This window comes from Bythopirellula goksoeyrii, from assembly GCF_008065115.1.
In the GTDB taxonomy this organism is placed as follows: domain Bacteria; phylum Planctomycetota; class Planctomycetia; order Pirellulales; family Lacipirellulaceae; genus Bythopirellula; species Bythopirellula goksoeyrii.
The window spans coordinates 1,746,375-1,977,060 of the sequence record NZ_CP042913.1 but is presented as its reverse complement, the minus strand read 5'-3'; the positions used below and the strand labels follow the sequence as shown (position 1 = coordinate 1,977,060).

Genomic DNA, 230,686 nt, shown 5'->3' with positions numbered 1-230,686 from the left:
GTCGATTTGAATCTCTCCAGCTCCTGCAACACAGCAACGGCCCCAACCTCGGGCAACTACAGCAGCGTGGCTCGTCATTCCTCCTGTGCTGGTGAGAATACCCGCGGCGGAGTGCATGCCGTCGATGTCTTCGGGATTCGTTTCCTTACGCACTAGTAGGACCTGCTCTCCTTCGAGGGTGCGATCAACTGCTTCAGCGGCGGTGAAAGCAGGCTTGCCAAAGGCGGCACCTGGCGAGGCAGGAAGGCCCACGGTGAGCAAACGACCGTCCTTCTTCGCAGCCTGCTTAGCGGCTGGCGTAAAGCTGGGAAGCAAGAGCTGAGTCAAGTCACCTGCCGGAATCCGCATAACGGCTTCCTTCTCGGTGATCAGCTTTTCTTTGACCATGTCGCAGGCAATCTTGACCGCGGCAGCACCGGTGCGCTTGCCGTTGCGGGTCTGCAACATGTAGAGTTTCTTGTTCTCAATTGTGAACTCAATGTCTTGCACATCACGGTAGTGCTTCTCAAGTTGGTCCTTGATCTTCATGAGCTGGTCGTAGGCCTTCTTGTCCCACTTGGCCATTTTCTCAACGGGCTCGGGAGTGCGGATACCGGCGACCACATCTTCACCCTGGGCGTTGATGAGGAACTCGCCGTAGAACTTGTTCTCGCCCGTAGAGGGATTACGAGTGAATGCCACGCCGGTTCCCGACTCGTCGCCCATGTTGCCGAACACCATGGACTGAACGTTGACGGCAGTGCCCAAGAGGCCGGTAATGTTCTCCACCTGACGATACTTGACGGCACGTGGCTGCATCCAACTCTTGAATACTGCTTCGATGGCAAGTTCCAACTGCTTGATGGGTTCTTGAGGAAAAGGCTTGCCGTAGTGCTTCTTGAATACGTTCTTGTATTCCTCGCAAAGTTTGACCATGCCTTCCAATGGCACGTCGTTATCTGTTGCTGCTTTGTATCGCTTCTTGATCTTGTCGAAGATCTCTTCAAAGTGCTCGTGATCGACGCCACAAACAACGTCACCATACATATTGATTAAGCGGCGGTAAGCATCGTAGGCAAATCGCTTCTGGCCGGTGGCGTTTGCCAGACCAACGACTGATTCATCATTGAGTCCTAGATTCAAGATCGTGTTCATCATGCCCGGCATCGAAGAGGCGGCACCGGAGCGCACGGAGACCAGAAGCGGCGACTTCGTGTCCCCAAACTTCTTGCCGAGTTCCTTCTCCATAATACCGACATTGCGTTTCACTTCATCCATCAAGCCGGTCGGGAGCTTCTGCTTGTTTTTATAATAAAGGTCGCAAACTTCGGTCGTGATCGTGAATCCTGGAGGGACTGGCAATCCGATGCTGGTCATTTCTGCTAGGTTTGCACCCTTGCCACCCAGGAGAGTCTTTTGCTTGCCATTGCCTTCGGTCTTCGTCTTGCCGAAGTAGTAGATCATTTTGGTCGAATTTTTTGCCATTTGATTGAGTCCTTACTATTTATGTTTTCCTGCAGTGGTAATCTGCACGCCGATTGATTCGCTGATTTCTTCTCGCTAGAGTCGTTAAGTGGCCCGCGCGAGAAACAAGTGCTAACCGAGCAGCGTCTCTTGAACTAAAGCGTTCCACGCCAGCGGTCGCCAGAGGACCAGTCAGGTTGGACTTGGTGAGAAAATCGAACCAGTCAATCTAATTTGGCACCAACGGATCGTCAAGGAGACGAGCCCCTCAGGATGAGACTTGAAATGGGGAACCTAGTGAAAAACTGGGAAAAGACCGCTTCCACCCACAGTATTCGAGCTACGACATGACAAGTAACAAGGCCCAAACTGTCGCAACTGCGATGCTATTTGAGACAGGTTTGGGCTTTCTCGGGGTTTTGGTGGCATGGCTAGGGTCAATCTCACTTCAGGGACGTCTCTCGTTCACTCTCGATTCCGTGCTGCGAGGAATAGTAGCTAGTTTACCAATGATTCTGCTGCTTTTGGCCGCTTACGAGGTGGACTGGAAACCCCTGGCAAAACTGCGTCGGAATGTGGAACATGTGGTGCGAGAGCTATTCGCAGGGTGTGGCTGGATGGAGTTCTTGTTGGTAAGTTTGGCCGCTGGGTTGGGAGAGGAGATTCTCTTTCGCGGGGCGTTGCAACCGCTCTTCATTTCTTGGACAACCCTCTGGATCGGCGTGATCCTGACTGCATTGCTCTTCGGCTTAGCCCATGCGATGAGTACGGCTTATTTTCTGGCGGCTACTGTGATCGGCCTTTACTTTGGTTGGCTGGCATGGGCTTACGAAGACTTGGTCGCCCCAATCGTCGCACATGCCTTCTACGATTTTGTGGCGCTGGTCTATGTTTCATATCGGGCACGAGGTGAAGGCAATAGACCTCCAGCCGACTGATGGGCCAGGCGTGTCGGCTCGGGGAGTCGATAGCCTCGGCAGCAGTTCAGCACCAAGTCGAGTGCGGTGGGCAATTCAATCTTATGGCCGACGGAGATGAAAAGCGGTTTCACATTAGTGCGTGTGCGCAAGACTGCTCCGATGAGTTCTTCACCATCGAAAAGGTCTGTATAGCAGCCAGCTTCTTCATGGGGCTCCTCGTACACACCAATGAGTCGGGACTTAGCACAGCCAATCGTTGGCTTGCCCAGTAGGACACCCAAATGGGCAGCCAAACCAAACCGACGGGGATGAGCGATCCCTTGTCCATCAACAAGCACGAGATCGGGTTCGACTCGGATTTTCTCGTAAGCGGGCAACAGGGCAGGGCACTCGCGAAAGGTTAGCAAGCCGGGCACATAGGGAAAACGAACTGGTTGCCGATGGATAGAGCTGGCGATAATCTCAAGCGATGAAAAGTCGAGAACCACGATTGCCGCAATGACTCGATTGTTCTTGATGCTGACGTCGACGCCGGCAACATGACGAATGTGTCTCAATCTGGCGACGTTCTTCTGGAGAACATGATTTCGAAATCGCTCTTGGATTTCGCGCGCCTCAGTAGGAGTGACGTTCCAGGGATGAAGAGAATGTGGTTTCATGAGTTTCAAGTCAGAGCTCACTAGCCATTTTACGTTGTCCTACGTGCTGCATTGAACCACGAAGGCATTGAGTTTTTCTGTATGTGTTATGCGCAGTGTGACCTTGAGAGAGTGATTGTAGTGAGCCAATAATGTGAAAATACTTTTCCACAAAACAAAACCCCTGTGTCAGCGAGCACTCAAATTCGCTTTAACTTGTTTGCTTATCATGGATTGCGCGATCTCCGGTTTCATTGTTGGAGTCGAGTATTGTTAAACGAAATGCCGTGGCTGGTTCGATTCGCTTGAGAGAGAGCGAGGCTGCACTGAGGCTATTATTACGAATAGAGTGGCCCAATTTCTACTGAAATCTAGGGAGGTTTGGAACAGAGCAAACATTGGCAGGTGGGGTGCCTGGGTCAGGAATCCTGCCTCGATTTGCGGCAAGTCGTGGACTCGCGACTTATCGGGGATGAGTTAGGTAGTCTGTGTTGATAGATGGCTTTGCAATTTTAATGGAGTCACTTTCACTTCGCAAAAACGAGAAACTGCGTGCGCAAAGCTGAGATACTGAAGAGTATTTCCTGTTGTGATACCTCAACGAGTTGATTTACATTTGAAGGTTCTGATTGGAAAAAGTAGCGACGCTGATTTGAATTAAACCTTTGGGAACCAAGTAATGAAGAGAATTAAGCATCGGGCCGGGTATCGTCAGGGCTTTACGTTGGTAGAGCTTTTGGTCGTGATCGCAATCATTGGTGTGTTGGTGGGGCTCTTGCTCAGCGCAGTCCAGGCTGCGAGAGAATCCTCGCGTCGGATGAGTTGTGAAAACAATCTTAAGAACATCACACTGGCGACTCTCAACTACGAGTCCGCCAGAGGCGAGCTCCCTACTGGCTCAACAATCAATAGAGTCGGGGGTCGAAACGGATTTAGTTGGGAAGTCGGCCTCCTCTCCTATTTGGAAAACGGCTCGTTACTGACGGAAATCCAACGGCAAGTGACTCAATTTCGCAAAACGGACCCCGCCATGCAGCCACCGAACATCTACTCCTTGGAGAATGTTAACGAAGTACGCATCGAACCCTATCATTGCCCAAGCGACGACGAGGTCGTCGACAATCGCAACGGCGAGAGCCTGGCGAGCTCAAGCTATGCCGGGGTGACTGGGTCGGCTGCCAGTCGCAATGATGCTAACGAGTCGTTCGGCGACAACAGCGGCCTTTGTGGTGTCGTCAACAGCGACGGCGTCTTTTTTCCTGGTAGCAGGACGATGATTCGTCAGATTCAGGATGGTCTTAGCAACACCTTCCTGGCAGGTGAGCGTTGGTATCAACTGCGGGCGTGGACTGCTGGTGCCTTTTGGCAGACTTCGGTACTCAGTGATCCTCCAACAGGACCTTCGCCAGGTTCTTGCATGAGTAGTATGAAGAACATCAATGCGACGGTGCCTCTCAATGCGGACCTGGAAGTGGTGGGATACTACAAGGGACATCAAGATGATGAACGACCCGATCCTGTGTCGGATGATAAGAAAACACTGGCCTTCAACAATCTCCCATTCGGCAGCTTCCATCCGGGCGGCGCCAACTTTAGCCACGTCGACGGCAGTGTTCACTTTGTTGCCGACGACATCGCCCCTCAGGTCTACGTTGCCCAGGCGTCTAAAGACGGAGGGGAGGTAGTTCAAGAATGAATGTTTCCCTTACTAAGGCAGAACGAATGAGTTGTTATCAGACATTAGTGAAGGCATTGCTGATTCTTGTTAGTGCTTGTCTCTTATCTCCGAACGGAGTTCTCGTTGCTAAAGAGCCGCCTGAAAGTGTGAAGAAGAACTTGCCTGAGGTAGAACGCGAATTTCGTGCTGCCTGGGTAGCAACGGTTGCCAACATCGATTGGCCGTCGCGCCCGGGACTCTCTACTGGCGAGCAGCAAGCTGAGATGATCGCCATTCTGGACAAAGCGGTGAAATTGAATCTCAACGCCATCATCCTCCAAGTGCGCCCTGCCTGCGATGCGCTGTATGCCTCGAAACTAGAACCTTGGTCGGAGTTTCTTACCGGCGCGATGGGGAAACCACCCGAACCGTATTACGATCCGCTCGAATTCGCGATCACCGAGGCCCACCGCCGGGGGATTGAGCTTCACGGCTGGTTTAATCCCTATCGGGCTCGCCATAGCGGCAGCAAAGGACCTGTTGCTGAGAATCACATCAGCAAACTGCAACCCGAAGCGGTCAAGGAATACGGTGGCTATCAGTGGCTCGACCCCGGTGAACCTGCAGCCACGGAACATACTTTGGCGGTGATTCGCGATGTCGTTGAACGATACGACATCGATGGCATCCACATGGACGATTATTTTTATCCCTACCCTGTGAGCAAAGATGGAGAACCGGTTCCCTTTCCCGATGATGCTAGTTGGGAAGAAGCATTGGCGGCTGGCACCAAACTATCTCGTGACGACTGGCGTAGAGAAAACGTCAATCAGCTAGTAAGTCAGATGTATAAGGACATCAAACATGTGAAGCCCTGGGTAAAATTTGGCATCAGTCCCTTTGGTATTGGTCGACCCGGTAGCCTTGCGCAGATCAAAGGCTTCGACCAGTATGAGTCGCTCTATGCGGATGCCGAGAAATGGTTCGCAGAAGGCTGGGTAGATTATTTTACTCCCCAGCTGTATTGGAAGATTGGCCCTCCCCAGCAAAGTTACGCGGCCTTATTGTATTGGTGGAACTCGCAGAATAAGGCCAAACGCCATCTCTGGCCTGGGAACTATACCTCGCGCGTCGGTGGAGCGGATGGCAAGAGCTGGCCCGCGAAGGAAATAGCTGCCCAGATTTGGGTCACACGAGCTCAAGAAGGTGCCAGTGGCAATGTGCATTTCAGTATGAAAGCGTTACTGCGCAATTCGGGCGGGATCGCCGATGTACTTCTTAAGAATACTTACCAACAACCGGCCCTCATACCGGCTAGCCCCTGGCTATCCACATCTTCGGACAATGAGCAAATAGAACCGAAGTTCTCAGTAAAGAAATCTGGTGGTGAGTGGGTCGTCGCTCTCGAGTCAAACGAAACCGATACCGCCTGGCTCTGGGTTGTCCGTTCTAAGTATCGCGGCAAATGGCATGTCGATATTGTCCCCGGTAGCGAGTCCGTGCGACCGATGTATGATAAAGCGGGGCAGAAAAGAAAGAAGTCACCTGCCGCTGTGGTTGTATCTACCGTGAACCGGATAGGTGAAGAAAGTCCGCTGAGCTGGTATGGGTCGAATAGCCCATGATTGGAATGAGATCGCTTGTCTGAACGCCCCTATTCACCGGAAGTATCGACCACTTCTCGCCGGCAGGCTTGGAGCTGGATACCCACATTGTACTTTGCCGAGGGAGTTCCCTATGTGGTTGTGATGACCGTGGCGGTCATCATGTACAAACGAATGGGCGTTTCCAACACCGAAATCGCTCTCTACACGAGTTGGCTTTATCTACCTTGGGTGATCAAGCCTTTCTGGAGCCCCCTGGTCGACGTGCTGAGGACCAAACGGTGGTGGATCGTGGCGATGCAGTTATTGATCGGGGCGGGTCTTGCAGGCGTTGCGTTTACCCTGCCAATGAGTAATTTTCTGCAATACTCGCTCGCATTTCTATGGCTCTTAGCATTTAGTTCGGCTACTCACGACATCGCCGCCGATGGGTTCTACATGCTCGCTTTACCAGCGCACGAGCAGGCCTGGTTCGTGGGAATCCGCAGCACGTTCTACCGCCTGGCTATGATTGCAGGGCAAGGACTGTTGGTGATGCTGGCGGGGGCTTTGGAACGGACTCAAGACATTCCCCAAGCATGGGCAACTACTTTTTACTTGATCGCAGGCTTTTTTGTTGTTTGCGGTCTATATCATGGCTTCGTGCTTCCTCGACCAGTGCTAGACACGCCCGGTACGGACAGAAGTGCGGGCCAAATCGCTGCCGACTTCCTGGAAACCTTCGTATCATTTTTTAAGAAACCAGGCATAGCACTCAGCTTAGCATTCTTGCTTCTATACCGATTTTCTGAAGCTCAGCTTGCTAAGATGGCGTCCCCTTTTTTGCTAGACCCCATTTCGAAGGGAGGGCTGGGACTTTCGACTGAACAAGTGGGAGTGGTCTACGGCACGGTCGGCATCACCATGCTTACGCTGGGTGGAATTCTTGGTGGCATCGTCGCCGCGAGGCAGGGACTCAAGTTTTGGCTGTGGTGGATGGTCGCCGCGATCAATCTGCCCAATGCCGTCTACGTGTTTCTGTCACAGGTGCAGCCGGAGAGTCTCTTCGCAATTAACTTGTGCGTGGCAATTGAACAATTTGGCTATGGCTTTGGTTTCACAGCATTTATGCTTTACATGCTTTATATCTCGCGCGGCAAACATGAGACGGCCCACTATGCCATCTGTACTGGTTTCATGGCACTGGGGATGATGCTTCCTGGTATGCTCAGTGGGTGGCTGCAAGAAATGATCGGTTATCAGCATTTTTTTATCTGGATGATGATCGCAACGATTCCAAGTTTCATTGTTTGCGGACTTGTGAAGATCGATCCCTCTTTCGGTCGGAAGGCTTCTCCTGAGCAACTAGAGGCAACAACGTGAACGAGACTTCACTATCTTCTGCAGAAGTCCCACTGCGAGACAAGCTGGCCCAACTGATGTTTGTCCGAATCGGCTCGAACTTACCACCGGTGCGTTCAGTGGAGGAAGATGCCGCGCGGATTGAAGACCTTTTGAAGGAATGTCCGCTGGGTGGCCTGTTGCTTTTCAATGGTCAACAGGATTCCACCGCCGAGACTCTATCCCATTTGCAAAGCGTTGCTCGTTCTCCTCTATTGATTGCGGCGGACATCGAACGCGGAGTCGGCCAGCAACTCCGCGGCGAAGTGCTGTTTCCTCATGCGATGGCTTTTAGTGCACTGGGGGATGAGGCGGAGAAAGCTGCCCACGAATTCGCTCGCCTCACGGGGTTAGCAGCCCGAGCCAACGGGATCCATATCTCGTTCTCGCCGGTGGCCGATGTGAATGTCGATCCTCGCAATCCTATCATCGCCACGCGTGCATTTGGCGCACATGCCGAGGAAGTTGGCCGTCTGGTTGCGGCCTCCGTCGCTGGATACAAAGCGGGAGGGATTCTTTCCACCGCAAAGCATTTCCCCGGACATGGCAACACTCACGAAGACTCGCATCACGCGCTTCCCACAGTAACTGCCAGTCGCGAGGAGTTGCTCGCTTGTGAATTAATCCCCTTTCAGAACGCCATAGCCGAGGGAGTTCCGCTGGTGATGACTGCCCATGTGCGCTTTCCGGGGCTTGATCCAAGTGGAGTTCCCGCGACACTCTCGCAACCAATACTCATAGACCTGCTGCGAGATACGCTTGGATACCAGGGCGTGGTTGCGAGCGATAGCTTGCTGATGGAGGGAGTCAAATCGCAATGCAAATCTGGCGGTGAACTTGCCCTCAAAGCGATCCTAGCAGGGGTCGATCTATTGCTGGACGTCGAGGATCCTTTGGAAACCTTGGCCGCGATTGAGACAGCTGTAAGCGAAGAACGTCTCTCCCTGGAGCGAGTTGAGGAGGCTTTTCAGCGGGTTCGCAATCTCAGGCAACAGCTTCCCCCACTTGACGCAAATCGCGAAGAGATTCGAGAGCAATCTCATACTTTGGCGAAACGTGTGGCAAGAGATTCTATACGACAAATCTCAGCTGATAAGCCTTTGCTTCCTTTCTCATCCGATAAATCGTTCTGTGCGGTTTTGCTGCGGCCTCACCAATCGCATCTCGATCCGCCTGAGCAGACTTTGGGAGCGGCGATTCGTGAACGGTTTGGCAATTGCCACTATTTCGAATTGGGAGCAAGTGCCTCGCCGGAAGAGTATGCCCAGGTGTTGGCGAATGTGATGAGCGCCGAACAGATTCTGATTGCGCAAATCGTGAAGCCGGCAGCATGGCATCAGTTCGGCCTTTTGCCTGCTCAAGACGCTTTCTTAAAGGAGCTCACGCAGTCGCGCGATTGTGTCTTGGCTTCTCTAGGAACTCCTGAGTCTCTCGATGAGTATCCTGCAGCGGGTACCCGCCTTTGTGCGTTTAGCGATGTGCCCGTTTCTCAACGTGCACTGGCCGAATCGATTGTATTGAAGGAATGAAACTGTGTGAGCCCTTGCTAGTGATCCTTGATCAACTTCCCTGCGAGTAGCTGCTCGGCGTAGCCACGAGTTGCTGGTTGCTAGCCAGATGATTCATTTTCTGCTCAACACGGAAGCGAGCCATTTCTTGCGGGCTGAAGGGGTAGCAAGAGTTCTCGTCTTTGAACCAGTGTGTGATCGGCAGATACACGCCAAAGAATGTTGCAGCGAATGCGATAGCACCTCCAACTGGCCACATCCACCAGGCGCTGAGATTTTGGTCAGCAACGTACCACATGTAGTAGATGCCAATGGGCCAAAAAAGGACGATGGCCGTGAAGAGACCCGGATTGTAGATCGATTGCATTTTCTTGTTGATCTGGATGCCATGAAATCCCAATTGAAACATCCCGAAGAGGACCAGTCCCAAACCAAGCCAGACCTGGTTGCAGAATATTACTGAGCCCAGATAGAAAGGATAGGCGAAGATCACGTTCACAAAGAGCGATGTCATCCGATTAAGCGGATAGCGATCCGGTTTGTTCCCGCTGGGCATCACGGCAAGATTGATAACTGCCGGAAAGCCACCCGGCCAGGCATACTCCTCAAATTGATGCGCGAGTAATGCCATAAAGCTCAGTAGCATCATTGCACGCAACGTGCTAATTTCACCCCAGATAAATGACAGCGCTGCCGCCAGAGCCACCAAGAGCAGTGCACCAAGGTAGTACCAGTTCTTACGGAGAAAGTTCATGGCTGTCTCTAGTTTCTTTCTGAAAGGTCAAACCGAAACACGATTCCGAATAGTTATAGTGTAGGTCATGCATGGAGAGGTTGCGTTCATACGCGATGCATAGAGCCGAGCAGTTATGATTCTTTGGTTGGGCAAACGGGCTGCGTTTAGAGGGGGTCAACTCGCTCCCCTCTAGCCAGCAGGACTCGCCGGGCCGGCCGCGGCCCAATGATTCGTTACAAAAAAACTGGCCCGGCGAATCTTGCGATTTGCCGGGCCAGCAGCTTGTTTGACCAAAACTAATTTCCCTTGAAGGAAACCATTCTCTTACCATCAGTCGCAGCAGGGTGCTCCACAGGAAGGTTCTGCACATCCACATGAAGGCTCGCAGCATGGGTCTGGGCAGTGAACACAAACTGGGACTTGCTTGCAAACTACGCGAGGTACGCAACGGCAAACCGTGTACGGCACCTGGCGAGGTACGCAGCGGGTGACCTTAATGGTCTTCTGCTCGCAAACTGGCACACAGACGCTGTAGCAAACGGTCTTGGTCCGTTGCTCAGGTACCATGCGGCACACCTTGTAGCAGCAGGTCTTGGTCTCGGGGACCATGTGGCACACCTTGTAGCAGCAAGTCTTGGTGCACTGCTTGGGTACCATGCGGCACACCTTGTAGCAGCAGGTCTTGGTCTCGGGGACCATGTGGCACACCTTGTAGCAGCAGGTCTTGGTGTGCTGCTGGGGTACCATGCGGCACACCTTGTAGCAGCAGGTCTTGGTCTCGGGGACCATGTGGCACACCTTGTAGCAGCAGGTCTTGGTCTCAGGAACCATGTGGCAGACCTTGTAGCAACAAGTGCGGGTGTGCTGGCAAGGAACCGAGCGGCAGACCTTGTAGGTGCAAGTTCTTGTCTCAGGCACCATGCGGCAAACCTTGTAGCAGCAGGTGCGAGTGCGTGGTTCGCAAACGTACTTTGTGCAGCAGATCTCCTTGGTGTGGCATTCAGGAACCCAGACACGCTTGCAGCAGCATTTCGGAGGGGCCTGGCAGCAAAGCGTCTTGCAAGGACCGGGGCAGTACACGCACCGGCACCGGCACGGATCGTAGGTAAAGGTGCCTGGTTCGCGAACGGTCTTGGTGTAGGTCTTGCCTGGAATCTCATAGGTCTCAGTTTCCCAATGTCCACCGCGAACCTGGATGGTCTTGGTGTAGGGAACGGCTACGCGAACGTAGTAGGTTTGCTCCCGCTCACGGGTTTCCCACACAGGCTTGCAGACGGTGTAGTTCCGCTCACGAGTTTCCCATACGGTCTTGTAGGTGGTGTAAGGAATTTCGCGGGTACGAGTTTCCCACACTGGCTTCTGTACCGTGTAGCAACGAGTCTTGGTTTCCCAAACTGGCTTGCAGACGGTGTACTGACGCTGCTTCGTTTCCCAAACAGGATGGTAGGTCGTGTAGCAGACATCGCGGGTTTTGGTTTCCCAGACAGGTTTGCAGACGGTGTAGCAGCGTTGTTTGGTTTCCCACACCGGGTGATACGTGGTGTAGCAGACGTTGCGGGTCTTGGTTTCCCAAACTGGCTTGCACACGGTGTAGCAACGGGTCTTGGTTTCCCAGACGGGCTTGCAAACGGTGTAACAAACTTCTTTCTGGCGTTGTTCGCGAACATAGCGGGTGCAGTTGATAACCCGATCTTCGCATACTCGATCGTAAACTGTCTTGCAGCGGGTAACTTGCTGCTTTTGCCACTCAACGCACCGCACAGTTTTCATGACGGTGTGGCAATTCTGTTGGTAGCAACATGGTGTGCAACCGTTGTAACGTGCGACGCCGCAGTACCCGGCCCATGCTGCCGATGGCAGCATTGCTAAGGCAATGGCAGCTAGAGCTCGCACTACCGACTTGGCTCTCATGGTGTTCGTCTCCTTCACTAATGAGATGTGGAAATAAATGGTTTGGTCAAAATGGGATAGTTCCCACTCATTGGAGATTTCGGTAAGAACAGACCCCCTGCCTTAGCTAGATGTTGCCTTTTTCCTACACAGCGAAGTCAGCCTGCCATACTCAATCGGTACAATCGCAATGTTGCATTTTGCCGGACCATCAAGGTCGAAACTGGACAGAAGTATCGTAGGAGAGATGCCATCTGAAACGAATTTGCAGAATCGACTTGATGGCTCTGGCTGGGTGGTAAACAGGGGCGATATCTCGACCAGAATCAAGCAACCCTTTAACATCTCCCAATTTTCGTAACTCGTTACCTTGATTGACGATCGAGTGATTCTGACTTGCTAGGTAATGCTGATTCTGGTTAGAGTGGGCCTGCTTGCCTATGATGGCAGAGTGCAGGTCGCAAGAAATGAGTCTTACACACCCCCCAGCTTCTCAAGCCTTTAGGTTAGAACTTGTCCGAAGAGAGTCACACTTCTCGGCCTAATCCGAGTGCTATTCCCGGGGCAGTCGTCAGCCGACTGAGCCTCTACTTACGGGAATTGCAGCACCTGATCGCGACAGGCAAGGAAACGACCAGTAGTAGTCAGCTTGGTCGTAGGCTGGGGTTTACCGATGCCCAGGTGAGAAAAGACCTTGCGCACTTTGGCCACTTCGGCCATCCCGGGATCGGCTACAAGTGCGTAGAGCTCATAGGTGAAATTCGCAAGATTTTGGGCACCGACCGCGAATGGCAGGTTGCATTGGTGGGGGTCGGAAATCTGGGCCGCGCCTTGCTGGGTTATCGAGGTTTCGTGCAACAGGGCTTCCGCATTGTGATGGCGTTTGATACCGATTCTGCGAAAGTGGGAACCGAGATCGAAGGAGTCGAGGTGAGTCACCTCAGTCAGCTCGGAGAAGTACTCAAGGCCAAGAAGATCGAGTTGGGGATGGTGGCTGTCCCCGCCGCTATGGCTCAGTCGGTCACCGATGAATTCGTCGCGGCAGGGATCAAGGGAATCGTGAATTTCGCCCCCGTGACCCTTCAAGTCCCCGAAGGAGTGAGCATGGTGGGAGTCGATTTGGCTCGTGAGCTAGAGCAGGTGACTTTCACGGTGGCGAATAAGCTCGCAAATCTCAATGACCAATGACCCGTTTTCGCTCCTGTGATTTAACTTCCTTGGTCATTGGGCATTCAATCGATGGTCCCCCTTTCGAGATTCGCCTGATTACCCTAAATTGACGGGTTCAGCCGCGACAAGACGCGCGAGCGTATTGCCCCGTAGTGTAATGGTAACACTAGGGATTTTGATTCCCTCATTCCAGGTTCGAGTCCTGGCGGGGTAGTTTTTGCTTTGCACATATAACGCCCAGGGATTCTGGTCCCTGGGCGTTCCGTTTTTAGAATTGTTATTCTGTATGAATTCTCCCATCGATTGTTCCAAAGTTCGATTTGCAATATCCGCGGTTCGCGAGGCAGCGCAGCTTGCGCAGCAAGTCCAGAAGAAGCTTGTGACGGCTGCAATCAGTAAGGATGACAAATCACCCGTGACTGTAGCTGATTTTGCTGCCCAGGCGATTGTTTCCAAACGTCTGCTGGATACGTTTCCACAGATGGGATTTGTAGGCGAAGAAAGCTCGGAGGCGCTGTGCACACCTGAGAGTAAAGAGTCGCTCGAACAAATCACGCATTTTGTCCGGCAGCTAGAACCGACCGCGACCCCTGACCAGGTGTGTGCTTGGATTGATCGTGGTGCAGGCGAACCAACTGACGAGTTCTGGACGCTCGACCCCGTCGATGGAACGAAAGGGTTTCTGCGCGGGGATCAATATGCCGTAGCTTTAGCATTTATTCGGGATGGTAAAGTCCGAGTTGGTGCGCTGGGATGTCCCGAATTGGGCGCTGGCATCAAACCAGAAAAGGGTGGCGCTGGAACAATCGTCGTAGCTCGTTGTGAGAGCGGCTGCTTTGCAAGTTTGCTAACCGATGAAGATGCTGCGTGGACAAAGCTCTCCGTCTCTTTAGAAAGTAACATTGCCTCGGCGCGCATGCTACGCAGTGTTGAAAAGGCCCATACGGATACGGGGGGCATCGGTGAGCTCGTCACCGCATTGGGCGTCACGGCTGATCCGGTGGCGATGGACAGCCAAGCCAAGTATGCCGTCCTTGCGGCAGGTGGCGGGGAAATTAACCTTCGTCTCCTATCTCCTTCGCGATTGGACTATCGAGAGAAAATCTGGGATCAGGCGGCTGGATCGATCTGCGTGGAGGAAGCCGGTGGTCGAGTCTCCGATCTCGACGGAAAACCGCTTGATTTCTCTCACGGGAGGACTTTGGCAACCAATCGTGGCGTGTTGGCCACGAATAGAATCCTGCATGACGCCATGCTGGCGGGGTTGGCTGAAATCGGTGCCTAAAATCCGTATCGGGAACGGTCTAACTTCTTTCCCTGCTTGAGATTAAGCAGCACTCGGGCCTGTTGACGCTGAGAAAACCGAGCGATAAACTACAGGGCTAAATTGACTTGCACGGCCCAAGTCAGCGCTTTGGAATTTCAGGCCGAATGAACTACCTAACGTCGGATGCCCGGTGGGCTTTTTGCTCGCCAGAATGGGATATGGTCTTCTCGAAGGCTAAGCCGATGTGCCTTTTGGAGTAAAACTAGTGTCAACGACTTTAGTCAAAGAGTTGGTTGAGTCCGGCGTACATTTTGGGCATCGCTCAAGCCGCTGGAATCCCAAGATGCGGCCCTACATTTATGCCCGCCGCAATCTGATCCACATTATCGACGTCCGCGAAACCATTCGCGGCCTGCTGCGTGCAAAGAAGTATTTGGCGGACGTGGCCAGTCACGGCAGTCTCATCTTGTTTGTCGGCACGAAACGACAAGCGGGCGAGACGATTCAGAAAGCAGCCGAGGGATGCGGAATGCCCTACATCAACGACCGCTGGTTGGGTGGCACGTTGACCAATTTCCGCACGATTCGCAGTCGGCTCTCACGGCTGGAGGAACTCGAACACATTCGCGAAAGCGAAGAGATCAATTCGTATTCCAAAAAAATGCAGTCCTCGCTGAATCGCGAATACCGCAAGATGTTTCAGAATCTCAATGGAATGCGAAAGATGAACCGTTTGCCGGAGTGCATGGTCATCGTCGATCCAAAGAAAGAGAAGAACGCCGTCAAGGAAGCCCGCAAGATGGGGATCACCACGGTCGCTTTGATTGATACCGATTGCGATCCTGATTTGATCGATCTACCCATCCCTGGCAACGACGACAGTATGCGTTCGATCGATCTGATCATAAACATACTGGCCGACGCAATTGCTAAGGGCAAAGCCGAATCCGCTACAGCCCAGCAGCAACAGGCCGAGGGTGCTGAGCCCAAGAATGGCCAATCCGCCAGTTGAATATAGTCGAGAGCTTGGGGTGAGAATCGAGAGCTATCTCTCTGACTCCTGACCCATAGCAATTAGCTAATTATTTCCGGAACTGCGCACGGCTTGTTCCGGTCTACACACATATCTTACCGAGACACGAGGAGTAAATTACTATGCCAGAAATCACCGCAGCCATGGTAAAGAAGCTGCGCGATGAGACGCAGCTACCGATGATGGAATGCAAAGCCGCACTGAAAGAATCGGAAGGTGATGTGGAAGCCGCCAAGCGGGCTTTACGCGAAGCCGGCAAAAAGTTTATGGGCAAGCGTCAAGACCGCGCTACCGAAGAGGGTCGAATTGGAATCTTTGCCAGCATTGCCGACGGAGTAGGTGCCATGGTGGAGTTGCAATGCGAATCGGCGCCAGTTGCCGCTAACGAAGAGTTTATCCAGTTGGCCGAAGACCTCGCCAAGCAATTGGCAACCGGCCCAGGTGCAAAAACGCCCGAAGAACTGTGGGCTCAGCCTTCGCCAAGCAAGAAAGAGATGACTCTCGAAGATCAACGAGATGAGCTGCAGAATAAGATTCGCGAGGTATTTCGCATTGCCCGGCTAGAGCGGATTGACGCTCCCGCGGGGGGTTTCGTCCATATGGCTAAGATCGGCGTGCTCCTGGAGGTCGAAGGGGGAACCGACGAATTGGCTAAGGATGTCAGCTTGCATGTGGCAGCTATGAATCCTCGTGCCACTACCAAGGAAGAGCTGGATCCCGAGATTGTCAGCAAGGAGCGAGAGCTGCAGAAGGATCGTGCCCGCCAAGAAGGCAAGCCGGAAAACATCATCGAAAAGATGATCGAAGGCCGGATGAAAAACTTCTATGCTGAACATGTTCTGTCGGAGCAACCCTTTGTGAAAGATGAGAGCCAAACTGTGGGCAATTTCGCCAAGGCAGGCGGAATGAAGCTCAAACGCTTCATCCGCTGGCAATTGGGAGAGACCAGTTCCAGTGAGGCCGTCGACGCGGCGTAATATTGATTTCCTTAACGCCCGGGGGTTGCAACCCCCGGGCGTTTTCTTAATCCAACAATGAGTACCCCATGACTGACTCGCCAGGACAAACCGATGGGCCCTATCGCCGGGTGGTTCTTAAACTCTCGGGTGAAAGCTTTGCTCCTCCCGGTGAACGCGGCATCAGCATGGAAGAGGTAGTTCACATTGCCTCTCAGACTTATCGTGCCATGCAGCAGGGAGTCGAGATAGCCATTGTGATTGGTGGCGGCAATATCCTGCGGGGAGCCCAATTCACGGCCGGCAACTCCAGCATCCAGGAAGCCACAGCCCACTACATGGGAATGCTGGCCACGGTGATTAATGGGCTTGCTTTGCAAGACGCGCTTGAGTCACTTGGGTGCGAGACGCGCCTGATGAGTGCCGTGAAGATGGATGGTGTAGCGGAACCTTACATCCGCCGCCGTGCAAAGCGACATCTCGAAAAGGGTCGCATCGTGATCGTCGCGGGGGGGACGGGTGCCCCATTTGTGACGACCGATACCGCGGCAGCTCAGAAAGCCTTGGAGATCGAAGCCGATATCTTGATGAAAGCTACGCGGGTTGAAGGAGTCTATAGCGAAGATCCCGAGAAAAACCCCCACGCGGTGCTGTTTCGCAATCTGAGTTTCCAAGAGGTGCGGGATCAAAACTTGCGTGTGATGGATCCCACCGCGATTGCCCAATGCATGGAGCACGACTTGCCTATTCTCGTGTTCAATTACCGTGTTGATGGCAACATTGAACGTGCCGTCCGCGGAGAGAAAATCGGCACTTCGGTTACCAGCCGCAAAGAAGCCGTGAGTGCATCAGGAGCTGACATCTAAAGTGCCAGAGACCGTAAAGAAGGCAACTAGCCACGAACCCCATGCCAGAAGCTGACGCATCCGGCTCACCTTTCATCACTTAACTCTAAACTCTCTACACTCAACCATGACACAAGACGAAATCCTTCTTGATACTGAAGAGCGCATGGAAAAGGCGATCAGCAAGCTTAAGGACGATATGACCGGTATCCGCACCGGGCGGGCCAATCCTGGATTGGTAGATACCGTTCGGGTCGAAGTCTATGGTTCTCCTACTCCTATTAAGCAGATCGCGTCGGTGAGCGCACCCGAGCCGACACAAATCGTTATTCGACCCTTCGATCCCTCGACGATCAAGGAAATTGAAAAGGGCATCATCGCGAGCGACCTGGGGTTGGCGCCACAAAGTGATGGCAAAGTGATTCGGCTCAATATCCCGGCACTATCTGGGGAAGTTCGTCGCTCGATGGTTTCACGCATCAAAGACCTCACTGAAGAGTCCAAGGTTGCGATACGCAATGTCCGCCGAGATGGCAACAAACATGCCGATCAGGCCGAAAAGGACAAGACCATGAGTGAAGACGATCGGGATTCACTCAAGAAGGAAATCCAGGACCTTACCAAGACCTATGAGGACCAGGCGAACGATATTGCCAAGGCGAAAGAAGCCGAGGTGATGGATGGGTAGGAAATGACAGAATGACTAAAACGGAGTTCTGATTCGTCATTTTTGCTTCGTCATTCATTCGTGCATGGGTATTTCGTCATTCGACATTAGCTGGCAATGCTAGCAGTTCTCTTGAGGCTTGGCTCCTCATCTCTCTTGTCGCATTTTTCTCATGCGGCCTATACTGTTCGGCGAAACCCCGTATTCTTCGCGCACCCGACGCGCGTCGACCCATTTCTTTGCACACGGTTTATGGAGAAACCGCCATGTCTCACCCAGACTCAGTACGCACGGATGCAAAAGTACGCCCCCTCTCAAACCGGATCTCCCGTTGGCTCTGGAAGAACCAAATTGGTTGGATCGTGGCCGCGGCGGTAATCCTCGTATTAACACTTAAATTCAAACAAACGGATGCTCCAAAGACTGCCAAGGCAGCCACGCATTCAAGTGTAGCAGCTTCAGCGCGCACGGCTGCAGCAGATGGAACGGCCTCTGCCATCAAGAAGCTTCCCCATGACGTGATGGCAATCGTCAACGGCAAAGACATCAGCCGCAAAGACCTCTCGGATGCCTGTGTGAAACGACACGGCGAAGAAGTACTAGAGAGTCTGGTCAACAAGCGTTTGATTCTGAACCATTGCGAGAAACGAGGCATCGCAATCACCAATCAAGATATCGCTGCCGAGATTGATCGCATGGCCAAGCGATTCCAACTTTCTCGCGAGCAATGGCTTGAGATGCTGGAGAAAGAACGCGGGATCACTGCTCAGGAATATGCACGCGATATCGTGTGGCCGACGTTGGCGCTACGTAAGTTGGCGGAGAAAAACATTCAGGTTTCCGACGCTGAACTCAGCGAAGCCATGGAACGTGAATTTGGTGAAACTATCAATGCTCGACTCATCGCCGTAGGGACTCCAGAATTGGCGAATGAAATACGCAACAAGTTGCTTGCCGACTCCGAACAGTTTGCCCGTCTGGCAATCGAACACTCGGTCGATATCAACTCGGCCAGCGTGGGTGGATTGATCCAGCCGATTCGTCACCACATCGGTGATGCGGCAATTGAGCAGGCTGCGTTTGAGCTTGCTCCCGGTCAGATATCTGAGGTTCTTCCCGTCGCAGGGCAATTCGTGATTTTGAAGTGCATTTCACGTAACCCGCCACGCAATGTGGATCCCGCCGAGGTGCGGCAGCAGATCGTTGAGAAGCTTACTGACGAGAAACTGCGCGAGGCATCGCATGAGTTATTTGCCAAGCTACAAGAAGCTTCAACACCGATCAATGTTTACAACAATCCCCAGCTCCGTCAGACAATGCCGGGGGTTGTGGCCACAGTTAATGGCGATCGCATTACGATGAAAGAGCTGGGAGACGAGTGTCTGCTTCGTCATGGCGAGGAAGTACTAGAGTCGGAGATTTCTCGTATGATTCTGGAGCAGGGTTTGAAAAACGCTAACATGGTGGTTACCCAAGAGGACATGGAAGCCGAGGTGCGCCACGCCGCCGAGTTGTCTGGCGTGGTCGATGAGCATGGCAAAGCGGATCTCAACAAATGGTTTGAGTCGATCGCCCAAGAGCAGAAAATCGACCGAGCAGACTACTACCGTGATGCCGTTTGGCCCTCGGCGGCACTAAAAAAGCTAACTGCCTCCAAGGTCCAGGTGACCGAAGAGGACATTCAAAAAGGCTTCCAAGCCAACTACGGCGACCGAGTTCGCTGTCGAGCGATTGTGCTGCCCACCATGCGGCGAGCCCAGGAAGTTTGGGACAAGGCCCGGCGCAATCCTTCGGTCGAGTATTTTGGCGACTTGGCTGCCGAGTACTCCATCGAACCCTCAAGCAAAGCCCTTCGAGGCGAAGTGCCACCGATCCAACGGTTTGGTGGCCAACCCCAACTTGAGGAAGCCGCCTTCCAGCTACAGGATGGCCAGCTTTCGGGGATTATCCAGGTCCGTGATAAGTTCCTAATTCTCCGTTGCGAAGGTCGCACCGAGCGAGTCGACGTCGATGCGAGTAAGGTCCGCGATATTTTGGTCCGAGACATCTACGAAAAGAAGCTGCGGATGGCAATGAGCGATAAGTTTGAAGAGATACGCTCAAGCTCACGAGTCGACAATTTCTTGGCAGGAACTTCCCAAGCACCTAGCGACCACTCCGCCAAGAGGCATGCCCCGGTTCGGGACGATTCGGCCGTGCGGCAGACGAGTGGCACCGTGCGGTAGTTTTTGCAAAGTCCCTGTCGAAACCTAACAGCCCCCGCCGGAAGGCGGGGGTTTTTTCTGTTATCAACCATCGGTTTCCGCCGACGGCTATCAGAGTATTCTGAGTTGCAAGTCTGACAATCTACCCGTTTGCGCTGCGAACCGACTTCGGTTATACTTGGTCTGGTAGTTCAACCTCTTTGCCCTTGGACCCCGCTATGTCTACCGAATCGGAACCTTTCAAGATTGAAGTTGCCCAGCGTGTAAAGCGTCTGCCGCCGTATTTATTTGGACGCATCAATACGATGCTCTATAACAAGCGGCGCAATGGCGATGACGTGATTGATCTGGGGATGGGCAATCCCTCGGATCCACCACAAGATCTGGTCATTGAGAAGCTCTCGGAGGCTGCTCGCGATCCGGGCAATCATGGGTACAGCAAGAGCAACGGCATAGCCAACTTGCGCCGTGAAGTTGCCGCCAAGTACATGAAGAAGTACGGTGTGCGGCTTGATCCCGATCAGGAAGTCATCACCTGCCTCGGCTCGAAAGAAGGCTTCAGCCACATGTGTCTGGCCATGATGGGACCTGGGGACTCGGCAATTGTGCCGGCGCCATTCTTTCCAATTCATGTTTATTCGGTAGCGCTCGCTTCGGGCAACGTCATTGCTCTTGAAGTGGCAGACAGTGAAAAATTCCTATCAGACATTGCCTACACCTGTGAGACGCTTTATCCGCGTCCTAAGCTTTTGATTCTCAACTACCCACATAATCCATCGAGCGTGGTTGTGGAACAATCGTTTTTCGACGAAGTTGTCAAACTGGCCAAGAAGTATGGCTTCATGGTGATTAGCGATTTCGCTTATGCCGACGTGGCATTCGATGGCTACAAGCCGCCAAGCTTTCTGGCATCGCCAGGGGCCGCTGAGGTGGGAGTCGAGTTCACGACGATGAGCAAAGGCTACAACATGGCCGGGTGGCGAGTTGGCTTCTGTGCGGGCAACGCGGAAATGATCTCGGCTTTGGCAACAATCAAGGGCTATTACGACTACGGTATGTTCCAAGCAATCCAGATTGCAGCGATTCTAGCCCTGCGCCATACCGACGCGGCGGTCGAGGAACAATCGCAAATCTATCAATCGCGCCGCAATGCTTTGTGTGAATCGCTTGCGCGACTGGGCTGGACTGTTGATCCTCCCAAGGCGGGAATGTTTGTCTGGCAGCAAGTCCCTGAACCCTGGCGATCGCGGATGAGCACCATGGATTTTGCCATGATGCTACTGGAAAAAGGCAACGTTGCTGTGAGCCCGGGCAGTGGGTTTGGCCCGGCGGGCGAGGGATTTCTGCGGATGTCGCTCATAGAGAACGAAGCTCGCCTGCGTCAAGCCGTACGGCAAATCAAGAGCTGCCTGCGCGAGGCCGAGGCGGATTTCACCGCTGAGCCTGCAGCGGTCTCCTAGCAAGTCTCTACTTGCAGGTCTGACGCGGGAAATGCTGACCCGCTAGAATGGCTGTATGCCTGAGAGACCCTTTAGAATCGAAGTCGTTGACGACCAAATGGCGGAAGTGCTGCGCGGTAAGACTCCGGCAGAACGCCTAAGAATCGCTCACGGAATGTGGTCCCATGCTAGTCAATTGATTCAGCGAATGCTCAAAGCGGAGCATCCTGAGTGGACTGAATCCCAGATTCGAGCACAGGTTGCCTGGAGGCTCTCTCATGGAGCAATCTGATCTCTTGGTGTTCCTGTGCAATCATTTGGAACGAACTGGAATTCGCTATTTCATTACTGGTTCTCAAGCGACGATTGCCTACGGGGAGCCACGGTTTACGAACGACATCGATGTTGTCGTCGATCTAACGGTAGCGAATTGCGATCTTTTTTGCGATGGTTTTCCCCAGCCTGATTTCTATTTCAATCGCGAGACTGCTCGTCAAGAATGTCAGCGAGAAGGGATGTTCAATATTATTCATCCTGATAGCGGACAGAAGATTGACGTTGTCATTGCCAAGCAGTCCTCATTCGATCAGTTGCGATTCGACCGAGGCATCAGGATACCTATCTCCGATGGATGCCAGGCGGTGTTTAGTTCGCCAGAAGATATCATTCTGAAAAAAATGGAATGGCACGAGATGGGAGGTGGTGAACGTCACCTTAGAGATATTGCGGGAATCCTAAAAATTCGCGGGGATTCTCTCGACCGAGATTACATCTCGGACTATGCGCAGAAAATGGGGCTAAGCGACCTCTGGAAAGTCGTCCAAGATACGGTTCGGTAAATCGAATTACAGCTCCACACCTGGAGGGGTACGAACAACCAGATTTCGGATTTCGGTCATGTCTTCCATGGCGAAGCGGATCCCTTCCCGGCCCAGGCCGCTGTCCTTCACACCGCCGTATGGCATGTTGTCGACACGCCAACTGGGAACATCGCCGATGATGATGCCACCAACCTCTAGTTCGTCCCAGGCTTTTTGGATCTTGTAAATATCGCGGGTGAAGATACCCGCCTGCAAACCGAACCGGCTATCGTTGGTGCGCTTCAGTGCTTCCTCGAAGGTACTGAATCGACTCAACACGGCGACCGGACCGAAGGCTTCTTCTGCGCACATCGGCTGATCTTGGGGAACCTCTTCCATGAGCGTGGCTTCGAGCATCGCGCCATCTCGTTTGCCACCGCAGAGGATCTTGCCACCGGCTGATTTAGCCTGCTTGATCCATATTTCCAATCTCTCGGCTTCCTTTTCGGAAATCATGGGGCCAATGAAGGTTTTCTCGTTTTTCGGGTCGCCGGCTACGAGTTTCTTGGTGGCCACGACCAGCATATCGCTAAGTTGGGAGTAGATGCTCTCGTGAATGAGGATTCGCTGCACGCCAATACAGCTTTGGCCTGATTGATAGAATGCCCCAACGATGAGCCGTTCAGTGGCATCTTTCAGATCTGCGTCGGCATCCACAATACAAGCCGCATTGCCGCCGAGTTCTAAGATAACGGGTTTCTTGCCGGCTCGTGCTTTTAAGTCCCAACCGACTTCTGGTGAACCCGTGAAGCTCAGCAGCTTCAGGCGATCGTCGGTCGTAAACAAGTCGGCGCCGTCGCGATGGCAGGGAAGAATCGAAAAAGCACCTTGGGGCAAGTCGGTTTCAGCGAGAACCTCGCCGATGATCAATGCGCCAATGGGGGTGCGACTGGCGGGTTTCAAGATAAACGGACAGCCGACGGCAATCGCCGGGGCAACTTTGTGCGCTGCCAAGTTTAGGGGGAAATTGAATGGGGAGATGAACGAACAGGGGCCGATGGGAACCCGCTTGAACATCCCCCGATAGCCGCGAGCGCGGGGGGAGATTTCTAGATTCATTATCTCACCACCCATGCGGACCGATTCCTCGGCAGCAATGCGAAAGGTGTCGATCAGTCGCGACACCTCGCCGCGACTATCTTTGATTGGCTTACCTGCTTCGATGCAGAGCGACATGGCCAGTTCGTCGGCCCGTTCGGTGAACCTCTTCACACAATGGTTGAGAATTGACTGCCGCTCGTAGGGTGGTAGCTCGGCCATGGGCGTGGTGGCTTCGACCGTCGCAGCGATTGCTTGATCAATCACTTTGGCGTCGGCCATAGCCACGCGTGTGGCGACCTCGCCGGTGTATTTATCCGTTACTTCAAGATCGGTGTTGGGGGCTACAGGTTCGTTGGCAAGATAGTATGGGTAGGATTTCTTAAGCATCGTTGGCACCTCACAGCTTTTCACTCAACTCAGCGATTTCGTTGTTCAATATCCGGTCGTTATCCGAGTAGTCGACAGGAACGTCTATGACATGGACGCCGGGAGTCGCATGGCACTTTTCCAAGAGCGGTATGAGCTCGTCTTCGGTCGATATGCGATGTCCCTCTGCTCCGTAGCTCTCGGCATATTTCACAAAATCTGGATTATCAAAGTCCATGCCGAAGTTCTCAAAACCCATGTGCGCTTGCTTCCACTTGATCATGCCATAAGAATCATCACGTAGGATAACTACGACTAGATGCATGCCGAGTCGCACCGCGGTTTCGAGTTCCTGGGAGTTCATCATGAAACCTCCGTCGCCGCAGATGGCCATGACTTTGCGTTCGGGATAGACGAGCCGAGCTGCCATGGCAGAAGGGAGGCCGGCCCCCATTGATGCCAGCGCATTGTCCAGTAGGACCGTATTCGGCTGCTTGGCTGGATAATTGCGGGCGAACCATATTTTATAGATCCCATTGTCGAGCGCAATGATCCCGTTGTCAGGCATGAATTCTCTGATGTCGGCTACCAGGCGCTGAGGATAAATGGGAAAACGGTCGTCGCTGGCGTCGGCCTGAATATGTTGAATCAAAGCGCTGCGCACTTCCATGAACCTCGCAAAGTCCCAGTGCGTTTGCCGACTGATCTGCTCCTCGATCTGCCAAACGCTATTGGCGATATCGCCGATCACTTCCACTTGTGGGAAGTACACCGGATCGACTGACGCCGAGTTGAAGTTGACGTGAATCACTTCGACGCCGCCAGGTGTCATGAAGAATGGCGGCTTTTCGATCACGTCGTGTCCAACGTTGATAATGACATCCGCTTTGTCGAATGCCCGATGCACAAAGTCATCGTCCGACAAGGCTGCATTGCCGAGAAACAGCGGATCGGTTTCGTCGAGTACGCCTTTGCCCATTTGCGTGGTAACAAAGGGAATCCCGGTACGCTCAACTAATCGTCGCAACATGCGGCAAGTCAATCGTCTGTTAGCTGCGGCTCCGACCAACAAGAGAGGATGACGTGCTTGTTCGATTCGCTTCACTGCGGCACGAATCGACTTTTCTTCGGCTACTGGGCGGCGGGCCATGCTCTGGGGGAGAACGGGCTCATCCGTATCCTCCCGGGCGATATCTTCGGGAAGCTCAAGATGGGTGGCACCGGGACGCTCCTCTTCGGCCAAGCGAAAAGCCTCTCGAATACGAGAGGGGATGTTCCCCCCGCTGACGATTTGGCGAGTGTATTTGGTGAGCGGGCGCATCATGTCGACGATATCGACGATCTGAAACTGCCCTTGCTTGCTGGTCTTGACCGGCTTTTGGCCGGTAAGCATGACCATGGGCATGCCACCAAGCTGGGCGTAGGCTGCGGCAGTGACAAGATTGGTGGCCCCCGGGCCGAGTGTCGAGAGGCACACGCCTGCTTTGCCGGTGAGTCGTCCGTAGGTCGCCGCCATAAACCCGGCAGCTTGCTCGTGTCGCGTGAGAACCAGCCGAATGCTCGATCGTGAGAGCGAGTCGAGCAAGTCGAGATTTTCCTCGCCGGGGATGCCGAAGATGAACTCGACTCCTTCGCTCTCCAGGGCTTGGACGAACAGATCGGAGGCTTTCATGGCTGTTCCAATGGAATCCGAGCGGGATGTGGTAGTAGCCGCCCCCGGATGGGGGTGGTTGATACTTGGGCAAACCACCCCCTTCCGGGGGCGGCTACAAGAATCGAATCGTTTGATACCGATTCACGGGTGCCTCTAATCAATCTACCAGAAAAGCTCGCTGAGCGAACTCCCCCTAACGCCCCTCTTTCCAACCCCAGTCGTGCTTGACGGCGAGGTATGCGATGGTGATGGCAGATACTAGAGCTACGAACAAAGTAGTGAAGAAGAGGATTGATTGACTAGTATCATAGAATAGCCACCGGACTAACACTATGCCGCCGAAAAGCAGACCGAATGTCAGGACAGCAGCATAGATTGGCTGCCGTAATAAGCAGTAGCTCGCCATCGATATAGTGTAGAGGAGGGCAAGTGAATAGGTTGCGAAAAAGGCAGCCATAATGAACCAATAGATTCGATCAGCAGCAGGATGTATCTCGAGCCAATAGGCCGGGGTCAGCAAGCTGCCGAAAGCTAACGCCAAAACTGTAAGTCCCACGACGTACTTTACGACAAACCATAGATTGATGTTCACAGGTCTGGATCGCCAGAAGTTATTTACACGAGGTGACAAGTCCTCAAGATAAGCACCAATCCCTGCTACTAGAATCACAAAAAACCCTGCCCAGAGTGAGGCTCCCCCCAGCATCTCTCCGAAATCAGAGTGAGACGGATACTGCGAATTAAAGTAATACACAATCGGCACGATCAATAAAACAAAAAAGACTGCCATTGCTGCAAGCGGCCCTGTTTCGCGGAATTGCTTCCAAGCAATCGCTCGCCATTGTGAGCGCATTGGTTCTGTATGTTTATGCGTCCATCGAAAGAAATTTAACTCAGATGCTCTGGCTCGCTTCGGTGGGACCGCAATACGACCAAATCTCTTGAGATACCAATAGAGGATTGTACCGTGGGAAGTGATCCCAATGATCGTCAGTAGGGGTGTTATTAGTTGATTGTTCCTGTATGCAGACATTCCAAGAGCAATAGCTGGCCCACCAGGAAGTGCAGGTATCAGATATAGCCATCCATTTCCGAGCAGAGAGTTATGATTTTCTACCCAAACTGCTAGGAAACCGAACACCATCCACACACTACCGCAAACTAAAAAACCTATGGCTCCTGCCCGCACTTCATCGGAGCGATTGACACCTGCTGCTGACATCCATAGCAAGAGGCTGGTAACTCCGAAAGTTCCAATCGCGAGATTATAAAGCGACCAACCATAGATATCTACTATAGTTCCAAACTCTTTTATCAACCGTTCGATCGCGGCATCTAGAGTATTGTTATCAATAAGAAGAGGCAAAATGGTACAAATAACAGTGTAAAAAATCACAAGGGGTAGAACTGCTACCAAGCAGCCGACAAAGAGTTTTGCCAGCCCTGGGCGCCACATCGACGTTGGCACAGCCTGCATAAATCGCGTCGTGCAGCGAGCATTCTCACTCCCTGCTATGTGCATACCCAAAAAGAATGCAGCCAGGACGATATAGCAGTTCGCAAATGCCGAAAGAATGGTCAAGTTATCCCATAGGTTAAATGGCATGATGGCAGGCACAGCGATAGAAGAAAAAAACCAGATAGCTGGCAAAGCCAAGAGAACCGTAAGCGCCACCAACCGCCAGCGTTGTTCGCGCCATTCTTTCCACAGGAGGCTTTTCCAGGTTGAGTTCATGGTTGGTACTCGCGTATTTGCGTGAGAACCCTAGCCGCGATGCTACGCATCGCAGGTCCCGGCGACTTGTAAAGTCGCGGCTGCTGGGGTGGTGTGGTTGCCGGCGACGTAGGCTTCGAAGATTTCATCGAGATTGAGGTCGATGACGCGGTGTTCAATACCCTCCTCACCTAGACGCTGCTCAAGTGTTGCTGCTTGGTCGACAATTAGGGCAGTATCTTCCCTGTCAGGGCGTTGGTCGAGGATGTGAAACTCGCTCGCCATTCGTACTGCAGCCTCGCGCGACAGCACAAACTGCTTCACGTCGCGGCGCAAGTCCTCGGTTTCCGCCTGGCGGACGATTTTTCCCTTGTCGAGGATCGCCACTTCGTCGGCCACGGGTTCCACTTCGTACAACAGGTGCGAACTGTAGAACACCGTGCGACCTTCGCCTTGCAGATGCGTGATTAAATCGCGATTGAACTGTTTCCGCATGATTGGGTCGAGGCCCAATGCGGGATCATCGAGGATCACTAGCTCGGGTCGGTGAGCGAGCGCGAGCACCAAGCCCAGCCGCACGTTTTGGCCCTTGGAAAGATGCTTGATTTTGGTGGCGAGCGGGACCTCGAAATCTTTGGCATATTTGAGGGCAAGCTCGTGATCCCAAGTCGGATAGAAGGGGGCCATGAACCGCAGGATTTCCTCGCAGCGCATCCAGCCATACATCGTTTGATCCTCGGCCAGGTAGCCGACGCGCCGGCGGACTTCTACCGGATGCGTCGCGGGATCGAGGCCTAGCACACGGACCGTGCCGGAGTCACGACTCAACAACCCCATCATGATGCTGATTGCCGTCGTTTTGCCGGCAGCATTGCGGCCGAGAAAAGCAAAAGTTCGGCCGCGTTCCACGCGAAAGGTTGTGTCGCGAAGGACTTCTTGTTTGCGAAACGATTTGCAGACTTCGGTGAACTGAATGGCAGGATCGATCATGTCGAGACCCCTGTTTCTGCGGATGCGGGCTGGAGTTGTGAGAGTGCCGTGGATAAGATTTCGTGCAGTTCGTCGGAGGTAAGTCCCAGGGCGATTCCCTGCCGGGCCAGTTGGCGGAATTCTTCACCGAGGCGTTTGCGGTGGGATGCGCGACTGCGGCCAGTCGAGTCTTCTGCGACGAAGGTCCCCTGCCCTTGTCGCATCTCCAAGAGCCCTTCGCGGACCAACCGTTCGTAGACTCGCAGAATCGTGTTCTGATTGACGGCCAGATCCCGAGCCAGTTCCCTAACCGAGGGAAGCCGGTCCCCAGACGCGAGCTTTCCCGCGGCACAGTGCATGGCGATCTGCTCAGCAATCTGCGACGAAATGGGGACGGCAGAACCTTTTTCAACTCGAATTAGCATGAAAACCTCGTGAATAGCTTACTGACTACAGTTATATAACAGTAATCTCATGGTGTCAAGCGAATTTGGTAACGACCGAAAAAAGATTGTGCAACAGGAGGAAACAGTGAGAACGGAGTAAGAATCTGAACAGAGACAGAGATCGAGGTATTTGCTCGTAGAAGAAATAGGCCGCTGATGAACGCAGATTTAGCGGATTTGCGCGGATCATTGGAAATTAATCTGCGCTTATCCGCTAAATCAGTGCTTATCTGCGGCCTATTTCTTATTCGTAGAACGCCGCTGCGGCAAAGCTCACACAGGAAGTGTCGTCGTCAGCGACGGCTTGGTCATACTTGAGGAGTTCGCCTCGCTCGGGATCAATGGTTTTGAGCATCGTGTACATAGGGGCAAGGCCGCAGATGCGATTGGCGTCATTTTGTTTGGCGATATGCATGAACCACGCATCGGCGTCTCCGGCACATGCTTTGGCCAAGAGGTCCTGGTCGTCAGTCCATTGGGAAGTTAGTCGCTCTTGGTCTAAGAGATCGTCATCACCAAACTGTTGGCCGATATGGGCCATGTCGACCCCAGCGACGACACATACTTCTTCGCCATACGAGTGAATGGTGTCCCGCAAGCCGCCTATGAATTCGGCTACTGCGGGCGACTCGACTGGCATACGACCATGTTCGACGAAAGGATGGAATGACCCAACCAGAATCGGAACGACACGAAAATCTCTTCGACCACCCAAGACAAATTGCAGCATGAGGGTCTGAAATTCTATTGAGTGTTCCTGACGATGAGGAAGTTCATCTTGGAAAACTCCGGAGAAGGATTCTCCCAATCGATTGCTCAGGGTCTTGATGAACTCACGATCGGTCTCGACAGTACCGAGAGGCGTTTCGAAGTCTTTACGGGATACGCTGTAAAACTCTTGGAGTGGAGTGTGGGCCGTGCCAAGAATAATGAAAAGTTTTGCCTGACTCTCTGTGACGATGCGATCATAGGCCCAGGCGAATGCCGGCCCGCCTCGATGGAAGTCGATGTGGGGACTCATTACGCCGCAGAGTTTGTCTTGCGATAACACGCCGGTGCCGTTTCCTTCCCAAGGGAGCAATCCCGGCCCTCCTTCGCACGTGAACAATAAGCTCAGTTGTGCGCGAAGTCCTTCTGGTTCCTCGTGATAAGCTCCACCAGCATGGGCGGCAGGTCTTACCGCCAGAGCGAGATAGTCGGCCAACTGTGCCTGCTGGTATGCCGCGAAATTCTTGCTATCGAGGAAATGATTTTCATCTAGCTGCGCCACAAAGTTTTCAACTTCGATCAGCGGAATTGACTGGCCGACGGTCTGCTCGAATTGCATCCGAATGTCCCCCAGGGTCCGCTCCCCATTCATGAGCGACACCAGAACGGCGGCGATTGGTGTCAGTACAACTGTCCCTGCCAGGCCATAGGGGTCTCGCAGCACATAATTCCCCACCACAGGATCTCCGTGGGGGATCATTTCCAGAGACCGGACACGAGGTTTAATCGGAATACTCACCTACTCACCAATAATCTTGACTAAGATGCGCTTGCGACGTCTGCCGTCAAACTCATAGTAGAAGATGTGCTCCCAAGGGCCAAGATGTAGTTTTCCCTCAGTGATGGCGACTACCACCTCGCGTCCCATGATTTGTCGCTTGTGATGGGCATCGGCATTGTCTTCCCCGGTGCGATTATGGTGGTAACGCTTCGGCGAAGCATCGAAGGGGGCCAACTCTTCGAGCCATTTGTCGTAGTCGCGGTGGAGGCCGGGTTCGTTGTCGTTGATGAAGACACTTGCGGTAATATGCATGGCATTGACCAATGCCAAACCGTCTTGAATACCGCTCTGAGCAACCAGTCGCTCGACCTCTTCGTGAATTGACACGATTTGCCTACGCTCAGGGACGTTCATCCACAGTTCTTTCGTCAGGCACTTCATCTGAGATCCTCCTGCTGAAGGATAGGAGAGGCGATACTGCGAATCTCGGTTTGAACTTCATCAATAGCACGATCTGCATTAATAACGTGAACCGATTCGTGCATCCGTTGGGCTTCGTCCAAGAACCCCGCTCGTAGTTTCTCTCGGTAGCTGTTGCCCCGCCGTTCCATGCGGTCAAGCTCTTCACCCATACGCAAACCGGCACGCTCAGGAGGCATGTCCAAGAGAAACACGCAATCCGGCATCACACCAGCAGTGGCGACATGCCCTACTTGGCGGATGGCTTCGATTTCCACACCGCCGGCATATCCCTGGTAGACGATATTCGCCAACAGAAAACGATCTGAGATCACAACTTTGCCAGAATCCAGGGCAGGTCGAATCACCTCTTCAACCAACTGTGCCCTGGCCGCCATGTAGATCAGCATCTCGCTCCGAGGAGCAATCGAGATGTTTTCGTCGCTATGCAACACGATTTCGCGCAGGCGTTCTCCCAAAAGGGTACTCCCAGGATCTCGGCAGGTGACGAACTCGTGCCCTTCGACGATCAACCACTGCTCGAAAAGCTCCATTTGAGTCGTTTTACCGACTCCATCGATGCCGTCGAATGAGAAAAACATGCTGCGATTCTACTAGGGTATTGGCGAAAACCCTGTTGTACACCAGCAAGGTATCAGACGGGTAGACCCCAAATCAATCCAGATGCCGAGACATGTAGACCGCGAACAATCCGTGAGCCGTTCGTATATCGCAATGCATGTTGACGACACCACGCCAGAATCTGGCACAGGGGACTTCCGCTTGTAATAGACTACGGATTGGCGGCAGGTTCGCCACGATTGATTGGTTCACTCGGCGAAAAGACTCTCGTATTGGAGTCGATCCACGGAGTGAATTCTTGGAGATTGGGGTCGCGGAACGGATTGGCTACCGGAGTCGAAGACGGCGGCACCGAGAATTCCACAGGAGGCTCGCCACTAGCATTGAATTCGCTGGAGAATCCTGCTTGAGAGACCGATGTCGAGGGGACTTCCGAAGGCAACGACTTCAATTCCGTTCCACTCTCACCTGCAGCAGTTGGCAGAGACACCAAATCGATTCCGGATTCCAAGGATTCACTAACACCACTGGCGGGATCAACAGGCATTGGCAGTGGCATGGATTCCTCGATTTGCTCTTCTTCCTGCTCGGGTGCCAATGTAGGGCTCTCAAGGACTTCGTAGTTCTTGCCATCATTGAATTCAAACTGTCCCATTCGCTGATCGTAAGGGCCTTGGCTTATCACACGAGGCCTGGTGTATCCGTAGTTAATAAATGTGCTGGCATCCCTCTGGCGTGCTCGCCGCAAAGCGTCGAAGTACGCTTTCCCTGGCCAAGGTCCTTCGGCCAAATAGACGGAGTTGTACTCCAGGAGTGAACCTTTGCGGAAATGGACTCGCATGATCGCACGGTTGTAGTCAACAAGTGACCGGTAGTAGGCTGATTCGGCCTCGGCACGACGCCGCTGGGCATCGAGCAACAGGTCAATCCGCTCACGACCCGCTTCGTAAACGGTACGGAGTGCATCAACCTCGTCCTGACTTGCGACACGGCGATTGAAATTAGTTTGGGTATTTTCGAAGTTGAAATCTAAGTCTCGAATGGCATCGGTTAGTTGATGCGAGACGGTGAGTTCGAGATCCTCCAGTACGGCACGTTCCCGAGTTAGGAGCAATTGATGATGGCGTACGCCTGCCAGGGCTCGGCGGAAACCAATCGGCATCGTGAATTGCAAGCCAAGTTGCCATTCTTGAAAGCGCCCGCTAGTGAGTACTTCGAAGGCATTCGATCCATCAGCAAAAATGGGGAGCCCTGCACCGGATGAATCGAGCAGTTCATCTCCTGCACCAACCCAACGATAGGTACCGGCGGCATCCAAACGCGGCATCAGATTATTCTTGGTGGCCACCAACTCCAGTTCACGTCGTTTTATCTGCCACTTCTGATTGCGGAGTTCTGCACGGCGAGCTAGCGCTTCACTGAGTACGGTGTTCCAATCGAAATCAACTTCGGCAAGAGTAGGCTCATCAGCAGGTCGGATCAACCGGTTGTCCGTAGGTGTGAGCCCCATCAAGTAACGCAAGCGATTCTCAACCCGATAGAGATTGGTAAGGGCTGCCTGTACCTGAGCTTGAAACAAGAAGAATTGGGATCGAGCTTGGGCCTCCTTGTCCGCTTCACCACCTTGGGTGCCGACCCCCTTGAGAGCTTGCACTTTCCGCCAGGTTTCTAGAGCGCTGTCCCGTCCGATCTTACGTGCATCGAGATCTCGATAGGCGAAGTATAACTCCCAATAGGCGTCTTCCACTTCAAGCATCACATTGCGAATTCCTTCTTCGAAATCTACCAATGCAATGTCTTCACGAATCCGAGAGATGATCACACCATCAATCTGGTTGACACCATTCTGAGCGGCTTGTTGAAAGGAACTGAAACCCGCAATGCGGTTGTATTGGGTGCCTGCACCTTGCAAGAGAGGTTGATTGAAGGTCGCCTCAAAATTGGTAAACCAGTCGCTCGGCTGGATTCGGCTACCATTATTATTCAGATCGTAGAAGTAGTTGTTGCGGAAGCTGAAAGTGCTACCGTTGGCAGTATTCTTAGTGATACCAACAGAGCCCGTACCGAGGTCTTGTTGGAATAAAGGAGCAAAGAATCCAGGCAGATTTGCCACGCCAAAGTTCTGAGGACGATCATTCTTGTTCCAGGTGAGGCTACTATCGAGCGTCGCGTCGAATTCTGAGAGTGCTGCTTCTACTCCCGTGCCGCTAAACGGACTGCCAGTTCCGGTGCCATTGCCCGATTCGACGAGGGCCGGGTCATAGACCGTTTGTACATTCGCAGCATTTTGCGTTAGGATTTCTGGAGACGAAAGTGCGATGTTGCTGCCACTATCAGTTATACGCCCACCCAGCTGCCGCATTACCTTGCTATTGGTCAATGTGATGCGGGTAACCTCCTCAAGGGTGAGTTCCCAGATATCAAAGTTTTCTGAATTACTGAGTGACAAAGGTGCTTGGGTTCCGGTGACTTCATCGATAGGACAGGTATTTACATCCGGATAGTCGATCTCTGTTGCTACGTCTAGATAGTGTGAGAGATCGCCGGTGCCAAACACCTTGCCATCTTCGGCGAAGAAATAGGGCTGTGTCGGCTTGCACCCTGGTAAGAGGGTCAGCACACAGAGTCCCAGCGATATGGTCGCCCGGAATTGCCGATTCATGTTGCGATATTCCTGGATTCAATCTCTATCCCGCATTGAATGCGTACAAAAAGATTGAATCTCCTGGAGGATGTTCTTGTTACCGTCGTCATGGCGAATGATCACCATTCTTTCTCGTGCCCCCCCAGGCTCGACCCCCATGCTCGCCGCGTCACCAAATAAACATGGTGCGCGCAGCCTCCTGCGGAGTCGTTACAACCGTTATCGACGGCCTAACCGTCAAACTTTGACATTAGTAAGAAGTTTGCGGGACAGCCGCTGCTAGCAGTAGCTGCAAGATTTTCTGTCAGCCGGACGAACACCTTGGTCCGAGAGTTCCCGGAGGCAGGTGTGCCTCCGGCCAGGCGAGGTCAGCTATACGCCCATGCCGGAGAAACCGGCTAGATTGGAAGGGTTTACATCTTGCCCTAGTTCACTGGAACGCTGCGAAAGTTGGCCCGCAGCTACAAAGCGGTCAAATTCGATGGCAACGGCTTTCTCGACCCGGTCCTTGAACCAAGTTTCGACTTGATCGGGTAGACCTCCACAAGTTTCGCTAGCAAGCCTGGCATCCAGCTCCACCGTTTCCGTCAATAGGTCGCTAGCATCCGTGCGAATGATGCCATCGAATTCATAGCGAACCATGCCTTCGATCTCGCTGTTAGCCAGATGGAAAACACAGCGAGCATTGTAGAGAAAGTAAGTTCGGTCGGGACCAAACCGCTCCATCGCAGATACAAGTTGTTCATGCCTTCGACGATACTCAGCCGGGGCATCCAGTGGGGCGTCAAGCCTGCCGATTGATCGCAAAGGAAGACAATCAAACGCGATATCAACTACTGGCTCCATCTTGATCACATCTCCTTCCGTGCGATGCGTAGCAACTAGCACAACCAGTCGGGATGAAACGCATCGCTGGTCTTCAATTCTCGAAACTACGGCACTTGGTAGCCGATCGTCAACCAGCCATCGTCGCAATCGAGTTGGGCAAGCTGCAAGGTCAACTCGGTGCCTCGAGATTCTTGAGGAAGTTTGATCGCAGGAATGGGGATTTCTGCTGGAAATCCTTGTCCCGCTGCGGCACGCTTGTTGAGATTTTTGGCAAGGTTGCTACGTATGCCGACTTGCTCACCCGTCAGTTTCTCATCCCAACGGGGATCAAAACCCGTGGGAAAGGCTTCGATGTCCCCGTCTCGTTGGAGCAATACTTCATTCCCTTGTTTAATGACTTTGTAGGTGACTATAAAGTCCCAATTCTTGAGTGGTTCCTCTTCTTTGATCTCACTCGCTTGAAGTTCCGCTAGACGCATCCGTAGCGTGAGTTTTTGGTCTTCAAAACTCACACTCGCAGGATGCTCAGTGTTAAACTTGAAATACCAGGGGCGGAAAGGTAATGTTTCCTCCTCCTCAGCGGATGCCAAAATAATATCCTTCTCTTCGGTCGCCGAGTTCGTCGACTGGGCCAATTCTTCTGGCGACTTCTCTGACAGCTTTTTGAGCCACGGAGGAACATCTCCCTCCAGATGTGGCTTCACATCGGGGCTTTCCTGGCGTAGGACTGCACCAGCGAGCACAACAGGCAAAAAGTTGTTGATTGCCGTTTCATGCAACTGAACCGTCACATCATTGCCGACAAGTTTTCCGGGAGGCAACGAATCGGTCGTAATTTGCTTATGCGATGCCAAGGACGCCCGGGTATGAATTGCATCGGTGTTAGAAGAAAGGTAAATCGCCTCCGCCAAAAGTCCCACTCGCGTAAGGGGAGCTCGTAATCGCCCCTCGTAGCTGACGCGACCATTGGTGAGGGCCTCTAGTACTCTCTGGTTAAAGTTATCGGCAATCTTTTGTTCTGCATGGCGTGCTGCAATCCATTCGCTTTGCGACTTCCTCTCGTAGACTTTCTTCCAGGCGATCTTCTCAATTAGTCGTTTCCCAAATCTCCCTCCAGTTTTTTGAACCGAATTGATTCGGGTATGAGTCCGTGCGTCGACCTGATGGCCCAGCGTCGTGAATTGGTCGTCGCTGATCATGATTCGTTTGGAAGCGGTGTAATTTGTCGTGCCTGAGCTGTTAACTCGCACGGGCTTTTTGAAGGCGTTTGTACGAGAATTGATCACACCATCCAAACTGATATCCATCTCGATGCGGTCTTGCGAATCAAATGGATGAAACTTTACCAGCCCGCTTGTGATTGCTGTTCCTCGAATCGTTGCTCCCAGGATGCAGTCGCGCACGGGCCGCATCTCGCAAACAGGAGCGGCTAGCTGATTGAGGGCGCGCGTTGATACATCGGCCCACACGTTTGGTCGAGAATAGGAGCTTTGTACTGCGTGAACCACCTTGGGAGAATCTCCCAGCAACTCAACCGTACCCAACGCCTCACCAACTTGGCGAGTTGTCTCCATGGTGGGTGCTTCTTCGTGGCGACGAAGTTGCTCGGCAAAAGTTTTCATGTACGACTCGTAGATGGGAGCCGTATCTCTGCGTGCCGCCAAGGCATTCCAAAACGCAACCTCTTGATAGCGATCCAGCGCCGCAGCCGTTCGAGTGAAGACAGGTAGTTCCAGTCCGGGTTGATTGGCGCGGAAGCGGCGCCGTACGGTTTTGAGATTCTCAAGCGAGTCGCGGTCTATCTTGGCCCCTTCTTCAAGCTGAGGGGCCAGTAAATCCCACTTCAAGTATCGCTTCCAGTTTCGTGATAGCTCGGAACCTGGTCCTAGTGCAGATTCCAAGGCATGGGCACTATCAATAAGTTCCAGGCGCGTTGGAGCAAACCGATCGTTGTCGAACGTACGGTGATCCTGCGAAGCAGATAGAACGAGCCCCGGAAGGTCTGAGTCTTGCTGGTCAGCTGCTAGTGCTTCATTCCTGGTCGTGAGACTGGCGAGCAAGAACCCTAGGGCACCAAACAAAATCATAGGCAATATGGAGCGAGGCTGAATTAGAAGCACAACGTGTTCCTCCTAGAACGCGAATAGTGGTAGCATTGGGCGGCCTTTCGCCTTTGCAGCTAAGAGAGGCGTATGGCCGATTCTGGGGCTCGCAGTTTCCGAAATGCCGCGATTACCCAACAAGTATAATGCACCCAACTTAGCTGTCCTACGCCGATTGTCCAAACCTGTTGGATATTTTTGCCAGAAATCCCGATTATCCTGGCACGTCGCAAGAAGCCGTGCAGATCCTTGGCCCGAGTGAGATTGCAAAGACGAGTAATTACTGGCCTTCGCGGAGGGTGTTGAAATACTCCTCGGCGTGTTCCCGACGAGATTTTGGAAGTTGCTCTACAACCTGCGGATCGGCCGGTGTGCTTCCAACGGCAGCCATTTCTTGTTTGATCGCCTCTGCGACGTTCCCGCGCATATTGGGTCCATCCGCTTCCCCGGCGAGAACTGCTGCCCCTCGACCGGGGTTCTGGCGAACACGCGAATCACGGAAATTCACGTCGTTCTTTTCGTCGGGTCGAGGACCAAAGCCGCGGCCTGCTCCCATGCCATTGCCTTGGCTCTCGCTAAACTGGTCGGAATACATGCTGCTTTGGCAGGTGGCACATCCCATGCCCTGACACTCCTGGCAAGCCATTGCATCTTTGGCCATCTGCAACTGATCCATGGCTGCAGTGAGCATTTCACCTTCCTGCATTTCTTGAGCGAGTTGATCCATTTGTTTCATCATGTCGCTCATGGCCTGGGCGGCTTTGCCATTATCACCTTTTTTCATGGCGTCTTGGAGTGCACTCATTTGCGAACCGAGTTGGCTCAATTTGTCACTCTGATTCTTCTGCTTCTGTATTTGGTCGAGCTTCTGTTGCATCTCGCCCGCCTCTGCCAGGTTCCCCTGCTCTTTGGCTTTTTCGATTTGCTTCTTCAGGTCCTCCATGGCTTGCTTCTGTGCCTCAGCCGACTGAGCAAGCCGCTCTTGCATTTGCTGCATCTGCTCCATGAGCGCCTGCTTAGCGGCGTCATCCAGCTTCCCCTCGGCCAGTTGCTTCTTGAGCTTTTCGAGCTCCTGCGAAGCTTGTTGCCAGTTGCCTTTCTTCATGGCCTCAGCCATTTTGTCGGCAGGGCCCTGATTAAGATTGTTCAACTTGGCCAATTGCTTGCGGAGTTCTTTGTCGCCTCCGAGTTGCTCACGGCGCTGAGCAAGTTCACCTGCCAAGTCGTTAAGCTTCACTAAAGTCTTCTTGCGATCTGCATCTTTCGCTTTGGCCAATTTCTCCGTTTCCTTTTCGAGTTGGCCAAACAGCCCTTCTGCTTCTTTGAGCCCTTTTTCAGCAGCCAATTTGCGTTTTTCTGCCAACCGTTCGCGGAGTGTCTTGCTCACGTTTTTGCGTTGTTCTTTTGCTTGAGCGGCGGCATGGGGATCGACGCTGCTATGAGCTTCGGGGTTGCCAAAGAAACTGACGATGAAAAACGCCAAGCAGGTCGTCATCAACGGCAACCAACGTTTGCGAGGAATCTTGATCCCAAACTGTGAGGTAACCTCCAGTCGACGTACGGCCCTGGCTGCGTCAGCCAATAGTGCTTGACCAGCCGGGGAGTCGGCATCATCAGACGAGAGTGCCAAGCTACTGGAAACCCGCTCGCGCAGATCAAAACGACTGTCGAGTTCTACGGCCGCGTCGATTTCACTTAAGCCATCGACCAAAGTCCAAATCAATGCCGACAAAAACCCCAAGCCAATGCCTGCCATCGCACACCAGAGTGACCATCTCAAGGGAAGGTCTGCTACTGCCACGAATTTTGGCACGGCCATCGCAACTAGTGCCAGAGTCATCGTGATAAATAGGCACGTAGTGAGGCGATTGAGAAACAACTCTAGCCACAATCTCCGACGGGCTCGCGAAACTTGGGCAAGAATCTGGTCCATGGCCTGTTGCTCCTGGCTTGTGGCTGCGGTTGAGTTAGAATGGAGGTAAAGGGCCTTCCTATTTTATCGCACCCACTGCTCCAAGTCACGCTTGACGCCCGGAGATTGGCTATATCCCAGTTAGACGCGGCCTGGGCGTAGCCGAAACGAATGAAAAACACTTCCCTTCCAACACCGGACGAGCGCCCCAATGCCGACGTCGTAGTCTATGACGGCGACTGCCGGATGTGTACTGCTCAGGTGAGTAAACTTCCCTGGTGGGACTGCCAGGGGAAACTGGCTTATATGTCGCTTCACGATCCCCAAGTGCAGACACGTTGGCCGGACCTGACGCATGAGCGGCTGATGCAGGAAATGTGCATCGTCGACTCCCAGGGTCAACGGCACTGGGGACCGGAAGCAATACGCTATCTCACGGGCCGACTGCGACGGCTCTGGTGGGCGGCACCAGCGTTGCATTTCCCTGGGAGCATGGTCGTTTGGCGACCACTCTACCGTTGGATTGCCAAGAACCGTTATCGTCTCAGTGGAACTCACTGCGACGAGGGAACGTGCAGTTTGCATAGGTGAGCGGCTTCAACTCGACTATTCAAATCCATGTTCTTTGCCGGGGAACTCTCCCCCCCGCACATCATCGCGGTAGTTGCGCACTGCCTCGGTGACCGTAGTTCGCAGGTTGGCGTACTCTTTAACAAACCTGGGCACTCGACCGCTGGTGAGCCCCAGCACGTCGTGCAAGACCAACACCTGACCGTCACATCCCGGGCCGGCACCGATCCCGATGGTGGGTATGGAAATCTTCTCCGTGATCTCGTGGGCAATCTCTGTCGGGATGCATTCGAGTACCAGAGAAAATGCTCCTGCCTCGGCTGCTGCACGGGAATCATGCAGGAGAGCCGCGGCATCGCGCTGGACACGATAGCCGCCCAGTTGATGGACGCTCTGCGGACGAAGTCCACAATGAGCCATCACCGGAATGCCTGCTGATACCAATGCCCTAATGGTCTCGGCCTGGTCAGCTCCTCCTTCAAGCTTCACCGCCTGGCAGCGAGTCTCTTTAAGAATACGACCTGCGTTCTCGATGGCCTTGTGCTTGCCAAGGTGATAGCTTGGAAACGGCATGTCGACAATCACCAAGGCCTGGTTTACCGCTCGCCCGACCATCTCGGCATGATAAATCATTTCATCCAGAGTGACCGGCAATGTGTTGTCGTGCCCTTGCACCACCATCGACATACTGTCGCCGACTAGAACCGCTTCGACCCCTGCCTCATCTACAAGCTTGGCAAACGGATAGTCGTAGGCAGTGACCATGGTGATCTTCTGCCCAGAACCCTTGAGAGCGGCAAATTTGGGGACCGTCATGCGGCCGGGAACATTGGCTGTTTCTTCTTTGTTAGCCATAAGTTGCGTGTGAGCAGGTGGTTCGCTGATAGTTGTAGAAAAAAGTAGTCGGGAGGAACTCGATACAATCGACCTAACTACTTGGGTGGCCAACAACTTCGGTCAATGCGGCTTGCGAAGCGCTGCAGAATCCGGTGCAGTTGGAACGATACCGGAGGATTTTAGCACTGAATTGGAGACCGTGATAGGAGCCTGGGACAACCTCCCAAAGGCTACTCAGGCGACGATATTGAATATCATCGAAAAGAAATCGATAGAGCATTGACCTTTGGAAGCCAGAATCGCAGGTTTTAATCCCGCCTCCAACCCACTGTAGGATAGTTATTCGATAAGGCCCGAATTTTCAGAGAGGAATGTAGCAGACCGTGTTGGAAAGGAGGATCATCACAAATACTAGACAAGTGGTCATTGGTCCCAAGTAGATCCTACCAGTCAATCGAAAGAAGTAACGATTAAAGTATGGTAAAATAAACATGATCGGAACGACTGCGAAAAGCAAGTTAACATACAGCCATCCATCGGTCCAGTACACAGTCCCTGTGAGCGCGAACACGGAATACTGCACGACTAGAATGAGCAGAAGCCCGATGGTGTTAGCCAAACCAGCTAGTAGCATGCTCTTCCATTCAGGTTCTCCTTCGAATCGCATGGCGCCATTAACACGCAATGAATTGGAAAGGAAAAACAAGAAGAAGATAGGGGCGTACATGCTTAACAGAATAAACATGACTGGCTGAAAAACTCGTGCCCCAAAAAAGACAAAACGGTAGTCCACATGGAAGAAATAATGTACGGCAAATAGCAATTGAAAAAAGCAAGCGAAAAGCAATAAGGAGAGCAGGAATGTCTTGGTGAGTTCAACAAGATTCGTTCTCGATCCCCACATTTCCGGAAGGACGCCATGAAGCCTTCCGTGGTAGTAGTAAGAGAGAAAAAACAACAAAAATCCCACGATACCATTCAAGACTGCCCACAGCATGACGGCATTGTTCATGCGTTGTGGAAAGAACCAAGTTTGTTCTCGGCTTGAGGCAGCGACAAAGAGCCTTTGAGATAGCTCGGCCATCGGGATGTATGAAAAACAAGCAACCACAGCAGAAATAAAGAAGAGGCTCCAGAAAATCATTCTCCCTTTTCCATGTGGTTTTGGTAGTGCCTTTGGAAGTGGGTGCGCTAAATCCTTGAATAAAGGAAGCTCCAAAAGCAATCGAGCAAGAGGTACAAGCGCCACTAATGCTGCAATCGAGGAGAGTAAAGTTAGCAACTCTTTCCAATACCAAATCTGATCCTTGCTTGGTAGCCCGCTGTCGAGTTGAAAAACTTCTTTAAAATAGTCCAGCTGATTTTCGGTAGGCTCGATGGCATAGGGTTGAAAAGGATGCAGCAATCCTTCGTTAAACACAACTCGCAAATTCTTGTCGTCCTTGTTGCCGTAGTAACGACCGATTTCAACTTCTTCAATTTCGGGTCCCTTTTCAAGAAGACCGGAATTGACCAGTCTTAGGGCTTCTGGAGCGAACCGCATATCCCCATTTTTCAACTCGGTTCGATATGCCCCTTCGTCATATTTGGCGTAGCTCATTCCCACATTGCAGCGGACATCTTGCAAAACCTCGTTGTCCATCGTCTCTACGTACCCAGAAACGAAAATTGCATTCAATTTGCAAGGCTTTTCAGTCTTTCTGGCGATCTTCCCAAAATAGTTTGCCCCCCGAATAGCAGCATTCCCTCCGGCAGAATGTCCCGTCGCTGCAATTCGACTCTTGTCGATGTAATTCAAGTTAGGAGTGTCATAAGCGTAGTTCACAACGGCAAACATACCGTAGCCCTCAGTCGTTGCAGAACGTCTACTTGTCGAGGAGCTAGATCCTCCCTGAGCGTATGGGTCGATTGCAATAACTACGACGTTGCGACGGGCCAATTCGAGGGAGATGTTCGAAAGTGTTTCTTTCGAGCGTTGAAAGCCGGGAACAACCACTACAAGTGGAGCAGGATTCTTCCTAGTTGCGATTCTAGGCTTAAATAGATCAGCTACAATCCATTGGCCATTTTGCGTCGGTATTTTGATTTCTTGAACTTGGACTCGTCCTCCGGATGTTTGCACCAAGGAAGCAAGGTAACTTGAGATCAACACCACCAGCAGGCAAATCAATAAGAGCCAATTGCTTCTCAATCTTAGCGTTTCACTTTCTCCCATACGCATTCTTGTTTTATTACTTCGCCCGGTGATTGATAATCATGTCACAGATAGTAACTGATTGCGGAGCCATAAACTCGAAAGTGAATAAGGTGACTTCATGCCAAACGGTGCGAATCGACAGTTGGTCTATGACTCACCATGGCAAATTGTAGATTTATGCAGCCGTGCTTAATCCAAGAATCAGGCATCGGTAGACGGATTAAACCTTCTGGACAATTTCTAAAGTTTCAGGCTGATTCGTTCCCTTACTGTTCATCAGGAATAAGACCTGAAAGCACCCTCGGTTCTTTTTGTGTTGCAGCGATTCGATATTTTTCCATGAGTGAGTTACAAACCTGAACACATCGATCCGAAGTCAGAGCAGTATCGAAAATGAGTAATTCATGAACATCTCCGACAAACCCGCGATCTCCCTGGATAGAGTTGCCGATAAACTTTGGAGAACGAGTCATGGATATCGATGGTGCTTGAGATTCGGCAACGAGTTCACCGTTCACATAAACCGCCACTCTATTCCTAATGTTGCTATAAACGAGTGCGTAGACTTTTGGCATATCCGCACTAGGAAGTGGGCATTTCACGAGGACTTTCCGCTGGCCCTTGCTAGCGAGTGTTCGTGTGGATAGCACGCCAGCAAATTGCTTGTCGAGGGTGGTCTCGAGAAGAAGATTTGGCGTGGAATTGAAAGATAAGAGCTGCCCACGTTGGCGATTGTGCTGTTCTTGATTGTGGGCTAGTAGAACGCCGACAATAGTTATTTCCTGACCTGAGAGGAATGGAGTTGTCACGAGATGTGAGGCACCGTCAAAGCGGACGGAAGGTCTACCGTCCGCCGTTTCTTTTATCCAAAGAGGACGATCGACGACATCGACCTGCCAAGCATTATTTACAGGCGAATCGGTGCTAAAACTCAAATCTCCCCACTCTATTACTCGATTACTAGAATCAAGCTGCAGACCCCTTCCTGCATCAAGCCACAGGACGAGCTCACTGCTATCTGAAATAGGAAGTGATGAATCTCCTGTGTAGGAAGCGACTATATTGGACCGCGAATAGCTAACGAATTCGGCGGATTGGGCAGCTAGATGGTGAATCTTGTGTGATGCCGGCGATAGCTTAATCGCTTCGTCGGCAGTCAGCTTCCATTCCTGGAACGGTTGGTTTTGAATCCCAAGATTACTGCGCACCAAGACATTGCCCTGAAATACATGCGCTTCGCAATCTCCTGCTTCGTGGACCAAAACACCAAAGCGAGTCCCAAGGTCAATTACTTCTCCAAATGGAATCTGCACGGTAAAGCCTCGACCACCTTTGGGAACGCTTGCAGTCAATCTACCCTCCTGCAAGTTTCCGCGATCATGGGCCAACACGCTGAAATGGATAGGACCTTCCAAAGTAACTTCGGCTCCGTTTCCGAACTCCAAGACCATGAGGCCACGATCTAGCTTAATTTCACGGCCGACCTCCAAGAAAGCGGATTGAGGTGCTCCCCAGCGCTCATCGTCCCAATCACAATCGATCTTCTGAATGATTCGAGCAGTAAAAGTGGATTGGGATTTGTATGAATGAAGCAAGAAAGCTGCCACGATCAAGACAGAGGCAGCTAAAGAAAAAATGGTAACGGCACGGATGGCCTTCGAACTCTGCCTAGTAACTTGACTGGCAACACTTGCGTTATTGGCATCCTCACTAAGCCTAGATTTTACTGCATCACCAAACTCATTTGGAGCGAGGTTTACTCTTAACTTGTGACTAAGATTAAGATGTAGCGAAGTATAATCTAAGTACTCTTGAATCGCATCTTTATCATTGTCCAACAATGCCGATAGCTCTTTTAACTGTTTGGCATCGATGTCCCCGTCGCAGAGTCGTGACGCAAGGGCGTGCAGATGTTTTATTTTTTCAAATTCCATAGGACAGTCGTAAATACTATGCACTTAGGCGCCGTCTGATGCATCGCAACAATCTAGAGCGAATCTTGCCTAGCAAGTCATGGACAGTGCTCTTGGGGCGGCCACATTCTTTTGCTATCTGTTGCACGGTTTTGTTGTACTGGTATCTGAAATTGACGATTTGTTGGTAGGATTCTGGTAATTCCTGAAGGCACGCACTCAAGGCGGTCCCGGTGTCTTCAAACCTATCGTTGTTTTTCGAGTCCTCCAACGCGATGTCAGCAATCTGATCTAAGACGGATTCACTGATATACAATGCGGTACGCTTGTTTTGACGAAGGATGCGGAACACTTCGAAGCGGGCTATTCCGCATGCCCATTTTACAAAGTCTCGGTCTCTTTGGAATTCGGGCCACTTCTTCCATAGGATAACACTTGTCTCTTGAAGGACGTCTTCTGCTTCGGGGAGATTTGGTACCAACGTGTGAATAAAACCAAGGATTCGGTGTTGACTCTTGGAAAAAAGCCGAACAAATTCTTCCGCTGACGAGGCATCCATATGGTAATAACTCACCCGACCTGTATCCTGGCACTATTGTACCCGACGTCATGTTGCTTCAGATCTCTTGCAAACCTTCCAAAAGGGCATTGCATCTTCCACTACTAGGAATCGCGCTTAAAGAGGCAAAAATCCGAAATTCTTTTCAATACAAGCAGGTTTTCAGATTGTTGAGAATTATTTGGGGAGTAGATGTTTGACTGCGTAGGAAGCCATGTGAGCATTACTATGGCCGACCCCAGGCACAACTTCAAGTCTCCAGTTTAATTCACTACCTTGCAGTTTCGACTCGGTGAGTGCCGACTTGTATAGTTGCAACCCTCGCGCAAAGACATGCGGGCCTTGTCGGCGTGCGGAAGGGCTGTCACTTAGAGGCTTGCTGCGGGGGTCGAGGTCGCGATCTCCCAGCAGCAAGACCAGACGTCTCGCGAGCCATGGCTTGACTGCGTCTTCGGAGAGAGGCGCGCCGTGAAGCCCGAAAGGGAATTCCACTTCGCGATCCAGAAGAGTAGCGAAGGCGGGGTTCGCTACGACTGCCGTCTCAACTTTCGCATTTGGTTTGAAGAGCACGAAAAGGTGAACAAAACCTCCCCCTGCGGAGTGGCCATACAGGCTGTAGGTCTCACGTTTCGAACCGAAACGACTCTTAAAATCTTCAAAGAGGGGGTCAATGGCTGAGAACAGCCATTCTATTTCAGGTCGTGGGTTGCCAATCGAATCGACAACCCCTCCCAGATTGTACTCATACTCAGTTGGAAAATCTTTCTCAGTCGCTCCGACAACTAATGTGACAAACTGGTTGGCAACAGCCAACTGATCCCACTCGTCTCGGTACTGTTGAGCGTTACGTTTAGCACCGGGAACAATGATGACAATCTGGGATTCGGCTTTTGCCAGAGGGGGTATGCTGTAAAACACTTCCAGCTTTTTTCCAGCCCATTCCGAGAAATCGTACTGACCAGTCGAAGGCCAATCAGATTGCGCTCCAGCCAATAACGGGGTAAGTGCCAGCACCAAATTGCCGAGGAAAAGATGCATTCCAACAGGCGACTTGGTAGCATAGCACATTGAGAATACTCGATTTAAAAAACACGAGAGAAAAGAACAAGTTTTCCGAATCGAACATTGAGAAGACTTTTCCATTATCAGTCTTAAACCAAACGCTATGTTCCGTTTTTTAGGCTCATCGACCGGCGAGTGTCAATCATCGACCATTGAATAAAGTTAGATTGAGTTGTGGATTCTTTACGAATTACCCATTAGTAAATTGTTTTCTCGGATATCTCATGAGTGGGGCGCGATACTAATTGGTAGATACTTGATCATTCAATGGGGTGGATTTCCCCGTCGGGGATCGGATTATTTGACGATACAGGTGAGTTTCCAAAAGCCTGGAGGGCGACTTGGTCTTATCCGATTCCCGTATTGAACTTGTGTCAGAAAGGCCTACCGCAAGAATTGCATATGTTTAATGCTGGTTTCGGCTTACGTAGTATGAATTGGAGGGATTTGCGAAGTTGAACATCCCCACGCCGGACTCCCTTTTTCGATCGTTTAGGCTATGATATGTAGGTGTTCAAAGCACCTTCTTACTGCTTATCTTTTCTTTAGAGCCTATTGGTCATGATTGAGAGTTCCCGAAAATCACTGGCACAAGGCCTTACTCTGATCGAGTTGCTCGTGGTCATTTCGATCATCGGCATTCTCGTGTCTTTGCTGCTGCCAGCGGTGCAGGCTGCCCGCGAAGCAGCCAGACGTACGCAATGTACAAACCATCTCCGGCAAATCGGCTTGGCCCTTATGAACTATGAGTCCGCTCATGGCTCACTGCCTAAGGGGGACTGGAGGCAGCGCATGAGATCGTCGAATATCGACTCGCTTGGGACATGGGTATCCGTCACCTTGCCCTATCTGGAGGAAGCCAACCTACATCAAAGAATAGACTTCTCCAAACCGTTTTTCGAACAGCAGGAGCTCACTGAATCTCTGCTGCCACATCACATATTCTTTGACACCCATATTTGTCCCTCCAATGGACGCATGGATTTAATCCGGTGGAATAACGCTCACTACGGGGCACGCGGCAATTACGCAGCCAATGCTGGCTGGGCGGGTCCAGATAGTGGCGTATGGATGAACGACATCCAATGGGAGCAGATCGGCACTGACGGCAGAGGGCATCCAGAAAACCCGACTGGAGTTGAGTTCATTGCTCACAATGGCAGGACGATTCACTCAGCCATCTCAGGATTTGGACCTTTCATGGTAAACAAAGGAATTGCACTTCAGGAAGCCACCGACGGAACTAGCCACACGGTAGCAGTTTCGGAGGTCCGCAATGTGGAAGGAGATGATATCCGCGGTTCGCTTCACTTTGGCGGGGGTGTCATGTATCTCCACAGTGAGGTGCCGAATACTGCGATCCAAGATTTTACTCGTTTGTGTGTTAGTACTATGGAGGCACCTTGTGTATCGACAGAAGAAACTTGGAGAGGCTACCACAAACTTTCTGCCCGTAGTGCCCATCCTGGCGGCGTGAATGTCCTCTACCTGGATTCAAGTGTCCGGTTCGTCGGCAATCAGATTGATCGTAACATGTGGAAAGCCGTTTCTACCTTTGCAGGTGAGGAACTCTCAAGTAGCAACTACTGAACACATATCACCTCCTCCATGCCTACTAGAGTCGTAGGATCAGGTTCGCCCGCACTGAAACTGTAAGCCCATACCATCAAGAGGGTTACGTCGATTTACAGCGCAAGTTCCTCGACTTTTTCGGATAAACTGGATATTTGGCGCGATTCCTTTTGAACAGACATTCTTTGTTGACTTCCTTGCACGTCAATGAAATCTAGTTTGCTCAAAACGACGTCGACGTTTTTTTCTTTTCAACTGTGCGGACTGTGAGCTGCCAAAGAGAGGGTACCAATGATTTGTCATTCAAGATTTGTTTTGTTGTTCCGAGTGCTGAATGCTGCTATGGTTATGTCAGCGCTTACTATGTCATCAGCTTTTGCGACGATTCTCGTCAATGAAAACTTTTCGCATACTGATGGTGATCTCGTAGGGAAGACTCCTACTCCGGGACCTGGGGCTGCCTGGGATGGCCATAGCGCTGCAGGGACTAATCCGATTCAAGTTGCGGGTGGAACTGCTGTGATCAATCAACAGGGGGGGGAGGACGCCAACTCTTCCTACGCCATCCAAAGTGACACATCGACTACCTATGCACGCTTTGATTTTAGCCTACCGGCCAGCACCAATTCAGACATTGCCAATCTCGATGCCAACGGACTTTACTTTGCCCATTTTCGTGGTGGTACGGGCACTTCCTTCCGCGCTCGAGTCGGTGTGCTGGCCCCTGATAGCGGCGGGGACTTCAAACTAGTCCTCTCTGAAGATAGTACAATCGGCGATGGTGCCATCTGGGCAACGGAGTTGGCATTCGACACGACTTACCGAGTTGTGACCGAATACAACGCTTCTACCCAGCAGAGCAGGCTCTGGCTCGACCCCGCCGATATGTCAAGCACAAATATTACAGCGACGAACTCGCTTGGTGCGTCCGACAATTTTGGTTATGCATTACGTCAGAGCGACGATTACAATGGTCAGCAGATTGTGGACAATCTTGTTGTTGCCACCAGCTTTGATGAAGCACTCACTGGGGTTCCTGAACCAGGTTCCGTTGTACTTATGTTATGTAGTTTGGTGTTTCTTGCCGGTCACCGGGTTCGATAGACACACCATTAAATGAATAATACGGGAGTTCCGCGGCGGTGGTAAAGGTTGGCAGCAATTGGTGCTGCGGAACTTCTTCTTAGTGAACAGGGCTTCCTCTTGGATTCTTCTGCAGAGTGGGCTTGTATGCCTATTTTTTCGCATACCTCAATTCTTAAACCAACGGAATAGGCCTTTCAGCCATGAAATTAACTAATCATTTGTTGTGTTCGATAGCTTTTATGGCGGCGATTGCCACGAATTCGATCGCCTATGCCGCTGAGCTGTCGTTGGGTTCCGTTGATGCGGACACATTTGTGGAATTTGACTCAAACGGTGGGATAGGTGGGACACCGCGCGGTACCGCCACGTACATGGAAGTCCGCGGAGGCGATCCATTTAACAGCTTGAGCCTGACATCCAAGTCACTAGTTCGGTTCGATCTGGGTGCGTCTCCTGCAATTGATCCCAACCTGCCGTATTTTTTCGAGGTTACCACAGATGATGCGCGAAATTCTAACGATACCTTTCGCCTCTACTCCATCACAGACGGACCGACACAATCCTTTAATGAGGCTACCTTCTCCTGGGAGTTTGCGGATGCAGATTTTCAAAACAATGCGCCCAATGCCACGGCCGGTTTTGACAACTTCCTTGCCGCAGGCCCCCTCGTTGGGGTGTTTTTTGCTCCTGAACCTTCCCAGGCTGACGCAGCAATCGGCATTCCGATCCTCGGGTCGGATATCAGCACGTTCGTCAACGGCAATACGTTTGCTACATTTGGCATCACGGAAACAGAAACCAACCGACTTCGGTTTAATACTAAGGAAAACGTCAATACACCAGCGCGACTGTACACATTTGACGTGGTCAATTCTCAAGCGAGTGGTAATCTCTCCAGCGCGGGGGCTTGGGTTGGCGGCTCACCGGTAGCAGATAACTGGTACAAAATCATCGGTGGAAACACGGTCACAGTCGCGGCCGGCGCTTTCGCCGGCGAAGGTGTAATTGTAGACAATGGTGCGCTCAATTTTGTGCCTGGCGTGGTCGTCGATATTCCTTTGATCCAGATCAATGCCGGCGGCACTCTCACTCACTCTACTCCCGGTAACATTGAAATCGGCGATGGAACACTCAGCCGCAACGACGCTCGCTTCCACGGCGGACTGGTTATTAACAGCGATCTCTCCTATACAGCTGCGGCGGGTGAGAATCTGACCATCAACCTGCCGATTCGCACTCGCAACACATTTACGTTTAATGGCGGAGCTGGTTCGGATCTCATTATGCGGTTTCCCCAAGCCAGTCGCGGGTTGATCCAATTCAACGGCTCTGGCGATGAGGTTGTTCTTAGCGAGGATGAGGGGGTCGGTGGCACTTTGGAAATGAACTCGACTGGCGGCAACACACTTGTCTTCGACGGTGAGGATACCGAGCAGGAATTTGGTTTCGGAACAGTTGTTTTTAATCAACCAGGTACGATCGATCACCGCTCAAATACCAGTCCTAAAAGCGATCGGCTTCAGGGCCTGGCGTACCTGGAGGTCAATGCACCAATGACTCTAGACCTGACCGCTCCGGAAGTTACCAACACGGGTGGAAGTACCGGCAATGGGCGGCGGATATTCCAAATTACTCGTGCCTTACGTGGAGGTGGTGACATGACGGTCAATGGCACCCCCTCCGCTCCTGGCGTGGGGGTTGGCAATAACTCGATTCAAATAGGAGTTGATCAGGGAACCGATACCTCAATAGAGAGTGTCAGTTTTTCGGGAACGATGACAGCCAATAACTATGCCGATATTGAAATGAGGACATCCATGCCCGCGGCAAAGGTTGTGATCAATGGTGCCGGACAGTTGACTACGGGATTTGACTTGTCTCCGGAAGCCATCGTCGAAGTTGGCGAAATCCAGATCAACTCAGGCGGTTCGTTGAACGTGGGTACACAGCCGCAGCAACTCCATGTGGTCAAGAGTGGGGGTCGTACAGGGAATTTGACACTAGGCTCAGGTTCCAAGTTGACCATGCAGATCAACGAAGCAGAAGATTATCTACCAGAGCCAGGAGAGTATGACGGGGTCTTCTTCGACAAAATCGAAGTTGAAGGAAACGTGATCTTGGGCGGCACTCTCACCATTCAGCTCAATCCTGACGTAATTGTCCCAGGAGTGTCACCACCGACCGATCCCCAGTATTTCCCGCCCGTCTTGGGTGACACCTGGGACATCATCACTACCGTGGGATCCCCTTCGCCGGCGGACTTCGATGGGCTCAATGGTGTTGACTCGGCGGACTTGGCGATCTGGCAAGGTTCCTACGGAATGAACGATGCCGGAGATGCCGACGGAGACGGAGACAGTGATGGGGCTGATTTCTTCGCGTGGCAGCGAAGTTTCGGCGCTAATTCGGCGGCAGGAACCATCTCGGGCACATTCTCCAACTTAATTGTGGAAGATGCGTTCGGTGACTTAGCTGCAAACAATCTCGCCTTACAGATCAATTACATCGGAACGACTACTGTGCAAATCGAGGTCGTGGCTGCATCTGCGCTCAGCGCGGTTCCAGAACCGTCGGCAAGTGTATTGGCGGCGATGGCATCCGTGGCTGGCTTATGGGGCAGACGCCGTAGTAGTTGATTTCGGCTTGAATGAATTCATTAAATTTATCGTTAAGGACCATGGAGATGGATACGACAATGCGAAAAAACCATCGGACGGCTTTTACCTTGGTTGAGCTTTTGGTAGTAATCGCGATCATTGGTGTGCTGGTGGCCCTATTGTTACCAGCCATTCAGGCCGCTCGCGAGGCCGCCCGTCGAACTCAATGCCTCAACAATTTGAAGCAAGTCGGGCTTGCTGTCATGAATTTTGAATCGGCCAAAAAGTCCCTACCTAAAGGAGATTGGCGACAGAAAACGTCAGCCACCGGCATCGATTCACTTGGCACCTGGGTAACCGAAACGATGCCTTTCATGGAAATCGGTAATCTGTTTAATGAGATGGATTTCACGAAACCCTATTTCGAGCAAGGCTTCATCGGTCCGGACAAAACCCCGACGCATCATTTCATACTTGAGTCTCACATCTGCCCCTCGAATGGGCCGGTTGGGATTGTGAACTGGAATAACGGCCTGTACGGCGCGCGAGGCAACTATGCAGCCAATGCAGGTTTTACCGATCCGGAAGAAGATTGTGGACTCTGGATGGATGATCTGAACTGGGAACAGGTTGGTAAAGATGGGCGCGGATACCCAAACTGTACCACGGGGCAATTAGTAGCGAACCCGGTGGCTGGTGCGCCTCGACCCGAAGTGAAATCGGCCATGTCCGGTTTTGGCCCATTCTTGGTCAATCGAGGCATCGCCCTTCGGGAGGCGACAGACGGTACCAGCAACACGGTTGCTATATCGGAGGTTCGGACAGTTGAAGGGGACGACACCCGCGGGGCGCTGCATTGGGGCGGTGGAGTCATGTATCTTCATAGCCTGACTCCGAATAACCGCGGAGTCATCCAACAGCTCAAAGACCGAACGCGTCTTTGCGTGGACGAGCCGGATGCACCCTGTTTTCAGTCTTCTTCCGGATGGCAGGGCTGGCATCGCAACACCGCGCGAAGCGCCCACAGCGGCGGAGTCAATACGCTTTTTCTTGATAGTAGCGTGAGATTTGTTTCTAATGACGTAGACCTTTTGGTATGGCGTGCTGCCTCGACGTTCGACGGAGGAGAGATCCTCAATGGCGAACTCTAGCAGGCAGGAACTTCCTCCAGGCGATTTGTTCCGCCCACTTCGCAGCTCAATCCCAGAGTATGTTTTGTGGGCCATAGGCATTTGTCTGGTTGGCTGCGGAAGTGATGGGGCCACAGTCAGCGGTCGAATCGCTTTTGACGGAGAACCGATTCCCGAGGGAACGATCACCTTTATCTCAGCAGAGGATTCGACGCACGAAAGTCAGATTCAAGCTAAAATAATCAATGGCGAGTTTGTAGTTGAATCACTTAAACCCGGGAACTACAACGTAGCGGTCAGGGCAACGCGCAAGACTGGACAAGTCCCCCCCGAGCCAGGCAGCACCGAGACTGTAGACCGCTTTGAACAGTACATTCCTGTCAATTACAATTCTCGTACGGAACTGACTGCCGAGATAGCTGGGGACATAGACAACCTGAATTATGAGCTTCAATCTCCGCCAATTAGGCGCGGACGACGTCGCTAGCAGCTATACTGTGTTTTCACCAGCAGCAGCGGTCCCTCCACTTGCGATCCAGACATGCTAACACGAACTGGCAAGAAATCTGAGCTTTTTACTGCGACTTATGTCGCCATGATCACAGCTGCGCTATGTCCAGGGATGACTGCTCTGGGCGACGATTTTAACATTTTGATGATTGGTAACAGCTACGTTCAGGGCAATTCTTCGGCCCGTGCGGTTAGTATCGACGTTCAAGGGCTTTTCGATTCTGACCCCGCACATACCGGTGCCGTCACTGAACGAGCGGAAAGTTCCTGGTCACTGAAAACCCACGCTGAAAGTAGTCTCACAACCAACTTGATCACAAACTCGGCAACGTATCAATGGGACGCTATTGTCTTGCAGGAACAGAGCAACCGACCCGGGCGTGCAATCAAGTTCATGGATTCTCAACTCACGAATCTCGACCTCGGTGGACCCGTGCTCATTGATCTCATCAAGCAGTACCAACCACAGGCAGCCGTCGTACTCTATAACTCGTGGTCAAAGTTTCCAGGACAACAAGATTTAGTTGATTATTTTGACAACGACGTCGACGAAATGCTCAGCTACACCAATCAAGGTTACGATCGGATTCAGAAGAACCCTGGCGAGTGGGATCACTCTGACGTTGCAACCATCGCTCGGGTTGGCGACGCATGGGGTGAATGGTACGACACCTACGGGTTCGGAAATTCCTCAATGAGGTTGCACGATGCCGATGGTACCCACCAAAACGACCGCGGAAGCTATCTTGCAGCCTCAATCATCTATGAGACGATCACTGGATCGAGCACCATTGGCAATACATACTCTGGTGCCGTCGCTGGCTCAGTGGGCGGCGTAAGTAAATTGCTCTTACTTCAACAACAAGCCTCGGCAACGACCGGCGTGGCCGACACAGGCGACTTCGATGGCGACGGCGACGTGGACGGCAACGACCTTCTAGTTTGGCAACGGGACTCCACTGTGGGCAATCTGGCCGAATGGCACAGCAAATACGGATCGCCACCGCTCGCATCAACTATTCTGGCAGTGCCTGAGCCGTCTACCTTGCTCCTGCTTTCGCTCGCGGCTTTGGGAGGCATACTCTCCAAGAAGTGTCCGGTCTTCGAAAGAATCTCTCGAACTCTCTTATGCGTGACACGGTTCTAGCCTTGGCTTTCGATGCCCACCGATCTCGTCGACTCTTGCAATACCCGTCACACAGAATTCTTCACAACCCCAGCATTCCCCTTGTGCTGCCTCATATCCCGTTCGGCACAGTATAGTCTTATCGACCCCTTAGGGCCTTGTGAGTGGCTATGCGTAAACGTAGGGTATTTTCCTTGGAAAACTACAACCAGGAGCGGATCCCGATGAAAATGAACGCAATGATCGAAGATATGGAAGCAAAAGTCTTTGAAATGGAGTTGAGAGAGACCAGTCCAAAGAACTTCGAGCAATCGGCCTGCTATGAGTCTAGGGAGAATTATGGCAGGGGATTCTTTGGGAGAACTGAGTCGGCCGCGCTTAAGAAAGCTATTGAGGCGGTTGAGGCTGGGGAAGTGGGTTGGTAACTACCGATTCGGATGATGACGTGTTGGTAGAGTATTTGAGATAGGTTTTACAAAACTTAATCCCGACTCCACCCCTGTAGGTACCATCGGTATAGCGCACTAGTTCGTCTGCTGCCATTCAGAGGACCTTAAAGAGGACGTTCGGTTGCCGGCGACTACGCTCGAAGTTTCGCCAGCGAGTTGAGCGGTAAATCACGGCATCCCCCGCGCGATCCACGGCCCCAGCCACCGCGTGACACAGACCGGCAAGCAACTCCACAGTCTGATCGGCAAATTGAACTTGCCTCCCGCGCGCCGTAGCCCCTCGGGCGAACCGCGGCGTAAATAGTGTTGCACGGCCGCAGGCTGAGGTGTTGCGCCAAAGCGTTTCTTGAACGTGTAGACACTGGAACCGACCGTCGGACGCCCAAAATCAAAGTGCCGATTGCCGCGCTGCTGCGTACGCAGTAACGCTTGCCAATGCATCCAGGAGTTGACACCGGTGGAGCGCAGCTCGGTGATCGCTGCGCTGCGGTGCATCTCGGAGATCCCCTGACCATGTAGCACCATCGCAGCCGCGACCGGTCGATTATGCTGCCGCACGACGATCAATTCGGCCTGCTGCGGAAAGCAAGCCAGAATCTTTTCGAACAACACCTTGCCATCGGTGGGCGTACCGAAGTCTCGCATACGCCGGGTGTAGATCGTGTAAAAATCGTCGAGTATTTCCACGCCCCCCCACGTTCCACGAAAAGACAACTTTTCCGCCTTGCGAACCTGATTGCGAACTTTGGTGCCGACTTGGTCCCACAACAGGCCTTCCTCCTCAGGCAATTCCATCCGCATATGGGCTTTATCGGTGAACACGTGTTGCAGTTCCGCATGTGGTAGCAAACATTTGTGGCGCAGTTCTAGAAAATCGACGTCCAGTTCTTCGGCGAGTGCGATTGCTTGATCCACCAACTCGAGTTCAGTCGTGGAATTGTCCGCACAAACACCCCCGCTACTCACATGTGGGAGGCTTACCAGAAACCGTCCGAAGAGCGGACTGGCCACCAGTGCCAAAGGCAGTATCCCTCTGACATGCCCACCGCATATCGCTTCCAAACAGTAGGGCACATGCCCTCGCCCTTCAGCCAAGACCAACAACCACAAGGGATCACGATACATCGGCCCATCACCCTGGCGCGCGAGAAATTCTTGCCATGCCCTCAGCCGTGTGCGCAGTTCGTTGTGAGCCACAACATTGATTAAACGCTGTGTGCCAGACGCTTTCTCGATGACATCGAAGTGACCCATACCGAAAGATTGCCAAAACGTGTGGAACCAAACGAAACTCGCATTCCTTTGAGTATAATCTGGGAAAATTTTGGGTGTTGACCTTCTCATCGCATTAATTCAACATTTTTTATGTCAGCACGCGGTTCCCTGCTGGCCGCTCCTCAGGCGGTTTCGCAGCGCAGGCTCGGCGATCATCAATCCAATTGACTGACAGGGAATTTAATTTTCTGCTCCAGAAACGAGCACTAAGAAGAGTTGCACTGATCGCCCCTCATTGCCAGCAAACCGCTTGTGGCGAGTCTTTACCTCCCCATCACTTGATAGCGCCAGCGGGTTTTCTGTGGCTTGAGCCTTAGGCTTGGTTTCGCCACCACCCATTCAGATACCATCGGTATAGTGTACTAGTTCGCCTGATCCCGTTGAGGGGTTTTCTAACTCGGCGGACAGAGCGTAAGGGGCCATTTCGGGAGGAATCTTGGGCGCTCTATTGCCAACCGCGATGTAGCGGCGGTCGATAAAGCAGCGGGACTTGGGGGGGGCCGCGAAACTGCACTTTTTGGAGCGAGCAAGATAAGTTAGATTTGCCCCAATTAGGCTCCAGCATCCCATGCTAGGAGCGTTTCCCCCTCAGTTGCATCCATAGCTGGTGTTGATGCGTCTCAAGACGAGAAGGGTCGGTTGCTCGGGTCTTTTTTAACCCCCATATTTTCTTGGAGGTCCCTCATGTCGTTAGCTACTTTAATCTTGGCTATGGGTCTTTCGTTTCACATGGTTACAAGCGAAACGGAAATCCAATTCCGGGACTACGAACTTGCATTTCAAGGGCCAGTAAAATTAGAGGTCCTCGAAGATCAAATCGTATTCAGGCCCCAAAGTGATTTACTATTGGAGTTCAATATTAAAGGGTTTGATCGCCTTGAATTCTTTGGGAGTGCGTCCGAATTGACTTTGTCGAAATCCAAGAATTCAATAACGCTGACAAATGTCCCTAAATTCATGAAATCTAGGGATCATGGAAAACCTTCGATCAGTACCAATGCGAAACAAATTGTACTTAAGCCGGAGGGCGAATATTATTACTCTGGTGGACCGAAGCCTGATTGAAAGTGGAAAGTTGATCCTGTGACTTAGACAGCTAAGACCCTATCCGGCGGCGGTCGATGAAGCCTCCGCATTTCGACGCAAGTTAACGAGGGCTCACTTCTAGGCAGCTATCTCCGACGGAAGTAGCGTGGCAATTGCCTTGCCGGAGACGGTAGGAAACAAAGTATCAGAACTGTTTGTCAAAACAGTTCTGGCACCTGTTTCCTTCCGAAGTTATGTTTCTCGATTTCTTGTTTCTCTTCGAAGGACTCTTGTACCCAGTATTTTCTTTGGCCTCTGTTTAGGTATTCAATTAAATGTGCCCCTATGGGATAGGACAACTCAAACTCTTTGTCCTCTATCTGCTTGCCTTGCTGAAAACTCTGAACTTTACCCCTCGATTCCGATGTAATTGAGCCATCTCCGCGAAATTGCTGAATGGCCCAAGAACTAAGAATTTCATCGCCGCTTTTTGAAGTCTGGTATTCCAGTTCGTAATTGCTCAGAAGTGAGTTTTTTACGAGAGTCTTGTACTCCAATGGCAAATAGGGAGGGCGACTGCTCACCGAAACAACAACAGATGCTGCCCTGCCATTCTGAAGCGTGACCACCAAATCAATAGAAGTTCCAGGATTCTCATTGACTCTGCGAGCCTTCCTTATATCAACATTGTGTACCGCGAAGAATTCTAAGGGGTCATACCATAGTTGAATTATGGAGGATTCACTCGTCATGGCACTAGGCAACGGAAAGCCGGGTACCTTCACGTTTGCAAAGCCGCCCATGGCAAGTTGACTTCGAGAGGAAGTAACGAAATACTCGATCCTGCCATCGGAAGACGCGATGTGAACAGATTGATCAAAAATTTCAAAATTGTCGATGTCGCAGTGTTCACCCTTTTCTAGAATGAAAATATCCTTGCCTCGCAGTTTAACTGTCAATCCCTTGCTTATTTGCATCGTACCACCGGGCTCTCCCTTATTGGGATCATCAAATGCTCCACCCGACCGTTCGTGCAGAAATCGCGTAATTTCCTTCGTAATCTTGCACTCACATTCGAAGGTTGGAATAGTCTTATCTCGATTTTCCCAGGCATCGACAATGTCCGCTACAGTAATATCACCGGCCTTTGAATTGCCTTGGGTGCAAACGGATACACTCAAGCAGATAAGAATTGCGACCTGATTTACGAATCGGCTTTGAAGATTCATTTCAAAAACGCTTTCAAGAGCAGAAGAGCTGATAGTAGCATTGACTTGGCTAACCGTTCAGGATTGTATCCTTTCCAATCCAATCTGGAAAACATGAGGTTTCTTCCCAACGTTCAGCTAGCGGCGGTGACTGCCATGGGGATTTCAAGTCCTGATTAAAAAGTTCTCTGACTGCCCCTTCTACGCAAGCAATCCGCTTGTGGCACTTTCTTATGACTTCAGCACAAGATAGGGCCAGGGGGCCTCCTAGGGCTTGTGAGTGGCCATCTGTACACTTATGGTAATCACGGACGATCACGGCACCCTGGAGGAGAGAGCGATGGAAACCAGCACACTGATCGATTCTATGGAATCGAAGGGCTTTGAAGTGGAACTGAGCGAGACCGGTCGATTGGACGTCGACCAATGGGCCTGCTATGTGTCCCGGGCCAATTGCGGCAAGGGATTCTTTGGTAGTACCGAGTCGGCCGCGCTCAAAAAGGCTGTGGAGGCGGTAGAGGCTGGCGAGGTGGGATGGTAGGTATCAGGGACTTGGTCGCCCTCCGCGTGTATGATGCTCCTACGCACACTCGCGCGAGGGGAGGAATATCTCCTGTTGCTGCCTCGGTCTGGTCCCTTTTCGGGATTCTGACGGACTTCAATTAGTACCTAGCACTCCCTCTGCGCATACCGACTCCGAAAAGGGGGTATTAACAACAACTTCATTGCCGGATTTAATAACTGAATACAATCACATCATTGAATGAGCGGGTCTGGAGCCTTGGCAAGAATTGTTTCAGAATCATCGTAGCACCCGTCAGACCGAACTGGAGGCCGAATACCCACTGCACGTGGTTTGTACTTGGCTGGGAAACAGTGAGAGAGTTGCACGACGCCACTATCTGCAAAATAATCGATGCCCATTTCACCAAAGCGGTGGCCAACAAAGCGCTGGATAATCCGGTGCAGCAGGCGACTGAAATGCCTGGAAGTGCAGCGCGAGAGTCTAATTAATCCTCAGAAAACACAACCGTCTAGTTCGTTTTCAAAGTATAAAGTAGTCCGGGAGGGACTCGAACCCCCGACCAAGGGATTATGAGTCCCCTGCTCTAACCGACTGAGCTACCGGACCGAGCGAATGTGCGAGTATCGCTGATCATTCAGTATGTGGCAACACGCCAAATTTGGGAAGCGGTAGCACTCCCCTCGGGTGCCGTCCTATAATCAAGGCTGACGCGCCCGCTGGGTTGGGCGGGCTTGCAAGGACTTTTGCCCCGAGGGTTTTCGATATGCCAGTGGCCATGGAATTAGCGAGGATCGTGATCAGCGAGGTCACCAGTGAGCAAGTCATCTGGCTGCGCGAGATTGATGGACAACGGATGTTCCCCATTTTGATTGGAATCTTTGAAGCTACGAGTATCGACCGCCGGGTGAAGGGATTTGAAGCACCAAGACCATTGACCCACGATCTCTTAGTCAACGCGGTTGATGCCATGGGGGGCGAGTTCCAGGATGTGGTGATCAACGAACTCAAAGAACATACTTATTTTGCTCAGCTCCGTGTGCGGCATGAGGGCGAACTGATCGAAATCGATTCCCGCCCCAGCGATGCAATTGCCGTGGCGGTAAGCTGCAACCCTCAGCTACCGATCTACGTCTCCGAAGATGTGCTGCACGATGTGATCGACGAGAACAACCTCTAACGAAATGCAGAGTTGGGAGTTCGGATTGCGGAATCGTGTTGCAATCCGTTTTCCCAATCTCAAACTCATTCTCATCCTATCACGTCATCAAACGCGGCCTGCAAGGCCTTAAGTCCTGCCTGGCCTCGATCTGCGGATACGACTACGTTGACCCGCATTTCGCTTGAGCTAACCATTTCGACATTGATGCCGGTGCGAGATAACGCTTGAAACATCCGGACGCCGACACCTGTATGGGTGCGAATGCCGATCCCAAAAACCGACAGGATGGCAATTTGCTTATCGTGAGTGACGGGGCCACATTCCAAGTTCGCGGCCACAGGGCGAACAACTTCGGTAGCGGCTGACACGGATTCCTTGGGCACGGTGAAGCTAATGTTTGCCATCCCATCTCGACCGGTACCTTGTACGATCATATCGACCATGATGTTCTCAGCAGCCACTGCCTCGAAAATCTCAGCGGCGATACCTGGCGTATCCGGAACATGGGAAACCGTGATGCGGCCTTGGGACTCGTCGAGTTGAATGTCATCAATCGTGAGGTCTTCCATGCGTTGCAGCCTCGCAACCACGTCGATGGGACTAGGAGGCTGAACCGCTGCGGATTTGTCTCCAAAGGAAACACGATCCTTGGGGGGCTTGTCCAACTGGAATTCGCTGTGAACGGCACGAAGTGCCTGCATAGCTTGTTCGCGCCGCACAAGGGCAGAAACCTTGATCTGGCTGGTTGTGATCGCCAGAATATTGATTCCTTCATCAGCAAACGCGCGAAACATGCGATCTGCTACACCCGTTTGCGTAGCCATTCCCAGTCCGACGATTGATACCTTGGAAACATTTGCTTCGCTCGTGATCTCAATATCACCTAGTTCATTAGCGACATCATTGACGGCGTTGAGAGTTGCCGGAAGGTCCGATTCCAACACGGTAAAGGAGACCTCCGCCTTGCCACCTTTTCCAACGTTCTGGACAATCATATCGACCGCCACGTTGACGCCGCCAAGTTTTGAGAACAGGGTGTCCATCGTGCCAGGTTGGTCTGGAACATTGGCGAGCGAAATCCACGCTTCGTTTTTGGTCAATGCCACCCCACTCACAGGGCGATCGATGCTTTCTGGCAATAAGTCGATGACCGTGCCTGGCTCATCGCTGAAGCTGGCACTATTGCAAACGTGAATCGGGACGCCAAATTTCTTGCCGAACTCAATCGAGCGGCTATGCATCACTCCGGCACCCATGCTGGCCAACTCCAGAATCTCATCGTGGCTCACGCGATCCATCTTGCGGGCCTCGGCAACGATTCGCGGGTCAGTAGTGAAGACGCCATCGACGTCGGTGTAGATCTCGCAAGCGTCTGCTTGCAGCACCGCAGCCAAAGCGACGGCGGTCGTGTCGCTGCCACCACGTCCAAGTGTGGTGATATTGAAGTCCTCGTCGATTCCTTGGAAGCCGGCGGCGATAACTATATGGCCATCGTCGAGATGCTTGCGCAATCGCTCGGTTGATATGGATTGAATGCGGGCCTTGGTGTGCGAACTATCCGTCTTAATGCCAATCTGGCCACCTGTGAGGCTGACCGCTTTACTTCCCAATTCGTTAATGGCCATTGCCATGAGAGCAACGCTAACCTGCTCGCCTGTGGAAAGGAGCATGTCCATTTCGCGCGCGGGAGGTTTGCTGGTGAGTTGGCCTGCCAGATCCACTAAGACATCGGTGTTCTTGCCCATTGCACTAACGACCATCACTACTTGATGGCCTTGCTGTTGGGTGCGAATTGCCTTGCGGGCAGCGGCTAAAATCTTGTCGGCGTCGGCCACGCTGGTGCCGCCAAATTTTTGAACGATGATACCCATAGTTGAATGCGGAATTCGGAATTAGGATTGCGGAATTTAGGAAGGGGAATGGAATGTTGCGTTATGTGTTCGGTCCAGTGAACCAGCCCATGGTGCGCCAGCCTTCGTCGAAAGCCAGATCAGAATTGGCGGCGTTGGTGTCGCCGTAGCTGGTGAATTTGTCTGGAGTAATGCCTGTTCCTGCCATGGCTACGGGAACGTGACCATGCGTGTGGGTTTTCGTGCTCAGGAAAGTCGGATGGTCGGGGGATATCATGATCCGCCAATCCCCTGTTGACTTCAAGGCTTCCACGACCGGAGCGACGACATGCGTATCGATTTCTTCCAGAGCAGTGACTTTCTTGCCACAATCTCCCTCGTGAGAGGCTTCGTCGGGCGCTTCGACATGGACACAAACCAGATCGACCTCCTTGAGGGCGTCAACAGCATGGCGACCCTTGGCGGCATAGTCGGTGTCGGTGTAGCCGGTGGCGCCAGGGACTTCGATCCGCTGCCAACCAACGAGTGATGCTAAACCGCGGAGCAAGTCAACGGCGGTGATCATCGCCCCCTGAGGACCATAAACATCTGAGAATGCTGCGAGTTTAGGTGCCTTGCCTATCCCCCAGAGCCAAACGTTGGTGGCAGGCGGTTTTCCAGCGGCAAGGCGTTTCATATTGACTGGATGATTGACAAAGAGATCGATTGTCGCCGACATAAGGTCGTTAAGAACGTCGCTTCCCGGTCCTCGCGGGAAATTGTCGAGTACGGTCTTGTCGGTGAGATCATGCGGAGGCGTGGCACGCATGTCCATGGTGAAAGGGGCAGGACGCTGTTTGCCTCGCCAGATGAGCAGATTGCGGTAGCTGACACCTGGAATAAATTCGAGTCCATCGCCGCCAAGTTTTTCCTGGGCTGTTACCAGAAGTTCAGTTGCTTCCTCAGTAGAGATGTGTCCGGCGGTAAAGCTCTGCATGATCTGGTCTTCGATAGTGACCAGATTGCAGCGGATAGCCCAATCATCGGGCGAAAGCTCGATGCCCTGTGCAGCGGCTTCGATAGGGGCGCGGCCTGTGAAGTTGGTCAGGGGGTCGTAACCCAACAGGCTCATGTTGCCGACTTCGGAACCGGCGGGGAGTACCTTGGGAGTATGACAGGCGCGAGCCACAACACCTGAGGCCGCAATGGCGTCCATGGCGGGAGTGCGAGCGGCTTCAAGGGGTGTCTGTCCGCCGAGTACAGACTGGGGCTCGTCGGCGGCACCGTCGGGGATAATAATGGCGTATTTCATGGTGTTTTACTGGTCGCTGAAGCGACCAGTCCGTCGAGGAATATCAGTCTCGAACCCACATGCGGACCAAGGATCCTTGCACGCTTTCGAAGGACGCGATCTCCTCGCACGCTTTCGCGGCGGCACCTTCGGTGGTTTCGTGGGTCATGATCACTAGGGGCAAAATATGGCTGCCTTCATCTGCTTCGTGTTGCAGTACCGAGGCGATGGATACTTCCTGGCGCCCTAAGGCGGTGGCAACCTGAGCGAGTACACCGGGATGGTCCTGTACATTCGCCCGAATATAAAATCGACCCTTGGCCTGAGCGTAGTCGTTGGCGGTGACCCGCGCCTGGCGGTTGGACCAGAGTTCGAGTGTCTTGAAGGTAATTTCCGTGCGGCCAACGGCCGTGTCGATTAAGTCGGCCACTACGGCCGAAGCCGTAGGCATCTGTCCCGCTCCAGCTCCGTAGAATAAAAGAGGACCCACAGCGTCGCCGATGACACGAATGGCGTTGAATGGGCCACTCACTTCGGCCAGTGGGGTGCCTAATTTCAGCAGTGTAGGTGAGACATGGAGTTCCAAGCCCTCGTCCACCAATTGTGCCACAGCCAAGAGCTTGATCGTGTAGCCCATCTCCTCAGCGTATTGAACATCCGCCACATCGAGATTGTCGATACCGGTGCGAGGGATATCTTGCCAGTCGACGCGGGCTCCGAAGGCCAAGTGAGCGAGGATCGCTAGCTTTTGCGTTGCATCTGACCCATCGACGTCCATCGTGGGATCGGCCTCGGCATAGCCCAGCTCTTGAGCCTCAGCAAGCACATCTGCATAGGCGGTGCCATTTTCGTGCATCTCAGAGAGAATAAAGTTGCTTGTGCCATTGAGAATGCCAAAAAGCGATTCAATTTGATTGGCCGACAAACACTGACCGATATTGGCAATGATGGGAATCCCACCGGCAACTGACGCTTCGAAAGCGATGGAGCGACCCAGTTCACGAGCACGGTCGAATAACTCCGGGCCGTGCTGGGCAAGTAGGGCCTTGTTGGCCGTGACAACGTCTTTGCCACTTTCGAGCAGCTTGAGCATGATTGTGCGAGCAGGTTCAAGCCCGCCGATGAGTTGGGCCACCACTTCAATCTCGGGGTTGCTGAGCACCTCGTCGATATCGTCGGTTAGCACCCCAGCTGGCAAGTCGCAGTCCCGCGCCTTGTCCAAATCCCGGACTACAGCCTTTTCCAGCCAAAGGGTGCGGCCCGCATGTCGGCCCGTGCGGTCGCCATAGTCCAGCAGCAGCCGAGCCACGCCTGAACCGACGGTCCCAAGTCCGATAATGCCTACCTTAGTCTTGTCCATATTCTTCATTTAAAGGGTCACAACAAGGGTATCGAATCTGGCCATCGTAGTTGGCCCGGGCTAAGAACGTCAACTGGCACGCGGTTCGCGCAAGTGCTTTGCTACTGTAGAATTAGCGTTTCTGTGTATCCTAATTCAGCAATCCCAATCCGCGTCCCGTAATTCTCCTTATGCCACGATACAATCCGGCCACCGTCGAACCCAAGTGGCAAGCCTACTGGGATCAGAACCAGACTTTTGCCTCTCCCCAGATGCCCACGGGAGAAAAGCTGTATGCACTTGATATGTTCCCCTACCCAAGTGGCGACGGGCTGCATGTCGGCCATCCCGAAGGGTACACAGCTACCGACATCGTTTGCCGGGCCGCCCGCATGCAGGGAAAGAGTGTTTTGCACCCCATGGGGTTCGATGCCTTTGGGCTCCCGGCCGAAGAGCATGCGATCAAAACAGGGGAGCATCCGCGGATTCAGACCGAGAAAAATATCGACACATTCCGCCGGCAGTTGAAGATGCTTGGCTTCAGCTACGACTGGTCACGGGAACTGGCCACCACCGATGTTGAGTACTTCCGCTGGACTCAGTGGATCTTCTTGCAGATCTACGACACCTGGTTCGATGAGCAGCAACAGAAGGGTCGGCCCATTGCGGAGTTACCGATTCCCACGGAGGTGGCCGATGCGGGAGAGGATGCGGTACGTGAGTATCGCGACGAGCATCGCTTGGCGTTTCAAAGCTTTGCGCCGGTGAATTGGTGCCCAGCATTGGGGACGGTGCTAGCCAATGAAGAAGTAATCGATGGGAAGAGTGAGCGCGGAAGCCATCCCGTCGAGCGACGCCCCCTGCGGCAATGGATGCTGCGGATCACTTCTTATGCGAGCCGCTTGGAATCCGATTTGGAACTTGTGGATTGGCCCGAAAGCGTGAAGGCGTTGCAGCGGAATTGGATAGGTCGCAGCACAGGGGCGGAAGTAGACTTTTACCTGGGCTCTGAAGCAAACTGGTCGCTGAAGGGACCAGTCCAAAACTTTCCCAGGAAACCGTCAGATGATGTTCTGCGGATTTATACCACGCGACCTGACACGCTGTTTGGGGCAACCTACATGGTGATCGCTCCGGAACATCCATTTGTGGAGCGGCTAACCACCGCTGATCATGCTACCGCTGTGAAAAAGTACTGTGAACAAGCCGCCGCTAAGAGCGATCTGGATCGCACGGAACTGGCCAAGGAAAAGACGGGTGTCTTTACCGGCAGCTACGCGATCAACCCGGCCAATGGAGAACAGGTGCCAATATGGATCGCCGATTATGTTTTGATCAGCTATGGCACGGGGGCTATTATGGCAGTCCCTGCCCATGACGAGCGCGACTTTGAATTCGCTGAGCAATACAAGATCCCAATCAAGTGCGTCGTTAAGCCGGGAGACAACGTCCCCCAGGGCGATCTGGAAAGAATTCTCGCCGGCGAGCAAGTTTTCACGGACCAAGGTACGGCTATCAACTCCGATGAGTTCGATGGCCTCTCCACCGCTCAATTAAAGAGAAAGATCACTGAATCCCTCTCTACTCGCGGCCTGGCCCGTGAAGCCGTCAACTACAAACTCCGCGATTGGCTCTTCAGTCGTCAACGATTTTGGGGTGAACCATTTCCCATACTTCACGAACTCGACGACGAAGGCAATCCCACAGGTCGTATTCGTGCGGTGGACGAAGCCAATTTACCTGTGGATCTGCCGCATCTCGAAGACTTCAAACCGCACGGTCGCCCCGAGCCTCCTTTGGATAAGGCCCCCGATGAATGGCTTTACCCCGTCATCGATGGAGTGCACTACAAGCGAGAAACCAACACGATGCCCCAATGGGCGGGTAGCTGCTGGTACTATCTGCGGTTTCTGGATCCCGACAATACCAAGGTGGCAATCGATCCAGAGATCGAAAAGGCTTGGATGCCGATTGATCTTTACGTCGGCGGAGCAGAACATGCCGTGCTCCATTTGCTCTACGCACGGTTCTGGCACAAGGTGCTTTTTGACCGAGGTGTTGTCAGCACGGCCGAGCCTTTTCAGAAGTTGATCAACCAAGGAATGATTCTGGGTGAATTAGAGTACAGAGCGGTTAAATGCGATGGCGAATGGGTATCACTTGCTTCTGTCCCACCTCATGTCCTTGAAGGAGTTGAATCAGGCACCGTTCTATCTGCGGAAGAGATAGTCACAGCAACTTACAGGGGCCAAGGAAAATATTTATTTGATGATAAGAAATGGGCAATTCTTTGGTTAAATGAAAGCATGGTCGAAAAAGTCGATGGCCGATTTGTTCTCAAGGATGACCACTCAATTCAAGTGCATTCCTGTGTATTTAAGATGTCCAAGAGTCGAGGGAACGTCATCAACCCTGATCTTGTAGTTAAGGAATACGGTGCCGATTCGCTGCGGTTGTATGAGATGTTCATGGGTCCGCTGGAGGCTACCAAGCCTTGGAGCATGGAAGGGGTAAACGGTGTGTTTGGCTTTCTCTGCCGAGTATGGCGATTGATTGTGGATGATCGGGCAGAATCGATTGAGCTAAATTCTGCGGTTTGTGATGAGGAGCCCAATGACGAGGAACTAAGAGTACTCCACAAGACAATCAAAGCCGTTACCGAGGACATCGCTAAACTGTCTTTTAACACCGCCATCGCCCGCATGATGGAATTCACAAACTACTTCACTAAGAATGACCGCCAGCCCCGCGCCGTGTTGGAGCCCTTTGTTCTTCTATTGGCCCCTTTTGCCCCACACATAGCCGAAGAGTTGTGGCAGGCGCTGGGCCACGAGAATACACTGGCTTATGAACCCTGGCCGTCTTACGATGAAGGAGTGCTGGTTGAGTCCACAGTGGAAATCCCCGTGCAAGTAAACGGCAAACTACGTGGAAAGATCACCGTGCCTGCCGATGCGAATGCGGATATGATGGAAGAATTGGCCCGACAGGACGCGAGTATTTTAGAGTATCTCGATGGCAAGCAAATTGCCAAAGTGATTGCGGTGCCCGGGCGGATGGTTAGCTTTGTCGTGAAGAATTAGAGGCGATTCGGATTATCAACGAACGCTCGCAATATAAAAGGACCAACTTCTCATGCGAAATACGATCGCCGTTGTCTTAGGCGGAGGCCAGGGTTCACGATTGATGCCACTGACTAAATATCGCTCCAAGCCGGCAGTTCCGTTGGCAGGCAAGTATCGACTTATAGACATTCCACTCTCAAATTGTCTCAACAGCGGGTTGAATCGAATCTATGTGCTGACGCAGTTTCTCTCCGTGAGTTTGCATCGGCACATTCGTGGCACGTACCGATTCGACAACTTCAGCGCTGGATTTGTCGAGTTATTGGCCGCCCAGCAGACCATGGCTGAAGGGACCGACTGGTATCAGGGGACTGCGGATGCCGTACGAAAAAACCTACGCTATCTCACTCAACCTGGCACGAAGTATGTCGTCATCCTTTCCGGCGACCAACTCTATCACATGGACTTTACCGAGATGCTCAAGACCCATCGCGAGTCGGGCGCTGACATCACGATTGCCGCCAAGCCGGTCCATAGCCATGAGGCCGGTGGGTTAGGAATCATGCGAGCCGACGATACGGGCCGGGTAATTCGTTTTGCTGAAAAGCCGAAGACAGAAGAAGAATTGAACTCAGTGCGAACGTCGCCTGCTTGGATTGATGCCCATGGAGTGTCGAGTATGGGCCGCGACTGTTTGGCTAGTATGGGGATCTATATTTTCAATGCCGATGTCTTAGCCTCGGCATTGGAAAACACGGACCATCGCGACTTCGGCAGAGAAGTATTTCCAACTTCAATTGGCACTCGCAAGGTTCAGCTTCACCTTTTTGATGGCTATTGGGAAGATATTGGTACGATCCGATCTTTCTTTGAAGCGAATCTGCAGCTTACCCTCCCAAATGCTCCCTTTGAACTGACAGATTCCGAGGCAGTTATTTATTCTCGGCCTCGCTTCCTGCCACCTACTCGCTTCGACGGAGCTACGATCGAAAGCAGCCTGGTTGCGGATGGCTGTATCATTGAACCCGGTACGCATATTGTTAACAGTGTAATAGGGCTTCGCTGCAAGATCGGTCGCAACGTGACCATACGCGATTCCATCATCATGGGTGCCGACTTCTATGAATCACCGGGAGCAACCAGACACACGGATGAGTGGCCAGCCATGGGAATTGGAGATGGAACGCTCATTGAGAAAGCGATCGTGGATAAGAATTGTCGTATTGGTCCAGGGGCACAAGTCGTCAATCCAGGAGACCGGCCAGATTGTGAAGTGAACGAGGTTTGTTCGCTGAGGGATGGAATCCTGGTTGTCGAGAAAGATGCATGCCTTCCCGCGGAATGGCATGTTTAGCGTAATCAAATCGCGGCAATCCTTTCATTCCCTACATTGACACCCAGTTCGTTGAAAAACTTAGTACTGCACAAGAACCAAATTACTTCCGGATAAAAGATTGGTTCATACTACTAATCAACTGAAAAAACATCAAACAATACCTATTGAGTCGTTGTTCTCAGAACATATAGAAAGCTTAGGAATCGAAAATGCGCATATCTGTCTATACACTCATGTTTGTCGTACTCTGTTGGCCAACAGTGATTGCAGCAACCTCTATGGCACAGGAGGCGAAAGCAGAGCCCGTGTACCTCAAAGAACTAGGCGAGGAACCACCTCCATCGGTAGTCACACACAGAAAAGCTCAAGGGAAGTACGAGGACGGTCAGCTTCGCCTGGAGCGAGAGGAAGCGATCATGTCTGACGATACCGTGGTCAGTGACGGTGCCTACATTGAATACTATCCAGATGGCCAAAAGTTTAGCGAAGGACAATATAAGTTTGGAGTGATCACAGGGGAGTGGAGCTATTGGCATCCAAACGGTCAACTCCGTAGGAACATTGTTTTTAAGAATGGTAAACCAGATGGTAAGGTTGAGATGTTTCTTGCAGACGGAACTTTGGAAGACGTTCAAAGCTTCAAAGATGGCGTACGGGACGGGGAGTGGAGTAGCTTCTATGAAGATGGCAAGACGCCCAAAGCCAAATTCAATTTCGTGGATGGCAAGTTAGAAGGGTCGCGGACAACGTACTATCCTGATGGCACAGTTAAACAGGAAACTAATTTTGTGGATGGTAAGCTCGACGGAGTTGTAGTCGAGTACGATGAAACCGGTAAGAAAGTAGCTGAAGCCACCTTTGAGAAGGGGCAGCGTAAATCTATCGAGAGGTTTGATTGAGGCCTAAAACGAAGCCTGTTTCCTCTACCTAAGCGTTCCCCCCGTGCAAGTGACAGTACGATTCAAGTATAGAGTGTTTTTAGGATTTGAATGAACGACCAAGACGAAGATCGCCCTAAGAAACCTGCACAGCCACGCAGATCCATGCACTGGTTTACGTTGTCGCTGCTGGCGATCGCTACCGTGTTGCTTTTGTTCTCCGCTTGGAAGACTGATACAACGATTTCGTATAGTCAACTGATCGATGAAATCGAGGCCGGCAATGTCAAAAGTATTAAGATTGCCAAGAACAAAGTGGTGGGTATATTTCGTGAGGGAGTCGTTCCAGAGCCTACCGACCCAAAGACTCCTGCCGACGCTAAGCAAGAGCCGATAACCAAATTCCAGGCGATCTTACCTGAGCAGGTAGGAGAGAGTTGGCTCGCCGAGTTGCAGAAGAAAAAAGTGGAGGTATCGGCCGAGGATCCCACGACCTACGACGATGTCTTTTTTCTGCTTTCGCTCATGGGAATGGGTCTCTTAGTGGTGTTTGCCTGGAACATGATGCGCCGCACTAGAGAACAAATGATGGGCGGAGGAATGCTCGGCGGAGTCATTAAGAGCCCTGCTCGGCGCTATGAAGCAAGCGATCGCAAAGTGACCTTCAATGACGTCGCAGGGCTCACGGGAGTCAAGAAGGATCTCGAAGAGATCGTTCTCTACCTTAAAGATGCTCCCAGATTTCAGCGCCTAGGAGCCCAAGTCCCCAAGGGCGTACTCTTGATGGGTCCCCCGGGAACAGGAAAAACCTTGCTGGCTCGGGCTGTTGCCGGTGAGGCAGGCGTCCCGTTTTTTTCGATCAATGGTTCTGAGTTTATTCAAATGTTTGTGGGAGTGGGTGCTGGACGCGTCCGTGACATGTTCAAAACGGCGCAAGAAAATTCGCCCGCAATTCTATTCATCGACGAAATCGATGCAGTCGGTCGCCAAAGAGGGGCCGGGTTGGGAGGGGGTCATGATGAACGAGAGCAAACGCTCAATCAGATACTTAGTGAGATGGATGGTTTTAGTCCGACTTCAACGGTAATCGTGTTGGCCGCGACAAACCGTCCTGACGTTCTTGACCCAGCGCTTTTGCGGCCCGGTCGATTTGATCGTCATGTGACAGTCGACAGGCCAACGGTCAAGGGTCGTGAAGAGTTGTTCGAATTGCATAGCAAAAAGGTCCCCCTGACAGAGGATGTCGACTTTGAAAAACTTGCGCGTGCAACTTCAGGACTTACTGGCGCCGACATTCGCAATCTGGTCAATGAAGCAGCTCTCTGGGCGATTCGTCACGACAAGGACAAAGTAGAACCAGAAGATTTTGAGTATGCTCGAGACAAAATCCTGATGGGTGCCGCACGTGAGGAGATTCTCACTGCGGACGAAAAGAAGCTTGTCGCCTACCACGAAGCAGGCCACGCACTCGTTGCTTGGATGGTGCCTGACTGTGAACCGGTCCACAAGGTGACGATAATCCCTCGTGGACGTTCGCTCGGAGTGACACAACTCGTTCCGGAGGAGGACCGCTATAACACAAGTCAAAGTCAGATGATTGCTACACTCACGATGGCCTTGGCTGGCCGGGCTGCGGAGAAAATTCAATTCGACGAATTCAGCGCCGGTGCCGAAAGTGATCTCAATAGGGCGACTGATCTAGCTCGGCGGATGGTGACGCGCTGGGGGATGAGCGAACGTCTGGGACCAGTCGCTTATAGCAATGGAGAGGAACAACCGTTTCTAGGACGAGAAATGGCTCATGAGCACCGAACATTCAGCGAACGAACGGCTCAAATCATCGACGAAGAAGTTGCAAAAATCCTCCATTCTGCCGATGACCGGGCGAACCGCATGTTGACGGAGAATGCAAGTAAACTGGAAGCACTTTCAATGGCGCTTCTCGAGCGAGAAATGCTCGATACTGAGGAGATAGCAGAGATTCTCGGACCTTCTGCTCGAAATACTCGCCGAACCGCAAATCACATGCCTGTTTGATATAATTGGTATTCATCCCCTTTGCATAGCGGTGTTTAGGCAGTTAGCCTACAAGCGGGGTCTGGATGAGGCCTTCCACATTTCTTCATGTGGATGAACTATAATTGAAGGGTTTGTTAACTTTTCGTCCATCAGACCACTCCCAGAAAATATCGGGCATGACCACACCTGTTCATACGTTTCAACCCGAACATTTTATCAACCGCGAGTTGAGCTGGCTGGAATTCAACGCGCGTGTTCTTGAAGAAGCCCAAGACTCTTCGAATCCACTCATGGAACGCGCCAAGTTTCTGGCCATCTTCAGCTCGAATCTTGATGAGTTCTTCATGGTTCGAGTGGCGGGGTTACGAGAACAAGCTTTTGGTGGGGTCGCACCTCAAGATGTCTCGGCCGATGGCCTAACACCCATGGCTCAGTTACAGCGTATCACCGAGCGTACTCGCCAATTGGTAGTCGATCAGTATGCTTGTCTTAATGACGCGATTCTGCCAGAACTTGCCAAGAATGACGTGCACATTCTTGCTGAGAAAGATTTGGATAAATCTCAGCGCAAAACAATCAACGAATTCTTTCGACAACGTGCGTTTCCAGTGCTCACTCCAATGGCGATCGATCCGAGCCATCCCAGTCCACGGTTTCACAATCGAGGACTCTACCTGGTTGCCCTCTTGCAAAGGTCAAAAGGAGTTGGACCCGCCGATTTATTTGCTGTCGTCCAGCTGCCTACTGTTCTGCCACGTTTCGTGGACATAGGGGAACCTGGCGAGAATAAATACATCATGCTAGAGGACTTGCTGGCTGCCAAACTTCCGGAACTCTTTGGCGGCTATGAGATTGCTCATCACGCAACTTTCCGTATGACGCGGGACATGGACATCGACGTGCTTGAGCAAGAAGCTGATGACATGCTCCGCGCGATCGAAATGAGGCTTCGTGTACGACAACAATCCGAAGCTGTTCGGCTCGAAGTCCAAGCCGGAATGGGAGAGGATCTCTTGGAGATGCTCGTCAATGAAGAAAGCCTGCACGTCCGAGACGAAGTGGATGGTCGCGTCTACTCTGATGTCTATCACATCCAGGGCATGCTCGACATGACCTGCATGTGGGATCTGATCCGTCTGATAGAAAAGAACGATCTGCGGGATCCCCCCCTCATTCCTCGCCAGCCGGTGAGACTACGCCGTGGCGAGAGTATGCTCTCCGAAATCGCCCAGCATGACATTCTGTTGCACCACCCATTCGACTCCTTCGATCCAGTGGTCCGATTTGTGGAGGAGGCTGCCGAGGACACTGATGTTCTGGCGATCAAACAGACTCTCTATCGCACCAGCGGTGACAGCCCGATCGTTCGAGCCCTGATCAAAGCCGCCGAAAACGGGAAGCAAGTTACTGCATTGGTTGAACTCAAAGCAAGATTTGACGAAGCCAACAACATTATTTGGGCGCGGCAAATGGAACGGGCTGGGGTGCATGTCGTTTACGGCTTCATGGATCTCAAGACTCATTGCAAGCTGGCGATGGTTGTGCGACAAGAGGGCAAGAAGGTCCGACGTTACGTCCATCTCAGCACAGGCAACTACAATCCAACCACAGCCCGACTCTATACTGACTTAGGATTATTTACTTCGGACAAAGCGTTTGCCGAAGACGCTTCCGCTCTATTCAATTTCCTCACAGGCTACTCTCAAGGTCACGAATGGCAGAAACTTATTTTGGCCCCACGAGATATGCATCAGCGCACGATTGAACTAATCAATGAGCAGGCACAGCGAGCCCGAGCTGGCAAGAAGTCTAGAATCTTTGCTAAGCTCAATTCGCTCGTTGATCGGGAAACTATCGAAGCACTTTATCAAGCAAGCCAGGCGGGAGTGCCGATCGAGCTCGTAATTCGTGGCATCTGTTGTTTGCGACCCGGTCTGCCGGGTATTTCGGAAAGCATCGAGGTCCGTAGTATTGTCGATCGTTTCTTGGAACACAGCCGGATTTTGGTGTTTGGTGAAGGCAACAAAATGCAGGTATTCCTCAGCAGCGCCGACTGGATGCCGCGAAACTTTGATCGTCGAGTTGAAGTTATGTTTCCCGTTGAAGATTCTGAATTGCGCAAACGAATCTGCGAGGATATTGTCCCAACCTATCTGCGCGACAACATGAGAGCACGAATTCTTAAGGCAGATGGAACGTATGTGCGTGCGACAGTCTCTGAGGGAAACCAGCAGCATCGATCACAGAACGAGCTACTCAATGGATTGCCGAACTTCATTGAGAATCCTGTCGTAGCGACAAGTGAGACCTTCAATGGACTGGCGGAAGAGAATCCCAAAGAACAACCTCAGAAAACAAGCTAGCCTGGGCTTCAGGCCTGCAATCTAGTCGGCGTTGGCATTGTCGAACAAATCTGTCCAGAAGCGTCGTGCTTCAGCGATTTCAACGATCACCGCTTCTTTTTCAGCAAACTCTTGTTCAGCAGCTTCGAGCCAATCGAGGAAGAACTGCACACTGCGTCGACTCACTCGAGGCTGATAGTCTGTTTGAACGAAGTACGGGCCCGTCGTAGCAAATTGGTAGTTCTTGGTATTGCCAGTCATGGCTCGCACTGCAAACCAGCCACTCGAATCGAATTTCAGCGGAGGCAATCGCCCTTGATTCTTTGCAAGATCCCGCAATCGAATTTGATGGACTACCTCTCCATTCTTGAGGATTTCCAAATACTCAACGGCGGCTTTCTCGTAGAAAGTAAGACTCAGAGCAATCTGAAATTCTCGCGACTGGCCAGAATCTAACATAAACACATGGCCAGGAAGATTTCCCTCTACCTTCGTTCGCAGGAGTGGCCCATTCGTCACCATCACCTGCCCGGCGCGCAGGGAGTCGAAAAAGGCCTCGCGGGAGAAGTCTCCTTCACAGTAGGCATAGACTCGGTTCGTGCCAACCGGATTACCGTTCGTTCCTGAGCCGCTACCGGCAACGGGTGGAATCCGCAGGCCACAATTGAGCAGGTGATGGTAGATCGCTTCGCTCCAGCGGCCATTGCCCATGGCACCAGGGTACAGCTTCCTATTCCTGGGGTATCCCCAATCTTCATTGTCGATCACATTGTCGAGAAGTGAATGCCTATGGATCAATTGCACTGCATCGAGTTTCCCAGAGGCTATCCAAATAGGCAGATCCCAAGCAAAGGGGCTTAAGGCGATCACTTTGTCACCGTGGTCGCTGGCCGACTGCGATACGGTGAGAGAGGATTCGTCGGCGTCCTTGTCACAAACCGGAAAAGGGCTCTCGCTGGCGATCAATTGCAATCCGCCTCCGCGGCGATAGTCAATCGCCGCCCAAGGGCCAAAGAAGGGTGGGGATAGGTCTGAGATGGATTCACCGGCGCGCAATTTCATCTCACTGCACTTGCCGCGAAGATTGGTAGCAACCGTCACAGGCACAAAGTCGACTCCCGCTGCTCGCATCAGTAGGGGCATGTCGTTGAGAGCCTGCGAAACTTCAAGATCTGCAGCCCACCACCCTTCGTTCTGCATATTTACGCGGCGAGTGAGTAGCACTTCGGTCGAGTCCTCGGCGTGGCGCTCGATCGTAAAATGCCCCTGGCGGGTTTGGTACTCCGGGCCTGCTTCGATAAAGAATTGATAATTTCCCTTCTTCAATTCCAGGGTAACCGAGCCATCAAAAACGAGGTAGCCATCGAGTGCAATCGCGCCTTTTGGTCGCACTCTCACAGGTTTGCCATGCGAGTTGCGGAGCTCCATCCGCACGGGAATCGCCTGACCTGTCTTCTCGTCGGCTGCATTCACAGTCAGCATGCCATCGTATCTCGCACCATGTAGACTACTGGCTATCATCAGCACCAGCAGAATTGGCGTGAAGGTTTGAGGGACGTTGCGTATCATAGGGATTATTCTGGCTTGCTTTTGGGCCGTGCGTCATACAGAGAAAGCAAAAAACACCCGAATTTGCTTATCTCTAGTTTAGCACGCCTAGGGGTAGACTAAGCCGCTACCCATCATGGCTCAGACAGGTAGAATGGAAACTTCTCACAGTATCACTAAATCGGTTCCAACAATGTGCTGGAAATATGGCTGAAGACTTTTACGAAACATTGGGAGTGAGCCGTCAAGCGACGCAGGATGAGATCCGCACCGCATATCGCCAGATGGCCCGCAAGCATCATCCTGACCTAAACCCGGGCGACACAAAAGCCAAAGAGAAGTTCCAACGGGTTCAGGAGGCCTTTGATGTGCTAAATGACACTCAGAAGCGCGAGTTGTACGATCGCTACGGCAGCGCTTACGAGACAGTTGGAGGTGGAGGTGGCCCGCGGCCGGGTCCGAATCCCTGGGCGGGTACTGGCGGCGGTCCAGGAGGTCCGCAGGGGTTTGACGTCAATCTGGATGATCTCTTCGGTGGTGGTGCAGACGTTGGAGGTGGGGGGTTTGCTGATCTCTTCAGAAACTTCAAGCAGCGCAATAAACGAAGTGCTCCCACGCGCGGTAGCAATATCGAGCATGAAATCACGGTCCCTTTTGCAACGGCGGTACTGGGTGGCGAGGCAGAAATCTCCCTGAGAGATGAAACAGGCCAAACAGAATCATTGCGAGTCAAGATCCCAGCTGGTATTGCTCCAGGAAAAAAAATTCGACTTCGAGGTAAAGGGGAGCCGAGCCGAACAGGGGGACCTGCTGGCGACATCTTGATTCGTGTAAACGTAGCTCCCCACCCTCACTATCGACGACAAGGAAATCGGCTCGACGTGCGAGTTCCGATCACTTTGGCCGAAGCAATGGGAGGCGGCAAGATTGATGTCCCCACTCCCCACGGCACGATCGCGCTCACAGTCCCTCCTGGCACTTCAAGCGGCAGCAAACTGCGCGCAAAAGGCCAGGGGGTAAAACCTGCCAATGGTGATCCGGGGGACCTGTTTGCAGAAGTGCAAATCATCTTGCCCAAGAACATGGACGAAGCAGACCGCGAGACTGTTCTGGAAACATTGAAGAAGTACCCTGAGAATCCGCGGTCAGATTTGCGATGGTAAGTGGTCCAGACGTACAAGCGGCGATTTTTCTGGCCCAATCGAGCGAGCCAACGATTCCGCAACCGTTGCGGGCAATCTTGCTGATGGCTTTGTTGGGAATTGTATTGCTAGGCATGCTGTTAATTGTAGGAACTATGCTTGGAGCTAACTGGGTTCGCAGGTTGGGCAGGTTTCGTCGGGGACCAGCGGTGCCCACTGATGTCGAACCCATTCGAAGAAGACCCTCCAATCAGGTCGAATCAGGCACAGCGAATAATTTCCCAGAGGAGGGAATAGAAACTGTGATCTCTCGCGACAAACCATCCAAGGACACAAACTTTTCGCAGTAGGCATGTTACTCTCGATGTCCAACAAGCTGCCCAAGTCGGCTCGCCTTTTAAAGTCCGAGGATTTTGACCGAGTTTTTCGCCGGCATTGCATAGTGAGCGACGACCTGCTGGTGCTCCACGCAGAGCAAGGGATTAGTGACGAGACTCGGCTGGGGTTGGTTGTCTCGCGTAAATGTGGAAATGCCGTCATGAGGAATCGTTGGAAACGAATTCTACGCGAGGCTTTTCGTTTGCTGCGCAGCGAATTGCCTAGCGGAATTGACTTGGTCATCATTCCCCGTCGCACTGGCAAGCCCGCGACAGTCCCCTCACTGGAACAAGCGCAAGCTTCGCTCAGTGGGCTGGCGGGGCGCGCCGAGCGTAAACTCGCAGCTGCTAGCAAGACATCGTCATGAACCGGTTGTGGAGAATCTGCCGTCAGGTGCCAGCAGTGCTGCTGATTGCCGCAGTGAAGTGCTATCAATGGACAATCAGCCCTCTGCTGGGGCAATGCTGTCGGTTTGAACCAACTTGTAGCGTGTATTTCATCGAAGCTGTGAAAAAGCACGGTGCTGTGAGAGGAACTCTGCTGGGGTTTCGCCGGATTGGACGCTGTCATCCCTGGCATCCCGGTGGATACGACCCACCTTGATCTCTCGTGGCGCAGGCTTCCAGCCTGTGACTCGATCGGCCCGGCGATGCGTTGCATCGCGGCTAATTGGGAGATGCAAGCAGGACTCTCTTGACCGCATTTGGTACGACTCGTATTCTTCGACCCCCTTCGTTAGTAGTGTGGGCGGAATGACGCTAGCCGCTGGTAGTTCGCCAGAACCGGCGGAATGCGCCGTGCTGCTTGCCAAGTTGACAAAGCGATCGTTGCTGGATCGAGACAAGAATAAAAAACGCTGCAGAGCGCCTAGGAGATAGTTGGCATGAGGTCTATTCACTCGAGCCGTTTGAGTCTGGTCATCGCAATTTCTGTCGTCATGGCGTGGACCGGCTGCATGGGTCCAATTCTGCGCCAGCAAAGTCCAGAGCTCACCGAGGAAGAGACCAAGGCGGAATTGAAGCTCGTGGGCAACGCGACTCAGCCCTATGGCTTGAGCTACGTGAAGGTGGAGGCCGTGGCACTCGTGACCGGGTTGGCGGGGACGGGCGAGGATCCACCTCCTTCGCCGCAGCGAGCGACCGTGCTTGCCGAAATGAATCGGCGAGAAGTCGAGAATCCCAATAGAATCTTGGCCTCTCCCAACACGGGGCTGGTGCTGGTGCGTGGCTTGCTGCGACCTGGCATCCGAGCCGGCGATCATTTTGACCTGGATATTCGCACACCCACGCGCAGTAGCACGACAAGCCTGCGCGGAGGTCGGTTGTTGGAAACGCGGCTTACCGAAACGGCTGTACTGGGAGATCAACTTCGCAAAGGGCACTTGTTGGGAATGGCAAAAGGCCCGATTCTTGTTGATCCAAGTGCCGACGTCGACGAAGACAAGGTGCTGTCTCGCAAGGGACGCGTCCTGGGTGGTGGTGTTGCCCTCAAAGACCGCAACCTGGGACTGGTGCTCAACAGCGAACACCAATCGGTCCGTTTGAGTCAGACCATCGGCAAAGCGATCAACAAACGCTTCTTCAGCTACATGGATGGCCAGCAACGGGGAATGTCGATTCCGAAAACGGATGAATTCATCGAACTGGATGTGCATCCTCGGTACAAAGACAATGTGGGGCGTTATATGCGGGTCGTGCGTAACATCGCGATCACCGAGTCCCCCAGTCAGCTGCAAGAACGGCTTGTACTGTTGAAAAACCAATTGATGGACCCCGTGACAACGGCCACGGCAGCGATTCGGCTCGAGGCCATTGGCGACGACCAAGCCAAGCAGGCTTTGCTTGAAGGTATTGAAAGCGACGACCCCGAGGTGAGGTTCTACGCTGCTGAGGCACTCGCCTATCTCGACGTAACAGAAGCGGTCGATCCTTTGGCCAAAGTAGTGCGCGACGAGCCAGCCTTCCGCGTGAATGCCTTGGCAGCCCTGAGTGCGATGGACGACGGGGCAGCCTACGAGGCGTTGCGCTCGCTTCTGTCGGCCAAGAGCGCCGAAACTCGGTATGGTGCGTTCAGGGCGATGACTGCGATGACTCCTAACGATTCGCTGTTGGTGGGGGAAAACATGAAGGACAAGTTCCAGTTTCATAAGCTCGATCTGCCTGGAGATCAAATGATTCACGTCACCAGCAGTCATCATCCGGAGATCGTGTTCTTTGGTCTCGACCATCAACTCAAGTTGCCGTTGGTATTGGATGCCGGACCAAACATCCTGGTCAATGGTCTTAGCGGTGCCCAAATCAAGGTGAGCAACTTTGGTTCGACCACACAACAACGGGTTGTCTCGACCGACGTCGAAGAAGTCATCCGCGCGATCGTCGAACTGGGTGGCGATTACCCTGACGTGGTCCAGATGCTTGAACAGGCGAAGCAAAACGGAGCCCTAACGAGCCGCTTCCGCATAAACGCGCTGCCGGAAATCGGCCGTGAGCGAATCAAGCATGATGATGATCCGGAAAGCGAAGAACTTGAAGTGGAGGAAGATTCTTCCCACAACTTCAACGTCGAGACGCCCGAGCCGGAGTTGTTTAGTCGGAAGTAGTCGCGCCAAATGTAGAAGGCTAGAATTCCTCCAGAGGAAAAAGAGATCTATCTGGAATCAATTTGGCGTTGAAATGTCATTCAGACGGTACCAAAAGCGTGGCCCTGCCGTTGTGATTGTCTTCGGGGCATTGATTGGCGGAATCCTTGGACTACGGTTCTTGATGCACGAGAATGAGATGGGATTTCTCGGTGTACTCGGAGGTCTCTATTTCCGCTGAAGAGCATCCGCATGGCCGATAGATCCAACGGCAAGGCTACGACGTTGAAGTACGCCATTCTTTCTGCTTTGCTGCTTCCTGTAGCAATGCTACATTTGACTGGACTGCGTGCGCAGGGTTTCCAAATAACTCTTCTTGCGTTGTTTTCGGTGTGTCGCTTGCTACGGGAATTCTCCTAAGTGGTGATCGTCGTTCGAGAGATGTATAGTGTAATCCAGAGTCTTACTGAGCCTACCTCTCACTAATGATCCCACCATGAAACGCGTGGCAATCCCTTTCCAATTCATTGCCTCGCTGTCCCTAGCCGTCGTCACCGCCGGTTTCTTTGGCAAGTGGAATTGGCTACTGGACCTCTGCAGTCATCTTCGCTCTCAGGCGGTGTTCGCACTGGTAGTTTGCGGTGTATTGCTGCTTGCGTTGGAGCGCCGTCGATGGGGAGTTGTTTGCCTCGTTGTGGCACTAGGTTTGACGGCCACTTTGTGGCCTTTTTACTTCCCATCGGGTAGTGCTACGAGGACCGGCACCTATCGGCTACTCTCGTTGAATGTGCTGGCGATCAATCCTGCGAAAGACAAGGTGATTGACTTTATCTTGGAGACGGACCCTGATTTTATTCTCTTGCAGGAAACGAGAGCGTCGTGGATCGAATCGCTGGATGAAGCACTTGGCGAAACTTGGCCTTACCACAAATCCTACGCGCGGTTGGATTACTTCGGCATTTCGATTTACAGCAAGATTCCCTGGGCCTGTTGCGAGCTGAAACCGTTCTCGAAGCTTTATTCGACCCCTTCACTTGATGCGTTGATTGAATTGCCCGATGGGAAGCGGCTCCGCTTGATTGCAGTCCACCCCATTTCGCCGATGAACAACGACAAGTGGAAATCGCGAAATCTCCATTTCGAGGGGATTGCGGAGGCGGTTCAAACACCGGAACACGGCCGTACGATTGTGGCGGGAGATTTTAACTGCACACCCTGGTCGTATTGGTTTCGCCGTCTCATTCGAGAATCCGGCCTGCGCGATGCGATGGAGGGGCAAGGGTTCCATGTCACATGGCTGCCAATTCCCATCGGGATTTTTGGCCTACCAATTGACCATGTGCTGGTGGGTCCTGACATACAAGTAACAGGGTTCGCGGTGGGGCCGTATGTGGGGTCGGACCATCGAGGGTTGGTGGTGGAATTTGAGTAGATGTCCATACACAAGAAAAGGGAGTGATCTGCATTGCACCTATCATCAGGTATGATTAGTGCAAGGGAGATCCGACCATTTTCAATTATCGCGAGGCGTTCGATCACGTAGCAACCCTCGGCTTCCGCCGACGGCTATTACAGAGGGAGGAAGTCGTTCTCGTGTCTACCACCTGCGGGCGACATTCGAACGCATAAAATCCAGCGCCTCGCGGGCCAGTTGCTCTTCGCTCTCGAACATCGAGCGCCAGATCTTTGTGGCGGCGGCGATTCTTGGCAGACAGAGGCCGAAGGCTTCGACGACGAGCCAGCCATCGTAGCCGATTTCTCTGAGGGTATCGAAAGTCTCGTCCCAGCAGACGTTTCCTTGGCCGGGAGTGCTGCGGTCGTTTTCTGAAATATGCACCAAGCCCACGTGTGGAGCGCAGGTGCGGATCGCCTGAACGGGATCTTTTTCTTCGATGTTCGCGTGGAAAGTATCGTACAACAGTTTGCAGCTGGGGTGATCCACTTCGGTTACGAACCGGCTGAGATCGACCATGCAATTGGCGAGATAACACTCGAATCGATTGACCGCTTCAGGGGCCAGAACAACGTTGGCCTGTTCGGCGTATTCGGCGACTTCGCGCATGCTTTCTACACCCCACTTCCACTCGTCGGCAGTCGGGCCGGCACCGCTGAACTCGCCGATTGCCGAATGAAACGGACCGCAGAGGACTTGGACTCCTAAGGCATGGCAGCAATCGATAGTGCGTTTATTGGCTGCGACTCCGGCGGCACGGATCTTTGCGTTGGGGCTGATAGGGTTGTCCTCGGCGGTTCGTACGGTGACGGCGGTCCGTTCCAGGCCGAAGTCGTCTAGCCGCTTGCCCCAGGATTGAGAATGGGCCTCGTCGAGTTGAAACAGAGGGACTTCGACGCCGTCGTAGCCCATGGCTTTGAGGCTCTCCAGGACTGGCAGGATGGAGTCGTCGAGATGGTCGATCCAAAGGAGGACGTTCATACCGTATTTCATTTGAGTGGGTTCCTTTGGAGCAGTTTTAGAACCGTGGCCATCGGCCTCGGCTAGGATGGAAGTGGTTCAAGTTGCCAGGGTGATGATGGTTACGGCGGCGATGATCGAGGCGACGACGGTTTTAATACCGGTGCCGAGGAGCCGGCCCCAGAAGGCAGCCTGGCCTACTTTAAGCGATTGGCCGGCCAGTTCTCCACGGGTGTGTTCGGCGAAAGCTGCGCCGGCAAAGGCCCCCAAGGCTCCCCCCACGACGGCAGCCACGGCAGAACCGAGGACGGGGATGGGAATGCCGATCGTGGCACCGCCGATGGCACCGATCAGCGAGCCAATGAGCGAGAAAACGGCTGCGCGTCGACTTCCCCCCGCACGGCGTGCACCGACCATGCCAGCGGCAAATTCGGCGATTTCGCCAATAATAGCTAGGACACTTAGGGCGATTACGGTTTTCCACTCAAGCTGGATGAGACCCGTTTGCGGTCCGATCCACGCATACCCTGCAGCAGCTAGGACCATGAACCAATTTCCCGGCATTCCCACGAGCGTAAGCACCCAGCCTACTGCCATCGCTGAGAGCAGGAGAATTGCAGCCAGGATGTGAATGAAGGTATCCATGGAGGTGGCAGGGGAGGGCGGTTTGGTTACAATGAGTCGCTGGTTCATCGTAAGCTACGGGCGGGAGTACGCAAGTCGCTGTTTGCTATGCGATTTCACGAGCTATTTCGTGGGATCTTTCTGTGCGGAGGAAAATTAGGTGCCTGGAACTTGTGTTATTGGTCTGCAATGGGGCGACGAAGCCAAAGGAAAAATCGTCGACCTGCTCACACGTGATCACGACATCGTGGTCCGCTATCAGGGCGGAGCAAACGCCGGCCATACGGTCGTCGCAGGGGACGAAGTCTATAAGCTCTCTCTGCTACCAAGCGGCGTGCTCACCTCGGGAGTGACTTGCGTAATCGCTGGTGGGGTGGTCATCAATCCGGCAAAGGCCATCGAAGAACTCGATGAGTTGGCCTCACGGAACGTTAAGGATAGCGATAATCTGTTGCTGAGCGACCGGGCACATGTGATCTTCCCTTGGCACTTTGCCGAGGATCGCTCGATGGATCGCAACACATCCGACGGCGAGAACATTGGCACGACAGGACGCGGCATTGGGCCATGCTACCGAGATAAGGTCGGTCGGTCGTTTGCCGTCCGACTGGGCGACATGTATCGCGATACGTTTGCGAATCAAGTGCGGCACAATGTCGCGGAGAAGAATCGCCTGCTCGCAGCGATGCTTCCCGCCGACGAGTTTGAGGCCTTGGATGCCGAAGCGATCATCAAACAGTATGGGGCATACGCTGAGCGGTTGCGGCCCTATGTGGCAGATACCACCGAATACTTGCTATCGGCAGCGGAGAGTGGAAAGCGAATTCTGTTCGAAGGAGCCCAGGGTGCCTTGTTGGACGTAGATCACGGCACGTATCCCTTCGTCACGAGCAGCAATAGCTCGGGCGTGGGTATCTCGAATGGCTCCGGTGTGCCGGGGCGCTATATCGACAAAGTGATCGGCATCGTGAAGGCGTACACCACACGCGTGGGTGGCGGACCGTTTCCCACAGAGCAAGACAATGAGATTGGCCAGCGGATTCGCGACCAGGGAAATGAGTATGGCACGGTAACCAAACGGCCCCGGCGATGTGGGTGGTTGGATGCTGTGGCAATTCGCTACACCTCGCGACTCAGTGGTGTCGACTCGATTTGCGTGATGTTGCTCGATGTTTTGAGTGGGCTAGAGGAGCTAAAGATCTGCACAGCCTATGAGATCGATGGCAAGCAATCGGACCGGTTCCCCAGCCATGTGGATGATATTCGCAAAGTGGTGCCTGTGTATGAGTCGCTGCCCGGCTGGCAGGAAGATCTTTCTGGAGTGCGCACACTGGAGGACTTGCCACAGGCGGCACGTGATTATTTGGACCGCATCAGTGAGCTGATCGGCATACCTGTCGAGACGGTCTCGGTGGGTCCGGATCGCTGCCAGACGATTCCCGTTGGCGACGGAAGTGCTGTCGCCGCCTCGTTGTAAAACCCTTGGCCGAGTCATGTCAGCGGAATGTCTGCCTGCGAATCTTGCCAACGTGCCACGCCAGCGATGGCCGCGTCACATTGCGATCATCATGGACGGCAACGGGAGGTGGGCACAACGGCAAGATTTGCCACGCATTGATGGTCACAGACGTGGGGTAGAGACCGTTCGCAAGATCACCGAAGAGTGTGCCAATCTGGGCATCAAGCAGCTCACGCTCTATTGCCTGTCGAGTGAAAACTGGAAGCGTCCAGCACAGGAAATCGATTTCCTCATGCACCTGCTTGAGCAGTACATGATCGAGGAACGCTCCACGATCATGGAGAACAATCTGCGGGTGCGGATGGTCGGCCGGCGAGACAATATTCCCGAACAAGTTTTGCGGGAACTCGATGAGACCGTGTCGATGAGTCGTGAGAATAATGGCATGTGGCTCAATCTGGCGATCAATTACGGCAGCCGCGCGGAAATAGTCGACGCCGTGCAAGGGATCGCCCGCGAAGTCGCCAACCAGGAACTGGCGGTAGAGCAAATCGACGAGCAGACGATCGCAGACCATCTCTACACGGCTGGGAACGACGACCCGGATCTCTTGCTGCGTACGGCGGGAGAGATGCGAGTGAGCAACTTTTTGCTGTGGCAAATTAGCTATGCTGAGATTTGGGTGACAGACAAGTGTTGGCCGGAATTTGATGAAGCAACGTTGCATGAGGCGATCGTAGATTTCGCGGGGCGAAATCGCAAATTCGGCGGTTTGAGTGGGTGTGGGGACGGTCTTTCCGATGGAGCCTAGGCGGCTGAGGAATCCAGTTTCTACGATAAGGTATTGCCGCCCAGATTCCTCAGTCGTTAAACTCCTTCGGAATGACAAAGTAGAAAGTGGATCATATTGCTTCGTTGGCGAATCATCATTGGAACCGTGCTTGTCAGTCTGTTGTTGGGGCTTTGCTGGCTTGATGCCCATGCGACGCGGCCGGGAATCTATCTTTTTCCACTGGCCATTGCACTTTGTGTCTTGGCTACCGGTGAACTAATTCGTCTGTTCCGGGCAATTGGGCATACGCCTCAATCGAGGGCCGTGCATACGAGTACTTTACTCGTGGTCTTGGCGGCGTCTGTGCCGATCGCCTGGCAAATGCCGCCGACGGACTTCTCCGTAGGCAAACTTGGATTTCTCGCGGGGGGATTAATTGCAGGTCTTGTGGTGAATGTTGTGGCGGAGATGTTGCGCTATCAACAATCGGGCAAGACAATCATGAACATCGCATTGGCCTCTTTTGCCGTGCTTTATCTGGGGGGGCTGCTCGGATTTCTTGTGCAATTGCGCCTACTGCCGGTAGATGGTGACGTCTCGCGAGGTGGCATGCTTGCGCTGTTCTCGATGATCGCCGTGGTGAAATTTACTGACATCGGAGCGTACTTCGCAGGTCGAACTTGGGGCAAACACAAAATGGCTCCTGTGCTGAGCCCTGGCAAGACGTGGGAAGGGGCAGCTGGCGGGTTAGTGCTCGCCGTGGCGACTGCGCTCTTTTGTCTGGGTCCCATGGCGCGCATGATGGGCGTGGCAAGCAGCCATGAAGGGCTGACATGGCTTGCCGGTTCCGTGGGTTATGGTGTGGTGGTCGGCCTGGCGGGTATGCTGGGCGATCTAGCCGAGTCGCTTTTGAAGCGCGATGCGGGGGTCAAAGATTCGAGTGATTGGCTACCAGGATTTGGTGGGGTACTCGATTTACTCGATTCACTCCTTGTCGCAGGGCCCGCGGCCTATTTGATGTGGGTCAGTGGCTGGGTAGGACCGTAGATCGACTCAGCCCAGTCCAAGAGAGCTGTCGTCGGCGGCCGGCAATGTCAGAATCCCTATAAACCCTACGTTGTGAGGTGTTTATACTGATTGGGGAGAGTTTGGGTGGCCCTGGTAGGCGGCAATTGAGTATATTTGAGGGTGTGAGAAGACAATGACAAATAGCGAACTACCCAACTTGTTAGCCGCGATGCGGAGCGCCCACGCAGCAGAGCGATTTACCCAGACCGCGCTGTGCTGCGTTTGCGCTCCGCTTCGCGGCTAACGGGATTAGCATTTTGGGCTTCGTCATTTATCCGGCGTGACCAACTAGCACAAATAAGAATAAGTACCCCCGGGTCCATAAGGTTCAGAGCGGCTGCTGATACGCAGCGTGCGCGTGCATGATAGAATCAAGCATCTCGGTTGGTGATCCAGAAAATCTCGTTCTCATGTTAGGGACGAAGGATCAGCATCTCAAACAGATCCGCGAATCGATTCCGGCGAACATCTCCACCCGCGACGGTAGAATTTTCGTACATGGCGAAGAAGATGCTGTAATCAAAGCAACTGCCGTATTGGAAGAACTCCGCACGCTGCTCGCGCGCAACTTGCCTCTAGATGCCGACCAAGTCCAACAGGTTGTGCGTCGAGTCATGAGTGGCGAGAAGCCCTATCGGGCCGACCCCATTGGTGTCCGCGGTGGTCGGATGATTCACGCGCGCACTCGAGGGCAAGCCGACTACCTTCAAGCGATCCGCGACAATGCACTCGTTTTCTGCACCGGGCCGGCAGGAACCGGCAAGACGTATCTAGCCGTGGCAACGGCGGTGGAGGCGCTGCGGGCCAAGAGAATTCGCAAAGTGGTATTGGTACGTCCTGCAGTGGAGGCTGGTGAGAGTCTAGGTTTCTTGCCTGGTGACTTGCAGGCGAAGATCAATCCTTATTTGCGCCCGCTCTTGGATGCCTTGAGTGATATGATGGACCGCGATCAGGTCCAACGTTATATGGATGATGATGTGATCGAAGTGGTTCCGTTGGCATACATGCGTGGTCGGACACTTAATGATGCCTTTATCATCATGGACGAAGCTCAAAATACCACCGTTGCTCAAATGAAGATGTTTCTTACCCGCATGGGCGAGGGATCGCAAGTGGTTGTCTCGGGTGACACGACGCAGGTCGACCTACCCCCGCATACGAAGAGCGGCTTGATAGACGCCTTATCGCGCCTGCGTGATATTGATGGATTTGCTAAGGTGCATCTCTCGACCGAGGATATTGTCCGCCACCGGTTGGTTCAGGACATTGTCCGCGCCTATGAGGAGGGCTCGAAGAAGAAACGCTGACTTTCGGCGTAAACTGCTGGTGAACCGGGCTTTTTGCCTGCAAACCTAGCAACGAGTATTTTGCTTATGTCTCAGATGCCCAAGAAACGCAATCGCCAACAGCGTGTGGCCATGGTGGAGTTGCCTCCCGGTTTCTGGGGGAATCTCCTCGGACAACTTCAGCGTGGATCCGTGCTATTGCGACTTGCATTATGTACGCTGGTCGCTGTTTTACTGCTAGTCATTACTCGCGGCTGGGATCCGCCGTTTCGATATCGGCTCAATGAAGTTCCCGAACGGGATATCGTCGCAAGCGTCAATTTTGAGCAACCCGATCTTGAGGCGACGAAGGAAGCCCGCACCCGGGCTAAGCGATTGACCGTGGCGGTTTACGACCAAGATCCAGCACCACTCGAACAATTGCGGGCAGAATTGCGGTTGGAACTTGCCAAACTATTGGCAGCGGAGAATTTCGAGCAAGTCGATCTTCAGCTTTGGAATTCATTTCAACCCCCCCTTGCCGATGGGACGCCCGACCCAACTCCCCAGGAACAAGAAGAACAGTTCCAACGATTCCGCGAGGCGTTTTCCTCGGAAGAAGCCTTGGAGGCATTCAGCACGAAGTTGGCAGAAGTGATGAAACCTCTCGAACAGTGGGGTTTGCTTGAGGAACTTCCCAAGGAGCACGACGCCAATCTGGAGAAGATTTTTGTTCGCACGCGAGAGAAAGATGGCTTTTCTGCCGAAGCAGGGCGTGATGTCCCCGACGTTCTCATCAAAAATGTTAGCTCAAAGTTGCAACAGTCGTTGAACGAAAAAATTTCGTCGGTGGAATTAGCTCAGCAAGTATTTGCCTGGTTGCGGCCTCGTTTGGTGCCGACGCTGACTCTGAATCTGAATGCGACACATGAAGCGCAGGATGAAGCAGCGGCAGCCGTGGCTATTGTGAACAAGCAGTTTCACTCAGGAGAAGCAACCCTCGTCAATGGAGGCGAAACGATCACAACGGACAAGTTGGATTTACTGAAACTGGAATACGCTGAGCAAATCGACGAGCGAGGCTTGAGCGCACGATTGAGACGGATTTTTGCGGTGTTGGGTATGTACACGGCAATTTTCACGCTCTGTGGATTCTATATTCATATCCGTGAACCGCAGGCTATTTCCGATTTGTCAAACTTCGTTTGTCTGCTCACCTTATTCGTGATCACAATCATGCTGGCTTGGTTGGTGAGTCAATATCTTTGGGGAACCGAGGTAATCGCCCTGCTTCTTCTAGGCATGACGGTAGCGATTGCCTATCAGCAGGAAATGGCACTCCTGTTGGCGGCGAGTGTGAATCTAGTGATCACGGTTTCTATCGGCCTCGATCTCCAGCAGTCGCTGGTACTAATGGCGACAGTTACGGGGGCCATCCTGGTGCTTCGTCAGGTTCGGACGCGGGGCAAGCTACTTACCGTTGGGACCGTTTCGGCTGTTGTTGCCCTGCTGACGACTGTTGGAGTGGGAACTCTCTATGGACAACCTCGAGTCGAACTCTGGTCAAGTGGTTTGATGCTCGCATTGTGGGCCTTGATTGCTGGAACGCTGATGACCGCGTTGTTGCCGGTCGTCGAGCGCGTGTTTGGTGTGCAAACCGATTTAAGCTTGATCGAACTGGGGGACCCGGCCCATCCGTTGTTGCAAGAACTAATTCGTCGCGCTCCGGGCACCTACAACCACTCCATCACGGTGGCTTCGCTCGCCGAAGCGGCAGCAGAATCGATAGGTGCGCGGGGACTGCTGGTTCGTGTGGGAGCTTATTTCCACGACATCGGCAAGATGCTCAAGCCGGGTTATTTCATCGAGAACCAAGTTCAAGGTCAGAATCGCCACGACACCCTCGTGCCCGCCATGAGCACTCTGGTTATTATTGCACACGTTAAGGACGGTGCCGACCTTGCACGCCAAAATAAGCTTCCCGAACAGATCATCGATTTCATCCAACAGCACCACGGCACAACACTGGTCGAATATTTCTACAGGCAAGCAAACGAAAAACGTAATGAGAATCCTGATAGCGCGGAGATCGACGAGAGTTCTTTCCGCTATCCAGGTCCCAAACCCCAAACCAAAGAGGCCGGCGTGCTGATGCTGGCAGATGCCGTCGAGAGTGCCAGCCGGGCTTTGAAGGAGCCGACGCCTTCGCGAATCGAGAATATCGTGGAACAATTGGCCAGGAAGCGGTTGTTGGACGGGCAATTTGACGAATGTGGGCTGACTTTGGAGGAGGTGCGCAAGGTTGGCGAAAGTTTGGTAAAATCGCTGACGGCCGTTTATCACGGCCGAGTAAAGTATCCCGATCAGGAAACGGCATAGAGGTTCTGATTGGTGATGGCACCATACATTGAATCTGTGTGAGCAGAATGAACGAAACCGGGACAGAAGCAAACATCTTAGAGCCTGAGGAAGTTGCCGAAGGCGAGTCTGAACCTGCTGAACCTAGCTTTCGAGTAGTGGTTGCCAACGAGCAGTCCTCGCTGGCTATTGACGAAGCGAGACTTGTCACAGCAGTTGAGGCGGTGCTTGCTGATTCTTCTTATCCGACGGCCTCGATAAGCATCGCTGTGGTCGACGATCCGACCATCCATGCTTTGAACGTCGAATTCCTTAATCATGATTACTCGACAGACGTATTGAGCTTTGTGCTTGAAGACTCACGAGGATGTCTCGAAGGCGAGCTGATCGTGAGTACCGATACGGCTATTCGCGAAGCTGCCGAAGCTGGTTGGTCGTCGCAGGATGAGTTGTTGCTCTATGCCGTTCATGGCGCATTACATCTGGTTGGTTACTGCGACAAGCAGTCCAACACCCAGGCCGAAATGCTCTCAGCAGAGTTGAAATATCTCCGACGCTTGGGCATTGCCCTGCCGAGGGACGCCTCTCGTTGGGAGCATGCAGCAGAGGACGTTGCTGGGCAGAGTGAGGAGTTGTTGCCGTGAGTACGTTGCAACTATTCTGGACTACGCTGGCAGCAATTGTGGCGGCGACGATCTGCAATCTGGCGGCGCGGTCACTTCGGGAATTCTCCCGACACGACTTGGAAGAAATTTGTCGGCGGCGTGAAAAGCCAGAACGTTTTACGAATATCCTGCAGGAACACGACCGCGTGGGATTGGGCATCGAGATTCTTTCGGTGGTGCTTGCGGTGTTTTCTGCAGTTGCCGGCTCTGCTTGGACAGTCGCCCGGGGAGGCTCAGATCTTACAAGTGGATTGGCACTTTTAGGAACTGCAGCAGTTTTAGCACTTGTGCTTGTGACTTCCATGGTGTGGGTTTCGCGTGCCGTGGCGCGTGTATTTTCTGAAGAGTTTCTTTACCATAGCTGGCCATTGTGGAAACTGTTGGCCGTCGTCGTGTCGCCCCTTACCTGGGGTGCCCATATGCTGGATATCACGTTGCACCGCCTTGCCGGGCGGGAACTCCATGATGAAGAAGACGAGCGGATCGAGGAAGAAATTCGCACGATCGTCAGCGAAGGGCATCGCGAGGGGTTGCTCGAAGAGGAAGCCCGCGAAATGATCGAAGGGGTCATCGATCTGAGCGATGCCGACGTGGCGGAGATCATGACCCCGCGGACTGATATGAACATGCTTTCGATCCATCTGGATTGGGAAGCACTCATCGCCTCTGCAATCGAGACAGGTCACACGCGTATCCCCGTGTACGACAAAAACCGCGACGACATCATCGGCGTTCTCTACACCAAAGACCTGCTCCCCGAATTGGCGACAGGCGACATCGACTCTCGAACCCCAATTCGCGAACTACTCCGTAAACCGGTGTTCGTCCCCGAAACCAAACCGGTCCACGATCTGCTGCAAATGCTGCAGCAACTACGGACCCATGTGGCCGTGGTATTGGATGAGTATGGCGGCGTGTCTGGATTAGTCACTATCGAAGACGTGGTAGAAGAAATCGTCGGTGAAATCATTGACGAATACGACGAAGAAGTTGCCGAGGAAATCCGCCAGATCGACGACAACACGTGCGAAGCTCTTGGCAAGGCACACATCGACGAAATCAACGATCGTCTCAACATTCAACTCCCCGAAGACGCCGATTTTGACACTATTGGTGGGCTCGTATTTAGCGAACTTGGCCGGGTCCCTGTGGCAGGCGAATCGCTCATCTGGCAAGAGCAGGTGGAGATCCACGTACTGGAAGCAACCCGCCGACGGATCGAGCGGGTGCGAGTGCAGCGACTGGGAGACGACCAGCGCGAGAGTGCGTGAGAACTTAGCAATGGGGTAGGCAGGAACAAGCCGTGCGCAGTTCCGGCGTGATATCTGCAAAATCACGAATTGCCGGAACTCGTGATACTCGTTCCTGCCTACCTTTCAAGTCATCCGGAGATTGCTAGCAGTGCAAGACGGCTTCTAGAAGTTCCCACAGCACGTAATTCTTGATTCCACTCAATTGAGTCGGCAGGCAGACTACACAAGACATCTGCCCTTGACGCCCTGGCCCTCCGCCTCGTACGGTTCCCCGCAATTCTTGGCCCCGGCTGCGCGCACCGTAGGCAGTCGAAGCAACCAGTCTGTCCTTAGATTCCGATTGAGCCCATGCAGCGCAACTTTACTCTACTAATCACGTGCTCGTTTCTGGTCCTGTTTCACTTGGTGGGAATACAAACTTGCCCCGCCTGGGGGCCTACGGATTGGTTCACTTCTTCTGGGGATGCTGCTCAGGTAGGCACTCCCGAATGGTGGAAGAAACACAAGAAAACAGCTGAGTTTGTGCCGGGTGAAGGGTTTCGGGTCAAAGGAGTAGATGGTTATTTCGACGATCAAGGGCGCCCGATACAGACGAGCGTCGCCAAAGTGGTGAAACGCAAAGAAGCAGTTGGCTTGCTCAACGAGATGCATGTCGTTGAACAAGTCGACGAGCTAAAGAGCCAATTTGGGATGGGGACCGATGAAACATTGGCCCAGCAATCCTATGCCATCGGGGAAGATTTCTTCCGCCGTCAGGAATACGCCAAGGCGGCCAAGGCATTCAAGGAAGCCATCTCCCGTGGCACAGATACACAGATCGAACAGGATGCTCTCTTCTATCAAGCAGAGAGCTACTTCTTCGACGAGAAGTACTCAAGTGCGATTGGTTTATACGAAGAATTACTCGATAAGTACCCCAACTCGCTCCATCTGGACAAGGTGGTCCGCCGACAGTTCGAAATCGCACGTTACTGGGAGCAATATCACAACTACGATCCTAACTGGGTCACCACTCCTAACCTGATCGACGACACGAGGCCCCTCTTCGATACCTTGGGCCATGCGATGAAAACGTATGAAAACATTCGCCTGAAAGATCCAACGGGCCCATTGGCCGACTCGGCCGTTATGACAACTGCCAACTCGTATTTCCTACGCGGCCGCTACAACGACGCAGACTATCAATACAAACTCTTGCGCGAGGAATATCCCCAGAGCGAACACCAATTCGAGGCACATATTCTCGGTCTGCAATGCAAATTGCGGATCTATCAGGGCCCCAATTATGACGGAGGCCCTTTGGAGGATGCCAAGAAACTGGCAAAACAACTCAAACAACAATTTGGTGGAGAACTTTCTCGTGAAGAGAGAGAGCGACTGGCGACCATCCAGGCCCAGTTGAATGAAGCCCTGGCAGAACGGGATTACGCAGTTGCCAAGTATTACGACGAAACAGAGCACTACGGCAGTGCCAAGTTCTATTATGCCAAAGTTGCCAAGGACTACCCGGAATCAGCCCTCGGCATGAAAGCGCGAGAACGCTACCAAGAAATCGCAGGTGAACCTGACCATCCTGAAACCAAGGTCGCTTGGTTTCTGAACATGTTCCCCGAAAACCGCGAGCGAAAAACCTTGCAACGGGTGCCGCTGCTCGCTCCGGAGAGCGAGATCAACATCGCAACACAATCGCCACCTGGCACGGGCAATGTCACTCAGGCCTCCGCTCAGGAATAGAGGACGAACTCGACATCCATCTTATATGAAGCTCAGATGCTACTTACTGTTCACGATCGGAATTATAACGGCTGGCGGCTGCGCCTCCTATCGCATGGGGGCTGAGTCGCTTTACGCACCGGACGTTCAAACGGTGTATGTCCCCATGATCGAGTCCGACAGTTTTCGCCGTGATCTGGGCGAGCGGCTTACCGAAGCAGTTGTAAAAGAGATCGAGTTGAAAACACCCTTTAAAGTTGTAGGATCTCCTGATGCCGACAGTATTCTTTCTGCCCGCCTGCTCAGCGACACCAAACGCGTGATCGTGGAAAACCGCAATGACGATCCCCGGGCGCTAGAAATGGGTATGCTTGCCGAAATCACCTGGATCAACCGCCGCCGGGAGCCACTTTGCCTGCCCAACACGATCCCTTTGCCTCCCGAGTTGCTGCCGATCAATCAAACGGCCACGCAAATCACCGCAGCAGGCCAATCTACCGTAACGACGCAACAGCTCGCGATCGAACGTTTGGCTCAGCAAATCGTTTCGACGATGGAAGAAGGTTGGTGAGGCGGCGGCAATCATGCCAAGGACCTTTCCCTATATCGGTACGTCTCCTAACTTTTCCCGGCTACCACCTTTTCCAACCCTCCCAGTGCGGGGAGTGGGTATAAGTCGACACTCGTTGGCCGAACAACCTTTTCTGGTTGCGGTCGAAAAAGCCTTGCAATTCAGCTCGATGCATTTAACTCCAGAGGTCGTGAGCACCGCCGCGCGCTAGAAGTATTGCCTAGTCGCCTCGGATGATGCAACCGCGGGGCGTTTAATAAGTAGCGAATTGCAGGCGGTGTGCCACCTCCGCGCGGTTTTACGCAATCAAGAAATGCCAAGCGTAGAGTTTTCTTGATCCAACGCTATGCGGTGGCCTCTCCTTCAGCGACTTGCCGCTGAATCCCGGCCGCACGAACGATTCGAGCGCAGGTTGCATTGCTGACATGAGGGCATTAACATATGACATTATGTCAGATACCAAACAGTCTCAGATTCGTCGTCGCAACGATCCCAGGAATCGTCGTACGCTGCGGAAGTCCGAACGAACTCGGCAGGCGATCCTCGATGCTGCGTTGAAATTTCTTTGGACGCATCCCTTCCGCGATTTGACCGTCGGCGAGTTGATGTCGCTTGCCGGCACCAGCCGCCCGGCGTTCTATCAGTACTTCGAGGACTTGCACGGATTGATGGAAACGCTTCTCCACGCCATAGAAAAGGACATTTTTGGTGTCGCCACACCTTGGTTGCAGGGCGAGGGTGATCCGCTCCCGCTTCTCGAAGAATCGATGGAAGGCCTAGTGCGTGTCTGCTATCAACAGGGCCCGATCTTGAGGGCTGTTTCTGACGCTGCCCCCATGGACGAGCGGTTGGAAAAGGCGTGGACTAATTTCTTAAAAGACTTCGACGACGCGGTCACGCAGCGAATCGAACAACATCAGAAAACGGGGCTGATCCTACCATTTGACGCACGCTCGGTGGCCATTGCCCTCAACCGCATGGATGCCTATTTGCTGATCCATCACTTTGGACGACGCCCGCGAGGAAACCGGGATTCAGTTCGGAAAGCGATCCTGCAAGTTTGGGTCTCCACGCTCTACAGCGGTCAGGCGGTGAGTGGCGATGTTTCAGAACGTCGAGCTAAACGCGCGAAGACATCACGATCAAAAACCTCCTAAGCACATCGAAAGGCGCGAACATGAAACGACAATCGGCAATTGCCTCAGCACTGGGACTATTCATCGGGTTAACCATCACTTCGACCGGAATTGCACAGGCACCCAAAATGAAAATGACAACACCGATTCCCCCTGGGATCGCAACGCCGGACAAGCTGGAAACCCGCCTTGGCACACTCACCTCGGTCGATGGAGTTCCTGATGCGGCCACGGCCCAGAAGGTCTATGACAATCTTGACTTCCAGCGAGCCACACAGGCCTACCTGAACACCATTCAGATCGCCTCGATGAACGGCATGCGTGAAGCCATACTCAAATGGGGACCGGCCAATTACACGGCGCTGTTGTTCGAAGAGCTCATGGACTCGAAGACACTGTTCCTGACGCCGAACACAACCTCGATCTACCAACTGCTATGGCTCGACCTAACCGAAGGGCCGATGGTCGTCGAGACACCTCCCAATGTGATCGGACTCGTCGATGACGCCTGGTTCCACTACGTCTGTGATTTCGGCCAAGTCGGACCGGACAAAAACCAGGGCGGAAAGTTCCTCTTCCTCCCTCCCGGCTACGAAGGTGATGTTCCCGACGGTTATTTCGTACAGAAACCGCAGACCTATGGCAACTGGGTGATCTGGCGCGGTTCGCAAGTCGATGGAAGCACGGCTCCTGCCATCAACGCGACGAAGGGAAAGCTGCGTGTCTACCCACTGGCGCAGAAGGACAATCCGCCGAAGATGACGTTCATCGACGTGTCGGGCAAGCCGTTCAACACCATTCATGCGATGGACGCCAAGTTTTTCGATGAGGTCAACAGCGTCGTCCAGCGCGAACCGGGCGATGGGCAGGATCCGGAAATTCTCGGTCAACTAGCAGCCATCGGCATCCGAAAGGGTCAGCCCTTCACGCCTGATGCTCGGATGAAGAAGATCCTCGCCGAGGCTGCCGATGTGGCTGCGGTCACGGTGCGTGCACTCGCGTCACGCCCACGTGGCAAAGATTTCTTTTACTATCCCGGTGAAGGAGTGTGGACGACGCCGTTTCCGGGTGGCAGTTACCTGTTTCTCGACAAGAACAATGCCCGCTATCTCGACGCTCGCGCCTACTTCCACTTCTACGCGACCGGCATCACCCCGGCGATGACCCAGGCACCTTATGGTAAAGGCTCAGTCTACGCGGTGGCCTATATGGATTCCAAGGGTGACGCGCTCCTTGGTGACAAAACCTACAAGGTGCACGTGGCGCCCAATGTGCCGATGGAATCCTTCTGGTCTTTTACGCTCTATGACAACCAGACCCGTTCCGAACTGCAGACCGATCAGCAGTTCCCAGGTCTCGACAGCAACAAGAAGGGGCTCGTGAAGAACGCGGATGGTTCCTACGACATCTACTTCGGCCCCAACGCGCCGTCCGGCAAGGAATCTAACTGGCTCCAGACTGTTCCCGGCAAAGGTTGGAACATGCTGTGGCGTATCTACGGCCCGACCAAACCATGGTATGACAAAACCTGGAGAATTGGTGATCCGGAGTCGCTCGATTAACGTTGCCGGGCGTTTCCGCCCCGGCTACTTACAAAAGGTATGAAACTGTAACGAAAACGCACAACCACTTACGTAGGAGCATCGGTAATGACAAAAAGGCTAATCGCCGTGCGAGCTGTTATCGCGATGTCTGTAGCGCTGGTAGGAACATCGGGCTTTGCTCAGTCGCCACAATTAAAAATGACCACAGACATTCCGCATTCCATCACGGCTCAGGACAAGGTCGAAACGTCGATCGGCACGCTCGAATACTTCGACGGTGTGCCGCAGCCGAAAACGGTCGTGAAGGTCTATGACTATCTCGACCGCTCGCGGGCTGTGAACGTCTTCATCAACTCGATTCCGATGCTGTCGATCCACACTCTCCGCGAAGGTCAGGCATCGGTTGCCGCCGACACCTGCAACAAGATCTGTATCTGGGACAATCTGATGGATTCGAAGTCCCTACTGCTGACAGGCAATACCTCGACCATGTATGCCGTCGGTTTTCTTGACCTGGCGAAGGATGGACCGACGGTCATCGATTTGCCCCTAGGCATGCTGGGCATCTTGGACGACATGGCCTTCCGGTACATGACCGATCTCGGTGTGGCCGGACCAGACAAGGGCAAGGGCGGCAAGTTTCTGGTTCTGCCTCCGGGTCACAAGGGCGATGTGCCTGACGGATATTTCGTTGTGCCCTCGAAAACCAACGGTGTGTGGGTATTCATGCGCGGCTATCTGGACAAGAGCCTGCCACTGGAGAAAGCAATCCCGGCCGCCTCAGCCAACATTCGTGACAATCTGAAGGTCTATCCGCTCGGCAGCAAAGATGCACCTCCGAAGATGGAATTCATCAAAGTGTCAGGCAAGTCGATGAACACAATTCTGCCCAATGATTACACCTTTTTCGAGAAGCTGCACGACTTGATCCAGGATGAGCCGGATGATTACCTCGGCGCGGAAGCCAAGGGGATGATGGCCGCTATCGGCATCGAGAAGGGCAAACCCTTCGATCCAGACACCCGCATGAAGGCGATCCTGACCGATGCCGCCGCCATCGGCAACGCCGCAGCGCGTGCGATCAGCTACTTCCCGCGAGAGCCGGGCAACTTTATCTACGGTAAGGAAAGCGCGTGGGTGATGGCTTACGCCAACAAGGATACAGGGTTCGAAAAAAACGGTGCGTACAATCTCGATGCTCGCGCCTTGTTTCACTTCGGCTACATCTGCGTTTCCCCGGCGATGGCCGTGACAGTCGCTGGAAAAGGCTCGGACTATGGACTCGCGATGCTCGATTCAGAAGGCAAGGTGCTTGATGGCGCGAAGATCTACAAGCTGCATCTACCGCCAAATGTTCCGGTCAGAGACTTCTGGGCGGTAACGATGTACGACACTCAAACCCGTTCGCAACTGCAAACCAACCAGCAGTTCCCCACGCTCGGCAGCCAGACCGAAGGCATGAAGCAAAACGCCGACGGGTCGTGGGATATTTACTTTGCGCCGAAACCGCCCAAGGGACAGGAAGGCAACTGGCTGCAGACGATTCCCGGCAAGAGTTGGTGGATTGGCTTGCGGATGTACGGCCCTCTGCAACCCTGGATCGATAAGACTTGGCGACCGGGCGAGATCGAGTTGGTGGAGTAATGGCGACTGGGGCTTCCATCGCTGGTTCAGAAAGAACGCTTTGGGTGGAAGTCACAGGTACTAAAGGTGGAGTATTCATGAACGCCTGTTCTCGAACTAGCACTGGTAGTGTTCATCGATGGCGACGTAAAGCGAGGCGTTTGAGAGTTGCTCAATTATCTTGTTTGGCCATCGTCGTCCTCGCGTGTTGGGTAAACAAATGCTCGGCTCAGGATTTGACTGCCGTCGAAGCCCAAACGATCGCTCGTGAAGCATACATCTATGGTTACCCAATCGTCGAAAGCTACCGGACGATGTATGCCTTTGCGATCGACGGAGATAGCGATGAATTCAAGGCACCACTTAATGCCTTCAAACACGAGGCCAACGTTTTCACTCCGGCTGACAAAGAGGTCGTCACCCCCAACGCCGACACGCCCTATTCGTTCTTGTGGATGGACTTGAGAAGTGAGCCTGTCGTGCTGGGTGTCCCGGCCAATGAGAAGGCTCGCTACTATTCGATCCAGTTGACGGATCTGTTCAAGTTCAATTTTGATTACATCGGTTCCAGGGTGACCGGCAACGGCGCAGGACAATACCTGATCGCCGGGCCAAACTGGACAGGCGAGACTCCAACGGGCATTAGCAAAGTGATCCGATGCGAGACCGGATTTGCGTTAGCCGTCTATCGCACGCAGTTGCTCGGGCCCGATGATCTTCAGAACGTCAAGGACATTCAGAAGCAGTACACTGCAAAGACTCTGAGTGAATTTGCCGGTGAGCCAATGCCGGCTCCCGCGACCGAAACCGAATTTCCACTCCCGTCGCCTGATGCTGGCCCGGATCTCGCATTCTTTTCAGCACTCAATTTCATTTTGCAATTCTGTCCGCCTTCTAAATCGGAACAGAAACTCATCGCGCGATTGGCACGCATTGGTGTGGCTGCGGGTGAGCCGTACGATGTTGACGCGATCAGCCCCGATATGCGGGAATCGCTCACCAAGGGCATGGCCGAAGGCGAGGCTGCAATCACGGCCGCGGCTTCCAAGTTAAAGGTCGCCGAGGTGATCGGCACACGCGAATATCTTGGCAGCGAATATCTCATTAAGCGCGCAGTGGCTGCGAAGCTCGGGCGTTACACCAATTCCAAAGAGGAAGCACTCTATCCTTTGTATCTCTCGGATGCCGGGGGAAAACCGCTCGACGGAAGCTCTGCAAACTATGTATTGAAAATCGGGCCAGAAGAACTGCCGCCGGTCAACGCGTTCTGGTCCATCACGGTCTACGACAGCCAGAACAACACACTCGTCCTTAATCCGATCAGCCGATATCGAATCAGTTCATCAATGCTTGATTCACTTGACCGCGATGTGAACGGCGGTCTGACAATTCCCATTCAATGTCAGTCGCCGGAAGAAGAACAGGCGGCCAACTGGCTGCCGGCGCCGAACGGGCCATTTTACATGGTCATGCGTTTGTATTGGCCGAAACCGGAAGCCTACGACGGCACGTGGACGCCACCCTTGGTGTGGGAAGCAGATTCGGCGCCGACGGCGACTGTTCAAAAGCCTGCCGGCGCCGAGGCGGCCGAAGAAGTCAAGCCGTCGGTGCTGATCGATGAGCTAAAACCCGAGATGGAACGCCCGACAGTGTGGGGCGAACCAACAGAGGTTCAGGTGGCGATCTATGTCATCGATGTCGACGAAGTTAATTCGGCAGATCAAAGTTTTGCCGCCAGCGTGTATTACGAAGCGCGATGGAAGAACCCCTTGTTGCGTCACAAAGGACCGGGCCCAATGAACCGTAACATCGCCGAGGTCTGGTCTCCGCGACTAACGATCATTGGGCAGCAAATGCAATGGCGATCATTCCCTGATTCCGTTGAAATTCGACCGGACGGCACCGTGATTTCTCGACAAAAGGTTTGGGGACGGTTTTCACAACCGCTGATGCTTCGCGATTTTCCGTTCGATCAACAGACGTTGTCGATCCAGCTTGTCGCGGCAGGCCTTTCGGAAGAACACGTCAAAATAGTTCCGCTTGTCAATGAGATTGGTAGATCATCCAGCATAGCGAAAAAGTTCTCATTACCGGACTTTGATGTCGAGTCTTGGGAAGCCCTACCGACTCCCTATTACCCTACCGAAGGCCAGGTCGGAGTGGCAGGGTATCAAATGAACATCCGCGTCCATCGTCAGGCGACCTACTACATCCTCAAGGTTATCATTCCCTTGTGCCTGATTGTCATGATGTCTTGGTTGCCTCGGTGGATTGACCCCGAACAAATCGGAACGAATATCGGCATTTCAACTTCAGCGTTTCTGACCCTTGTCGCCTACTTGTTTGCAATCACGGTTCTCTTGCCGCGAGTCTCTTACGTCACACGCATAGACCGGTTCATTTTGCTCTCGACGCTGACGGTATTTGCAGGCTTGATCCAAACCGTCTTCAATACGGTCTTGATTCGACGCGAAAATGGGCAACGAGCTGAAAAGATCGACTGGTGGTCGCGGATTGTCTATCCAATTCTGTTGGTGATCGTGCTGGTATCTTCCTTCCTGTTTTGACGACCCTAAGTCACCATGAGACAAAATTCCTCTGCAGCTCAGCCCCGTATATTGCGATTTCGGTCGGCGACTGGAACGGCGCTGACTTCAGGTCTACTCTCGCGCAAAACTGAAGTGTCACTAAAGAAGATTACTGGCTTCCTCAATCCGCATCTAACCAAGTATTCAAGTTTCACAACCAGCAGACAAAGATTCTGCAATTAGCAAGAGTAGACAACATGAAATCAAGACACGCCTGCATAGACGCATTGACACTCATGATGGCGATTGTTGTCGCAACGACATGTTGTGCGCAAGAGCGGCCCACCGATCCGATTGGAGGCAAACCGCCGGTGGGTGCCAAGCCTTCATTCACCAACTTCGCAACCTTCCAGGATCAGGTGCTGTACCAGCGGGCCTTTGAGGCGGTTCTGTGGTCCGTGCCCATGGTGAACAAGCTGGGCCTGCGCCGCGGAACACTGGCAATCGGTGGCGGCGACAACGTCGTCCTGGCGTGGTCCGCCGGGGCGACGCCGAAGTTCGAGGCCCTCACCCCGAACAATGTTTCGCCCTATGTGCTTGCGATGACTGACCTGCGGAAAGGGCCGGTCGTGCTTGAGATACCCGCGGCCAATGACAAGGCGATTATGTTCGGGCAGATCGCCGATCACTGGTACCAAACCTTCGTCGATATCGGGCCGATTGGCGTCGACAAAGGCAAGGGCGCCAAGCTCTTGCTCACGCCTCCGGGCTACACGGACAAGGTGCCAGCGGGTTACATCGAAGTGAAGAGCGTCAGTTTCCGCCCTGATATGGCCATCCGGTCGATTCCAACGCCCGCCGGGAGCCCGGTGGACGCTGAGGCGTTGGGCAAACAAATGAAAATGTACTACCTGTCCGAGCTTCCGAACCCGGCGCCGACAAAGTTCATCGATCCACTGAACATGCAGTGGCCGACGCTGGCACGGTATGACGAACGCTGGTTCGAGGATATTCATAATGTGATCAGCGTCGAGCCATCGACACGGCGCGACATGGTCATGATGGGGATGCTCAAGACCATCGGCATCGAGAAGGACAAGCCCTACGCCCCCGATGAAAAAACCAAGGCGATTTATCGAAAGGCGGTTGTAGACGCTTATCATTACATGCAGGAAACCTTTGCAGAGGAACTGCCAGGAGAAGCGTGGTGGGCGGACCGCAAGTGGCGAGATATCTTTTTCTGCGACGCGAACAAGAGTTTCAAATGGGAGACCGCAGATTTGGTCGACTACGACATGCGCGCGGTCCGTCCCTGGTTCTCGGCCATCTATTTCCCGGCAAAAGTCGCGGAGAAACCGGCGACAATGTACATCGCCACGATGCGTGACGCGGACGGAAACCTGTTCGAGGCCGGTAAGACATATTCGCTCACGGTGCCCAAGGATGTGCCGGTCAAACAATTCTGGTCACTGACCATCTATGACCGCGACACCTGGGCATTCATCTATTCGCCGCAGATGCTGCCGGGCCTTTCTTCGCGCGACACCGACAAGATGACAAAAAACGCCGACGGCAGCGTGACGCTCTACTTCGGCCCCGAGGGACTCGAGACGAACTGGATTCCGACATCCGGCAAGGCACCCTATGCGATGTTCCGTTTCTACGGACCCGAAGAGGCTTTTTACAACAAGACCTTCAAGTTGGCAGACGTGGAGTTGGTGAAGTAATCTTGACTTGGGCTTCTCGCCGTTTTGGTGGTTGGGATGCGTTTGTAAAAGGCGTCCGCGAGGATCATGAAGGAGAGGTTCTTGCGAGGCAGAAGTGTTCCCTCCATCGCGGTCGGAATCCGCATCGATTTAAGCGACCTGTGAATTTTCCAAATTGCCGCTAACCGCGACAGATAGAATCGCCCTGCGCATTCTACAAACAGCGAGATCGAACTGTTGAATCCCATTGGCGTACTCAGACTGTTCACTCACGATTGCGGTTTCTCGGTCGCAGACTCGCGCGTCGTTACGCGCCGAGGTCGACAAACCGACCGCAATTGGCCTCCGCGCTAACTAGCTGAAGTTGGACCAACACCAGCAGATTGGCCAGTCGGCTAATACGCAGCGGTCTAGCTCCGGCGAGGACACCTCTCGCAGCTAGCCGGAACTCTTCGCCGCCGCGAGCGGTGCAACCTCGCACAGTTGGCCAACGATCCAATAGCCACAGAGCTCGGAGAAATGAGAATTGAGTTATTCTCTGTGTTCTTGGTGTGCTCTGTGGCTATATAGCCTTTTGCAGTTTTCGACTTTGCAATTCTCCTGGTATGGTGAGATGGAGGAGGTGAGGGGTAAGGGCCGAGGGAACCCGGAGGGCCGTGGCCCTCCGGCTAAGAGCCTATTGCAGAACCTCTCGACGGACAGGAGTGTCCGTTTCTTCGGCGAGGTTCTGGGATAGGCGCTAAGTGCAGGCCATCGGTTTGAGCCCGGGCATTTGCGGTGTATGCTTTCTCTTATCATGAGCCGTCCCGACCAACGACTTTCTGACATCTACCCTTGCCGTACCGAGCGATGGGTGCTGCGCAGGCGAACCTTGTCATTCCGGCAGCGCCCCCTTTTGATGGGAATTGTGAATGTGACGCCTGATAGCTTTTCTGACGGTGGGGAGTTTCTTGCCCACGAGAAGGCCATCGAACATGGCTTGCAACTCGTGTCAGACGGCGCTGACATTTTAGACATTGGTGGCGAGAGTACGCGGCCTTACTCGGAAGCTGTCGATGAGCAGGAAGAACTTCGACGCGTATTGCCCGTCATCGAAAGGTTGGCCACAGCTGTCGATGTACCGATTTCGATTGACACGAGCAAATCTTCCGTGGCAAGCGCTGCCCTGGCGGCCGGCGCGGAGATCATCAACGATGTGACCGGGCTCGAAGGTGATCCGCGCATGTTACTTCTCGCTGCGGAAGCAAACGCTGGGGTGTGTGCCATGCATATGCAGGGGACACCGCAGACTATGCAGGATGATCCGCAGTATGGTGATGTCGTCTCAGAGATTCACGATTACCTGGCGATGCGGCGTGATGCTTTGACCGCGTGTGGAATTGCTCTAGAACGTGTCTGCCTGGATCCAGGAATCGGTTTCGGAAAATCGCATCAACATAACTTGACTCTGATGGCCAACTGCTGGCGATTCCATGACCTTGGCTGTCCGATCTTGGTGGGGCATTCTCGCAAGGGATTTCTAGCCAAGGTGTTGGGGGACAAATCTCTGGATCGCACGGCGGCTACCGTCGGTGCTTCCTTGGCCCTGGCCCGGCAGGGAGTCCAAGTGCTGCGAGTACATGACGTGCGGCCTGTCCGCGAGGCATTGCTAGCATTCGAGGCGACGGGGGGCATCGACGGCTCGTGGCTCCAGCTAACGTGATCGTCGCCTTTCGCTCCGCCAAATCGCTACTTTCGCGAAGCGAAAGACGACTATCTTCGGCGTTGACCCTTCCGGGGGCTTGGAGGATACTGAAGTAATTGACGTATTCTCTAACAAAATGGTGTCAGACGCCTTTTTCACCCCAATGAAAACTCTTGATAAATCTTCCGAAGCGACTCAATTGAGCGAATACTGCCGGCGTGTAGCCCAACAGGCCAAGGCGGCATCGGTTGAACTCGCGCAGCTTCGAGGAGAAACCAAGATCGCCTGGTTGCGGCAAGCGGCTGAATCTCTACGGGCGCAATGCGATACGATACTCCAGGCCAATGAGCAGGATCTGGAGGCAGCCCCTGGATACGGCTTGACCGATGCTGCGATCGATCGCCTGCGGCTCACAACCGAGCGGGTTGATGCCATTGCCGTGGCTCTGGAGCAGGTTGCCCAGTTGGGTGACCCAATTGGCGAGGTAATCGACTCGACGGTGAGGCCCAACGGGTTGGTGATCAACAAGATTTGCGTTCCGTTGGGAGTCGTGTTTTTTGTGTATGAATCACGTCCCAATGTGACGGCGGATGCTGCGGCGATTTGCGTTAAAGCTGGCAATGCTGTCATTCTCCGAGGGGGCAAGGAAGCAATGCATTCGAGCCAGGCGATTGTCGAGATCATCCGCTCTGCAGCGACCGAGACAGGTGTCCCTGCCGACGCAGTACAGTTGGTCGATACTACGGATCGAGAGGCGGTTGGGCATTTCTTGCGCCTGCCGGAGTCTATAGACGTGGCAATTCCCCGTGGCGGGGAAGGGCTCATTCGACGCGTGGCAGCTGAGGCACAAATGCCTGTAATCAAGCATTTCACGGGCAATTGCCATGTCTACGTGGACACCGCAGCCGATATGAATATGGCGACCGACATTTTGGTGAACTCCAAATGCCAGCGAATGGGAGTTTGCAACGCAGCCGAATCGTTGCTAGTGCATGCAGATATTGCCAGTGAATTTCTACCTCGAGCGGCAAAAGCACTGGAAGAAAAAGGCGTGGAAATTCGCGGGGACGAACGGACTTGCGAGCTTGTTCCCGCCGCCATAACTGCGACCGAAGAGGACTATGCCACGGAATTCCTAGGTCCAACGATCTCCGCATGCGTCGTCGGATCGTTGGCTGAAGCGATTGAACACATCAATCGCTATGGATCGGGACACACTGATGCGATCGTTACCGACAATCTGACCTCCGCCCAAACGTTTACGGCCCAAGTCGATAGCTCGGCCGTGGTGGTTAATGCCAGTACCCGATTCAACGATGGTGGCGAGTTTGGCCTTGGAGCGGAAATCGGTATTAGTACCGATAAATTCCATGCCCGTGGCCCGTGCGGTATCGAGGAATTGACCAGTTACAAGTATGTGGTTCACGGGAGTGGGCAGACGAGGAAGTAGGTTGGGGAGTGAGTAGGTGGAGTAGGTGAGTAGGTAAGAAATGCTACACTTACTCACTTTATGATAATGCAAAGGAGTGCGAAATGGCAGGCGATGTACTGAGCCAGGCAGAAGTGGAGAACTTGCTCACTTCTCTGGAGAGCGAACCGGATCTCCAAGACCCGCAGGCTGGCGGTTCGATGGCTTCTCGGCCTCGTGAGAAGGTCACTGTCTACGACTTCAAGCGGCCCGAGCGAGTCGGCAAGGAGCAAATGCGCGCCTTGCAGACAATGCACGAAGGCTTCGGCAGGAACTTCGGTGCCGCTCTTTCGGCAATGCTGCGCAATATCGTTGAAGTTAAACTGACAAGTGTCGATCAGTTGACCTACAGCGAGTTCGTTTTTAGTCTAGAAAACCCAACTTGCTTCAACATCATCAATGCCCCTCCACTGGAAGGGCAATTGATTCTCGACTTGAATCCCTCGATTTTGTTTCCGATTATCGATCGACTGCTGGGTGGGAATACGATGTCGACCGCACCAGTGCGGCGGCCTTTGACAGAAATCGAATTAAGGCTCGTTTCACGCATCACGGGTCTTTTCTTGCGTGAGATGCAGCAGACTTGGGAGAATGTCCTTAAGTTTGATCTTGAGGTCGACCGTGTGGAAAGTAACCCTCAGTTGGTTCAGATCATTCCCGCCAATGAAGTCGTCGTGCTGATCAGCTTTGAGTTAACGGTTGGTGAAACTCGGGGAATGATCAATCTTTGCATTCCCTATAACTCAATTGAACGTGTGAGCCACAAACTTTCGTCGAACAATTGGGTCAGCTATCGCAAGAAACCACCGACGGCGGAATCAATTCAGATGCTCAGCGACCGATTGTCAGATGCTGCTGTCGAAGTGGTTGTCAACTTGGCTGAGACGAACATCTCCACTGCCGATCTGATCAACCTCAAGGTTGGGGATGTTATTGCTACCGAGCAGGACGTTTCCAAACCGTTGGTCGTTTCAGTCGAGGGAAAGTCGAAGTTTCATGCTAAACCCGGCCAATATAAGGGTCGCAAGGCAATCGAAATTACCGACCTGCATGAGGAACACCACCTGCATTTTGCACCGCACGAAGCCCTGTCCACAGCGAAATCACAGGCAGAAAGTGCTTGATTTGCTGACTTGAGAGACGAAGTAATTGACATTGGGGGGGGTGGCAAGTGAGAATAGAAGTAGACAGACTAGCTTTTCTGGTTCGAATTCGAATGACTCGTTAGCGTATTCACGCTTGATCATAGTTTGAATAGTGGTCAATGCACGGCAATGCCGCTAAGCCGCAAGCGGCGAAATGGGAGACCTACTCATGGGAATCTCAGTGACATGTCCCAACGGACATGAATTTAAGGTTAAAGACAAGTATGCCGGCAAGAAGGGACTGTGTCCTTTTTGCCCTGGCCAGGTCAAGGTGCTTGTTCCCGATGCTACTTCTTCAGATGTATTGTCGTCGGCGGCTTTCCGCGCGGTGCGTCAGGAGCACAACCCTGGCGGAGATTCGTCCGTTCTCGATGACCACGATCCTCATTCCAACGACAGTAGCGTTAGCTTGCTTGGCTCATCGGTGATTCGTCACAACATTAAATGCAAGTGTGGCGAAAGGGTGCCGATGTGGTATGCCAAGTGCCCTAAGTGCGGCACTTTTCTTGAGCATTAGTTTGAGCTATTTGCCTTATGCGAATGGCTCTTGTCAATACAAAGTCGTTAGGGTTGCAACAGATATAGGGACTTTCGCGATCTGCCTATTCAAACCACCGGCTTCCGCCGGTGGCTTGAAAGGAAGTTGGCCAGAATACTTGACGACCAAAAATGCTTCTGCCTAGTATGGAGACTGGAGACTCTCTTTTGGTATCACAGAGGCGTTAGTTGTGATTCATCTACTTCGAAATGTGTTTCTGAGCGCGCTGCTCACTTTGCAATTAGTACCCATGGCCGTCGGCGAAGAAGTTGCACCAGTTTATCAGCGTGACCGTGGCTTTCCCCAAGCAGGTAGCAATTGGGGATTTCCTGGTGGATATCCATTTGGGATCGGGTATGGCTTTGGATTTCCGCCGCAAGTCTACGGTGGGAGTTGGTATCAGCGACCTTACCCCTATCATCTTGATTACTTTCGCTGGCGATACAGTACGCCGCCTGTGGAAGTCAACTCGGCACCGTGCGTCGAGGATGAAGTTCCCTGATAGGAATTGGGGTTGCATTCATAGCCGGAGGCACACCTGCCACCGGGAGTTCTCAGCATCCCGGACCGCGTGGCGGTCCGGCTGAGACATCATGCGAGAGCAAAAAACCAGTGTTTAGCGACCGAATCCTAGGCTAAAGCTGAACACCTGTTCGCGATCGAAGGGAGCACTGCTGACGGGGAATGCGAAGTCGAGTGCGATCGGTGCTGGCCCCATCGCAGGAACGGTCACTCGCAAGCCGAGACCAGGGGCGACTCGGAAGTTATCGAGACTGACGTCTTGTTCGACCGTACCAAAATCGCAGAAGACGACTCCATGGAGCATGTCATCGGCGGTGATGGGAAAGAGGTATTGCAGCGAATTGAGCCACTGGAAATCACCACCAGACTCGATGTTGTCGCCACCTACGTTGGTCACGGGGGAAGCACCCCGGAATCGATATCCACGAAGGGTTGCGTAGCCACCAGCGTAGAAACGATCGTAAATAGGTGCGTCTTCGCCCATCCAACCAACGGCCGTCGAGTAACTGACCACGTGTCGGCCAGAATGATCAGGCCGTTCTCTCATGAGCCAATAAGTCCGAAAGTCAGCTTCGATCCGAGGATAGACGAATGAACCCAGAACTTGTTCCGCACCGAGTTCGAGATAATGTCCTTGGGTAGGCAAGAAACTGCTGTCTCGCGTGTCGTTGATCACCCCCAGTTTGAATCCTTGTAGATTGTTGTTTCCTACAACTTCATCGAGATCTGGGAACGCGCCAGGTGCAGTCGCAATATTGCTGATGTTGACGTTTTCGCCTCGATAGGTGACCAGAGTCGAGAGGTCGCGTTCCAACCACTGGTATCCCAATGATATTCTGCCTCCCAAGCGCCCTTCATCCCAATCATCATAGCGACGGTCGAAGTAGGATCCGCTCAAGCCTAGGCTTATAGGTGAGTCGAACAAATAGGGCTCCTGGAAACTCATCAAATAGCGATTCACACTGCTACCCGGAGAGGCATCGATGCGGAATCTCTGGCCGGCACCCCGGAAAGCAGTCCCATTGCGAAAGTCTTCCCAACTCCGCGGTAAGCGTTTCCAGTCGAAATTTCGTTCGTCGATGACGATATTTCCCACGATGCCTGCATTGGAGTTGATACCGGCACCGACTTGAAGTCGACCTGTTTGAGTCTCCATGCCATTGAAGATGACATCAACCGTCTTGGGTGCTGGATAGGGTTGTCCCGGAAAACCTAGATCGCCATTTGGAAAAACTTGATACCCCGGCACAGGATTTCCTTGGAAACCCGGAATCACACCAGCGGACTGCGAAGGAGGTGCAATCGCTTCTGAATATTGGGCGGGATAGACGTTGCCGCTATTTGGTGAAGTCTTGGAAGCAGGTCCCGTCGCACCGGGAATCTGGCCACCATACGGCGAGTTGGCCGAGTTGGGGAGGGTAGCATAGGCACTTTGTGGCTGGTTTGTTGGACTTTGACCTCGCACGGACTGATAGGGATTGCCAGCTTGGACAGCGGTTTGCTGAGCGATGGTTGGTCGCACCCACCAAGCTGATTGTGAACTAGAGGATTCAGGACTTTGGCCACGAATGATAGGCTGATCATTGGCGTTGTTCTCACGGTCACCGTCATCCGTATGGGAAGGGACCAACCCTTCTGCTTCGAGCCAAAGTTGGTAGTGCTCCCAATCGTGACATTCGACGTGGATATCCAACGGCTTCGAGTCGGCTGAACTTGCCGAAGGTAACATTCGAATCTGAGAACTAGGTGGTGGTAACACGCCTGGTCCAAGCATGTCGGGACTTTGCCCTCGCAAGCCCGCTCCTCTTGAATTACTGCTCACACGGGCGCTAGGACCGTCGCCAGGGTAGCTTTCGGCAAGTCCCATCCCAGTTTCTTCGGATATTCTATAGGTGATTTTGGGACGAACACCTGTAGCAGGATCGGAGTGAAAGAGACCGCTAGCTACCAGACGCCGTTCGCTGGCATTGATCTCTCGAATATCGACAACGTCACCTGGTCGCACCGACATCCGATTCATTGCCGTCTGGATGCGTGTGTGAGGATTGTCTCCCTCGATGTTCACGATAATTCGGCCTACATGAAATTGTTCGCCTTCTTCGATGTGATAGAGCAAATCCACTTCACCTGGTTCTTCCAGGAACACTGGTTCTGGCCGTACATCAGCGAAAACATAGCCGTGACTACCATAAAGTTCTTTGATCCATTGAGCATCTGTTCCCATCTTAGCCTGCTCGAAGGGTTCCCCGCCCTGAAGCTTAGCCGCTTCGGAGAGTGCGACCGGCTCGAATTTAGTGTTCCCCAGGAACTTCACGCTACGGACCTGGTAGCGCGGACCTTCGGAAATGACAAACGTCACTTGTGCCCATTTCTTACTCTCGTAGTAGTCTACCTTGCGGCTTATTTTCGCTTGAAAGAATCCGAAGGAGCGATAGTACGAAGTCAGCAGGTCCACGTCAGAATCTATCTGTTCGCGGTTAACATAGCCTTTCAGAACCATCAAAGTTGGCGGCTTTGTTTTTACGATGGACTTGAGACGCCCAGAGGAGACGAATTCATTCCCTACGAATTCCACATTCCATACTTTTTTTGTGGTGCCTTCGTTGATGAGAAAAGAAATTCCCTTGTCGGTTGGTTTAGTCCCTTCCAGGATTGTGACTTGCGCGTTGTTGAAACCTCTTCCCTGGTAATATTCTTCGAGTTTGCGCCGGGCCTCTTCCACGGCATAGGGATCAATTGCTCCGCCCGATTGGAGACCCGTTTCCTTGGCGAGCTTCTTATCGGGAACTTCTTCATTACCAAGATAGGTGATGTACCGAATTGTGGGTCGCTCAACGACTTGGAAAATCACGATGCGGCCTTGAGGCGTCGTTTCGTAGAGTGGCTTGACATCGATGAACCAACCGAGATTCGCTAGTCGGCGGACGTCGCGTTGCACTACAGACCGGTCAAACGGCCTGCCAACACGTGTGGTGAGGTGGCTGGCTACCTGCTCCGAAGTGATTGTTGTATTGCCTACGACGCGGATTTCTTTGACCTGTTCAGCAGGATTTACTGCAACTGCCGTAGCGGAGGGATTCATTTCTTGGGTCAAAGCACCATTGCTCGCCCACCAAAAACTGATTGCGAATAGCAAGAAACACTTCGCAAATTGCCTTGGTTTTCGAAGGTATTGCATGTTGAGATGCATGGGCAATTCGAGATGGGCTTGCGGAGAAAATCGTAGTGATGAGGCCGGTCACACGCAAAGTGCGCAGTTGGACCACCGTTCGGGCCGCAAAGAAATAGCGGATGCCTGAAATACCGGCAAGCCGAGTTCTCACCAAGAACTCTTAGAAACGCATGTTTCTCCGAGAATTGCTCAGTCGAATTCTTCGTAAGCTTTCTGGGAGAAGTTGCGAAAACGGGTAAAATCGTGAAGCCAGGCAAGCTTAATGTCTCCCGTAGGGCCGTTTCGCTGCTTGCGAATCAGGAGGTCCGCTTCGCCACGAACCCGCTCACGATCCTCAGGATTGGTTTGATAATACTCCTCACGATGAATGAACATGACGAGGTCAGCATCCTGCTCGATAGCACCTGACTCGCGTAAGTGGCTTAGCTGTGGCTTGTTATCGCGAGAAGCTTCTACTTGTCGATTAAGTTGCGCTAGGCAAAGCACGGGTACGCTCAATTCACGGGCCAATCCCTTGAGGCGTCGTGCTATCTTTGCTACCTGTTCCTGACGAGGGTCGCGAGAATTATCAGGTTCGATCAACTGCAGGTAGTCGATCACAATCATTGAGAGATTCTCGCGCCTTTTCAAACGTCGGGCATTCGCAGCTATTTCTGTCATGGTTCGGCTAGGAGAATCGTCAATATAGAGAGGTGCTTCGCTTAGTTCGCTCGCACTGCGAACAAGCTTGCGGCGTTCTTCGGAAGTGATCGTTCCGTTGCGAAGGCGGTGGCCGTTCACCTCAGCAACCGAGCATAGCAGCCGATCACCAAGTTCCAGGGCGGACATTTCCAGGCTCACAAAGAGCACCGGTGAGCGAAGCTGGAAAGCAACATGCTCGGTGATGTTCATCGCCAGAGCCGTTTTTCCCATACTAGGTCGGGCGGCTAATATGATAAGCTCGGAGTTCTGTAGTCCACCGGTGAGTTGGTCGTAGTCGTCGAATCCGGTTTCTAAGCCACCAAAAGCATGTTGCTGGTCCAGTCTCGCGTCAATTCGCTCAAGTGATTCGTGCAATACTTCATTGATGCTACTCAGATCATTTGATCCACGAGATTCGAGTATGCCAAAGACTTTTTCCTCAGCACGGCTGAGCGCCACACGAGTCTCTAGAGTAGGATCGAAGGCATCGTGTACGATATCCGTCCCAGCATGTACCAGCGATCGCAACACTGCCTTGTCAGCCACGATCCTCGCATAGTACTCAGCGTGTGCAGCCGTGGGGACAATCTGCCCAATTTCTGCTAAATAGGCTGCCCCTCCAATCGACTCATACTGATCGGCAGAGCGTAATCTCTCCACCAGCAGCATCGGATCGATACTCTGGCCGGAATCGTGCATCTGCAGCAAGTGCTCGTAGAGACACCGGTTGGCATCATCGTAGAAGTCGCTTGGCCTGAGGAGCAAGGCAACTTCGTCGAACACGGCCGGAAGCAGCAAGATACTTCCCAAAACCGATTTCTCGGCTTCGAGATTCTGCGGCATTTGCCGACCTAAAGGAGAGTTTGACTGATTGCGTACGACTGCAGAAGGACTCCGTTCAACTGTTGCCACGGTGAGTTCGCTCCATCTCTACGAGGCAGTGGACCCGCAGGGGACCCACGTAATAGAAAGACTAGCAGGACGCATGACACGCAGCAGCGCGTCGGCATGGCAAATCAGGCTATTGGTCGTCGGCACCAACGGTGGGGACGACCCAAACCTTCAACTCACCCTCCACTTCATTGGAGAGGCGGAACTTGACCGTGTAAAGCCCCAATTCCTTGAGTACCCCTTCCATGCGAATCTGATCAATTTTGAGTTGAATATCCACCTTTTTGAGGGCCGCGGCGATATCGGCAGCACCCACACTGCCATACAAGTGGCCGTCCTCGGTGGCATTGGCTTCGATCGTGATGCTCTGTTTAGAGATCTCGGCAGCCTTCTTGCGGAGATTTGATTGATGAACTTTCTCCAGGGCTTGCAGCTTGACGCGATGTTTTTCGACCATTCGTTTGTGGTGGTCGGTGGCAAGCGTGGCCATTCCTTGAGGAATCAAGTAGTTGTATGCAAAACCAGGGCGTACTTCGACGACATCACCTTGATGCCCGAGGTCCTCCACGCTGTGGATCAGCAACAATTCAATTCCACCGTGATCTCCCTTGGGGAGTCGGCGACTGGCGTGGGCGCGTCTTTTGATTTTTTTGAGCTGAGTTTTCATGTTTATCTGTTGCTGGATAGTTTGCTGAGTTTGTAAGTTTTCAAAGTATGATTCTGGGCTACGGCGCGAAGCTAGAATGGAATTTCATCTTGAGGTGGTGATGAAGCGGACTCATAAGAATCTCCGGAGGAGTAATCTTGAGAATTGTCTTCTCCCGAAGAACGGCTTCCGCCGCCACCCCCTCCACCGCCACGGCCTCCAACCATTTGCATCCGCTCGCCTATGACTTTTAATTTCGTGCGCTTTTGGCCATCTTTCTCCCAAGAGTCCATCTTCAAGCGACCTTCTATCAGAACGCTGGAACCCTTGCTGAGATACTCGTTGGCAACTTCTGCCGTGCGTCCCCAGAGGGTGATGTCGACAAAGGTCACTTCTTCGGTCCATTGATCGTTGCGCTTCACCCGATCATTGACAGCCAAACCGATGTCCGTCACAGCCATGCCGCTGCCAACGTAACGCAATTCGATATCACGTGTTAAATTGCCGAGCAGAACCACTCGATTGAAACTGGCCATGGCAACTTTCCTTCCGTCAGATACAAATTCGATGGATGCAGGCGATGTGGGAGCCAACTACGAAAGATGCTATACGCCTACTTCTTCGACAACTTCTTCAGAATCCTCAGTATCTTCATCTCTTGAGTCATCCGAACTCTCGCTTACTGGTACCGCTCGGACGACTCCGCCACTTCGAGCATGCTCTAGAATTGGCTCAACGAGTGCTCCCGGCAAGCGGATAAACAGTTGTCGCAGGATATTATCCTGAATTTCGCAGTCGTGTGTCAGACCCGTAAGCTTTGAAGTTGGCAGACGAAAGTAGGTGATCCAGTAGGCACCTTTACGATGACCTTTCACGGGATATGCCAAGCGTCGCTCCTCCCACAGTCGGCTCACCTCGATTTGGCCTCCGGCCGATTCGATCAGCCCATTCACTTCGCGTTCCAAACCATCATGGTCTTTCGCGAATGCATTCGCATCCAGGATAAACAAACCTTCGTAAACGCCAGTATTCTCTTCCAAAACTCGACTCCGCTAATTGATGTGACTCGTTTGGCACCCGTGAGGATATTCTAATTTTTGATGTCAGCCTGCTTCAGGCGGACCACCGTTAAACTGGCTCATTGCCAGAGTTATTCCCTGCTCTGCCCAAGTCTGCACGGCCTGATGGGCTCGAGTGACTTGATTTCGCACTTCCTTGCATTCTTGGGAAGTAAACTTCCCAAGCACAAAATCGGCTGGATTCCACTCCTCAGGAACCGGCCCGATTCCTAATCTCAACCGAGCAATTTGATCGGTCTTCAATTGTCGAATCGTATCAGCCAATCCCTTTTGCCCTCCATCAGAGCCTGCAGGCCGAAGCCGCAGAGTCCCTAAAGGAAGGTGAAAATCGTCACAAACGACTAGCAGGTCATCCGTGCTGATTTTGTAGAAATCCATGGTTTGCTGAATACTCCGCCCACTCAAATTCATGAATGTTTGCGGCATCAGCAGCAGTAATTTCTCAGTACCTACAAGGCATTCTTGGAGATGCCCTTCAAACTTCAAGCGTCCTGTCGAACTAGCAAATTCGCGAGCAAGCGACTGGACAACTTCAAAACCTATGTTGTGTCTTGTTGCTTCGTATTTCTTACCTGGATTTCCCAGGCCTGCGACTAGTTTCATCGTTCCCAGTCGCCTCCTGAATAGCACTTGCCTGTTGATTCGCTGTGATCCCGCAAATCAATCCCGAGGCAAAATGATATTCTATTCCTCTGACTTGTCTTCCTCCTCTTCGTCCTTCCGCTCACCGATGACCTCAGGTTCGGTACCTGCTGCACCCATTTCCTCTTCTTCAGGCTGGATTGTGGGTTCAACACATTGCACAAGGATCATGTCTGGTTCACCCAGGACGACGGCTCCAGCGGGCAAGTCTTCAATGTCAGATACTTTGAGTTCTTCACCAAGATGGAGGTGATTGATGTTCAAATGCAAGTTTTCGGGAATATGACCCGGATCTGTCTCAAGTTCCACCGAGTGAATCAACTGGTCGACGATACCCCCCTCATGCTCACCTGGCGCTTCGCCTCGGAGCAGCAACTCAACGTCGATCGTAACTCGATCTTGGGCTTCAACTCGCAACAAGTCGACATGCAACACGTGCTGCTGAAAAGTGTCCCACTGAATATCTTGCAAGAGTGCCTGGCCCTTGGCAGCCCCTTTGAGTTCAACCAATTTGGCGCCATGACGGAGTGAGGCGTTCAAAGCATCGGCTGAGATTTCTAAACTCAAACATTCTTTGCCATGGCCGTACAACACCGAAGGGAGTTTCCCCGACCGGCGCAATCGGCCGTTGTTGAGCTTCCCAACCAAATCACGCTTCTTTACTTCTAAGACTTCCGACATCTCGACCTCTTAGGTATCCACCTAGGCACAAGCCACCGAGCTAATGCAAACCTTCGATTGTCCGCTATTTGGGGAGAATTTCAACCCCATGAAATGCCGGAGTTTGGGCTATTTTTGACTCTTCGATGACTGGAGGAGGAAGGCACGAGATTGGCGGAGGTGGGACCATGGCCTCCCGGCCACGGCTATGAAAAGTAGTCTGCTGTATTCCTAGTGAAACAACCGGCTAATCGACTCGTTGCGGTGGATTCGCTTGATGGCCTCACCTAGCAGGGGGGCAATGCTGAGCACTTTGGTTTGGGGCAGCAATTGGTCAGGGGTTAATGGGATCGAATCCGTGCACACGATGCTATTCAGATTTGCGGCAGTCAGTCGCTCTACGGCTGGCCCGCAAAGCACGGCGTGGGTGCAAGCAACGTGAATTTCACGTGCCCCACGCTGCCGTAGAACCTTGGCTGCACCGCAGATGGAACCTGCGGTGCTGATCATGTCATCGAACATCAGCACAATCTTGCCGTCGACAGGACCGCCGATCACGTTTTCCTGGGTCGTATTCTCGGCACTGGTGCGACGCTTGTCGACAATGGCCACTGCCCCGCCGAGCCGCTTGGCATGGCCGAGTGCCCGTTTGATGCTCCCCTCGTCAGGGCTGGCGATTACCAAGTCCTCGCTGGGGATGTTCATTTTCAAGAAATGCTCATTTAGCACTGGGGCAGCGTATAGGTGATCGACAGGAACATCAAAGAAACCTTGGATTTGAGCCGCATGCAAATCCATCGCGAGTACCCGATCCGCGCCTGCACGAGTGATGATATTTGCCACCAGTTTGGCCGTAATTGGTACCCGACCTTCGTCTTTGCGATCCTGTCGGGCGTATCCAAAGTAGGGAATTACGGTGGTCACACGTTCAGCACTGGCACGTTTGCAACTGTCGATCATTACCAAAAGTTGCATGAGTGTTTCATTAGCAGGAGGGCAAGTCGGCTGGATGAGGTAGACATCGCGACCGCGAATATCTTCTTCGATCTTGCATGAAGTTTCCCCGTCTGGGAACGCTCCCAAGGCGATTTTCCCGAGCCCGACTCCCAAATAGTCGGCGATGGCCTTACTAAGCTTAAGGTTGGCATTGCCGCTGAAAATCTTGAGATCAGTCATCGTAGTATGCCTATTTTACAGGGGCCATGCGTTGAAGTTCTGCCTCGACTAGCGCCAACTCATCCGTGTTGTTAATGCTCATCGACTCACAGGGTTGTAGTACTTTCTCTGCAGCGACATTCTTGCCGACAGCCAGCATGGCTGCCGGGCAATCGGTGATATAGTATTCCCCTTGAGCATTCTTGTCGGTCAGTTGTTCCAGCGCTGCAACTAGTTGGTGCGAATCGAATACGTAAGTGCTGACATTCACCTCTCGAATTCCTTGTTGGTCAGAGGTGGCGTCCTTTTCCTCGACGATTCCCATAAACCTACCTGAATCATCACGGACGATTCTGCCGTAACCGTGGGGATCCTCTTTATCCACAGTTCCTATCACACAGTCACACTCTGAGGCTGAAAAGTTCTCCAGAAGCTTTCGCACAGAATCGACCTGCAAGAGCGGAGAATCCCCCGCCACAATCAGGACGGGCCCCCGGTGCTGGGCAAGCTGGTCGCGACACATCATCACGGCGTGGCCGGTGCCCAGCTGCTCTTTTTGCTCGACAAACTCGACGTTCGGCTCTGAAGCCAGTTCGGCTCGCACCAAATCAGACCGATATCCGACAACGACGAGAATCCGGTCAATCCCGGCCCCGTTGAGGGCATCGATCACGTAGCGAATCATTGGCCGACCTGCCACGGGGACCAGCACCTTGGGGAGTTCAGATTTCATCCGGGTCCCTTTACCCGCTGCTAGAACGATTGCTAAAGAAGTAGATTCGGAGGGATTATTTTGCATAGCAAGGCTGGAGAAATGGAGTTGAGACCTGGGATATCTTCTGTTTTTAGAGTGCGAAAAAGACAGAACCTAGGACCGCTCTGGTGGCCCTAACCGCTTGTAAGCCTGCCCCGTCGCTATCTTGCCATGAAAGTGTCCCAGTTGCCAGGGTCGGACTAAATCTGCCGGGCGGACGGGCCATCGGGTCTTTCGTCCCTCGATTTCCCGCGCTAAAATGCAAGATTCCGCCCCAATGAAGTTGCATCGCCATTTGACTGCCAATAGAGAGTCCCGTGAAACCAGTTGCCACTGCCCCCCCTTCGAAACGAATTCACCCAAGGAAAATAGTCTTGCAAGATGCGATCCAAAAAGCCGACGTCCTGATCGAAGCGATGGGATGGATCCGTCAGTTTCGTGACAAGATCACTGTCATCAAACTCGGCGGAAGTGTGATGGAAGATCCCGATGCGCTGCGTCACTTGTTGGTCGATATCGTGTTCATGGAAACTGTGGGGATGAAGCCGATCGTGGTACACGGCGGCGGGGCCGCCATTAGCCGGGCGATGGCCGAAGCCAAGATCGAGCCGCGTTTCATTCACGGCCGACGCTATACGGACGAGGCGACCTTGGCGATTGTGGAACGTGTGCTGGCAGGTGAAATCAACGAATCGCTCGCGGAGAGTATCGAGGAGTTCGGTGGCCGTGCGATGCCACTAAACTTTTCCGGTCAGAACAACAACGTGCTCTTTGGAGAAAAACTTGAACTTGAGGACCCGGATGGAAAACCTATCGACTTAGGCTTCGTCGGCCATGTGACTCAGGTTGACCGCGAAACACTCGACAACCTCACCTATGCCGGGCAGGTGCCGGTGATTCCGTCGATGTGTGAAACCTCCACTGGGGATCGACTCAACGTGAATGCCGACACCGCTGCCACCGCCGTGGCTCAGGCCGTCGGCGCAGAGAAATTAGTATTCTTGAGCGATGTGAACGGAGTTCGCAGGGACAAAGAAGATCCCGATTCTCTGATTCACTCACTCTCAGCAGCTGAGGCACAAGAACTGATTGCCGAGGGACGGATTGAGTCGGGGATGATCCCCAAAGTGCAAGCATGCCTCGAAACCCTCAGTAAAGGGGTAGGCAAGATTCACATCATTGATGGTCGACTCCGCCACTCGTTGCTCTTAGAAATCTATACGAATCGAGGCGTCGGCACAGAAATCATTGCCGAACCTGTTTGACCCCAGCTTCCTCTATAGGGCACAAGCCTGACAACCGAGCCCAAGGAAAAATCGTGTCCACTGCCGAGCAAACCCACATTTCGCCTGAAACGTTACAGCTATTTGATGAGTACGTGATCCCGAACTACGGGCGATACCCGCTATCGCTCGTTCGTGGCGAAGGCTCGCATGTGTGGGATGACCAGGGTACTCGCTATCTTGATTTTTTCCCCGGGTGGGGATGCAACTTATTGGGGCATTGTCCTGCACCGGTTGTGAAAGCAGTTCAAGAGCAAGCAGCCCGACTAATCCATGTGCCGAATTCCTGGTACATGGAAGCCCAAGGCCAGTGGGCCAAGCTGCTTAGCGATCGCAGCTTTGGCGGACAGGCATTCTTCTGCAATTCAGGAACCGAGGCCAACGAAGCGGCAATCAAATTGGCCCGGCTCCATAGCGCTCCATCTAAGTACAAGATCATCTCCTTCGAGGGGAGCTTTCACGGCCGCACTTATGCTTCCGTGACCGCCACCGCCCAACCCAAGTATCACGAAGGGATCGGCCCGCTGCTGCCGGGATTTGTCTATGCACCGTTCGGCGATCTCGATGCCGTAGCCGCCAAGATCGATGACGAGACGGCGGCGATTCTGGTCGAGCCGATCCAAGGCGAAGGGGGAATTCGTATCCCACCCGAAGGATTCTTGTCGGGACTTCGAAAGTTGGCCGATGCGCGTGGCTTGCTGCTGATCTTCGACGAGGTTCAAGCCGGTTGCGGTCGGACGGGTGAGTGGTTTGCCTACCAGCATTTTGGCGTGGAGCCCGACATCATGACCCTAGCCAAGAGTCTCTGCGGTGGAATCGCGGGGGGGGCGATGCTGGCCAAGAAAGAGATCGCCGAAAGCCTGCGTCCAGGAATGCATGCCGCGACGTTCGGGGGCAACCCCATCGCGGCACGGGCCGGCATTGCCACGATTGAGATGATCGAAGAACAAGGACTCCTCGCGCGGGCGAATGAACTGGGTGAGGGCTTTCGCACTCAACTCGCTCCGTTGGTGGACGAACTTCCCTATGTCAACGAACTGCGAATCTGCGGCCTGATGATCGGGCTGGAACTCAGCGCACCTGGAGCACCCATCGTGCAACAATGCCTGGACCGAGGATTACTCATCAATTGCACTCAAGGCAACGTCATCCGCTTGCTGCCAGCAATGACACTCAGCGATGAACTAATGGAAAGCGGCTGCGAGATTCTTGCCAATGTACTGCGTGAGCATACTCCTTAGTTTGCGACGCTTCCACGAATTTTTACTACTTCGAAATAGAAATGAACACTCTCCATGCGACACCTGGTAACCCTTCGTGATGTGACCACCGAAGAAATCCAACGGATTTTCGCCCTGACGGCAGATCTCAAAGCCAAACTTCAAAAAGGCATTCGCGAACCCATCCTGCCGGGTCGTGTGATGGCCCTTATGTTTGAGAAACCTTCATTGCGCACTCGGGTAAGCTTCGAAGCTGGCATGGCCCATATGGGTGGCTCTTCGATGATGCTCGGGGACGACGTTGGTTTCGGCAAGCGGGAGCGCGTTGACGACTTCAGTCGGGTACTGAGCGAGTATATCGATGTGTTGGTGATGCGATGCAAACAGCACAGCAGTGTCGTGGAAGTGGCCAAATACGCTTCGTGCAGCGTCATCAATGGACTTACCGATTCTTCCCATCCTTGCCAGGCCTTGGCGGATTTGTACACGATTGATTGCCATGTGAAATCGCTTGAGCAGGCGAAGCTTGCTTGGGTTGGTGATGCCAACAATGTGGCTCGCAGCTTGGCACTCGCCTGTGGAAAACTGGGAGTCCACTTTGCTGTAGCGACACCACCTGGCTATGAATTTAAAGAGGACTTTCTCGCCGATCTGAACAAGGAATGTCCCGGCATGAACCTCACCCTTACTAATGATCCCACGGAAGCAGTACGCGGTGCTTCGGCTGTCTACACCGACGTCTGGGCGAGCATGGGCCAGGAGAAAGAGCAACAACAACGACGCAAAGATTTCGGCCCCTACCAGGTGAATGGCAAGCTGATGTCTGCTGCTCCCAACGAGGCCCTTTTCATGCACTGTTTGCCTGCTCGGCGTGGAGAAGAAGTTACCGATGAAGTGATGGACAGCCCCAACAGCGTTATCGTCGAACAGGCAGGCAATCGCATGCATGTGCAAAAGGGAATCTTGGCCTGGCTGCTTGCCGCGCAGCATTGAGTAGTGGCTGGAAATTGCCCGCCACGATTTCCGAAAACACAGAACCAAAGAAAGAAAACTCAATGCCAGATCGCTCCGAAAATCGTTCCGTTGACAGCCTGCGGCCATTTCGACTCGACAGCAATGTACCGGGTGCAGCTGCCGGCAAGGTGTTAGTGAGCGCAGGACGCACCACAATACTCTGCACGGCAAGCATCGAGGATGCAGTGCCTCCGTGGCTTGCAGGACGTGGTAAAGGATGGGTGACTGCCGAGTACAACATGTTGCCTGGCAGCACATCTCCCCGCAAACAGCGAGATCGGGGCGGGAAAGTCGATGGTCGTTCTTCCGAGATTCAGCGATTGATTGGCCGGAGTTTGCGCGGAGTAGTCAATTTAAAGGCATTGGGTGAACGCACTATCACCGTGGATTGCGATGTGCTAGAGGCCGATGGAGGAACTCGCACTGCCAGCATCACGGGAGGCTACGTTGCGCTGGCAGAAGCAATCGCCTCGCTCCCAGAGTTCCATTCAGGTGACTTGCCGTTTACAGATAGCATTGCTGCGGTAAGTGTTGGCATCGTCGACGGCGAACCCTTGCTGGACCTCGACTACAGCGAAGACGTTCGGGCCGATGTGGATATGAACGTCGTGATGACTGGAAGTGGCCGATTTGTCGAAGTCCAAGGATCGGGCGAAGAAGCGACCTTCGACAAGGTTCAACTCTATGCGATGATTGACCTAGCAGAGCGAGGTATCGCCCAGCTTAGCCAACAGCAAGCGTCCCACCTAAGTGAGTAGTGGAGGAGGGAAACTAAATCCCGCCGCCGCCACCACCGCCGATGCCGCCGCCACCACCGCCGCCACCTTGCACTTGAGATGCAAAGCTAAAAGTCTGGACGTTGCCGATACCCGTAAACGAAGGAGCAGCAGAAACGCGCACATAGCGTCGGTCGGCAGAAATCACTGCCGTCGCAGTCATCTGCACACCATCAGGCAACGTTTGGATAATCGGCTGGAAACCGACAGCACCGATCTGGCCAGCCAAGGCAAGTCGCCGCGCCAAATTGTTATCACGACCTCCACCTCGGATGGGAGCAAGCCGAGGGTCTGAAAAACCACCCAATTGCTGAGCCAATACTTGTTGGCTTAACGCCTGCTGTCGACCTACGGCCAGTTCCAATTGTTGATCCTCGAGTGATTCAAGACGACGACCATCTTCGAGTTCGAACACTGCCATCGAATCGCTGCCATCTTGAACCTCAATATGTTGCCGTTCATGGACCTGACGATCCGTGCCGTAGTGTTTGTAGATATCCACAATCACTTTGTCGGCAACTACATCGCCATAGATTTTTCGCAAACGAGCGCGATAGGTGCCTGGGAATGCCTGGGCACAGGTGTAGGTCTCTGTAAAGGAGGTGGCCTTTTCAGGGGTTTCACCCTCGGCAGCTAGATCGCCGCTGCATACGCCTCCTCCAGGAGTGCGGGGTTGCTGCAGGGAGCACACGGTACCCCCCGGTTCTTCGACAATCAAATCGACGTCTGCATCTCCCGACCACGTAACATGAATAACAACATCACGTGACAACGCCCTCTCAAGCTGACTGCGATACTCGGCAGCAAGAGGGTCTTCATTTTTCTCCATCGCTTCGAGAGTTGCTTTAGCTACTCGGTGGGCCGTGTCGTAGACAACTTGCTGATCGCTGGGCCAAGAATTCTCCAAGATTCCCACCGTTGCCCAGCGGATGCCAGATTGGTCTTCCAGACGTTGTGCGGTGCGCAAGCCAAGGGCAAACGCTTCGGGATGAAGCCCTGGCAACTTTGCGACCTGTCGATAGACCTCCAGCGCCCGCGAGTCTAAGTTGATATGTGACAGATACTGAGCGATCAACAATAGTTGCTCTGGGGAGGTACTGAAATCACAGGCCGACATCACGGCCCGTTCGATATCGCTCTTGGGTCGACCTTCCAACTCCATGGCGATTCCAAGCGTTTCATACATCCACGGCTGAGATTGGCCATTCTGTATTGCAGCCTGGATCATGTCGATCGCCTGGGCAGCCTGCCCCTGCTTCATCAAGTCACGCGCTATTTGGCGGACTTCGGCTGCATCGATCTGCTCGTCTGCAAAACGTTGCTTCCAATTTGTTGGAGAGTCCTTTTCTAGCGTGCTGGAACTAGCATCGCTTTGAGGGGAAGTAGGAACTTCGGTAGTTGGTGCTTCCTGTTCAGTTGCGGTAGCCAGATCATCTCCGACGTTGAACATGCCGCCACCGCCGCCACCCATGCCGCCGCCGCCCATGCCGCCGCCCATGCCGCCACCCATGCCGCCACCCATGCCGCCACCCATGCCGCCACCCATGCCGCCACCCATCATGCCGCCGCCGCTTGCACCTCCCATGCCGCCAGTGAGCCCCAAGTTCTGGATCGGGAGAACCAAGTCGGCCACGGGATAGACCTTCACTTTGAGGGCCGCATTGGCCTTTTCTTCAGTCGTAATCAGCAGAACTTCTTCGTCGATCGTATAGGTGAGGTCCTCGAGTCCAGGTTGACGCAAGATCAGATTCAAAGCAGACCGCAGCGAGATATTGCGTAAGTTGATCGTGATTTCCGTATCAGGGCTAATGGCAACTTCATCCAATGCCGAATTGTCGAAGATAATGGGAATGTCGTACTCTTCCTGCAAGGTGTTGATCACTTCATTGAGTGGCTGATCTTCATACTGCAAGGGAGCCTTGAGCGTGTCTCGCAATGCTGCCTCGATCTTTTCTTCAGCTTTGCTCCGCGCGCTCAGATCCGCAGTTGCCCATTTCTTGCGACGTGCCGTAAGGGCCTCCCACTCTTCAGCATCCGGATAGACGATTGGAGGATCGTCTGGGAAGGGAATGTCGGAAAGCTCATTCTGATACATGGTGTCAAAGAATCCCTGCCAACGTGCGGCTCTGGCGACACTTTGCAAATAGTGGTGACGTTTGAAACTTGCATAGAGACTTGCAACCCTCGGCGTAACGCCGTTGGGATCAATCTCCTCGACGACCTGTGCCACTTCTTTGGCTTCCAGGTAGCGATGTTCGTCAATGAGTGCATTGAAACGTTCCATAAGCTGCTTTTGACGTTCGATGCGTTGCTCTAGCCGATCAAGGAGTAGTCTGCTTTCACGAGCTGCGGCAAGCGATTCTTCGCGTTCTCGATCGATTTCATCTTTTAAGAAGGCTTGGTGGCGCGCTTCTTTGAGTGCCGACTGCAACTTGCCCACCAGTTCAGCCCGTTTCTCAGGCGACAGATCGACAGCCCGCTGCACGCTTTCCAAGGCCAATTTCAGGTCTTGGATGGTCCGCTGGGGATCTGAGGACATGCGACTTCTTGCGTTGATGATGGTGTTCTGAATTTCCTTGCTGAGCATCTCGGCATAAACGCGACGTTCTTGTTCCACTTGGTCGAGAAACTCGCCATCGCGGGACATGGGACCGAGAAGATCTTCAGATGGCTGCACAAGACTGATGTCTCCCGAAACAGGCACGCCCGATTCGTCGACATATTCTCCTGGATAGGTGACAATTTCACCTTCAACAGGAAGTCCGCTATCTTCGGAAACGATGACTTCTCCCTCCGCGGGGAAGACAACTTCACCCTCGACTGGAAACTCGCCGAACTCATCGCTCTCGACAAAGTTTTGCACGGTTCGAGCTTTCACGTTCCCCGGGTCGCTCCGTAGGACTGCTTCGGCAATTCGGCTGGCCGACTTACGGTCTCCCGTAGCAGCCGCCCGCTCAGCAATTTTTGAAAAACTGTCGAGCCTAGCACCAATCAAGCGGGCAACTTCGCGAAGCCCTGCCGAACCGACCGTAGGCAGAGACAAGCCTTGATCAGGCTTGGCAATCTCGACAACTTCGACCAAGAACGCATTGTCTTCGGAAGACGCTTCAGGAGTCGCCTTCCAAGAAAATGATTCCTTGTCAGTAGAAACTTGGAAATCGAGCGAAGCCGGCAGCTTGTCTGATGTGGTACCCACCAAGATCGTGTCGCGATCTGATCTTAGAGGAGGCATGGCGGACGGATAGCTTTGTCCCATTGTCGGGGGTAGCTGAGCAGCAGTCGGCCACATCACCTTGCCATTAACTGCTGCAACCAGGTCTTTGCCTGCCAATTGCGCGTTCCGCAAATTGTCCCCTTCGCTTTGTTGAATCGTGATGTTGCCGCCACTTTGGTTGGCAAGGACTGCCAAGAGTTGAGTATCAAAGCGAGGACCAACAGCAAAGCTAGAAACACTCGCTTGGGCAGAACGCAACTGGTCAACCGTTTTTGTCAGCGTCGGCGTGTCGAGCAGATTGGCGGTGCTGATACCATCGCCAATATAAACGATCGAGCGTTGGACGCCGTCTGTCGTTTTTAGTTGCTCAACTGCGCTGCTGAGCGCCGTTGCCATATCGGTCGAACCTAGTGGGACTTGCTTGCGAAGCAGATCGACAGCAGCTTGCATTTCCGCGCTCTTGGGAGCAACAAAGTTTTTTGTCAGCTGATTGACTTCCAGATCAACTCCCATGAGTTCGACTTGATCGGTAGACCGCAATCCTGAGAGCAGTGTATCCAGCGCCGCGAGCGCTGCTTCTCGATACTCTCCTTGTTGGCTGGCGGACGTATCAAACAGGATCACGACTGCCGATTGAGAAACTTCCTTCTCGGGCATGTCAGCCATGAGGCTCACGGCATAAGCCGTTTGGCCCTCATGCTCGTAGGTGATCATTCTTGACGAATCGGCAGCGGTGGCCGTGAGACATGTCGAACCAATCACGGAGGACGTCAGAATCGACAAACAAGTTGCAATAAATGGATACTTACGCATTGAAGCGCTCCCGTTCTGTAACTTCGGCGAATGTGCCTGGATCTGTTCCGAAAGAGCATTCCACGCCAAGTAGGGAAACTCCTCCCGACCAAGTTGCGCAGACCTGCCTTAAATCTCCAGCTACTATTAGTTTAAGCTGACTGAATTCAATCTGCCACAAGAAACTGGGGAGAATAGGCGGAGATATTTGCCCCTGTGACCAGCTCGAATTGAAGAAGAAGGCGAGTTTTCCAGCGAAGAATCGCTACAATCGGCAAATTTGGGATGTAGCTCGGGGCGGAGAGCCCCCATAATTGCGGCGTTTGGCTGGCCGAGCGGTAGACAACCCCCTGCTTCAGGAGGGGAAATTTTCGGTTTCTGGTGAACTATGGCTAATGACTGGGATCTTAGATCGGTGAAGTCTGCTCAAGACAGAGAACATGCTGGACACTTTTATGCCAAGAGAACAACTTAGCTTCGCTCGCCAGAACGTGTGGTTCGACTTTGCAACCACCGTCTGTCAACGGTCCCTACCTACTTCGATTCAAGACCGGACACGATCACTTGAGTAGCAGGAATTGGAATCTCGCATAATGCAGTGGCCGATAATCGTAGCTCAGGCTCCCAGCCTTTCTTTGGATGGAAAGATCGCCATCTTCACAACCGTGGCGATTTTTCTCGCTATGCAGCGCAAACGGGTCGTCCCTATCGACTTGCTATTCCTGGCAGGTTTGGTCGTCCTGACAATGACGGGGGTTCTTACTCCAGATCGAGCGCTTGCCGGATTTTCCAACAAAGCTGTTGTCATGATCGCCGCTTTGTTTGCTGCCTCGGCAGGACTGCGATCAACGGGAGCGTTGGACTGGATCGGCAATCGCTTGTTGGGCAGTGCTACGACGGAGCGGAGTGCCTTGTTCCGCTTGGCGGCAGCTGTCGTTCCTTCTTCGGCATTCATACTCAACACGCCACTAGTGGCAATGCTGGCTCCGGTGGTCGTCGATTGGTGCCGCAGTCGCAATATCTCCCCATCTCGACTGCTCATACCCTTGAGTTACTTAACCATAGCAGGTGGAGTTTGCACGCTCATCGGCACGAGCACGACTTTGGTCATCAACGGCACGCTGGCTGCCATGATGAGAAAAGGAGGCTATCCCGATCAAATCACCGAGCGAATCGGTGAGCTTACTTTTTTTGAGATCACCGCGGTTGGCGTTCCCCTGGCATTGATGGCCGTGGCTTATATGCTGCTGGTGATTCCACGACGATTACCAAACCGTTCCGAATTGCTAGAACAATTTGGCGAAAAGCATCGGGAATACCTTGTTGAAATGGTCGTTGAGGCAAAGTGTCCCCTCATCGGCAAGAGCGTCCAGGATGCTGGTCTGCGAAACCTCCCTGGGTTGTTCCTCATCGAGATTGATCGAGGTGGAGAGACAATCACCCCTGTGAGTCCCCATGACAAAATAAATTCCGAAGATCATTTGGTTTTTACGGGGGTAGTCACAACGATTGCCGATCTTGAGCGTATACCGGGACTGGTGCCAGCGGCCGATACTTCGTTTGAGGCGAGACCTGCCGATCGAACCCATCGGCAACTGAGCGAGGCCGTGCTTTCATCCACTTCACCATTGATCGGCCTGACGATCCGCGATGCGGATTTCCGCAAGCTCTATAACGCAGCGGTAGTGGCCGTACACCGAAATGGTGAGCGACTTACGAACAAGGTGGGGAATATTCGTTTGGAACCGGGGGACACGCTGCTCCTACAGACTCGGAACGAATTTGTCGGTGCCCATCGGCATAGCCGCGATTTCTATCTGGTAAGTAGTGTGGGGGCGACCACCGCTCGGCGGCATGATCGCGCCTTGCTGGCGACACTCTTGTTTGTTGGCCTCATCGCATGGTTCACCCTAAGCAGCCTTCTGCCCGACCTGGTGCCGTGGGGGAATTTTACGAACAAAGACATCAAAGCTATCGCGGCGATCACGGTTGTGCTGATGATGATCGTCACTCGGTGTATGACCACCTCCGAGGCCCGCTCAGCAATAGATCTGCAAGTATTGCTAACTATCGGAGCCGCCCTAGCTTTAGGAGAGGCCTTGGACCAAAGCGGAGCTGCCCGTTGGTTAGCGCATACGCTGGTGGAGGGGACTTCATCGTTAGGGATCAGTGCCACCTGGGAACCGTATTTCCTGCTGGCCCTCATCTACATTCTGTCGCAATTATTCACCGAGTCGATCACCAACGTAGCGGTCGCCACCACGATGATCCCCGTCGCCGTGAATCTAGCCATCGTTGGCGGCTACGACCCCAGGCCGTTTATCGTGGCGGTCACATTGGCGGCGAGTTTGAGTTTCGTCACCCCCATCGGCTACCAGACCAACCTGATGGTCATGGGTCCCGGTGGATATCATCCGCGGGATTATTGGCGTGCCGGCTGGCCGCTGGCGTTATTGCTGACCGTGACGGCGCTAACACTGATCCCTAGGGTGTTTCCGTTCGTGCGATGAATCGGGATGGCCAGTTCTTGAGAATGCTATCGAACTGCATAGTCCCGTGAAAAGTAATTGGGCCGGGGCGGACAGGACGACTGCAAAGTCATTTTTTTCTATTGCTGCCTGTGAAGTGACAGCGATTCTTGTGTCTCAATTTCTCGACAATATCCGAGATCGCATCATCTGCTGAATGCGATGCCAGCTATGCCAAACACCGAGGAAATGGACTTTGCAGTTCTCCTGGCCGGGGCGGACTATTACTTTGATCGCGAGTCCAACACAGCGTATCATCGTGCCGGATACTGGTGAAGAGAGTTCTCTCTCCTCTTGCCCGTGCATTCTCCTTGGCTAGAATCCTGTCAAAGTAGCCACGGTTATTGCCTTGCCAAACAACCTTGCAATTGAACCTCTGATTCGCCAGGATCGTAGAGAGATATGGTGCGCCAGGTAGCAACCTCAATTGGGTCACCATCTGTGGCGCCCATGATAGTCTATTGCTCGTAGGACATGCGGAGTCTTGAACCATGAAACGATATTTAGCCTTTGGATGCTTGATGGGACTACTGGGGTTAGCTGCGGGTTCGACCTCTTCGGAATGGCTGGCCAAACTCACGCATCCTGCTGGAACAGTGTACGCTGTGCAACCAAATGTAGCGGCCGAGGTGGCACCCGAAGCGAATTGGGCTGTTCGCCCAGGTGTTAAAAACTCTATGACTCCGGAGGAGCAGACCAATATCTATGTGTACGAGCACGCCAACCCGAGCGTCGTAAATATTGACACGCGCAGTGTCCAAATAGATCATTTCCTGATGCAGCGCGAATCAGAGGGCTCAGGTTCGGGTGCCATCATCGATCGACAAGGGCACATCCTCACCAATTATCATGTGGTCGATGGGGCCAACCAGATCGAAGTGACCCTGGCTTCGAACAAGACCTATCCTGCGATATTAATCGGAGAAGATAAAGAGCACGACATTGCCGTGCTTAAACTTGAGGCGCCTCAGGCCGAACTGACTCCACTCGTGATGGGCACGTCGGATAAGTTGCGAGTGGGTCAGCGTGTATATGTCCTCGGCAATCCTTTCGGTTGGGAAAGCACTCTCACGACGGGGATCATTTCCAGTCTCAATCGCGATTTGCCCAGTCGCGTGCCGGGTCGAATCATGCATGCTTTGATTCAAACTGACGCGGCAATGAACCCCGGCAACTCGGGTGGTCCGCTATTGAATACCAACGGTGAGATGATCGGCATGTGTGTCGCAATTGCCACCAGGACAGGGCAAAACGCAGGCGTAGGTTTTGCTATCCCCATCGACCGGATCCAGATGATCGTTCCTGAGTTAATTGAGCATGGGCAAGTCATCCGTGCGAGCATTGGTATTACACACGTCATGGAAACCGGGTCGAGTCTAGTCGTTGCCAGACTAGCACCAAATGGTCCTGCAGATCGGGCTGGGATTCAAGGATTTCGCAGAGTGGTCCGGAGACGTCAGCAGGGTCCGATTGTGTACGAGACGGAAACGATCGATCGTAGCCATGCTGACCGAATACTGGCCGTCGATGGAGAATCCATCCGTACTGCGGCGCGCTTTTTGGACAAGATTTTTGAATACAAGCCTGGCGATGTGGTCCAGCTAACAATTCTCAGAGACGGCCAGCAGCTGGATATCCCTGTAACTTTAGTGGCTGAGTAGTACATTCCTTTTGAGAACCTCTGATCTCGCAAGTACTTGCTGGTAAAGGGTTTACGGGAAACATTTCCCCCATTCCAGGGGGTATTGCAGCTTTCTTTTCTGAAGTAGTCGCTTTTTGGTGGTTGAATTTGGCCACTTAAAGGTTAAGATTCTGCGAACGTTAAAAACACGCTAGTCTGTCCGCTGGCCAACGAGCGTGTTTATTAATCCCCACCTACGAGTAATCTCACTCACCATCCTGTCAGGATGACATTCGTCTTAGGTCTTTGTAACAGGCCACACTAAACGGAATTGGTCGTTTCTGAGTATCCATGCATATCCATTAAATTCACGCCCGGTGCGTAGCCGGTCGGATTGTTTTCTAGTGGCGAAGCTACACACTAGCATTCGCCTCGAAAGGAGTTGAAATGGTTGAAGTTTTGGCAATGACCGCGATCGCGCTGATGTCATTTGGAGTTTCCGGTGATTCTGCCCAATGGCAGTCTGACTATGGTAAGGCCTTGGCCGCATCTCAAGCGGATTCACGTCCCTTGTTGATTGTGTTGGACAATCCTAGCGATCCTGCCACTGCAGCCTCCGAAGATCAATTGGTAGCCGAAGGCGAGCAGGAAGAATTGCTCAATGCCTACGAGCGCTGCCATGTAGATGTATCCACGGAATATGGCAAGAAAGTTGCCGATGCATTCAAGGCAAAGGAATTTCCTTTCGCCGCGATCATCGACAAGACGGGTTCGGTTGTCCTCTGCAAAAAGACCGGCAAAGTCTCCGACGAAGAATGGCAGAAAACTCTGACCACTTACCAGAGCGGTGTGAAGCCTCTGCGTGTTGAACAGACCTCGTTCTTCCGGGGTAGTGAAGGGATCAACACTTCGGTGGTAAGTCCTTCCTACTGCCCGTCGTGTCAGAAGAAAGCCCAACAGGGTTATTGAATTCTTTACGCAAATGAATTGACCCAGAAGGTGCGGCTTGCCAAGGCAGGTCGCACCTTTTTTTGTTGCCCGACTGCCCGAGTCGGGTATATGTTCAATCATCCCGACTCAGAGAGTCGGGCAACTGTGTGTCGCACCAACCCGGGAGATATATCAAGTGACAAGTCTTCGAACAAACCAGTCTGATAACGCTCGATCGCAATCGCCCCCATCACAGCGTTGTCAGTGCAGAGCTTAAGCGGCGGGATGAACAATTCATAGCCCACACGAGCTGCGTCAGCTTCCAACCGTTTGCGGAAATGAGAATTGGCCGCCACGCCACCACCGACGCACAGACGATTGTAACGGGTTTTCTCAAGGGCCAAATCCGCTTTGGCGATGAGGCAATCAACCACGGCTTCCTGAAAACTAGCGGCCATGTCGGCGACGCGCTGCGGATTTAAGTCTACGCGGGCTCCCGGATTGATCTTACCAGGACCGTAGAGCTCATAACGGACCGCTGTCTTTAGGCCACTGAAACTGAAATCGAGCCGCTCAGGATTGTCGACCAATGGTCGGGGGAGCTTAAACTTCTGTGGATCGCCTTGCTCGGCAGCCTTCTGGATTGCCGGACCACCTGGATAGCCAAGGCCCAACATGCTGGCAACTTTGTCGAAGGCTTCTCCGGCGGCGTCGTCGATGGTGCTCCCCAGCGGAGTGAAATCGAGAGCGGTTTCGCAGCGATAGAGGTTCGAATGACCGCCGCTGACGATCAATCCCACACAAGGAAACACGTTGCGACCACTGTCGATTTGGCACGCGTAAATATGGGCCTGCAGATGGTCGATAGCGATCAAAGGGATATTGTGGGCAAAGCTGAGCGTCTTCGCCGCGATCAGGCCCACCAAGAGCGAGCCGGCAAGCCCTGGGTGATTGGCAACTGCAATGGCATCCAGATCAGCAAGTGATATCCCCGCCTGGGTCATTGCTTGCTCAATGACTGGCATGATGCGTTCGACATGTGCCCGCGAGGCGATCTCGGGAACGACTCCGCCATATCGATCGTGCAAATGGCTCTGTGAAGCGACAACTGAAGAAAGCACGTTGAGCTCGTCGTCGACGACGGCAGCTGCAGTCTCATCACATGTGGATTCAATAGTAAGCAGACGAATCATGGCTTAACACACGGCAGTTTGAACAATGGGGTATTCATCAGAGCAAGGCAGGGGGGCGGCGTATCGCAAATGATGAACCCATGCCGGCGGCACATTGGCCACAACCATTTGCCGTTGAAACTCCCAGTCGGTTAGTTCTTCTTTCAGGATTTGCCCGATACCGTGTAATCTCTTTCGTTCGTCCCGAGAACTGACCAACGATTTCAAATTACGAATAGCCACATACTCGAAGAAACTCAGAGTACAACCTTCTGCAGCCAGACAATGGAAATGCTCGAGCACCTTTCGCACAAAGTCGCAATCAAAATTATTCAACGGCAACCCCGAGACAATGCACTCGTACTTTTCATCGAGCGGCAATTCTTCGACGGGAAGCTGCAAGACGCGAACTCGAGTGGCTACGCTTTGCCACGCAGATTCTTCTGCCAATCGCCTTCGCAGGATTTCGACAAACCGTTCATTGAGTTCCACCAAATCAAGCCGGTCATCGGCCCCAAGGCGCCGAACGATCTCCGAGGTGACTGCACCCGTGCCGGGTCCAACTTCGAGTATCCGTCGGGGTCGCTCATCACGACCTACCTGGCTGGCCAACGCCCGGCTCAAACGCCGACCACTGGGCAGCACTGCACCGGTCGTGTGAAACGTCTGACGAAATTCGTTCCAGAAGGTTTTATATTCAGATAGTTTTCCCGGCATGGTACCATTCTAGGAGATTCACCACTCGGTTCCTAGGCAATCACGTGAGGCAGGCTTCCAGCCCCACTAGAAGTCATACCAAAGCCCCATGCCAATTTGTTGTTCAAACATTTCCAGCGATCCATTGAACGCGAATTGGCTGCTCTTGCCGTTGAAGTACTGCACGCCTGTGCGGAGCACCCGGCCGGAGTAGCCGCGCCAGAGCCAGCCTGCCTGGCCGGTTACGCTGCCGCCGAAGTCGAGTTCCTGACGTAGGTGCCCATTCACGGCAAAGAAAGGGGTGCCTCTTGCGCCGGTCGGACCGGCTTGAGCATAATCGACGCCGAATTGGAACTCCCAGGGATCAGCCCCTTCGTCGGCATAAAAAGCCCAGCCCGCTTCCGCATACCACCGCCACGCCGGACGAGGGAAGAAGGAGAATCCTATCACTATTTCGTCGCGTGCATAGTTGACCCGATCCGAGGCGGGGATACCGGTCCGTTTGATATACTCATCTCCCAAATGGGAACTTAGGTGATAATAACTCAGCTTCCATTGCACACGTTCTTCACCGTAAATGAGGGGAACGCCAAAGCGAAAATCGGAAGATTCTAGATCCCAATCTACATCGAGATTGATACGTGGCATGCCGGCACCTTCAATCTGCAATTCCCAACCAATAGGTCGGCCTTGATAGCGCGTACCATAGCGCACAATTGATGCCCGCCCTCCCAGGGTAGGATCGAGGTACGTCGTATTGTCTTGGAGTTCTTCAAAGATGAAGCCCGACATACGGGATTCCTTCACACCGGCCCAATAGGAATGCCAGATTACGTCCCCTGGGAGGAGTTCCCAATGCCATGCCCCAGATCCATTGGGATTGGCCACTTGGCAAGGCATTCCTTGCATTGGCATCGCCATGGGGACACCGACTCCTGGATTGACGCACATCGGCTGCGGACAAACATATCCAGGCTGGCAAGTCTGCATAGGGGCCATGTCTATGTCCGAGATCACTTCGCTGTAGACTGGATCGCATGGCTCGCAGAGGACGTATTGCGATGGAGTGATGCCAGAAGCCAATTCATTTCTGCGAGCCTTGGAAGGGGATTCAGCGACTCGATAGGAGTTGTCAATCTTGATCGGGCGATTCGGCGACCAACTAGGATTGCCCTTGCCAACAGACTGGGCCGCAGCATGATATGCCGTGAAAGATTCCGACATAATGATCAACACGGTCAGGAGTCGAAACGAAAGCATTGGAATCAAAGTCTGCCGTGTGATCTCGGTTGGCGCAATCAGCAAAATAGCTTCTCACAGGAGATGCGGAGAATATGCGATGAGGTGAATGCCGCGAAGACTGATTTCGCTATTATTGCCGTCGAAATCACCAAATCAGTACCGGTCTGCTAGCAAGTTGGAATCGACATCAGTATTTCTCGTCGTACAATGCTTGATATGCTAGCAATTCGTTGTTGAGGGGAGGCTTCACGGTATGGTCCTATTAGAAATGAGCATTGTCCCGATGGGCTCTGGGGAGAGTGTCAGCCAGTATGTCGCCCAATGCGTCGATCTGGTCGATCAATGTGGACTTGCCTATGAAGTCCACTCGATGGGAACCATTGTCGAAGGTGAACTCCCCCAAGTATTGGATTTGCTCAAGCAGTGCATCGAAAAAGTAGCTGAAAGCTCTAATCGTGTTACTTGCTCTGCCAAATTCGATTTTCGACGCGGACAGAGCGGGAGAATCTCTTCCAAAGTTGATCGTGTTGAACAGCAATTAGGTCGTGCGGTTCGCCGCTAAATTACCCTCCTGAATAAGAATTCGATAAAGAAACTTTAATGAATAAACCTGAATTTGACTCCGTATTGGGTCGTGTCCCCAGTGGTCTTTTCATTCTTACCGCCGGCAGTGGCGAGCGAGCCACTGGAATGCTCACCAGTTGGGTCATGCAAGCGGGCTTCGAACCACCTATGGTCACGGTTGCCGTAAAATTAGGTCGCTATGTGGAAGAATGGTTGGGCCGTGGCGAACCGTTTGTACTTAATATGGTTGGCGACAATAACCTTGAATTGCTAAAGCACTTCGGCAAAGGATTTGAGCCCGATGAACCTGCCTTCGAAGGGCTCAATGTGAAGCATTGCCCACGGGCGGTACCTATCTTGGCGGATTGCCTGGGGTATCTTGAGTGTGAGCCCGTTTCGCATTTGAATTCGGGTGACCATTGCATCTTTCTGGCTAAAGTTGTTCGAGGTGCACTACAAGAAGATGCAATGCCCACTGTCCATATCCGCAAGAGCGGGAGCCACTATTGAGAATCGTCTAGTCGCTTGCGATCTTTCCTCGCCAAAGAGCGATTGCCCCCCACAGTGATTGCCCAAGCGCGCAATCGCATGGTACTCGTCTAACGTGATTCGTCTTGGACGCAAATCATAGGCAGGAACACCCTCAAGAAGGGCTAGATCAAGCACCGAAGCAAGAGATCCGGATACGCAGGCTCAATAAGGTGCTAGGAATAGTGAAAAGATCGGGAATGCAACAATTGCCGGTTTTTTGCGTCTCCGATGCCTTAGATTTGCAAGAAATACCCCCAATTCGAGGGGAATCCTAGTATCGAGATTTCTGAGGGTGCTATGATAGATACTAGGTGTGCAATTCTTTCGCGTCACATCGCCAAACGAGTAAGATTTCTCAGAAAGCACCAACGCGAGTCGATTCAACATTTTCAGAAAAGGGTTTTGCCATGCGATTTTCATTTCTAGTTGCAACTTTGATGATTTGTCTTTCAGCAGTTGTCGGATGCGAAAAAGCCGATCGTCAGAAAGCGGCGGACGAAGCAAAAGATGCTACTAATAGCGCCATAGATGCCACGAAGGACGCTGCCGAGAAAACAGAAGCAGCCGCAAAGGATGCCATGGATGCCGCCAAGGACGCAACCGAGAAGGCTGCTGACAAGGCTGGCGAAGCTGCTGCCGAAGTAAAGGATGCTGCCGAGTCGGCTGGTAATGCAGTGAAAGATGCGACCGTAGATGCTGCTGAAGGTGCCGCCGACGCCGCTGATGCTGCTGCCGACAAGGCGCGAGAAGCTGCTGACGCTATCAAGTAAAAAGCTAAGAATAGCTCCAAACGAAATGAGTGCAGCAGCCTTCAGGGTTGCTGCACTTTTTTGTGCCATCGGTCCAACTAGTGACACTAGAGAAAAGAATCTCTAACGCCGCCGTACCGAGATAGGGGCAATTACTGCAGCCAGTAGGATCAACGCCATACTGTTCGGCTCAGGAACGGCCATGAAGAATACATGATCCTGCAAGTTCGTAATACCTGAGTTGAGGCGAATTATGTCTGAGAGCTTCAAAGTAGAGAGCCAAGCGAGATCACCGGCCAAGTCTTCATCACGAGTGTACCAGAATCGATCTCCATCGCGCGTGCGGGTGAATTGCTCAACGAGACCGGCAGCTATTAGTTCCCCTACTTCGCAGCCCACGACATGATCTTCTGACAGAGCTCCCACCCAGGCGTCGATACTGTCGACCGTGCCGTAGAGAGACTGTAAGCCTGCCTGGACAGTTGGATCAGAGCTTATGTCGGCGAATGTCAGATTGGGAGTCAGCCCAAACGCAACTCGCATTGAATTGTAGTCGGGCAATCCGTGATCACGTCCGCGCTGAATGTTCAGGCTCGCCAGATCAAACCCTCCCGGAATGGGGATTCCAAAAAGGAAATTACGCACATCATCCACCATGTGCATGTCCACATCTTGCTGGACTGCCGACGCAAGACCCTTGAGATGGTATTCCAATTCGTTGCTAGCAGAGAGATTCTGGGGTAGGAAAAAGGCATCCCGTAGAGACATAGATCCGCCAGGGGCTTCGCTGCCATCATTCTGCATCCTCATCAGTTCTTTTGGCAACATCGTATGGCCAACCCGATAGAGGGCTGTCGAGAATTCGTTGATAATCGAAGCATCTAGCCCCGGATTATAGACACTATTCGTACTGGGCGCCACCGATCCCAATAGGGCCGGCAGAAATTCCTGGTAGGTAATCGCTTGAATCTCGGCACCTACCAGTTTGCGAGCACGCTGATAAATCTGCTCATCGTTCCAGAGCGGGTTCGCAGCGGCAAGATCATCGGCAAGCCGATTGTGCTCGCGCATGAAGAGCGTGTGGATGGCCGTGAGTCCCACTTGTTCATTGGCTCGGACATCGCCTGCCACATAGAACTGAGAAGGATCGGCGGGACCACCTGTATCGTTAACCAGCCCCATTGTATTCAATGGGAGTAGGTCTCCTGCACTGGTCTTCAATCGACCTCCACTCAATGTACGCAAAGCCGTTGCCCTGGTTGCGTCTGAGCCGTACACATTCGACCCGTCAAGATAAGAAGTAATCTGATTTATCTGTTCTCGAGGATTGGCCACGGAGGTGCCTGTCGTCGCATCATAGAGCGACCGCTTGAAAGCCATGAATTGTGTGCCCGTGTTGCCAGGATCAAATATCGGATCTCCAGCAGGAATCGGGATGTTGTAGGGCTCAGCCGGAGAGGCAGATCCTGTCAGGTCGAGGTCGTGATCTATGAACTGCCCCCATTGGAAAACCCAACTTGTCATCGAATGGGTGTTGGGAAGAGAAGTGGCTTGGGCGACAACGATGTTGCTCACATCGCGGGGGTTGGGCAGCGTACTTGAGCTTCCCCGCGGCGCAGAGACCCCATCGTCATACATAGGAGCAGCCATGCGAGAGAGGTTCGTTCCAGCAGCACCCCAAGAAGGATTCAATACATTGTTGCCCGTGCCATCGATCGAGCGATTCTCGCCGAAGGCAGTACTCACACTGAGCAGGAGTACGACGAATAGACTCGCATTCGATGCAAATCTTACTGGCTGGCTATCAGGCGCGAACATTGCTGATTTCTCATCTAGGGTGCCGGTCGAAAACTCAAGTGAGGCAAATCGGTGCTTACTCAGGCAAGTGCAATAGCTCTCTCATCGCCGGGCATTTGAAATCGTACCGCAATCGAGAGATAGAATACAAGCAAATCCTGCTAAATCTCTGGAGGAACCTGCTAGGAAAGGGAGTTTGCTAAAGCAAAACTCGCTTTTTATCAAGTTTTGCGAGCTAGGCTGAAGCTTTGGGTAGCTGAGTCTTTCAAGAGGGAAACGCAAATCATATGCAGTTTCAAGGTATCTGGGCCATTTCACTTCACTCTAATGATTGACCACGTGATTGTCAATTTTTAGAGAGTTCACGGGGGAATTGCCCCCCACTTGAGAAGGGATTATTTGGAAAAACCCAGCACAATCAGCCAGATTGGCGACATCGGAACTTGCTGAGGAACACTCACCGCAGCATCAACGCCGAGGATGAAATAGTCGCCCTTCGAGCCTAGAGGGATTGGCCTTCGAGTACTTTCAGTTTTAGATTTCGGAAACGTACTTCCATCGGGCCACCGGAGTGGATCTGCAATGCGAAAACCCCTCTATGCGCGCCGTCAGGATCTTCCAGATCCACACAAAGATTTCCATTCAACCAGGTTTGAATATGATTGCCATTGGCGACAATCTTATACTGGTTCCATTGGCCTTTCTTGACGAACTGCTCGCCTGACTTGTCCCATAGAAGGGCACGGCCACTCTCTTCATAAAGTTTGCCCCACCAGTCGGGGCCAATATCCGCCTGATATCCCTTGGCTTCTCTCTCGCCAAAAGGCTGACTGCGAAATTGCACGCCACTATTACCTTCGTTGCCGATCAATTTCACTTCGAGTGTTAGCTCAAAATCGTCGGCAGCCATATCGCTAAACAGAAATGAATTCTTTTCGAGTCCAGGACTGCGACCGACAATCTCCCCATTCTCAACCGACCAAAGTTGTTCATCACCATTCCAACCAGTCAAATCTTGGCCATTAAAGAACGTTTCTTGATTTTCCTTTGTAGCAAGTGTCGCGACTTGCTCGCGACCTGCCAGATAGGTGAGCAGCGAAACGATCTGAGTAGGCGTGAACTGCTTCAACTGATCATCTGGCATCATCGACTGCTCGCTCAGATACCGATCCTCGATCTCGTCTTTGGGGATCACGATGACATCCGTTGTGGTTTGGACCGTCAGCGAGTTGTCGTCCTCGGCCTTCACTAGACCGGAAACGACCAGTCCATCAATTGTGAGTACGATTGTCTGTTGGTAGTCCTTTGTGATTACAGAACTAGGGTCGACGACATTCGTCAGCAAATAGGTTAAGTCCGAACGATTCGACCCCGTAAGGTCGGGTCCAATCTTTGCTCCGATGCCGTAGAGCGTGTGGCACTGCTGGCAAGTTTTGGCGAATACGGCTCGACCCATCTCGGGATCGGCCGCCGAGGGAGGATTGGCAACGAGGGTACGCAATTCTTCAATGAGCTTAGCCTTGTCCTCGGGGGTGCTGCGAACCTGCCCCCATGTATCGGCGAGCAAGGAATCAAGCTCAGCGTTTTTGAGATTTTGAAGTTGACGGATCAAGTCAGCCGGAAGATCCGCAGCCGGGACTTGCTTAGCTTGGACTGCTTTGAGAAGCTCAATTCCGTAGGAAGCACGAGAACAGAGAGTGGCAAGTGCTGCGCGCTTTTCCGCCGGACTGAGTTCATCGTAGACATCCAGTACCGACCCTGGTATGGACGGGTCATCGTACAAAGCGAGACCTAAAAGTGCCGGCTCGCGGAGGGTTGGCTCGCGGAGGCTGCCGACAAGCACTGGCAGAAGCTTCGCGTCTTTAGCTCGCAGCAAGGCATCGAGCGCCTGACGCCGAGAAGCTTGACTCGCCTCGGTATCACCCACGGTTTCACGAAATGCGGTCATTGCCTCTTGGTCACCGAATGTCACTCCGAGAGCATTCGATTGGGCCCGTAAGTCCTCATTCCCGTTTTTTAGCAATTTCGCGAATGCTGCGGGCCAGTTCTGTGGAGGTGCCACCTGCCGCTGACCCTGGAGAGCCTTCCGAATCCCGCGAATGATTTCCGCGTGCTCTTCGGTGTCGTTCGATTCAATAATCCGATCAAGCAATAATACTAAGGCTGCTTTGGAGCCACCAGTTGCAATACGCTGGATCATAAATTTCCGCACCAGCGGGATTGTTTTGCCGCAGGAAAGTCCTAGAGCCAAAGCCCGTGCAGGATCGACTTCAGCCAGAGGCTCAGCGGCGTACCAGTACATGAGCGGTAAATTGTGATCGCTTGCGTCCTCAGCGTGTGAGAGTAAGGATTCAAGAATCGACCAGCGATCATCAAGGGGCACACGGTCTTGTAAAGCCGAGGCAATGTAGAGTCGCACGACAGGCGATGGATCGTCTTTGGCCATCCGAGCTAAATCTGGGAGTAGTTCTGCTGCCAATCCCGGAGATTTCTCCTCAAGTGCCAGCTGGATCGTCCACGCCCGGACATGCTCATCCTTGTCGGTTATCGAGCTCGAGAGTACTTCACTAGAGAGTCCTCCGGTGACATGCATTGCCCACAAGGCTCGTAGCCTACGCGTCGCTTCAGGGTGCGATGCGGCTATTTCAGCAAGTCGATCGCGTGCTGCCTCAGATATTCCTCCTGAAGCTTGTCGCTCTTGCAACAATCGACGTCCGTGTCGCACATACCAATCGTTCTTGCTGAGCACCAACTCCGCCAATTCCAAGTCGGTTTGTTCGGCTAGATTTACCGGCTCGTACTTGCTTTCGCCATAGACGATCTTGTAGATGCGTCCGTTACTTCGATCATGCCCCTCAACAGTATTGTGATGACAAGCGTTCGTGTCATACCAGTCTATAGCAAATGCCTGGCCGTCTGGTCCGTAGCGCAAGTTGAGAATCTGTGAGGCGATGTCGCCCGTGAGCAGAAAGTCGGGACCATGGGAGCCAACAAATCCGGAGCCAGCAGGCTTGAGGATGTCGGTATTGATCCGCTGACCGTGAATGTTGTTCATGAAAATGCGACCGCGGTACTTCTCGGGCCAAGCTCCACCCAAATAGATCATCGCGCCAGCATGGGCGTGGCCACCGCCGGCATCGCCGGAGTTTCCATTGCCACCGTGAGGATTGTCGCCCAAGAAGTGCCGGTGGTCGGCGATGGTTTTTATGTCGACGTAGGTGTAAGGATTGAAATGCTGTCCAGCCTGTCGTTGGTACCGGCCACCTTGAATCATGTAGTAGAGATGGGGGATGACGCACGCTGTGCAAAAGGCCTGACCGTGGTCATCGAAGTCCACGCCCCAAGGGTTGCTCGTCCCTTCGGAAAAGATCTCGAATTCATACCGAGTGGGGTGGTATCGCCAGATGGCAGCATTAAGCGGCACGCGTTGGTCATCGGGAGTACCAGGTTTCCCAACGCGCGAATGGGTAAACACACCGTGGCATCCATAGAGCCATCCATCGGGTCCCCAGATGAATGTGTTGAGAGTTTCGTGAGTATCTTGCCGAGCCCAGCCATCCAGCAGAATCTCAGGATCCGCATCGGGCACATCGTCGCCATCGCGATCGGGGATGAACATTAGATACGGGGAAGCACCTACCCACACACCTCCAAATCCCACTTCAATCCCGCTGACGAGATTCAGCCCTTCGGCGAACACGGTCCGATTGTCAAACTTCCCATCGCCGTCTATGTCTTCGAAGATGAGAATTCGATCGGTTCCCTCGCCTTCGGGAGCCCGCACCGGGTATTCGTACGCTTCGGCGACCCAAAGCCTACCACGATCATCGATAGCCATGGCAATGGGCTGCTTAACGTCGGGCTCGGCTGCAAAAAGTTTTGCCTTAAACCCTTCGGGTAGCTCCATGACCTCGACGGCCTTTTCGCCGGGGAGTCCAGCATAGGGGTACGCGTCGGGCAATCGCTCGGTATTCGTTGATTCGGGGAATTCTGGCTCCTGATCATGGAGTCGGAAGTGATCGAAATTGACGTGCCCCCATCCCACAACGGCTCGATCTATTACCCGCAAGAAAACCTTCTCTCCTAGGTTCTTGCTCAGGTCCACGACCACGGGTCGCATTTCCTCGGCGTTGCGACCACTTACATGGTGGAGCACTTCATTGTCAGAAGCTCGCACGACTTGAACACCCAGCGCCTTCCCGCCACCTCCGCCAACTAAAAAGCTCGCGTAGGGGTGAGTCACTTTGAAGGGCACTGAGGTCAGGGAACCCTGCGTGCGATCTTGGCCAGTTTCGTAGGTGCCCAACCAATAATCGCCATCATGTCCGCTGACCATCTCTGGCCGTCGCATATGAACCGTATCTCCCTCGACAGGCTGATCATGAAACGCATTGCCCTCGGCGGTCCAATCCGACAGATCGCCTGTCTCAAAGTCAAGATTTAGCACGCGACCATCGTCTGCGGTAGCGAGAAATACGTTCTCAGATTCACCAGCCTGCGCTTCACTTGGAGAATCAACCTCTTCGCTTTCATTGCTTACCAGGCCGCCGTCGGAATCCTTCTCATTTTCAGAGGATGTTTGGACCGAAACAAACGTTCCCTTCTTATTGCCAACTACGATATCTGGAAGCTCATCCTCGTTGATGTCCGTGACTACTACTTGGGTACCAACACCAGAGTTGTTGTCGATTCGATGAGGAACGAAGTTCACGCCATCCTCGCCGCGTACTGTTTCAAACCAGTACAGTACAGCAGGGTCATGTCCACCAGGGTCGTGACCGCCATGAGCCCAGAATCGTTTGCCTGTGACTATGTCCAAGTCGCCGTCGCGATCCATGTCGGCCAGAGCAATCGCATGAAGCTGTGAGAATGTGACCCCATGGTCGCTCTCAGCCGGTCGTTCACCCATAATCAAATGCTCTTGGAACTTGATTTCATCCGAATTTCCGTTGCCAAGATTTTCGAACCAAGCGAGACCATAGGCATGGGCCGCTTTGGCTGTCACAATGTCGTTGTCACCATCGTCGTCGACGTCATAGGCGAACATTTGCGAACCACCGGGTCCAGAGAAATGGACTTCGTGGAAGTCCCATTCTTCGGCGTCAGACTGCGACGGTTGCTCCCACCAACCTTGCTTTTCCAAGAGGTCCATCCGGCCATCTCCGTTGATGTCTCCAACACCCAGACCGTGGGAAAACCTTTCGTATTCGCGTTTCGGTGAGACCGCACGAAACTGCCAAAGTTGGGTCGGATCGTCGGTCGGGATCTCAGCGAAACCGAACTGGCCACCAGTCATGCACACAAGTTCTGGAATACCATCGCCATTGACGTCCCCAAAAGTAGGTGATTCGTTATCTGTGGCTGCCCACACTAGATAACGCTTCCAGTGTCCTGACTTGCCTTGCGGGTTTTCATACCAAAAAGTTTCCGCACCGGGGAAACCAATGATCAGGATGTCGTTCCAGCTATCGCCGTTAAAGTCGTAGGAAAAGGCAAAGAAATTGTCGGAATAGTTGGCTATATCAAACGCTTTGGGTGGATAGTATTCGAATCGCTCAGTGAATTCTGGCCCAGCATACCAGTACGGGCCGGAAATGATATCTGCGATTCCATCGCGATTGATATCGGCAGCAGTTGCCCCTTCTGAGAAAAACTGATCCGTCAGTTGGAGTCGCTTAAATGATGGCGATTCCTTCGCGACAGCTGCATTTCCGGTCGAGTGCAACGCAAACAAGAAGGCGAACAGAACCAGAGATCGTTTCAAGACAGCCATAGCGAGATCCATTATTCCACTGTTCTGACTAGGGAGCAACGACCCTGGCTACGATGCCGCCTGAGGTGCTGCGGCAGTCTTTCGAGCGTGGACTGGCGGACGGACGCCATTTTCAACAGCATCAACGCGAGTTTTACTGTCGCGGGTGAATTCTGGCAGGCTCCGCGCCTCTCCACCATTCATGGCCGATTCATGGGCCAGAATCCCGACGCAAGTCCAGTTGGCACTGGTCGCCGCATTGGGCCAGGGATCACGATCTGATTGTAGCGAGTCAACAAATTCATGAATCAGGTGGGGATGGGAACCACCGTGCCCGCCACCTTGCAAGAAGGAAAGATGCTCGGCATCGACGATGGACCGGGTAAACGGTTGAATCGGTTCTGGAAGACGATGCGCAAAGTCGGGAATTTCCACCTTCTCTGCGATTTCCGCTTCGGGTCGCTTCGCGGTATGCATGACGTGCGATTCACCTTCAACAAGCGACCACTCAAAGGATTTCTTCGAGCCGTACACATCGAAACTCTCGCGGTACTGACGTGCCGTGTCGTACAAGAATCGCCAAACATGTGCGGTAACATCGCTCTCGGCAACCTTGATGTGGCAGGATTCGACTGCAAACGGAGAGCCACTCTTTTCCTGGATGTCCTGACGCACGCGGCCGGAACCAAAGCAGGAGACCAACTCGGCCTTGCTATCCATCAGGCCCAACACGGGACTAACTACATGCGTCGCATAATGCATCGGGATCATGCTTTCCCAATACTCTGGCCAACCATCCATGTCTTGAGGATGTGAGGCCTGCAAATATTGGATACGGCCGAACTCACCTTTTTCGTAGAGTTCTTTGATGAACAGAAACTCGCGGCTGTAGACCACCGTTTCGGCCATCATGTACTTCAGGCCGGTATCGGAAACGAGTTGGCAAATCTTCTCACACTCGGCGACCGTCGTGGCCATCGGGACGGTACACATCACATGCTTCCCCGCCTCCAATGCGGCAATGCTCATCCATCCGTGGTCGCCAATCGGGCTGTTGATATGTACGAAATCGATGTCAGGGTTCGCCAAGACATCTTCGAACTTGGTATATCGGTTTTCGATCTGAAAGGCATCGCCGATCTTATTTAATTCGTGCTCGTCGCGCCGGCTGATGGCAATGAGTTCAACGAGCGGGTGCTTTTGGTAGATGGGGATAAACTCCGCTCCGAAACCCAAGCCTACCAAGGCAGCTCGCAATGGACGTGCACTTTTCATCACACTTTGTCTTTCTGGATCTGTGTTTGTCTGCGCAGAAAGGAGGCCCGAGCAGTACGCGGCCTGCCTCTTCCTGTCGAATAGGTTATCGAGTGGAGAATCTTCTTCACCCATGCTTCATTTTATCTAGCCAAGGTTGATAGAGAATGTTTAATAGCGCATAACACATGTGATTTATTACAAGGATACTTTGGACTTGAATCCGCTTCCTATTCACACCTAATTCTGACCATCTAATCTACCGAAATGACTGAACGACGCTCAGTAGCCTTGCTGATTGAAACTTCCAACGCATATGCGCGAGGGTTACTAGACGGAATCATTGCCTACCAGCGGGAACACGAGCTGTGGTCCATATATGTGGGTGAGCAGGACCGAGGTGCAGTTCCGCCGGGCTGGCTTAAGAACTGGAAGGGGGATGGCATCATCGCCCGCATTGAAACCGAAGCGATTGCCTCGATGGTGCGCCGCACCCACATCCCGATGGTAGATGTGAGTGCGGCACGCTTAGTAAAGAACATCCCTTGGGTGGAAACGGACGACCGCCTGATTGCTCGCATGGCTGCCCAGCACCTAGTCGACCGAGGATTCGAGAAGTTCGCATTTCTCGGTAAGCCAGAGTTCAATTGGTCGCGTTGGCGTCAGGATGAATTCAAAGCATTGGCAGAAAATTCGAACTTTGAGTGCTTCGAGTTTTCAAGCAGTCCTGTTCATGAAAAAGGTTTCTCCTGGACCAAAGAGCGCAAACGCTTGAAAGCCTGGGTGGAAAGTCTTCCCAAGCCAATCGGCGTCATGGCGTGCTACGATTTCGCTGGCCAGCAACTCCTAGACATCTGCCGAGAGCTGGAGATTGCCGTGCCTGAGCAAGTGGCGGTAATCGGGGTCGACAACGACGTGCGTCTGTGCCGACTCTGCACGCCCCCCCTTTCGAGTGTGATCCCCGATACTCATCGAACTGGCTATGAGGCTGCTCAGTTACTTGATCACATGATGCGTGGCGAAAGGCTCTCGGAAGAGGCGATACTCGTTCCCCCTTCGGGGATTGCTGAACGACAGTCGAGCGATGTTTATGCAATCGATGACGAGGATATCGTCACCGCCTTGCGATTTATTCGAGAAAATGCCTGTACGGGAATAACAGTGGCAGACGTGCTCAAGGCGGTCCCCTTGTCGCGAAGAATGCTGGAACATCGATTTCAAAAGCTCGTGCGACGGACTCCCCACGCTGAGATCGTCCGCATTCGCATCGACCGCGCCTGCCGCCTGTTGCGCGAAACCAATTTGACACTTTCAGAGATCACTGCCCGCACAGGCTTTTCGAATCCCGACTATTTCTCTGCGGCATTCAAGCGTCATATGCATCTGTCGCCACGGGCCTATCGAAAAGAAAACAAGCTATCGAGAGGAAACAGAGTATGATCGGACTGGCCAAGAAGATGAGGGCTTGCTTGCTTCGTATATCACTGCTGAGTCGTCTAGTTGCCGTGCTAGTTTCCATCCTTATCTGGCCTAGTGTGGCATGTTGTTCGTGCGCTGCTGATGAACAGCAAACCCAATACGTGCTGCTTGTCACGATCGACGGCATGCGCCCGGAGGAACTGTTTACTGGCGCAGACAATCGTCTCATCGACAAAGAGATCGGAGGAGTCTACAACCCTCCAAGAATTCGCGAAACCTATTGGCATGAGGACCCGCTCGTGCGCCGTGAGCGACTGATGCCCTTTATCTGGAGCGTTGTCGCGAAGGAGGGGCAGCTCTATGGTTCAGCATTGGATGACTGCCAGGTCTTGGTTGAGAATGGTAAATACTTCTCCTACCCAGGCTATCAAGAACTCTTGTGTGGATTTCCCGACAAGTCGATTGCCTCGAACGACAAGGTTAACAACAAGAACAAAACAGTGCTCGAGTGGCTCCACGAAAAGCCTGACTTCTCTGGTAAGGTCGCCTCCTTCGCATCGTGGGATGTTGTTCCCTATATCATCAATGCCCCACGCAGTGGGATATATGTGAACGCAGGCTGGCAAGAGTTTGATCACGTCGAGAATTCGGAACGCCGCGAATTTCTCAATCGATCTGTTCGCGAAACACCTCATTTGTGGGAGTACGCGCGTTTCGACAATCTGACCTTCGCCGGCGCGATGGAATACTTGCAGTCGCAACACCCTCGAATACTCTACCTATCGCTGGACGAACCCGACGATTGGTGCCATTCGGGACGCTACGACTTGTATCTAGAGTCTTCTCGTCGCTGCGACGATTATCTACGGGAATTGTGGGAATTCGCCCAAAACTCGCCAGTTTATCGCGGAAAAACTTCGCTGGTTGTCACGGTCGACCACGGTCGAGGCCATGGCCGCGAGGGCTGGAAAAACCACAGCGCGGAGCTCCCGGGATCCGAACAAATCTGGATTGCCGTACTGGGTCCAGACACGCCTGCCACAGGAGTTCAAAGTGGATGTAATCTCTCACAGGGCCAAGTAGCAACCACCATAGCGGCCTTATTGGGATACGATCTTACGACCGCAGATTCCAAGATTGCTCCATGTCTACCCGATGTTATTCGCTCGGAAGCGAAAGGCTCTCAATCCACGCCTGTTAAAGACTAGGACACTTATCCAAGACAAATCGGTCCTCAATGCCATCCAATCGAATGACCTCCGTCAGTGACTACTTTTGCTATTGCGACAATTAAGACGTGTAAATTATCGCAGAATTATGTTGGCAATTTTCAATTGACGAATTTGTAGTGCTCAATGAAGATTAACATGGTAGGCACTTGTGGAGATTCTTTTCACTCCTTTCGTAGCCTACTTACTGTTGATGAGCGGCAAATCCTAAATCTCTTATCAGAGAATTCAAGTACTTGAAGTCTGTTCCTGCCTATCCGGCGATCAAGAGTTTACATATTTGAATTGATTTGAAAAGAATTCGGCAACGCTACTCTTCATTCAGGAATAGAGAGAAGCAAGGAACTAGAAGGGTTCAAGAGGCGCACCCCCATATGAATCGATTAATTGATAAATATCGCGAGAAGAATACTAGAGGCTTCACTCTAGTAGAGCTATTGGTCGTGATTGCGATTATTGGTGTCCTGGTAGCGCTGCTATTGCCTGCGATTCAGGCTGCACGTGAGGCCGCACGACGGAATACCTGCCAAAACAATTTGAAGAATCTGGGGCTGGCCTGCTTGAACCACGAAAGCAGTTTTAGCCGTTTGCCATCGGGGTTTACTTCGGTCGACGTAGGCCCAAGTGGGGGCCCTGGTACAGATGTAGACAGCTTTCACACATGGGCCTCCTATATCCTGCCTTTTCTCGAACAGGCAAGCATGTTCGGGCAAATCGATTTCACAATCTCTGCTTATCGCCCCTGGGAACTTGCCGGAGGCTCATGCCCGAACGCTGCCCCCTGGAGCTACACCCAACTCGATGTCTTTCAATGCCCCTCGGATCAGCCGCGCGGCATTCACACGGGAGCAGCAGAGTGCTTTGCCCATGGCAACTACTTGGCAAATCAAGGTTGGTGGCAATGGTGGCAGCGGGCATCAGAGAATTATTACAATTCTCGCCGAGATTTTGATATGCAGCTAAGTGGTGGCATCGATAAGCGAGGGCCTTTTGGCAAGGTTTGGGGGCAAAAGAATAAAGGCACGAAACTCAGTGAGATCACTGACGGTCTGAGCAATACTGCTATGCTTGGCGAGTGTCGCCAATATCCGGGAGAGGACTCTCGAGGGGTCCTGTTCTTAGGCAGTTGTGTCTATTCCCACGAGAATTCGCCAAATGCACGTTCGCAAGACCTGCTGGAGTGGTGTGCTGATGAGTCTGGAGGCGATGACAAACAAGGAATCCTCAATCCATCAGCACCTTGCTCGGAACTTCGACGAGGCTCAAGAGGTCCGTGGACACAGCCTGCCCGGAGTACACATCCCGGTGGTGTACACGTTGCATATTGCGACGGACATGTTGAATTTATGAATGACGACATTTCGATCGATATCTGGAGAGCGATTTCAACCATGGCAAACGGAGAGATCCTGAGCAACCAGAAATGAGTCCAAGATTTTTCCATGAGGCTTTCTGGCTCAAGTACAATAGACGAATGTATTTATTTAGACGCTTATCGATTTTCTTGATTGCAATTTGCTCTGTAAACATAGGTTGCAGCAATCAAGTGGAGCGAGTTGCCCTCTCGGGGAACGTAAGCTTTGACAAAGAACCGGTCAACAACGGACAGGTTTCTTTTGAACCGGTTCAGGGAGAAAGCGGAAAAATGGAATTCGGAATTATCGTCGATGGCAAGTATTCCATCCCAAAAGAGTTCGGATTGGTCCCAGGTAAGTATCTGGTTCGAATTACGGGCGATCGAGCGACCGGCAAAAAAGCTGAACAAAATGCATTCTTGAAGGAAAGCGAAGGTGTTTCTTTGGAAATCTATGAGCAGTATATACCACCGCAATACAACACGGGTTCGAATTTAATAGTTCTAATAGAACCCGCTGAACACCTTGAAAAGGACTTTGAACTTACATCCGAGTAATTAAGATGACTGGCCACAAATTGCAACATTGCAATGACAAGGAACGTTTTCAATATGACCAAAATTCAATTGAGGGATTAACTATGAATCGACCACGAACAACACTGACTATTGCAGTATCTCTGTTTTGCTTTGTTATAGCGACGAGTCCAGGGTACGGCGTGAATTTGCAATTTGTAGGTTCTCAAGCCAATTTGGACAATGGATTCTTTCCCGGTGGAGGCCTTCCCTATGTGACAGTCCCTTGGAGAACATCCACCTCCGCTAACATTTATGCGACCGGAAGTGGTGCTTATCCAGAAAACTTCTATGGGAAGGAAGGTTATGCATTATTTGCTACAACTTTCTCCTATCCAAACGCGAATACAATAGGTGGCACTTCATTTGCACCTGTCGATATCGATGACCCTTACTTTATGACTTATTATCCCAACCTAATTGACCTACCAAGCTGGGTGTCTGATTCCCAAATCTTGTCCTCAAAACTGGTAGGAGGGTATGCGTACTCTCTTATCGATGATCCAACTCTGATGTTTGATGGTACCAGGCAATGGTCGTTTGACGGAACTAACTATCCTCAAGCTGCTGCCGGAAACAACACCGGCCAAAACCCCTGGGTTAAAATGGGATTTCTGGATGGGGCAGATATCCTCGGCAATATTCCTGAAAACGCACCAACGGGAAGATGGGGATTCACCGTGGGACCAAATACTCCCTCGGCGTTCCGCATCGGCGTTATGACAGGCGGCATGGACGCAGAGCGGTTTGCCCCAACTGAGGTCTTTCTTCAGCAATATGACAATAGTGGGGCTACGCCCGTTCCTGTCGGTTCGCCGGTGCAGACAGGAACTCTTTCTGGTGAACTGAAAGACCGTTTTGTCGACATGCATTTCTTCGACATTATCAATGCTCAAGAGGGAGACTCTTTTGTCTTTGCGGCGACAGCGGGCCCCAATACGGGAGGCGGTACGGGTGCCGGAATTGCCGGTTTTTCGTTCGATGTATTGCCTGACCCAGGAACTATGAATGCCGATTTCAACGGTGATGGATTTGTCGACGGATCAGACTTCTTGATCTGGCAACGTGGTTATGGAAATGGATCGACTCTAGCCCAGGGCGATGCCAACGACGATGGCAGTGTCAACAGTACGGATCTGACCATTTGGCAGGATCAGTATGGAACTGCTCCACTCGTGTCTGCGGTGGCGGTTCCAGAACCAGCAGCGATGGTATTGCTCATGGCTGCAGCCGTTTGCGGTTTGATGACACGACGATAAACGTGGGACCTTAGAAGCAAATCAGGAGCATGTGAAAAATCACAATTATTGGTAGGCGAAACAGCGGTAAAACTAGTTGAAGGAAGTGTGATTTTGATAACAATGGTGAATAGAGGAGTCACAGCAAGTTTCCTTCGTGGACTTCCCTTAGCTGCTTTTCGTAAAACTTTTTTCGATTGTTTGTATTGAGAATTGGCACCTTTGGTATTTCGTCCCCGGCTCTACTCTTCGGGAGTAGTTCATTGACTGAGGACAACCTTTTTTTTGGAGAAACGCTCATGAATAAGAAAACTATGATGCTAACCATGTGCATGGTAGCCGTCGCCAATGTGGCTTCCGCTGTGGTGAATGTTCCCAGTGGTGTAACTGGACTATGGCGATTCGAGTCGCTAGATAACAACACGGGCAGGGCGACGATGGGCGCGACCATCGGAACAGACTTGTCTAACAGTAATGTGAATAACGGCGGCTATCTTCCCGACGTTTCAATACAGATTGGTACGGAGAGTACTCCATTTCTTTACCAGGACGGTGGCACAGCTCAAACTCGTAGTCACGACTGGTTTACCGCTACTCACGGGATAAGCCCCAATGGTGGTGGTTCATATGTTAATGAATACACTTTGCTATGGGACTTTAGGCAGACAAGTGGCCTCACCTCCTGGAATAGTTTTCTCCAGACAGGAACTCCAGTAGTAGATACTGGCGCTAGCGATGGTGACCTGTTTACCAACCCTACTGGTCAGATTGGCATCGGTGCAGTCGGATATTCGGCTGAGTCCTACGACGTCTCTAATTGGAATCGAGTTGTTCTATCTGTTGACAATGGCAATTTCTTTCGAGTCTACGTTAATGGTGAATTATTCCTGGACGGAGCCGGGCAACCAGTTGACGGCCGATTCTCACTAGATCCCCAGGTACACATCATGATAGATAATAACTGGGAAGATCAATGGGGGAATCTTGGTACCTTCATGACTTGGGACCATGCTTTGACAACGTCGCAAGTTGCCGGCATGGGTGGTTGGGAGGAAGATCAGTCGACTGCGACTGGTAATCCGTTCCCTACTCCACTGATTATGGCTGATCCGATTCCCGAGCCATCGTCGATGATCCTATTCGGCCTGGGGCTGACCAGTTTGTTCGCAGTGCGTCGAAGAAGCTAGTCGACTGATTTAGTGAAGTAATGAAAGCCTACGTACGGTGGTTTTCCGCGAGGGAAGCCACCGTTTTTTCTTATCCTGCTTCATAAAAAGAGCTCGTCGCCGAGGGCCCTATCCTGTGAGGATTCCGATGAATATTGCTACTCTACGACCTACTGCTGCTCGCCTCGGTGTTTCGTTCTCCCTCCTGGCGATCTTGCTATGCACTTTAAATTCGGCCAGCGCGATTGATTCGATTTGGAACTTCGAGGGAGACCTCAGCGCCAACGTCGGTAGTAGCACGCTTAGCTATCGGGGCGATACAGCGTCATTTTCTAGTTATGGAACTACCGCTGCTCTCGGTTTGCCCGCTATCTACGATAGTTCGGGTAGCGAACAGGTGATGGCGTTTCCGGCTACGACACCCGGTCAAGGTTACACCGTTACCCACGGGGGTTCTCCCCTCGTGGAAGAATACACCATGATTTGGGACATTTTGTATCCCGAGTCGAGTGATATCCAGTGGCGGCCCCTTTTGCAAACGAGTGTCTCCAATGGAAACGACGGCGACTTGTTTGTGCGTAATGTCCCATGGGGCGGAATAGGTATTAGTGGACAATATCATGGTGCGATTCGTCCGGACGAGTGGAATCGAGTTGCCATTACTCGAGATTCGTCCGGTACTTGGCACAAGTATATTAATGGTGGCTATGTGGGCGAACAAGATGCCAGCAGCAGCCGATTTGCCTTAGATCCAACCTTTCACCTCTTCGCAGATGAAAACAATGAGACGGCCCCAGGCTATGTAAGCAGCTATCGCTATCTGGATCGAGCGATGAGCTCCAGTGAACTCCTACAGCTTGGCGGTGCCAATGCCCAAGGGACAGGAGTGTCCGGGCAAGTGTTCATGGACAATCCTGCAGATGTATCGCCCGGCTCCTATACGATCGCCATCTTGGGCGATACCCAGAACTATAGTCAGTTCCGCCCCGATATTTATGCCCAACAAACCCAATGGCTGGCAGACAACGCCAACAGCCGGAACATCCAGATGGTGCTCCATGTGGGCGATGTGGTGAATTTTGATGACACCACGCAGTGGAACAATGCTACTGCCGCGATGAGCACTCTCGACAATGCTCAGGTTCCCTATGCCATTGCACCGGGAAATCATGATTACGCCAACAATCGCAATGTTTCGCAATTCAACCAGGCCAATCGATTCGGTGTCGGATCACCTTACGCCAATCAATCCACCCTCGGAGGCAACTACCCGGCAGAGCCGAATAGCATGCTCAACACGTTTCATACCTTCGAAGCCAACGGCGAAGAAACGATTGTCATGGCCTTGGAATTTGGACCGCGGGACGAGGTTTTAGATTGGGCCAATGCGGTGCTAGATTCCCATCCCGACCATCGGGCAATTCTCCTCACGCATGCCTATATGTTTGACGGGGGCCGCTGGTTTGACGCTTCGCCCGTGGACCCCAATGATCCTCAGAGCCTAACGCACGATCAGGTTCGCGACGGCGAGGTCAACCATGTTGAATCAATCTACAATCCCCACTCCTACGGCTGGGCGACGGGGGCCAACGATGGCAAGGAACTCTGGGACAAGCTAGTCAAAGGGCGTGAAAACATGCCTTTGGTGATCACGGGGCATCAGTTCGATGAATTCGATGGATTTCCCTATCAACTGGAACAAGCCGACAATGGCAACAACGTTTACCAAATGTTGGTAGACCAACAAAACCGTACAGCAGGGGGTGAGGGCTGGATTCGTTTCTTGGAGTTTTCACCGAACGGGCAAACGGTTACTGTCAAATCTTACTCGCCTTATCTCGACCAATGGAGTTATGCCACGGACGAGTACTTTACGATTCAATTGTCTCTAGTTTCTCAACCAATCGATGGCGACTTCGACAGTGACGGTGATGTCGATGGGAACGATTTTCTCCTCTGGCAGAGAGGGGATTCACCCAATGAATTGAGTCCCGAGGATTTGCTTGCTTGGCAGACAAACTTCGGCTTCCCGGAATCCACACTCGCTTCAAATATTATGGTGCCCGAATCTTCGGCGCTCACATTGCTACTAGGTTTTGCAAGTATCTTGTGCGTCTGCCCTCGGCGAGTGGGATAAAGTGTTACCTAATACGGTTTGGTACCAACAGTCCTAAGACGATCAGAAGTAGTGCCGTAGGTTCCGGAACCACTGACAACGGGGCATTCATGCCGTCCGTACCATACTGATCCTGCCAAATCGCCAGGTCATCGCCATCCACGAAGCCGCTATTGTCTGCATCCCCGTTGGCCAACCCGGCTGCGGAATTCACGCCACGTTGCCAAATGAGAAAATCAGCGCCGTCCACCGACCCATCCTCATTGAAATCGGCCGAAGCAATCGTCGCAGGTGCGAGTGGATCGTCAAAACTGATGAAGGCCCAGGAGAAACTGGTGTCTTCCATGCTGAGACTGGGTAGATCGAAGGCGTTGATCATGAAGCTTCCCGAAAGGGTCGGTTCATAGGTCAGGAAGTTATCATTCGGGGCAGTGATTGAACCGTTAAAAAAATCATCGCTTACGGTAAGGATTAACATACCCGTTTCGGGCGACTCGTTTGGAATCGTCAATTCATACTCGCCTGCTGATAGTCGAGTCATCGTGAAAGTTCCAACCGATGAGATGTGAGAATCGTTGGCACCTTCATAGAGCCCACCAACAAGGCCCTCGGTATCGTACGGGAGATAGAGAAAACTGAAGTCCTGATCAATCCCCGTGCCGGAAAAATTACTGACATTGCTTTGGACGCGCAGATCCCAGCCGCTTCCGTCGCTATGTGGCGCAGTTTGAACCACGACATTGCTATTGTTGTTGCCGATGGCAAACAAGAGTCCATCGGTTTGGGAATGTACCCCCATATCCAATGTGTATCTTCCGGCAGCCTGTTTGGAGAGCATCGACTGATCAACTCCCTGGAAGGCATCCGTCGCCAAAGAACCATTCGCATTCACATGGGCTCCTTGCCAACCGGCTCGAAAATCAAACCAAGCCACGGAGTTATTAAAATTCACTTCCGTTAGCCCCGCCGCCCCAGCTTGAGTGAGAGACAAGGCCATAAGGCCGTCTTCGAAGCTATTGCGCCCCGCTTCTACTGTGGCCCGCAACCCATCTCGAAGATTCTGAGTGATGCTGGCGAGCAAAATGCCCCGCTTGTACTCCATGCCCTGGCCACCAACAGAGAGTTGATAGTCGCCCCGATTCAGTTGAAATGTTCCGATCCCTGGGAGCGAACTCTGCGGGACGGTGACCGGTCCAACGGCATTGCTTCCATTGGTGGTGGAGCCTCCGACAAGTAGATTGGCGGCAACTGAGCGCTCATTGATGGGAGGCGCAAGTGGTTCACGCAACTCGTTCAGATTGAGTATGAATTCTTGGTCATATTTGGTGTCATAGCGATCCAATACTGGGGAGTAGGTCCTCACGATAACTGTCTCGCCATCGGGCAAGAACTCCAAGAGCCGCATGTCGCCGTTGCCACCCTGGGTTTTGAACTGGTAGTTGGACAGCATCTGGTGCACGATGTTCCCTTGGTCGCCAGCGCTGCTGAGAAAACCGGTGCCATCGCCAAGAACATGCCCACTAAAGGTGAAACGGAAGTTTTCATGCTGTGATACGAGGCCGTCCCAAATTTCTTGGCCATCGTTGACCGTTTCACCGGGATTGTTTTCCAATGGGTAGCTGTGAGGATTCCACTGCTGGGTCGTACCCTTGGTTGCCCAGTCGTAGCGAGTTTCGTCGTAGTACATGTAGGCGTGAGTCACAAGCATGGCTTGATGGTCAGGATGATCCGTAACAACCTGATTTGCCCAAGTCAGCACACTATCTCGAGGCGCCCATTCCATGGCCAACACCAACCAGTCTTGCCCACCCGCGCTAAAAGTGTGGTAGGAATTATCCGTCTTGCCGGCTTCGAAGAAACCCCCGACTGAAGCTTGATTGGCATAAGGGGAGCCCGCACCAAAGTAGCCAGGATCGTTGAACAAGGTATTTCGGTTCGCCGAGAAACCACTCGGACCGTAGTCATGGTTCCCGGGGGCAATCGCATAGGGCACTACACCATTGAGGATATTCATCGACGTGAGACCCCGATCCCACTGGGTCGTATTGTTGTGCTCGGTCACATCGCCTTCGTGGAGTACGTATTGGATATTGTGTGACACTGCATGATCAGCGATCCACTGGGTCTGAGTCGTGAAGTGAGAGAGTCCAAATTCCGTGTAATCTTGCGTGTCAGGCAACACGGCCAGCGTCCATGAACCTGGTTGAATCGGCAACGCCTCGGCGACCGCGATTTGAGCGTCGCCAAACAAATGCCAAAGACTCAGAGTGACAATGAAGAGCAGTTGGTATATGGATAGTTTTTGCGATATCTCGTTCATCATACGCACTTATTCAGATCGATTTCGTGATTGGAAAAGTCGTTCAAGTACTTGCAGCACTTGTCATGAGACACGTTTCTCCGTGTTGGTTGCACGAGTATTTGCCTCATGAACAGCAACCAAATCTTATTGGTGCTTCACGAATTCTTAACAATTGATCGCGCTCATCGGATCAATTAGTCGATTGGCGAATTCTGGGAGGATACAAGGACAATCTGCAAGAATAGCTTGAATCAATAGTTCCATTTTCGATTGCAGAGAACGAGCGTCCATGTGATTCGGGGGTTCAATTGTTGTGAAATTTCACAAGGGCGGTTCCTGGACCTTGGAGGAGCGGCAAGGCTGGAGAGCTGTGGAGTGGTGTTGCGAAGTCTCAGCTCGTCTGCTCTGCGAGAAGTCATAGTTGGCCTTCCAAAAAGTCCGCCAAAAATCCAAGTAACATCAGTCCATTTCCCTCGCTTGATAGGGCAGTGGTGGGCGTTTCCTGGTTGGTACGCCTTCGAAAGTTTTTGGAACCCTATTTGAGGAGAATGAAAGATGTGTACTTTAGTTTTTCGATTGGTTGGTATTGTTTCGCTCGTATTGATTGCCATGGCCACATTCACTTTGTCGGTGCATGCAGAGACTCGTCTTGAATTGGCTGCTCAGCACGCCATCAATGGCCCAGAAGTCAAGAAAATCAAGGTGATGAATCACGAGTTCAATATCAAGAAGGCCCGCGTGGTACGTACTGACAACAGCACGACCATTACTGGCCAAATCTCGCATCACCTAAGCTTTCGTGATGACGATCAGGTCTACTACACGATCAGCAAGTCCAATGGGCGGGTAACGTCTATTGAAATCAAGATTGATCGGGGTGGTTTGGCACCCTATGCGAGTCAGGTAGCGGGCAAATTACTCGGTGTGAAGATTCTTGAGGAGAAGATTGAATCGACAATTCGGGAACTTGGCCGCAGTTATGATGGCAATTGGGAAAGTGCGGCCGACGCAATCGTTGCGACGATCGCCTTGAAGTACCCCGACCGCAGCACCGGTCAATCGGTGACCCCAGCCCAAAGACGCCCCTGGGGAGTTCAAACGGCAGTAAATGGGGGCGCGAATGTACGCGACCAACGGGCGACGCGAAAAGCACCAATCGTCCGCGACCAACGCTCTCGCTAGCTCCGGCTCCCAGACGTGATAACATTCTTACCGGCCAACGGATTTCCGTTGGCCGGTCACTTTATTTTGGGCCTCTTTCCAATTCGAGTTTGGATAGGCAATGGGAACGCGCCGTAGGGAAGCACGGGAGTTGAGTAAGGCAATTCAAAGAGACTGATTGCCAGCTTCCGAAAGCTTTTTGAAAAACGAATTGACGTAACATATTTAAATGTAACAACTTAAAGAAAGTCGGGGCGACATGATTCGAACATGCGGCCTCCTGCTCCCAAAGCAGGCGCTCTAGCCAGGCTGAGCTACGCCCCGAGTTCTCGACAGCCGTTGGATGGCGAGAATCACAGATCATACCGATTCGCACGCTAACCGGCAATTGGTAGTGTTCATACGAACACTATCCTGCCTCGCGTAAGGATCCGTCCGAACCGTCCAGCAGTTGCCGTAAGCGGTCGAATTCTTCGTGGCTGTTGAAATGGATCGTGATTTTGCCCTTCCCTCGCGCCGACTGTTTGAGATCCACTTTGGTTCCTAGCGCAAGCCGCAATTGCTCTTCGAGCTGGGAAAGATGGTCCGACGCTGAGTGGACAGCCGCCGTTCTAGCGGGCTTTTCCCCGGAAAATACTGAAAATGGCGCCTCGTCTGCCTGCTCGATATGCTCCTGGACAAGCCTTTCGGTCGCCCGCACAGAGAGGGTTTCCTGGCTGATTCGCTGGGCAAAGGTGATCTGCTCTGCTTCGTCTCCCAGCGGCAACAGCGCCCGACCATGTCCCTGGCTGATGTCGCCGGCCAGGATCAAGGACTTCACTTCCTCGGGAAGCTCCAAGAGCCGAATGAGGTTGGCAACTGTCGAACGGTCTATGTTTACTCGGCTGGCCAGCTCTTCTTGAGTGCAGCCGTATTCTTGCAAATAGCGATGGAAGGACGAGGCCTTTTCCAAGGCGTTGAGATCCTTGCGTTGGATGTTTTCGACAATCGCCAGCTCAGCCAATTCACGATCTTCCACCTCGCGGACCAGGACAGGCACCTGCTCCCAGTTGGCCAGTTTCGCTGCCCGGTGGCGACGCTCGCCGGCAACGATTTGGTAGCGCCCTTCAAATGGACGGACGACAATCGGCTGCAAGAAGCCATGGGTGCGGATGCTGTCACACAGGTCGGCGATCTCGGCCTCGTCGAATTGCTGACGTGGCTGATAAGGGTTGGCATCGATCAAACCGAGATCGATCCATTGCTGACCATCCCCGCCACCTGAGAGTCGGGGTTCACTGGCAGGACTCTCTCCAGCGGCGGCCTCCGGGTTGGGAGCGGCATTTTCTCCATTGATTCCTAGCAAGGCTTCCAGGCCACGACCTAATCGGCGATCTTTATTCACGGTCCATTACCTCCAGGCAAAGTTCAACAAAAGCGCGTGCCCCCCGCGAACGGGGTGCGTATTCTACAACCGAACATCCGTGACTCGGGGCCTCCGAGACTGCGACGTCGCGCGGTATGACAGTTTGAAATACAATCTCTCCGAAGAATTCTCTCACTTCGCGGTCCACCTCGGTGGTCAATTCCAAGCTGGCGTCGTACATCGTGAGCAGAATCCCGCCAAATGATAATCGGCTATTTGGCCGCTGCATCACTTGTCGGATTACGTCGATCATTTGGGTCAGGCCTTCCATCGCGAAAAATTCACATTGGATCGGCATCAACACTTCGCTAGCACTCGCGAGGGCCGTCCGCGTGAGCTGTCCCAGTGAAGGGGGGCAATCGATCAGCACGGTGTCGAACGACCCCAGGCTACCAGCCAGATGGGTTGCTAGCATGCTCGACTGACTGTCGGTCGAGTGGGCAAGCGCATCGACATCTTGAAAGCTCCGCGCCCCCGGCAATAGAGAAAGGTTCGCCTGAGCCGTGGTGACAAACGACTCCCGAAGAGGTTTGCTATCGATCAAGGCATGGCGTGCGGTCGCTTTATGCCCCAATCCGCTGGTAGCATTGCATTGCGGATCTAAATCCACGAGCAAAGTCCTCTGCCCAGCAATTGCCAAGAGCGTAGCCAGATTGAGGGCTGTGGTGGTCTTGCCCACGCCTCCTTTTTGATTGGCAATGCAAATGACTCGGCCCATAATGGAAAGCAGTTTTCTGAGTGCGGAATTCGGAATGGGGGGACGGCAACCTAATAGATTGGGTTATCGACCAGAGCAGGGCAGGGGAGTGGTTTCACGTGAAACAATCGCCCCGGTCAGCCCGTTTCACGTGAAACACCCAGATTACCAAGCCTGTTTGAGAGTGAGACTCGCTGCTACCGTTTCACGTGAAACAGCGAGAAAACGAAATGGAAAATGTGAAAGGCGAAAGGCTCGAAGGCTGCTCCAATTCCGCATTCCGCATTCCGCAATCCGAATTCCGATTTCGAATTCATTCTAGCGGATTGAAGAGCAGCCCACTGAGCAGCTTCGGATAGAAATAGGTGCTCTTGGCCGGCATCCGCTCACCGGCGTTGGAGATCGCGCGGATGTGATCAACCGTGGCGGGCATCACCATGGCGGCAAGCTCAAAGCGGCCTCCAGTCCCTTGCTGACCGGTGTGGTCGCGCCCTGCGGAATCGCCATGTTGTAGCCCCTCGACGACCTCTTCGATGGCACGGACGTATTTGGGAGCAGGCAAGTTTGGCTTGTCGAGAAGATGTTCCATAACCAGGCGGTGCAACAGGCTCACTCCAAGGCCTTGCCAGTCGGTACAATGATCGTCAGAGATTTCGGCCATTTTCTGTTGGCCCTCAGGCGTGAGGCGTGCGATGGTCCAGGTATTGTCCTCGGCAGTATAGAAAGCCATGGTTCCCTGCTCGCCGTCAAGTTCGATATCTTCCCACAGGGTGGGAGCAAGCTCGGGTCCTGTGCCGTATTCTTCGCAGGCAAAGCAATCTCCTAGTCGCTCGCGTAGTTCACCCGACGACATCGCCGGCAGACCACGGAAGAGGCGATGCGTGGGGAGCACAATCATCCCCGGGTCGCTCATCGATACGCACATCATCAGCACAAAGTTCGCCGGGTGCTCGGGGTCTAGTTGCTCTCCCTTGGCCTCCATTTCGGAAGCCAATTCATCGCGGTAGTTGCAAGCCGTCTCATAGCGATGGTGTCCATCGGCGATGTATATGGGAAGCCCACCCATCGCGGCTGTCACTTCGGTGATCGTTGCGATGTCGGTCACGGGCCAGATGCGATGCAGCACGCCGAGATGGTCCGTTGCTTCTAGAGGGGCAACTCCTAGGGTCGCTTTCTCCAGAAGCTCCTGAGCAATGTTCTGGGGGTCAGGGTAGAGCCCAAAGATCTGGCTGCAATTCGCCTTGCAGGCCTTCCACAATTTCAGCCGATCAGCCTTGGCCCCTCCGTGGGTCTCTTCGTGCGGAAAGATATTCCCCTCGCCAAACCGCTCCAGGCGCGTCCGACACATAAACCCTCGGCGGGTGAACTCCTGCCCCGCTTCGGTGAAGACCTGATGGTAGACGTAGATCGCCGGCTCCCCTTCAGCAAACAAGATCCCTTCGCGGAGCCAAGTGCGCATCGTACGCCCAGCTCGGGTATAGCGGTTGTTGTCGTCATCATCACCCTCCTGATCCTGACCAAGAATGATCCGCACACAGTTGGCTGGGTGCTTGTCGCAAAGCTCCTGCTGCAACTGGGAATCGATCACATCATAGGGCGGGGCAATCACGTTGCTGAGTGAACCTACTTGAGCGAGGTCGTAACGGATACCGTGGAAAGCGGAGATGTCGGGCATGGGGTGGCAGGGGGCTAGGGGCTGGGGGGAAGGAAAAACTAGCAGCCTAGTTTAAGCGAATCGGGTTCGGGTCGAAATCCCTCCCCGTATTGGACAATTGCGGCTATAATAGTAGTGTCAGCCCACTTGCCTGGCAGATAGAGTATGCATCCTAATAAACATATCCGCGAGGCTTTGAAGTACGCTGAGAACCAAGGCTGGACATTTGCAAAGTCGCGTGGCCATGCATATGGTCGAATCCGATGCCAGTTCGGCCATCGCATATGTCAAATGCAGGTCTGGTCAACACCTCGCAATCCTGAGGCTCATACGAAACGCATCCTCCGAAAAGTGAATGCTTGCCCTGGAGAATTATTCGATGACACCTGAATTCTACTTGGTCTTAAAGGAACGCGAACTAGAGGACTCACTGGCAAACAGAGTCTTCGAGGCAGGCTTCGATGACTCTGAGCTAACCATACGAAGCAACCGAGCAGCCGTGTGGATATGTGATCGAGAGGGAGAACTAACCGAACTCGTGCGGGAGGCTTTGGCCCAAGCAAAGCAGGGCGGTCTGAATGTTTTGCATGTCGAAATCGAAAACGAAGCTTTTGCAGCGAGTTGAGAATGAGTAACGCCCGGGGATTGCAATCCCCGGGCGTTGAAATGTCTTAAGATTTCTCAACAGCCTAGTACCGATAGTACTCCGGCTTATATGGCCCCTCGATGGGCACACCAATGTAGTCTGACTGCTTCTGAGTCAGCTTGGTGAGCTTCACACCGAGTTTCTCGAGGTGGAGACGGGCAACTTCTTCGTCGAGCTTCTTCGGCAGGACATGAACCCCCAGTGGGTACTTGTCGGTATCCTGCCAGAGTGCCAACTGGGCCAGGACCTGGTTGGTGAAGGAATTGCTCATTACAAACGAGGGATGACCTGTCGCACAGCCTAGGTTTACCAGCCGGCCTTCGGCCAAGATTAGGATCGAACTCCCGGAGTCATTGAAAGTGTACTTGTCGACGGCACCCACCTCGGCAGGCTTGATGCGGTCCCTAGTGGCCCGGCCTGCCTTCACTTCGCCGTTGAGCCATGCCATGTCGATCTCCAGATCGAAGTGGCCGATGTTGCAGACGATCGCGTCGTTCTTCATGCGGCTCAAGTGCTCGCTGGTGAGGATGTCGCGGCAGCCCGTAGTGGTGACGAAGATGTCCCCCTGAGGTACAGCCTCTTCCATGGTCGTGATCTCATAGCCTTCCATCGCAGCTTGCAAGGCGAGGATCGGATCGATTTCGGTAAGAATCACGCGGGCACCCAAGGCACTCATCGAGTGGGCACACCCCTTGCCGACGTCGCCATAGCCGGCGATCACAACGACCTTGCCCGCGATCATCACGTCGGTCGCACGTTTGATGCCGTCGGCGAGTGATTCACGGCAGCCATAGAGATTGTCAAACTTGCTCTTGGTGACCGAGTCGTTCACGTTGATGGCTGGAACCTTCAGCTCACCCCGCTCGTGCATTTGATAGAGCCGATGGACGCCGGTGGTCGTTTCCTCTGAGAGGCCCCGGAGATCGCCCATGAGTTCGGGATACTTGTTGTGGACCATGGCGGTGAGATCGCCGCCGTCGTCGAGAATCAGATTCAAGGGCTTTCCCGAGGGGAAGAAAAGTGATTGCTCGATGCACCAATCGAACTCTTCTTCGCTCATTCCTTTCCAGGCGTAGACAGGGATACCAGCCTGGGCCATCGCACAAGCGGCGTGATCCTGTGTCGAGAAAATGTTGCAACTGCTCCAAGTCACTTCCGCACCAAGCTCGATGAGAGTTTCAATCAGCACAGCCGTCTGAATGGTCATGTGAAGGCAACCGGCGATGCGCGCTCCCTTGAGCGGTTTGGAAGCACCATGCTTCTCACGCAGGGCCATCAAGCCCGGCATCTCGTTCTCGGCCAATTCGATTTCTTTACGACCCCAAGCAGCGAGTCGATCAAACTCTGCGGGTGAACATTCTAATACTTTGTAGGGAAGCTTGGTTTCTACTTGCGCCACGATGGGGGACTCCTGAGGAATAATGAATTGAAGGGGCGTGGGTTCGATCTTCGATAGGTAAGGAACCGGCCGATTTTGCAGACTTTAACGGAAATAATGAGTGTACCTAATAGAGGGGTCAACTGGCAAGGCGGAGGGCAGAATGACCTAGAAAACTAATGGCTTTCCGGAAGCGATCTGCTTCGCTGGGCCTCCGCACCGCAGCTAACGTTTGAGTTGCTCAAGCGCGTATTGGGCCTCGGCAACGAAGCGTTTGACCAATTCAGGGTCTTTGACCCCGGGGGAGGACTCGACTCCGCTAGCAACATCCACGCCTTCGGGACAGGAATCGCGAATTGCTTCTCCAACGTTCTCAGGAGTAAGACCTCCTGCCAAAAGGACCGGCATAGAGAATAAGAGATCTTGGCTCCTAATCCGGTCACGCTTGAAGTGGATAACGGAGCCCTTTTTTCCCGTACCACCATATTCTCCAGGAACCACCGAATCAACAAGAATCGCATCTGGCATTCGACCTGATACTTGGCAAGCAGCCAAGTCCGTAGTCACAGGAGTGAGTTCAGATGACTCCAAGCGATAGACACGCAGAATATGTTTCTCCGAAGAAACCTGACTCAAGAATTCGGGAGGCTCGTCGCCGTGGAGCTGTACCCAGTCGAGGCCGACGCTCTGAGCAATCTGGTTGACTTCGCTTACTGAGCTGTTTACGAAGACTCCAACTTTGGCAACCGACGCTGCTAGATCTGACACAATATCTTGCGCCTTCTCAGGAGTCACATATCGTTTGCTGCCACGATAGAAATTCAGACCAATAGCGTCGGCCCCGGCCTCGACTGCCGCGCGGGCATCTGCAGTGCTCGTGATTCCACATATTTTAATTCGTAACATAACCTGATCAGCGCGAAGGTGAGTCTCAGCAAGACATTGAGGATTATGCATTGTGCGTGAGAAAATAGTGAGGTCAAGCAGTCTTGTTTCGAGACGCCTGAGTGGAGCGAGCCGTCGGGGATTGCCGATGCTAGTCCTTGAGTACCCTTGCCCCGCTAGATTAATGGATGCCTCCCGTTCTCCAGGGGAAGCATTGTAGCCACCCATTCCAGGAATCGTGCACCATGGAAGACAGTTCCCCCACAAGTACTTCGCGGCGTGCCTTTCTTGCGGCGCCCGATCCGGATCGCTACTTCCCGGCGCACACAGTGGAAGAAGCTCGACTCCGGATCTCTCGTTCAATAGAACGTGGAGAGGGAACTGCTTTGGTGATCGGCGGCACAGGTACGGGGAAGTCGATGCTGCTAGAGGTGTTGGCGAGACAGTATTATGGCAAGCTTAGCACGGTCCTCTTAGCTGGCGCGCAGCTTTGCACACGTCGTGCATTACAGCAGTCGATCCTCTTTCAATTGGGACTCCCCTATCGTGGGGCCGATGAGGGGGAATTACGTCTCTCGTTGCTGAGCCACTTGCGGCCCCGTGATGAGGAGCCACGTCGCTTGCTGCTATTGGTCGATGAGGCGGATTCGCTACCGACGCGATTACTTGAGGAGTTGCGAGCACTGACCAACATCGCGGCGAATGGGCGAATTCTGGTAAGCTTGGTACTCTCAGGGAAGCCGGCACTTGAAGAACGGTTTGCCGAACCGGAGCTCGATGCGTTCAGCCAAAGAATTTCACAACGCTGCTACTTGGCAGCGTTTGGACGCGAGGAAACCTTTCAGTACCTCCGAGCTCAAGTATCGGCGGCAGGAATACAGAGCGACTTCTTTGCCCAGGATGGACTCGAAGCAATCTTTTCCGCAACTGACGGGGTGCCCCGGCTTGTGAATCAGCTGGGAGATCAATTGGTGTGGTTGGCGGACGAGACTGGCTACACTCCCATTGATGGTGCCATTGTCCAGCAGGCCTGGTCTGAGATTCAGCAGTTGCCAGCTCCATGGAATTTGCAAAACGCCGAACCGGTAGGGGTAGAGGTGGAGTATGGCGAGCTGACTTTGGATGATGAGTTAGTGGATGAGGACTCGAATGACGAGCCATCACTACTTCCAATCAATACTCGCAATCCTAGTACTCCTGAACAAATAGAAGAATCTTACTTTGAGCCTTTGTCATCAGCCGACATAAGCGAAGATCAATTGCTCCAACAATTTGCTGGACTCGAGGTTGCCAACAGAGCTCCCGAACAGAAACTGGAACGAGTTGCTTCTAGAAATCCTTTTCAACAGAGCTTCCAATCTGAAGAAGTGGTCATCGATCAGTATCTGGACTTTGAAACCAATGTGCTTACCACAGCACCACGCGTAATCAATCGGCTCGATACGGCCTTTGCCCAACAGCTAAAGAATTGCGAGAAGCCTGCTACGGTCATTCAGTCCACGCCAAAGCCAGAGCTACTCACATCTGATGAGGATGAGCTTGAACTTGCGATTCTTGATGAGGAACCAGAACTAGGCCTTGACCTGGAAGAGCCACTCTCTATGACGTCCTCTCGGATCGAAGCTGCTGCGAATATGACCCCAGGCGAAATCCTGGTAATCGAAGACGAAGTGACTTCCGGTCCAACAGTTGTTTCCAGCAAACGATTTCGACAGCTATTCAGCAGCTTGGAAACGGCAAGCACTCCACAGCGGTTCGCTTAGAAGCAAAGGTCACACATAATTGCTGCTTGTTGGCCTGGCAACATACAATGAGCTGGATAACCTGCCCCACCTAGTGGCAAGGATCCATACCGAACTTCCTGCTGCGGACGTGTTGGTCGTGGACGACAATTCCCCCGATGGCACCGGGGCTTGGTGCCAAGAATTCTCTCACGACAATCACTGGTTTACCTGCATCGTGCGAGAAGGAAAACAGGGCCTGGGGTCGGCACTTTCTCTATTGATGCAGACCGCGGTGGAGCGAGGGGCATCCCATTTAATTACGATGGATGCTGACTGGAGCCATCCGCCGGAACGACTGACAGAATTAGTCGCAGCCGCGGAGAGCTCCGATGTCGTCATCGGTTCGCGGTATTGCGACGGCGGAAGTATCGAAGGTTGGCCCTGGCACCGTCGCATGATGAGCCACACGGTCAACTCCTTGTCACGCGTGATTCTTGGAATTCCGATAGGCGACTTCAGTGGGAATTATCGAGTCTACAATTGCCAACTGCTAGCCAAAGTACCCTGGCTAGAATTGCAATCCGCTGGTTATGCGTTCATCGAAGAGGTGCTGTGGCATCTGAAACGCTTAGGGGCCACTTTTACCGAAGTGCCGATTACGTTTGTCGATCGCAAGCTGGGCAAATCAAAAATCTCCTCTCGCGAAATGGTTGGTGCCCTGAAAATGTTGAGCTCACTAGCGTGGCGCCGCCTGCGTGGCTGATCGTAGCGATTATTCAGGTGGCAACGACTAGCGAGAGTTAATAGCCGTGGGCGGAAGCCCATGGTTTGCTTCTAGAAGAACCATGGGCTTCCGCCCACGGCTACAAAAACACTTTCCCGACCTATACTTGCCAAGAAATATCTCTTGTCCAAAGGTCTTCAGAGGGAAACATTGATGTCGAGCAAGCGCATAGGAATCCTAACTAGTGGTGGCGATTGCCCCGGTCTCAACGCCGTGATTCGAGGGGTAGTCAAAGCTTCGAGCCAACTCGGCTACGACTGTGTCGGTTTCCTCAAAGGTTACGAGGGGCTCTACGATCCCGTGCGCTACATTACCCTCACACATAAGAACACGTCAGGCATTCTCAATCAGGGGGGCACCATCCTCGGTTCCACGAACAAGGGCCGCTTTGCGGCGACTGTAGGCGTGGCAGATCGCGTAGAAATCGATCCTGAACTGCTAGCCGGTGTGAAACACACGATTGACCAACTCAACATCGCTGGACTGGTTTGCATCGGTGGCGATGGTTCACTAGCTGTTGCCCAACAGTTTCACGAATATGGGATTCCCGTGGTGGGCGTCCCCAAGACGATCGACAACGATCTCTCAGCAACGGCGTTTACCTTTGGTTTCGACAGCGCCGTGGAGTGTGCCACCAATGCCTTGGATCGTCTGCACACCACAGCCGCTAGTCATGAGCGGATCATGGTAATCGAACTGATGGGTCGCCATGCGGGCTGGATCGCGCTGCATGCAGGTATTGCCGGCGGCGGAGATGTGATCCTCCTGCCTGAAATCGGTTGGACCTATGAAAACGTCTGCCACAAGATCCTCGACCGCGAGAGCCACGGCAAGCGGTTTTCGTTGGTTGTGGTTGCCGAAGGGGCAGAACTGCCCGAAGGGGGTTTGGTTGGTGAAGAAAAATCAGGAGCTCAAGCCAAGCTAGGTGGCATCGGCCAAATAGTCGCTACGGAGATTGAAAGACGACTCCATCGGGAGGTCCGCGTTTCGGTACTCGGACATCTGCAACGCGGCGGGGCGCCCACCACATTCGATCGGGTGCTGGCCACCCAGTACGGCGCACACGCCGTCCGGCTGATCGTCCAGGGAAGACTTGGTGAGATGGTCTGTTATCATCCGCCTGAGATCGAGAGCGTGCCAATCATCCAAGCTGTGAACAAACTCCGCACCGTCGAGCATGATGGCTCCGCGGTCCAAGCCGCCCGGGCGCTGGGGATCAGCTTCGGCGATTGCCCCGCAGATGAAAGTCCATTTGCCTGGTCAGAAGATTTCGACGTTGAGGTTGCCACCAGCGATGACGTGGAATTCGATGCCGAGTTCACGCTCGATATTGCCGAAGCGGCTACGGAAGAAGCGCTGGCAGAATTATGAATTAAATTAGCTCAACGCGACCCAATGCCCCAACCAAGACACTTTTTATGAGCCACGGATTAACACAGATCGACACGGATTGAATTGAGACTTCCGTCTTGTCCGTGTTTCATCCTTGTCGATCCATGGCTACAACTGCTTGGGCTTTTCGTATTTCTTGCACTACCTATTTCGGAGGACATGGTCCATTAGCTGAGAATTGAGCAACACTGTGTTATTCTCGCTGGTGGCTAGAACCTGCTCACTCATTGCTGTAAAATCGAGAACTCGACTCGCAGTTCTTATTTCTCGTTTCTAGCAGGAGTTCTTCCCCATGGCGGACCAGGCAGGCCGACAAATTGATACAGTCATGCAGGAATCGCGGTTATTCCCGCCGCGGCCCAGTTTTTCAGACAAAGCCCGCATCAAGTCGCTCGCTGAATATGAAGCCCTCTGGAACGAAGCCGCGACAGATCCGGCAAAGTTTTGGGGCGATATGGCCCGAGAAGAGTTGCACTGGTTCGAACCATTTACCAAATCGCTCAACTGGAACGAACCCTTCGCCGAATGGTTCGTGGGTGGAAAAACCAACGCCAGCTACAACTGTCTCGATGCCCATCTCGAAGCAGGGCAGGGGGATCGCGTTGCCCTTCTCTGGGAGGGAGAGCCGGGCGACACACGGCGACTTACCTATACCGAACTTCATCGCGAGGTTTGTAAGTTTGCGAACTGCCTTAAGACTCTCGGCATTGGCGAAGGGGACGTGGTTTCGATCTACATGCCGATGGTTCCTGAGTTGGCTATTGCGATGCTGGCTTGCGCCCGAATTGGCGCAGTTCATTCTGTGATATTTGCCGGTTTTTCCGCTGAAGCCATTGCCGATCGCAACAATGATGCCCAGGCAAAAGTGCAGATCACGGCTGACGGAGCCTGGCGACGAGGAAATATCTTGCCTCTTAAGGAAACCGTCGATGCGGCGCTTGTCAAATCGCCTTCCGTCAAGCACTGCATCGTACTCGATCGCGTAAACGAAGCGATTGAGATGAAAGTTGGCCGCGATTATTGGTGGCATGAGCTGATGGATGCTGCGTCAGACGATTGCCCCGCTGCGCCGCTCGATAGCGAAGCACCTCTCTACATCCTCTACACAAGCGGATCGACCGGAAAACCCAAGGGAATCAAGCATACAACCGCCGGTTACAACCTGTTTGCCAAGAAGACGTTTCAATGGGTCTTTGATCATCGCGCTGAGGACATCTTTTGGTGTACCGCCGATTGCGGATGGGTCACCGGACACAGCTATGTGGTCTACGGACCGTTGTCGGCAGGTGCGACCTGCCTGATGTATGAAGGGGCTCCCAATTTCCCCGCTGAGGATCGCTTCTGGGAACTCGTAGAGAAGTATCGCGTTTCGGTTTTTTATACCGCTCCGACAGCTATTCGTGCCTTCATCAAGTGGGGTGACGAGCATGTCGAGAAGCATGATCTTTCGAGCCTGCGTCTATTGGGCACCGTCGGCGAAGGAATCAACCCCGAGGCCTGGATGTGGTACCACAATAAAATTGGTGGCGAGCGCTGTCCGATCGTCGATACGTGGTGGCAAACCGAAACAGGCGGCATCATGATGAGCCCGCTCCCCGGGGCGATTCCCACAAAGCCGGGAAGTTGCACCAAACCATTGCCTGGGATCATCCCTGAGATTGTCGACGAATCTGGTAAGCCGGTCGGGAAGAATCAAGGAGGCTGGCTCACGATCTCCCACCCCTGGCCCGGTATGCTCCGCGGCATCTGGGGAGACAACGAGCGCTACCAGGAAGTTTACTGGAGCAAAGTGCCTGGCAAGTATCTCGCGGGGGACAATGCCCGCTGTGATGAGGACGGCTATTACTGGATCATGGGCCGCATTGATGACGTGCTGAACGTCTCGGGTCATCGCCTGAGCACAATTGAAATCGAAAGCGCCCTGGTTTCGCATCCCAACGTTGCCGAAGCTGCCGCGGTGGGGCGGCCCGATGATTTGAAAGGTGAGGCTGTCGCCGTATTTGTGACACTTAAGAACGTTGAACCTACGGAGGAACTCCGCAACGCGCTCAAGCAACACGTTCGCAAAGAAATCGGTGCCCTTGCCCAGCCGGACGATATCCGTTTCACCAATGCACTGCCCAAGACGCGCAGCGGCAAGATCATGCGACGTTTGCTCAAGGACATCGCCGCAGGCAAAGAAACCGTCGGCGACACGACCACCTTGGAAGACTACACCGTCCTGGCTAATTTGCGCGAGGAAGAGTAGATTCGGCTACTGTGGCTTGGTGAGATCCACCGGCTGACTCCAAGCCCGTTTTGGTCCATCGTCGAATGAAGCGTTTTCAGCTTTGGCCGAAGAAGTCACACGAGCGCGGACATACAGCTCGTCCCCCTTGAACTTGTAGTTCGCTTCGGTGCCTTTCACCGTTGCCAGAGTTTCACCGATGTCGTCACTATAGTGGTGTGTGGTTCGCACCTCGCTTCCCTCTTCGTCGACCACCGGCTTGTTTGACCAGTCGTATCCCTCGCGGGTACCAATGAATTCGATCTCGTACTCTTCACCGTCCACAGGCTCAACTTCAACCGAGTACTCTTGGGGAGTAACTGCAATTCGCCGCAGTGCCACGCCGCTCGATGCATAAAACTGGCCGGCTTCGAGCGCGTCGATGAGCGATTCAACCGATAGCTCCTCCGCCAACACCATTACCCATCCACGGCCCGGATTACTCTTGCGATCTCCCAATTCATGATGGTCATGCGAGTCATCGGTTGCCAAGCCATAGAGCGCGGGCAATTGATATTCGCCCAGTCGCCCAGTCAGTAAGATATCCCAAATTCTGTCACAACTGGCATGCAAGTGATCACCTTGGTTGTTGACCCAGGGATGACCGTTGTAGACCTCGAAAAACTGCTCACCGCGGATCAGCATCATGTCTTCTGCTGTGATGGCATAGCCAAAATTGGGGTGATTCAGATGGGCAATCATTGGAATACCTGTCTTCTCGCGCTGACTATTCACAGCACGAAAATTATTCTGAATCGTCTCTGCGACGCTCCCACCTTTCATCGGTGGGATTACTTCCTGGATATTACTGGCGCAAATATGAATGGGAGCCTTTTCGAACTCGTCGCTGATCTCTTCGCCTTGAATCAAAAGAAATTCATCGGGGATTATAAGCCGACCGGCGACATCCTGAAATGTATTCAACCGGACTTCCAGTTTGTCTTCAGCGTTGGTCCGCTCTTGAACGTGCTCAGGAAATTGCGACTTGAACTTCTCAAAGGCATTCTGCCCACCCTTGCTCTTTTCCACATCGATCCACCGCTCGGTGTCGGCGAGTACATTGTGGTCGGTGAAGACCAGGAATTGATAACCATTCTCGCGATACCATAGGGCAATGTTGTCGAGATAGTCATCGCCATCACTCCAGAGGGAATGCGTGTGCATATTGCCCCGATACCAATGCCGGCCATTGCCGGCTTGTAGATCGAATGGCTCCGCACGTACCGCAAGGCAGTCGAATAAGCCCAATGAGGCGAAAAACAGTAAGAACAGTCCTAGATTGTAAGTGGAGCATCTCATTGGAATAGGTTCCTGGGATCTTCTATGAAAGACTAACTCAGTTTGTTCAGCGCTGCTTCGATGGCCTGCAATTGGCCCTGGGCCTCAGCAAGTTTTTCCCGCTGTTGTTCGACAACTTCGGCTGGGGCATTCTTTACGAAATTCTCGTTACTAAGTTTTCCTTCGATCGACTTGGTGAATTTGGCAAGTTGGTCTCGTTCCTTCTCTAGCCGTGCCTGTTCGGCAACCACGTCGAAGAATTCGCTTATGTCGACATGCACTTCCATCCCTTCCAGCGGTTTGCTCGCCACACGCTCCGGGGGGACCACGTCAGGTCCCCAGCCGGTCGCCGTTGCACCGGCCATCGAGGCAAAATAGGGCTCCATTGGTTTGAGTAGTGCCACGGTCTCCTCATCACACCGCACCGAGAATTTGACCGGCGTCCGCGGGGGGATATTCTTCTCCTGACGGATATTCCGCACCGCTCCCATCACGGTCTGGAACTGAGCGAATTGTGCCTCGATCCCCTTATCAATCAGCGATTCATCCACCGTGGGCCACGCCGCAACGCAGACACTCTCGGCGGCGCGGTCGTGCTTCAGCACGCCGCGCTCCGGCGCGACCTCCCCCAACAAATGCCAAACCTCTTCGGTCAAGAATGGCACCATCGGATGCAAAAGCCGGAGCAGTGTATCCAGAGCATGCGCGAGCACCTGCTGGGCAACGGCACGTTGCTCCGGCACGGCAAATCGTGCTTTAGTCATCTCGACATAGAAGCTGCAAAACTCATCCCAAGCAAAGCCATAGATTGCCCGCGCCGCATCGGCAAAATGGTACGACTCCAAAGCTGCCGTCACCTCGCCCGTCACCGTCGCCAATCGGGACAACAACCAACGATCTTCCAGCAATAAATCATCCGCCACAAAGCCGCCACCGTTGGTGGCGCTGTTACCAACTGCACGACCAGCGGTCGCGGCGTTATAGTCGGCGAGATTCATCAACGCAAACCGCGAGGCATTCCACAGCTTGTTACAGAAATTGCGGCCCAACTCAAATCGCTCGCTGACCGCCGCCCCACGCGCCAGCGCTTGATCCTCCGCAGTGCCATTAGACTGGGCCCACTGCGTGCCGAACGGTTTCCCACACTTGTCGCATTCAACTCGTGGCAAGGTGCGATTCTTCTTGGTCTGCGGAATGAGCGCCTGGCAATGCGGGCACTCAAACTCCACTGGCATCCGCACGTCCTGCGTCTCGGTCGTCAGATACGCGAGCCCAAATCGCAGCGCATCGGCCCCAAATTTTTCGATTACGTCGAGCGGATCGACCCCGTTGCCCTTCGACTTCGACATCGTCTCGCCGTAGCCGTCGAGAATCTTGGGGTGGATAAACACCTCGGGGAACGGGACCTCGTCCATATTGTACAACCCCGCGAGCACCATCCGCGCGACCCAGAGAGTGATGATGTCGCGCGAAGTGATGAGTACGCTGGTGGGGTAGAAGGTCTTGAGTTCAGGTGTTTGGTCCGGCCAACCCAAGGTCGAATGTGGCCAGAGTGCAGAGGAGAACCAAGTGTCGAGGACTTCATCTTCTTGTGTGAATTTATTCCACACTTCGAGTTGCTTTATGAATTCCGGATCAAAGTCTTTTTTCAAACAGACTAGAATTCTTAGTCCACGCCCACGGTATTGTTCAAATCCATCGTCTCCACTTACATCAAGGTTCTCGCCAGTAACCAAATCAGTGAATTGAACACTCCATTGTGTATTTTCGTCTGGATAATCGACCATTTCATCGATGTCGGACTCATACAATGCTTGGTCCCATTCCACTTTCGACGCATCTGCATTTACGACCCGAGTCCATACAGGTACGCGATGCCCCCACCACAACTGCCGCCCCACCGGCCAATCACGCTTTTCGCTCAGCCAGTCGAGATAGGTCTTCGTGTAGCGCTCGGGAAAAATCTTCACGCGCTTATCGGTCACGGCATCCATCGCCGATTGGGCTAGTTCGTCCATCCTTACGAACCACTGGTCAGCGAGGTACGGTTCGATGGGGGTCTTGCTGCGGTCACTATGCGCAAGGTCAATTTCGCGATCTTCGATTTCGACAACCAACCCCGCCGATTCCATATCTTCTACGACTGCCGCACGGGCCTTCTTCATCGTCAGGCCGCGATATTTTTCCGGTACGCTGTCGTTGAGCGTGCCGTCGGGGTTGAGGATGTTGATCGCGCCGATCTGCTGGTTCCGTTGCCAGACCTGGTAGTCGTTCTCATCATGCGCTGGAGTAATCTTCACACAACCGGAGCCGAGTTCCGGCTTCGCCCATTCGTCGCAGATCAGCGGAATGGTGCGGTCTGTCAGGGGGAGCTGAAGCTCCACCTGCCGTCGGGCCATATCACGCAGGGTTTCTAGCTGCGGGAGCATTTTGGCACGGCGTTCCAGTAGCAGCGTCGCCTGCTCCTCCAGTTCGCCTTTTTCCTTGGCACTGGCCGCTATGATCTTCTCGCGAAGCTCGGTGCTGAGCTTATCAAAAGCACCAGCCGGGTCAGGATGCACCGCCACGGCGGTATCCCCAAGCATCGTTTCGGGTCGCGTGGTGGCGATGGTAACATGTGTCGGCTCGCCAGGCTTCGGATCGATTACCGGATAGTTGAAATGCCAAAAATGGCCTTTGGTGACTTCGTGAAACACCTCGTCATCGCTCACCGCTGTTTGCAGGAAGGTGTCCCAATTCACCAGCCGCTTGCCACGATAGATCTTGTTATCAGCAAACAGCTTGAAAAACGTCTCACGGACCGCACGGGCACATTGGTCGTCGAGCGTAAATCGGGTCCGTTCCCAATCGCAACTACAGCCAAGTTGTTTGAGTTGGCCAAGGATTCGCTTCTCGTATTGGGCCTTCCATTCCCAAATACGGTCCACCAACCCTTCGCGGCCCAGGTCGTGCCGGGACTTGCCTTCTTCCTCTAGCAACCGCCGCTCAACAACGGCCTGCGTGGCGATCCCTGCGTGATCCGTCCCCGGCATCCAAAGCACGTTGAACCCCTGCATCCGCTTCATGCGGCAGAGGATGTCTTGCAACGTGTTATTGAGCGCATGCCCCAGATGCAACGCCCCGGTCACATTCGGCGGCGGAATCACAATCGAAAACGGCGGCTTTTCCGATTTGGCATCCGCATGAAAATAGCCCTGCGATTCCCAGTAGGGATACCAACGTGCCTGCGCAGCGGCGTGATCATATTGGGAGGGAAGTTCTGTAAGTCTAGATTCAGGCATCGTGTCGGTTGGCATGTTATCAGGTCAAAAGAAGATCACAGGAATTCGAAATTACAACGAAAGCGGAGAGTATAAAGGAACAAAGATATTCTGTCTCTGTGAACTCCGCGTCTCTGCGGTAAAACCTATTTAATATCCTTACACAGCTTATACTCAATACTATCCACCAACGCCTGCCAGCTCGCTTCGATCACATTTTCATGAACCCCTACAGTCCCCCAGGTATCGCTCTCATCGCGGCTCTCGATGACCACTCGCACACTGGCTGCCGTCGCGGCATCTGAGTTGATGACGCGTACCTTGTAGTCGACCAGATGCATCTTGTTCAAGCTCGGAAATAGCCCATTGAGTGCCTTTCGCAAAGCAGCATCTAAGGCATTCACAGGGCCGTCTCCCTCGGCCACTTCATGCAGAAGGTTGTCGTTCACGATCAACTTAATCGTCGCCTCAGTCACGGGCTCCCCACCGCGACTAACAACGCTGGTGTGATATTGCACTAGTTCAAAATGCGGAGTGTGGGTTCCTGCCAATTTGCGGACCAGCAGATCAAACGACGCCTCGGCGGCCTCAAACTGATAGCCTTTGTTCTCCAGGTCTACGACTTGTTTCAGCACTTGATCCATTAGTGATTTGTCGTCCTGCAAGTTCATTTTCGTCGCAAGAGCCATGATATTAGACCTGCCAGAAAGCTCGCTCACTAAGATACGGCGTTCGTTGCCGACCTGGGCCGGATCGATATGCTCATAGCTGGAGGCTGCTTTCGCCACAGCATGCACATGCATGCCCCCTTTATGGGCAAACGCGCTGGGTCCAACGAACGGCTGGTTCACACGGAAATGCATGTTGGCGATTTCATACACGTAGCGTGAAAGTTCCGTGAGATGCTCAATCCCCTTGCCATTTAGAACTTCGTAGCCTTGCTTCTTGAGCGCCAAATTGGCGACCACCGAAACCAGATCAGAATTGCCACAGCGCTCGCCCAATCCATTGATTGTCCCCTGTACATGGACAGTCCCAGCGTCGATGGACGCCAGCGAATTCGCCACGGCCAGGTCGCAGTCGTTGTGCGTGTGAATTCCCAACGGCTTGTCGATTTTTCCGGCTGCCTCGTTAGTGAGTGCGGCGACCTCTTCGGGCATGGTGCCACCGTTGGTGTCACACATCACTACGATCGTAGCTCCCGCCTCGGCCGCGGCCTGGATGGTCTTTGCCGCGTAATCGGGATTCGCTTTCCAGCCGTCGAAAAAGTGTTCGGCGTCATAAATCACTTCGCGTCCTTCGCCACAAAGGTACGCGATCGTGTCGCGGATCATTGCCAGGTTTTCATCGAGCGAGACCCCCAGCACTTCGGTGACATGAAAATCTGAGGTTTTGCCAACAATCGTGATCACGGGTGCCTGCGAATCCAGCAAGGCCTTCATGCCGATGTCGTCCGCAGGTTTCATCCCCCGGCGGCGGGTCATGCCAAAGGCACACACCCGAGCATGCTTGAAGGGCTTGGCGGCAATCCGCTGGAAGAATTCAGCGTCTTTCGGATTCGAGAGTGGATAGCCCCCCTCGACATAGTCAAAGCCCAGCTCATCGAGCCGATGAGCGATCAGCACTTTGTCCTCCAGGGAAAAATTGACTCCTTCCCCTTGGGCACCGTCGCGTAAGGTCGTGTCGTAAATCTGTATCTTTGGCATGTTTTTGTGTGATAATAGGCTTGAAATAAGCGCTAGCTGCGACTCGTAAGAGTCGATGGTCCCAATCTGAGAATTCATTCAAGTTTCTCATTCTAGCGGAAAGCTGGTCTCCAGGCGTAGACATCCTCCAGGGAATTCGGGTTCAGTTGGCTGCTTTTTCCCTTTAATCCCTAATTCTGGTCCTGAACGCACTTGCTATTTGAGGCAAGATCCTCACTTAAGAGACGAATATGCTGGAAGAATTCCGGTTGCCGGCGGAAATACCAAAAAATCCAGCACGGTTGTGCTACGTTTGAGCATGAACCGACCTTCATCAGGGAATTCCCTGGTAGAGAATTTGGCGGCGATACTGGTTCAATCTCACCTTTAGGAAACTCGAATCATGTCATCTGCATTGTTTTTAATCCTGGGCGTTGTTCTGGCGGGTATGATAATCGCTAGTGCTACACAGTTACGGTCACCCCAATTGCGCATTGCAGGCATCGGCCTTGCGATTCTTGTCTTGTTAGCAGGATTCACGCTAGCTTCGTTCCGTTTCGTGGGCGAAGACAAGATTGGAATCGTGAACAAGAACATCGGTTTCACCTCATTGCCGCCGGGCAAGATTATTGCCACCTCAGGTGAAAAAGGGTTGCAAGCAAAGATTTTGCCTCCCGGCTGGCATCCTTGGTACTGGCCTTTTATTTATGACATCGAATACGGCGAGGTCAACGAGATACCTGCCGGAAGCGTGGGGATCCTAAACGCCGCGGATGGCCAACCTTTGCCTCGCGACACGGCCTACGCACCCGAGTGGGAAGAGAAGGACGAGCGGTTGATGGCACAAGATGCCGAGTTCTTTCTAGGGGACGGGGGAGGCTACAAAGGACCGCAAACTTCCGTGTTGAAACCAGGGTCCTACCGCATCAATCCTCGACTCTATGAGTTGGAAATCGTTCCTGTCACGACCATCGAGAAGGCTACCGTTGGCGTGGTGAAATCCAATGTTGGTGAAAGATCAAGTGCAGAGGAAGACGAAGCTCGGATTGGCGAGTCGCGGCATTTAGTGTCCCGAGGTGATCGTGGTATCTGGCGAGTTCCTCTGCTCGAAGGTCAATACTATTTGAATACAAGAGCGTATGAAATCACCAAAGTGTCAACCAAGAAACACATTGTGCTCTATACGTCTCAGCAAGTTGCCCGGGGAGCAGGAGACGAAGAACGTGAAATCATGGTTCGTACCTCCGACGGCTTTACTTTTCCGGTTGACGTGCGGATTGAATTTGAAATCAAACCAGAGAATGCCCCTTTGTTGGTCGCAACTGTAGGAGACGATCAAGATGGACTGCGTAGCGTGATGAACTCAGCAGTGCGAGCGATCTTCCGCAACAATGCCGAAGGGGTAAAGGCGCTCGACTACGTGAAACAGCGATCACATCAGGAATCGCAGTCCTTATCAATGCTCAAGGATGAAATGGACAAGATCGGCGTAACAATTACAGGGGTACGCATTGGAGACGTTGGGAACGAGGAAACCCTCGGTAATCTCTTGAAGACCCAGACGGATCGAGAAATTGCCCTTCAAGAACAGGACACATTCAAAGAGCAACAGCGGGCCGCTGAACAGAAGAAGCAGCTTACTAAGACCGAGCAGGAAGCCGAGGAAGAAAAGCGGCTTGCCACGGCTGCTTATGCGGTCCAGATTGCAGACAAGGATAAAGAAAAACAGATCATCGCTGCCGAAGCCGAGGCCGAAGCGGTGCAGATCAAGGCGGAAGCGCAAGCCTTGGCATACAAGCAGATTGCCGAACAGATCGGCAGTGGCAATGCAGCGCTGGTCGAGCTATTGAAAATCGTGGGAGAGCGAAACATCTCCATCACGCCACGTGTGATGGTTGTCGGCGGCAACGGAGGCAGTACCAAAGATGGCGAGACAACCGCCTTGATAGGCACCATGCTCGACACGATGATGCAAGATACACCCTCGCAAGAGACAACGCGGCAACCCGCTCAGCGCTAGGGGAATAGTAGAAATCCTTAATACGACAACGCCCCGGGATTGCAATCCCGGGGCGTTGAAGTTTAAGTCAGATCAAGAATCGATCATCCGGCTCTGCGGAGACTCAGAGTACCGAGTGCAAGCCCCAGAAGCATCCATGTCGCCGGTTCGGGAACGCCCCGAACATAGGCACTGACATGAGAAATTTCCTTGGCGTTTCCATTGTTGGCGTTAAAGAAGGGCGTGGTGTACGCTCCTGAAGTGTCACCCGTCACAAGCAGATAGCCAACGTACTCTTCCTGAGTATTGTTTCCGCTGCCGCCCTTGAGTATGAGCATGATATCCTGAAATGAACCCCAGACGTTGTTAATCGACCATGTGCCAGAAATATCGCCACCTGTGATAGTCAAACCGATGTCGATGTCTTCATCTACAACCGGGAATTCAAATTTCTCTGCGAATACCCAGTCCGAGAAACCGAACATCGTGTCGGCGTTGACTTGACCTGGAATGGGATTGTCATTGTTGGTGCTACCAGTCTCGCAGCCATTGTTGGCAGTGAGGTTGTTGGCGATCCCAGCTGAACAGACGGTCCCAGCATTCCCAGTTTGAGCGAAAGCAAACTGAACAATAATAGCCAGAAAAAGAAATGAATACTGGCGGTGCAAGAAAAGAGATTGGTTCAAAAGTGTCCTGTTCATGAGCGAGCCCTCTTTGGAAGATTCCAGTTAAAATGACAAACGGTGATATAGCTTCCGCGATCGAAGGTCACTTCGTTCCTTGCGGATTGTTCGAACTCCATACCGCCAATTACCCTGATATGGCTACCTGGAGCCGCTAACCCTATTACGTCTAGATTATCAGAATAGATGGTTTTGTCTAGAAAAAATGACAAAAAATCTTGCGACTTGGTAGAAACTCCTCATTAGGAGTTGTTTGGACGATATTGGTCCAAGTAGTTATTTATAAGGAATTTTGCGTCCCTATGTGGAAACCCGCAGTAGTTTTCGACCGCGGTGCAAACTTACCAAGAGGTGGTTCTACCCAATGGGGGGATTGTCTCCCCCCCTTTTTGGGGAAGCACCCACTAGCCTAAGCAGAGCGTTGTTCCGGCTCGGAGGCTGTCGCGTCCTCATCGTCCTCCCAGAGTTCGTCCTCTTCCTCCTCTTCTTCGTATTCCCACTCCGAGTCGTCGTCCTCGCCGTCTGACTCAGCTACTTCGCCCTCTTCGTCGACTTCCTCTTCTTCGTATTCATATTCGTACTCGTATTCTGCATCGTCAGCCTCTGCATCGTCGTCCGCTTCAGCTTCCCCACCCTCGTCGTCTTCGTACTCTTCCTCGTACTCTTCCTCGTACTCTTCCTCGTACTCTTCCTCGTACTCTTCCTCGTAATCTTCCTCGGATTCGTCCTCCGCTGATGCTTCTAGTTCAGAATCTTTCTCTACTTCTGGGAGTTCAGCTTCCTCCTCCTCTTCGTCGTACTCATATTCTTCGTCGTCTTCCGCGACAGTCTCATCTTCGACGGACGCTGAAGTGACGTCGCAGTCGGCTTCAAGGAGGGAGTCTTCTTCTATCGCTTCTTCCAAATCGCTCGGTTCATCCGTGCCGGGCACCACCTTGTTTGTCCGACGCTGTTTCGGAGGTACGGTCGCGACGGTCATGGGACCTTCGGCTGGTTCTTCTGGTGCTTCGCCTCCGGCTTGCATTGCCTCCCAATCTTCCAGGGAAATCGCCACCTCGCGGGCCTGGGAGCCGTTGTATTCACCCACAATGCCATCTTCGGCCATGAAATCGATCAACCGTGCGGCACGGCCGTAGCCGATGCCCAAGCATCGCTGTAGCAGTGATACACTCCCACGGCGTTCGCGGACGACAATGTCGACGGCAGCTTCGTACATCTCATCGCGATTCTTCAATTGTCCCGGGACCGCAGCTTCCTCTTCCTCCTTAGTCTTGAGTTCAATCAATTCCTTGGCAAACTGTGGCACATCGGTTCCGACAAAATCAACCACCCGGGTGATCTCGTCGTCCGAAAGATAAGTTCCCTGGCCACGAAGCAATTGACTTGTGCCCGGCGAAAGAAACAACATATCGCCATTGCCTAAGAGCTTGTCGGCCCCCATCTCGTCGAGCACCACTCGGCTGTCGGTGCGGCTGGCCACTTGGAAGGCAATCCGTGCTGGCAAGTTCGATTTGATCAACCCCGTGATCACGTCGACGGTCGGTTTTTGGGTAGCCAGAATGAGATGGATGCCCACCGCACGACTCTTCTGTGCCAAGCGAATGATATGCTGCTCGACGTCCTTGCCGGCAGTCATCATCAAATCCGCCATTTCGTCGGCCACAATCACGATAAACGGCAACTGCTTGGGGATCTGTTCCCACTCTGCTTCGCTGGTGGGTTTGATCCGCTGGCGGAGTTCTTCTTCACTCAACTGGTTGTACACCGTCACATGACGCACACCGGCCCGAGCTAGCAACTGGTAACGTTCTTCCATTTTGTCGACGCCCCAGGCCAGAATTGCCTCGGCCTTCTTCATGTCGGTGACGACCGGGTGCATCAGATGAGGGAGTTTCTGGTAACCACTCAGCTCGACCATCTTAGGATCGATCATCAGCATCCGCACTTCATCTGGTCCACGACTCATCAGCATCGACAAGATGATCGTGTTCAGACACACGCTCTTACCAGTACCCGTGCGACCGGCAATCAGCAGATGCGGCATCGTTGTGAGATCGACCACCAGTGGATTGCCCGAAACATCCTTGCCGAGGTAGATGGGAATCTTCATCCGCGCAGCGCGGCCGTTGGCCTCTTCGATCACTTCGCGCATACGGACCAATTGTCGATTCTCGTTCGGCACTTCAATACCGACCGTGTTCTTACCCGGGATGGGTGCCACGATGCGCACACTCGGTACACGTAGGGCAATTGCCAAGTCATCCGCCAGATTCGTAATCTTGGCCAACCGCAAGCCCGCTTCGAGTTGTACCTCATACTGCGCGATAACCGGCCCCGTCTCGATCTCGACGACTTTCACATTGAAACCAAAATTCTTGAAAGTCTTCTCCAAAATCTTGGCCTTGCGCCGGACTTCCTTCTCATGTTCCTCATAACAGACCGTGTCCGATTCGAGCAGTAAATCGAGTGGCGGCAGTACGTAGTCGAACTCTGTTTCTGGGAACTTTTGCTCGGCAGCATCGAGTTGGCTGATGACTTCTTCCCGCTCGGTTTTCTTGAGCAAACTTTTCTTCGGCTCGCTCTTCTTTTTCCCAATGCCCAAGGCAGAAGCCAGTTTGTTCTTCAATGGTTTTGCAGGCACTTCGTCGTCCTCCTCCTGCTCAACGATTCCTTCCTCGTCGGAAGCGGATTCAGGCTCCTGTTTCGAGGCAGGAGTGCGGATCAAGACCTCTTCTTCCTCGGCGGCATCATCTTCTTCGTCATCTTCGTACTCCCATTCCTCGTCTTCGGCATCCTCTTCGCCATCGTCCTCATACTCGTATTCATACTCTTCCTCTTCGTCACCCTCATCTTCAATGCCATCTTCTACGTCACTCTTGGGACGAGCCTTGCGGGCCAGTGGATTGGAGGTGCTGAAATGCCCCAGTGTCATGATCCCCCGACCAGAAACGCGGGTCGTCACAGCCGCAGCATGAAACAGGAAGTAGTCCGTCGATAGGAGCCAACCGGCTAGCAACACGCTTAGCGTGAGAATATACGCACCGGTGGAAGCAAAATGCGATTCCAACAGCACTCGGCCCATCGCACCCAGAAAGCCGCCCGGGCCGATTTCGGGGCCCGGAGAAATATTCGGCAACAATAGATTGGCAAGCGTACTCACCGCCACTAGCGACAGGGTCCAGCCGACGGCACGCAACACAGGCTGGTCGATCTCGCCCCGCCACATCAACACCACCGATAGCACCACCAACGATCCGAACAGATAATACGCTCCTACCCCAACACTCTCGAGCAGATAATGCGCGACATAAGCCCCAATAGGCCCGCACGCATTGTGAAACTCAGTTTGCGGAGGTTGAACAAGCGAACTGGGAGGGTCGGCTGAGTTATAGGAAAAGAGCGCAACACCCAGCACCGCTGTTGCGGCGAGCAGGATCAAAGTAAAAAGATCGATTCGCAAGCTGCGATTTTCGAACATGCGCGGTCTCTGGCGATCCGTTAGGTTCGTCCGCGCTCGCCATCATGGCAGAAAACACGGACCGATCGTGGGGGCCAGTCCATGCCCTACTTTTTTATCCCTGGTTGTTCATCCGAGTGTTCGCAGTCCGAGCGCACCGGAAGCGCGCACAGACTCCTAAAATCAGTTTCGACGTTTTGCGGCATGAGATTCTACTCGCATTGGTCAGTGCGATACGTTTTCCCTCGTAGTTCAAACGCCTACGACAGCACGTATTGGCACAACCCCTACAAGAGTGAGCAGAACTCCATTCTCTTTCATAGTCGTGGGCAGAAGCCCATGGTCGAAATCGACAAAAAACCATGGGCTTCCTCCCACGGCTATCAAGAGTATCCACGCAAGAATGCCGTTCATTGTTCTCTGACACCCACTCCCAACCCCAATTGGCAAGAAATACCGACACAGAAATATCGATCATACCGATGGCGCAAAGTTGCGAAGCACTTTGAGAATCCCCGCTCGCTTCTCTGTCAGCACGGCAACAAGGTCGCCACGACCATTAATCCCCGCAATCTCGGCACCCGCACGGTAACCCTCCACAGCGATCGTTCGGCCAAACTCCAGCTCCCTGACTTGCTCACTAGAGAGCATCATCTGTGGCAGATGGCTGACAGCCACTGCCAGCGGAACCAACTCTTCTTCGATCCGCTCCGGAGTAAGCTCGTCGATAGCAACCGATTGATTTAGCGTGAATTCGCCAATCGCCGTACGCACGAGCCTGCTCATCACGGCACCTGTACCTAAACTCTCGGCCAAATCTCGCCCCAAACTGCGGACATACGTCCCGCTGCCACAGTCGATCGCGAGGTCAAGTTCTGGGTACTCATAGCGGGTGAAGTCGAGACGATCGACTTCGACGGAACGCGGAGCGATCGAGACCTCTTTCCCCTCACGGGCCAAATCATAAGCGCGTCGACCTGCGACGTGGACCGCCGAATAGGCGGGAGGACGTTGCTCAATACTTCCAACAAATCGCGGTAAGGCCGCATTGATTTCAGTGAGAGTTGGAATTGTTGCTTCAACAATTTCGCTCACCTCGGTCTCGATATCTTCGCTCGGACTCCTGCGGCCCAGCAAGAAGCTGGCCTCATAGCGCTTCTGCTTTTGCTGCACATATTCGATCAACCGCGTCGCCCTCCCCACCGCCACGACCAGCACTCCAGTCGCCAACGGATCAAGCGTCCCCGCATGCCCCGCCTTGGCAGGTCGCACAAGTCGCTGCACACGGTTTACTACGTCTCTCGACGTCCACCCTGCCGGTTTGTTGATATTCAGAAATCCAAGCATGATCCATTGTCCGCGGCGCAGGCTTCCAGACTGTGAACATACCTGACAGGCAAGATGCCTGCCCCATTAGTTGCCCCCTTTGCACACGCAGCAGCTTGCAGGATACTGGACTCCGTAGATTCCGCTACCAAGAAAATCGAGAACCCCATTGTCTGAAACCGAAAACACCCAGCCTACCCCTGCCGATCTGGCCCACGCGCTCTGCGAAGTTGGCATCGAATTGCCCGACGACCGAATCGGATTGCTTGATCGCTATCGCAGTGTCTTATGGCGCTGGAATGAGCAAATCAATCTCACTCGACATACGACTCTCGAAAAATTCGTCAACCGTGATGTGGTCGACAGCCTGGAACTTGCCAAGCTGCTACCAGAGCGCAAGCGGATTCTCGACATCGGCACGGGGGGTGGAGTTCCTGGACTTATCCTCGCGATCTGTCGTCCTGACTTGAAAGTGAGTGTCTGCGAATCGATGCAAAAAAAAGCCAAGGTCGTCGAGGCGATCGTTTCAGAATTGCATTTGCCGGCCACGGTCTATGGCTGTCGCGCCGAGGAAGTTTTGCAATTGCAAACATTCGACACGCTTGTTGCTCGAGGAGTCGCCTCTCTATCAAAAATTCTCCGCTGGTTCGAACCGCATTGGTCTGCATTTGACCAACTACTGCTCATCAAAGGCCGCAAGTGGGTCTTAGAACGGGGCGAGGCAAGACATAATGGATTGCTCAAGAAACTAGAGCTCCGCAAAGCGGCTACCTATCTTACCCCAGCATCCGAAGCTGAAAGCGTCATCCTCAGCATTACTAGCCCAAAGACCACCTCGCGCCGGGGATAGCGTCCTCTGGGCAAATCATTTAAACTCGTAGCTCGAATTCAGTAGCTACGCTCGCCAGAGCGTGGTCTAACTCATATCTCAATTCTGACAACCTACGACAAACGGAGTCATCCCGTGGCAGACGAAAAAAAAGAGCCCAAAGAAGCCCAAGCAGCCAATCAGCAAGAACAGCAGCGCGTGCAAGTCGACGACCACAACGCAAGCTGCTCCTACGCCAACTTCTGCCGCGTGACAGGCACTCCTGAGGAGCTGATCATCGACTTCGGCCTGAACTCCCAACCCTTCGGCGTACCGACAGAACCCGTCGTGATAACTCAGCGCCTAGTGACCAACTACTACACCGCCAAGCGCCTTCTCCACGCCCTGCACCTCTCCGTGCAGCGCCACGAACAAGCTTTCGGACCGCTAGAAACCGACGTCCAAAAACGCGTCGTCCAAAAGCCCAGCTAGCGAATTCGTTAGCCGCGACGCGCCTGCCGAGTCTCACGAGGCGGAGCGGAGCGCGAATTGGCGATTCATCCCTGACTCAACTGCCTACTCCGTTCCATCGCTTCTTCGGCCAGGCGGACGTAGTCCATATTACCGGTGCCAGCATAGGCACGCTGGTAGGTGACGCTCAACGCTGTGAAGCTAAAAGGGTCCATCGGATCGAGTTCGGCGACCTTGCAAGCATGTTCGATGGCCTCCTCGTGCTTGCCCATCTTTTGCAGGACCACAGCCATGGCCGAGTGACCCAAGGCATATTGATCGTTGATTGCGAGCGCTTCGCCAAGTTTTGCAGCGGCCTCATCGAGTTTGCCAGCGGCCTTCAGTTGGTCGGCCTCGTCATAGAGCTTGTTTTCGTCTGCCATGGGTTCACTTTCTCATTACAACTAATAGTTATTGCCGGCAATGCTAGCACTGCGACTGTTCGCTATCAGGAGTTTAACGCGCAAAGGGTTTCTTCGCCCAGGGGCAACCGTAAAAGTGAAGTCCCTTCCCATTCCAAATGGCAATTGGGATCCCCGGCTTTTGGAAAGAATCCAGTAGCAAACCTAACCCGTTACAACCCTCCCATCCGATACTACCAGGGAGAGGGCATTTTCCCGCTAATGGCCCCCAATTGCTGGCTCCGCTCGACGTATCGCTAGATTCGACACCTTGCTATGATTCGGCTCAATTAAGGACCCAACCCCTATGATTCACTCCACAGCAATCATCAGTGACCAAGCCCAGATCGGTGCTGATGTCGAGATTGGACCGTTCTCAATCATCGAAGGCGATGTCGTTATTGGTGCGAGAACCAAACTAGCCGGCCATGTGACGATCAAGAGCGGCACAACGCTCGGTACAGACAACTCAGTTTGTGAAGGAACCGTGCTGGGCGGATTTGCGCAGCATGCGAATCGCCCAGAGAAATCGGGACGATTGGTGATTGGCTCGCGAAATACCATCCGCGAACACTCCACCGTGCATCGGGCTATTCATGCAGACCAAACGACCACCATCGGCGACGATTGCCTGCTGATGGTAGGTGCCCACGTAGCCCACGATTGCCGTGTCGGTAATCGTGTGATACTCACCAATGGGGTGATGCTCGGGGGGCACGTCGAAGTCGGCGATCGGGCCTGCCTAGGTGGCAACGCCGCCGTTCATCAACATTGCCGCATAGGCCGCCTGGCAATGGTGGGAGGATGCACCAAGGTGGTGCAGGATCTACCACCGTTTGTTCTCACAGACGGCGCAACGGCACTCATAGTCGGATTGAACAGAGTAGGGCTTCAAAGAGCAGGTTTCACTCGGGAAGAAGTATTGGAGCTCAAAGCCGCCTATCGAGTGATCTATCGCGAAGGACTTACGTTCAATGAAATGCTCAACGCATTGGAAAGCCGCTTCCCCGTTGGTCTCGCCGCCGAATACACCGAGTTCTTCCGCGTAGGAACCCGAGGCTTTGTCCAAGAACGCCGCAGCCCACCAAAGATTGCCTTGCGAGTGCATCCTGCTGTCGACGAAGATGAGTCAGACAAGCCGGAAATCAAAGCGTTTCCGCATGCTGCATAGTCGGAGCGTAGAGAATGGTGTGTAGAGAGTAGGGCGTTGAGCGGCTATCGCCCTTGCTCCTTACTCGGATTGCCCGCGGACCAAATTCGTTTCGTATTGTTGGGCAATGAATTCGGCGTTGTCTACCTTTTCAAAGGTAGCCAAATGGTGTCTGGCTTCTTCGAGCCGTGCACGATCTGCCCGCGACAGACGCCAAGTAATCAGATGGACCGCACGCAGAGTCGAACTGCTGGAATCGACCGTACGCTGAATTTCCACCGGCACAACACCGTGCTTTTCCAACGCCTTGTTGAGTTCCAATCGTGGACCTGGCGGGGGCGTGCTATTCATCATCGTATTGAGTCGAGTATACCAATCCGTGAATTCCCGATAGCGTTTTAGAGTGGTCGGATCATCGGCAGGAACTGTGGCTACGCGATAGTTCCATAGTTCACTCGTGAGACTGAGCATTCCTGTTGATTTATCGAATGTCTCTTCGAACTGGGGATCCGCACAAAAATTCAGTAGCGGATCTTTCTGATCACTCGCCCAGCGCACCAACTTGTCGATCAGACCAGTTATCCTCTCTGTGGAGACTTCAGTACGTCTCTCAGACTGTAAATCTAACAGAATAAATTGTCCGTCGTGAGAAGCAGTTGGTGGGCGAAACACGGCAATCGCGGGGGGATTCTCGGTGAAGTCGTAGACCGTATTGGAATCAAATAATGTGACCGTTTTACTCAAAGGCTCTTCTTGGTCGTCCGCAAAAATCTCCGTCTCGATACGCAGTTCTTGCGAAAAGCAGAGCCCGACTGGTCCAGTTAGAATCAAAAGTGTGAGTAGCGCGAGCAATCCATTGCGTCCAAAGAAAAATGCGGAAAATCGAATGTCCATTGTCATCGCTCCGTAGAAGATTTATAGCGGTGTGCAGAGCCTGATCTCGCACCCCTGGGAGCATACGAATATCACTAACTACGGTAAACGGCGGTTCTCGGCAGTAGCAGCGCGTTTGTCTCGAATTCTTCAAGCGGTTTTTATAGGTTTGGGCTAGGTGCTCCGACTTGAAAGTAGCTAGCTCACAGGGCATACTAGGGTCCTATTCACGAATAGTGTGCTGACATTGCATTGCTAGCAGTCCGAAGTCCTGCGGGTAACGACGGGGTAATAATGGACCAAATTTCTGCCGAAAACGCTTTTGATTCAGTCGAATTCGCTGAGAATCCGGAGCCTCGGGTTCCTTGCGTGCTGATTCTAGATACGTCGACTTCGATGCATGGTCCCCGAATCGCGGAGCTTAACAAGGGCCTCGAAACTTATCGGGATGAATTGCTGGCCGATACTTTGGCCGCCAAACGGGTGGAAGTTGCAATCGTGACTTTCGGGGGGCGGGTGACCCGGCTAGTAGAGTTTGCCACGGCCCTGGATTTTAATCCCCCTAAATTGAATGTGATCGGTGGCACTCCAATGGGGGAAGCGATTCAAGTCGCACTAGACATGATCGAGGAGCGAAAGGCGAGCTATCGAGAAAATGGCATCGCTTATTATCGCCCTTGGGCGTTCCTTATCACCGACGGCGAGCCGAACGATCACTGGAAACCCATCATTCAGCGCGTACACAAAGGCGAGCAAGAGAAAGCATTTTGCTTTTTTGCCGTGGGAGTTGAGGGAGCCAACATGAAAGTTCTCGATGAAATCAGCGTTCGCAAGTCGCTGTGGTTGCAGGGAACAAAGTTCCGGGAGCTATTCAGTTGGCTCTCCAATTCACAACAGGCCGTTTCCCGCTCTTCGCCGGGAGACGAAGTCCCGCTGGAAGACCCCACCTCAGGCCCCAGTGGTTGGGCTCAAATCTGACATGACTATCGAGTGGCGTTCCATTGTCCGTAGTGTGCAGGGAGAATCGCATGTTGCGGACGATATCCCGTGTCAAGATAGCAGCCGAGTGCGAGTCTTGGAGGGGAAGTCTGTCGGAACGCTCGTTGCTTGTGTGGCCGATGGTGCTGGTTCGGCAAAACATAGCGCAGTCGGTTCGTTGGTAGTTTGCAACGCGATCGTTGAATGCGTGGATGCCTATCTGGAGGCTCACGGCACGATCGCCGATTTAGATGAATCGCAGATTATCCAATGGTGCGACGTGGCACGACAGCGACTCGATGAAGAAGCAAAAGTGCGCGAGTCACGATCTGCAGAGTTTGCCACTACGCTCTGTGCGGCAATCCTCTCACCGACCGGTTCGTGTTTTTTTCAGATCGGCGATGGCGCCATCGTCCTTGAGCAAAAAGGTGTCCATGGTGTCGTGTTCTGGCCCGAATCGGGCGAGTATATCAATACAACCACCTTTCTGACTTCGAAGGAATACCGAGATCGATTGCAACTCTATGTCACGGAAAGTATCTTCTGCAACGTAGCTATGTTCACCGACGGGATAGATCGAATTGCCTTGCGATTTGATTCTCAAACTCCTCATTCTCCCTTCTTCGAGCCGCTTTTTCAGGCGTTGCGTACTCTACCGGATTGGCAAAGCTTGGGAGACAAATTGGAAGGTTTCCTTCGCTCTCCCTCTGTGAGCAGCCGCAGTGACGATGACAAAACTCTCCTCTTAGCTGCCCGAAAAGATGACTAGCGCACCAAGATTGTTTGATTCGCAAGGAAACGAGATTCATCTCGGCGATATCATTGGGAAAGGAGGCGAAGGAAGCGTCTACAATATTGATGGGGACGAGAACCTCGTTGCCAAGCTCTATCACCAACGACCCTTGCCTGCCGAGATGCTGGCGAAACTCCATGCGATGATCGGGCTGCGAACTCCAGAATTGGATTCAATTTCTGCCTGGCCTCGGTCATTGGTGCATGACCCTCGCAGTCGTGATGTACTGGGAATCATCATGCCCAGAGTTCACGATGCCCTCCAATTGCATGAGCTTTATGGGACAGCAAACCGAAGACGGAGTTTTCCAGAAGCCCGTTGGCACCATCTTCTATTGGCGGCACGCAATATCGCTGCCGCATTCGAGACGATGCATTCAGCAGGCATCATCGTGGGCGACGTGAACCAGGGAAACATGTTGGTCGATAACAACATGTGTGTTCGCTTTATCGATTGCGATTCGTTTCAGTTTGAAAGTGGTGGCCGGGTATTCGCTTGCCCTGTGGGAACTCCTCATTTCACTCCCCCAGAATTGCAATCGCAAAAGTTACGCAATGTTCAGCGGACCAACGACCACGATGCGTTCGGCTTAGCTACCGTGATCTTCCATTTACTTTTTGTGGGTCGCCATCCATTTGCAGGAAGGTATCTTGGTGAAGGGGAATTGTCGATCGAAACGGCGATTGCCGAGAGACGATTTGCGTTCTCGCGACATGGTGATGACACACAGGTCGAGCCTCCTCCAGCGTCTCTACTGCTCAATGAACTTCCGGCCCCGATTGCCCAGATGTTCGAGTTGGCCTTTCGCAACAATGGCGATCAAACAACACGTCCTTCCCCGAAGGAGTGGGTTGCTCAGCTTGAAACGCTAATTAAGCAGCGAAGCATTTGCTCTTACGATCGACTACATGTTTATTACAACCAACTCGCAAATTGCCCCTGGTGCCGGATCGAAGACGCTGGCGGCCCCGCTTTTTTCTTTGCAGAAAGTGGCTTGTCGATGGTTTCCGTCGGTCGACTGGAAGCCTTGGATCGGAAGATTCAGCAACTGCAAATCCCCGAGTTCGTCGATCTCTCGCCCGGACAACTCAAGTTGCCTAGCGTCTTGAAGCCCAAAAAGCTGGCGAAGTCTCCCCCCGCCACGATGTGCGACGTGGCGGCCAGTGCGATGGTCGCGGCTGCAAGCCTCTGTTTGCTTGGAATCAAGTGGCTCCCTGCGATCGGAATTGGTGCAATTACTTCCCTTGGTGCGGGAGCCTATTTGATTTTCAGCAAGCAAGGCCGAGACCAACGAGAACGCGGCGCAATTCTTCTTGAGAAACTGGAGCAAAATCAAGCTCAACTGGCCAAGGGTGCACGTCTGATCATGGCGAAGCATCAAAGTCGCAAGCGACAATTTGCTTCCTCAGTCGAAGACCTCAAAAAGGCTTACGAATTGTATCAGTCCGAAGAATCGCAGTTACAAGATGTGCTCGCCATCCAACGTGCGGCACAATTGAATCGCTATCTGGCGAGTCAACTTATTCAAGACAATATTACTCGGATCCCTGGCCTGACGTCGTCGATACTATCGATGCTGGAATCTTATGGTGTGGAATCCGCTCTTGATGTTGACAATTTGAAACTAATGGGTGTTCCCATGCTGAGTCCAGAACTGGCATTGGAACTCTTGAGTTGGCGTGAGAGTGTTACGGCCTCATTTAAGTTCAAACCGGAGCATGGAGTATCCATGGAGGACGCCAAGCTCGCAGGTGAAGCGGCCTTACGTCGTTTCAAGATCGCGCAAGCACGCAAAGTGCTGATGGGAGGCACTCAACTCGAGGCGCTCTCGGAAGTAGGAAAAGCTGAGGTGGCGCGAGATCTCAAGCGGTTCAGTGACGTGGCCGACAAAGGACGCCAAGTGGCCAACCAACTTCGAGAATTTCAAAGCGGCCGCAGATTCTTGGAACGAGAACTCAACCGACACCCTGCTGTGACGGCAGCGGCGGCGGTGGGGATTCCTGTAGTGGGGTATATCTTGCGAATGATCTTCGGTTAAAGACATCTCTACTGCCAGATGAGCACACCCAGAATCTCGTCGAGGCTAGTAGCCCCTGCCAAGAGTTTGTCGATCGCATCATCATGCAAACGTGGCATTTCTTTCTCTCGCATGTAATCGGCCACCTGATTTTCATCGCAATTGGCAACGATGCGACGTGTCAACTCTTCATCGATTGGCAACATCTCGAAGATGCCGACTCGCCCGTGATAGCCTCGTTCATTGCATCGTTCGCAACGCCCAGGTTCGTAGATAATGCTACCTTCGAGAGAAGGCTTGCCAAGATTAGCGGCTTCGACTGCCGTGAGATTCCGCGGTTTTCGACACTGGGAACAGAGCCGTTTCACAAGTCGCTGGGCAACACATAATCGCAATGTCGCGGCGACCTGATACGATTTCACCCCCATATCAATGAGACGAGTAATGACCCCAGCAGCAGAATTCGTGTGCAAGGAACTAAACACCAAGTGCCCTGTGAGCGCCGCCTTGATCGCGATATCGACCGACTCAAAATCTCGTATTTCGCCGATCATAATCACATCAGGATCACTGCGAAGGATGTTACGCAGCACGGTCGTAAATTGCACCTTGTCAGCAGTATCGACCTCGGCTTGAGCAACTCCCACAATATCGAACTCAACAGGGTCCTCGACTGTGATGATCCTTCCTGGATAATTGGCTAGACGGTGACGCAGGGCGGCATAGAGAGTGGTTGATTTGCCGCTACCCGTCGGCCCGGTCATTAGGATCATACCCTGCTGCTGGCAGGCGTATTTGACGAACGTGTCGTAGGTACGACGCGACATTCCTAGCCGATTGAGTGTCAGTTCTTCTGTTTCTAGCGCAAGCAAACGCAGTGTCATACGTTCCCCGTGAGTGGTAGGGAGGCATGCGGCGCGAATACTTACTTTGCGCTTTTCTTCATCAAAGCTGTGAACGAATCGGCCATCCTGAGGCAATCGCCGTTCAGCGATGTCCATATTCGAGAGAACCTTGTAGCGACTCACAACTGGGTTGTGGAGATTCTTGGGAAGCTTACGAATCGTTTCCAACTCGCCATCAACACGAATCTGGACGAGGGTGATGTTTTGCTCGGGATCAACATGCAAATCGGAAGCGCCTCTCAGAAAAGCAATCTTCAACATGTCGTCGCACATCTTCACAATGTCTGGCGGTTCGGCAGGGGGCTTTTTAGAGCTTGCTTTTTTTCCGCTTCCATCTTTGCCCTTACGACCCATTCCGCGAACTAGAGAGCCAAAGGCTGTAACCGAACTCCGATCGTCTTTCTCATCTTGCCCATCGGAACCTGGAATAACCGTAGTCAGCTCTAGCCCAGGGACATAAGCGGCAATGACCCACTCATTGGAATCTATATTGCGAACTCGATGCGTCGGCATCAGATTGCCCGCTACGGCCCATTTCTGGAGTTTTTCCAAGGGATAGGGGCCGTAAGTATTACCGTCGCCAATCTCGAAAAACCATTGGTCATTCATCGAATCACATCCGGAATTCAATCATGGGAGAGAAGTTTGCACCGATGGACCACTGCAAAGAGGATAAGGACAATCCCATTCTATCTTAATCTCCTTTAGCGCGGTAGCAGCGCCAGGCAACTCCTCTCCTTCGCAACCTATCAGGGCACGGTTGTAACGGTTGTGGGGAACTTCTCGTCGGTTAATCTAAACCTGCAAGAACTTTTTCGTGGAAAACCAGGTGGCCTGCAATGAAAATGGAGGAAAGCCTGAGCGTTCTGCTCACGGCCAAACTTCTTGTTCTCCATGCGGGTTTCACATGACTTTTGGAACAGACCAGATCCGCCGTACGATGCTGACTTGGCTTGGGGGATGCGTTCTAGGCATCTGCTCGTTTGCTTCCGCACAGGCAACTATAGAGATTAAGACGGCTGATGGACGTTTGCTGACCGGTGAAATTGACAGTCGAACTGATTCCAACACTCTTTGGATTCGCAATGATCAAGAGGGCATCGTACTAACAACAGCAGTGCCATGGGATGAAGTCGCGACAGCTCGACTCGATTCCAGCCAGATGATAGCCGATGATATGTCCCAACTTGTGACAAGCGAGCCCGCAGCTTTTCTAACGGAATACGAGGTTTTCGACTACGATCCTGTAGCGGCAAAATTGCTCCTTCCAGCACTCGCTCCACACTCAAGAGTAATCGCCCTGGAAGTCCATGCGAGACTGGCAAATCTCGACCGTACCGTCGAACCTGACGGGATATCGGTAGCCGTGGCACCTATCGACGCTCACGGAGAGATCATCCCCGTGTGTGGCAGCGTCTCGGTTCGCTTGGTAGGAGAATTCGTTGACCAATTCACAGGCAGAGTGAGCTTTGCAGAAGTTGAAAGTTGGAATGCGACCATCACTGAATCGATGTATGCAGATGACTTGGCAATGGTCCGTTTGCGTTTTCGGCAGTTGCGTCCAGAATTCGACCTCGACCTTTGCACTTCTGCTTTAGTGAATGTGCGTCTGGGAGTACCGGGTGTCGGCAACTTTGAGGCCAGCGCCCCCGTTGAACTGAGAAGATTCAATCCGTTTCGCGAACAACTACAGTATTATGAAGGAAGTCGATTTTACAGCAACGAGCTTACGCACAACACCAAGCAATCTAGTTTCCGAGCTTTCAACAGCCGCTTTACACCTTAGGTAAGGTCTCTGAAGTAAAACCGCTTGCGAATTCTTCTCGGTGTTCGTTCGTAGTAGAAGTCGATGCAGTCAACACGTCGGTACCGGCAGCTTGAAAGTATTCGACGCATCCTATTACTCTGGCCACCGCGATTTGAAGTGCCACATCAGCATTTGAGATCGTCGAGTTTGGCTTTTCATTTCGACTCACTTCTGCGACTCCAATGCTGACAGAATAGGAGAGCCCTGGATACTGCGAATCGCAATAGATAGTGGCTTGAGCACAGATTCTCTCTAGCGGTACGGAAGCACCTTGGAGGGTCGTAGAAGGCATGAGAACTCCGAAAGTATCATTTCCATAGCGAACCACCAGATCAGTTTCTCGCAGTTGCGAGCAAACAAGACTTGCTGTCTTGGCCAATAGGCTTTTTCTCGCATGGATTTGACTAATGGGAGTCAATGCGAAATAGTTGACTCGCACGAGAGCAAGGACGAGTTCTGTTCCATAGCGACTTCTCTCTGCCGCTCTGCGACGCAACTCTTCTAACAGCACACGCTTCCCAGGAAGCCCCGTCGTTTCGTCGGCGTAGGCTTCCAAAAAGGTAGTGGAGAGATGTCCTTTGGACACAAGTGAATCTGGGGAGGCAACAAATCCTGCACCTTGATGGCGACAGGACCGCCCATCATGAAAGTAAACACAGTTTCTGCCAGCTTCTTTGGCAGAATACAAGGCTGCATCTGCACGCCGTGTTAACGAATCGAGGTCGTCATCTGGTTGGAACTGCGCAAAACCTATGCTGACGGTTGTGCGAAGTGTGAGTTCATTGTAGGTAAATCGTCGCGACTCGATCAAAGTGCGGATACGCTCGGCCACGTCTTTGGCTTCGGACAGACTGATTCCTGGCAGAATTATACTGAATTCTTCCCCACCGTGGCGCGCTGCAAGATCGGACTTGCGAATAGTTGCTTGCAGCACATCCGCCACCCCCTTCAAGACGGCATCTCCAGCAGGGTGGCCGAAACGATCATTCAGTTTCTTGAATTGATCAATATCAAGAATCACCAAAGTCACGGGGGTCCCGTCTCGTTCACGCTGGTTAACTCGGCGATTGAGCTCAAATTCGTACGCTCTGCGGTTGGCTATACCTGTCAAAGGGTCGGTAAGTACATCCTTCTGGTGTTCTTTTCGGAGGGTTTCCAGAGCATCTCGCCAACCATCACTAAGTTTTCCCACGAGAATGGCAACCAGCATAATCGTGGCAGTCCAAACGCAATAGGTCGGCACTAGGTTGTCTGGCAATGACTGCGTCAATGGTCTTATCGTACCGGGAATCAAAACAACGGTCGCCGATAAAATACAGAACAACGCCATGAAGCGTGCCCGGTAACTCCCCAAGATAAAGCCTGTTAGCACCACCGGGACGTAGTACAAGTGAAGCAGGACAGGATCGTGTCGCTCATACTTCCACATGACCAGGGTGACCATGCCGACAGCTAGCAGCAGACCGTACTCTATGAGTACGGATTGCTTGTACTTGGCCGTGATGTTTTTGGGGAGCAAATGGAACATGTATCAAGTAAAATGGGGCGTGCCTGCCAAGCAGCACTCGCTGGGGTTCGGACTTTGGAATGGGAGTTGGACGGTGTGACATTAGTCACTCTTGAATCGAGACTCCCGTTGAAGGTTAGTCCGCAAAACAGAGAAAAGTGGCTAATTACAAGCGTTTGGGAGCATTTTCACAGGCCAGCGAACGGGGCAATCGCCACAAGCGGACCAACCTAGAGAGGGGTCCCCAAAGACAAGATGATTGCAGATCCAAATGAAGACCTCGCCTTGGATTACCCATACTCTGCCGGTTGTAGTACCCTGCTCCACGAATCCTTGGCGGCGAGAACTACTCAGGCAAATTGATCGACAAATCCAGCACAACTGTTAATGACGAAAAGTCTTAAAAAAGGGCGGAATGCTCTTTTATGCCGCTTGGGGCTCTGCCTATAATGGCGGTTCGCGTATAACGGCATGCTAGTTAGAAATACCTAGTCAAGACACCTTGTCGTTTTTTTAACCGTCGCACGTTAGATGCGGATTATTTCACACGGCAACAATTCTGGAGATCGTAGATAGCATGATTAACAATCGCATGGAAAAGCGTCTTCGCATGGAAGTACTCGAAAAGAAACAACTCTTAGCAGCTGATTTGAGTGTTGCGGTTATTGATGGCGATCTGGTGATCACCGGCGACGCCAATCCAAACGCATTCGCCCTTCGCAGTGGTGATACCGATGGAGGTCAATTTGAAGTTGTTCTGATAGGTCCCGGGCAGGTGGACGACACAGTAAACGGTGTAACGAAGTCCGATGGGGAGCCTTTCTTATTTAATGGCGTCACGCGCGATGTAATTGTCAATACTGGAGGTGGAGATGACACTGTCCGCATTATTGGTGGCTCCAGTACGAATGAACTTGACGCTCTGCAATTTCCCGGCGATTTGAGAATCGATCTGGGTGACGGCGAAGACGAATTGTTCATGGGAACTTCGGCCTCTTTTACTCTTACTCAGTTCCCTTTGGCAATCGCTGACGATTTAGTCATCCTAGGTGGGGCTGGAAATGATACTTTCGATGTGACGGCGGTCCACGTCGCTGACGACTTTACTATTGTTGACACGGAAGGATCGAATACTCTTACCATGCCACTTGGGTTATCCTTCCCTAACAGCAATGAGTCAACAACGATTGGTGATGACTTTGCAATTCTAATGGGGAATGGGAACGACCAGGTATTTGTCAATCAAACCATCGTTGGAGATAATCTCTTCGTTGATCTCGGTGGCGGTGATGACGCCGTAGATGGACTTTTGAGCACGATCAATGGATCCACCTTTGTTAACTTAGGAAGCGGAAGTAATCAAGTTGATATTGCAGTAACTGATGCTGGTAACTCGTTGACTATCCTCGGTTCGGGGGCAAACGATGTAGTTCTTACGCAAGTGAATGCAAGTTCTCTTATTGCAGTGATCACTGCCAGTGGAGATGACCTCATCACTCTAGACGGTTGCACGACCGGAACGGGTATTATCACAACGGGTGATGGGCAAGATGAAGTCGAGATTTTCGATTCGGCCTTCGAAATGTTGTTCGTCAAACTTGGTAAAGGCGACGATATACTCACTCTCGAAGATGTTGAGGTACTAAAGCTGGCTCTGCTTCATGGCGGCCAGGGCAACGATACCCTAGTAGAATCTGGGGACATCGACATCAATCTAGAGCTTGATCTCGCTTTCGAAACCATTGAAGATTATACGGTGTAGATCGTAGCGTCGATCAGTCAAGAGATGGGAGAACCGCAGGTTCTCCCATCTCTTTTTTAGTTGTTGACTGGTCACATTCTTCCGTCTCAGAATGCCACTTGTTTCCAGGTGCCTGGGACAATTTGCATGTCCGCGCCCGAAGCAAACCCCGGGGGAGCATTATTCAGGAACTTTGAATCATAGTTGAAATTTGTACTTGCATCAGCCTGTACTGTTCCCGATACAACGACGACACCCGTGTATGTTGAACTACGAGTGACATGCAGATTGCCATCGATATAGACAAGTCCTTCAAGTGTGCTTGTGTAATTGTCTGTTGTGTCACTGTCAGAAGTATTATTGTATGGAGTATGCGCTGGGTTGAAATTGACCCCTGTAGTTGATTCCGAGAGTGAAATATTTCGATCCCAGTCCATCTGAACTGGTCCTTCCACCATTAGAGCTGGAAAGTTAGAAATTGCCGGCTTCCAGTAAATGGAGCCTTCCAGCTTTACTCCACCGGCAGCATTGAGAAATACTAGAGTTCCTTCGATGCGACAGTTTCTCAATGTCATGCTGCCTCCTTGGCAGTCGATCACGTAAATCCCTTGTGAGTTTTGGACGCCTAATCCGTATGGATTACTTCCTGGGCTGATTATGCATTGCTCGATGTGAGAGCCAATGCTACCGGAGTTAATTGAAGTCCCATTTGCGATATAATACTCAAATACCGTTGTCGGATCAGGCATCACGCGAGGTGGTGTTCGGTTCGTATAAGTAACGTCAGTAACAGTGCCACTGATCGCACCTGTCGACCAGGCCTCTCCCTGGATACTCATCCCTCCAGAAATCGTGATGTCGCTATTCGCGCTCACCATCTGGTCGGTGACAACTGTGGCCTGAACGAAAATTGGTCCGGCACTATGCAGAGATGCCTCGAGGCAACTGATTCCTGCACCGGTTGGCTGAAGCAGCACTTCGACAACACTGGTGGCACCCCCTGCAGTTCCCACTGAACGGAGAGTTACGGCGTCTTGATTGTCGTCATCGAGATCGCCATCGGAGTCGGTCAGTGTGAAGTCAAATTGGCCGGAGCCGGTGAGTATGCTGAGTAAACCGCTGAGTGTATTCGTTATTCCACTAGTAAATTCATTCCTCCAAAGTGGGTTTGATTTGATCTTGCAAACTGCGAATTCGACGCCAGACTCAGCCATCAGCCGTGCCCGAGAAATTTCGTTCACTGCGATGACTTCCCGCATCTCTATCCGAGCAATATGTATCGCGGTGATGCTTATGACCGCCACGATCAGTGAAACGCCCAGCACAGCCACATAAATTGTGCCGATTGGCTGACGGGAATTTCGATTGGTGAGTATCTTGCGAGACATGGATTCTATCAATTTCCTAAGGAGCATCATCAGCAAGGTTCGTGAGGTGGGTTCCAATGTAAGAAACCGGAGTTCCAGCCCCCAATTGAAGTGAAGCACCGATCCAACTGACAGCTGTTGTATCCATGACCGGGGTCTGCTCCAACATTCCCCATTTCGAGCGGTAGGCTGTCAAAGTGTTGGTTATGCCATCAGGACTGGTAACTGTAACAGTGATTTTCTTTAGATTCGTGTCCAAGATCCCAACTAGTCCTGTTAATGGATCAATCCATGTCACATCCACTTGTCGGCGCCAATTCGAGAGACCTGCCACGGCAGCTCCACTCTTTGACTTGGTTCCTAGAGAGTTGTAGTTATCATAATCATCAACATCATCGAAATCTGAGCGATTAGACGCTGATTCACCAGTCTCTCTGCCAATCAAAAGACTACTTGTTTCGGGATCCTCATAAGACATTGTGAGGATTTCCGACATCAATTCCATGGCCAGGCAGGATCCTGCTAAACGTGTGGCGTTGAGTCGCTGAGTCCGATAGACACCTCCCACTGTCTCTAAGGATGCAACCAATGTGACCCCAACCAAGAGCGAGGCGATCGCGACCTCAACCAGGCTAATGCCTGCCCGCGGAAGCCCTTGAATTCGAATTGAAGGAAAATGAAACTGCTTCATGGATTCACCTCGGGTGCTATCGCGATAGTAACGCTGGTGAATTCCTCAGCACCTACGAGCGTGAAGGCTGAAGCCCCACTATTGCCTGCAGTGCTTTGTTGCATATAGCCTGCTCCACCGGACGTTGCGCTCGAGCTTGTGCTGCTCGAATCCATGGTGATCAGACTATGCCCAACTAAACCGAGTACGTTAAGTGTGATGGGATAACTGTCGAAGCCTGCAAGTCGCAGTATCAATGCGTTGTCTACGGAGCTGACAACTGCTGGACTTGGTGCTGTGAGTATTGCGTAACCAGATTCCATGGCGAAGGCGTTGATTGGGCTTGTTGCATCGTGACCCTTGAAACGCATAACCCATCCATAAGCTTGCTCACTCAGAGCCCAATTGAATTGATAACTCCCAGGTTCACTACTAGACGCAATCTTCCACCATACGCCGAGAGTTTGTCGGATGGATCCTCCTGAAGGGCCAATTGTGATGAGATTCCACCCAGAGGGTCCAACAAGAGACGAAGTAACATTGCCATCGGTAGCAACAGCTGCAATCAGCAAATCTCCCTGGGTGGTCCCTGGTGGCTTCGTAATCGCAATCGAACTGCCATTGCTCGCTAGTTTTGCGGATGTCATTTCCTCGAATACGACGTTGCTCGCAACAGGCGTAACCAGTGATTCGGCTACCATATCTCGTGTGAGAGCAGTCGTATTGAAACTTTGCACATCGGTGGCGATGTTGACAACCGTACCGCCGTTGTACTGATAGGTGAGAGGATCTCCGGGAGTACCCGTCCAGGCATATCGGATGACTTCAGGAGCACTGTCGCCATTGCGGTCAGGCACGGTGAAGGTGAGTGCCGTAGCAGTACGCTCGGAAAACTCGACCGCTTTGTTGAGATCGGTCGCCAGATCATGCAGTACGACAGCCGCTGTGCGTGTTTTCTGCGACGCGTTTACGTTGAGTGCTTGACTGGAAATATAGAGTGACGACGCCAGTCCAGCCACAAGTATCGTACTTGCCGCGAGGGCAACCGTTAGCTCAATCAAGGTAAACGCATGTCGTTGCATGGCTGAGCGTGGAAGTCGTCAATTCAACAACAAGAACATTTGCTACTGAATCAACACTTGCCCTTCGGAGTTGACTTGAATGGTTTCTGTTGTGCTGCCGGAACTGATTACGATCGTTCCTGGATTATCGGGACGTCCGTGAATGTCGAATTTGACATTGCTGGTACCGGCAAAATCTACCGTGTCAATTTGGGAGTCATACTTGCTGTCGCTCAAATTGACCACATAGAACTGATTTCGTCGGTCGATATCGTTGACGCCAACAAGAGCATAACTCTCGGCAATAGCATCAAAACTGACAGATTGGCTGGAACTGGACTGCTGAGCAAGACGTCGTGCGTAGTTCAGGTCGCTCTTGACCAAGTTCGCTGCACCGCGAGCCCGAGTCGCTTTCAAAGCCGTATCAAATTTTGGGATTGCTATACCAGCCAGTATCCCAATGATCAATAGCACGATTGTCATTTCGATCAATGAGAATGCCGAACGCTGCACGAATCGGGCCGGAATCTGTGGTTGGGACATCGGTTGTAATTGGTACGCTTGCGAGCTATCCACAATTGAACCCTCTCTGGGAATCACACTGCCACGCTGTTCTCGCTTATCTCTTGCTCGAGTGCCGAAGAAGCTCGTTGTGTTCTCTTTGGTAGGGGAGGGCGGCTGTAGGATTCGCGAATCTCTTGAATATCGGGTAAGATTCGTAGAAATGCGTCAACAAGGTCTGCATCCCATTGAGTTCCTGCACCTTCGGCAAGAATATTGATCGCCTTTTCTAGGGGCATTCCCGGTCGGTAAGTACGATTGGAAGTCATGGCATCAAACGCATCCACGACGGCCAGTAGGCGACCCTCGAGCGGGGTTTCATCACCTCGGAGATTATCCGGATACCCTTGTCCATCGAAACGTTCGTGGTGATGGAGTACGCCGGGCAAAACATAGTCGAGTTGCTCGAGGCCTTGTAAAATGCTCCACCCCAACTCCGGATGTTGTTGAATTTCAGCAAACTCTTCCGATGTAAGTGGGCCATCTTTTTTTAACACCGAGTCCTGTATGCCAATCTTGCCCAAATCATGTAGCAGTCCCGTAAGATAGATTCTCTCACAGACGTCTTCACCAAGGCCGATCTCAACTGCAAGGCGCCGGGCATAGAGTGCGACTCTTTCGCTGTGACCGCAGGTATAGGGATCACGCGAATCGATGGCCGATACAAGAGCGCGAACGACGTTGACAAGCAGCTTTTCGCGTTCTTCAAATAATGACAGGTTGTTTGAATGGGATCCCAACATCGCAGCCGCAGTTGTTAATAGCGACGTCTCACGCGAGCCGAGTTCGTTTTGACTTAAGACCCATCTGGCATCCGTTGAATTCTCAGAGTCTAATTCGTTGCGGTTGATAGCGACCAACCAGCCTATTCGGGTGAGGGTCGTTGAGACCGGTACGATGATCAGTTCCTGAACTGTGCGAATGCCATAGCCTAATTCCAAAGGTTTAATCTGATTTCGTACCAGAGGTCTGCCATTCAGTTGACCCGACACACTGTCGGTGACAGCTTCGATTTGCCAGTTCGCAAGAGCTTGATTCGTTTTACTCGAAGCACCCCACGATGCACGCACTTCGGACTTTCCTTTGACGTTCTCAAGGAAATACAGTTGCTCGATTCCCACAAGTTGCCCCAACAAGGACAACGTGTAGTTTGTAAGCTGAGTGAGGCCCTGATTGTTGTTTTCGAGAGTTAAATGCTCAGCCATAGATCGCAGGAAAGTGAGCTCCTCGAAATCTTCCGTCACTTGCCGCAGGAAAACGGAGTTTTCTTCACGAAGTCCTTCCAACTCTTCAAGCTGCTGTTCCACTTTGAGAGTCTGTTTAATTGAAAACAATAATAATTGGAGCGAATCGGTATCCACTACTCCAGTGAGGACCCGGGGGACTCTCGTTTCTGGATCCTTCCAGGGAATCGCCACAAGAGTAGCGCCCGTGTCGATGTTCATTGTCGCAAGTCGCCGAGTGCTGCGAACTGTCAAACAGATCTCTTGAATAGAATCTTCATCAAGTGCAGTGGACTCCATGCCTCCAGACGAACATACCCATTTATCGCCGCTGTTCGTCCAAGTATCGAATCGCATACCACAAGCATCTTCCAATTCGCGGAGTTGACGCGACTCAGTCGCTTCACTCAGCGGAATGTCTGCAAGTTCGGTTGTCATGACGCGCATACTCCGAGCGATTTTCAACGAGCAAGGTGTGCCGATCCTGAGAAGCTCTATTTCAATTGCATCGCAAAATGAGCCCAGGGAATCTGTATATATCCGAAGAATAGCTTAGTTATTCCAGTTGCAAGCTGCTGCTGATGGGTGAAGTTTCGATTGTAGGGCAGGTGAGGATTAGGATGGGAAGTATTGGAGATTGTTCCCATCACACTGGCTACACCGCCGAGATCATAAGCTATTTATTTCTAGGCCCATACTGAATATCGAAGAAACTCTCTCGCTCTTTAGTGTGGCCACCATTGTGCAAGCTAAGGTTTAGTGCCGATTGCGGCAGAATATTCACAGAGAGTTATAGCTAAAAAAGAGGACTGACAATGTCTCGCCAGAAACATGCATTTACACTGATTGAACTTGTGGTGGTGATCTTGATTTTAGGAATACTCGCTGGTGTGGGAGCGCCTAAATTGTTCAAGACTTCCGGTGCTGCCACAGAGAATGGTCTCCGACAGACGTTGTCGATCATTCGAGATGGTATCGAACTTTATTCAGCCGATAATGCCGGTACCTATCCTGCCTGTGCGACCGATGGTGTGGCAGATTTTCAGGTCTCGATGAAAAACTATATTCGCGGAACGTTTCCAAAGAGCCCCGTGGGTACTGGAGACAATTTGATCACAGTCTCAGCTGCTGATCCTCTTGTAGCGGACAATGCGACTGGATGGATGTACAACACAACCACAGGCGAATTCATTTGCAATTGCACAACGGCAACTCCAACGAACCCCGCAGTCACCTATGACGACCTGTAAGAGTTAGGCGTCATAGATTCCCTTATACGTGACATGTAGTTCAGACTAATGGGTATTGAAACGATGAGTTATAGAGCCCTAATTGTGGACGACAATGTCGCCTTGGCCCGCGTGACCCAGTTCGCTCTGGATCGCGCGGGTTTCGAGACACAGATTGCCATCAACGGTCAGGTGGCACTAGAACTAGCCCAGGAGAAGCAGTTTGACGTCGTGATAACCGATCAGCAGATGCCGGTCATGTCGGGTATTGAACTGTGCCGGGCCTTGCGAGCGTTGCCGAGCTATTTTGACTGCCCCTTGATTCTACTCACAGCAAAAGGCTTAGAGTTGGAATTGCCAAAGCTGCGCGAGGAGGTAGGAATTAATGGAGTTTTTTGCAAACCCTTTAGTCCCGCTGCGGTAGTCAACGAAGTGAATGAACTCTTAGGTGCTGTCGTTTAGGTCCCTAGCTGATTGCTCCCATGCCCAGATTGCAGAGAAGCCATGTTAGTTCGTCGTCCCAATCTGGGTTTGCCGCGCAGAGTCGTTGCCTACTATTTGCTGTTTTGCATAGTAGCAGTGACTTGGTTGGCTGCTGGGGTGCTGATCACGACCCATTCAGTGCTGAGTAGCAGGAACATTGGCACTTGCCTGGCACGACTGGACAAACTTTCCGCGGCAATTGAACTCGAATATCTGCGCAATGGAACGGAGAATCTGCAGGCACTGTTGCTCCGTGCAAAAGCCGAGTCGAGACTTGACTACTGTGCCATCGTTTCAAACGATGGACTTTATTGTGCGCATACTCAAGCAAGCTTGATTGATCAAGAGGCAGCTGAGCTCGAAGGAAGTCATCTGCAGTGGGGTGGATTCAAGGGAGTTAGCTTCGTGAACTCCAATGGATCAAAGATCAGTGAATACCGCTTGCCTCTGGCGGCCAACAAGCAGCCGGTAGGGATGCTTCATATAGGAGTCGTCGAGCCGGACATCTGGCAAACTATGGCGGCAGTGGCTCCGCTTGCACCGGTAGCCATCCTTGTACCTCTCGCACTAGTTGCCCTCGGCGCTATAGTTCTCTCTCGCTTGACTAGCCCCCTCGATGAAGTCAGCAAACAACTTCAACAGATCGCAGCACTGCCCCTCGGAAGCACTGAGCAAGTCTCCTCTATCCGTGTCGGAGATGCCACCTCATTAGGCTGGAATCGCCTGGTAGATTTGGTTCATCGCAATCAGGAGGGACCTGATAATCGAACGCTTGAAGCAAGACTCGCGGAAGCGACTGTCTCGCGACGTGCTAGCCAGGACAGAGAGATTCTAGAGAGTATTCCCGATGGTGTCGCTATGACCGACATCGAAGGACGGATCACCTTTGCGAATCGAGCCGTCGCTGCGTTGCTCGGCGAAAACTTTGCCGAAGGTGCCTCGATTCAGGAGCTACTTCGAGACATCGATGAGAAAGCACAAGAAATTGCACTGGCCGGCCAAGATGGTCGCCCTGCGGTTTGTGAGATCCTTCGTCAAGGGAGCTTAGCGGATCGTATTATTCGAGTATCGAGACAAGGGTTGGACAGTTCCCAGCAGCCAGGGCAGGTCTGGTGTTTAAGGGATATTACTCAACAAAAGCTTTCCGAGAAAATGCGGGATCAATTCATCGACACGGCAACCCATGAGCTGCGCACACCCTTGTCCAATATCAAAGCCTATGCAGAGACGCTGGTCACGTGTGACGAGATCGATGTCGAGCAGCAGAAGGAATTCTGCAATATCATCAACAGCGAAGTTACCCGATTAGCACGCTTTGTTGATGACCTGCTAAGCATAAGCAGCATGGAAATGGGATCTCTCACGATTGAACGTCAGAAAGTTGATACAGAACGGCTTTTTGAAGAGGTGCTAGAGAAGATCGAGCCATTGGTGCAAAAGAAGAATATTACTTTTTCTAGCGAACTCCCCGAAAAGATGCCTGAAATCAAGATTGACAAAGACAAGATTGTAGCCGTATTGGTCAACCTTCTGGGCAATGCGGTCAAATACACCCCCGAAGGAGGCCATGTCACCTTGAGAGTAAAAATCGAACATTCCATGCTCGATTTTGCCATCGAGGACACGGGAGTAGGAATCGCAGAAGAAGAGTTGCCGAAAGTCTTCGACAAGTTCTTCCGAAGTGCCGACCCACGTATACAGGAGGAAACGGGAACGGGCCTGGGACTCTCTCTGGCGCATGAGGTAGTCCAGATGCATGGGGGAGAAATCACCGTCGAAAGCGTCCTCAATCAGGGAACCACTTTCTTGGTCTCTATCCCACTGGAAGGAGCATCCTGATGTTTGCCATCAAGTGTCAAGGTGCCGTGGAAGTGATTGTCCCGAACGTGCCTCTCACGGTCGAGCATGCAGAGGAACTGCGCGAAACGGTCGGGCACTGCCTTTCCGATGGACTTCCTATGGTCGTGCTCAACCTTCATGATGTTCCTCTATTCGACAGCGCCGGATTAGAGGCGCTGCTTGACTGTCGAGATAGCATTTGCGCTCGTGGCGGAAGGGTGAAACTTGCAGCACTGACCCCCTTAAGCCAGGACATTCTGCGAGTCAGCGGTGTTCTGGAAGCGTTTGAGTTGTTTCCCGACGACAAAGCCGCTGTGAGGAGCTTTATCCAATGAGCGCTATCACGGTTGCAGATCAAAACAAGGATCAAATCGAACAGTACACCGTACCATTGGGTGTCTCTTCTGACGATCCGGCGTTAAGCCCCCTGGCCAGTCGAGGTCCGCTCGGACAACGACTTGTCAGCGCGGACCTGATCGGTGAAGAGGAACTTGAATCGGCCCTGCGCCATCAGTCAGAAAACGGCCATAAATTAGGCGAGTCTCTTCTGGAATTGGGATTTGCCAGCGAAGAACAGCTTTTACCGTTTGTCGAAACGCAAATTGGTGCAGTTGGAGTACGGCTTCGCGAAGGCATTCTCGATCCAGTGGCCGTCCAAGTCATCCCCCGTCCGTTGGCCGAGCAATTGGGAGTATTGGCCCTGTTCAAGGTTCGTAACCAACTTGTCGTGGCCATGGACGACCCCTCAAATCTGGATACTATCGACTGCATTGAAAAAGTCACGGGGCTAGACGTTCGACCGGTCTTTGCCTTTCGCGCTTCGATCAAGCGAATTTTGCAACGCGCCTACGAAGAAGGATTTCATGTCGACACGGTGACCGCTGACATGGATGAATCAGCAGTGGAGCTCCAGCTCGACAGCGCAGATATGGATGTGGCTTCGGTTCATAACCTCGTGGAGGGAAGTCCTGTCATCAATCTGGTCAACTACCTGATACTGCAGGCAATCCGCAAGCAAGCTAGTGATATTCACATTGAACCTAGCAGAAAGTTTGGCACCGTTCGATTTAGAATTGATGGACAACTAATCGAGATGTTGCGACCTCGCCGTGACATTTTTCCGGCGATCGTCTCTAGAATCAAAGTGATGGCCAAGCTCGATATTGCCGAGCAACGCACTCCGCAAGATGGCCGCTGTCAGGTTGTCGCTGATGGAAAAGAAGTGGACCTACGTATTTCGACTTTGCCAACAGTGCTTGGTGAGAAGATAGTAATTCGTGTGCTCGACAAGGATCGACTCACGTTCAATCTTGACCGACTTGGCATTCCAGACAGAGTGCTGGGAATGGTCAAAGAACTGCTGAAGAAGCCATACGGTTTGGTATTGGTGACTGGACCCACGGGTAGTGGAAAGACAACGACGCTGTATTCCGCATTAGAACTCATCAAGTCAGTTCACCACAACATTGTCACCGTCGAAGACCCTGTCGAATATCAGATTGAGTTGGTCAATCAGGTGCAGGTGGATGCCGGAAGAAATGTTAGTTTTGCTACCGCCTTGCGATCCATCTTGCGACAAGACCCGGATGTGATCATGGTCGGTGAAATCCGTGATGCCGAAACCGCCAAGGTTGCAGTTCAAGCTGCACTTACCGGCCATCTCGTGTTAAGCACGCTACATACGAACGACAGTATCAGTGCCATCACAAGAATGACCGACATGGGAATCGAAGGTTACAAACTTGCCGCGGCGTTGCAAGGAGTTATTGCCCAAAGACTGGTACGCACAATCTGCCCCAACTGTCGAAGCTCTTACTATCCGAGCGCAGAGTATCTCAATGCCTTGCACTACCAGGGAGAGAAACGACGCAGTTTCTCTCGTGGCCTTGGCTGCCGCGATTGTTTTGACACCGGATTCCAGGGGCGTATCGGTATCTACGAAGTTCTTCCGGCCGAAGGAGAACTGCGTCGACTCATTGGAGAGGGAGCCACACTCGAATCCGTGCGGCAATGGTTTCAAAGTAGGGGTTTTCCCAGTCTCTTGCAGTGTGGACTAGGGCTTGCAGAGAAAGAAACGACTAGCTTGGAAGAGGTTGCTCGCGTTGCATTTGTTGAGTGATCTCTATTAGAAGACAACAATCGTAAAATGCCGTAATTTTTCATGAACGCCTACAATACCACCTTCGGAAATCCGACAATCCAGCCTGTTCAGAAAGGGTCGTCTGAGATGCGATCCGGACTAGAAAGTGCGGATCTTACCAGTTGGAAAACTTCTGCCCAGTCCAGTGGAAAGAAGTCAACGAGGCGTCATAAATCTGTTCGTTTACAGCATGTTGCCGAGTTTACTGCTCAGCTTTCAATCATGCTGAAATCGGGAATCGATGTCTCGACAGCACTAGGTTCTCTGGCGGCGCAAAGTAAAAAAACTCCCCTGGCTGATGTACTGCTCCGTGTGCATCAGTCGGTCTTGGCCGGTACCACCCTCTCTGAATCACTCCGCCGACATGGATCGGTCTTTGATCCTGCGTTCGTCGCCACGGTTGCCGCTGGAGAAGCATCAGGATCTTTGGCCGAAGTATTGGTCCAACTATCTCAGATGCAGCGAAACGAGTTGCGGAACCGTCGCACGATGCGCGCTCTAATGACCTATCCAATACTCTTGGTGGCCGTTTCTACCTCGGTAGTCACAGGGCTTGTGATCTTTGTGCTGCCTCGGTTCTCAGGTATCTTCGCCCAATACGACGTGGCCTTGCCAATTGTCACTCAGATGTTGATATCCATTGCCGATGAATTGCGCGGCCATTGGTGGCTTTGGTCGCCTCTTGCTTTGTCCCTCTTGGGTGGTGGCCTCGTGTGGCGCAGGACCGAAAAAGGGAGACAAACACTCGATTCAATGTGGGTGAATACAGCTGTTATTTGCGATGTCACCCGCGCTCGGTTCACAGGAAGGATTTGCCGGCTGATAGGCATGATGCTTTCCAATGGTGTACCAATTCTGGAAACACTGAGGTTGACTCGCGAGGCGGTTGAAAACTCGTTGTATCGGTCTCTTTTGGCAAAACTCGAAGACTCTGTTGTAAACGGACGCAATCTAGCGAATGTCTTGCAGACCGCCGAGATTGTGCCGATTTCCGCCCGTGACATGCTTGCTACTGCTGAGAGCACAGGAAATGTTGCCGAAGTCAGCAAACTCCTGGGCGATTACTACGAAGAAGAGGCCGAAGCGAAAATGCGGCAACTCGTGGGTTTGATCGAGCCAGCCCTTACGGTGGGAATGGGGGCCGTGATCGCAGTAGTCGTCCTGGCAGTCATGCTGCCCGTTTTCGATTTATCCAGTCTCGCCAGCAGCAAACACTAACACATCTGAACCAAAGAGCTCCAAGAGACCAACAAGAGCTGGAAAAGCAATATCCATGTTTCGCCAACAAAAACACGGCTGGATCGGAATCGACATTGGCAGTGCCACTGTGAAGGTCGCGCAATTGGCCCGAAACGGTGATACGCTGCGTGTGGTCGCACGAGCGATTGTGCCGAGATCGTTGCCAGTTACCACTGAAGAGCGCGAGACCGAATTAGAACCTTTATGGTCGGCTTCTGGTGAGATCGGCGCAGCAGTAGCTTTGGCCAATGGACTTCGGGGACGCAAAGCCGCTTCCACGATGCCAATGGGACTTTGTGACCTGCATCATATAGACAGATTAGATGAGTTTTCTGAGGATCTTGATTCTGTCGTACGCCACGCTGTCGAATCCGCCACTCAATCTTCTGCAGACCACCTACAATTCGACATTTGGCCCGCTGAATCGCACGATGGCTTGAACCAGCCCTTGCGATGGAATGTGCTGGCAGTTGCACGCCCCTGGTCTGACCAAATTTATTCTGATGTGGTGAATAATGGCTTTGCCTGCCAACAAATCGATGGGCTCCCTCACACCCTAACGCGCGCAATCGATATGGGTCTCTCATCTGAACGCACGTTGCCAGTGTCGGCACTAGACTGGGGCTATAGCCAGGCTACTTTCTGTATTGTGCATGAAGGACGGCCAGTCTATGCAAGAGTTCTCAAAGACTGCGGTCTAGATCGAGTGATACGCTCCGTTTCCGATGGACTTGATATTCGTCCTGAGCAGACTTATGGTTTGTTGCAACAATATGGTCTCTCTGGACTGAACTCATCCGGCACCGATGAGAAGGCTACGCTTGTGGCGGAACTGATCAAGGAGCCTCTTCTTCAGTTGGAAAACGAACTTTCACGCACACTCTCTTATGTGACTAGCTTGCGTCGCTCGATCAAGCCACAGCAACTCTACCTATTCGGAGGAGGTGGACTGATTAAGCAGTTGTCGAACTACTTGACTCGCCAACTTCAAATTGAATCTCGTGTTTGGCAGTTAAATCCTCTGCCATCAAATGAACATGCTTCCGAGCCTGAAGGCCATTGCCTCTTTGGCCCAGCACTCGCTCTATCGGCATTGGCCTGGGAGGAAGCATGAGCTTTGCGATCAATCTAATGACTCCCTATGCACGTCGTCGCGAGATCTATCGTACACGAGTCCGGCAATGGCTAAGTATCTCCAGTATTACGCTGCTGATCTTGATAATTACTACGTCTGTTCACTACTACTACGTGCGAGAAATTAACCTCGAACGACAGTTGCTAGAGACTTCACTTGAACCAATTAATCACTTAAAGAATGCGAACACGCGAATAGTTAAGCAAATTGCCGCAATACGTGACGAAGAGCAGTTCATTCTCGCCCTTTCAAGCGAAAAGCCTACCGTCACATTGCTGGGACTGCTGGGAACTGCCGTGGCGAAAGCCGGCGATCACGTTTTCGTGGAAAGACTTGAATTATCGAACCTAGAACGATCTACCACCACGCCTATGGAGACGCCGATTGCAATAGACATCGCTGGACTGGCTAATAACAAATCCTCTGCGGGCCAGTTAGCTGAAGGATTTCAAACTTCAATTCCTTCTGGCAAGGTAGAAGTGACTTCTAACAAAGAGACTCGACTTAAGAATCAATTGGTTCACGATTTTACCTTGCAAGGCACTTTCCGAAACACACAAGGCCTCAACCGTGAGAAATAGCCAAGACAGACAAATTGCTTCCCTTGGATGGGCGCTCCACGGCGCAGGTTGCCTGTTGGTTGTCGCTTCGGTAGGTGCTTATATTGCACTTGTCACCCGACCGCTAAATGCGCAGATGGATCAGGGTACGTTTAGAGTTGAACAGCTCAAGGAACTCCTCGACCGATCACCTCAAGTTCGTCTTGCCTATAGCAAGAATAAAGAGGAGTTTCGCTCTCTGAAAGAGTCAGTAGAGGAAACTCTACTTCGATTGCCCAAGGAATTGGAAGAAATGGAGTTTATTGGCCAAATCAATTCCGTTGCCCAAACCTCAGGGATAGAAATCGTGGGCTACCAGATGGGGCCGGTAGAGCAGCTGGAAAGCTATTCGAGAGCTGAGATTACGTTTCAATGCAGCGGTAGCTTTGCAAGCATCTGTATGTTCCTCGATAAAGTTGACCATCTCCCCAGGCTTACGGAAGTTTCCCGGCTGGAGATCGAATCCGAACAGAATTTGGAAAGGTATCCGGTTCAGGTAAATTTTGTCTTGTATTTTGGGGGTACATCCCACGATAGAAGTATGAGAGGGGAAGACTTATGAGTGAGCGCACTTGGATGCAAAAATCGGGTGCGACTCCTGGCAAGCTAGCATTGGTAGGTTGCCTGGCAGTTGGTCTTGTCTTCGTACTATGGAATCAAGTGTCCGACGAGACCGTGGACCAGCATAATTCTCCTCAAACGCCTCCTCCTGAACAGGTGGCACCACAGAAACAACCCCTTGTCCCAAACTCAATTGTCACCGAGCAACCATCTCGCGAGTGGCCTCAGATGCCGCTCGAAAGTGTGATAAAGAACGATCCCTTTGCCAAGCCAGCTTGGTATTTGGCAACTTTGACTGATGGCTCGCAAAGCGGGGATGAGTCAGCCCTACTAGCAGAACAGCAATTGGAAAAGCTTCGAAAAGAGCAAACTAAAATCGTTGTCATTTCTAATGGTGAGCGCGTTGCCACCATTGGTGAAGAAAGCTATCGAGTTGGTGATATTGTTGCAGGCTTTGAGATTACTGAGATCAACATGGATGGTGTTGTGCTCACGGAAACAGGTCCCTGAGAGATCGCATTGAGTAGGAATATGATGTTGGGGGGAGCAAAGAGCGACATCGAATTAGGCCGTCGGGCTTGGGGTCTGGTCGTCTTTTGGCTGATGTCCATCTTGATCTCCGCTCCTTCTTTGGGGCAATCGCTTTCGAACGTTAGCGAACTCACCGTTCAAAGCAAGTTCCAACGTACAACGGGCGGCCAGTTTGAGCCTCCGTCAAATGAAAATGAGCAGGAAGTTCCAGCAGCTCCAGCACCAACAGAACTTACTTCCCCATGGAAATCTGTAGGTCTAGAGGCCCTTCGCCAGGCTGTCGGAGCAGTCAAGGCTGAAGTCGGGAGTGATACGCTCCCTACACCACCAAACGAACCTGAGTCTGTTCCACCGCGGCAACACAGAATACCCCTTGGCGAAGTTCCTGCACAGAACATCCAAGTCCAGGAAGATGCTGGCTTGATCTCACTTATGGTTCGCGACGCCCCATTGCGACAAGTGATCGCACTGGTGGCCGAAACGCAAAAACTGAACATCGTGTTCGCTTCCCCAGCCGAAGTGCCAGTCACGGCATCTTTTGATCGCATGCCGTGGGAGCAGGTGATGGAAGCACTTCTGGCCATTTCAGGTCACACATGGAACATGAATGAAGGGATTATCTACGTTACAAATATCGAGGCTGCCGATTTTGTTTCACCTCAAGCGAGTGGCCGTGTTGTAGAAGTTTTTGAACTGGACTTCGCATCTGCAGTGGATGTCGACAATACCGTGAAGGGACTCTTGTCTCCTGCGGGAAATAGCTGGCTCGTAGAAACCAGCTCTGAGGACAATCGTCGAACTCGTGAAGTGGTCGCGGTTTTTGATTACCCGGCAAATGTCGCCCGGATCAGCGACTACATTTGTCAGATGGATCAGCCTCCTCGACAAGTGCTCATTGAAGCTAACATTTTGCAAGTCGAACTCAAAAACGATTGCAAGAGCGGTATCAATTTTGAACAGATTTCAAGCTTTCATGGCAATGAACTAGGTCTTGGATTTCTGTCGGCCGGTTTGTCGAATCCAGCCGGCACAGTCAATGGTCCCGCTGGAAGCTCAACCTCGTTTCTTACCGTCAATGGAGCAGCGCTCAATGGATTTCTTGAACTACTACAGACCACGCTCGACGCCAAAACACTTGCTTCTCCTAAAATCCTTTCGGTAAGTGGTCAGTTGTCAAGAATTCAGATCGGCGATCAATTAGGTTACTCGACGGTTACTACGAATGTGAACCAGACGACCCAACAAAATATCCAATTCCTTGAAACCGGTGTGATATTGACCGTTATTCCGCGCATCACTCGCGACGGGCGAGTCATGATGAAGGTCAAACCTGAGGTGTCCGCGGGACAAGTCAATCCGAATACGCAGGTGCCAGATGCTCAGACGACGAACGTCGAAAGCAACATTCTGCTGAACGATGGGCAGGGAATGGTCCTCGGTGGATTGATACAAGAGGAAGACATAATTACTGAAAACAAGCTTCCCTGGTTTGGGGACTTACCTTACGTCGGCATCTTGTTTCAAAACCGCCAAACGAAGAGGGAGCGCAAGGAGATCATTGTCACCTTGATACCTCATGTCCTTCCGTACAACCCCGTTATTGCATCGCGTGAATCCCATGATTACATGCGCACTCAAGATCGATTAGTAACCGGCCCTCTGGTGCGTGTGCCACGGCCTTATGAGGCGAAGCTCTATGACACGTTCTTGAATCCCCGCCGCCCACTGGCCACGATTCATGCCAGCCATCATGGCGTACCCATGGAATCTATGGACTTTGTTGCCTTGCCTCCTGTCGATGAAGTATGGGACTATGAATTCTGCCCTGAACCAGAAGACGCAGCAGAAATCAGCTTCCCCGAGCAACCCACGCCAGAGATCATTTACCAGCAGTAGTTCTCCCCAAGTTGTACCTGATAAATTCCTTGAACCAAGGGAGATTTTTTGACATGGCAAATCGCTTAAATATCCCAGAAGATCTCGAACAGCTCGTGGAGAAACGAGAAAGGGAACGCCGTCAGCAAGAAAACGCTGAAGCGGAGAAGTCTACATCTGAAGATCAAGCAGGGCGAGCTACCTCCGAGCGACGAAGCGGGAAAGGCCGTCGTGAAGAAGATCGCAATTCGTCTTGACTACTAGCTTACCATCGTAAATAGCCGCTGGCGAATGCCCGCGGTACATCTCTGGTGAAACCGCAGGCTTCCGCCAGCGGCTATTAAGTCAATTTTCGGATCACTCGTCGCTAATGACAACCTTCTCGATCGTGTCGCCTTGCTTGATGGCATTTACGACTTCTTGTCCATCATCCAACACATGACCAAACACGGAGTGCTTGCCATCAAGCCACGGAGTGGCGACGTGGGTGATAAAGAACTGGGAACCGTTCGAGTTAGGACCGGAATTAGCCATCGACAATACACCTGGCCCGTCGTGCTTTAGGTCAGCGTGAAACTCATCCTCGAACTTGTAGCCTGGGCCTCCCGATCCGGTGCCTTGTGGGCAACCACCTTGCACCATGAAGTCGTCGATCACACGATGGAATTTGAGCCCATCGTAGAAACCGTCGCCAGCGAGCTTTTCAAAATTAGCCACAGTCTTGGGTGTCTTGTCTTCGTGCAGTTCGATGCGGATATCGCCTCGATTGGTAGTGATTGTGGCAAGTTTCATCCTGTCGTCCCATCTAAACTGTGTTACATAACCATAGATTGGCCAGTGCAATTGCTTGGCCCAACGAAGTCACCAGGATGGCACCGGCAGGCGGCTTTCGCAACCCCTCATGGAATGAAAACACCGATTTTATGTGCGGAATGAATGGCCTAAGGCAACCGCTACTGGCACAAACAGCAATAGGGGAAGCCAGGCAGCGAGGGTAGGCCTCAGCAAGCTCAATCCCCCCAGCGATTGACAGACCAGTGTCACCATCGAGAAAGCAATTCCCGCTGCCAGGCAAATACCGATCGAGACGAACACGTTTCGATTCCGCCGCGAGAACATCAGCGGCAGCCCGAGCATAAGCATGGTCGTATCCATAAAGGGCTGCAAGATGCGCGTGTGAACTGCGACGCGAAGATCGCTCCTAGGTTCGGTGCTCGGTTCGTTCAGTTCACGGAGCATCTCGCCGATCGAAGCATAGTGTCTCCAAGACGATCCGTTGGCGAGAAGTTCGAAAGGAACATTCGAAACGACAAAAGCCTGCCCAGGCTTTAGCCAAGTGGCATCCTTGTGAGTGACAATCAGCGCTCGTCCTTCGCTGCGCAGTGAAGAGACTTTGTCGATATTCTTAGGAATGCTAACTTCATCAAGCAAATACCCGGCAGGGTGGTCCTCGGTACTGGCCAAATAGTAGCCGTTCTCGGCGACCAATCGCATGCCGTACTTGGATAGTGAGTCAGGCAAAACGAAGTTTGGATTGACGATCCTCTGTTCCTTGGCGACTGTCTTCTCACCCCCAAGAACGATTTCTGTTTGCCAATCGAGACGCTGCTCTAGGTCGCGTTGCTCACTACCACTCAAGTCCTTGGTATCACGAGTCAGCTCATGCCTTACCTGAGGGATCACCAACTCGCGGTTCAACATTCCTAAGAAGCTTACCATGATCGCCGCAATCATGATCGGTCGAATCGCGCGGAATTTGGAAATCCCTGCTGCCATGATTGCCGTTAGTTCCTGATGGCGTTGCATCCAGGTAACAGTAAACATCGCTGCAATCATCGCCAGGATTCCAGCAGTGCGATCAAAGAGGTCAAAAGCCTGATAGGCATAGTACTCACTGATGGCCCCGAGCAGACTCCCTTTTTCAGACGCGTAGGAAGAAAAACTATCGAGGTGTTGAAAGGCATCGATGACAACGTACAAGCCGCCCAGGCTGAGAAAGCAAATCAGAAAAATTTGCACGAACTGCCGCAGGACATAGCGATCAATTATGGTCATCGGCGTGAATCGAGGGTTGACGGACGGTATTCAATCAACAGAGACCGTAGGGCAGGAGAGTAGCCGAGCCTGATTGCTAGCGTCAAGAGAGCCATACGTAGCCCACTGACGGCACTGCTGGCAGAGGGTATCATGGAAACCAGCTGATTTCCACTGATCCCGTTCCATACTCTGGCGACGATGCAACTCTCGACTACAAACTGGCTGCACCGACTGGGTTACCGATCGCTGGATCTACTGTTCCCGCCGAGTTGTCTTAGTTGTGAAGCGGAAATCGACCAGACCTCATTAGACGACACACTCTGTTCGGACTGCCGTGACGAGCTATTGGCCTCCCCTGGTCCTGTCTGCCAGCGATGCGGGGCTAGGGTTCCCGAGGTCTCTGGCGCAGCTTTAACTTGCCCGCGTTGTGAAGCAGACAAAGTCCATTTTGATGCCACACTCTCTCTGGGGCCGTACGACGGGCTACTTCGAGATTTAATCCTGCGAATGAAGAATGACCGGAGCGAACAAGTGGGGCGTATGTTTGCCCGCCTGATTTTGGAGAAAAGGGGTGACGATCTGCAGCAAATGTCGATCGACTGCGTGGTGCCCATTCCTATGGCACCTTGGCGACGCCTGGTGCGGGGTACCAATCCCCCGGAGGTGATTGGCCGGCAAATCGCCGCAAAAATGGGCCGGAGCCACTTCCCTCACCTGCTACGGTGTCGCCGTAACTCTCTACCTCAGCACGGTTTATCGCGTCCAGGTAGATTTCGTAATGTTCGTGGTCAACTACACGTCGCCAGGGGCTATTCTTTAGAGTCGCCTCACATCCTGCTGGTGGACGACGTACTCACTACGGGAGCCACATGCAGCGAGGCGGCTCGCATCCTTAAGAAGCAAGGTGCCTCCCGGGTGACCGTCTTAGTCGTTGGACGAACTTCTGACGCTTAGAAGGATTGTTCTTCCACCGAGTTCCCAGTTGTTTCACAAACCTTAGCTTGATCCGCCTTGTTTCTCAACGAACGAATCGCACAATAGGGGCACATGGAATCCAACCCTCAGCCGACTGAAAAACCGATCAAGCCTCTCGACCCATTCCGCCGGGCCGTGCTGAGGGGACTTGGTGTGCTGCTGCCACCACTGTTGACCATCGTCATTTTCTTGTGGGTGGGCAACACCGTTAACACCTACTTGCTTGAGCCGATGGAATCGGGCACGCGCCAGTTGCTGACTCGCCATTTCCGGGGTGACATTCGTACTCGCAAGGAGGTGACAGAACTCGACATACGCGATGGCCAGGTCGCCAACGCAATGCGCCCCTACCAGCCGATGGCCGACGATCTGCTGGTTCCCTCGAGTTACTACGACTATGTCGAGGAACACGGCGGTAAACCAGTTCCTCAAAATGCTGATGGACTGATTCGCGATTATGTGAATCATCGTTTTCTGTCGCCCTACATCGTGATCCCCACGTTTCTTTGCGTGTTTATTCTTCTCCTGTATTCACTGGGAAAATTCCTGGCGGCAGGTGTTGGACGTATCTTTTGGATTCAAATCGAACGGGTCATTCATCGACTTCCCCTTGTGCGGAATGTGTATTCGTCCGTCAAGCAGGTGACCGACTTCATGTTCAGCGAACCTCAGCTTGATTACACACGCGTAGTAGCTGTTGAATACCCACGTAAAGGAATCTGGACTGTGGCATTTATGACGGGTGAGAGTCTGCTCGATATCCGCGGTGCTGCCAACGAGCCCGTGGTCTCGGTATTGATCCCTACCTCCCCGATGCCATTCACCGGCTTTACCGTAACGGTGAAGAAAAGCGAGACGGTTGATCTGAATATCACGATGGAACAAGCGTTCCAATTCGTCGTGAGTTGTGGCGTGGTTGTGCCGCCGCAACAACTCGCCGAAGCGCTGGCCGAGCGGGAACTTCGCAGCCAGGCGCGGCTTGCCGACCCCGGTGGTCTGTAATCAAGTTGGTCCTCAGTTGCTCGTCGATGAGGGAACCTTTACGATGAACTGCACGTGACCTCTTTGTCCCTAGCAAACATTCGATAGCCAATCGTGTCCACTTCCCCTATCCGCATAGGCACCCGCGCTAGCAAGCTGGCTCTGTGGCAAGCCCATTGGGTCGCTGACGAGTTACGGCAACTTGGCGCGACCGTCGAAATTGTCGAAATTGCTACCCAAGGTGATGTTCAGCAAAGTGGTCCAATCGCTCAGTTGGGTTTGCAAGGAGTCTTCACCAAGGAGATCCAGGCGGCAGTGCTTCGCGGCGAAGTCGATCTTGCAGTACATAGCTTGAAGGATCTTCCCACAGAGACGGTCGCCGGACTCACACTGGCCGCCGTACCTGAGCGGGCAAGCTGTGCGGACGCATTGGTCTCTACGACGGGCAGAAAGTTGAAGGACCTTCCGCCGGGTGCCAAAATCGGCACGGGCAGTTTGCGGCGTCAGGCGCAACTACGAGCAATGCGCCCCGATTTGGTCATCGAAGGAATCCGCGGCAATGTCGGCACTCGTCTTAGCAAACTCGATTCGGGCGAGTACGACGCCATCGTGCTGGCCGTCGCAGGACTCAACCGGCTTGAACTAAGCGTGAGGATCTGCGAAAAGCTCGGCCCTCCGCAAATGCTGCCCGCCCCTGGTCAGGGGGCGTTGGGGATCGAATGTCGTGCAGGTGACGAACCACTGCTCACATTCGTCGGCCAACTCGAACACCTCGATACGCGTGCAGCGACCGATGCGGAACGCGCGATGTTGGCCCTCTTGCATGCCGGTTGTTCTGCCCCTGTGGGTGCCTGGGGTCGTATCGATGACGGTAAGTTATCGCTCGATGGCTTGGTTGCCAGTTTGGATGGATCTCGAATCCTGCGAGCCTCTGCAAGTGGAGCGGCGGCGAATGCTCAGCAGCTGGGGAAACAAGTTGCCGAAGAGTTGCTCGCCCAAGGTGCCGAGCAATTGATTCACGCGACACGCGAAGCGTAGACCGGAACAAGTGGTGAGCAATTCCAGCTTTTTGCCAATTGTGGTACCATAAACTGTTCGTACTTCTCAGATAATCAATCGACGCTCGTTTAGCTTGCGTACTTCTCGACCAGCAGCGGTGATTCATGGCCGACGAGTCCAATATCAATCGACGGGAACTACTCGGAGCTGCCGCTGTTGCTGCGGCCGGTGTGAGTATGTTGTCGGCCGACCAAGCGGAGGAGAAACCGATGCCACTGCCAGATGCAATCTTCATTGGGGCCGGAATCAATTCCCTCGGTGCCGCCTATCTGCTAGGCAAGGCGGGTTGGCGGGTGCTGGTTCTGGATCGGAATGAACAACCTGGCGGAGCGGTTCGCACGCTAGAACTCACTTTGCCCGGCTACAAACACGACATTGGGGCGATGAACCTGACTGTACTGGCCAACTCACCCTTCTTTGCCGAGCATAAGACACAGTTCGCCAAGCATGGTGTCGAATTCATCAAGGCGGATCACTGTTTTGGGTCGATTGCTAGTGATGGCCGGTTCCTGGGAATCACAACCGATCGTGACGTCAATGTTCGTGCTATCGCCGATTTCTCGCAGGCTGATGCCGATGCTTGGAAGACTTGGTCTGCTGATTTTGATTCCTGCGCTCCGACTCTGTTTCGCATCCTCAGCTCGCCCGCCGCGGCGGGAGGTCCGTTAGAGTACTTATTTGGCAAGGGCGAGGTTCCGGAAGCGTCGCGACAAGCGCTGCGGGGAATCTTGCTCGATTCGCTCCGGCACAACCTGACGACCCGATTCAAAAGCGACGTGGTGCAAGCGATGATCGCTGCCTGGGGATTGCATCTGGATTATGCGCCCGACATCACAGGCGGCTGTTGGATGCCATTTCTGGAAACGAACGTCGATGAGCGGCAGGGAATCTCGCTGGTCAAGGGTGGCTCAGGCAACGTGATTCATGCCCTCTGCGAAATGGTACGTGAGACGGGCGGCGAAGTACGTACCAGTCAGACGGTTGAAAAAATCTTCTTCGACAAGGATCGAGCAGAGGGTGTCCAATTGGCCAGCGGAGAGTCGATCCGCTGCAACAAAGCGGTGGTCGCGAGTGTCACGCCTACGGCACTGTTGAAACTAGCCGACGGTCATCTGCCCACTGAAACCACCCGTCAGGCGCAGAAGTGGTCCTACGGGCCGGGGACGATGGTAATCCATCTTGCACTTGAGGATCTGCCAAACTGGAAGGCATGTGAATCAGCACGCAAGAGTTTTTATGTGCATCTGGCCCCTTCGCTCGACTATCTGGCGGCGGCCTATCAGGAAGGGATGGCGGGTATACTCACGACCAAGCCGTTTTGTGTCGTAGGACAACCAACTGCTTACGATTTCTCGCGGGCACCCGCCGGAAAACACGTGCTGTGGGTAATGGTCCGCGCAGTGCCATCAATCATCCGCGGTGATGCCGCCGGGGAGATTCAAGGCCCCGATTGGACCGACGAAGTGAAATCGGCCTTTGCGGATCGTGTGCTCGATGTCATCGAAGACCATGCCCCCGGATTTCGGAAATTGATTCTCGGCAAGAAGATCATTTCACCCTCGGACCTGGAGCAACTGAATCCCAATCTCGTTGGCGGCGATCTTAATGCGGGAAGCATGCAACTCGCACAGTTCTACGGCCAGCGGCCATTCCAGGGAGCATCGCGATCTCCATTGCCAGGCTTGCACCTCTGTGGTGCCTCGACCTGGCCAGGTGGGGGAGCGTATCCGGCTTCAGGAATTATGTTGGCAGAAGATATGTTGGGTGCTAGTTAGGGCAAGGGAACCAATTAAGCAGTCTGGGTACCTGCACCCACCACTCGGATGCATCCTCTTGGAAAAACTCCGATCCTGCGCACCGTGGCGGGAGTTTCGACTGGCCCATTTTCTTGAAAACTAAAAAACAAAAAACAAAACCCCCTCTCCAATCTCTGCTTCACTTTGCTTCAACACATTTATGGCACAAGACTTACGTGACTTCCACCGTTACAGCAGCGGAGGGGTTTTGTAATACAAAACTCCCACCCGCGCTGGGCAAAAGGCAAATTGCTTGGAGCACTCGACGACCTGGCGGCTAGCGACGGATCTCTAGAGCCGCGTCGCTTGTCGAGCGATTAAGAACCGGTTCAATTATCAAAGATCGTCGTAGCACCATTGTGTGCTTCGGCAGGTTCTGCCAAGAGGATTCTAACAAATCGCGCGGCCAAAAACTTGCGGAAAGTTACGGACAAAGTGCCCGAGAAGAGAATACCCATCTTTCTGAAACGGTAATCTGAAGGAGGCCAACTGTCCCAAGCTAGTTAAAGGAATTTCGCTGGAGCGGACACCGATAACCCAGAGGATTCTGAATGACTAGCCGTGGAATGAACGTAGCGATATTCTTGGTGATTGCCGAGCTAGTTAAATACACCCCCAGCGGGGGCGTCAAAACACAATTTGACAGGAGACTTGCCATGTTTCATGCATACGCTGCTTCTTCTCCCGATGCTGATTTTGTGACCTTTGAATTTGATCCTGGTCCACTCGGGCACGACGAGGTCGAGGTGGCTGTCGAGTACTGTGGCATCTGTCATAGCGACCTCAGTATGAAAAAGAACGATTGGGGAATGACCGCGTATCCTTTTGTCGGTGGCCACGAGGTTGCCGGTCGCATCGTGGCACTGGGCGAAGGAGTCGCTGGGCTTGGAGTAGGACAGCGAGTCGGCATCGGCTGGACCGCTTTCTCTTGCCTACGGTGTGATCAATGCCAGTCCGGTCATCAGAACCGGTGCCTTCAGGCCCAAGGCACCATCGTCGGGCGTCATGGCGGGTTCGCCGATCGAGTCCGCGCTCAAGCCGCCTGGACGATCCCTATACCGGATGGGCTTGAATCCGTCGACTGTGGCCCGCTCTTTTGCGGGGGCCTTACTGTCTTCGAACCGTTCGTGGCGAACAATATCCTTCCCACGGCACGGGTCGCCGTGGTCGGCATAGGCGGACTAGGCCACATGGCACTCCAATTTGCTCGGGCGTGGGGTTGCGAAGTAACAGCTTTCTCGACCTCACCGGACAAAGAAGAAGAGGCCCACCAGATGGGTGCCCACCACTTTCTCAATTCGCGCGATACAGAAGCCCTCGCAGGAGTCGCTGGTAGTTTTGACATGGTGCTAGTAACAGTGAACGCCCCGCTCGATTGGGACGCCTACATCAACACACTTCGGCCGGGAGGCAAGCTGCATCTGGTCGGGGCAGCAGAAAAAATCACCGCGACGGTTTTCCCACTGATATTGGCCCAGAGATCGATCGGCGGCTCCCCCACCGGCAGCATTGTGCGCGCCAAGGAAATGCTCGACTTCTCAGCCCGCCATGGCATCAAACCGATGATTGAAACCTATCCAATGAGCGATCTCAACACAGCGATGGATCACTTGGAAGCAGGTAATGCGCGGTATCGGATTGTGCTCACTGCGGGTTAAGCGAATCGAGAGATTGTGTGGGATGGATTGCGAATCCGATATTTTACAATTCTTGCATGATCTTGCGCATCGCGGGGAGCGATTCGTCGTGGCCAGATTATGGTGCTGTAGGCAACTCTGTTACTGAAAGTTGACTTTCATTCGATGCCGTCGATTGGGATAAAAAATGCCTCTCCTGTTTCATGCTTCGGGTCGATGGCGAAATAATTAATGCCGAGTTCTTTGCACAACGGCACGTGGTGGTTTTTAAGCTGCTCGGGTGTTTCAATCGTCCAGATTTCAGAATCGAATTGAAGCTGTTCTTGAACTCGCTCTGCAAGTAGTTCCTCAGTAAAGACGGCAACACCACGATCACCACTGTGTTCGCCTGAAAGAGTCAATGCCGCGCCATCCATACTTCCTATCAGATAGAGTGGGTAGATCAGCAAAAAATCATTGTCTTGCATAGGAATCTTTTTCTCCGTTTTAAGTCACCCTCTCCAGAAGGTGAAGGATCGTCCATTGCTTCTCAGTCAGCCCCGCTGCCATCGCTGGCGTTGCCTTCAATGTCTCAGGTTTCCGACAGAAATTATACCATGCGAAGAACAATCCTTGCATAGCTGCATGATGCTCTCTAGTCTTGCTGAATCCGTTGGTGAGATGTGTAAATCTCCACATATTCATGCGTAGGGTGAGATTCAACCGCTCTACGTGGCTAGTGCAAATCCGCTTGCGGTCTGGCGAGCCGTAAACGGCTTTCTTCTGAGCGCCTATTATCTTGGCAGGGCTGTAGCGAGTGGTACTCTGTTGACCAGAGTAGTTCTTAACAAGCTGGCCAAAATCACAGCGGCTACCGAAGACAAACGGGAGCATGTTAGTGTAGCTATTGGAACCATCGGTGCTAATCTGGAAATGGCCGGTTGTGCCGTTTGCCTCTCGTCAAGCAGACGACTCACCGAACACACCAAGAAACGACCGCCGAATCGGTGTCCTGCCACTCGGACTTGGCAAGCGCTATGTGCTCACGCACGATTTGCGAGATCTCCAGAGTTCGTTCGCTAGCAAGACGTGTCTTGAGCGAACTCGCGGCGTGAACCGCCATCCAGGCGAGCGAAAACGATGCGGTGACGGTGGCTATGGATTCGTTGAACCAAACGGTCGTGTTGCTCACGGCGAGAAGTCCCGTGTTACTGGTGGCCATCCAGAGAAGGTTCAGACCCAGCGTTGCCGCCCGCGCTTGCAACCAACACTGGGGGTCAAACAAGGCGACAACTAACGCGGCTGAGAGAATCGCAGTGTGATGCCCCATGTAGGCGGGGTAGTTGAGATAGACAAAGGTCCAATTCCAAAACGTGTAGCCGCAGATCCATGCCAACGGGACGTCGTACCGCAGAGTTCGATGGCGACTGACGCGATCAATTCGGGTGTGTCGAACGGACAGAGGCAATGTGACGATCAAGAGGATTCCTGCCAAAGCGTTGAAATGGTGAGCGGTTCCAGTGGCCTGAATGTCTAGCACCAATGCCTCGACGATGTTGGCCACCAAGAGCCAGGCGATTGTGCGGCGCAGCCAGGGCCTGTCGCCCATCGTGGTAAATCTCAGCCAACCGGCCCAACTTACACAAAACATCACGCTGTATATCTTGATCCACACGAACAGATCAAAGCTGTTGGTGTTGAGCCAGTAAGGGGTAAGTGCAAACGGCACTAAGAGAAACAGCGTCCACAAGACTGGCAGCCTGCTGCGGGAGACCACTTCTTGAGCCCCGAAGTACGCTAGCGTCATCACGACTACAACTAATAGCTGCCACATGATCGCTCTCCCTGGAGGGGGTGAACCAAGGGTTCGGCAACGAACGACACCGTGTCGAACAGAAAGGGCCGAACACTAAGGTGTGAAGCGAACGGACGGGGCAGACGTTACATGGAGAACTACATTTGCCGGATTGGGTGCTGCTGTGGCAGTCTGAGAGACGTGTGCGCACGCCAGAAGGGCAGCCGGCGATCTGTAAGATCACGGCTGCTCTTCATGAAAGAATGGAATTGCCACGAAAAGCACGAGAAGTCACAAAAGGGGCATTATGGTTGTCACAGTTTAACCATAGTTTTTGTGACTTTTTGTGTTTCATGTGGCTATGAATCTGCCTGGCAGTCGTCTGGCAGAAGCAGGGTCGCAAGAATGGCGATGACGCCGCTGGTGGTGATTGGCGATTCAAAAACGTTGGCCAATGAGGAGGGAAGTGGCTGGAGTACTTCGGGGACCATTGCTACGCCCAGGCCACAGCCTATCGAGAGCGCGACGACGAAAATTTGTTTGCGGGTGAAGGGCTGCGATGCCAGGATGCGAATTCCTGCCACGGCGATCGAGCCGAAGAGGACGAGCGTTGCACCGCCTAGCACCGGCCTGGGTATCAAGCGAAGTGCGCTGCCCAGGACAGGAAACAATCCCAGCGTGATCAGGATGACGGCGATGTAGCCCGCCAGATGGCGGCTGGCGATGCCGGTCACTTGGATCACGCCATTGTTTTGGGAAAAGGTAGTGTTGGGAAATGTGTTGAGAAGTGCAGCCAGGCCGGAGTTGATTCCGTCGCCCAAGACGCCCCCTTTGATCCGCGACAGGTACAGATCCCCCACGACCGGCTCGCCGGAAATCACTGAGTTTGCCGTCAGGTCGCCTGTTGTTTCGATCGTAGTAATGAGGTAGACGAGTATGATCGGGACAAAGTAGACCCAATCGAAATCGAGTCCATATTTCAGCGGTTGCGGCACGGCCAGCCACGCATTGCCATCGAGTTGTGTGAAGTCGACCATCCCCACGAACCAGCTCACCGCGAAGCCAACGATCACTCCCGCCATGACTCCCATTATCCGGAGCCAAAAATTTTCCAAGACACTCAACCAAACGATCACGGCCACGACCAGCAGGCCAACCATCATGTTCGTCAGGCCACTCGCTGAGGATGACTGTTCTCCGCCGATCAGGTCGGTGAACGAAATCTTGATCAGTGACAAGCCGATCACCGTAATCACGCTGCCGGTAACCGCCGGAGTAATGATACGCTTGAGGGACGTGATGAACTGGCTGATACAGATTTCCACCAGGCAACCGGCAAGACAGAGTCCAAAGATGAGGGCGAGAATCTGTTCCGAAGTGTGCCCCGATGCCTTGGAGGCCGTACCCGCAGCAATAATTGGTCCAACAAATGAAAAGCTGGTTCCCTGCAGGCTGAGCAGTCCCGACCCCACGGGGCCAAATCGGTGAGACTGAATAAAGGTCCCAATGCCAGAAACGATCAGCGACATGCTGATCAAATGCGGAATTTGATCCCCCAGTTCTAGCGCCTGGCCAATGACCAAGGTTGGCATGACGATCGCCACAACGCTCGCCAGCACGTGCTGAATCGCGCCCACGAGACTCGCAGCGAAGTCTGGCCGGTCTTCCAACCCATACACAAGACCCGTGGCGTCTTTAGGCAATCGATTCGGTTGCGACATAGGCGGTTACCAATTCACTTGGTGGAGCAATTGACAGCGGTATCAACATAGCAGTTTACTGGGTGTGGTGGCGAGGTTTATGGGCCACGGTCGTCGGGTTGAATCAGGTCAGAATAGCTGCGAGAAGCACGAGAAGGCACGAAAAAGGGAATCTGTTTTCGAAGCAAGTCTGCCGTTTCTTGTTTTTCTTGTGGTAGTTGCGTTTCATTCGGAATCCCGGCGATCCGTAGGATCGCGGCTACTCGTATGTGTGAGAATGGAATGGCTTCGAGAAATACGAGAAGACTCAAGAAACGGATTGGCAATCTCATGCTACTGCTAGCAGCAGGACTTGCCGAGTCGGCAGTTCTTGTCGGCAGAGGCCGCCGCTAGCGGGGTTGTGATTTGAGTTGCTAGCGAATTCTGGCAGCAAGTCATAGTTTGTTGTTTCCTGGGGGAAATTGAAGATTTGGCATTCATCTCCCTCAACGAGTGAGCCGTTGGCACATGAGATGCACAGTCAAGATGCCGATGGCAGGGGGGCTACCTGCTTTTCGATCGATTGGCTGACATGTACGGAATGTATCTCTCTGCCGAGGGGGCGAATATCCAATCGAAGCGATTGGAGTTTATCGCCAATAATCTCGCCAATTTGGAAACACCGGGCTTCAAGCGGGACATTCCCACGTTTCAGGCGCGCTATGCGGAAGCGATTCAACAGGGACAGGACTACCCTGGCAGCCAATCCATCAACGACACCGGCGGCGGTGTGAAGTTGATGAACGTGGATATCGACTTCTCAAAATCCACGTTCCGCGACACGAACGTCGACACGGACTTTGCCATCAATGGCGAGGGCTTTTTTCGTGTGAAGGATTCTGAAGGGCAAGAGTTTCTTACTCGTGCTGGTGACTTCGATCTGGACGGTGCGGGGAATCTCATGACGCAGGACGGCAAGTATTCCGTCCTCGACAACACCGGCAAGAAAATAACCCTCGATCCCCTGCTGCCCTGGACCATGATCGGGGCCGGCAACATCGAACAGGACGGAGACCAGATTCCCCTTGGCTTGGCACAGCCTCAATCCCTGGGCGACTTGGTCAAAGTTGGCAACAACACTTTTCGCTCCCTTGGGCCGACCACAGCCGTACCAAATGCCAAACGAGATATCCGCCAAGGGTATCTCGAACAATCGGGCGTGAGTTCAATCCGCGAAATGAACGCGATGATTGAAACCACGCGAGCCTTCGAGGCGAACACCCAACTTATTCAACATCAAGACACCATGGTCGGAGCGCTGATTAGCCGCGTGCTTACTAGCTAGAAAGCTATTAGCTGTTAGCTGTTAGCAAGAAGTATAATAAGGAATCGAAAAATGAGTGTGCAAACTCTCTACACGGCGGCGACGGGCATGGAAGCCCTGGAAACCAAGTTGGATGTGATTGCCAATAATATGGCGAATATCAATACCACGGCCTTCAAGAAGGACCGTGCCAACTTTGAGGATCTGTTTTATCGCCAGTACCGCTTGCCGGGTGCCGAAGACGCCGACGGTGGCATCACCTCGACGGGTATTGAAGTGGGTCTCGGTTCACGAGTCTCTAGTACACAAACGAATTATGTCCAAGGTGCGATGCAGGTGACCAACAATCCGCTGGATTGGGCGATCGAAGGACGTGGATTCTTTAAGGTCAATTCCATCAACGGGCCGCTCTACACTCGCTCAGGCAATTTCGGCGTGGATGCCAACGGACAGATTGTGATGGGTTCGGCAACCCAAGGTTGGATTCTCGATCCGCCGATCAATATCCCCGACAACGCGACAGGAGTGGTGGTTGCTACCGACGGGCAGGTCAGCTACTCGACATCGGATTCCACATCTCTTATTCCTGCTGGTCAATTGTTCCTGACGACCTTCATCAATCCGGATGGACTCTTGAAGATGGGCGACGGTTTGTACCAAGCAACCGATTCGTCGGGAATCGCTACCGAGGCCAATCCCGGCCAGCCTGGCATGGGAAACATTCGCCAGGGAGCGCTTGAGGCAAGCAATGTCGAGCCCGTCCAAGAACTAATTGACTTGATCACTACTCAACGAGCATTTGAGTTGAATTCGCAAGTGGTGCAGGCGGGTGATCAGATCATGCAAGTCGCGGCTAACTTGAGACGGTTCTAATTCCTAAGAGGTCCGCTTGATTGGGAAAAGTCGGAACCCATGGCTTCCGCCGAGGGCTAGCAATAAAGTTGCTTTATCAAGACTACAAGTATGAAACTCACCATTGCATTAATCTCGTTGCCTTTAATACTTTCGCCTATCGCGGCTGACTCACTTGGTGCAAACGTTCTGCTCCACGAGCGTGCCAGTTATAGTGGTGCGGTGGTCTACTTGGGCGACATCGCCGACATCTCCTCAGCGACCCCTAGCGAGGTCCATGATCTTGCCACCACCCCCCTGCTACCGGCTCCTTCGCAGGGGACCAAGGATTATCTGCGAGACAACCAGATTCGCGAACTGCTTATCAGTCGGGGCGTCGAAGTGTCGGACCTCTCGATTACTGGGGCGAAGGTTGTGGAGATCAGCCAGTCCGTTGTCAAAGAGGCTCCCGTTCCGGTGGAGCCGATTGTGGTTCTCGACGCTCAGGAAATTGAAGAGACCGTACTTGCTGCCATCAAGCACTATCTGACGAGCGCAACAGGGCATCAAGAATGGGAACTAGAACTTTCGCTCACCGATGCCACGCTCAATAGACTGGCAAAGCTTGGGCCCGAACTTATTGCTGACGCCGGCCTCAGCCCGTGGACGGGTAGCCAACGTTTTCAGATCAGTGGCAGAGGCACGGCGCCGGCGGTTTTGGTAAGTGCCACCGTTGATCGATTCCAAGAGACGGTAGTCGCAACACGAAAAATTCAAGCAGGAGATCTGATCGGTATTGCCGATGTGGAGATTCGGCTGCAGGGTGGAAACCTGCCTGCGACTGCCATCAGCTCGTTGGAACAGGTGTTAGGCAAAGAAGCCATCAGGGCGATCAATCCAGAAACTATCCTGCAAAACGGGCAACTTCGTGCTCCATTGCAAGTGCAACGGGGTGAGACGGTTGAGGTTTTTGCTCGAACTGGTGGAATCACCGTAAAAACGTTTGCCGTGGTAAAGCAAGATGGTTCACTGGGTGATCTAGTACAGGTTGAAACCCTCGATCGCAAAGAGAAATTTGCCGCTCGTGTCTCAGGATGGAAGCAGCTGGATGTGCTGCCCACGGGTGTCTCCGCTGCCGATGTTGCCACGCTTCACTCCTCGACACGAGAACTACGTTAAACCTGATAGTGACGATCTATGATTCATCGCAACCTACAAATCGCCTTTTCATTCTCCGCGCTGTTTGCCCTGCTGGCAATTGGCATGAGCGCCAACTGGGCTAGTGCCCAAGATGGCAGCCTCTACTTGCAGCCCTCCCAAGGGCGCGATGGGCTTACGCTCGAAGACAGTTCGTTCATGTACCAGGAATTGCCGCCCGAGTCGCTACCTCGGCAATTGCAATTGCACAGCATCATTACGGTCATCGTAGATGTTCGGTCGCGATTCTTAAGCGAAGGGGATGCTCAGAACCGAAAAACGCAAAGCCTCACAGCCGTGCTGGCAGACTGGATTCGACTCGAGAATGGTAGCCTTAAACCAGCACCTCAATTTGATGGTGATCCAAGAGTCTCGGGAACCCTCAACAGCCAGTATCGTGTGCAGTCGGATGTCGAATTGTTGGATGCCCTGGCTTTTCGCATGGCAGTCGAAATCGTCGACATTCAGCCCAATGGCAACCTTGTCATTGAAGGCCATCAGACAATTAACAACAACGAAGAGCAATGGCGAATATCGCTTTCAGGTGTTGTCCGTCGTGAGGCAATCCAAGCGGACAATACTGTTAGCAGCGATGCCATCTACGACCTGAGCATCGACAAAGAAGAGATGGGTCAGGTCCGCGATGCTTATGCTCGTGGATGGTTTACGAAGTGGTACGATCGGTATAAGCCGTTTTAGGTGGTGGTGAGTTGTGAGTGGTGAGTGGTGAGTGGCCAGTTCAAATTAGATAAGATAACTATGAGCAGAAACATTTCTATCTTGAAGTCATTGCTGTTGCTGGTTTTTGTCGCCTTGACGGCAACGAGCAATCTAAGCTCTGTGTACGGCCGCAGTGTGTTGCGAAATATTTGTCGGGTGAAGGGGCAGGAAGAGAATGTGTTGCGCGGATTGGGACTTGTGGTTGGCTTGAATGGCACAGGTGAATCCAACGATCCGCAAACAATGCGTGCCCTAGCACGTGCCATGGAAATCATGGGAAGTCCGCTACCACAGCAGGGAATTCCTGGTTCTGGCAGTTTTGAAGAGTTAAAAAAGTATAAGAATGTCTCGCTGGTGATGGTGTCTGCCCGAATTCCGGCTACAGGTGCCAGAGTGGGGGACAAACTCAACTGCGAGGTAAGTGCGATCAACGGGAAGAGCCTCGAGGGGGGCAGGCTCGCCTTTGCCGCGTTGCAAGGTCCAAACGTCCAGGACAAGAAAGTGTACGCGACGGCCGAAGGAAACATCCATCTCAACTCGTTTGAGCAGCCCATGGTAGGGACCATCACGGGAGGCTGCCAGATGGAAGCGGATGTGTTTACTCCCTTCGTGCAAAATGGTTATGTGACACTGATCCTGGACAAACATCATGCCAATTTCCAGACGGCGTCCGATATTGTCTCGACGATTCGCCAAACCTATTTCCAAAACGACGACACGGCCGTCCAAGCAGCAAATGCTGCCAATATCATTGTGCGGGTTCCTGATGCCTACAGCACTGATCCTGTGGAATTTGTTTCCAACCTCCTTGAATTGCAGTGCTACAACCCGGAACCGGAATCTCGGGTGGTCATCAATCAGCGTACGGGGAGTATCATCATCGATGGCGACGTGCAGATTGGGGATGTGGTGATCTCTCATCGCAACGTGCTTGTCGAAGCAGTGGCAACTCCGGTTCAGTTCCTGGCGATTGATCAGCAACAGCAAGAAACCACCAAACTTCAATCGCTTGTCGATGCCCTCAACGCACTCAAGGTTCCCAATGAGGATGCCATCGAAATCATCAAAGGGATTGACCGCAGTGGCAAGCTGCATGCTCGGCTGATAGTTGATCAATAGAATTGGAGCACAACTCTCGGAGTCGGGAGGTCGCGTCTCGGAGAGACGGGCAACAGAGGTAACTATGAAAATCGACATGAACAATCTGAACGCGATCAAGCCCTTGCGAGCCGGTATGCCTACCGCTCAGCAACAGGTTGAAAGTGCCGAAGAAGTTCGGGACACGTTTCGCCAGTTTGTTGGTGAAGCGTTCTTTGGACAGATGCTCAAGTCGATGCGGAGCACACAGGGCAAGGCAGCTTATTTTCACGGCGGCCATGGCGAAGAAGTTTTTCGGGGGCAGCTCGATCAGGTGCTTTCTGAAGAAATGACCGAATCAAGTGCCGACCAGATAGCCGATCCGATGTTTCGTCAGCAATTTCCTGCCCAAGCGGCGGTCTTGGCAAAACATGACGTGGGTTTGAAGCCATCAGTTGAGGATCTGACCTCACTTCGCCGGTGGTAGTGAGTCGGGTGGGCATCACCCACCAAAAGTTAGTACGAAAATTGTCTATGTTCCGGTGGGCTGTGCCGACCTTAAACTGCTTCGCTGCAACTTAAACTGCTTCGCAGCAAGTAGTCGCGCTATCTGCAATCCTGAGTCAACAACAAGAATCAGAGAATCATATGGGCGAAATGGATTGGGAAGCGGAAC

Annotated in this window: 182 protein-coding genes and 3 tRNA genes (2 of these 185 only partly in view); 111 read left to right on the top strand and 74 right to left on the bottom strand. The window is 52.8% G+C overall.

Features of this window, described 5'->3' with window-relative positions:
* Nucleotides 1-1,464, bottom strand: the 5' portion of a protein-coding gene (gene ppdK, locus Pr1d_RS07890) for a pyruvate, phosphate dikinase (RefSeq protein ID WP_148073031.1). It extends 1,200 nt beyond the left edge of the window; the window shows 1,464 of its 2,664 coding nt (coding positions 1-1,464); it begins with the start codon at nucleotides 1,462-1,464; its stop codon lies beyond the left edge, outside the window.
* A 326-nt stretch (nucleotides 1,465-1,790) separates the two neighbouring features.
* Here ppdK and Pr1d_RS07885 point away from each other — a divergent pair, with 326 nt between their 5' ends.
* Nucleotides 1,791-2,381 carry a CPBP family intramembrane glutamic endopeptidase gene (locus tag Pr1d_RS07885; protein ID WP_148073030.1) on the top strand — a complete coding sequence of 197 codons (591 nt, stop codon included), beginning with the start codon at nucleotides 1,791-1,793 and terminating at the stop codon, nucleotides 2,379-2,381.
* Here the strand turns inward: Pr1d_RS07885 and nfi are convergent.
* Nucleotides 2,330-3,022, bottom strand: a complete 693-nt coding sequence (gene nfi / locus Pr1d_RS07880; RefSeq protein WP_148073029.1) for a deoxyribonuclease V — start codon at nucleotides 3,020-3,022, stop codon at nucleotides 2,330-2,332. The genes Pr1d_RS07885 and nfi overlap by 52 nt on opposite strands.
* A gap of 658 nt (nucleotides 3,023-3,680) precedes the next feature.
* Between nfi and Pr1d_RS07875 the strand changes: the two genes are divergently transcribed.
* The 4 genes from Pr1d_RS07875 to Pr1d_RS07860 are packed head-to-tail and all read left to right on the top strand — an operon-like array spanning nucleotide 3,681 to nucleotide 9,171.
* The gene (locus Pr1d_RS07875; RefSeq protein ID WP_148073028.1) at nucleotides 3,681-4,697 is read left to right on the top strand and encodes a DUF1559 domain-containing protein; all 1,017 of its coding nucleotides are present in this window, start codon (nucleotides 3,681-3,683) and stop codon (nucleotides 4,695-4,697) included.
* Nucleotides 4,694-6,283, top strand: a complete 1,590-nt coding sequence (locus Pr1d_RS07870; RefSeq protein ID WP_210417918.1) for a glycoside hydrolase family 10 protein — start codon at nucleotides 4,694-4,696, stop codon at nucleotides 6,281-6,283. The genes Pr1d_RS07875 and Pr1d_RS07870 overlap by 4 nt, the downstream gene beginning before the upstream one ends.
* A gap of 15 nt (nucleotides 6,284-6,298) precedes the next feature.
* The gene (locus tag Pr1d_RS07865; RefSeq protein ID WP_210417917.1) at nucleotides 6,299-7,624 is read left to right on the top strand and encodes an AmpG family muropeptide MFS transporter; all 1,326 of its coding nucleotides are present in this window, start codon (nucleotides 6,299-6,301) and stop codon (nucleotides 7,622-7,624) included.
* Nucleotides 7,621-9,171, top strand: a complete 1,551-nt coding sequence (locus Pr1d_RS07860; RefSeq protein ID WP_148073027.1) for a glycoside hydrolase family 3 protein — start codon at nucleotides 7,621-7,623, stop codon at nucleotides 9,169-9,171. Before Pr1d_RS07865 ends, Pr1d_RS07860 begins: the two co-directional genes overlap by 4 nt.
* Nucleotides 9,172-9,202: 31 nt before the next feature.
* Here Pr1d_RS07860 and Pr1d_RS07855 read toward each other — a convergent pair whose 3' ends face one another.
* Together Pr1d_RS07855 and Pr1d_RS07850 are read right to left on the bottom strand one after the other, a co-directional pair.
* Nucleotides 9,203-9,904, bottom strand: coding sequence for an HXXEE domain-containing protein (locus tag Pr1d_RS07855; protein ID WP_148073026.1), 702 nt, complete (start codon nucleotides 9,902-9,904; stop codon nucleotides 9,203-9,205).
* Nucleotides 9,905-10,216: 312 nt separating this feature from the next.
* Complete coding sequence (locus Pr1d_RS07850) at nucleotides 10,217-11,797, bottom strand: hypothetical protein (RefSeq protein ID WP_148073025.1); 1,581 nt, start codon at nucleotides 11,795-11,797, stop codon at nucleotides 10,217-10,219.
* A gap of 492 nt (nucleotides 11,798-12,289) precedes the next feature.
* On the opposite strand from Pr1d_RS07850, the gene Pr1d_RS07845 reads away from it, so the two are divergent.
* The 11 genes from Pr1d_RS07845 (at nucleotide 12,290) to Pr1d_RS07795 (ending at nucleotide 22,196) form a co-directional block, all read left to right on the top strand.
* Nucleotides 12,290-12,964, top strand: a complete 675-nt coding sequence (locus Pr1d_RS07845; RefSeq protein ID WP_148073024.1) for a redox-sensing transcriptional repressor Rex — start codon at nucleotides 12,290-12,292, stop codon at nucleotides 12,962-12,964.
* Nucleotides 12,965-13,089: 125 nt separating this feature from the next.
* Nucleotides 13,090-13,160 (top strand) — tRNA-Gln (locus Pr1d_RS07840).
* A gap of 72 nt (nucleotides 13,161-13,232) precedes the next feature.
* Nucleotides 13,233-14,231, top strand: coding sequence for a 3'(2'),5'-bisphosphate nucleotidase (locus Pr1d_RS07835; RefSeq protein ID WP_148073023.1), 999 nt, complete (start codon nucleotides 13,233-13,235; stop codon nucleotides 14,229-14,231).
* A 247-nt stretch (nucleotides 14,232-14,478) separates the two neighbouring features.
* Entirely contained in the window at nucleotides 14,479-15,225 is a 747-nt protein-coding gene (gene rpsB, locus Pr1d_RS07830; protein ID WP_148073022.1) for a 30S ribosomal protein S2, read from the top strand.
* Nucleotides 15,226-15,368: 143 nt separating this feature from the next.
* Nucleotides 15,369-16,223 (top strand): translation elongation factor Ts, encoded by an 855-nt coding sequence (tsf, locus tag Pr1d_RS07825; RefSeq protein ID WP_148073021.1) that lies wholly within the window; start codon nucleotides 15,369-15,371, stop codon nucleotides 16,221-16,223.
* A gap of 68 nt (nucleotides 16,224-16,291) precedes the next feature.
* Nucleotides 16,292-17,068: a UMP kinase gene (gene pyrH / locus Pr1d_RS07820; RefSeq protein ID WP_148073020.1), complete on the top strand. Its 777-nt coding sequence runs from the start codon at nucleotides 16,292-16,294 to the stop codon at nucleotides 17,066-17,068.
* 106 nt (nucleotides 17,069-17,174) lie between these two features.
* A complete protein-coding gene (frr, locus tag Pr1d_RS07815) occupies nucleotides 17,175-17,735 on the top strand; it encodes a ribosome recycling factor (RefSeq protein ID WP_148073019.1) in 561 nt (186 codons plus the stop codon).
* Nucleotides 17,736-17,980: 245 nt separating this feature from the next.
* A complete protein-coding gene (locus Pr1d_RS07810) occupies nucleotides 17,981-19,939 on the top strand; it encodes a peptidylprolyl isomerase (protein ID WP_148073018.1) in 1,959 nt (652 codons plus the stop codon).
* A 197-nt stretch (nucleotides 19,940-20,136) separates the two neighbouring features.
* Nucleotides 20,137-21,378 (top strand): aminotransferase class I/II-fold pyridoxal phosphate-dependent enzyme, encoded by a 1,242-nt coding sequence (locus Pr1d_RS07805; RefSeq protein WP_148073017.1) that lies wholly within the window; start codon nucleotides 20,137-20,139, stop codon nucleotides 21,376-21,378.
* A 55-nt stretch (nucleotides 21,379-21,433) separates the two neighbouring features.
* Nucleotides 21,434-21,649, top strand: a complete 216-nt coding sequence (locus Pr1d_RS07800) for a hypothetical protein (RefSeq protein WP_148073016.1) — start codon at nucleotides 21,434-21,436, stop codon at nucleotides 21,647-21,649.
* Nucleotides 21,636-22,196 carry a hypothetical protein gene (locus Pr1d_RS07795; RefSeq protein ID WP_148073015.1) on the top strand — a complete coding sequence of 187 codons (561 nt, stop codon included), beginning with the start codon at nucleotides 21,636-21,638 and terminating at the stop codon, nucleotides 22,194-22,196. The genes Pr1d_RS07800 and Pr1d_RS07795 overlap by 14 nt, the downstream gene beginning before the upstream one ends.
* A 6-nt stretch (nucleotides 22,197-22,202) precedes the next feature.
* Here Pr1d_RS07795 and Pr1d_RS07790 read toward each other — a convergent pair whose 3' ends face one another.
* The 12 genes from Pr1d_RS07790 to Pr1d_RS07735 all read right to left on the bottom strand — a co-directional run bounded on the left by Pr1d_RS07790 (nucleotide 22,203) and on the right by Pr1d_RS07735 (nucleotide 38,444).
* On the bottom strand, nucleotides 22,203-23,645 hold the full coding sequence (locus Pr1d_RS07790) for an aldehyde dehydrogenase family protein (RefSeq protein ID WP_148073014.1): 1,443 nt from the start codon (nucleotides 23,643-23,645) through the stop codon (nucleotides 22,203-22,205).
* A gap of 10 nt (nucleotides 23,646-23,655) precedes the next feature.
* The gene (locus Pr1d_RS07785; RefSeq protein WP_148073013.1) at nucleotides 23,656-25,296 is read right to left on the bottom strand and encodes an acetolactate synthase large subunit; all 1,641 of its coding nucleotides are present in this window, start codon (nucleotides 25,294-25,296) and stop codon (nucleotides 23,656-23,658) included.
* A gap of 175 nt (nucleotides 25,297-25,471) precedes the next feature.
* Nucleotides 25,472-26,929: a hypothetical protein gene (locus Pr1d_RS07780; RefSeq protein WP_148073012.1), complete on the bottom strand. Its 1,458-nt coding sequence runs from the start codon at nucleotides 26,927-26,929 to the stop codon at nucleotides 25,472-25,474.
* A gap of 126 nt (nucleotides 26,930-27,055) precedes the next feature.
* Nucleotides 27,056-27,982: an ABC transporter ATP-binding protein gene (locus Pr1d_RS07775; protein WP_148073011.1), complete on the bottom strand. Its 927-nt coding sequence runs from the start codon at nucleotides 27,980-27,982 to the stop codon at nucleotides 27,056-27,058.
* The gene (locus tag Pr1d_RS07770; protein WP_148073010.1) at nucleotides 27,979-28,386 is read right to left on the bottom strand and encodes a GntR family transcriptional regulator; all 408 of its coding nucleotides are present in this window, start codon (nucleotides 28,384-28,386) and stop codon (nucleotides 27,979-27,981) included. Before Pr1d_RS07770 ends, Pr1d_RS07775 begins: the two co-directional genes overlap by 4 nt.
* A gap of 265 nt (nucleotides 28,387-28,651) precedes the next feature.
* The gene (amrB, locus tag Pr1d_RS07765) at nucleotides 28,652-29,914 is read right to left on the bottom strand and encodes an AmmeMemoRadiSam system protein B (RefSeq protein WP_148073009.1); all 1,263 of its coding nucleotides are present in this window, start codon (nucleotides 29,912-29,914) and stop codon (nucleotides 28,652-28,654) included.
* Nucleotides 29,915-30,337 carry a secondary thiamine-phosphate synthase enzyme YjbQ gene (locus Pr1d_RS07760; protein ID WP_148073008.1) on the bottom strand — a complete coding sequence of 141 codons (423 nt, stop codon included), beginning with the start codon at nucleotides 30,335-30,337 and terminating at the stop codon, nucleotides 29,915-29,917.
* A complete protein-coding gene (gene tmk, locus Pr1d_RS07755; RefSeq protein WP_148073007.1) occupies nucleotides 30,334-30,957 on the bottom strand; it encodes a dTMP kinase in 624 nt (207 codons plus the stop codon). Before tmk ends, Pr1d_RS07760 begins: the two co-directional genes overlap by 4 nt.
* Before the next feature lie 191 nt (nucleotides 30,958-31,148).
* Nucleotides 31,149-33,599 (bottom strand): TolC family protein, encoded by a 2,451-nt coding sequence (locus Pr1d_RS07750; RefSeq protein WP_148073006.1) that lies wholly within the window; start codon nucleotides 33,597-33,599, stop codon nucleotides 31,149-31,151.
* Nucleotides 33,600-33,953: 354 nt separating this feature from the next.
* Nucleotides 33,954-34,427, bottom strand: coding sequence for a hypothetical protein (locus Pr1d_RS07745; RefSeq protein WP_148073005.1), 474 nt, complete (start codon nucleotides 34,425-34,427; stop codon nucleotides 33,954-33,956).
* An 86-nt stretch (nucleotides 34,428-34,513) separates the two neighbouring features.
* A complete protein-coding gene (locus Pr1d_RS07740; protein WP_148073004.1) occupies nucleotides 34,514-36,529 on the bottom strand; it encodes a hypothetical protein in 2,016 nt (671 codons plus the stop codon).
* A 262-nt stretch (nucleotides 36,530-36,791) separates the two neighbouring features.
* Nucleotides 36,792-38,444 (bottom strand): AAA family ATPase, encoded by a 1,653-nt coding sequence (locus Pr1d_RS07735; protein ID WP_148073003.1) that lies wholly within the window; start codon nucleotides 38,442-38,444, stop codon nucleotides 36,792-36,794.
* A 150-nt stretch (nucleotides 38,445-38,594) separates the two neighbouring features.
* Here Pr1d_RS07735 and Pr1d_RS07730 point away from each other — a divergent pair, with 150 nt between their 5' ends.
* On the top strand, nucleotides 38,595-39,014 hold the full coding sequence (locus Pr1d_RS07730) for a thiol-disulfide oxidoreductase DCC family protein (RefSeq protein ID WP_148073002.1): 420 nt from the start codon (nucleotides 38,595-38,597) through the stop codon (nucleotides 39,012-39,014).
* A 15-nt stretch (nucleotides 39,015-39,029) separates the two neighbouring features.
* Here the strand turns inward: Pr1d_RS07730 and panB are convergent, their stop codons facing one another.
* The 5 genes from panB to Pr1d_RS07705 all read right to left on the bottom strand — a co-directional run bounded on the left by panB (nucleotide 39,030) and on the right by Pr1d_RS07705 (nucleotide 45,537).
* Nucleotides 39,030-39,848 carry a 3-methyl-2-oxobutanoate hydroxymethyltransferase gene (panB, locus tag Pr1d_RS07725; protein WP_148073001.1) on the bottom strand — a complete coding sequence of 273 codons (819 nt, stop codon included), beginning with the start codon at nucleotides 39,846-39,848 and terminating at the stop codon, nucleotides 39,030-39,032.
* 343 nt (nucleotides 39,849-40,191) lie between these two features.
* Nucleotides 40,192-42,045: a poly(ethylene terephthalate) hydrolase family protein gene (locus Pr1d_RS07720; RefSeq protein ID WP_148073000.1), complete on the bottom strand. Its 1,854-nt coding sequence runs from the start codon at nucleotides 42,043-42,045 to the stop codon at nucleotides 40,192-40,194.
* Nucleotides 42,046-42,293: 248 nt separating this feature from the next.
* Complete coding sequence (locus tag Pr1d_RS07715; RefSeq protein WP_148072999.1) at nucleotides 42,294-43,961, bottom strand: LamG-like jellyroll fold domain-containing protein; 1,668 nt, start codon at nucleotides 43,959-43,961, stop codon at nucleotides 42,294-42,296.
* Between the two features lie 16 nt (nucleotides 43,962-43,977).
* Nucleotides 43,978-44,499 carry a sigma-70 family RNA polymerase sigma factor gene (locus Pr1d_RS26630; protein WP_390622084.1) on the bottom strand — a complete coding sequence of 174 codons (522 nt, stop codon included), beginning with the start codon at nucleotides 44,497-44,499 and terminating at the stop codon, nucleotides 43,978-43,980.
* A 177-nt stretch (nucleotides 44,500-44,676) separates the two neighbouring features.
* Complete coding sequence (locus Pr1d_RS07705) at nucleotides 44,677-45,537, bottom strand: hypothetical protein (protein WP_210417915.1); 861 nt, start codon at nucleotides 45,535-45,537, stop codon at nucleotides 44,677-44,679.
* 585 nt (nucleotides 45,538-46,122) lie between these two features.
* Here Pr1d_RS07705 and Pr1d_RS07700 point away from each other — a divergent pair.
* From Pr1d_RS07700 to Pr1d_RS07670, 7 genes are all read left to right on the top strand, one after another.
* A complete protein-coding gene (locus Pr1d_RS07700; RefSeq protein WP_148072996.1) occupies nucleotides 46,123-47,151 on the top strand; it encodes a DUF1559 domain-containing protein in 1,029 nt (342 codons plus the stop codon).
* 345 nt (nucleotides 47,152-47,496) lie between these two features.
* Nucleotides 47,497-48,237 (top strand): hypothetical protein, encoded by a 741-nt coding sequence (locus Pr1d_RS07695; protein ID WP_148072995.1) that lies wholly within the window; start codon nucleotides 47,497-47,499, stop codon nucleotides 48,235-48,237.
* Nucleotides 48,238-48,419: 182 nt separating this feature from the next.
* The gene (locus Pr1d_RS07690; protein ID WP_148072994.1) at nucleotides 48,420-50,855 is read left to right on the top strand and encodes a hypothetical protein; all 2,436 of its coding nucleotides are present in this window, start codon (nucleotides 48,420-48,422) and stop codon (nucleotides 50,853-50,855) included.
* A gap of 59 nt (nucleotides 50,856-50,914) precedes the next feature.
* A complete protein-coding gene (locus tag Pr1d_RS07685) occupies nucleotides 50,915-51,967 on the top strand; it encodes a DUF1559 domain-containing protein (protein ID WP_148072993.1) in 1,053 nt (350 codons plus the stop codon).
* On the top strand, nucleotides 51,954-52,433 hold the full coding sequence (locus tag Pr1d_RS07680) for a carboxypeptidase-like regulatory domain-containing protein (RefSeq protein ID WP_148072992.1): 480 nt from the start codon (nucleotides 51,954-51,956) through the stop codon (nucleotides 52,431-52,433). Before Pr1d_RS07685 ends, Pr1d_RS07680 begins: the two co-directional genes overlap by 14 nt.
* Nucleotides 52,434-52,487: 54 nt before the next feature.
* Nucleotides 52,488-53,603, top strand: coding sequence for a PEP-CTERM sorting domain-containing protein (locus Pr1d_RS07675; RefSeq protein WP_148072991.1), 1,116 nt, complete (start codon nucleotides 52,488-52,490; stop codon nucleotides 53,601-53,603).
* A 173-nt stretch (nucleotides 53,604-53,776) separates the two neighbouring features.
* Nucleotides 53,777-54,007, top strand: coding sequence for a hypothetical protein (locus tag Pr1d_RS07670; protein WP_148072990.1), 231 nt, complete (start codon nucleotides 53,777-53,779; stop codon nucleotides 54,005-54,007).
* 192 nt (nucleotides 54,008-54,199) lie between these two features.
* Here Pr1d_RS07670 and Pr1d_RS07665 read toward each other — a convergent pair whose 3' ends face one another.
* Together Pr1d_RS07665 and Pr1d_RS07655 are read right to left on the bottom strand one after the other, a co-directional pair.
* Entirely contained in the window at nucleotides 54,200-55,285 is a 1,086-nt protein-coding gene (locus tag Pr1d_RS07665; protein ID WP_168205115.1) for a FemAB family XrtA/PEP-CTERM system-associated protein, read from the bottom strand.
* A 1,265-nt stretch (nucleotides 55,286-56,550) separates the two neighbouring features.
* Complete coding sequence (locus Pr1d_RS07655; RefSeq protein WP_148072987.1) at nucleotides 56,551-57,561, bottom strand: hypothetical protein; 1,011 nt, start codon at nucleotides 57,559-57,561, stop codon at nucleotides 56,551-56,553.
* 259 nt (nucleotides 57,562-57,820) lie between these two features.
* Between Pr1d_RS07655 and Pr1d_RS07650 the strand changes: the two genes are divergently transcribed.
* Nucleotides 57,821-58,081, top strand: a complete 261-nt coding sequence (locus tag Pr1d_RS07650) for a hypothetical protein (protein ID WP_148072986.1) — start codon at nucleotides 57,821-57,823, stop codon at nucleotides 58,079-58,081.
* Between the two features lie 517 nt (nucleotides 58,082-58,598).
* On the opposite strand, the gene Pr1d_RS07645 is transcribed toward Pr1d_RS07650, so the two are convergent.
* Nucleotides 58,599-58,672: transfer RNA gene (locus Pr1d_RS07645), tRNA-Ile, on the bottom strand.
* 157 nt (nucleotides 58,673-58,829) lie between these two features.
* On the opposite strand from Pr1d_RS07645, the gene Pr1d_RS07640 reads away from it, so the two are divergent.
* On the top strand, nucleotides 58,830-59,243 hold the full coding sequence (locus tag Pr1d_RS07640; RefSeq protein ID WP_148072985.1) for a bifunctional nuclease family protein: 414 nt from the start codon (nucleotides 58,830-58,832) through the stop codon (nucleotides 59,241-59,243).
* A gap of 71 nt (nucleotides 59,244-59,314) precedes the next feature.
* On the opposite strand, the gene Pr1d_RS07635 is transcribed toward Pr1d_RS07640, so the two are convergent.
* The 3 genes from Pr1d_RS07635 to Pr1d_RS07625 form a co-directional block, all read right to left on the bottom strand.
* On the bottom strand, nucleotides 59,315-61,096 hold the full coding sequence (locus Pr1d_RS07635; protein ID WP_148072984.1) for an aspartate kinase: 1,782 nt from the start codon (nucleotides 61,094-61,096) through the stop codon (nucleotides 59,315-59,317).
* Between the two features lie 61 nt (nucleotides 61,097-61,157).
* Nucleotides 61,158-62,366, bottom strand: a complete 1,209-nt coding sequence (locus Pr1d_RS07630; RefSeq protein WP_148072983.1) for a cofactor-independent phosphoglycerate mutase — start codon at nucleotides 62,364-62,366, stop codon at nucleotides 61,158-61,160.
* A gap of 43 nt (nucleotides 62,367-62,409) precedes the next feature.
* Nucleotides 62,410-63,705: a homoserine dehydrogenase gene (locus tag Pr1d_RS07625; RefSeq protein WP_148072982.1), complete on the bottom strand. Its 1,296-nt coding sequence runs from the start codon at nucleotides 63,703-63,705 to the stop codon at nucleotides 62,410-62,412.
* 170 nt (nucleotides 63,706-63,875) lie between these two features.
* Between Pr1d_RS07625 and leuS the strand changes: the two genes are divergently transcribed.
* The 5 genes from leuS (at nucleotide 63,876) to ppk1 (ending at nucleotide 73,345) form a co-directional block, all read left to right on the top strand.
* Nucleotides 63,876-66,767, top strand: coding sequence for a leucine--tRNA ligase (gene leuS, locus Pr1d_RS07620; RefSeq protein ID WP_148072981.1), 2,892 nt, complete (start codon nucleotides 63,876-63,878; stop codon nucleotides 66,765-66,767).
* Between the two features lie 52 nt (nucleotides 66,768-66,819).
* Entirely contained in the window at nucleotides 66,820-68,103 is a 1,284-nt protein-coding gene (locus Pr1d_RS07615; protein ID WP_148072980.1) for a glucose-1-phosphate adenylyltransferase, read from the top strand.
* Nucleotides 68,104-68,294: 191 nt separating this feature from the next.
* Nucleotides 68,295-68,984 carry a toxin-antitoxin system YwqK family antitoxin gene (locus Pr1d_RS07610; protein ID WP_148072979.1) on the top strand — a complete coding sequence of 230 codons (690 nt, stop codon included), beginning with the start codon at nucleotides 68,295-68,297 and terminating at the stop codon, nucleotides 68,982-68,984.
* A gap of 90 nt (nucleotides 68,985-69,074) precedes the next feature.
* Nucleotides 69,075-71,000 (top strand): ATP-dependent zinc metalloprotease FtsH, encoded by a 1,926-nt coding sequence (gene ftsH, locus Pr1d_RS07605; protein WP_148072978.1) that lies wholly within the window; start codon nucleotides 69,075-69,077, stop codon nucleotides 70,998-71,000.
* Between the two features lie 158 nt (nucleotides 71,001-71,158).
* Nucleotides 71,159-73,345 carry a polyphosphate kinase 1 gene (gene ppk1 / locus Pr1d_RS07600; RefSeq protein ID WP_148072977.1) on the top strand — a complete coding sequence of 729 codons (2,187 nt, stop codon included), beginning with the start codon at nucleotides 71,159-71,161 and terminating at the stop codon, nucleotides 73,343-73,345.
* Nucleotides 73,346-73,366: 21 nt separating this feature from the next.
* Here ppk1 and Pr1d_RS07595 read toward each other — a convergent pair whose 3' ends face one another.
* The gene (locus tag Pr1d_RS07595) at nucleotides 73,367-74,893 is read right to left on the bottom strand and encodes a CehA/McbA family metallohydrolase domain-containing protein (RefSeq protein WP_148072976.1); all 1,527 of its coding nucleotides are present in this window, start codon (nucleotides 74,891-74,893) and stop codon (nucleotides 73,367-73,369) included.
* A gap of 185 nt (nucleotides 74,894-75,078) precedes the next feature.
* On the opposite strand from Pr1d_RS07595, the gene Pr1d_RS07590 reads away from it, so the two are divergent.
* From Pr1d_RS07590 to Pr1d_RS07570, 5 genes are all read left to right on the top strand, one after another.
* Complete coding sequence (locus tag Pr1d_RS07590; protein WP_148072975.1) at nucleotides 75,079-76,035, top strand: DnaJ C-terminal domain-containing protein; 957 nt, start codon at nucleotides 75,079-75,081, stop codon at nucleotides 76,033-76,035.
* A gap of 343 nt (nucleotides 76,036-76,378) precedes the next feature.
* Nucleotides 76,379-76,759, top strand: a complete 381-nt coding sequence (gene rnpA / locus Pr1d_RS07585; RefSeq protein WP_168205114.1) for a ribonuclease P protein component — start codon at nucleotides 76,379-76,381, stop codon at nucleotides 76,757-76,759.
* On the top strand, nucleotides 76,756-76,995 hold the full coding sequence (gene yidD / locus Pr1d_RS07580) for a membrane protein insertion efficiency factor YidD (protein ID WP_148072973.1): 240 nt from the start codon (nucleotides 76,756-76,758) through the stop codon (nucleotides 76,993-76,995). The genes rnpA and yidD overlap by 4 nt, the downstream gene beginning before the upstream one ends.
* Nucleotides 76,996-77,275: 280 nt before the next feature.
* Complete coding sequence (locus tag Pr1d_RS07575; RefSeq protein ID WP_148072972.1) at nucleotides 77,276-78,991, top strand: flagellar basal body P-ring protein FlgI; 1,716 nt, start codon at nucleotides 77,276-77,278, stop codon at nucleotides 78,989-78,991.
* 475 nt (nucleotides 78,992-79,466) lie between these two features.
* Complete coding sequence (locus tag Pr1d_RS07570; protein ID WP_148072971.1) at nucleotides 79,467-80,402, top strand: endonuclease/exonuclease/phosphatase family protein; 936 nt, start codon at nucleotides 79,467-79,469, stop codon at nucleotides 80,400-80,402.
* A 165-nt stretch (nucleotides 80,403-80,567) separates the two neighbouring features.
* On the opposite strand, the gene Pr1d_RS07565 is transcribed toward Pr1d_RS07570, so the two are convergent.
* The gene (locus Pr1d_RS07565) at nucleotides 80,568-81,416 is read right to left on the bottom strand and encodes a sugar phosphate isomerase/epimerase family protein (RefSeq protein WP_148072970.1); all 849 of its coding nucleotides are present in this window, start codon (nucleotides 81,414-81,416) and stop codon (nucleotides 80,568-80,570) included.
* 66 nt (nucleotides 81,417-81,482) lie between these two features.
* Entirely contained in the window at nucleotides 81,483-82,076 is a 594-nt protein-coding gene (locus tag Pr1d_RS07560; RefSeq protein WP_148072969.1) for a DUF456 domain-containing protein, read from the bottom strand.
* A 91-nt stretch (nucleotides 82,077-82,167) separates the two neighbouring features.
* On the opposite strand from Pr1d_RS07560, the gene Pr1d_RS07555 reads away from it, so the two are divergent.
* The 19 genes from Pr1d_RS07555 to Pr1d_RS07465 all read left to right on the top strand — a co-directional run bounded on the left by Pr1d_RS07555 (nucleotide 82,168) and on the right by Pr1d_RS07465 (nucleotide 107,005).
* A complete protein-coding gene (locus Pr1d_RS07555; protein WP_148072968.1) occupies nucleotides 82,168-83,484 on the top strand; it encodes an adenylosuccinate synthase in 1,317 nt (438 codons plus the stop codon).
* Between the two features lie 16 nt (nucleotides 83,485-83,500).
* Nucleotides 83,501-84,277, top strand: coding sequence for an isoprenyl transferase (locus tag Pr1d_RS07550; protein WP_148072967.1), 777 nt, complete (start codon nucleotides 83,501-83,503; stop codon nucleotides 84,275-84,277).
* 96 nt (nucleotides 84,278-84,373) lie between these two features.
* A complete protein-coding gene (locus Pr1d_RS07545) occupies nucleotides 84,374-85,285 on the top strand; it encodes a phosphatidate cytidylyltransferase (RefSeq protein ID WP_168205113.1) in 912 nt (303 codons plus the stop codon).
* A gap of 383 nt (nucleotides 85,286-85,668) precedes the next feature.
* Entirely contained in the window at nucleotides 85,669-86,613 is a 945-nt protein-coding gene (locus Pr1d_RS07540; protein WP_148072965.1) for a PhoH family protein, read from the top strand.
* Between the two features lie 66 nt (nucleotides 86,614-86,679).
* The gene (locus Pr1d_RS07535) at nucleotides 86,680-88,950 is read left to right on the top strand and encodes an HD family phosphohydrolase (RefSeq protein ID WP_148072964.1); all 2,271 of its coding nucleotides are present in this window, start codon (nucleotides 86,680-86,682) and stop codon (nucleotides 88,948-88,950) included.
* Nucleotides 88,951-88,997: 47 nt separating this feature from the next.
* A complete protein-coding gene (ybeY, locus tag Pr1d_RS07530) occupies nucleotides 88,998-89,573 on the top strand; it encodes an rRNA maturation RNase YbeY (protein ID WP_148072963.1) in 576 nt (191 codons plus the stop codon).
* Nucleotides 89,570-90,865: a hemolysin family protein gene (locus Pr1d_RS07525; RefSeq protein WP_148072962.1), complete on the top strand. Its 1,296-nt coding sequence runs from the start codon at nucleotides 89,570-89,572 to the stop codon at nucleotides 90,863-90,865. Before ybeY ends, Pr1d_RS07525 begins: the two co-directional genes overlap by 4 nt.
* 330 nt (nucleotides 90,866-91,195) lie before the next feature.
* Nucleotides 91,196-92,581, top strand: a complete 1,386-nt coding sequence (gene bamD / locus Pr1d_RS07520) for an outer membrane protein assembly factor BamD (RefSeq protein ID WP_148072961.1) — start codon at nucleotides 91,196-91,198, stop codon at nucleotides 92,579-92,581.
* Nucleotides 92,582-92,606: 25 nt separating this feature from the next.
* A complete protein-coding gene (gene lptE / locus Pr1d_RS07515) occupies nucleotides 92,607-93,131 on the top strand; it encodes an LPS assembly lipoprotein LptE (protein WP_168205112.1) in 525 nt (174 codons plus the stop codon).
* A 449-nt stretch (nucleotides 93,132-93,580) separates the two neighbouring features.
* Nucleotides 93,581-94,288 (top strand): TetR/AcrR family transcriptional regulator, encoded by a 708-nt coding sequence (locus Pr1d_RS07510; RefSeq protein ID WP_168205111.1) that lies wholly within the window; start codon nucleotides 93,581-93,583, stop codon nucleotides 94,286-94,288.
* A 20-nt stretch (nucleotides 94,289-94,308) separates the two neighbouring features.
* The gene (locus tag Pr1d_RS07505) at nucleotides 94,309-95,829 is read left to right on the top strand and encodes a DUF1254 domain-containing protein (protein WP_148072958.1); all 1,521 of its coding nucleotides are present in this window, start codon (nucleotides 94,309-94,311) and stop codon (nucleotides 95,827-95,829) included.
* Between the two features lie 87 nt (nucleotides 95,830-95,916).
* Nucleotides 95,917-97,455, top strand: coding sequence for a DUF1254 domain-containing protein (locus tag Pr1d_RS07500; RefSeq protein WP_148072957.1), 1,539 nt, complete (start codon nucleotides 95,917-95,919; stop codon nucleotides 97,453-97,455).
* 77 nt (nucleotides 97,456-97,532) lie between these two features.
* The gene (locus Pr1d_RS07495) at nucleotides 97,533-100,001 is read left to right on the top strand and encodes a DUF1254 domain-containing protein (protein ID WP_148072956.1); all 2,469 of its coding nucleotides are present in this window, start codon (nucleotides 97,533-97,535) and stop codon (nucleotides 99,999-100,001) included.
* Between the two features lie 218 nt (nucleotides 100,002-100,219).
* Nucleotides 100,220-101,689, top strand: a complete 1,470-nt coding sequence (locus Pr1d_RS07490; RefSeq protein ID WP_210417914.1) for a DUF1254 domain-containing protein — start codon at nucleotides 100,220-100,222, stop codon at nucleotides 101,687-101,689.
* A 760-nt stretch (nucleotides 101,690-102,449) separates the two neighbouring features.
* Entirely contained in the window at nucleotides 102,450-103,370 is a 921-nt protein-coding gene (gene folP / locus Pr1d_RS07485) for a dihydropteroate synthase (RefSeq protein WP_315853118.1), read from the top strand.
* A gap of 145 nt (nucleotides 103,371-103,515) precedes the next feature.
* Nucleotides 103,516-104,802 carry a glutamate-5-semialdehyde dehydrogenase gene (locus Pr1d_RS07480; protein ID WP_148072955.1) on the top strand — a complete coding sequence of 429 codons (1,287 nt, stop codon included), beginning with the start codon at nucleotides 103,516-103,518 and terminating at the stop codon, nucleotides 104,800-104,802.
* Nucleotides 104,803-104,885: 83 nt separating this feature from the next.
* A complete protein-coding gene (fliM, locus tag Pr1d_RS07475) occupies nucleotides 104,886-105,944 on the top strand; it encodes a flagellar motor switch protein FliM (protein ID WP_148072954.1) in 1,059 nt (352 codons plus the stop codon).
* A gap of 175 nt (nucleotides 105,945-106,119) precedes the next feature.
* On the top strand, nucleotides 106,120-106,482 hold the full coding sequence (locus Pr1d_RS07470; protein ID WP_210417913.1) for a hypothetical protein: 363 nt from the start codon (nucleotides 106,120-106,122) through the stop codon (nucleotides 106,480-106,482).
* A gap of 211 nt (nucleotides 106,483-106,693) precedes the next feature.
* Complete coding sequence (locus Pr1d_RS07465; protein ID WP_148072952.1) at nucleotides 106,694-107,005, top strand: hypothetical protein; 312 nt, start codon at nucleotides 106,694-106,696, stop codon at nucleotides 107,003-107,005.
* 114 nt (nucleotides 107,006-107,119) lie between these two features.
* On the opposite strand, the gene Pr1d_RS07460 is transcribed toward Pr1d_RS07465, so the two are convergent.
* The 9 genes from Pr1d_RS07460 to Pr1d_RS07420 all read right to left on the bottom strand — a co-directional run bounded on the left by Pr1d_RS07460 (nucleotide 107,120) and on the right by Pr1d_RS07420 (nucleotide 116,750).
* Nucleotides 107,120-110,203 carry a POTRA domain-containing protein gene (locus Pr1d_RS07460; RefSeq protein ID WP_210417912.1) on the bottom strand — a complete coding sequence of 1,028 codons (3,084 nt, stop codon included), beginning with the start codon at nucleotides 110,201-110,203 and terminating at the stop codon, nucleotides 107,120-107,122.
* A 183-nt stretch (nucleotides 110,204-110,386) separates the two neighbouring features.
* Nucleotides 110,387-111,790 carry a replicative DNA helicase gene (gene dnaB / locus Pr1d_RS07455; RefSeq protein WP_238476655.1) on the bottom strand — a complete coding sequence of 468 codons (1,404 nt, stop codon included), beginning with the start codon at nucleotides 111,788-111,790 and terminating at the stop codon, nucleotides 110,387-110,389.
* Nucleotides 111,791-111,899: 109 nt separating this feature from the next.
* The gene (gene rplI, locus Pr1d_RS07450) at nucleotides 111,900-112,436 is read right to left on the bottom strand and encodes a 50S ribosomal protein L9 (protein WP_148072950.1); all 537 of its coding nucleotides are present in this window, start codon (nucleotides 112,434-112,436) and stop codon (nucleotides 111,900-111,902) included.
* Between the two features lie 71 nt (nucleotides 112,437-112,507).
* Entirely contained in the window at nucleotides 112,508-112,951 is a 444-nt protein-coding gene (gene ssb, locus Pr1d_RS07445) for a single-stranded DNA-binding protein (RefSeq protein WP_148072949.1), read from the bottom strand.
* 69 nt (nucleotides 112,952-113,020) lie between these two features.
* Nucleotides 113,021-113,455, bottom strand: coding sequence for a 30S ribosomal protein S6 (rpsF, locus tag Pr1d_RS07440; RefSeq protein WP_148072948.1), 435 nt, complete (start codon nucleotides 113,453-113,455; stop codon nucleotides 113,021-113,023).
* Between the two features lie 63 nt (nucleotides 113,456-113,518).
* Nucleotides 113,519-114,097 (bottom strand): aminoacyl-tRNA hydrolase, encoded by a 579-nt coding sequence (pth, locus tag Pr1d_RS07435; RefSeq protein ID WP_148072947.1) that lies wholly within the window; start codon nucleotides 114,095-114,097, stop codon nucleotides 113,519-113,521.
* An 81-nt stretch (nucleotides 114,098-114,178) separates the two neighbouring features.
* On the bottom strand, nucleotides 114,179-114,817 hold the full coding sequence (locus Pr1d_RS07430) for a 50S ribosomal protein L25 (RefSeq protein ID WP_148072946.1): 639 nt from the start codon (nucleotides 114,815-114,817) through the stop codon (nucleotides 114,179-114,181).
* A gap of 210 nt (nucleotides 114,818-115,027) precedes the next feature.
* Nucleotides 115,028-115,972, bottom strand: coding sequence for a ribose-phosphate diphosphokinase (locus tag Pr1d_RS07425; protein WP_148072945.1), 945 nt, complete (start codon nucleotides 115,970-115,972; stop codon nucleotides 115,028-115,030).
* 10 nt (nucleotides 115,973-115,982) lie between these two features.
* Nucleotides 115,983-116,750 carry a sugar phosphate nucleotidyltransferase gene (locus Pr1d_RS07420; protein WP_148072944.1) on the bottom strand — a complete coding sequence of 256 codons (768 nt, stop codon included), beginning with the start codon at nucleotides 116,748-116,750 and terminating at the stop codon, nucleotides 115,983-115,985.
* Nucleotides 116,751-117,079: 329 nt separating this feature from the next.
* Between Pr1d_RS07420 and argB the strand changes: the two genes are divergently transcribed.
* From argB to rph, 4 genes are all read left to right on the top strand, one after another.
* Nucleotides 117,080-117,970, top strand: a complete 891-nt coding sequence (gene argB / locus Pr1d_RS07415; protein WP_148072943.1) for an acetylglutamate kinase — start codon at nucleotides 117,080-117,082, stop codon at nucleotides 117,968-117,970.
* Between the two features lie 53 nt (nucleotides 117,971-118,023).
* Nucleotides 118,024-119,229 (top strand): aspartate aminotransferase family protein, encoded by a 1,206-nt coding sequence (locus Pr1d_RS07410; RefSeq protein ID WP_238476653.1) that lies wholly within the window; start codon nucleotides 118,024-118,026, stop codon nucleotides 119,227-119,229.
* 54 nt (nucleotides 119,230-119,283) lie between these two features.
* Nucleotides 119,284-120,201, top strand: coding sequence for an ornithine carbamoyltransferase (argF, locus tag Pr1d_RS07405; RefSeq protein WP_148072942.1), 918 nt, complete (start codon nucleotides 119,284-119,286; stop codon nucleotides 120,199-120,201).
* Nucleotides 120,202-120,263: 62 nt separating this feature from the next.
* On the top strand, nucleotides 120,264-120,980 hold the full coding sequence (gene rph, locus Pr1d_RS07400) for a ribonuclease PH (protein ID WP_148072941.1): 717 nt from the start codon (nucleotides 120,264-120,266) through the stop codon (nucleotides 120,978-120,980).
* Nucleotides 120,981-120,993: 13 nt separating this feature from the next.
* On the opposite strand, the gene Pr1d_RS26455 is transcribed toward rph, so the two are convergent.
* A complete protein-coding gene (locus Pr1d_RS26455) occupies nucleotides 120,994-125,025 on the bottom strand; it encodes a VWA domain-containing protein (RefSeq protein ID WP_148072940.1) in 4,032 nt (1,343 codons plus the stop codon).
* A 572-nt stretch (nucleotides 125,026-125,597) separates the two neighbouring features.
* On the opposite strand from Pr1d_RS26455, the gene Pr1d_RS07390 reads away from it, so the two are divergent.
* The 3 genes from Pr1d_RS07390 (at nucleotide 125,598) to Pr1d_RS07380 (ending at nucleotide 130,122) form a co-directional block, all read left to right on the top strand.
* Complete coding sequence (locus tag Pr1d_RS07390; protein ID WP_148072939.1) at nucleotides 125,598-127,514, top strand: SLC13 family permease; 1,917 nt, start codon at nucleotides 125,598-125,600, stop codon at nucleotides 127,512-127,514.
* A 509-nt stretch (nucleotides 127,515-128,023) separates the two neighbouring features.
* Nucleotides 128,024-129,193 carry a S1C family serine protease gene (locus tag Pr1d_RS07385; RefSeq protein ID WP_210417911.1) on the top strand — a complete coding sequence of 390 codons (1,170 nt, stop codon included), beginning with the start codon at nucleotides 128,024-128,026 and terminating at the stop codon, nucleotides 129,191-129,193.
* Nucleotides 129,194-129,600: 407 nt separating this feature from the next.
* Entirely contained in the window at nucleotides 129,601-130,122 is a 522-nt protein-coding gene (locus Pr1d_RS07380) for a thioredoxin domain-containing protein (RefSeq protein WP_148072938.1), read from the top strand.
* Nucleotides 130,123-130,220: 98 nt separating this feature from the next.
* Here Pr1d_RS07380 and tsaD read toward each other — a convergent pair whose 3' ends face one another.
* The 3 genes from tsaD to Pr1d_RS07365 form a co-directional block, all read right to left on the bottom strand.
* On the bottom strand, nucleotides 130,221-131,276 hold the full coding sequence (gene tsaD / locus Pr1d_RS07375; RefSeq protein WP_148072937.1) for a tRNA (adenosine(37)-N6)-threonylcarbamoyltransferase complex transferase subunit TsaD: 1,056 nt from the start codon (nucleotides 131,274-131,276) through the stop codon (nucleotides 130,221-130,223).
* Nucleotides 131,277-131,279: 3 nt separating this feature from the next.
* On the bottom strand, nucleotides 131,280-131,972 hold the full coding sequence (locus tag Pr1d_RS07370; RefSeq protein ID WP_148072936.1) for a class I SAM-dependent methyltransferase: 693 nt from the start codon (nucleotides 131,970-131,972) through the stop codon (nucleotides 131,280-131,282).
* A 66-nt stretch (nucleotides 131,973-132,038) separates the two neighbouring features.
* Entirely contained in the window at nucleotides 132,039-133,256 is a 1,218-nt protein-coding gene (locus tag Pr1d_RS07365; protein ID WP_148072935.1) for a DUF1207 domain-containing protein, read from the bottom strand.
* Between the two features lie 190 nt (nucleotides 133,257-133,446).
* On the opposite strand from Pr1d_RS07365, the gene Pr1d_RS07360 reads away from it, so the two are divergent.
* The 3 genes from Pr1d_RS07360 to Pr1d_RS07350 all read left to right on the top strand — a co-directional run bounded on the left by Pr1d_RS07360 (nucleotide 133,447) and on the right by Pr1d_RS07350 (nucleotide 135,058).
* Nucleotides 133,447-133,755, top strand: coding sequence for an MTH1187 family thiamine-binding protein (locus Pr1d_RS07360; protein WP_148072934.1), 309 nt, complete (start codon nucleotides 133,447-133,449; stop codon nucleotides 133,753-133,755).
* A 38-nt stretch (nucleotides 133,756-133,793) separates the two neighbouring features.
* A complete protein-coding gene (locus Pr1d_RS07355) occupies nucleotides 133,794-134,267 on the top strand; it encodes a flavin reductase family protein (protein ID WP_148072933.1) in 474 nt (157 codons plus the stop codon).
* A 428-nt stretch (nucleotides 134,268-134,695) separates the two neighbouring features.
* Entirely contained in the window at nucleotides 134,696-135,058 is a 363-nt protein-coding gene (locus Pr1d_RS07350) for a hypothetical protein (protein WP_148072932.1), read from the top strand.
* Between the two features lie 102 nt (nucleotides 135,059-135,160).
* Here the strand turns inward: Pr1d_RS07350 and Pr1d_RS07345 are convergent, their stop codons facing one another.
* From Pr1d_RS07345 to Pr1d_RS07335, 3 genes are all read right to left on the bottom strand, one after another.
* The gene (locus tag Pr1d_RS07345) at nucleotides 135,161-136,855 is read right to left on the bottom strand and encodes a peroxidase family protein (protein WP_148072931.1); all 1,695 of its coding nucleotides are present in this window, start codon (nucleotides 136,853-136,855) and stop codon (nucleotides 135,161-135,163) included.
* Nucleotides 136,856-137,336: 481 nt separating this feature from the next.
* Nucleotides 137,337-142,607 carry a PVC-type heme-binding CxxCH protein gene (locus Pr1d_RS07340; RefSeq protein ID WP_168205108.1) on the bottom strand — a complete coding sequence of 1,757 codons (5,271 nt, stop codon included), beginning with the start codon at nucleotides 142,605-142,607 and terminating at the stop codon, nucleotides 137,337-137,339.
* A 48-nt stretch (nucleotides 142,608-142,655) separates the two neighbouring features.
* A complete protein-coding gene (locus Pr1d_RS07335; RefSeq protein ID WP_148072929.1) occupies nucleotides 142,656-143,861 on the bottom strand; it encodes a Gfo/Idh/MocA family protein in 1,206 nt (401 codons plus the stop codon).
* Between the two features lie 246 nt (nucleotides 143,862-144,107).
* Here Pr1d_RS07335 and Pr1d_RS07330 point away from each other — a divergent pair, with 246 nt between their 5' ends.
* From Pr1d_RS07330 to Pr1d_RS07300, 7 genes are all read left to right on the top strand, one after another.
* Nucleotides 144,108-145,280, top strand: a complete 1,173-nt coding sequence (locus Pr1d_RS07330) for an AraC family transcriptional regulator (protein ID WP_148072928.1) — start codon at nucleotides 144,108-144,110, stop codon at nucleotides 145,278-145,280.
* The gene (locus Pr1d_RS07325; protein ID WP_148072927.1) at nucleotides 145,277-146,467 is read left to right on the top strand and encodes an alkaline phosphatase family protein; all 1,191 of its coding nucleotides are present in this window, start codon (nucleotides 145,277-145,279) and stop codon (nucleotides 146,465-146,467) included. Before Pr1d_RS07330 ends, Pr1d_RS07325 begins: the two co-directional genes overlap by 4 nt.
* 395 nt (nucleotides 146,468-146,862) lie before the next feature.
* Nucleotides 146,863-147,915: a DUF1559 domain-containing protein gene (locus Pr1d_RS07320; protein ID WP_148072926.1), complete on the top strand. Its 1,053-nt coding sequence runs from the start codon at nucleotides 146,863-146,865 to the stop codon at nucleotides 147,913-147,915.
* Nucleotides 147,912-148,400 (top strand): hypothetical protein, encoded by a 489-nt coding sequence (locus tag Pr1d_RS07315; protein ID WP_148072925.1) that lies wholly within the window; start codon nucleotides 147,912-147,914, stop codon nucleotides 148,398-148,400. Before Pr1d_RS07320 ends, Pr1d_RS07315 begins: the two co-directional genes overlap by 4 nt.
* Nucleotides 148,401-148,483: 83 nt before the next feature.
* A complete protein-coding gene (locus Pr1d_RS07310; RefSeq protein WP_148072924.1) occupies nucleotides 148,484-149,677 on the top strand; it encodes a dockerin type I domain-containing protein in 1,194 nt (397 codons plus the stop codon).
* 278 nt (nucleotides 149,678-149,955) lie between these two features.
* Nucleotides 149,956-150,843 (top strand): PEP-CTERM sorting domain-containing protein, encoded by an 888-nt coding sequence (locus tag Pr1d_RS07305; RefSeq protein WP_148072923.1) that lies wholly within the window; start codon nucleotides 149,956-149,958, stop codon nucleotides 150,841-150,843.
* 127 nt (nucleotides 150,844-150,970) lie between these two features.
* Complete coding sequence (locus Pr1d_RS07300) at nucleotides 150,971-152,959, top strand: metallophosphoesterase (protein WP_148072922.1); 1,989 nt, start codon at nucleotides 150,971-150,973, stop codon at nucleotides 152,957-152,959.
* 4 nt (nucleotides 152,960-152,963) lie between these two features.
* Here Pr1d_RS07300 and Pr1d_RS07295 read toward each other — a convergent pair whose 3' ends face one another.
* Nucleotides 152,964-155,261 (bottom strand): metallophosphoesterase, encoded by a 2,298-nt coding sequence (locus Pr1d_RS07295; protein WP_148072921.1) that lies wholly within the window; start codon nucleotides 155,259-155,261, stop codon nucleotides 152,964-152,966.
* A 534-nt stretch (nucleotides 155,262-155,795) separates the two neighbouring features.
* Here Pr1d_RS07295 and Pr1d_RS07290 point away from each other — a divergent pair.
* Nucleotides 155,796-156,422 carry a hypothetical protein gene (locus Pr1d_RS07290; protein WP_148072920.1) on the top strand — a complete coding sequence of 209 codons (627 nt, stop codon included), beginning with the start codon at nucleotides 155,796-155,798 and terminating at the stop codon, nucleotides 156,420-156,422.
* Between the two features lie 228 nt (nucleotides 156,423-156,650).
* Here Pr1d_RS07290 and Pr1d_RS07285 read toward each other — a convergent pair.
* From Pr1d_RS07285 to Pr1d_RS07270, 4 genes are all read right to left on the bottom strand, one after another.
* Nucleotides 156,651-156,725 (bottom strand) — tRNA-Pro (locus tag Pr1d_RS07285).
* Nucleotides 156,726-156,810: 85 nt separating this feature from the next.
* Nucleotides 156,811-157,785: a ParB/RepB/Spo0J family partition protein gene (locus Pr1d_RS07280; protein WP_148072919.1), complete on the bottom strand. Its 975-nt coding sequence runs from the start codon at nucleotides 157,783-157,785 to the stop codon at nucleotides 156,811-156,813.
* Entirely contained in the window at nucleotides 157,778-158,524 is a 747-nt protein-coding gene (locus Pr1d_RS07275; RefSeq protein WP_148072918.1) for a ParA family protein, read from the bottom strand. The genes Pr1d_RS07280 and Pr1d_RS07275 overlap by 8 nt, the downstream gene beginning before the upstream one ends.
* A gap of 292 nt (nucleotides 158,525-158,816) precedes the next feature.
* Nucleotides 158,817-160,178 carry a DUF1015 domain-containing protein gene (locus tag Pr1d_RS07270; protein ID WP_148072917.1) on the bottom strand — a complete coding sequence of 454 codons (1,362 nt, stop codon included), beginning with the start codon at nucleotides 160,176-160,178 and terminating at the stop codon, nucleotides 158,817-158,819.
* Nucleotides 160,179-160,536: 358 nt separating this feature from the next.
* On the opposite strand from Pr1d_RS07270, the gene Pr1d_RS07260 reads away from it, so the two are divergent.
* Entirely contained in the window at nucleotides 160,537-160,782 is a 246-nt protein-coding gene (locus Pr1d_RS07260) for a hypothetical protein (RefSeq protein WP_148072915.1), read from the top strand.
* Nucleotides 160,783-160,846: 64 nt separating this feature from the next.
* Here Pr1d_RS07260 and ahcY read toward each other — a convergent pair whose 3' ends face one another.
* Together ahcY and Pr1d_RS07250 are read right to left on the bottom strand one after the other, a co-directional pair.
* On the bottom strand, nucleotides 160,847-162,202 hold the full coding sequence (gene ahcY, locus Pr1d_RS07255; RefSeq protein ID WP_148072914.1) for an adenosylhomocysteinase: 1,356 nt from the start codon (nucleotides 162,200-162,202) through the stop codon (nucleotides 160,847-160,849).
* 204 nt (nucleotides 162,203-162,406) lie between these two features.
* A complete protein-coding gene (locus Pr1d_RS07250) occupies nucleotides 162,407-163,087 on the bottom strand; it encodes a phosphoribosylanthranilate isomerase (RefSeq protein WP_168205106.1) in 681 nt (226 codons plus the stop codon).
* 224 nt (nucleotides 163,088-163,311) lie between these two features.
* On the opposite strand from Pr1d_RS07250, the gene Pr1d_RS07245 reads away from it, so the two are divergent.
* The 4 genes from Pr1d_RS07245 to acs all read left to right on the top strand — a co-directional run bounded on the left by Pr1d_RS07245 (nucleotide 163,312) and on the right by acs (nucleotide 169,214).
* Nucleotides 163,312-164,829, top strand: coding sequence for an ExeA family protein (locus tag Pr1d_RS07245; protein WP_168205105.1), 1,518 nt, complete (start codon nucleotides 163,312-163,314; stop codon nucleotides 164,827-164,829).
* A 19-nt stretch (nucleotides 164,830-164,848) separates the two neighbouring features.
* Nucleotides 164,849-165,553 (top strand): polyprenol monophosphomannose synthase, encoded by a 705-nt coding sequence (locus tag Pr1d_RS07240; protein WP_148072911.1) that lies wholly within the window; start codon nucleotides 164,849-164,851, stop codon nucleotides 165,551-165,553.
* Nucleotides 165,554-165,727: 174 nt separating this feature from the next.
* Complete coding sequence (locus Pr1d_RS07235) at nucleotides 165,728-166,945, top strand: 6-phosphofructokinase (RefSeq protein ID WP_148072910.1); 1,218 nt, start codon at nucleotides 165,728-165,730, stop codon at nucleotides 166,943-166,945.
* Between the two features lie 313 nt (nucleotides 166,946-167,258).
* Nucleotides 167,259-169,214: an acetate--CoA ligase gene (gene acs / locus Pr1d_RS07230; RefSeq protein WP_148072909.1), complete on the top strand. Its 1,956-nt coding sequence runs from the start codon at nucleotides 167,259-167,261 to the stop codon at nucleotides 169,212-169,214.
* A gap of 6 nt (nucleotides 169,215-169,220) precedes the next feature.
* On the opposite strand, the gene Pr1d_RS07225 is transcribed toward acs, so the two are convergent.
* From Pr1d_RS07225 to cimA, 3 genes are all read right to left on the bottom strand, one after another.
* Nucleotides 169,221-170,531, bottom strand: a complete 1,311-nt coding sequence (locus Pr1d_RS07225; RefSeq protein ID WP_148072908.1) for a CehA/McbA family metallohydrolase domain-containing protein — start codon at nucleotides 170,529-170,531, stop codon at nucleotides 169,221-169,223.
* Between the two features lie 32 nt (nucleotides 170,532-170,563).
* Nucleotides 170,564-173,791, bottom strand: coding sequence for a valine--tRNA ligase (locus Pr1d_RS07220; protein WP_148076290.1), 3,228 nt, complete (start codon nucleotides 173,789-173,791; stop codon nucleotides 170,564-170,566).
* Nucleotides 173,792-173,916: 125 nt separating this feature from the next.
* Nucleotides 173,917-175,476, bottom strand: a complete 1,560-nt coding sequence (cimA, locus tag Pr1d_RS07215; RefSeq protein WP_148076289.1) for a citramalate synthase — start codon at nucleotides 175,474-175,476, stop codon at nucleotides 173,917-173,919.
* 382 nt (nucleotides 175,477-175,858) lie between these two features.
* Between cimA and Pr1d_RS07210 the strand changes: the two genes are divergently transcribed.
* The gene (locus Pr1d_RS07210; protein WP_148072907.1) at nucleotides 175,859-177,475 is read left to right on the top strand and encodes an SPFH domain-containing protein; all 1,617 of its coding nucleotides are present in this window, start codon (nucleotides 175,859-175,861) and stop codon (nucleotides 177,473-177,475) included.
* A gap of 83 nt (nucleotides 177,476-177,558) precedes the next feature.
* On the opposite strand, the gene Pr1d_RS07205 is transcribed toward Pr1d_RS07210, so the two are convergent.
* From Pr1d_RS07205 to truB, 3 genes are all read right to left on the bottom strand, one after another.
* The gene (locus Pr1d_RS07205; RefSeq protein ID WP_148072906.1) at nucleotides 177,559-178,155 is read right to left on the bottom strand and encodes a PEP-CTERM sorting domain-containing protein; all 597 of its coding nucleotides are present in this window, start codon (nucleotides 178,153-178,155) and stop codon (nucleotides 177,559-177,561) included.
* Nucleotides 178,156-178,546: 391 nt separating this feature from the next.
* On the bottom strand, nucleotides 178,547-181,615 hold the full coding sequence (locus Pr1d_RS07200; protein ID WP_148072905.1) for a DNA translocase FtsK: 3,069 nt from the start codon (nucleotides 181,613-181,615) through the stop codon (nucleotides 178,547-178,549).
* 453 nt (nucleotides 181,616-182,068) lie between these two features.
* Nucleotides 182,069-182,941: a tRNA pseudouridine(55) synthase TruB gene (gene truB / locus Pr1d_RS07195; RefSeq protein WP_148072904.1), complete on the bottom strand. Its 873-nt coding sequence runs from the start codon at nucleotides 182,939-182,941 to the stop codon at nucleotides 182,069-182,071.
* A gap of 148 nt (nucleotides 182,942-183,089) precedes the next feature.
* Between truB and rsmG the strand changes: the two genes are divergently transcribed.
* Nucleotides 183,090-183,770 carry a 16S rRNA (guanine(527)-N(7))-methyltransferase RsmG gene (gene rsmG, locus Pr1d_RS07190; RefSeq protein ID WP_238476652.1) on the top strand — a complete coding sequence of 227 codons (681 nt, stop codon included), beginning with the start codon at nucleotides 183,090-183,092 and terminating at the stop codon, nucleotides 183,768-183,770.
* A gap of 114 nt (nucleotides 183,771-183,884) precedes the next feature.
* Nucleotides 183,885-184,220, top strand: a complete 336-nt coding sequence (locus Pr1d_RS07185; RefSeq protein ID WP_148072903.1) for a DUF3467 domain-containing protein — start codon at nucleotides 183,885-183,887, stop codon at nucleotides 184,218-184,220.
* A gap of 65 nt (nucleotides 184,221-184,285) precedes the next feature.
* Here Pr1d_RS07185 and Pr1d_RS07180 read toward each other — a convergent pair whose 3' ends face one another.
* On the bottom strand, nucleotides 184,286-184,621 hold the full coding sequence (locus tag Pr1d_RS07180; protein ID WP_148072902.1) for a tetratricopeptide repeat protein: 336 nt from the start codon (nucleotides 184,619-184,621) through the stop codon (nucleotides 184,286-184,288).
* A 325-nt stretch (nucleotides 184,622-184,946) separates the two neighbouring features.
* On the opposite strand from Pr1d_RS07180, the gene lpxA reads away from it, so the two are divergent.
* A complete protein-coding gene (gene lpxA, locus Pr1d_RS07175) occupies nucleotides 184,947-185,810 on the top strand; it encodes an acyl-ACP--UDP-N-acetylglucosamine O-acyltransferase (RefSeq protein ID WP_148072901.1) in 864 nt (287 codons plus the stop codon).
* Between the two features lie 60 nt (nucleotides 185,811-185,870).
* On the opposite strand, the gene Pr1d_RS07170 is transcribed toward lpxA, so the two are convergent.
* Entirely contained in the window at nucleotides 185,871-186,683 is an 813-nt protein-coding gene (locus tag Pr1d_RS07170) for a hypothetical protein (protein WP_148072900.1), read from the bottom strand.
* A gap of 273 nt (nucleotides 186,684-186,956) precedes the next feature.
* On the opposite strand from Pr1d_RS07170, the gene Pr1d_RS07165 reads away from it, so the two are divergent.
* Genes Pr1d_RS07165 through Pr1d_RS07155 form a run of 3 tightly spaced genes read left to right on the top strand, consistent with a single transcriptional unit; the run spans nucleotide 186,957 to nucleotide 190,471 of the window.
* The gene (locus Pr1d_RS07165; protein ID WP_210417910.1) at nucleotides 186,957-187,640 is read left to right on the top strand and encodes a vWA domain-containing protein; all 684 of its coding nucleotides are present in this window, start codon (nucleotides 186,957-186,959) and stop codon (nucleotides 187,638-187,640) included.
* A 1-nt stretch (nucleotide 187,641) separates the two neighbouring features.
* Entirely contained in the window at nucleotides 187,642-188,409 is a 768-nt protein-coding gene (locus Pr1d_RS07160) for a PP2C family serine/threonine-protein phosphatase (protein ID WP_148072899.1), read from the top strand.
* Complete coding sequence (locus tag Pr1d_RS07155) at nucleotides 188,402-190,471, top strand: helix-hairpin-helix domain-containing protein (protein ID WP_148072898.1); 2,070 nt, start codon at nucleotides 188,402-188,404, stop codon at nucleotides 190,469-190,471. Before Pr1d_RS07160 ends, Pr1d_RS07155 begins: the two co-directional genes overlap by 8 nt.
* A gap of 8 nt (nucleotides 190,472-190,479) precedes the next feature.
* Here Pr1d_RS07155 and Pr1d_RS07150 read toward each other — a convergent pair whose 3' ends face one another.
* Nucleotides 190,480-191,964 (bottom strand): ATPase, T2SS/T4P/T4SS family, encoded by a 1,485-nt coding sequence (locus Pr1d_RS07150; protein ID WP_148072897.1) that lies wholly within the window; start codon nucleotides 191,962-191,964, stop codon nucleotides 190,480-190,482.
* A gap of 298 nt (nucleotides 191,965-192,262) precedes the next feature.
* Here Pr1d_RS07150 and Pr1d_RS07145 point away from each other — a divergent pair, with 298 nt between their 5' ends.
* Nucleotides 192,263-193,141: a hypothetical protein gene (locus Pr1d_RS07145; RefSeq protein ID WP_148072896.1), complete on the top strand. Its 879-nt coding sequence runs from the start codon at nucleotides 192,263-192,265 to the stop codon at nucleotides 193,139-193,141.
* Here the strand turns inward: Pr1d_RS07145 and Pr1d_RS07140 are convergent.
* Nucleotides 193,131-194,690: a GGDEF domain-containing protein gene (locus Pr1d_RS07140; protein WP_148072895.1), complete on the bottom strand. Its 1,560-nt coding sequence runs from the start codon at nucleotides 194,688-194,690 to the stop codon at nucleotides 193,131-193,133. The two genes, Pr1d_RS07145 and Pr1d_RS07140, sit on opposite strands and share 11 nt — an antisense overlap.
* 556 nt (nucleotides 194,691-195,246) lie before the next feature.
* Between Pr1d_RS07140 and Pr1d_RS07135 the strand changes: the two genes are divergently transcribed.
* Nucleotides 195,247-196,431 carry a hypothetical protein gene (locus tag Pr1d_RS07135; protein WP_148072894.1) on the top strand — a complete coding sequence of 395 codons (1,185 nt, stop codon included), beginning with the start codon at nucleotides 195,247-195,249 and terminating at the stop codon, nucleotides 196,429-196,431.
* 86 nt (nucleotides 196,432-196,517) lie between these two features.
* Here the strand turns inward: Pr1d_RS07135 and Pr1d_RS07130 are convergent, their stop codons facing one another.
* From Pr1d_RS07130 to Pr1d_RS07110, 5 genes are read right to left on the bottom strand one after another with little or no spacing between them, the layout of a single operon-like run.
* Entirely contained in the window at nucleotides 196,518-197,798 is a 1,281-nt protein-coding gene (locus Pr1d_RS07130; protein WP_148072893.1) for a hypothetical protein, read from the bottom strand.
* 16 nt (nucleotides 197,799-197,814) lie between these two features.
* Entirely contained in the window at nucleotides 197,815-198,468 is a 654-nt protein-coding gene (locus Pr1d_RS07125; RefSeq protein ID WP_148072892.1) for a hypothetical protein, read from the bottom strand.
* Entirely contained in the window at nucleotides 198,465-199,529 is a 1,065-nt protein-coding gene (locus tag Pr1d_RS07120) for a PulJ/GspJ family protein (RefSeq protein WP_148072891.1), read from the bottom strand. Before Pr1d_RS07120 ends, Pr1d_RS07125 begins: the two co-directional genes overlap by 4 nt.
* Before the next feature lie 42 nt (nucleotides 199,530-199,571).
* Nucleotides 199,572-200,051 carry a pilus assembly FimT family protein gene (locus Pr1d_RS07115; protein ID WP_148072890.1) on the bottom strand — a complete coding sequence of 160 codons (480 nt, stop codon included), beginning with the start codon at nucleotides 200,049-200,051 and terminating at the stop codon, nucleotides 199,572-199,574.
* Between the two features lie 53 nt (nucleotides 200,052-200,104).
* Nucleotides 200,105-201,730: an HD-GYP domain-containing protein gene (locus Pr1d_RS07110; RefSeq protein WP_168205103.1), complete on the bottom strand. Its 1,626-nt coding sequence runs from the start codon at nucleotides 201,728-201,730 to the stop codon at nucleotides 200,105-200,107.
* 377 nt (nucleotides 201,731-202,107) lie between these two features.
* Between Pr1d_RS07110 and Pr1d_RS07105 the strand changes: the two genes are divergently transcribed.
* The 12 genes from Pr1d_RS07105 to Pr1d_RS07050 all read left to right on the top strand — a co-directional run bounded on the left by Pr1d_RS07105 (nucleotide 202,108) and on the right by Pr1d_RS07050 (nucleotide 213,180).
* Nucleotides 202,108-202,542, top strand: coding sequence for a type II secretion system protein (locus tag Pr1d_RS07105; protein ID WP_148072888.1), 435 nt, complete (start codon nucleotides 202,108-202,110; stop codon nucleotides 202,540-202,542).
* A gap of 63 nt (nucleotides 202,543-202,605) precedes the next feature.
* Nucleotides 202,606-202,983, top strand: a complete 378-nt coding sequence (locus Pr1d_RS07100) for a response regulator (protein ID WP_168205102.1) — start codon at nucleotides 202,606-202,608, stop codon at nucleotides 202,981-202,983.
* A gap of 42 nt (nucleotides 202,984-203,025) precedes the next feature.
* Nucleotides 203,026-204,843: a sensor histidine kinase gene (locus Pr1d_RS07095; protein WP_148072886.1), complete on the top strand. Its 1,818-nt coding sequence runs from the start codon at nucleotides 203,026-203,028 to the stop codon at nucleotides 204,841-204,843.
* Nucleotides 204,843-205,178 (top strand): STAS domain-containing protein, encoded by a 336-nt coding sequence (locus Pr1d_RS07090; protein WP_148072885.1) that lies wholly within the window; start codon nucleotides 204,843-204,845, stop codon nucleotides 205,176-205,178. The genes Pr1d_RS07095 and Pr1d_RS07090 overlap by 1 nt, the downstream gene beginning before the upstream one ends.
* Nucleotides 205,175-206,962, top strand: coding sequence for a GspE/PulE family protein (locus Pr1d_RS07085; protein WP_148072884.1), 1,788 nt, complete (start codon nucleotides 205,175-205,177; stop codon nucleotides 206,960-206,962). Before Pr1d_RS07090 ends, Pr1d_RS07085 begins: the two co-directional genes overlap by 4 nt.
* Nucleotides 206,963-207,070: 108 nt before the next feature.
* On the top strand, nucleotides 207,071-208,201 hold the full coding sequence (locus Pr1d_RS07080) for a type II secretion system F family protein (RefSeq protein ID WP_168205101.1): 1,131 nt from the start codon (nucleotides 207,071-207,073) through the stop codon (nucleotides 208,199-208,201).
* 55 nt (nucleotides 208,202-208,256) lie between these two features.
* Nucleotides 208,257-209,336: a type IV pilus biogenesis protein PilM gene (locus tag Pr1d_RS07075; RefSeq protein WP_148072882.1), complete on the top strand. Its 1,080-nt coding sequence runs from the start codon at nucleotides 208,257-208,259 to the stop codon at nucleotides 209,334-209,336.
* The gene (locus tag Pr1d_RS07070; protein ID WP_148072881.1) at nucleotides 209,333-209,938 is read left to right on the top strand and encodes a hypothetical protein; all 606 of its coding nucleotides are present in this window, start codon (nucleotides 209,333-209,335) and stop codon (nucleotides 209,936-209,938) included. The genes Pr1d_RS07075 and Pr1d_RS07070 overlap by 4 nt, the downstream gene beginning before the upstream one ends.
* A 55-nt stretch (nucleotides 209,939-209,993) precedes the next feature.
* Entirely contained in the window at nucleotides 209,994-210,518 is a 525-nt protein-coding gene (pilO, locus tag Pr1d_RS07065) for a type 4a pilus biogenesis protein PilO (RefSeq protein WP_148072880.1), read from the top strand.
* The gene (locus tag Pr1d_RS07060; RefSeq protein WP_148072879.1) at nucleotides 210,515-211,027 is read left to right on the top strand and encodes a hypothetical protein; all 513 of its coding nucleotides are present in this window, start codon (nucleotides 210,515-210,517) and stop codon (nucleotides 211,025-211,027) included. The genes pilO and Pr1d_RS07060 overlap by 4 nt, the downstream gene beginning before the upstream one ends.
* 9 nt (nucleotides 211,028-211,036) lie before the next feature.
* Nucleotides 211,037-212,944 carry a type II secretion system protein GspD gene (locus Pr1d_RS07055; protein WP_148072878.1) on the top strand — a complete coding sequence of 636 codons (1,908 nt, stop codon included), beginning with the start codon at nucleotides 211,037-211,039 and terminating at the stop codon, nucleotides 212,942-212,944.
* Nucleotides 212,945-212,997: 53 nt separating this feature from the next.
* Complete coding sequence (locus tag Pr1d_RS07050; RefSeq protein WP_148072877.1) at nucleotides 212,998-213,180, top strand: hypothetical protein; 183 nt, start codon at nucleotides 212,998-213,000, stop codon at nucleotides 213,178-213,180.
* A 100-nt stretch (nucleotides 213,181-213,280) separates the two neighbouring features.
* On the opposite strand, the gene Pr1d_RS07045 is transcribed toward Pr1d_RS07050, so the two are convergent.
* Together Pr1d_RS07045 and Pr1d_RS07040 are read right to left on the bottom strand one after the other, a co-directional pair.
* Nucleotides 213,281-213,715 (bottom strand): peptidylprolyl isomerase, encoded by a 435-nt coding sequence (locus tag Pr1d_RS07045; RefSeq protein ID WP_148072876.1) that lies wholly within the window; start codon nucleotides 213,713-213,715, stop codon nucleotides 213,281-213,283.
* Between the two features lie 129 nt (nucleotides 213,716-213,844).
* Nucleotides 213,845-214,978 (bottom strand): LptF/LptG family permease, encoded by a 1,134-nt coding sequence (locus Pr1d_RS07040; protein WP_148072875.1) that lies wholly within the window; start codon nucleotides 214,976-214,978, stop codon nucleotides 213,845-213,847.
* Nucleotides 214,979-215,158: 180 nt separating this feature from the next.
* On the opposite strand from Pr1d_RS07040, the gene Pr1d_RS07035 reads away from it, so the two are divergent.
* The 5 genes from Pr1d_RS07035 to ahr all read left to right on the top strand — a co-directional run bounded on the left by Pr1d_RS07035 (nucleotide 215,159) and on the right by ahr (nucleotide 221,429).
* Nucleotides 215,159-215,914, top strand: coding sequence for a ComF family protein (locus Pr1d_RS07035; RefSeq protein ID WP_148072874.1), 756 nt, complete (start codon nucleotides 215,159-215,161; stop codon nucleotides 215,912-215,914).
* A 93-nt stretch (nucleotides 215,915-216,007) separates the two neighbouring features.
* Nucleotides 216,008-216,937 (top strand): DUF502 domain-containing protein, encoded by a 930-nt coding sequence (locus Pr1d_RS07030; protein WP_148072873.1) that lies wholly within the window; start codon nucleotides 216,008-216,010, stop codon nucleotides 216,935-216,937.
* Between the two features lie 93 nt (nucleotides 216,938-217,030).
* On the top strand, nucleotides 217,031-217,954 hold the full coding sequence (gene hemC / locus Pr1d_RS07025; protein ID WP_148072872.1) for a hydroxymethylbilane synthase: 924 nt from the start codon (nucleotides 217,031-217,033) through the stop codon (nucleotides 217,952-217,954).
* A 125-nt stretch (nucleotides 217,955-218,079) separates the two neighbouring features.
* Complete coding sequence (locus tag Pr1d_RS07020; RefSeq protein ID WP_148072871.1) at nucleotides 218,080-219,750, top strand: phytoene desaturase family protein; 1,671 nt, start codon at nucleotides 218,080-218,082, stop codon at nucleotides 219,748-219,750.
* A 572-nt stretch (nucleotides 219,751-220,322) separates the two neighbouring features.
* Nucleotides 220,323-221,429, top strand: coding sequence for an NADPH-dependent aldehyde reductase Ahr (gene ahr / locus Pr1d_RS07015; protein WP_315853117.1), 1,107 nt, complete (start codon nucleotides 220,323-220,325; stop codon nucleotides 221,427-221,429).
* Nucleotides 221,430-221,566: 137 nt separating this feature from the next.
* On the opposite strand, the gene Pr1d_RS07010 is transcribed toward ahr, so the two are convergent.
* The 4 genes from Pr1d_RS07010 to Pr1d_RS06995 form a co-directional block, all read right to left on the bottom strand.
* Nucleotides 221,567-221,875, bottom strand: a complete 309-nt coding sequence (locus Pr1d_RS07010) for a hypothetical protein (protein ID WP_148072870.1) — start codon at nucleotides 221,873-221,875, stop codon at nucleotides 221,567-221,569.
* A gap of 19 nt (nucleotides 221,876-221,894) precedes the next feature.
* Nucleotides 221,895-222,281: a hypothetical protein gene (locus tag Pr1d_RS07005; RefSeq protein WP_148072869.1), complete on the bottom strand. Its 387-nt coding sequence runs from the start codon at nucleotides 222,279-222,281 to the stop codon at nucleotides 221,895-221,897.
* Between the two features lie 79 nt (nucleotides 222,282-222,360).
* Nucleotides 222,361-223,221 (bottom strand): DUF5692 family protein, encoded by an 861-nt coding sequence (locus tag Pr1d_RS07000; RefSeq protein WP_148072868.1) that lies wholly within the window; start codon nucleotides 223,219-223,221, stop codon nucleotides 222,361-222,363.
* Between the two features lie 320 nt (nucleotides 223,222-223,541).
* Entirely contained in the window at nucleotides 223,542-224,903 is a 1,362-nt protein-coding gene (locus Pr1d_RS06995; protein ID WP_148072867.1) for a uracil-xanthine permease family protein, read from the bottom strand.
* 550 nt (nucleotides 224,904-225,453) lie between these two features.
* On the opposite strand from Pr1d_RS06995, the gene Pr1d_RS06985 reads away from it, so the two are divergent.
* The 7 genes from Pr1d_RS06985 to flgN form a co-directional block, all read left to right on the top strand.
* Nucleotides 225,454-226,206 (top strand): flagellar hook-basal body protein, encoded by a 753-nt coding sequence (locus tag Pr1d_RS06985; RefSeq protein WP_148072865.1) that lies wholly within the window; start codon nucleotides 225,454-225,456, stop codon nucleotides 226,204-226,206.
* 51 nt (nucleotides 226,207-226,257) lie between these two features.
* Nucleotides 226,258-227,058, top strand: coding sequence for a flagellar basal-body rod protein FlgG (gene flgG, locus Pr1d_RS06980; RefSeq protein WP_148072864.1), 801 nt, complete (start codon nucleotides 226,258-226,260; stop codon nucleotides 227,056-227,058).
* 90 nt (nucleotides 227,059-227,148) lie between these two features.
* The gene (gene flgA, locus Pr1d_RS06975) at nucleotides 227,149-228,195 is read left to right on the top strand and encodes a flagellar basal body P-ring formation chaperone FlgA (protein ID WP_148072863.1); all 1,047 of its coding nucleotides are present in this window, start codon (nucleotides 227,149-227,151) and stop codon (nucleotides 228,193-228,195) included.
* Nucleotides 228,196-228,213: 18 nt separating this feature from the next.
* A complete protein-coding gene (locus tag Pr1d_RS06970; RefSeq protein WP_148072862.1) occupies nucleotides 228,214-228,912 on the top strand; it encodes a flagellar basal body L-ring protein FlgH in 699 nt (232 codons plus the stop codon).
* Between the two features lie 60 nt (nucleotides 228,913-228,972).
* Complete coding sequence (locus Pr1d_RS06965; RefSeq protein ID WP_148072861.1) at nucleotides 228,973-230,052, top strand: flagellar basal body P-ring protein FlgI; 1,080 nt, start codon at nucleotides 228,973-228,975, stop codon at nucleotides 230,050-230,052.
* A gap of 64 nt (nucleotides 230,053-230,116) precedes the next feature.
* Nucleotides 230,117-230,497, top strand: coding sequence for a rod-binding protein (locus Pr1d_RS06960; protein WP_148072860.1), 381 nt, complete (start codon nucleotides 230,117-230,119; stop codon nucleotides 230,495-230,497).
* Nucleotides 230,498-230,658: 161 nt separating this feature from the next.
* On the top strand, nucleotides 230,659-230,686 hold the beginning of the coding sequence (flgN, locus tag Pr1d_RS06955; RefSeq protein WP_148072859.1) for a flagellar export chaperone FlgN. It continues 461 nt past the right edge of the window; the window shows 28 of its 489 coding nt (coding positions 1-28); it begins with the start codon at nucleotides 230,659-230,661; its stop codon lies beyond the right edge, outside the window.

Bases quoted from the DNA above. Each gene is read 5' to 3' on its own strand.
- Pr1d_RS07885 (WP_148073030.1), top strand. From the start codon at position 1,791: ATGACAAGTAACAAGGCCCAAACTGTCGCAACTGCGATGCTATTTGAG.
- nfi (WP_148073029.1), bottom strand. From the start codon at position 3,022: ATGAAACCACATTCTCTTCATCCCTGGAACGTCACTCCTACTGAGGCG.
- Pr1d_RS07875 (WP_148073028.1), top strand. From the start codon at position 3,681: ATGAAGAGAATTAAGCATCGGGCCGGGTATCGTCAGGGCTTTACGTTG.
- Pr1d_RS07870 (WP_210417918.1), top strand. From the start codon at position 4,694: ATGAATGTTTCCCTTACTAAGGCAGAACGAATGAGTTGTTATCAGACA.
- Pr1d_RS07855 (WP_148073026.1), bottom strand. From the start codon at position 9,904: ATGAACTTTCTCCGTAAGAACTGGTACTACCTTGGTGCACTGCTCTTG.
- Pr1d_RS07850 (WP_148073025.1), bottom strand. From the start codon at position 11,797: ATGAGAGCCAAGTCGGTAGTGCGAGCTCTAGCTGCCATTGCCTTAGCA.
- Pr1d_RS07835 (WP_148073023.1), top strand. From the start codon at position 13,233: ATGAATTCTCCCATCGATTGTTCCAAAGTTCGATTTGCAATATCCGCG.
- tsf (WP_148073021.1), top strand. From the start codon at position 15,369: ATGCCAGAAATCACCGCAGCCATGGTAAAGAAGCTGCGCGATGAGACG.
- pyrH (WP_148073020.1), top strand. From the start codon at position 16,292: ATGACTGACTCGCCAGGACAAACCGATGGGCCCTATCGCCGGGTGGTT.
- frr (WP_148073019.1), top strand. From the start codon at position 17,175: ATGACACAAGACGAAATCCTTCTTGATACTGAAGAGCGCATGGAAAAG.
- Pr1d_RS07810 (WP_148073018.1), top strand. From the start codon at position 17,981: ATGTCTCACCCAGACTCAGTACGCACGGATGCAAAAGTACGCCCCCTC.
- Pr1d_RS07805 (WP_148073017.1), top strand. From the start codon at position 20,137: ATGTCTACCGAATCGGAACCTTTCAAGATTGAAGTTGCCCAGCGTGTA.
- Pr1d_RS07800 (WP_148073016.1), top strand. From the start codon at position 21,434: ATGCCTGAGAGACCCTTTAGAATCGAAGTCGTTGACGACCAAATGGCG.
- Pr1d_RS07795 (WP_148073015.1), top strand. From the start codon at position 21,636: ATGGAGCAATCTGATCTCTTGGTGTTCCTGTGCAATCATTTGGAACGA.
- Pr1d_RS07790 (WP_148073014.1), bottom strand. From the start codon at position 23,645: ATGCTTAAGAAATCCTACCCATACTATCTTGCCAACGAACCTGTAGCC.
- Pr1d_RS07785 (WP_148073013.1), bottom strand. From the start codon at position 25,296: ATGAAAGCCTCCGATCTGTTCGTCCAAGCCCTGGAGAGCGAAGGAGTC.
- Pr1d_RS07775 (WP_148073011.1), bottom strand. From the start codon at position 27,982: ATGATCGATCCTGCCATTCAGTTCACCGAAGTCTGCAAATCGTTTCGC.
- Pr1d_RS07770 (WP_148073010.1), bottom strand. From the start codon at position 28,386: ATGCTAATTCGAGTTGAAAAAGGTTCTGCCGTCCCCATTTCGTCGCAG.
- Pr1d_RS07760 (WP_148073008.1), bottom strand. From the start codon at position 30,337: ATGAAGTGCCTGACGAAAGAACTGTGGATGAACGTCCCTGAGCGTAGG.
- tmk (WP_148073007.1), bottom strand. From the start codon at position 30,957: ATGTTTTTCTCATTCGACGGCATCGATGGAGTCGGTAAAACGACTCAA.
- Pr1d_RS07750 (WP_148073006.1), bottom strand. From the start codon at position 33,599: ATGAATCGGCAATTCCGGGCGACCATATCGCTGGGACTCTGTGTGCTG.
- Pr1d_RS07745 (WP_148073005.1), bottom strand. From the start codon at position 34,427: ATGGAGCCAGTAGTTGATATCGCGTTTGATTGTCTTCCTTTGCGATCA.
- Pr1d_RS07735 (WP_148073003.1), bottom strand. From the start codon at position 38,444: ATGGACCAGATTCTTGCCCAAGTTTCGCGAGCCCGTCGGAGATTGTGG.
- Pr1d_RS07730 (WP_148073002.1), top strand. From the start codon at position 38,595: ATGAAAAACACTTCCCTTCCAACACCGGACGAGCGCCCCAATGCCGAC.
- panB (WP_148073001.1), bottom strand. From the start codon at position 39,848: ATGGCTAACAAAGAAGAAACAGCCAATGTTCCCGGCCGCATGACGGTC.
- Pr1d_RS07720 (WP_148073000.1), bottom strand. From the start codon at position 42,045: ATGGGAGAAAGTGAAACGCTAAGATTGAGAAGCAATTGGCTCTTATTG.
- Pr1d_RS07715 (WP_148072999.1), bottom strand. From the start codon at position 43,961: ATGGAATTTGAAAAAATAAAACATCTGCACGCCCTTGCGTCACGACTC.
- Pr1d_RS26630 (WP_390622084.1), bottom strand. From the start codon at position 44,499: ATGGATGCCTCGTCAGCGGAAGAATTTGTTCGGCTTTTTTCCAAGAGT.
- Pr1d_RS07705 (WP_210417915.1), bottom strand. From the start codon at position 45,537: ATGCATCTTTTCCTCGGCAATTTGGTGCTGGCACTTACCCCGTTATTG.
- Pr1d_RS07700 (WP_148072996.1), top strand. From the start codon at position 46,123: ATGATTGAGAGTTCCCGAAAATCACTGGCACAAGGCCTTACTCTGATC.
- Pr1d_RS07695 (WP_148072995.1), top strand. From the start codon at position 47,497: ATGTCATCAGCTTTTGCGACGATTCTCGTCAATGAAAACTTTTCGCAT.
- Pr1d_RS07690 (WP_148072994.1), top strand. From the start codon at position 48,420: ATGAAATTAACTAATCATTTGTTGTGTTCGATAGCTTTTATGGCGGCG.
- Pr1d_RS07685 (WP_148072993.1), top strand. From the start codon at position 50,915: ATGCGAAAAAACCATCGGACGGCTTTTACCTTGGTTGAGCTTTTGGTA.
- Pr1d_RS07680 (WP_148072992.1), top strand. From the start codon at position 51,954: ATGGCGAACTCTAGCAGGCAGGAACTTCCTCCAGGCGATTTGTTCCGC.
- Pr1d_RS07675 (WP_148072991.1), top strand. From the start codon at position 52,488: ATGCTAACACGAACTGGCAAGAAATCTGAGCTTTTTACTGCGACTTAT.
- Pr1d_RS07665 (WP_168205115.1), bottom strand. From the start codon at position 55,285: ATGGGTCACTTCGATGTCATCGAGAAAGCGTCTGGCACACAGCGTTTA.
- Pr1d_RS07655 (WP_148072987.1), bottom strand. From the start codon at position 57,561: ATGAATCTTCAAAGCCGATTCGTAAATCAGGTCGCAATTCTTATCTGC.
- Pr1d_RS07640 (WP_148072985.1), top strand. From the start codon at position 58,830: ATGCCAGTGGCCATGGAATTAGCGAGGATCGTGATCAGCGAGGTCACC.
- Pr1d_RS07635 (WP_148072984.1), bottom strand. From the start codon at position 61,096: ATGGGTATCATCGTTCAAAAATTTGGCGGCACCAGCGTGGCCGACGCC.
- Pr1d_RS07630 (WP_148072983.1), bottom strand. From the start codon at position 62,366: ATGAAATACGCCATTATTATCCCCGACGGTGCCGCCGACGAGCCCCAG.
- Pr1d_RS07625 (WP_148072982.1), bottom strand. From the start codon at position 63,705: ATGGACAAGACTAAGGTAGGCATTATCGGACTTGGGACCGTCGGTTCA.
- leuS (WP_148072981.1), top strand. From the start codon at position 63,876: ATGCCACGATACAATCCGGCCACCGTCGAACCCAAGTGGCAAGCCTAC.
- Pr1d_RS07615 (WP_148072980.1), top strand. From the start codon at position 66,820: ATGCGAAATACGATCGCCGTTGTCTTAGGCGGAGGCCAGGGTTCACGA.
- Pr1d_RS07610 (WP_148072979.1), top strand. From the start codon at position 68,295: ATGCGCATATCTGTCTATACACTCATGTTTGTCGTACTCTGTTGGCCA.
- ftsH (WP_148072978.1), top strand. From the start codon at position 69,075: ATGAACGACCAAGACGAAGATCGCCCTAAGAAACCTGCACAGCCACGC.
- ppk1 (WP_148072977.1), top strand. From the start codon at position 71,159: ATGACCACACCTGTTCATACGTTTCAACCCGAACATTTTATCAACCGC.
- Pr1d_RS07595 (WP_148072976.1), bottom strand. From the start codon at position 74,893: ATGATACGCAACGTCCCTCAAACCTTCACGCCAATTCTGCTGGTGCTG.
- Pr1d_RS07590 (WP_148072975.1), top strand. From the start codon at position 75,079: ATGGCTGAAGACTTTTACGAAACATTGGGAGTGAGCCGTCAAGCGACG.
- rnpA (WP_168205114.1), top strand. From the start codon at position 76,379: ATGTCCAACAAGCTGCCCAAGTCGGCTCGCCTTTTAAAGTCCGAGGAT.
- yidD (WP_148072973.1), top strand. From the start codon at position 76,756: ATGAACCGGTTGTGGAGAATCTGCCGTCAGGTGCCAGCAGTGCTGCTG.
- Pr1d_RS07575 (WP_148072972.1), top strand. From the start codon at position 77,276: ATGAGGTCTATTCACTCGAGCCGTTTGAGTCTGGTCATCGCAATTTCT.
- Pr1d_RS07570 (WP_148072971.1), top strand. From the start codon at position 79,467: ATGAAACGCGTGGCAATCCCTTTCCAATTCATTGCCTCGCTGTCCCTA.
- Pr1d_RS07565 (WP_148072970.1), bottom strand. From the start codon at position 81,416: ATGAAATACGGTATGAACGTCCTCCTTTGGATCGACCATCTCGACGAC.
- Pr1d_RS07560 (WP_148072969.1), bottom strand. From the start codon at position 82,076: ATGAACCAGCGACTCATTGTAACCAAACCGCCCTCCCCTGCCACCTCC.
- Pr1d_RS07550 (WP_148072967.1), top strand. From the start codon at position 83,501: ATGTCAGCGGAATGTCTGCCTGCGAATCTTGCCAACGTGCCACGCCAG.
- Pr1d_RS07540 (WP_148072965.1), top strand. From the start codon at position 85,669: ATGATAGAATCAAGCATCTCGGTTGGTGATCCAGAAAATCTCGTTCTC.
- Pr1d_RS07535 (WP_148072964.1), top strand. From the start codon at position 86,680: ATGTCTCAGATGCCCAAGAAACGCAATCGCCAACAGCGTGTGGCCATG.
- ybeY (WP_148072963.1), top strand. From the start codon at position 88,998: ATGAACGAAACCGGGACAGAAGCAAACATCTTAGAGCCTGAGGAAGTT.
- bamD (WP_148072961.1), top strand. From the start codon at position 91,196: ATGCAGCGCAACTTTACTCTACTAATCACGTGCTCGTTTCTGGTCCTG.
- lptE (WP_168205112.1), top strand. From the start codon at position 92,607: ATGAAGCTCAGATGCTACTTACTGTTCACGATCGGAATTATAACGGCT.
- Pr1d_RS07510 (WP_168205111.1), top strand. From the start codon at position 93,581: ATGTCAGATACCAAACAGTCTCAGATTCGTCGTCGCAACGATCCCAGG.
- Pr1d_RS07505 (WP_148072958.1), top strand. From the start codon at position 94,309: ATGAAACGACAATCGGCAATTGCCTCAGCACTGGGACTATTCATCGGG.
- Pr1d_RS07500 (WP_148072957.1), top strand. From the start codon at position 95,917: ATGACAAAAAGGCTAATCGCCGTGCGAGCTGTTATCGCGATGTCTGTA.
- Pr1d_RS07495 (WP_148072956.1), top strand. From the start codon at position 97,533: ATGAACGCCTGTTCTCGAACTAGCACTGGTAGTGTTCATCGATGGCGA.
- Pr1d_RS07490 (WP_210417914.1), top strand. From the start codon at position 100,220: ATGAAATCAAGACACGCCTGCATAGACGCATTGACACTCATGATGGCG.
- folP (WP_315853118.1), top strand. From the start codon at position 102,450: ATGCTTTCTCTTATCATGAGCCGTCCCGACCAACGACTTTCTGACATC.
- Pr1d_RS07480 (WP_148072955.1), top strand. From the start codon at position 103,516: ATGAAAACTCTTGATAAATCTTCCGAAGCGACTCAATTGAGCGAATAC.
- fliM (WP_148072954.1), top strand. From the start codon at position 104,886: ATGGCAGGCGATGTACTGAGCCAGGCAGAAGTGGAGAACTTGCTCACT.
- Pr1d_RS07470 (WP_210417913.1), top strand. From the start codon at position 106,120: ATGGGAGACCTACTCATGGGAATCTCAGTGACATGTCCCAACGGACAT.
- Pr1d_RS07460 (WP_210417912.1), bottom strand. From the start codon at position 110,203: ATGCAATACCTTCGAAAACCAAGGCAATTTGCGAAGTGTTTCTTGCTA.
- rplI (WP_148072950.1), bottom strand. From the start codon at position 112,436: ATGAAAACTCAGCTCAAAAAAATCAAAAGACGCGCCCACGCCAGTCGC.
- ssb (WP_148072949.1), bottom strand. From the start codon at position 112,951: ATGGCCAGTTTCAATCGAGTGGTTCTGCTCGGCAATTTAACACGTGAT.
- pth (WP_148072947.1), bottom strand. From the start codon at position 114,097: ATGAAACTAGTCGCAGGCCTGGGAAATCCAGGTAAGAAATACGAAGCA.
- Pr1d_RS07430 (WP_148072946.1), bottom strand. From the start codon at position 114,817: ATGTCGGAAGTCTTAGAAGTAAAGAAGCGTGATTTGGTTGGGAAGCTC.
- Pr1d_RS07425 (WP_148072945.1), bottom strand. From the start codon at position 115,972: ATGACTGATCTCAAGATTTTCAGCGGCAATGCCAACCTTAAGCTTAGT.
- Pr1d_RS07420 (WP_148072944.1), bottom strand. From the start codon at position 116,750: ATGCAAAATAATCCCTCCGAATCTACTTCTTTAGCAATCGTTCTAGCA.
- argF (WP_148072942.1), top strand. From the start codon at position 119,284: ATGCGACACCTGGTAACCCTTCGTGATGTGACCACCGAAGAAATCCAA.
- rph (WP_148072941.1), top strand. From the start codon at position 120,264: ATGCCAGATCGCTCCGAAAATCGTTCCGTTGACAGCCTGCGGCCATTT.
- Pr1d_RS26455 (WP_148072940.1), bottom strand. From the start codon at position 125,025: ATGCGTAAGTATCCATTTATTGCAACTTGTTTGTCGATTCTGACGTCC.
- Pr1d_RS07390 (WP_148072939.1), top strand. From the start codon at position 125,598: ATGCAGTGGCCGATAATCGTAGCTCAGGCTCCCAGCCTTTCTTTGGAT.
- Pr1d_RS07385 (WP_210417911.1), top strand. From the start codon at position 128,024: ATGAAACGATATTTAGCCTTTGGATGCTTGATGGGACTACTGGGGTTA.
- Pr1d_RS07380 (WP_148072938.1), top strand. From the start codon at position 129,601: ATGGTTGAAGTTTTGGCAATGACCGCGATCGCGCTGATGTCATTTGGA.
- tsaD (WP_148072937.1), bottom strand. From the start codon at position 131,276: ATGATTCGTCTGCTTACTATTGAATCCACATGTGATGAGACTGCAGCT.
- Pr1d_RS07370 (WP_148072936.1), bottom strand. From the start codon at position 131,972: ATGCCGGGAAAACTATCTGAATATAAAACCTTCTGGAACGAATTTCGT.
- Pr1d_RS07360 (WP_148072934.1), top strand. From the start codon at position 133,447: ATGGTCCTATTAGAAATGAGCATTGTCCCGATGGGCTCTGGGGAGAGT.
- Pr1d_RS07355 (WP_148072933.1), top strand. From the start codon at position 133,794: ATGAATAAACCTGAATTTGACTCCGTATTGGGTCGTGTCCCCAGTGGT.
- Pr1d_RS07350 (WP_148072932.1), top strand. From the start codon at position 134,696: ATGCGATTTTCATTTCTAGTTGCAACTTTGATGATTTGTCTTTCAGCA.
- Pr1d_RS07345 (WP_148072931.1), bottom strand. From the start codon at position 136,855: ATGTTCGCGCCTGATAGCCAGCCAGTAAGATTTGCATCGAATGCGAGT.
- Pr1d_RS07340 (WP_168205108.1), bottom strand. From the start codon at position 142,607: ATGGCTGTCTTGAAACGATCTCTGGTTCTGTTCGCCTTCTTGTTTGCG.
- Pr1d_RS07335 (WP_148072929.1), bottom strand. From the start codon at position 143,861: ATGAAAAGTGCACGTCCATTGCGAGCTGCCTTGGTAGGCTTGGGTTTC.
- Pr1d_RS07330 (WP_148072928.1), top strand. From the start codon at position 144,108: ATGACTGAACGACGCTCAGTAGCCTTGCTGATTGAAACTTCCAACGCA.
- Pr1d_RS07325 (WP_148072927.1), top strand. From the start codon at position 145,277: ATGATCGGACTGGCCAAGAAGATGAGGGCTTGCTTGCTTCGTATATCA.
- Pr1d_RS07320 (WP_148072926.1), top strand. From the start codon at position 146,863: ATGAATCGATTAATTGATAAATATCGCGAGAAGAATACTAGAGGCTTC.
- Pr1d_RS07315 (WP_148072925.1), top strand. From the start codon at position 147,912: ATGAGTCCAAGATTTTTCCATGAGGCTTTCTGGCTCAAGTACAATAGA.
- Pr1d_RS07310 (WP_148072924.1), top strand. From the start codon at position 148,484: ATGAATCGACCACGAACAACACTGACTATTGCAGTATCTCTGTTTTGC.
- Pr1d_RS07305 (WP_148072923.1), top strand. From the start codon at position 149,956: ATGAATAAGAAAACTATGATGCTAACCATGTGCATGGTAGCCGTCGCC.
- Pr1d_RS07300 (WP_148072922.1), top strand. From the start codon at position 150,971: ATGAATATTGCTACTCTACGACCTACTGCTGCTCGCCTCGGTGTTTCG.
- Pr1d_RS07295 (WP_148072921.1), bottom strand. From the start codon at position 155,261: ATGATGAACGAGATATCGCAAAAACTATCCATATACCAACTGCTCTTC.
- Pr1d_RS07290 (WP_148072920.1), top strand. From the start codon at position 155,796: ATGTGTACTTTAGTTTTTCGATTGGTTGGTATTGTTTCGCTCGTATTG.
- Pr1d_RS07275 (WP_148072918.1), bottom strand. From the start codon at position 158,524: ATGGGCCGAGTCATTTGCATTGCCAATCAAAAAGGAGGCGTGGGCAAG.
- Pr1d_RS07270 (WP_148072917.1), bottom strand. From the start codon at position 160,178: ATGCCCGACATCTCCGCTTTCCACGGTATCCGTTACGACCTCGCTCAA.
- Pr1d_RS07260 (WP_148072915.1), top strand. From the start codon at position 160,537: ATGACACCTGAATTCTACTTGGTCTTAAAGGAACGCGAACTAGAGGAC.
- Pr1d_RS07250 (WP_168205106.1), bottom strand. From the start codon at position 163,087: ATGTTACGAATTAAAATATGTGGAATCACGAGCACTGCAGATGCCCGC.
- Pr1d_RS07245 (WP_168205105.1), top strand. From the start codon at position 163,312: ATGGAAGACAGTTCCCCCACAAGTACTTCGCGGCGTGCCTTTCTTGCG.
- Pr1d_RS07235 (WP_148072910.1), top strand. From the start codon at position 165,728: ATGTCGAGCAAGCGCATAGGAATCCTAACTAGTGGTGGCGATTGCCCC.
- acs (WP_148072909.1), top strand. From the start codon at position 167,259: ATGGCGGACCAGGCAGGCCGACAAATTGATACAGTCATGCAGGAATCG.
- Pr1d_RS07225 (WP_148072908.1), bottom strand. From the start codon at position 170,531: ATGAGATGCTCCACTTACAATCTAGGACTGTTCTTACTGTTTTTCGCC.
- Pr1d_RS07220 (WP_148076290.1), bottom strand. From the start codon at position 173,791: ATGCCTGAATCTAGACTTACAGAACTTCCCTCCCAATATGATCACGCC.
- cimA (WP_148076289.1), bottom strand. From the start codon at position 175,476: ATGCCAAAGATACAGATTTACGACACGACCTTACGCGACGGTGCCCAA.
- Pr1d_RS07210 (WP_148072907.1), top strand. From the start codon at position 175,859: ATGTCATCTGCATTGTTTTTAATCCTGGGCGTTGTTCTGGCGGGTATG.
- Pr1d_RS07205 (WP_148072906.1), bottom strand. From the start codon at position 178,155: ATGAACAGGACACTTTTGAACCAATCTCTTTTCTTGCACCGCCAGTAT.
- Pr1d_RS07200 (WP_148072905.1), bottom strand. From the start codon at position 181,615: ATGTTCGAAAATCGCAGCTTGCGAATCGATCTTTTTACTTTGATCCTG.
- truB (WP_148072904.1), bottom strand. From the start codon at position 182,941: ATGCTTGGATTTCTGAATATCAACAAACCGGCAGGGTGGACGTCGAGA.
- Pr1d_RS07180 (WP_148072902.1), bottom strand. From the start codon at position 184,621: ATGGCAGACGAAAACAAGCTCTATGACGAGGCCGACCAACTGAAGGCC.
- lpxA (WP_148072901.1), top strand. From the start codon at position 184,947: ATGATTCACTCCACAGCAATCATCAGTGACCAAGCCCAGATCGGTGCT.
- Pr1d_RS07170 (WP_148072900.1), bottom strand. From the start codon at position 186,683: ATGGACATTCGATTTTCCGCATTTTTCTTTGGACGCAATGGATTGCTC.
- Pr1d_RS07165 (WP_210417910.1), top strand. From the start codon at position 186,957: ATGGACCAAATTTCTGCCGAAAACGCTTTTGATTCAGTCGAATTCGCT.
- Pr1d_RS07160 (WP_148072899.1), top strand. From the start codon at position 187,642: ATGACTATCGAGTGGCGTTCCATTGTCCGTAGTGTGCAGGGAGAATCG.
- Pr1d_RS07155 (WP_148072898.1), top strand. From the start codon at position 188,402: ATGACTAGCGCACCAAGATTGTTTGATTCGCAAGGAAACGAGATTCAT.
- Pr1d_RS07150 (WP_148072897.1), bottom strand. From the start codon at position 191,964: ATGAATGACCAATGGTTTTTCGAGATTGGCGACGGTAATACTTACGGC.
- Pr1d_RS07145 (WP_148072896.1), top strand. From the start codon at position 192,263: ATGACTTTTGGAACAGACCAGATCCGCCGTACGATGCTGACTTGGCTT.
- Pr1d_RS07140 (WP_148072895.1), bottom strand. From the start codon at position 194,690: ATGTTCCATTTGCTCCCCAAAAACATCACGGCCAAGTACAAGCAATCC.
- Pr1d_RS07135 (WP_148072894.1), top strand. From the start codon at position 195,247: ATGATTAACAATCGCATGGAAAAGCGTCTTCGCATGGAAGTACTCGAA.
- Pr1d_RS07130 (WP_148072893.1), bottom strand. From the start codon at position 197,798: ATGTCTCGCAAGATACTCACCAATCGAAATTCCCGTCAGCCAATCGGC.
- Pr1d_RS07125 (WP_148072892.1), bottom strand. From the start codon at position 198,468: ATGAAGCAGTTTCATTTTCCTTCAATTCGAATTCAAGGGCTTCCGCGG.
- Pr1d_RS07120 (WP_148072891.1), bottom strand. From the start codon at position 199,529: ATGCAACGACATGCGTTTACCTTGATTGAGCTAACGGTTGCCCTCGCG.
- Pr1d_RS07115 (WP_148072890.1), bottom strand. From the start codon at position 200,051: ATGTCCCAACCACAGATTCCGGCCCGATTCGTGCAGCGTTCGGCATTC.
- Pr1d_RS07110 (WP_168205103.1), bottom strand. From the start codon at position 201,730: ATGACAACCGAACTTGCAGACATTCCGCTGAGTGAAGCGACTGAGTCG.
- Pr1d_RS07105 (WP_148072888.1), top strand. From the start codon at position 202,108: ATGTCTCGCCAGAAACATGCATTTACACTGATTGAACTTGTGGTGGTG.
- Pr1d_RS07100 (WP_168205102.1), top strand. From the start codon at position 202,606: ATGAGTTATAGAGCCCTAATTGTGGACGACAATGTCGCCTTGGCCCGC.
- Pr1d_RS07095 (WP_148072886.1), top strand. From the start codon at position 203,026: ATGTTAGTTCGTCGTCCCAATCTGGGTTTGCCGCGCAGAGTCGTTGCC.
- Pr1d_RS07090 (WP_148072885.1), top strand. From the start codon at position 204,843: ATGTTTGCCATCAAGTGTCAAGGTGCCGTGGAAGTGATTGTCCCGAAC.
- Pr1d_RS07085 (WP_148072884.1), top strand. From the start codon at position 205,175: ATGAGCGCTATCACGGTTGCAGATCAAAACAAGGATCAAATCGAACAG.
- Pr1d_RS07080 (WP_168205101.1), top strand. From the start codon at position 207,071: ATGCGATCCGGACTAGAAAGTGCGGATCTTACCAGTTGGAAAACTTCT.
- Pr1d_RS07075 (WP_148072882.1), top strand. From the start codon at position 208,257: ATGTTTCGCCAACAAAAACACGGCTGGATCGGAATCGACATTGGCAGT.
- Pr1d_RS07070 (WP_148072881.1), top strand. From the start codon at position 209,333: ATGAGCTTTGCGATCAATCTAATGACTCCCTATGCACGTCGTCGCGAG.
- Pr1d_RS07060 (WP_148072879.1), top strand. From the start codon at position 210,515: ATGAGTGAGCGCACTTGGATGCAAAAATCGGGTGCGACTCCTGGCAAG.
- Pr1d_RS07050 (WP_148072877.1), top strand. From the start codon at position 212,998: ATGGCAAATCGCTTAAATATCCCAGAAGATCTCGAACAGCTCGTGGAG.
- Pr1d_RS07045 (WP_148072876.1), bottom strand. From the start codon at position 213,715: ATGAAACTTGCCACAATCACTACCAATCGAGGCGATATCCGCATCGAA.
- Pr1d_RS07040 (WP_148072875.1), bottom strand. From the start codon at position 214,978: ATGACCATAATTGATCGCTATGTCCTGCGGCAGTTCGTGCAAATTTTT.
- Pr1d_RS07035 (WP_148072874.1), top strand. From the start codon at position 215,159: ATGCAACTCTCGACTACAAACTGGCTGCACCGACTGGGTTACCGATCG.
- Pr1d_RS07030 (WP_148072873.1), top strand. From the start codon at position 216,008: ATGGAATCCAACCCTCAGCCGACTGAAAAACCGATCAAGCCTCTCGAC.
- Pr1d_RS07020 (WP_148072871.1), top strand. From the start codon at position 218,080: ATGGCCGACGAGTCCAATATCAATCGACGGGAACTACTCGGAGCTGCC.
- ahr (WP_315853117.1), top strand. From the start codon at position 220,323: ATGACTAGCCGTGGAATGAACGTAGCGATATTCTTGGTGATTGCCGAG.
- Pr1d_RS07010 (WP_148072870.1), bottom strand. From the start codon at position 221,875: ATGCAAGACAATGATTTTTTGCTGATCTACCCACTCTATCTGATAGGA.
- Pr1d_RS07005 (WP_148072869.1), bottom strand. From the start codon at position 222,281: ATGCTCCCGTTTGTCTTCGGTAGCCGCTGTGATTTTGGCCAGCTTGTT.
- Pr1d_RS07000 (WP_148072868.1), bottom strand. From the start codon at position 223,221: ATGTGGCAGCTATTAGTTGTAGTCGTGATGACGCTAGCGTACTTCGGG.
- Pr1d_RS06995 (WP_148072867.1), bottom strand. From the start codon at position 224,903: ATGTCGCAACCGAATCGATTGCCTAAAGACGCCACGGGTCTTGTGTAT.
- Pr1d_RS06985 (WP_148072865.1), top strand. From the start codon at position 225,454: ATGTACGGAATGTATCTCTCTGCCGAGGGGGCGAATATCCAATCGAAG.
- flgG (WP_148072864.1), top strand. From the start codon at position 226,258: ATGAGTGTGCAAACTCTCTACACGGCGGCGACGGGCATGGAAGCCCTG.
- flgA (WP_148072863.1), top strand. From the start codon at position 227,149: ATGAAACTCACCATTGCATTAATCTCGTTGCCTTTAATACTTTCGCCT.
- Pr1d_RS06970 (WP_148072862.1), top strand. From the start codon at position 228,214: ATGATTCATCGCAACCTACAAATCGCCTTTTCATTCTCCGCGCTGTTT.
- Pr1d_RS06965 (WP_148072861.1), top strand. From the start codon at position 228,973: ATGAGCAGAAACATTTCTATCTTGAAGTCATTGCTGTTGCTGGTTTTT.
- Pr1d_RS06960 (WP_148072860.1), top strand. From the start codon at position 230,117: ATGAAAATCGACATGAACAATCTGAACGCGATCAAGCCCTTGCGAGCC.